This window comes from Nocardia sp. NPDC059180, assembly GCF_042754945.1.
Taxonomy (GTDB): Bacteria; Actinomycetota; Actinomycetes; order Mycobacteriales; family Mycobacteriaceae; genus Nocardia.
This window is the reverse complement of the sequence record NZ_JBHZBU010000004.1, coordinates 173,015-403,700: the sequence shown is the minus strand read 5'-3', so window position 1 is coordinate 403,700 and position 230,686 is coordinate 173,015. Positions and strand designations below refer to the sequence as shown.

Below are 230,686 nucleotides of genomic sequence, written 5' to 3'. Positions count from 1 at the left end.
GAGCGACCTCAGCATAGAGCGCGTCATTACCCCCGGGCTACACCCACATCGACACAGTCCTGGGCGCACCGCTCCAGAACGACGGCCACCCCGACCAGATCGTCGTCGAGATCGCGAGATTCACCCGCAGGGTGACCAACTGAGCCACGCCGGTCCACGGCGCTAACCGCGCGCCGCGCTAGCGCTACCTTCGAGCGTCACCCGCAACCATGTAATGAGCGTGCAGATCAGTCGCAGGCTCCGATCCGTGCCGTCCGGCAGGAAGGGCAGCACCAGCAATGACGGAACGCTCGCCAGCACGATGATCAGCAGCGGCACCAGCGCCACCGTCACCAGAGCGAGACGCGGGGCGCCATGGAGTAGAGCCAGAAATGAAGTCATCGCAACCACCTTCGTTCGAGGCCGAGCCGCTTGCCGCCTCGGTCGTGGGTTCAGTGATAGAGCCGGTAACGGTTGTGCTGCCAGCCATCTCGGACGCCCGGACAGTACGACCCGCTACGCTGCCGGTGAGGTTCGTGTCCGAGCTTGTCCGAGGGGTTTGTCCGACAGGGGGTTTGCACCATGGAAGACATAGGCGATCGCAGCCGGTGGTTCGCCGAACTCCAGGACTTGGAGACCGCGGCCCTGCGTGGACGCAGCCGCAGCCGGGAGCGGGCCCGCAAGCACATCCCGAAACAGACCGCCAGTGACTGGTTCAACCGTCGTGTTCCGGACGATTTCGACGACATCTGGCCGATGATCGAAACCTATCTCGCCTGGTCGAGTCGAAGCGTGGATCGAGCGCACTGGACGAAGCTGCATTCGGCGGCGCGCCAGACCGCCGACCGACCCGACGACAATACCGGCCGATATGCGCGGGAATGGGCGAATCTGGTTACCCACCACCAGATTTGGTCTCACATACCCGCCGACCATTGGACCGAGGACCTCAAAGTCAGAACCGCGGAACTGGCCCGGGTCCTCGCGACGCTCTACACACGGGCCGAGACCACGATCGATGATCCGTGGCGGGACGAGCGCTACCTGCACCGCTATACCCTGGCCGTCGAGTGCCTGGCCTCGTGGGCGCAGGGCGAGAACACCGAGCAACTCAGCCATGGCGAGGCCGTCCTACTGGTGCTCACACCGCTTCTCCATCAGGTGCAACGCGGAAGAGCGACGGCCCGGCTCGCCGCTTCGATCTTGCCCGCGGAAAGCCCCTCGGATTCGAGCACGCACCGCCACACCGACTTCGAGGGCTTCCTGCTCGACTATCAATGGCTGGTGCGCCGCGCTCGGCAGGCGGCCTTGCCCGACCGCAGATCCGCCCGGCGCGAGATCGACTGGTGGCTGCTGCATCGCTGGATAGCCGAACGTAAACCGATCGAGTTCACCGAGATCCGTGAGCTGCTGGGCGAATTGCCGAAGCTGCAAAATGATCTCGCGGAGATCCTGGAGCCGGAACGTCTCACGGCGCTGATCGGTTGCCTGTCCCTCGACATCGACCGATTGACTAGCGAGGGCGGTATGCGGCTCAAGCCGCATTCCTATCTCGGACTTGCCGGCCCTCGCGGAACGCAGCCGCTGCGCGAACGAATGGTGGGGTTGTTGCTGGTGACGGCGCGAACTCTGGCGTTGGACATCACCCAGCTCTCCCAGGTCGTCGTCGACCACCTCGGTATTCCGCAGCCGGTGGACCTGGATGAGCTGCGCGCGACGCTGTGTCACGCCCGGTGGAAACTCGCTGGCTCCGGCCGCAAACCTGGTGGCTGCCAACTCGATGCCGACTGCGACCATCCGGCCGCACTGCACGCGGTCCGCTCACACGTCGGCACCGTCGACACACGGTTGAAGGCGATCCACAGGTTCCTCGTCGACAGCGCGGACCCGTCTCTCGACCTGCTGCGCGGTCTCCCCTCCTACGCGTCCGCGATCAAGGTGACGCCCGCCGTGGACTCCGATGGCCAGGCGAAGTTCCAGGATTGGAATGCCCGCTTCACCGTCGACGAGCGGCGGATCCAAGAACTCCTGATGGGAAACCAGCTGTACGGTTCGCCGGACCTGGCGATCCGCGAGATGTATCAGAACGCGCTGGACGCCTGCCGGTACCGGCGCGCCCGCGAAGAGTACTGCGCGCGGCAAACCGGGCAGCGCTCCACTTTCGAAGGCGAGATCCGTATCGAGCAGCGGATCGACGGCGACGGCCGGATGTACATCGACTGCCACGACAACGGCGTCGGCATGGGCGAGCCCGAGATCATGGGCGCGTTCTCCCGCGCGGGCACCAGCTTCACCAGCATGTCGGAGTATGTGGAGGAGCGCGCCGAGTGGGCGCGCGTCGGACTGCAGATGTTCCCGAACAGCAGGTTCGGCATCGGTGTGCTCAGCTACTTCATGCTCGCCGACGAGATCCAGGTGACGACGAGCAGGTTGCCGCGTTCCGGGGGTCTGGCCGGTCAGTGGCTCGAGGTGACGATTGTGGGGCCTGGGCATCTCTTCCGAATCAAGCAGATCGATCCCCCGCATGTCGGTCCGGGGACCAGGGTGCGCCTGTATCTACGCTCCGATGCCCGGACCATGTCAGCCGTCACCGCGCTGCGGCGGCTCCTCGGCATCGCCGAGTTCCGGACCACCGCGATCCACGACGATGGGGATCAGAGCGACGAACAGGTCTGGCTACCACAACAATTGAACGCGGGCGAGCACAGCTCACGCGTCAGCGATGGCGTCAGCGCGCACGGTGGTCTGTTTCACTGCACGCCGCAACCGACCGGGCAAGTAGTGTGGTGTGAACGAGGCGGAGGTCTTCTGGTCGACGGCATCAATGTGGGCACGGCGCAGCACACCGGAGTCCTCGCCAGCATCGAGGGATCGATCGTGCCTGCGGGAGCCATCGTCAACCTCACCGGCGACGGGCAGATCCCGCTGTCGGTCGATCGGACCATGATTGTTCAGGATGTCGCCGAACGGGTAGCGGATCTGCTGACGCAGGCGGCGCGGGAGCTCGTGGAGAATCCGCCTGCTTTCTTGAATCATCCATGGATCTACAGTATTTCGGCGACCAGTCCCCGGGTTGCGGATATCCTCACCGACGCCGCTGCCGACGCGCGTAGCGCCTTGGCGATCGGCGACCGGAAACTCGATACCCTGGTCACCGGAAGCTGGCCACCGGACGTCGACTTGCTAAACCTGACTGTCCGGAACTGGTGGCAAATCAAGAGTACCCTCGGCTACGAGCCCAAGACAATACATGGAAGGGCGCCGAACCACATCTTCTTGTGGCGGGCGCTAGCACACCGAACCGGATCCGCATGGCGGCTACTGTCCACCGCGTTTCCGGGACTTTCCGCCGCACCCACGACCATGCCGGGCCGGCCGTCCGATGCTCTGATCATCACAGAACGCGAGAACCCGCGCTGGAGCTCGCTGGCGAGCCTCACACAACCGGGGCGTTATTTGCGGATTTCGCAGGTTTCGGGACTGGAGCTCGCGCGCATCGCTGAACGAGCTGTCGCATTGCGGGTACTCGACGCCGCCTCAGCGCAGCGGATCGTCGACACGGCTCCCTCCGCGGCACACTCCGAAGTCTTGCGTCGAGACATCGAGCTGCTGAAACTGAAGCCGGAAACCAGAGGCGGCTGGTTGCCGATCGCGGAGCCGGTGTCGCTCGGACACTTGTTGAATGCGATCAAGGAACTGGGTATCGACCTGCCACACGCCGCGGAACGCCTGGCGAGATATGGGTACCATCTGAGCACACCGAGCAGCCTGCCCAGTCGAATCGACGAGCAGGACGAGATACTCCTCGAGCCAGTCGCAACCTCCTACGCAAGCTATTCGAGTGATGACATTCCGGCTTCTCCTGGCCGGATGGTCAAGTCGTCACTTGATACCGGTCTGACGATCCCATCGGTCATCGATCGCCTCCAGAAGTACGGAGTGACAGCACCCACCGACATTCCAGATGACGCCGGACCAGGCGACTTGATCCTCCTCAGCCGGTTTCTGGACGGTAACCCCCCATGGCTCACCGTCGCCGACCCTATTCAGCCAGGCTTCATTTCAGCGGCTGCACGGGAGATGAGTATCGCCTCCGCCGAGGTAGTCGTAAGACTGCGCGATTACGGATTCCAGCTCGCTGCAGGGACCGTCGTCGATGCGATCACCGCGTACGACGCCGAATTGCTCAGTGAGGGCGACGACACGAGGGGGCCATGGCTCGACGTCCGGGAAGCCGTTCCGCCCGGACACATCTTGAGTGTTGCCCAGAACCTGAACATCACCCCGTCGGAGGTAGCCGATCGGCTGGCCGAATACGGCTACCGGATCGGACGTCCGATTCCCGGCGATTGGGCGAGTGCCGATCTCGAAATCCTGGCCGACATCGTGGAGGGCGGCTGGCTGCGGATCGAGGACCCGATCTCTCTCGGCATTCTTTCCGAGTTCGCCGAGAAGGACCGATTACCCTCCCTCATCAGAGTGGGCACGCGCCTGAACGAGTATGGATTCGAGGTACCGAGGCACGGAAGATTCGATGACCTGGACGAACGCATCATCCTGATACACGACGACTTCGATTCCGAAGAGCTCAATTTCGGAAGCTGGTTCTACGACACAAACCGCGGCGCCGTCACCGTCCGTGAGGTCTTGCTGATCTCATATCGGGTAGGGCGATCCATTCCCGCGGTTGTCGACCGATTGACAGCCTACGGTCTGCGGGTGCCGGAAGGCGTCGACTTGGGCGAGGAGGTCGATCGCGATGACCTCGTGATGCTCGGGCAAGGTCAGGACCGCTACATCGGGCACGTTTGGCTAGACGAGAGCGAACCTGTTTGCCTGGCGCACCTCTGCGATATCGCCAACCGTTTGGGGCGGTCGCTCGAGAGCGTCGCGCGCCGCATGTCCGAGCTGGGCATAGACATCCCCTCGCTCGACGATCTGGTCTTGTCCGCGCTCGAACTGGTTCCGTGGGTATCCTCGCCAGGCGACCTCCCAGCCCTGCTCCAGCGGGATAACGCGGCCGAGACGGCGTGAATCACAGTGCGGGAGTTGCGACTACACCGAAGTCTAGCCGACTAAAGCAGAGCCGGTGTTCAAGATCTCGCCGAAGGCGACCTTCTCCCACACCAGCTTCTTCACGGAAACTACGTTCTCCGACGATGTCGCTTTTCAGGCGTTGTTCGAGCAATCGGGGCAGTAGGGCGGACCCGCTGGCGGTTCACCTTCGAGCGGCATGAGGACCTGACCTGACCCCGCCGGTTCGGTCCGGGATGTGTGAGAGTCTTCGTAGCCCGACGTGGGGTGGAAAGGCTCGATGACACGATGGCGACACGTAAACGGCATACCCCTGAGCAAGTAGTTCGGAAGCTGACCGAGGCCGACAGGCTGCTGGCCGAGGACAAGGACGTGGCCGAGGGGTGCCGGGTCCTTCAGATCACCGAGGCCACCTACTACCGGTGGCGCAACCAGTTCGGTGGTTTGAAGGCTGACGACGCGAAGAAACTAAAGGACCTCGAACGCGAGAACGCCACTCTGAAAAGGCTTTTGACTGAGGCCGAGTTGGAGAAGGCGGCGTTGAAGGAGATCGCGCGGGGAAACTTCTAGCCCCAGTCAACGCCTCGTGTGCCCGGTGACCGGGCAGCAATCGCAGCACCCAACGCCGATCACTCGCCGACTAGGGGCACACCGACCCCGACGCCGGACTACGAACCTGGCTGCGTGACTGGGCGAAACCCATCCACACCAGGGCTTCCGACGCGCCTACCACGATGCCCGCGGCGAGGGCTGGACGGTGAACCACAAGAAGATCCAACGACCGACGCGGCCCAACGCGTGACGATTTCAACCTGCCGCACCAAAGCCACCAGCACCGCTGCCGACAAGTGCGTCTCTGACACTATCCCCTTTGGGGTCAGATCCGCGTCCCATACTTGGCGTCATGACGCGACACCACCAAGCAGAAACGGCCCTCTGACGCGATGAACATCGATCCAGCCGACAACTACCGAGGCATCCCGATGCTCGAATTCCGCCAGCGTCTGCGAGATTCGGTCAATCACTTCCCGAACCTGCCAGACGACCATTTCGAGCTGCACTTCGACGTAGAGATGACCCGGCACCTACTTGAGGACGGCTACATCGAGCCAGCACCTGAGGGCAAAAGGCCGCTGCGCGATGACCTCGGCGGCGGCTACTACCGTGCTACGCGCAAAGGGTTCCAAGTCATGAACGCGAGCGCCGCGAGGCCGGTCCGCCGGTCCACCGCTCAGAAGTCACTGGACGGACTGCTCTCCCGGATGGTCGAGGCTGAGGCCGACCCGTACACATGGTGGGTAGTAAAGCGCGCGGTGTTGTTCGGCTCGATGCTGGATGACGACCGCGAGTACGTCAGCGACGTCGATGTCGCGGTCGAGTTCATGCCACACCCCGATCCGCAGCGCACCCCTCCAAGGGAGGCCAGACTCGAATTGTCCAGGGCACTGCTATCGCGGAGTCCGCTACCGAAAGACTTCCGTTGGCGGAGCGATATAGAGGTCCGAAAGTTCCTGAAGAACCGGCAGCGTTCGTTAAGCCTGATGGACCTCGATGAGCGAGGAATCGCCGGATTGGGCTGGGACGTCCCTCACCGCATCATCTACGACCGCGAACGTGGCGGTCAGCTCGACAGGTGATACCGCACAGCGCTTCGTTACTACTTCTTCGCAGACGCTAATCCGCTGCGGAACTCGACGACATCGCCGTCCGCCATGACGTAATCCTTGCCCTCCATGCGCACCTTGCCCGCCGACTTCGCGGACGCCATCGACCCGGCGGTGACGAGATCATCGAAAGCCACGACTTCGGCCTTGATGAACCCGCGCTCGAAGTCGGTGTGGATGACGCCGGCAGCCTTGGGCGCGGTGTCGCCCTGGTGGATGGTCCACGCCCGAGCTTCCTTCGGGCCGGCCGTGAGGTAGGTCTGCAACCCGAGGGTGTGGAAACCGGCGCGCGCAAGGGCGTGCAGGCCCGGCTCGGTTTGGCCGATCGACTCCAGCAGTTCGAGTGCTGATTCCTCGTCGAGTTCGAGGAGCTCGGCTTCGACCTTGGCGTCGAGGAAGACGGCGTCGGCAGGGGCGACGGAGGCCTTCAGTTCGGCGACCTTGGCTTCGTCGGTGAGGACGGATTCGTCGGCGTTGAAGACGTAGAGGAAGGGCTTGGTGGTGAGCAGGGAGAGCTCTTTGAGCAGCTCGGTGTCGACCTTGTTGCCCGCCGCGAACAGGGTGGTGCCGCCGTTGAGGACCTCTTGCGCCGTCTTGGCGGCATCCGCGATCGGCTTGCGGTCCTTCTTGATCTTGGCTTCCTTTTCGAAGCGCGGGACCGCCTTCTCCAAGGTTTGCAGGTCGGCGAGGATGAGTTCGGTCTCGATCACCTCGATGTCGGCGGTCGGGTCGACCTTGCCGTCGACGTGCACCACGTCATCGTCGGCGAAGACGCGAACCACCTGGCAGATGGCGTCGGCTTCGCGGATGTTGGCGAGGAACTTGTTGCCGAGACCCGCGCCTTCGGAGGCGCCCTTCACGATGCCCGCGATATCGACGAACGACACAACGGCCGGGACGATGCGCTCGGAGCCGAAGATCTCGGCGAGCGTGCCGAGCCGCGGGTCGGGCAGCGGAACCACCCCGACGTTCGGCTCGATGGTCGCGAACGGGTAGTTCGCGGCCAGCACGTCGTTGCGGGTCAACGCGTTGAACAGCGTCGACTTTCCGACGTTGGGCAGGCCGACGATTCCGAGGGTGAGACTCACGGGAAGAAGAGTCTACGCGGTGGCCCCACCCTCTCGACCGCTCAGGGGATCAGCACGACCTTGCCGAGGTTCGTGCGCTTCTCGATGACGGTGTGCGCGGTAGCCACGTCCTCCAACGCGAACTCCGCATGCACCACCGGACGCAGCAGACCGGAGGCGAAATACTGCCACAGTTCCTGACGCCAGTGCTCGTAGACATCGGGCTGTTCGCGCGCGATGCGGGCGATCTGGAAACCGATCACCGACTTCGCGCCGGACAGCAGGTCGTAGGCCTGCACCGCGCCGCCGCCGGAGCTGTAGGCGACAAGCCGGCCGCCGGGTGCCACCGCCGCGAGAGCAGGGGTGAGCAGTTCACCACCGACTGCGTCGAGGACGTAGTCGACGGGCGAACCCCAGGAAGTGTCGTCATAGGCGACGACCTCGTCGGCACCGAGTTCGCGCACGAAGTCCGCCTTGGCGGGATCCGAGACTGCACCGACGACCCGCGCCGCACCCCGCACCCGCGCCAGCTGCACCGCGAGATGTCCGACCCCGCTGGCTGCCGCGGTGATCAGCGTTGATTCACCCTCGACGGGTGTCGCCGCATCGAGCGCACCCAACGCCACCAGACCGCTGCGCACCAGCGCCACCGCATCGACCGCCGACGCACCGTCGGGAATCGGCGAGGCCATCGCCACCGACAGCAGCGCGTACTCGGCGTACCCGTGCCCGAGGACCACACCGGTTACCCGATACCCGGGCGCATAGCTGTCGACCCCTTCGCCGACGGCGACCACTTCACCGGCGATCTCGCCGCCCAGCGGAATCGGTTCACGCTGTTCGCGAACCTTCCGCACGCCCGGCAGCGTCACACCGATCGCCTCGACGCGGACAAGTAGTTCGCCCGGACCGGGCGTCGGTACATCAGCCGAGACGACCTCGAGCACCTCGGGACCTCCGCTGTGCTCATATTGCACCCGCCGCATCACACCTCCAGGCTTGGTTCAGGAGCGGTAACGGTAACCACACACCGGCTCCACCTCACATACCCAAGTACCCGCGAGTGCGGCATCTCACCCTCGGCGTTAACAGGTAGAGAGGGATGTCACCTGCTCTTCGGCGTGTCGGGAGACTCGTGCGAGGCGTGTCGGGCGGCGTAGCGTCGGTGTCATGGCTCCGATCTCGGAGGTGGTGACGGCGCGACCGGCGCCGGGGCTGGCGGCGTTCATCGACCGCTATATCGGCTACCGGATGACGGGGTACGCGCCCGGCCTGCATCGCGGACTGCCCTCGCGGCATATGACGTTCATCGTCGCGATCGGGCCGACCATCGACGTCGTCACCCAGACCGACGCCGCGCAGGCCCCGGCGGACTACCGGTGCGTGCTGAGCGGCTTGCAGCCGGGCCCGGCGGCAATCGCGCACAACGGAACCCAGGAGGGTGTGGCGATCGAGCTGACCCCGCTGGGCTGTCGCGCCCTGTTCGGCATGCCTGCGGGCGAACTCTGGAATATCTCGGTGGAGATGGCCGACGTGACCGGTCCGGTAGCGGGACAGCTTGCCGAAGAACTGAACCTGCACCCCGAATGGCCGCGCCGGTTCGACGCCTGTAATCGCGTCCTCATGAAACTGGCCCATCCAGATCGAGTGGTGGCCCCGGAATTGAGCTGGGCGTGGCGGGCGGTAGTCGGCTCCGGCGGGGCGATCCCGGTCGCACCGCTGGCCGAGCGGATCGGGTGGAGCAGACAGCATCTGACGCGCCGGTTCGGGACGGAGTTCGGTCTCAGCCCGAAACTCGCCGCGCGGATCGCCCGCTTCGACCGAGCCAAGACGATGCTGGCCCACACGCCGTCGTTCGTCAGCATCGCCCAGATCGCGGCGACCTGCGGTTATTACGATCAGGCGCATCTGAATCGGGATTTCGCCGAGCTGGCCGGATGCAGTCCGACGATGTGGCTGGCCGAGGAGATTCCATCCGTCCAAGACCCGGACACCCCCGGAGAGTGACGCTGAAGCCATGACTACGCCAACTTCGACCACCACCCACGTCTGGCCCTGCCTGGCCTTCCGTGACGCCCGCGCGGCCGCGACATTCCTCACCGAGGCCTTCGGTTTCGAATTGACGGCACTGTATGCCCGCGAGGACGACCCGTCCGTCGTCGAACACGCCGAAATGCGCTGGCCCGCGGGCGGCGGCATCATGTTCGGCTCCACCGGCCGCAACGACAGCGAATTCGGGCAGCGCCCGACCGGCGCCGCGTCCCTTTATCTGGTGTGCGACGACCCGGACGCGCTGTATGAACGCGCCACCGCCGCGGGTGCGCGGCTGGTCCGCGGACTGCGCGACGAAGACTACGGTTCGCGCGGTTTCAGTGTCGCCGACCCGGAGGGGAACCTCTGGAGTTTCGGCACCTACGCGGGCGAATAGCCACTCGATATGCGCCGCGGCCCACTCTTCAGGGCCGCGGCGTTCTATTCCGCGGTGTGCGGGTTCCCACAACGGCCCGACATAAATGGACCGCAGTCCGGTTGAGTGCTAACTTCGGTCATCGAAGCGAGCGATCCTTACCGCTTCCGCAAGGATCAACCGAACGCACAGGAGACTCGATGACCACCACGCAGCCGACCGATCTGCTCGAGCTCGACGCCGCCACCCAGGACCTGCTGTTCCGCGAGGCGCGCACCGCCAACACCTTCACCGACGAGCCGGTCGGCGACGAACAGATCCAGGCCATCTACGACCTGGTCAAGTGGGGCCCGACCTCGATGAACCAGCAGCCGCTGCGCGCGGTCGTGCTGCGCAGCCCGGAAGCCCGGCAGCGGCTGGTGCAGCACATGGGCGACGGCAACAAGGACAAGACCACCAAGGCTCCGCTGACGGTGGTGCTGTTCGCCGACAACAACTTCCACGAGCACCTGCCCACGGTGTTCCCGCATTTCCCGGGCGCCAAGGACTTCTTCGCCGACGACGCCTACCGCGAGCATTCGGCCAAGCTCAACGCTTCCTTGCAGATCGCCTACTTCATCATCGGTGTCCGCGCCGCAGGCCTGGCCGCAGGCCCGATGAACGGCTTCGATCACGAGGCCGTGGAGAAGGAGTTCTTCCCCGAGGGCGGCCACCACGCGCTCGTCGCCATCAACATCGGCAAGCCCGGCACCGACGCCTGGTTCCCGCGTAGCCCGCGCTTCGAGGCGAAGGACGTCATCACCACCCTCTGAGCTGGTGCGCTCGTCGGCCCTGTCGCGATCGGCGACGGGGCCGATTCGCCTGTCCGCCTCGGGCAACTCATCGTCCGCCGAGCCCGGACAGCGCGATTCCGCGAATGAAAGCTCGCTGGGCGACTGCGTAGATGAGCAACAGCGGCAACAGAATCAGCATCGAAGTAGCCATAAGTATCGGCCATTTGGTGTGGTACTGACCTTGCAACCGCACCAGACCCAAAGTCGCGGTCGCGATCTCGTCCCGTTGGATCATCACCAGCGGCCACAGAAAGTCGTTCCACACCGTGATCCAGGTGAGCACCGCCAGCACCATGAGCGCCGGCCGGACCTGCGGCAGCAGCACGCGCCAGTAGACCTGCCAGGTGGTGCAACCGTCGAGTATCGCGGCCTCTTCCAGTTCGGTGGGCACGGTGAGGAAGAACTGCCGCATCAGATACGTGCCGAAGGCGCTGCCGAAGACGCCGGGCACGATCATCGCCCACGGTGTATCCACCCAGCCGAAGGCACGCATGAGCAGGAACTGCGGAATGAGCGTGACCGTCAGGGGGACCATGAGCGTCGCCAGATATGCGAGAAACAGCGTCTCGCGCCCACGAAACGGCAACCGCGCGAACGCATAACCGGCCAGCGAGCAGAAGAACACATGGCCCGCAGTCACGCACGCCGCATAGACGGTGGTATTGAGCAGCATCCGGCCCAGCGGCAGCAGATCGAACACCTCCATATAGTTCGACCACTGCGGATCAGCGGGTATCGGCGCCGGATCGGTGACTGCACCTTCGCTCTTCAACGACCCGGAAAGCGCCCACAGAATCGGCGTCAATGCCGCCCAGGCGACAACCACCAGCGCCGCGTACACGCCTACCCCGGCCATCGCTCGCCGCACGATGGCACGATCCACCCGAATACCGCCCAGCCGCCGCCGGGACCCCGTGCCCCGCGTCGCCGTGGCGATACCGCCCGCAGCAGTCGATGGGTGCCCAGAGGTCACTGTCCTCACCCGCTCACCTCCCCACGCCGCGAATACCGCAACTGCACGACCGTCAGCACGAACAACCCCGCGAACATCACCCACGCCAACGCCGACGCGTACCCCACTTCATAGAACGCGAAGGCGTGCTGGAACAGCATGATTCCGAGTAGGTAAGTCCCCGTCTCCGGCCCGCCGTTGCCGCCGGTGAGCGCGTACGCCTGGTCGAAGGCCTGCACCGAGTTGATGATCGTGATGACGAAGACGAACGACAGCGGCCCCCTGATCAGCGGAATCGTGATGGACCAGAACCGTCGCACCGCGCCGGCGCCGTCGATGCGCGCGGCCTCGTACAACTGTTCCGGCACCCCTTGCATGGCGGCCAGCAGGATGACGGTCGCGAACGGCACGCTTTTCCACACCGTGACGATGCTCAACGACACCAGCGCCAGATCCGGATCGATCAACCAGGGCACCGGATCGATACCGAACCGGCCGAGCAGCAGATTGAGCAGCCCGTCGTCGGTGGTGAAGATGAACCGCCACACCACCGCCATCGCGACCGTCGAGGCGACCAGCGGCAGGAACGCAGCGGTCCGGAAGAACCCGATCCCGACCGTCGCGCGGTTAAGCAGCGCGGCAACGACGAGGCCGATCCCCACCGTCGGCAGCAGCGTCAGCAGGGTGAACACCACCGTATTGCGCACCGCGATCATGAACAGCGGGTCCGCGGTGAACAGCCGCCGATAGTTCGCGAGCCCGACGAACCGCGGCGCACTGAACAGATCCCAGGAAAACAAGCTCAGATACAGCGACACCGCCAGCGGCCCCACCAGGAACACCCCGACCCCCACCACATTCGCCGCCACGAACCACCGCCCCGCCCGCGCCCGCCGCCGCGCCAACCCCGAACGCCGCGCGAGTGGTACCTGACTGCGGGTGCTTCTCGCGGTTTGCCGCAGCCAGGTACCACTCACCGCGCGCTCTCCTGTGTGAGGAGTGCGTCGACGGTGCGGGTGAGGTCGGGGTGCAGGGAGGTGGCGGGGGCCGCGCCGCGCAGGACGCGGTTGGCGCCGCGTTCGACCAGGGCCTGGACCTTTCCCCATGCGGGGGTGACCGGGAGGGCGCGGGAGTGGCGCGGTCCATCCGTGAGCACAGCCAGGTTGGTGATGTCGCGGTGGGCCTTCGCGAATTCCCTTGATGGGAGCACCGATTTCAGGACCGGCACGAACAGCCCGGATTCCGCGATGATCGCTTGGCCCACCGGTCCGGTCGCGAATTTGACGAACTCCCAGGCTTGTTCGATCCGCGGACTGTCGGCGGCGATCGCCAGCCCGGTGCAGCCCACATCGGTGATCGCACCTGGTCCTCCGGCCGGTCCTACCGGCAGCACGGTCAGGTCGATATCGAGATCGTCGTGCCCGGCGAATTCCGAATACAACCAATGCCCGCCGAGCACCATGCCCGCTCGCCCGCGCCGAAACAGGTCGGGAGCCGAGACCGATTGCTGATCGGCGACTCTCGGCGCCACCCGATGACGCACGGCGAGGTCGGCATAGAACTGGAAGCCCGCAGCGAACCGCGGGTCTCCCAGGTTGGTGCGCGTCGGCGCGACCGACGGCGTGAACCAGTCGACCCCGTTGTTCATCCCGAAGCACGCGGCCGAGAAGTACGGCACCCAGGCATCGGCGAAACCCCAGCGCCCCTTGCCTTCGCGAGACGTCACCGCCTTCGCCGCATCGAGGAATTCGTCGAAACTCCAGGCCTCGTCCCAGTTTCTCGGCGCCCGAACTCCCGCCTCGGCGAACAGCTCCCGGTTGTAGTACAGGAACACCCCCGACCACTGCTCGGGCAACGCGTACTGGCCGCCGCCGTAGGTGAAGGTGTTGTACAGGGCGGGAAAGCTGTCCCGCCGCAGCGCATCAGCGTATTCCGGATCCCGGTCGAGCATGGTGTTCAGATCCAGCAGGACACCGCGATCGGCGAGCCCGGCGTACAGCAGCTCCCACGCCATCATGATGTCCGGGCATTTGCCTCCCGCGCAGTAGGTGAGCATCTGCTGCAACGCGTCCGGGCCGGAGACGACGGTGCGGATGCGGATCTCGGGGTGGGTCTTGCGGAACTCGTCGATGATCCGCCGCCGCACCCGCGCCTCCTCGGGGCGGGCGCCGAAGAAAAAGGTCAGCGCATCGTCGTCGGCGCCGCAACCGCCGGCCAGCAACGGCGCGGCCAGCGCGGAGCCGAGCAGCGTACGCCGCCGGATGGATGTGCTCGACAGTGCGGATTCCAGCTCCGGCCTCCTCAGGGCGGATGTGGAGCGTCTCGGGCCGCATGGCAGCATACTGGCGGCAACTGAAAAGGGTGACCGCCGACACACGACAACGACCAGACCGACCGCGATCGCAGGGTGAGCGAACCAGCCCGCCAGTGATCTCCGATCGGCTACGTTGACACGAGTTTCAGCATCATCCTGCGCGTTTCACAGGAGAGTAGGCAGATGGCGACCATCGAATATCTGCGGACCGATCCGGATCTCCCGCCTGTCGGCGTGGTGGACCGGTCCCCGATAACTCCGGCCAAGAAGGCGATATTCGCGGGGATAGCCATACTCGGCGCCGTCGCCTGGACGATCCTCGCCCTCGCGCGCGGCGAATCGGTGAATGCGGTGTGGATCGTCATCGCGGCGGTCTCGACCTACATCATCGCCTACCGCTTCTACGCCAGATTTATCGAATACAAGATCGTCAAACCGCGTGACGACGTCGCCACTCCGGCCGAAATCCTGGAGAACGGCAAGGACTACCTGCCGATGGACCGGCGGGTGCTGTTCGGCCACCACTTCGCCGCCATCGCAGGCGCAGGCCCGCTGGTCGGACCGGTGCTCGCGGCGCAGATGGGTTATCTGCCGGGCACGATCTGGATCATCGTCGGCGTGGTGTTCGCCGGCGCGGTGCAGGACTACCTGGTGCTGTGGGTGTCGACGAAACGACGCGGCCGCAGCCTCGGGCAGATGGCCCGCGACGAGCTCGGCTGGTTCGGTGGCTGGGCCGCCATCATCGGCATTCTCGTCATCATGATGATCCTGTTGGCGGTGCTCGCGCTGGTCGTGGTCAACGCCCTCGCGCACAGCCCGTGGGGCGTGTTCTCCATCAGCATGACCATCCCGATCGCCCTGTTCATGGGCGTGTACCTGCGGTTCCTGCGTCCGGGCGCGGTCGGCGAGGTGTCGATCATCGGGTTCGTGCTGCTGATCCTTGCGATCGTCGCCGGCGGCTGGGTGTCGGAGAACGACACCTGGGCGAGCTGGTTCACCTTCCATCCGGTGACCATTTCGTGGATGCTGATCGGCTACGGCTTCTTCGCTTCGGTGCTGCCGGTGTGGTTGCTGCTGGCGCCGCGCGACTATCTGTCGACGTTCATGAAGATCGGCACCATCGGTCTGCTCGCCCTCGGCATCCTGATCACCCTGCCGACGCTGCAGGCGCCCGCGGTCTCGGAGTTCGCGCACACCGGCGCCGGGCCTGCCTTCGCGGGCAGCCTGTTCCCGTTCCTGTTCATCACCATCGCCTGCGGTGCGCTGTCCGGATTCCACGCGCTGGTGGCCTCGGGCACCACACCGAAACTGCTGGAGAAGGAATCGCACAGCCGGATGATCGGCTACGGCGGCATGCTGATGGAGTCGTTCGTCGCGGTGATGGCGATCATCACCGCCTCGATCATCGACCAGCACCTGTACTTCGGCATGAACGCACCACTCGGCGCGACCGGCGGCACCCCGGAATCGGCGGCCGCCTACACCAACAGCCTCGGCCTGTCGGGCCCTCCGGCCACACCGGAGACCTTCAGCAACGCCGCGAGCGAGGTCGGTGAGGACAGCATCATCTCCCGCACCGGCGGCGCGCCCACCCTGGCCATCGGCATCTCCGAGGTGTTCCACCAGTTCCTCGGCGGCGAGAGCATGAAGTCGTTCTGGTACCACTTCGCGATCATGTTCGAGGCGCTGTTCATCCTCACCACCATCGACGCAGGCACCCGCGTGGCGCGGTTCATGCTCTCGGACGCGCTTGGCAACTTCGCCGGTCCCGCACGCAAGTTCAAGGATCCGTCCTGGCGAGTGGGTGCTTGGCTGTGCTCGGCGCTCGTGGTCGCCGCATGGGGCTCGATCCTGCTCATGGGCGTCACCGATCCGCTGGGCGGCATCAACGCGCTGTTCCCGCTGTTCGGTATCGCGAACCAGCTGCTCGCCGCGATCGCCCTGATGGTCGTCACCACCATCCTGGTGAAGAAGGGCATGACGAAATGGGCGTGGATCCCAGGGGTTCCGCTGGTCTGGGACCTCATCGTCACCATGACCGCCTCCTGGCAGAAGATCTTCTCCGCCGATCCGAAGGTGGGTTACTGGAAGCAGCACGAGCTCTGCCAGAGCGCGCGCGACGCCGGTGAACTCTGCCTGACCGCGAAGACTCCCGCGGACGTTGACGCGGTCATTCGCAACACCTTCATCCAGGGCACGCTGTCCATTGTGTTCGCGGTGCTGGTGCTGATCGTCACCGTCGTCGGCGCCATCGTCTGCTACCGGGCCTGGCGTTCGGGCTCGGCGGAGACCACCGAATCGCCGGAGGAGCCCTCGCGGATCTTCGCCCCGCGCGGGTTCATCCCCACCGCCGCCGAGAAGGAGGTGCAGCGCGAATGGGACGAACTGATCGAGAAGGGCGATGTGAAGGAACCGGGCGCGGCACACGCGAAGGCGACGCACTGAGTATCGGCGCAGCGCCCGTCGAGCAGGGATCGGTCCAGCGTGCGAACGCCGGCCCGGCCCGCGCGTTCTTGCGCGGGGTACGCGGGGTGCTCTGGTGGTTCAGCTCGATACTCGGCGGGCAGGACTACCAGCGCTACGTCGCACACCTGCGGCGCAAGCATCCCGGCTGCGACATCCCGTCAGAGCGGGAGTACTGGCGGGAGCGGCACGCCGAGGCCGAGCGGAACCCGGCCAACCGCTGCTGCTGAGCTGGCCCGGAAGCTCTGCTCGGCGAGTCGTGTGGCGTGTCGCACGCGACCGAACAAGCCCACCGGGGTAATGACCGATTTCCGCTAGCAGCGGGCGCCGGGAACTGTCATTGTGGTTGACGTGACGATCACGGCTCTGGACTTCGAACGCTGTTACCGAGCGGTCTCCACCCGGGACTCCCGCTTCGACGGGCAGTTCTTCACCGCCGTGCGGACCACCGGAATCTATTGCCGCCCATCCTGTCCGGCAATTACTCCGAAACGCGCCAACGTCAGCTTCCTGCCGACGGCGGCCGCCGCACAGCAGGCCGGGTACCGCGCCTGCCGCCGCTGCCTGCCCGATGCCGCGCCCGGCTCCCCGCTGTGGAACACCCGCGCGGATCTCGCGGCCCGGGCCATGCGGCTGATCGGCGACGGTGTCATCGAACGGGGCGGGGTTCCCGCGCTCGCGGCGACGCTGGGGTATTCGCAGCGCCAGCTCACCCGGGTGCTGACCAACGAGCTGGGCGCGGGTCCGCTCGCGCTGGCGCGGGCCCATCGCGCACATACCGCGCGGCTGCTGATCCAGACCACGAACATGCCGATGTCGGATATCGCCTTCGCCGCCGGGTTCGCCAGCATCCGTCAGTTCAACGACACCGTGCGCGAGGTGTTCGCGGTCAGCCCGACCACCATGCGCACCGAATCCCAGCGGGCCAACGGGCGAGCGGTGCCGAACACCAACGGCACGCTCTCGCTGCGGCTCCCCTACCGCGAACCGCTGGATCGGACCTGGCTGGAATGGTTCCTGTCCGCACACGCGGTGCCGGGGCTGGAGCTGTGGGAGGACCGCAGCTACCTGCGCAACCTGCGGACCCCGCACGGCCATGCGTCGATCCGGATCGGCTTCCAGCGCGATCATGTGCGCGCCGAGTTGGCGTTGCACGATATGCGCGACCTGGCGCCCACCGTGGCTCGGCTGCGTCATCTGCTCGACCTCGACGCCGACCCGATCGGCATCGATGAGGCACTCGACGTCGCCGCGCACGCGAACCGGCCGGACGGGCGTCCGCGGTTCGTTCCCGGCATCCGGGTGCCCGGCTGCCTCGACGGTCCGGAACTGCTGCTGCGCACCATGATCGGTCAGCAGATCTCGGTGCCTGCGGCGGCGACGCATACCGCCAGGCTGGTCTCGGCGCTCGGCGATCCGATCGACGGACCGACCCCGCGACTGTTCCCCGAACCCGCGGTGATCGCCGAACGCGGCGCCGAAGTGCTGACCGGGCCTGCGCGCCGCGTCCGCTCCATCGTCAATGCGGCGGCCGCGCTGGCCTCCGGTGATCTGGCCCTGCACCAGGGCCGTACCTCCACCGAGCTGCGCCGCGACCTGCTGGCATTGGAAGGTGTCGGCCCGTGGACGGCCGATTACGTGACCATGCGGCTGCTCGCCGACCCCGACATCCTCCTCGCCACCGATCTGGTGGTCCGGCAGGGCGCCGCCCTGCACGGCATCGATCTGTCCGACACCGCCCGAAGCGCGCCGTGGCGCTCCTATCTGTCCGTGCAGTTGTGGCACAGCGCGTTGACCGCCCGCACTGCTCCCGCGGCTCGTGCCGCCCGAACGAAAGCGAGTACCGAATCATGACCTCCGCCATCGCCGTCCGCGAAGCCCGCTCCTCGGTCCGGACAGCGGATTTCGCCACCGTGTCCACCCCGATCGGCCCGTTCACCGCACTGGTCGACGGTGATGGCGCCGTACTGGCCTCCGGCTGGACCGCCGACGCGCACAACCTGCGCAGCCTCATCCACGCCACCCTGCGTCCCGCCGAACTCCGCGAACGCGACGAACTAGGCGGCGTCACCGACGCCATCACCGCCTACCACCGCGGCGACCTCACCGCCATCGACACCGTCGCGGTCCGCCAGCAGTCCGGCGAATTCCTCATGCACGCCTGGCAGATCCTGCGCGAGGTCCCCGCCGGAACCCCCCTCACCTACACCGCCTTCGCCGCCCGCTCCGGCCGCCCCGCAGCCACCCGAGCCGCCGCCAACGCCTGCGCCCGCAACGCCGCCGCTCTGTTCGTCCCCTGCCACCGCATCCTGCGCACCGACGGGACGCTGGGCGGGTTCCGCTGGGGGTTGCCGGCGAAGCGGTGGTTGATCGACCACGAGGCGTCGGCCTGACGGGTTCAGCCGAGTCAGTCCTCCGGTCCCCTTCGTTCGATCGGCTCTGCGCCGCGCTTTCAGCGCTGCCCGTCGGCGATGCGGGGCGGGTGCGCCGCCACCCGTCGTCGCGAACGTCCCTCGGTCACGGCCGGACCACAACCGTCATCCGCCGCGCGGCTCAGGCGACGGTCGCCTGCAGCCGCGACCCTGCCCGCCCGCGGATGACGTGTAGACGGCTGGGGATGCGCTGGCGCATTTCGTCGACGTGGCTGACCAGGCCGACGACCCGGCCGCCTACACGAAGTTCGTCGAGGACGCCCATGACGGCGTCGAGGGTGTCGGCGTCCAGGCCGCCGAAGCCTTCGTCGATGAAAATGGTGTCGAGGACGATACCGCCGGATTCGGCGGCGACCGTATCGGCCAGCCCGAGCGCCAGTGACAGCGAGGCCATGAATGTTTCGCCGCCGGACAGGGTTTTGGCAGGACGGATGGCGCCGGTGTAGTCGTCGCGGATGTCGAGGCCGAGACCGCCGCGACGGCCGTGGGTGCCTGCGCGGTCGGTATGAACGAATTCGTAGCGGCCGCCCGACATCCGGCGCAGCCGCGCCGATCCCGCCAGTGCCACTTCCTCGAGCCGCGCCGCGAGCACATAGGAGCGCAACGACATTCGGCGGTTGTTCGCCCCGCGGCCTGCGACCACGTCTGCCAGTCCGGCAAGTTCCTCGTGGGCGCGCTGCGCCGGTGCAATGAGATCGACCGCCGCCCACAGCTGCCCGCTGAGCTCCTCGAGCTTGTTCACTCGGGTCGTCGCCGCAGAGTGTGCGGCCACCGCGATATCGAGTGCCTCGCGCGCGGCACACACCGCCGCGTCGAGCGCAGGCAGGTCACCGAGTTCGGCTCCCGCCGCTGCACGCACCTCCGGCTCGGCAAGCACCGCCTCGGCCAGCGCCTTGGCCCGCTCTGCCACCTCGAGCTGCTGCTCGAGCTGCTGCTGCTCGCGCGTATCGCGGATCACGTCCTCGATACGCCGCGCGTACGCGGTGAGCAGCACGACGAGCTGCGCCGACGTCATCGACTCCGGCACCGAGCGCCGTGGGCTTGCCGCACTCGCCGGGCCACTGCCGCCGCGCGGATCATTGCTGCCGACGCTCCCGCCCGAATCCACAACGCCACCGGTTTCTGGCGCTACCCGAGCTACATCGAACAATGTCGGCTCGACATCATCGTCGGTCGAACCCTCGGTGACGTCAGGTTGGAGATCGAGCAAAACCGTCTCGGCATCAGCCCAGCCCTCGCCCGCCTCGAGTGCGAAACCTGCTGCCCGCGCGAGGTCCTCGACCCGCACCGCGATCGCGCGCACCTGATGCCAGGCGTTGGCTGCCTCTGCTTCGGCGGTGCGGTAGGTACCTGCTGCGGCGATCAGCGAGTCGAGGCGCGCGCGGCGGCTGTCGATGGTGCCGTCGGCGCCTGCTGCCGCGCGCAGGCGGGTGGTGAGTTCGGTGAGGCGAGTTTCGGCGGCCGTGATGGTCGAAGCGATGGTGCCGCGGCGGGTTTCGGCCGCGCGGAGTTGATCGTGCAGGCGGGTTTCCTCCGCGCGCAGCCGATCGAGTTCCGCGGTGGACGCGGCACTCTGGTCAGCGAGTTCACCGGCGTCTTCGTAGCGGAGGATAGCGGTGCGCAGTGAGGCGGCGAGTTCGACCGGGTCGGTATCGCCGCCGCGTGCCGTGAGGCCCTCGATATCGCGCTCGAGGCCGGCGATCCGGGCAATTACCTTGTCGCGGGCGTCTTCGGCCGCATGTTCCGCGGCGCTCGCACGATCCTCGGCGTCCTTCGACACCGCGCCCGCAGTGGGCCGCGCCGGATCCGGATGATCAGCCGAACCGCAGACGGTGCACGGGTGACCGTCGGTGAGCTGCCCGGCCAATTCGGCCGCCATCCCCGCCAGCCGCCGCTCCCGCAGATCCAGCACACGTTCCTTGGCGTCGAGGTGCTTCGCACGGGCAGCCTCGACGTCGAGTCGCGCGCGATCGAGATCCACTCGCCGCGCCGCCAGGTCGACGGCCGCGGACGCCGACGCTTGTAACCGCTCACAGTCTGCCGCCAGCGCAGGCAGCATCGCCGACGCGTCGGCGGATTCCCGCGACCGGGTTTCCGCCGCCACAATCGCCGCGGGAAGTGCCTCTCGCCGCTCGACGATCTCGGCGGCCCGCTGCGCGAGGGTGGACTCTTCGTTACGCAACTGGCCAACCTCAGCCGTCAGCTGCTTCGCCGAATCAGCATGTGCGGCCACCTCGTCCAGCACACCGATCCGGGCACTCCACTGCCGAATCGCAGCATCGATATCGGCGTCGGGTCGCAGCTTCGGGCGATCGGCAGCTGTCGACGACCCTGCACCCGCCGCCTCCCGATCGCCGACCAACTCCCGGCCCGGCAGATCCGCGCTGCCCGGCTCGCCGAGCAGCTGCGCCAATCGCTGTGCCGCCCGCGCGGTTTCACCGTCGTGACGCTTGGCCCGGATAACGGCGGCGCGGGCTTCATCCAGTGCGGCGGCGACCGGTTCGGCGCGGCGGGCCGCCTCCAGCTCGGCCCGGCGCGCAGCGCGCTGCTCGGCGGTGGCGGCGTACTCGTCGAGTTGGCGACGGGCAGCCACCATGCGGCGGTGGGTGTCGGCGAGTTTGCGTTGCTGTTCGGCGGCGGCATCAGCGCCGGCCGAAACCTCGCGACGGCGTTCGAGTTCAGTGGTGGCGCCGGCCAGTTCGGCGCGGGCGGCGTCCAGTAGATCCTCGGCCCATTCGACGGCGTCGAGCGGCCCGACGGTTTCGGTGGCGCTGATTCCCGCGGTGACGCCGACCTGCACGATCAGGTTCTCCACACCGCGCGTGCGGGCGGCCAATTCTGCGTCGGAGGCGCGGCGGCGTTCGGCCAGCCAGTGTTCGGCGGTGCCGAATCGTTCGGTGTCGAAGAGCTTTTCGAGCAGCTTCTCCCGTTCCTCGTTGTCCGCGCGCAGGAAACGCGCGAAATCGCCCTGCGGCAGCAGCACGACCTGGAAGAACTGTTCGGCGCTCATTCCGAGCAGGCGTTTGACCTCGTCACCGATATCGGGGATGCGGGACAGGTTAGCGCTCTGCCCGTCCAGCCATTCCAGGGTGGCCTTGGGTTTCTCGACCGAGGTTCCGGTGCCGCGCCGCTTCGGCCGCTCGAATTCGGGACTGCGGATCAACCGCACCCGGCGCCCGCCCAGTGTGGCTTCGAGCGACACTCGCGGCGGCGTCTGCGGTGAGGCGTGATCGGAATGCAGTCGCTTGCTGTCGTTGCGCGCGCCGGGCACCCGCCCGTAGAGCGCGAACGCGATCGCGTCCAGGACGGTGGTCTTGCCTGCCCCGGTGTGCCCGTGCAGCAGGAACAGCCCGTCGGCGCCGAGGACGTCGAAATCGACGATGGTGGTCTCGGCGAACGGGCCGAACGCTGTCATCTCCAGCCGGTGCAGCCTCATGCCGTGAGTTCCGTGGCGTCCGCTGTGCTGACCGTTGCCGCTTCCGGTTCCCTGGTAGCCGCGGCGATGGCCCGCTCCAACCACACCATTTCCGAATCGGTGGGCTCACCACGCACATCGTCGAGGAAGCTGCGTGCGACCTCACTGTCGCGGCGACCGTGCACCCGCTCGCGATAGCGCAGTTCCGGGTTGCCCTGCGGACGCTCCCATTCCACGTGCACCGCGTACGGGAACCGCTCCCGCAGTTTGCGCATGGCATCGATCGGCCGGGCGTGGTCGGTCAGCGTCGCCGAGACGTAGTCCTCGCAGGCGCGGCCGAACTCGGCGCCGTTCAACAATTCGTCCAGCGTGCCGACCAGCCTGCTCAGCCCGCGCACCACCGGCATCTCCCGCCGCCGCACCGCATGCAGTCCGTTCGCGTCGAGGTCGACGATCCAGACCGCTTTTCGATGCGAGCTCTCCCCGAACGAGTACGGCAGCGGCGAACCGCAATAGCGCACCGACTCCGACAACGTCTGTGGTGAATGCAGATGACCGAGCGCGACATAGTCGATGCCGTCGAACTCCGCCAGCGGCACCGTCTCCACACCGCCCACCGAAATCGACCGCTCCGATCCGGTGGCTTCTCCCCCGACGACGAACGCATGCGCGAGCACCACCGCCCGCACCCCTGGCCGCCCCGCGATATCGGCTCGGATCCGCCCCATGGCCGCGGCCAGGATCTCGGCGTGGGAACGCGCCTGCGGCACCGCCAATTCGACGCGGGTGATCTCCGGCTCCAGATAGGGGATGCCGTAGAAGGCGACTTCACCGTCATCGTCGGACAGCAGCACCGGCTGGTCGGCAGCGGCGACGGTGGTGCGCAGGTACAGCCCGCCGGCAGCCGCGAAACTGGCTCCCGCCCCGAGCCGGGCGGGGGAATCGTGGTTGCCTGAGGTGGCGACGATGCGCGCGTCCGCCGCACGAATCGCCTCGAATCCGCGATTGCACACCGCGATCGCGTCCGCGCTGGGAATCGACCGGTCGTACACGTCGCCAGGCACCACGACGACGTCCACCGATTCCTCCGCCACCAGCTCGGCGACGGCGCTCAGCGCGTACTCCTGATCGCCGAGCAGATCGACACCGTGGAAGGTACGGCCGATATGCCAGTCCGACGTGTGCAGGATTCGCATGCCGCGAACCGTATGGCAACCCACCGACACACTTCAATCACAGGGCCGAGGGTGTCGGATAACCGCCGGGCCGCCCACCGGCTCCGATGTGATCCGGATTACGAAAACGGTGACCTGGGCGGGCGGGCGCGGGTGCAACCACCATCACCCGACCGGCCCTGCCATGACACCCACCGGCGCGTCGGCAGATAGTGTTCACTACGTGGCTGCTTCCCAACGAGTGCGAACCCGGGTGCCCGCGCCGCAACGTTCGATCTTGCCGTCGGTGCCGGGCATCCCGGCAGGCGCGGCGGCCCTGATCGCGGTTGCCTGCACGTTTCTGGGCTTCCTGATCGACGTCTCCGGTGATGGCACCGAGCTGACCGGCTCGTTCACCGTGTTCTACGTCATCGGTTGCATCGCGGCCGTGCTCGCGGTGCGCCTACGCGGCCTGTTCACCACGATGGTGCTGCCGCCGCTGCTGTTGTTCCTCGCGGTGCCGCTGGCCTACCAACAGCTACTCGGACGTCCCTCCACCACGATCAAGGACATCCTGCTCAATCTGGCGATCCCGCTGGTGCACCGTTTTCCGACCATGATCCTCACCACGGTGATCGTGCTGTGCATCGGTGGCGCGCGGATCGCGTTGGAACGGGCCGAACGCGACGCCGAAGGGAAATCCCAGGCCCGTCGCGGCACCAGTTGGGGCCGCAGCTCGGTACAGCAGCGGCCGCGCGGAGGAAAGAAGAGTTCGGAGTCGCTGCAAGGCGCCGCGCGCAAACGCAGCAGGCGCGACCCGGCCCCGGACGATTACGACGACGCCCCCGAAGCCACCCCGCGCCCGCGCCGCCAGAGCAAGCGACCGCCACCGGTCGCCGAGAATCCGCCCCGGGTCGCGGCCGGCACACGTTCACGCGAAGGACGTCCCCGTGGCCCGGCTCGCCCGACCCCGGCGCAACGGCCGGACGCGGACGCGGCGGCCCGAGGGACCGCGACCCGGCGCCGCAATGAACCGCCACATCCCCAGCCGACGGTTCGCTACCGCGATCGCGATTCCGGCCGCATCGAACGCCGCGGACCGGACGGTCGCTGAGATCAGCGACGCGACTCGCGCAGCTCCCGCGGCAAGGCGAACACCAGCGTCTCGTTGGCCGTGGTCACCGGCTGCACATCCGCGAAGCCGTGGCCTTCAAGCATGTCCAGCACGCCACGCACCAGGATTTCGGGCACCGACGCGCCCGAGGTGATTCCGATGGTCCGCACGCCTTCCAGCCAGGCCGGGTCGACCTCGCGGGCGTAGTCGACCAGATACGAGGCCCTGGCACCGGCGCCGAGCGCGACCTCGACCAGCCGGACCGAGTTCGACGAGTTGCGCGAACCGACCACGATCACCAGATCGCATTCGGGCGCCATCGCCTTGACCGCCACCTGACGGTTCTGGGTGGCGTAGCAGATGTCGTCGCTGGGCGGATCCTGCAGACCGGGGAACCGCTCGCGCAGCCGCGACACCGTCTCCATGGTCTCGTCGACGCTCAGCGTGGTCTGCGACAGCCAGATCACCTTGGACTCGTCACGCACGGTGACCTTGTCCACCGCGTCGGGGCCGTCGACCAGCTGCACGTGATCGGGCGCCTCACCGGCGGTGCCTTCGACTTCCTCGTGGCCTTCGTGGCCGATCAACAGGATGTCGAAGTCGTCGCGGGCGAAGCGCTTGGCTTCCTGATGCACCTTGGTCACCAGGGGGCAGGTGGCATCGATGGTGCGCAGGTTGCGGGCGGCGGCGGAGGTGTGCACCGCAGGGGAGACGCCGTGCGCGGAGAACACCAGCAGCGCGCCTTCGGGGACCTCGTCGGTCTCGTCGACGAAGATGACGCCACGCTCACGCAGGGTCTCCACCACGTGCCGGTTGTGCACGATTTCCTTGCGGACGTAAATGGGGGCGCCGTGCTTGTCGAGCGCCTTTTCGACGGTTTCCACCGCACGATCCACGCCGGCGCAGTAACCGCGGGGCTCGGCCAGCAGCACTCGTTTGTCGCCGTCGGCACCTCCCGCGCCGTCGGAGCGGACAGAGCGGGCGATTCCGACATTCAACGGTATTGCCGAGGACATGCCCACAGGATACGTGCGCGCGACGGCACCCACCCCGGCGGATGCGAGCGAGATAACACGACAAATGTCGACCCTCTTTTGCACAACGCACCATTTCGGGCAGGCTAGGACCATGTTCCGACCACCGTTTCTGGCCCGCGTCGCCGCCGGTGCCGCCGTCTATGCCATCGAGGAGACTCGACGGCTACCCACCGCGGCGGTGAATTTCCCGATCACCGCGATCAGCCAGCTGCTCCAGACCACCATGCACGTCCAGCAGTTCGTCACCAGCCTGGCGCTCAAGGGCGACGCGGTCTTCGACCGGATCTCACCCCGTGCCGTCGACCAGCCCGCCTGGGCCACCTTCGACGAGGACGACGAACCCGCGCAGCCGTCCGGCGCTGCGTTCGGCCGGGCCAGGACCAGCAGCTTCGACAGTTTCGGCGGCGATGCCGAGCTGGCCGAGTTCCTCATCACCGAGACCCTGGCCAACGCCAGGACCGGACACAACGGTCACGCCGCGACGGTGCGCAGCCTGCACGAGCCGGCCGGCGCCGAAGCCAAGCGCGAAGTCGAGACTCCTGCCGACACCGAGCCGACCGCTCGAGCGGCCACCACCGAGGCCGACCTCACCGAGCCCGCCGCCGACGAGCCGGAGGTCGTCGCGCCCGAGGTCGCCACCCGCTACGACTACGCCGACATGACGCTGGCTCAGCTGCGCGCCCGGCTGCGCATGCTGACCCTCGACGATCTGACCGCCCTGCTCGACTACGAGCAGCGCACCCGCGCCAGGGCTCCGTTCGTCACGATGCTGACGAACCGGATCGCCACCGTCCGGGCCCAGTGACCGAACCTTCTTCGACGCCGACGGCCGGCCGGGATGCTCCCGGCCGGCCCGAACGCGCCGCGCCCGCCAATTCCGCCGACCAGCCGTGGCCGGTGCGTTCGGTCTCGATCAAGGTCGCCCAGTGGATCGATCGGCTGGGCAGCGTCTGGGTGGAGGGCCAGATCACCCAGATCTCGATGCGGCCGGGTACCCGGACCGCGTTTCTGGTCCTGCGCGATCCGTCGGCCGATATGTCGTTGTCGGTGACGTGCGATCCCGCGCTCATCCGTAACTCCCCGGTCCCCTTGCAGGAAGGCAGCCGGGTGGTGGTGTACGGCAAACTGTCCTTCTTCACCGGCCGCGGCACGCTGTCGTTGCGCGTGACCGAGATCCGCGCGGTCGGCGTCGGTGAGCTGCTGGCCCGGATCGAACGGTTGAAGGCGCTGCTGGCGGCCGAGGGACTTTTCGATCCCCGGCTGAAACGGCCGATCCCCTTCCTGCCCACCACGATCGGGCTCATCACCGGCCGCGCCAGCGCCGCCGAACACGATGTGCTGACGGTGGCGCGTACCCGATGGCCCGCGGTGCGTTTCGAGATCCGCAATACCGCTGTGCAGGGACCGACCGCCGTGCCACAGATCATGACGGCGCTGTCCGAGCTGGACCGCGACCCATCGGTCGATGTGATCGTGCTCGCGCGTGGCGGCGGCAGCGTCGAGGATCTGCTGCCGTTCTCCGATGAGGCACTGTGCCGCGCCATCGTCGCCGCGACCACCCCGATCGTCAGCGCCATCGGGCACGAACCCGACAACCCGCTCAGCGACCTGGTCGCCGACGTGCGCGCCGCCACCCCCACCGATGCCGCCAAACGGATCGTGCCGGACGCCGCGGCCGAGCTGGCCGGAGTACGCGAACTGCGCGCCCGCTCGGCCGCAGCGCTGCGCGGCTGGGTGGATCGCGAGACCCGCGCGCTGGACCAGCTACGTTCCCGGCCGGTGCTCGCCGACCCGCTGCGCGAGCTGCGTCATCGCGTCGACGAGGTGGAACGGCTGCGCACCGCCGCCCGGCGCTGCGCCGAACATCTCATCAGCGCCGAATCCACCGCCACCCGGCACCTGCGCGAGAAACTGACAGCGGTCGGCCCGGCCGCGACCATGTCCCGCGGCTATGCGGTAGTCCAACGCGTCACCGGCCAGGAACGCCATGTCGTGCACAGCATCGATGACGCGCCGGCGGGCAGCCAGCTACGGATCCGCGTGGCCGACGGCGCCATCTCCGCCGCTGCTCTAGGCACGACCCCACTCGGCACCCGCGCCGCGCCACCGGCTTCCGGCGGGACCGAGTCCACCGACTGACCGCGGATCTACACCCGCACACCCCGACATCGAGAGGACCGACGTTGCCCGAGCCCGCCGAGGACCAGCCGACCGACGATCAGGCCGAGATCGCCACCTTCGGCTACGAACGCGCCCGCGACGAGCTGGTCAACGTCGTCAAGATGCTCGAGCAGGGCGGCCTCGACCTCGACGAATCCCTGACGTTGTGGGAGCGCGGCGAGGCTCTCGCCAACCGCTGCGAAGAGCATCTGGCGGGCGCACGCAAACGCGTCGAGGACGCGCTGTCGCGCGCCGAGGTCGACGGCGAATAAACGACCGGCGGTCTACTTCTTCGGCAGCGGCGCAGCGGCCGTGACCGCCTCGGCGAGGGTGGTGAACGCCGCGTCGTCACCCGCGCCGCGGATCAGCACCCTGGACTGACCGAAGTCGGCGATCCACGCCGATTCCTCGCCGGGCTCGTCGTAGACGACCCACTTCTGCGCGCCGATATCCCGTGTGCCGCTGGCATATCGGGAGCCGAAGGTGTGCCGGGCGAAGGCGACCTCGGTGGCGTTGCTCTGGTTGAGCTCCATGTAGGTGCCCGCGGGGGTGATGTAGCCGATGGTGCTGACGGTGCCGCCGCCCTCATCGGTGATGGTGTCACGGCTACCCGAGTTCGGCTTCCAGCCCTCGGGTAGGGCGGGGTCACGGATCGGGAAGGTCACATTGGCGGCATCGGATTCCAGCGCGGTCTTCGCGTCGAAGCTGGGGATCTGGCCCTGCGTCGGACCGTCGGCGGCGAAGCTGCACTGGCTGGCCAGCCCCGCGAAGACCACGGCGATCAGCGCCAGCGGGATCAGCGACCAGAACAGATCCCGGTAGTCGTTCATGATGCGTGGCTTTTGGTACGACACGCTCTCCAGTATCCACTCGCGACGGCGATCACACCGGCACGGCCCCGTCCCGCGCCAGGTGTGCACGGGTGCCTGCCTGCCGAATGAGACAATTACCCCCGCGTAAGTACGAGCCAAGGAGGCACACCGCTATGACGGCATCTTCGCCCGCCCCGAGCCGCCGCGAGGCGCCCGACCGCAACCTCGCACTGGAATTGGTCCGGGTCACCGAGGCAGGTGCCATGGCCGCAGGCCGCTGGGTCGGCCGCGGCGACAAGGAAGGCGGCGACGGCGCGGCCGTCGATGCCATGCGCCAGCTGGTCAGCTCGGTGTCGATGCAGGGCATCGTGGTCATCGGCGAGGGCGAGAAGGACGAAGCGCCCATGCTCTACAACGGTGAGCTGGTCGGCAACGGCGACGGCCCCGAGGTCGACTTCGCCGTCGACCCGATCGACGGCACCACCCTGATGTCGAAGGGCTCACCCGGCGCGATCTCGGTCCTCGCGGTCGCCGAGCGCGGTGCGATGTTCGATCCGTCCGCGGTGTTCTACATGCACAAGATCGCTGTCGGCCCCGACGCCGCCGGTGTGATCGATATCTCGGCCCCGATCAGCGACAACATCCGCAAGGTCGCCAAGGCCAAGGGCTCCTCGGTCTCCGACCTCACCGTCTGCATCCTCGATCGTCCGCGCCACGCGGAACTCATCCAGCAGGTGCGCGACGCGGGCGCCCGCATCCGCCTGATCTCCGACGGTGACGTCGCGGGCGCCATCGCCGCGGCCCGCCCCGATTCGGGCACCGACATCCTGGTCGGCATCGGCGGCACCCCCGAGGGCATCATCGCCGCCGCCGCGATGCGCTGCATGGGCGGCGAACTGCAGGGGCAGCTCGCACCCAAGGACGACGAGGAGCGTCAGAAGGCGATCGACGCCGGCCACGATCTGGATCGCGTGCTGAGCACCGAGGATCTGGTCTCCGGCGAGAACGTCTTCTTCTGCGCCACCGGCGTCACCGACGGCGACCTGCTGCGCGGTGTGCGCTACTACGGCGGCGGCGCATCGACCCATTCGATCGTCATGCGGTCCAAGTCCGGCACGGTGCGCATGATCGACGCCTACCACCGCCTCACCAAGCTCCGCGAATACTCGTCGGTCGATTTCCTCGGCGACGACGACGCGAACCCCCCGCTGCCGTAATTTTGGCGGTGCCTGCGGCACCGCGTGTTCGCGGCCCCTTTGTGTCTCGCGTTTACCCAAACGCCCCTTTCCGTAGGCTTGCGCAGCGGCAGCGGAAACGCGAGACGGGCCGCGAACTCGATGCTCGGTCTCGCTTCGCTCGAAAAGTGGGGTCTGACCGACCGATGATCTGGTCGCCTGCATTCGATGCCCCGCCACCCCGTTCAGACACTGCGCCCCAGCAATCTCCCAGCATGTCGTTTAGTTCACATTCTCCCGGGTAATATCCGCGTGGACACCAGCTCAGTAATGGTCGTGCGTTCAGTTCTCTTGTTCGCCAAGGCTTTGCCGAGCGTCGGCTCCGGTTCGCGCGTGGCATCACCGCGGCTTCGTGGTGACCTCGTGTGACCACTCCCGAGAGGATGGACATGCACCACTTCGCTCGACGTACCGCCACAATCACCATGTCGGTCGCCGCCGCAGGCCTGCTCGTGGCCGGTTGCGGCGACGACTCCGACACCAGCGACCAGATCGGCAGCGTGGTCGGCAGTGTCACCGCTCAGATGGGTGGCGAGGGCACCGGCACCCATGCGCCCGGCGAGCACGACACCACCGCAACCCCCGGCGGCACCGCGGGCGAAACCCCGGGCGGCACCGCCACCGGCGGCGCGACTCCCGGCGCCGCGGGCGCGACCACGATCAATACCCCGAACGGCGAGATCACCGTCTCCGATGTCATCTACACCAAGTACGTCGAGACCGGCGGCCCGGACAGCCCGCTCGGCGCCCCGGAGGAAGCCGAGGAGGCCGGGCCCAACGGCGGCCGCTACCAGGACTTCGTCGGTGGCACCATCTACTGGAGCCAGGATTCCGGCGCCCACATCGTCTGGGGAGATATCCGCGAGACGTGGGAGGAGAACGGCGGCGCCAACGGCACTCTCGGCTACCCCGTCAGCGATGAGGAAACCACGGCCGACGGCGGCAAGAAGAGCGAGTTCACCGGCGGCACCATCACCTGGATGAACGGCGAGACCACCGTCACCGAAAAGTAGGCACGCGCACCGGCCGGGCACCTCGCAGGCGCCCGGCCGGACCCTATACCCCCGTGCTCCCCCACGTGATCCACGCAACGGCTAGGTTGGTGCGGTGCAAACTCTCTTGACCGACCGCGAACTGCTCGAGTCGCTCGCGGTGGAGGTGGAACTGAACCTTCGCCGCCACGTCGAGGCCGCCGACGGCTGGCAGCCGCACGATTACGTGCCGTGGGACGATGGGCGCAACTTCGGCTTCCTCGGTGGCACCGACTGGGAACCGGATCAGTCCGAACTGAGTGAGGTCGCCAAGCTGGCGCTGACCGTCAGTGTGCTGATCGCCGACAATCTGCCCTCCTACCACCGTGAGATCGGCAAGTACCTGCGTACCGGCTCCTGGTGGCGGTGGGTCGGCCGCTGGACGGCCGAGGAGAACCGGCACGAGATCATGATCCGCAACTACCTCATGGTCACCCGCTCGGTGGATCCGGTGGAGCTGGAGCGGCTGCGCATGGATCACATGACCAAGGGTTTCCGCCGGGCCCCGCTGCACCTGCTGGACGTGCTGGCCAACGGCGCGTTCGAGGAGGCCGCCTCGGCCGTCCGGCACCGCAATACCGCCGCACTGAACGAGAACCCGATCGTCACCTCGATCAGCGAACGCATCGCTGTCGATGACGAATTGCAGGCCGAGTTCTTCGCCGCCCTGATCGACGCCGCTTTCGAGCAGGCTCCCGACCAGACCATGCGCGCCATCGCCGACCGTGTCGCCGACTTCCACGTCCCGACCGTCGCCCTGCCGGACGGCCGCAGCAGCGACGAGGTGCTGGCCGAGGCAGGCATCTACGACCCGGCCAAGGAAGGCGAACTTGTCTTCGGCCCCCTGCTGAAGCGCTGGAATGTGTTCGGCCGCACCGATCTGGGTGAGGCCGGCGAGGCGGCGCGCGCGGAACTGGCGCATCTACGCGGCTGAATGGTCCGCTTCGGCCCTGATCACGGCAGATCCGGATATCGTGGACGGGTTGACTGCACAACCTGAAACCGAAGGAAGGTGAGAGCGATGTTCCTCGACGTAGTAGCGGCACTCTTCAGCTTCATCGGCGAACTCATCGGGATCTCCTCCGAATGAGCACTGCGGCCCGTTCGATGATCGTGTGATCATCGAACGGGCCGCTTCAGGTCTCGGGGTGCGCGGCGGCTACTTCTTCTCGTCCACCTTCGCCATGGCCAGCACATCGAGGCGGCGATCGAGCTCCTCCTCGGTGAGCTTGTCGCCGATGAGACCGCGGTCGATCACGGTCTGGCGGATCGTCTTCTTCTCCTTCAGCGCCTCCTTCGCGACGGCAGCGGCCTCCTCGTAGCCGATCGCGGAGTTCAACGGCGTCACGATCGACGGCGAGGATTCGGCCAGGGTGCGCAGATGCTCCTCGTTGGCGACGAGCCCGCGCACACAGCGATCGGCGAACAGCCGGGACACGTTGGCCAGCAAGCGAATCGACTCGAGCAGATTGCGTGCCATCACCGGGATGTAGACGTTCAGCTCGAAATGCCCGTTCGCGCCGCCGAACGCGACGGTCGCGTCATTGCCGATCACCTGCGCCGCGACCTGGGTGACCGCTTCGGGCAGTACCGGATTCACCTTGCCGGGCATGATCGAACTGCCCGGTTGCAGATCGGGCAGCTGGAGTTCGGCCAGGCCGGTGAGCGGGCCGGATCCCATCCAGCGGATGTCATTGGCGATCTTGGTCAGGCTGACGGCGATCGTGCGCAGCGCACCCGAGGCTTCGACCAGCCCGTCCCGTGCGGCCTGGGCCTCGAAATGATCCTCGGCTTCGCGCAACGCGTCGATACCCGTGGTACGCACCAGTTCCGCGACGACCAGCCCGCCGAAGCCCTCCGGCGCATTGAGCCCGGTGCCGACCGCGGTGCCGCCGATGGGCAGCTCACCCAGCCGCGGCAGGGTCGCCATGATCCGGTCGATACCGGCCGCGACCTGCCGGGTGTAGCCGCCGAACTCCTGGCCGAGGGTCACCGGTACCGCGTCCATCAGATGGGTGCGACCGGACTTGACCACGGTCTTCCACGCCAGGGATTTGTCCTGCAGCGCCAGCCGCAGATGATCCAGCGCGGGTACCAGATCCGCGATGACGGCCTCGGTGGCGGCAAGGTGTGTGGCGGTCGGGAAGGTGTCGTTGGACGACTGCGACATGTTCACGTCGTCATTGGGGTGCACCTCGACGCCGCCCGCCTTGGCGATCGAGGCGATCACCTCGTTGGCGTTCATATTGGAGCTGGTGCCCGAACCGGTCTGGAAGACGTCGATCGGGAACTGGTCGTCGTGGCGGCCCTCGGCGATCTCGGTGGCGGCGGCGATGATCGCGTCGGCCTTCTTCGCGTCCAGTAAGCCGAGATCGCGATTCACCTTCGCGCACGCGGCCTTGAGCAGCCCGAGCGCACGAATCTGCGCACGTTCCAGGCCGCGGCCGCTGATCGGGAAGTTCGTCACGGCCCGCTGGGTCTGCGCCCGCCACAAGGCGTCCACGGGAACGCGGACTTCACCCATGGTGTCGTGTTCGATGCGGTATTCGGTCCCGTCGCTTCGCTCACTCATAGTCCGACCCTATGCCGCGCCCGCCCCACGTGGGGAAGCCACGCCTGACGCTTATCTCACAGGCGCTCGGCCCCCGTCAGCGGAATAGGCGCGGCGCCCGCTGGTCGCTTCAGCGCCAGGAACAACAGACCCCCGGCCACACCGGGCCGGGGGTCTGCGCTCACTTCGATCAGGCGTTGGGCCCGTACTCCTCCAGCATCTCCGTCACCAGTGCGGCGATCGGCGAGCGCTCGCTGCGGGTGAGGGTGACGTGGGCGAACAACGGATGACCCTTCAGCTTTTCGATCACGGCCGCGACACCGTCATGCCTGCCGACCCGCAGGTTGTCGCGCTGGGCCACATCGTGGGTGAGCACCACCCGCGATCCGGTGCCGAGCCGGCTCAGCACCGTCAGCAGCACATTGCGTTCCAGCGACTGCGCCTCGTCGACGATCACGAACGAATCGTGCAGCGAGCGGCCACGAATGTGGGTGAGCGGCAACACTTCCAGCATGTCGCGGCTGAGCACCTCCTCCATGACCTCGCGACTGGCCAGCCCGTCGAGGGTGTCGAAGACGGCCTGCGCCCACGGGCCCATCTTCTCGCTCTCCGAGCCGGGTAGGTAGCCCAGATCCTGCCCGCCGACCGCGTACAGCGGACGGAACACCACCACCTTGCGCTGAGTCCGTCGCTCCAGCACCGCTTCCAGGCCTGCGGTCAGCGCGAGCGCCGACTTACCGGTGCCTGCCCGCCCACCCAGCGAGATGATGCCGACACTCTCGTCCAGCAGCAGATCCAAGGCGATGCGCTGTTCGGCCGAGCGCCCGTGCAGCCCGAACGCTTCCCGCTCCCGGACCAACTGGATCCGCTTGTCCGGAGTGACCCGGCCCAGCGCGCTGGAACTGGTGCCAAGGAGTCGGATTCCGGTGTGGCAGGGCAGTTCCCGTGCCTCGTCCAGATCGATGGAGCCCGTGCTGTACAGCTCGTCGACCCGATCAGTGGTGACGTCGAGTTCCACCATGCCCGACCAGCCGGAGGTCACCACGTCCTGTGCGTGGTACTCGTCGGCCTGTAGACCCACCGAACTCGCCTTGACCCGCAACGGGATGTCCTTCGATACCAGCACCACGGTGCGGCCGTCGGCGGCGAGATTGAGCGCGCAGGCCAGGATGCGGGAATCGTTGGTGTCGGTGCGGAATCCGACCGGTAGCACCGTGGGATCGGTGTGGTTCAGCTCCACCTGCAGGGTGCCGCCGTCGGTGCCGATCGGCAGCGGCTCGTCGAGCCTGCCGTACTGCACGCGCATATCGTCGAGCATGCGTAGCGCCTCGCGGGCGAACCAGCCGAGCTCATGATGATGCCGTTTGCCTTCGAGTTCGCTGATCACCACCAACGGGAGCACCACGTGGTGCTCGCCGAAACGGGTGACCGACCAGGGATCCGACAGCAGAACCGAGGTGTCGACGACAAAGGTTTTGGTGCCTTTCTTTACGGTGCGAGAGTTCGCCGATGGGGCGGAAACGGAGCGTGTTGTAGTCACGGTGGGCTCCTTTTGTGTCTGCGCGGCACCCGCATCAGACAATCTCGCTGGACCGGTCCGTCCTGAGGGATCCGACGCCGGCTGCGTCAGATGCCACGAGGGCCGGGTGCCGGCCCCCTCGTACTGAATGGCTCAGTCACGGTCAGGACCTCCCGCGCGAGCCACAACGACGCGACCCGCATCAACGACGCTACCGGCTGTCGCTGCCAACGCGCTCGGGGAACGGCAGGCGTGTCGGTGAATTCGCCGTTAACGTGCCGCCGACGGCTGCTATCCGACCTGGTCAGAGGACATTTCCTGGATGAGTCGACGCGAAAAGCGCGTATTCCCGGCACCGGCGATACCAGGGCGCCGCACCCGGCGTTCACTCGGACCGGCGATTCCCCGCACCAGTCACCGGACTGGACAGGCAGGCGGCAGTGCAACCTCCTCGGCCCCTCTGCCTGGCGGCCCCGATTTCGATCGGTGCGGGTTTCGCCACGCTGTCCCTCTCCCGGCCGTCTGCGGATTACAGTCGTTGCATGGCCGGTAACGACGATCTCCAGCAGCTGTCGTCCAAGGAACTACACGACCGCGCGGTCAAACTGGCCGTGCGCCGCGGCGACATCAAATTCTTGTGGAACCTGCTCACCCGCATCCCTGCCGCCGAGGCCACCGCGGGCAAGTCCGGCGAGAGCGAAGCCGACATCAAGTGGGTCCTGCCCTTGATCGACGACTACATCCACGCCGGCGACGGCGACCTGGCCGAGGCCCTGCGCCCCTTCTACCTCGACTATCTCACCCAGCACGCCTGACCAGCGCGAGCGCGATCCCGTCCCGTGTACCACTCACCGGGACGCACCCAACCTGTCGCCAACCCCATCGGTCGATACTCGATACCGAAGTCCACACCATGGGCCATCGATAACTGAACCCCCGACCCACCCGTGTGGAAGACCTCCCGAACTTTCCCGCCCCGCCAACGACGCCGGGGATCGGCCGCCAACGAAGTCGGCGCGGAGGGGGTCGGTGAAAAGACAGGCAACCCACCGGGTTGGCTCAGCGAAATCAGCTGGTACTCAACGGAAATCGGCCAGGTGGTCGGCGACCCACTCCCGGTAGCTGTGCGCAGGCGCGCCGGTGACCTCCGCGACGGTGGACAGCACCGGCTCCGGCCGCGCCGTCATCTCGTCCATCGCCGCCAGCACGTTGTCCACCTCATCGACCGGCATCCACGCGGACATGCCCGCCTGCATCTCGTCCCGGGGCATCCGCTCGAACCGTACCGGCGCCCCGAGCGCATCGGCGATGATCTGCGCCCGCTGCGGCGCGGTCAGCAGCTCGGGGCCGGTCACCTCGTAGACGGCGCCGGTGCGGCCCTCGAGCAGGGCGGCGACACCCACCGCGGCGATGTCCCGCTCATGGATCACCGACCTGTGCCATTCGTCGTAGTGTTCGCGGACAACACCTTCCGTGCGAATGGACTCCGCCCAGCCGAGATCGTTGCCTGCGAATCCGCCCGCGCGCACGAAGGTGCGGCCGACCCCCGTGTCGTCGATGAGCCGCTCGAGGTAGCCGTGCGAACCGGCCACCCCGCCGGCCCGCTCGTCGGCGCCCATGGCGGACAGGTAGACGATGTGGCGCACCCGCTCGGCAAGCAGCCGCACCACCGCAGGCGCCGCCGCGTCCGCATCCAGCGTCGGCCACACCAGGAACACCCCGTGCACACCGTCGAGCGCGGCATCCACGCTGCCCGGGTCCGACAGATCGCCGCGGACGACCTCGACGCCGGGCGGCAGGTCCGCCGCCTCCGGGCGACGGACCAGCGCACGAACCTCGACGCCCGCCTCATGTAGTTGGTTGACGGCCTGGCGGCCGACCTTGCCTGTTGCCCCGGTAACCAGAATCATGAGCACCATCCTGATACCTGAACTATTGTTCAGGTCAAGCCGCTACTGGGGACACATCGGGATGTGGTGACGAGTGTCACGAATGATCTTGTCTCCGTGGGACGAAACCCGCGCCGAGCCGAAGTGCATCCTCCAGTCCGGTCACGCAACCTCGACGAGGAAAGGCCCAGTGCTGCTCAGCCGGTCAGCGTCCAGATCACCAGTGCGATGAGCGTGAGCAGGTACGCGAGGCCGGTGATTCTGCCGATCCGGTCGACCGCATATCCCGTGCTCGAGTTCGCCGTCCTGTCATCGAGGACAGGGATCAGCAATCCGTTGTCACCGCCGTCGGCCAAGGTCAAGGCGCTGGTGATGAGGAAGACATCCGCGAGGACGATGAGCGGCCATGCTTGCGATGGCGCGAGGAACCCGGCGAATACCAGCGGTCCGAGCAGCATCAGCGGGAGGAGTCCCAGCGTGAAGAGGACACCTAGGAACAAGTACCACCCGGCCGCTGTCCAGCGTGCGAGTGCGGCGAATGCGACAACGCCGATCTGAACGAAACCCATGACCATCTGCGCCCCCCGATTCAGTGCGGATCGTGGTCCCCACTGTGGCACACAGGGGTGACAAGTCCCGTCGAAGTTCGGGCTACTGATGATCCTCGACGAGGAAGGCGCGGGCGGCGTCGAGAATTCGCGTGGACAGGTCGTCGTCGGCGCTGGCCCGGGAGAGCATGAGGGCACCGACCATGACGGATAGTTCGACGAGGACTTCCGGGTCGTCGGTGGGATGTTCGCCGAACTCCGCCAGCTTGGCGATCATGTTGTGGATGCCGTCGAGGTAGGCCTGGCGAAGGGGGCTGTCGGGGGTGGCGCGGGAGACGTCGGCCGCGGTCGCGGCGATACCGCAGCCATTGGCGGGGGTGTCGCGGTGGATGGTCGAGAGGTAGCGCTCGATGAAGGTGCGGCGGGCCGTCGCGTCGTCGGGACTGGCGGCGCGGATGCGGTCCATTTCCTCGATCTTCTCGGCGTACGCGGCCGTGCAGGCCTGGGTGACCAGGTCTTGTTTGGACTGGAAGTGGCGGTAGAAGCCGCCGTGGGTCAAGCCTGCGGCGGCCATCAGGTCGGGGACGGTCATCGCGCCTGCCCCACGTTCGCGGACCTGGGCGGCGGCCGCGTCGAGGACCTGTTTGCGGTGCGATTCGGCCTGCTCGCGGGACGCTCTCGGCACATCGTCTCCTTCCGTCGGGTCGGCGCGCTCTCGGCGGCGCGATCGATGGTCATAGTCTTGCGCATCCGTATAGATGATGAGCATAATCTAAATCGCGCGGCAGCGCTCCCCTCCCCAACCCGTCCGACGCCCGTTCGGGCCACGGGACGACTCGAAAGGTGCAGCAATGACCAGAATCGAAGGCTCGGTCGCACTGGTGACCGGCGGGCAACGCGGGCTCGGGCAGGCATTCGTGGACGAATTACTTCGCCGTGGTGCGGCGAAGGTCTACGCGACGGCCCGCCAACCAGCACCGAGTTCGGATCCGCGCGTGGAAGCACTCGCACTCGACGTGACCGATCCCGACTCCGTCACCACGGCGGCGACCGTCGCCTGCGATGTCGATATCGTCGTCAACAATGCGGGCGCACTGATCCCCGCACCGCTCCTGAAAGCCGAAATATCTGATGTGGTCGCCACTTTCGAGACGAACGTCTTCGGCCCACTGCGGATCACGCAGGCCTTCGCGCCGATCCTGGCAGCCAACGGTGGCGGCGCACTGATCGACATTCATTCGGTGCTGTCCTGGGGTTCCGGCGCGGCGGCTTACGGTGCGTCGAAAGCCGCGTTCTGGTCACTCACCAACTCGCTGCGGCTGGAGTTGGCCGCACAGCGCACTCAGGTCGTCGGCGTGCATCTCGGGTTCGCCGATACCGAGATGGTCAGGCATCTCCCGGTCGACAAGGTCGATCCCGCCGAGGTCGCCGCCGCCGTTTTCGACGGCGTCGAGAAGGGCGATTCCGAAGTCCTCGTCGACGAGGTCACCCGCCAGATGAAAGCCGCCCTGTCCGGCCCCGTCGAAGGCCTCGCCGTCGCCATCGGCCGCTGACGGCCACACCCCCAGGAAGGATCCGATCATGCCGCTGTGGCACATCTATCACCCCGCCGACACCTACTCCGATCAGGACAAACAAGACTTCGCGAACGACATCACCGAGCTGTACACCAGCTTCGGCCTACCCGCCTTCTACGTCGTCGTCCTGTTCAAAGAAACCGAGGAGTCCAGCTTCTACGTCGGCGGAAAACCCGCGACCGATACCGTCCGAATCGTCGTCGAACACCTCGCCCGCCACCTCGACGATCCCGATATGCGCAAACGCTCCACAGACAAACTCGACGAGATCATGCTCCCCTACACCCGAGACCGCGGGCTGCACTGGGAATTTCACACGTATGAGTCGCCGCGTGATCTGTGGAAGATCGCCGGTCAGTTCCCACCACCGACGGGCAGCGACGCCGAAAAAGCCTGGGCGCGTGCGAACACGCCGATCCCCTACTGAGCCGCACCCGAACCCATCCCTAGAACGCAGATCTGCCCACCGGCGCGGCACCGGTGGGCAGATCTCTCGGGTGCGCGGCGCGGGGCGGGCGAACCCCGTGTCCGCGCACGGCTATTCGACGTCCGCGCCGGTTCTGGGTGGGGGCGCTGACTCGAGTTCGGTGAACTCCTCATCGGTGAGCAGACGGGAGCGGATGAGGAAGCGGACGCCCTCGGGTGCTTCGAGGGAGAAACCGCTACCCCGGCCGGGAACCACGTCCACGGTGAGGTGAGTGTGCTTCCAGTACTCGTATTGATCGGCGCTCATCCAGAACGGCGTATCCGCGGCGATCGTCCCGAGCAGAACATCCGAGGCTCCGACGCGGAATTCACCGCGCGGGTAGCACATCGGGGAACTGCCGTCGCAGCAGCCGCCGGACTGATGGAACATGACCGCGCCGTGTCGCCGGATCAGGCTGTCGAGCATCTGCTCGGCCTGTTCGGTGATCTCGACGCGGTGCACGTCCTCGGGCATCAGAAGAATCCGAGCTTATTCGGTGAGTAGCTGACCAGCAGGTTCTTCGTCTGCTGGTAGTGGTCCAGCATCATGGAGTGGTTCTCCCTGCCGATGCCGGACTTCTTGTATCCGCCGAAGGCCGCATGCGCGGGGTAGGCGTGGTAGCAGTTGGTCCACACCCGGCCCGCCTTGATGCCGCGGCCGAGCCGGTAGGCGGTGTTCATATCGCGAGTCCAGACGCCGGCGCCGAGACCGTAGAGGGTGTCGTTGGCGATCTTCAACGCCTCGTCGGTGGAGTCGAAGGTGGTGACCGAGACGACCGGACCGAAGATCTCCTCCTGGAAGATCCGCATATCGTTGCTGCCCTTGAACACCGTCGGCTCGATGTAGTACCCGTCCGGGAATTCGTCGACCTTGCGCGGGCCGCCGCCGGTGAGCACCTCGGCGCCTTCCTGACGGCCGATGTCGATGTAGGACAGGATCTTCTCGTACTGATCGTTGCTCGCCTGTGCGCCGATCATGGTGGCGTCGTCGAGCGGATTTCCGCTGACGATGGCCTTGGTGCGCTCCACACAACGAGCCATGAACTCGTCGTAGATGGACGAATGAATCAGCGCACGCGACGGACACGTGCACACCTCACCCTGGTTCAGCGCGAACATTACGAAACCCTCGACGGCCTTGTCCAGGAACTCGTCGTCGGCGGCCATGATGTCGGGCAGGAAGATATTGGGGCTCTTGCCGCCGAGCTCCAGCGTCACCGGGATGATGTTCTCGCTGGCGTACTGCATGATCAGCCGGCCGGTGGTGGTCTCACCGGTGAACGCCACCTTGGCGACCCGCGGGCTCGACGCCAGCGGCTTACCCGCCTCGACACCGAAACCGTTGACCACGTTGAGAACTCCCGGCGGCAGCAGATCCGCGATCAGCTCCATCACCTTCAAGATCGAGGCCGGGGTCTGCTCGGCGGGCTTGAGCACCACCGCGTTTCCGGCCGCGAGCGCGGGCGCGAGCTTCCAGGTGGCCATCAGGATCGGGAAGTTCCACGGGATGATCTGGCCGACCACGCCGAGTGGCTCCTGGAAGTGGTAGGCGATGGTGTCGCCGTCGATCTCGCTGATACCGCCCTCCTGGGCGCGGATGGCGCCGGCGAAATAGCGGAAATGATCGACCGCCAGCGGCAGGTCCGCGGCCTTGGTTTCGCGGACCGGCTTGCCGTTCTCCCAGGTCTCGGCGACAGCGAGGGCCTCGAGGTTGTCCTCGATGCGGTCGGCGATCTTGTTGAGGATATTGGCGCGTTCGGCGGCGGAGGTGGTGCCCCAGCCGTCGGCGGCGGTGTGCGCGGCGTCGAGCGCGAGTTCCACATCGGCGGCGGTCGAGCGCGCCACCTCGGTGAAGGTCTGGCCGTCGACCGGCGACGGATTCTCGAAGTACTGCCCCTCGACCGGTGCGGTCCAGTCGCCGCCGATGAAATTGTCATAGCGGGCGGCGTAGCTGACGATGCTGCCGTCGGCACCTGGTTTGGCGTAGGTCATGACGCATGCTCCTCATCGAGTCGGCGGATAGCACGAGCAACCGTTCGTGATGTGGACCACTATCGCGATCTCGGGTTGGCAGAAGGTTGACTACCGCGCCGACACGCCGACGCCGCAGGTCAGGAGGCGCAGTACCGAGCTCAGGAGCGCAGTGCCGAACTCAGCAGCGCAGCGCGGTGTGCAGCCTGGCCGCGGCGACCGCGCGACGAGCGTCGTTGACCGGAAGCAGAGCCAATGCGTGCTCGTGGATCTCGGCATCGTCGGGCGCCCGCTCGCCATAGCGCAGCGCGTATTCGGGGTCGTCATCCGAGAGCACGGCGGTGCGTACCGCTACCTCGAGATGTTCACGCCATTCGACGATTCCCGGCGTCTCCGACCCCGGCAGGAGCGGCCCACGATACAACCGAACCGCCGTCGCGGTGTCACCGGACTCGAGCGCGGTGAGCAGGTCGACGGCATCGCAGGACAACGGGGTGGTCAGCTGATAGACCCGGTTGGCGATCTCACCGCCGGTGGCCCGGCGCAGATGGGAGACATCGGCCTTGAGCGTGCTGGAGGTGGCGGGGCGGTCACCGTAGATGGCGTAGTGCAGCCGTTCGGGGGTGAAGCCGGCGGGCTCGAGGGCGAGCAGTGCCAAGATTTCGAGCTGACGTGGCCGCAGCCGCACCGCACGACCGTCGCGCATCAGCCCCGAACCACCGAGGCAGTTGAGCCGCACGCCCGGCCGGGTGGTGGGGACGGTCGCGTGCAGCCGCGCCTCGACAGCCATGACCAGCGACTGCACCGTAGACATGGCCAGCGGATGCGAGCGATCCCAGGTGGAGGACAGGTCGAGCACACCGAGCTGACGTCCGTCGGGTGCGTGGATGGGCGCGCAGTAACACACCCACCCGTGCAGCGCCGCGACCAGATGTTCGGCGGAGAACACGGTGCTGGGTTTGCCGGTCTGCATGGCAAGCGACAGCGCGTTGGTGCCCATATGCCGCTCGTCCCAGCGGCCGCCTGGCGCGAAATTGACCTGTTCGGCGCGGCGGCGCATCACCGTTCCGCCGAACGACCACAGGATGGTGCCGGTCTCGTCGGTGACGGCGGCGACGTAGCCGGCGTCGTGGGCGACATTGTGCAGTTGATCAGCGAGCTGGGTGACCGGTTCGCGCAGCGGGGACTCCGCCCAGCGGGATCCGATATCGGCGGAATCGACCGCCGGTGCGCTGGCGCGGGCGGGGTCGACGGTGCGCACCGAGCGCATCCAGGATTGCGCGACTTCACTGCGCAGGCCGGACCCGGAGACCCGCGGCAACGCGGGATGCGACCCGTCCGGTACCCACCGGGCCCATTCCTGTTCCAGCGTGGCTCGCTGCTCGGCGAGCGTGCTGCGTGGCGCCATCTACGCGGTGTCTTCCTGGTCGCCTGGTCACATATTCGACTACCTCCATCATGCCGCACCGATCCGTCGATCGGTGCGGCATCGACGATGCGAAGTCAGCTCATATGGTGCACCGGCCCCATTCCGTACACCGGGGTCGGGATGCCCTCGTATCGTGCCTTGAGCTGCAACGCGAGATACAGCGAGTAGTGCCGGGATTGGTGCAGGTTGCCGCCGTGGAACCACAGGCCTTCCTGTCTGGTCGGCTTCCACATATTGCGCAACTCGCCCTCCCACGGCCCCGGATCCTTGGTGGTGCCCGAGCCATAACCCCAGCATTTGCCGACCTTGTCGGCGACATCCTGGCCGATCAGGTCCGCGGCCCAGCCGTTCATCGAGCCGTATCCGGTGGCGTAAACCACCAGGTCGGCAGGCAGTTCCGTGCCGTCGTCGAGAATGACGGCGGTGTCGGTGAGTTCGCGGACCTCACCGTGCGCCAACGCGATCTTCCCGTCGGCGATCAGCTCGGAGGCGCCGACGTCGATGTAGTAGCCGGAGCCGCGGCGCAGGTATTTCATGAACAGGCCGGATCCGTCGTCGCCCCAATCGAGTTGGAAGCCTGCGCGTTCGAGCCGCTCGTAGAACTCGGCGTCGCGGGCGCGGATGGCCTCGTACACCGGCACCTGGAACTGCGGCATGATCCGATACGGCAGCGACGCGAAGGTCAGATCGGCCTTGTCGGTGGTCATCCCGGCCGAGAGGGCGCGTTCTGAGTACAGATCGCCGAGTCCGAGATCCATCAGCGAATCCGAGCGCACGATATGGGTGGAACTGCGCTGCACCATCGTCACCTGCGCGCCGGCCTCCCACAGCGCGCCGCAGATATCGTGCGCGGAGTTGTTGGCGCCGATGATCACCGCGCGTTTGCCCGCATAGGCGTCGGGTCCGGGATGCCTGCTCGAATGATGCTGCTCGCCCTGGAACCGGTCCATACCAGGGAATTTCGGGATATTCGGCTTGCCGGACATGCCGGTGGCCAGCACCAGCTGGGTCGGGCGCAGCTCAATCGCCTTGCCGTCGCGCACCACGTCGACTTCCCACTCGCCCGAGATCTCGTCATAGGTTGCGGACGTGCAGGTTGTGTTCGACCAGTACGGCACCTCCATGACCCGGGTGTACATCTCGAGCCAGTCGCCGATCTTGTCCTTGGGAGTGAACACCGGCCAGTTGTCCGGGAACGGCAGATACGGAAGGTGGTCGTACCAGACCGGATCGTGCAAGCACAGTGACTTGTACCGCTTGCGCCATTGGTCGCCGGGCCGTTCGTGCTTGTCGACGACGAGGGCGGGCACCCCGAGCTGGCGCAGCCGGGCGCCGAGTGCGATACCGCCCTGACCGCCGCCGACGACCAGGACATACGGCTGGCGGGTCGTACCGAGGGAGCGCTCCTCGGCGTGGCGGCGCTCGGACCAGGTCACCCGGTCCGGGTCGGCGCCGTGCACCACGCCGCGCGGGCGACGCGGCCCTTTGCCCTCCTCATGACCTTTGATTTCGCGCAGGCTGGTGAGCAGAGTCCAGGCGCCCTCGTCATTGAGCCGCAGGTGCCCGACGGCGCGACCAGCAGCGGTCTCGAACCCGATCCACGCCGACACCACGCCGCCGTCCTCGGTGGGCGGTTCGGTGGTGTGGAAGCTGCCCGGATCGGTGCCGCCCAGACGAGACCGCAGCATCTCGGCGATATCGTCGCGTCCTTCGAGGGTCTTGATGTTCCAGGTGAAGGCGATCAGGTCGCGCCAGAAGCCGTCGAGGGCGAACATGCCCGCCGCCGCCTCCACGTCACGGTCGGCCAGCGCCGTCTCGAAATCCCGCAGCCAGACGTCCACGCGTTGCTGTGGTGTCTGCGTGTCGGGCGTCGGCTCCAGTGTCGTGGTCATCGGATTCTCCTTCTCCAGCAGATCTGTGACCCACAGCACACGTCAGTCGAACCGGTGTCACAATCGTTGCAAGGCGTTGCAACATCGGTGTGCGTGCGCGGCGGGGCGGGTGAATCTCGCCGACCGCGCCGCACCGAGCGGATCAGGACGGATGTCGTGGGCGAATTCGGCGCGATCGAACCGGGGACGGACCTGCCCCGCTACGCCCGCGACCTGGTGCGCATGCACGACGCCGTGATCGGCGGCGGACGCTCACAGTTGCGGCCGCGCACGCTGGTGGCCAAATCCTGGTCGCGGGTGCTTGCGGCCGGGCTGGTGCCCGATCAAGCCAATACCCGCACCGTGCTCGGGCTGGAGGACGTGGAGCGCCGTCGCAGGCTGTCGCCGCTCGCGGGCGTGATCGGCGAGCTGACCCAGGTGGTCGCCGGCGTGGCCGATGCTTCGCAGCTGATCATGGTGGTCACCGATGCCGACGGTGTGGTGCTGTGGCGCGCGGGCTCGCCGCGGGTACGCAATCGCGCCGACAGCCTGGGTTTCCAGGAGGGCGCGACCTGGACCGAATCGGTGGTCGGCACGAATGCCATCGGTACCGCGCTCGCGGAAGCCAGTCCGGTGCAGCTGTTCTCGGGCGAGCATTTCGAGCAGTCCCAGCATCCCTGGTACTGCACCGCGGCGCCGATCCACGATCCACGCTCCGGCGAACTACTCGGTGTGGTCGACGTGAGCGGACCGGCACTGACCCTGCATCCGGCCATCACAGCCCTGGTCGGTGCGGGTGCCCGGCTCGCGGAAGGTCAGATCGTGCGACTGCAACAGGATCGGCTGGATCGGTTGCGCACCACCGCCATGCCGACCCTGTCCACAGTGACGGGTCCGGCCCTGCTGGTGGATGAGCACGGCTGGGTCGCCCACGCCACCGGCGTCGCCACGACCCAGCGCATCGCCATACCGAATGCCGAACGCGCTGTGCACGTCCCGGGACTCGGCATCTGCTCGACCGAACCGCTGCGCGGCGGGTGGCTGGTGCGACCGCTCGGCTCCGGTGCCGATTCGGGTATACGGATGAATCTGGATTTGTCCCGAGCACCGGTCGTCACTGCTGTCGGCGGCGAATCCGATTGGCGCAGTTCGCTATCGGTACGACACGCGGAGATCTTGCTGCTGCTGCATCTGCGCGGCCGTCGCGGGATGACGGTCGCCGAACTGAGCCGCGCGCTGTACGGCGACCCCGATCACGCCGTCGCCGTGCGCGCCGAACTGTCCCGGCTGCGCCGCGTGCTCGGCTCGATCATCGAAAGCCGGCCGTACCGGCTCGAGCCGTCGGTGCAGCTCAGTCTGAGCATGGGCGAGGTCGACCGGCTGGCCGATTGCGCGTTCGTGCACTCGTCGACCAGTCCGGGCGTCCGCGCGCTCGGGACAGCCGGGACCGACGCCCCGCTCGACTGACGCGATGCCTCAGTCTCGCGAGAACGATGCCTCAGTCTCGCGAGAACACAGCCCTCCACAATCCGACCACCGTCCCGCGCAGGAAGTTCTCCCAGCTGAAGTGGTCGTGCCACAGAATGATCTGCCCATCGCGCAGTTCGAAGGTGCCGGTAACCCAGAACGCGATGCGCAGCGGGCCGACGCGGAGGATGTCGGTGCGATCGGTGAGCACGATGATGCCGTCAGCGGCGATGTGGTGCATCTCGGCGGCGAAACCGAACCGATCCCGGTTCAGCCCGCGCAGAATGCCCGCCACCCGGCGCTTACCGCGCACATCGGGTAACGAGGTGTTCTTCCAGACGATGTCGGGGTGCAGCAGTTCCAGTGCCTCGCCAACCGCGCCGAGTTCCAGCGCGGCGAAGAACTCCCGCACCGTGGTGATCGAGTCCTGCTCCAGCTCGATTTCGCTCATGAATCGAGGGTAAGCCGAGCGGGTCCGCACCGCGACGGATCGGCGCGTTCGCCCGTGCGAATCGACCGCCCGGCGATACCTTGGCCCTATGACCACTCGGGATGAGATCGAGTCGTTTCTGGACGAATATCAGGCCGGGCTCTCGGCATACGACGCCGAAGGTTCCGCGGCGCTGTGGGGCATGCCGGGCACCATCCTCAGCGACGCCTTCGTCGGGTCGCTGCACTCACGCACCGAGATGGCGCAGGGGCTGTCGCAGTCGTATCCGTTCTATCAACAGCTCGGGCTGGCGCGGGTGGACCACACCCTGCTCGAACAGGTCGATGTGACCGAGCGCATCGTCCGAGTGCGGGTGCGCTGGCACTTCTACGATGACGCCGACGACCTGCTCACCGATGGCGACTACGAATATTTGCTGCGGCGCGACGATGACGGGCTGCACGCGTATGTCGCGGTGGCGATCGACGAGATGGAGAAGCTGACCAAGCTCGCGGCGGATAAGGGGATCCAGCTACCGGGGACGTGAGGTCGGCCTAGCCTGTGCGGCTGTCGACGAGCACTTGCAGTCCGTCGAGAATACGGTCGATACCGAAGTTCAGCGCGTCGTCCCGGGCAGACACACCAGCAGCCTGCTCACCCAATGCCCCGACGACCTCGGGGTATCGGGCGCCCGCAGCCTCCATCACCTCTGCCATCTGGCGCATCACCTGCTCTTCCAATCCGTCCGCACTGCCACCACCGGACTGCTGAGCGAGGCTGCGGACATGACCGTTGAGCACGACGACGGTATCCATCCGCTCCGGCCCGGTGAGCCCGATCCCGGCCATCGCGGACAGGGCCGCCTCCAGCCAGCCGAGTTCGTGCGGTCCCATCGGCCGGATGCCGGCGGATAGTTCCAGCGACCACGGGTGCGCACGGTAGCGCCGGTAGATCTCCTCGGTCCAGGTTCGCAGCCCAGCGCGCCACGGTGATTCACTGGAAACCGACTGCGCAGCAGCGGTATCCGGCGGTGCGCCCAATGCCTGCTCCAGCATCAGTGCGGCCAGCTCGGCCTTACCCGGCACGTACCGGTACAGCGACATCTTGGTGTAGCCCAGCCGCTCCGCCACCCGCTGCATGGACACACCGCCCATCCCCTCGGCGTCGGCCTGTTCGATGGCCGCGCCGACGATCGCCTCCAGCGACAGGGACGGTTTCGGCCCGCGCTTGGGTTGGCGCCCCGTGCCCCAGAGCAGCTCGACAACGGTCGGAGCCGGCATCGCAGATTCCTTCCAGGAAAAGGGGTTGACCTAAAACTGTGTCTACCATACGCTAATCTGCGTCCACCAGAAACAGATTCTGGCAGACGCAGTTCTTACCGAAGGAGCGATCATGCGAAACAAGACCGTCCTCATCTCCGGCGCGAGCATCGCAGGCCCCGCCCTCGCCTACTGGCTCGACCGCTACGGTTTCGACGTCACCGTCGTCGAACGTGCCCCTGAGCTGCGCCCCGGCGGTCAGGCCGTCGATTTCAAGGGCGCGACACACCTGAAGGTGCTGGAGCGCATGGGCATCCTCGACGCCGTCCGGGACCGGCAGACCGGCGGCGGTGACATGGTGCTGGTGGACGCCGCAGGCAAGCGTCGTTCACTGATCTCCGGCGACTTCACCGGCGGCGATTTGGAGATCGCGCGCGGCGACCTGGCCGAGATCATGTACGAGCGCACCGCCGAGAACTGCACCTACGTTTTCGGCGATTCGATCAGTGCGCTCACCGAGACCGCCGACGGTGTGCGGGTGGAGTTCGAACACGGCCCGGCGCGCACCTTCGACCTGGTCTTCGGCGCCGACGGCGTGCATTCGCGGGTGCGCAAGCTGGCCTTCGGTCCCGAGCACGACTACGTCCACCACCGCGGCTACTACTACTGCCTGGTCAACTCGGGAACCCAGCCGCGAACCGACGGACCGCGGCGCACGGTGTCTTACGCTCATAATGCGCCGGGCAAGCTGGCTGTCGATGGGGGCCCGAAAGCCGAGCAGATGTACATGTTCGCCGCACCCGAGCTCGACTACTCACGCGACGACGAGCAGGCACAGCGTCGCATCGTCAAGGAAACCTTCGCCGGTGTCGGGTGGGAGGTGCCGCGAATGATGGCGGATCTGGACGAGGCCGAGAACTTCTATCTGGACTCGCTCAGCGTGGTGAAGATGTCCTCGTGCGTCAGCGGCCGGGTCGCGCTGGTCGGCGATGCCGGATACGGCAACACCCTGGCGGGATTCGGCACCGGGCTCGCCATCGTCGGCGCCTACGTGCTCGCGGGAGAACTCGCCCTCGCCGGCGGCGATCACACCGCGGCCTTCCCGCGCTATGACGAGATCATGCAGCGCTACAACCAGATCGCGGGCTCCAGCAATCCTGGCCGGTTCCTGACCCCGAAGACGAGATTCGGCATCCGCGTGCGCGACCGGTTCCTGAACTCACCGCTGTTCGGGCTGATGGTCGAATTCGGCAACAAGGGGGCCAATGATATCGACCTACGCGACTATCCGAGTCTGGTCTCCGGCCGTGCCGACACACCCGCGACCGAGCAGTAGACAGTGCGCGGCGAACTCGGCGCGGCCCCGAAACGCAACGACGCGCCCACGATTCGGAGGTTACCGTCGTGGACGCGTCGTCAGCGAAAACTCAGCCCAGCAGGCGCCAGTCCTCGAGGCCCTCGTACAGCGGCAGGTCGTTGGCCAGCTTGCGGACCCGCGCGCGCAGCGTCTCGACATCGGAACCACCGGCCAGCGCGGTGCCGATGATGTCGGCGACCTCGGTGAACTCGGTGTCGCCGAAGCCACGGGTGGCCAAGGCGGCGGTGCCGATGCGCAGGCCGGAGGTGACCATCGGCGGACGCGGATCGAACGGAACGGCGTTGCGGTTGACCGTGATTCCGATCTCGTGCAGCAGATCCTCGCCCTGCTGACCGTCGAGCTCGGAGTTGCGCAGATCGACGAGCACCAGGTGCACGTCGGTGCCGCCGGTCAGCACGCTGATGCCCTTACCGGCCACATCGGCGCCGGTCAGGCGCTCGGCCAGGATCTTGGCGCCGGACAGGGTGCGCTGCTGACGCTCGGCGAACTCGGCGGTGCCCGCGATCTTGAACGCGACGGCCTTTGCGGCGATGGCGTGCATCAGCGGCCCGCCCTGCTGGCCGGGGAACACCGAGCTGTTGAGCTTCTTGGCGAATTCCTGCTTGGCCAGGATCAGACCGGAGCGCGGACCACCGAGGGTCTTGTGCACGGTGGAGGACACGACGTCGGCGTAGGGCACCGGCGAGGGGTGCAGGCCTGCGGCGACCAGACCGGCGAAGTGCGCCATATCGACCCACAGGTAGGCGCCGACCTCATCGGCGATCTCGCGGAACGCGGCGAAATCCTGGTGCCGCGGGTAGGCCGACCAGCCGGCCACGATCACCTTCGGCTGCGCGTCGACGGCGATCTTGCGCACCTCGTCCATATCGACGCGGTGGTCGTCCTTGCTGACGCCGTAGGAGTGGACCTCGTACAGCTTGCCGGAGAAGTTCAGCCGCATGCCGTGGGTGAGGTGGCCGCCGTGGGCCAGGTCCAGGCCGAGCAGCTTCTCGCCCGGGTTCATCAGCGACATCAGCACCGCGGCGTTGGCCTGGGCGCCCGAATGCGGCTGGACGTTGGCGAACTCGGCGCCGAACAGCTCCTTGGCGCGGTCGCGGGCCAGGGTCTCGACGACGTCGACGTGCTCGCAGCCGCCGTAGTAGCGGCGGCCGGGGTAGCCCTCGGCGTACTTGTTGGTGAGCACGCTGCCCTGCGCCTGCAGGACCGCGCGCGGCACGAAGTTCTCCGAGGCGATCATCTCGAGGGTGTCGCGCTCGCGAGCGAGCTCTCCTGCCATCGCGGCAGCTACCTCGGGATCGAGTTCACCGAGAGACTGGGTATTGACAGAAGCGGTCGTCTGCGTCACCCGGCCAGTCTATTGGCTCGTGCGGGCCTGATCGGCACGGGGTCGAATAGCACATCGCCAGGCGCTGCGCGCCCTTTCCGGCAAGCCGGTTTCCGTGCGTCGGCCGATCAGGCGGGCTGCATCGCCCGCACCGCACCCGGGGTGAGCGGTTCATCGAGCAACCTGCGGAACCGGTCGGCGCGCTCGTCGGCGCCCGGCGCCCCGTCCAGCCAGCCGCCGAGCAGCCGGTAGCCCTCGACATAGGTGCTGATGTAGGCCCGCCACAGCGGCGAGGACACGAACCGCAGCGACTGCCGGGCCCGCGTCGGCGTCAGCAGGTTCCAGCGCATCAGGAACTCCGCGACCTCGTCGGCGTCGCGACCGCGATCGTGCAGTAGCAGCGCGGCGTCCTGGCGCACGCCGAGCAGCTGCCCCGACGCCTCCGACAACCGTTCGGCCCGATCGCCGTCGAACCGCAACCCCAGATCGGCGTAGATCTCCTGCGCCCAGCGTCCCCAACCGGGCCCGACGATCGACTTCAGCGCCAGGTCCGCGAGCCCCTCGGCCATCAGGCATTGCGGGGTGTTGACCAGGAACAGCGTCTGCTCGTCCTGCCCGGCCGCAACCAGCCCGGCCTCCTTGCGGCAGTGCTCGGTGTGGTGGCCCGGATAGGCCTCGTGCGCGATGAGATGGGGCAGGTTGGCCATGTGCTGGCGCAGATCGGAATTGATCGCGACCTTCGAGTGGAAGTTGCCGAGGTAGTAGTTGAAGCCGGACCACGGCTTGTCGCCGACCACCTCGTAGGTGACGTGCTCGTGATCGGGCAGCGGATACCGCTCACGCACCAGCTCACGCAACGCGCCGGAGAACGCATCGACGCAGGCCTGCAGCCGCTCCGGCGGGATCTCGTCGGCCTGCTTGTGCGCGGCCATCCGTTCGGCCAGCGAACCGTCGCCTGCCAGCACCTCGTCCATCTTGCGGTGCGCGTCGCGGTAGTCGGCTTCCTCGCCCGGTGCGATGTCGACGTCGAAATAGGCGCGCACCTCGTCGACGAATCCGATGTCGTCACCGGCGAACTTGCGTCCGGAGCATTCCAGCGCGCGCAGATGCACGTCGAGGAACTCGGTGCGCTCGGGCGCCAAGCCCGCCGCGGGCAGTTCGGCGCGCAGGGCCGCGGCCCGCTGCGCGAGCTCCCGCGGCTGCGGCGCCGGCGCGTTCTCGATCTCGCGCCGCAATGCCGGGTCACCGGTGAAGGCGTCGACGAAACCCTCTTCCAGCCGGTCGAAGGCCAGACCGAGCCGCAGGTAATCGGTGACGAGCGGATGCGCTTCCATGGCAGCCGACGATAGCCGGTCTACCAGCGGCGCGGCGACTGCTACCCGCCGGTAGCCGACCCCCTTTTCCCGGCCCGGAGCGGCGAGGCGCAGAATTCAGCCATGCGGCCACAGTTAGTCCGAATCTCACAGCGCCGGTGCGATATGTGTGCGTGTTTGCCGGAATGGAGCGTCGGGTAAGTGGCACGGATGAGTGAGCCGAGCCCCTATGTGGAATTCGATCGGAAACAGTGGCGCACACTGCGTAAATCGACTCCGCTGGTGCTCACCGAGGAAGAACTGAGGGGCCTGCGCGGTCTGGGTGAACAGATCGATCTGGAAGAGGTCGCCGAGGTCTACCTCCCACTCGCCCGTCTCATTCACTTGCAGGTCGCCGCACGTCAGCGGCTGTTCGCCGCGACAGCGACCTTCCTCGGGGAAAAACATCCGGACCGGCAGGTGCCGTTCGTGATCGGCGTCGCGGGCAGCGTCGCGGTGGGCAAATCCACCACCGCGCGCGTGCTCCAGGCGCTACTGGCCCGCTGGGATCACCATCCGCGGGTGGATCTGGTCACCACCGACGGGTTTCTCTATCCCACCGCGGAACTCACCCGCCGCGGCATCATGCATCGCAAGGGATTCCCGGAGAGTTACGACCGCCGTAAGCTCCTGCGTTTCGTCACCGAGGTGAAATCCGGTGCGCCCGAGGTATGCGCGCCGATGTATTCGCATATCTCCTACGACATCGTGCCGGACGAGTTCCATTGCGTGCGTCAGCCCGACATCCTCATCGTCGAGGGCCTCAATGTGCTGCAGACGGGTCCGCGGCTGATGGTGTCGGACCTGTTCGACTTCTCCATCTATGTCGACGCCCGCATCGAGGACATCGAGAACTGGTACGTACAAAGGTTTCTCAGCCTGCGCAAAACCGGTTTCGCGGATCCGCGCGCGCATTTCCACCATTACTCCCGCTTCACCGACGAGGAAGCGACCTCGGCGGCCAAGGAGATCTGGAACTCCACCAACCGGCCGAATCTGGTGGAGAACATCCTGCCCACCCGTCCGCGCGCGACCCTGGTACTGCGCAAGGACGCCGATCACGCGATCAATCGGCTGCGCCTGCGGAAATTGTGAGCTTGGCGAATCCGCTCAGACGCCGAATCGACGGTGCCGCGCGGCGAAATCACGCAGCGCGCGCAGGAAATCCACCCGGCGGAACTCCGGCCAGTACGCCTCGGTGAACCAGATCTCCGAGTACGCGCTCTGCCACAGCAGGAAACCGGACAACCGCTGCTCACCGGAGGTGCGAATGACCAGGTCCGGATCGGGCTGGCCGGAGGTGTAGAGGTGCTGGCCGATGGCGTTGACGGTGATCGATTGGACCAGATCCTCGCCGGTCTCACCCGCCGCGATCTCCTGACGCACCAGCGAGCGCACCGCGTCGGTGATCTCCTGCCTGCCGCCGTAGCCGACCGCGACGTTGACGTGCACGCCGTCGCGTCCACTGGTGCGCTCCGCGGCGGTACGCAATCGCTTGGCGATCAGCTCGGGGAATCCGTCGAGGGAGCCGACGAGGCGCACGCTCCAGTTCTGGTCCGGCGCCGAGAGTTCTTCGACCACGTCGGTGATGACCTCGAACAGCGTCTCCAGTTCCTCCGGATCGCGGTTGAGGTTCTCGGTGGAGAGCAGGTAGACGGTGACCATCTCGATGCCCGCGGCCTCGCACCAGCCGACGAGTTCGGCGATCTTGAGCGCGCCGACCCGGTGTCCGTGACTGACGTCGGTGAAGCCGTTTTCCCTGGCCCAGCGGCGATTGCCATCGCACATCACCGCAACGTGACGGGGGTGCTGCTTGCCTGCCAGCTGCTTGGCCAGCCGGGCCTCGTAGACGCGATACGGAAAGCCACGCACCCGACTCGGAAACTCCACGGCGTCCAACAGTACGCCTCGTCACGTTGTCTGCGGCACCGGCCGCACTTCCCGGTACAGTAGCGATCAGACCCGCAACCTACGGTTCCGTAGGTTACTCGCGAGTTAACTACAGGAGGTAGTCCGTGACCGATCCGGTCCGCGCCGACGCAGCTGATGCCGTCGACGCTGTCGAGCCCGTCGAGGAGATGCTCAACCCGGCCGACGCGCTCGCGGCACTGGTCAAGCCACGGATGCGCGGCTGGATCCACACCTGGGCGGTCGGCATCGCGGCGATCGCTGTCATCGCGCTGGTCGCCGCAGCGACGACGGTCTCGGCGACCGCGGTGTGGTCGACGCTGGTCTACGGGCTCACCGTCTGCCTGCTGTTCGGGGTCAGCGCCGTCTACCACCGAATCACCTGGTCGACCGTGCGCGCTCGGATCCGTATGAAACGCGCCGACCATTCGATGATCTTCCTGTTCATCGCGGGCAGCTACACCCCGTTCGCGCTGCTTGGCCTGCCCGGCTCGACCGGGCGCACCCTGCTGATCGTGGTGTGGGCGGGCGCGCTCGCGGGCGTCGCATTGAAACTGCTGTGGCCGACCGCGCCACGCTGGGTCGGGGTGCCGTTGTATCTGTTGCTCGGCTGGGCGATCGTGCCGGTGGCCGGTGAGCTCTACGACAATGTGGGCCTCGCACCGCTGATCCTGCTGCTGATCGGAGGCCTGATCTACAGCGGCGGCGCCATTCTCTACGCCACCAAATGGCCGAATCCGTGGCCTGCCGTCTTCGGTCATCACGAGTTCTTCCACGCCGCGACGGTGCTCGCGGCACTGGCGCACTACGTTGCGGTTTGGCTCGTGCTGCTGCGCTGAACGCCTTCCGCGTTCTATGCTGCTCGTTCGTGTCAGTCGCTGTCGCAGTGAGTATCGCGCTGCCCGAGCGCACGTCATGATCGCCCGCTTGGTGGTCTGGGCGCTGCGGGCGCGCTGGGGCCTTGCCGCCGTCGTGATCACCTGCAATCTCAGCGGTCTCGCGGTGATCACCATCCAACTGTGGCTCGGCGGCTTCTTCGACCGGCTCGGACCCGACATCCTGCGCGCGCTCGGTGTCGTCGCGATCTACCCGGCCATCGGCTTCGGAATCGGCATCGTGCTCGCCATCCGCGACCGCGGCCGCTATTTCGCCTGGCTCGATCAAACCCGCAAACCCACACCGGACGAAGCGCGACGACTGCTTCGGCTGCCCATCGCGATCACGACTCGCGCGCTCGCGCTGTGGCTGCCGGGGGTGATCATCGCGGCCATCGTGCTGGCCAGGGTGACGCCGCAGGATGATCTCGCGGTGATGACGTCGATGTTCGTCATCGGCGGGCTGGAATCGGGCGGGCTGACCTTCCTGATCGTGGACCGGCTGATCCGGCCCACCATCCCGATCGTCGCCGGTGTACTCGGCGCGACCATGCACTGGAGTTCCACGGTGTTCGTCCGGGTGGTGCTCACCTGGGCGGTCTCGGGCGCGATGCCGTTGTCCATGCTGATCGTGGTCCTCGCCGATCCGGTCTCCAGCGCGCCCGATCGCATCCGCACGGGCATTTACGTGGCCTGTCTCGGCATCGTCGTCGGTGCCCTCGCCACCGCGACGCTGGCCCGCGCGGTCGCCGCACCGATCCGGCATCTGCGCCTCGCACTCGACCGGATCACCCACGGTGATCTCGACGTTCGGGTACAGGTGGGCAGCGCAAGCGAGATCGGCAGGCTGGAACATTCGGTCAATCAGCTGGCCGCCACCTTGCGCGAGCGGACCAGGATGCGTGATGTGTTCGGCAGGCACGTCGGCGACGAGGTGGCCGAGCGAGCGCTGGCCAGCGGGGTGGACCTGACCGGTGACGTGCGGGTGGTGTCGGCGCTGTTCGTCGACGTCACCGGTTCGGTGGAGATCTCCACCGGCCTGCCGCCGCAGGAATTCGTGGCCAAGCTCAACCGGCTGCTCTCGATCGTGGTCGCGGCGACCGAGGAGAACAACGGGCTGGTCAACAAGTTCGAAGGCGACGCGGCGCTGTGCATTTTCGGCGCGCCGATCGCGCTGCGCGACAATGCCACGCCCGCACTGCGCGCGGCCCGCCGCATCCGCGACGAGGTGCTGGCCACCGGTGAACTCGATATCGGTATCGGTGTGGCCCACGGCCAGGTGTTCGCCGGTGATGTCGGTACCGATACGCGGCTGGAGTTCACCGTCATCGGCGACGCCGTCAACGAGGCGGCGCGACTCACCACCGCCGCCAAAGCCGTCCACCGCCGGATCCTGGTGAGCGAGTCCGTCATCGATGCGGCCGCACCGCACGAACAGGCCAAATGGGAGCTCTACGGCGATCTGCCCTTGCGCGGCATCGCCGACCCGACCCCCTCCTGGACCGATCTACCCCAGGACGAGCCGTCCGCGCCGGACCCGTCGACAAATGGCATCGAATCCCCCGCCGACACGCCTCGGCCCACCCCCGCACCCACCGGGGACGCGGCTTCCGGGCCACCTGCCTGAAGATTTCTCCGTCTGTGGCAGCGGCCAATGGCAGTGCCGGGGTCCCCTGTGTCCGCGGGTGGGAGGAGACTTCAGGGATGAGCCGAAAATCTGGTCCCGCGAGTCTGTTCAGTCACCTCGACGAAACCACCCCCACCTCCTCGCCTACCGAGGACGGTGCGGCAACCCCTCCCGTGTTCAGCAGCGCGGGCTCGAATTCAGTCACGACGGATGATGCCGGCGCCGCAGCCGGCAGTGATCAATGAATCTGAAAGCCACAGCCGTGGACCTCGGGTACGCGGCGGGCTGGCGGCTGGTGCGCGCCCTGCCACAGCGGTGGGCGACCGGCCTGTTCGACCGCGCGGCCGATCGCGCGGCTCGTCACGGGGGGCCTGATCAGTTGCGGCGCAACCTGGCTCGCGTCCTCGGCACCACACCGGAGCAGGTGCCCGACGATCTCATGCGCGCCAGCCTGCGCTCCTACGCCCGCTATTGGTGCGAGGCGTTTCGGTTGCCGTCGATGGATCCCGTCCAGGTGGCCGACATCATCGAGTCCTCGGCCACCGGGCTCGGGCACGTCCGCGCGGCGATCGACAGCGGAACCGGCGCCGTGCTGGCCCTTCCGCACAGCGGCAACTGGGATCTGGCCGGCGTGTGGGTGGTGCAGCGAATCGGTACTCCGACTGTCGTCAACGAGCGACTGAAGCCGGAATCACTGTTCCGGCGGTTCGTCCGCTTCCGTGAGCGCCTCGGTTTCGAGATCATCCCGCTCACCGGCGGCGCGACACCACCGTTCGAGCTGCTGACCGCCAGGATTCGACAGGGGCGGGTGGTCTGCCTGCTCGGCGAGCGCGACCTCTCCGGCAGGGGCGTGCCGGTCACCTTCTTCGGCGAACCGGCCCAGATGCCGAGCGGCCCGGCCCGCCTCGCCATCGACACCGGCGCGCCACTGCTGCCGGTGCATTGCTGGTTCACCGCCGACGGGTGGGGGTTCAGTGTCGGTACGCCTCTCGACACATCCGGTGGGGTGCAGTCCACCACGCAGGCACTGGCCGACGCGTTCGCCACCGGGATCGCCGCCCACCCGGCCGACTGGCACATGCTGCAACCGCTGTGGACTGCCGACCATCGGGCACGCCGGCAGGCTCGGCGCGAGCAGCCGGAGTGACTCAGCGGTGCACGACCCTGCGTGGCATGGTCGGTGCGCTCATCGACGACGCCGACGTGCGGTATTCATGCAGTAGACGGACGTAGCTGGAATGCGTCGTCGGTGCCGGCGGCGCGGTTCTCGAGGCCGGCGTATTCGTCAGCGGCTGCTCAACGACCCGCGGAGCCCCGCGCCGTCTATGACCGACGAGGCTTCGGCCGCAGGCACCCGACAGTTACCGGCTCAACGACTCGCGAAGCGCATCGGCCGTGGTCACCGGCAGATCGCAGACCGAGCCGCGGCAGACGTAAGCCGCTGCCGTGTCGCCGACCGTGGGCCGGTCGGCGAGCAGGGGAACCGAACCAGGTTCGGCGGCAAGGGTGATCGCACCACCCGGCGCAACGGCTCGGGCCGCTGCCAGCAGGTCAGCGGCGGCTGCGGGCGCGGGAGTGGCGATAGCGATCTGGATCGGCCCCTGCAACGCGGCTTCGGCGACGGTCAGCCACTGGCCTGCCGAGCGCGGGGCCTTGGCCAGCACCACGGTGCCGCGGTTGAGGGTGCGGTCGGCCAGGTCGCGATAACGGACGGCGCGTTCGGGGTCACTGGTGGCCGACGCGGTGAGCAGGGCTTCGGCAAGAGACGACGCGCCCGCCGGGGTGGCACCGTCGATCGGGTCGCGCGGCCGGGCGACAAGGGTTTCGGCGTCGTCGGCGGTGTCGAACCAGCTGCCGGGGGCGTCGGGATCGGCGAAATGGGCGATGGCCGCGTCCAGCAGTCGCTGCGCGTGCTCGAGCCATTCGACGGCGCCGGTGGCCTGATGCAGTGCGAGCAGTCCGGTCGCCAACCAGGCGTAATCCTCGAGCACACCGGGCGCGGTCCCCGCCTTACCGCCGAGCGAGGCGCGCAGGACTCGATCGCCGACGACATGTTCGGTCAGCAAGAACCGGACGCATCGGATCGCGGCGTCCAGCCAGTCGTCGCGGGATTGCGTGGTGGCGGCCTCCGCGAGCGCCGTGATCGCCATGCCGTTCCAGGCGGTGACCACCTTGTCGTCGCGATCGGGTTGTGGGCGTCGATCGCGCTCGGTACGCAAGGCAGCACGAATCCGCTCGAATCGCGCCGTGTCGTCCGCGTCGGTGTAGCGGGTCGGCACCGAGGTTCCCTGTTCGAAGTTGCCTGCGGTGGTGACGCCCAAGACCTCGGCGGCCCACGCACCGTCGATGGGTCCGAGCGCGGCGATGAGTTCGGCGGGCGTCCACACGTAGGTCGCGCCCTCGATACCGGGCTGCCCCGGTTCCAGGTGGGTATCGGCGTCGAGGGCGGAGGCGAACCCGCCGTGCTCGGTGCCGAGGTCGTCGCACAGGAATTCCACGATCTCGCCGGTGATCCGCCGCGGCAGCTCATCGTCGGGCACGCGCCGGGCGAGATGAGCGTAGGCACGCAGCAGCTGGGCGTTGTCGTAGAGCATCTTCTCGAAGTGCGGCACCACCCAGGCGGCGTCCACCGAATACCGCGCGAACCCGCCACGGATCTGGTCGTAGATGCCGCCGCGCGCCATCGCCGCACCGGTGCGCCGCACCACGTCGAGGATCGCGTCATCGCCGCTGCGTTCCCAGCTGCGCAGCAACCCCTCCATCAACGCCGACGGCGGGAACTTCGGCGCCCCACCGAACCCACCGTGCTGCTCATCCACATCCCGCAGCACCGCCGCGACCGCATGATCGAGCAGCTCGGCAGTGACGGTCAGCTCGCTGTCCGGCAGCCCACCCGCCTGCCCGCGCAGCGCCTCGGCCACCTGTGAGGACGCCAGATTCACTTCGTCGCGGCGATTGCGCCAGGTGTCGGCGACCGCTTCCAGCAGTTGCTGAAACGACGGCATCCCACCGCGCGGCACCTTCGGGTAGTAGGTGCCGCAATAGAACGGCTCCCCGGCAGGGGTGAGAAAACACGTCATCGGCCAGCCACCCTGACCGGTCATCGCGACGGTGGCATTCATATACACCGCATCCAGGTCCGGCCGCTCCTCACGATCGACCTTGATGCAGACGTAGTTGTCGTTCATCACCGCGGCCGTGGCCTCGTCGGCGAACGACTCGTGCGCCATCACATGGCACCAGTGGCAGGACGCGTACCCGATCGACAGCAGGATCGGCACATCCCGCGAGGCCGCCTCGGCCAACGCATCGGCATCCCATTCCCGCCAGTGGACTGGGTTGTCAGCGTGCTGACGCAGGTACGGCGAGGTCGCAGTAGCCAATCGGTTCACATTGCCAGCCTCCCACACCCGGGGAGGGTAGAACACGGTCAACACCCGAGCCACTTCGCCCCATGCCCGGACCAGCGGGTTGGCGTGTAACCCGTCGGCACCGCGTGCCGACAGGAAAGGGAACGACCAGTTTCCCGTGCCGATCGCCGGCTCAGTGGCCGACCAGATGGTGCGCGGCGGCCGATCGGCTGGAAAACTGGATGCGTCATCGTCCGTCGCCGCAACTGCTGCGATCGGATGTGGTTACCGGTCAGCACACCGGCCTCACCCGATAGGCGGTCATGACGAGCAGGAGAGCGCGATGAGTCAGCAGTCGCGGATAGATCTTGCCGAAATGCGGGCGATGGTGACGAGTTTGGAGCGGGTGATCGTCGACGCCACGCGGGCGGTCGCGGATCTGAAGGCCGCCATCGCTTCGGCGGAGGCGCAGTCGAACGGCAGTGTGAGTTCCGTGCACGACCAGACTTCGGGCCTGGCGGTGGCCGATATCGGCGCCGCGGCACCGGTGTCGGCGCAGTGCCAGGCTGTCGCACGCAAGCCCGGGCCGACGCCATGGTCCCGGCGCAGACCGCAGACATCGGCCGCATACCGACCCCTCCCGCCGGACCCGCAGGGCGCAAGCACGCCATCGGCATCGGCATCGGCATCGGCATCGGCGAGCAATGAAGTGGCGTCAGCGGCACCGCCCGAAGTAGTCGAGCACCCAACTGTCGGCACCGAGCAGCAGCAGCGCGACCGGATGACACTCACGATGCCGGACGCGAATATCACAGGCGCACGACCCGAATCGGCGACCCGCCGGCACCGCCCGCCAACCCTCCCGACCACCGTCGCCCATACGCCCCGTGACGACGCCGATCCGCCCGCGACCGCCACGGCGACCACTCGCCCCCACCCCAGTTCAGCGCCGGCCGTATTGGCATGTCCGTCACGCGAGAACGCACTGCCGACCATGCTCCGGCCACATACCCCCACAGCGGCTGCGGACATGCCGCACCCGCAGAAGAGCTTTCGACAACCCGAGGCAGTCGTCCGCGAGCCCGCGGTGCCCCACGAATCCGCAGCTTCCCGCGAACCCGCCACCATTACTCACCGGCCCGCGGCAGAACCGCAGCTCATTGCCACCGACAATGTCCTCCACCGCCAACACCCCGCCCCACCCGATTCCGAGGCGCACAGCATCGCCGGGCAGATGGCGGCGCGGCATGGGCTGGAGATCATCGGGTTCGACGCGGCGGGCATCGGCCCGCACATCGTTCAGGAGATCGCCGCCGCCGTCGACGACATGCTGGCGAGATATCCCCTTGCCTTGCAAGGCATCGAGATCACCGATCCGAGCGGGAGCGTGCCTGCGCGCACCGTACGGATCGCCTCCCCCGCGATCCCTCCGGCCGCGAAGATCTGGATGGTTCTCGACGGGTCCGCGCTCGCGATGTCGGCCCAGCAGGCCGGTGCCGCGTCGACCCGAAAGTGGCTGCGCAAACGCCGAAACGCGGATCGGCCGGTGTACTCGGCGGTCGTACGCGAATACGGTTCGGCCCTCGACGCCGCGGGCGGCTTCCGGGCCCGCCATCAAGCGCAGCGACTGCTGATCGCCGAATCTCTGCGCGGAAGCAAGGATCTCGCTTTCAGCCCGCTGAACCCGGCGCTCGCCTTGGTCGATGCGTTCACCGCCGTCGCACTGGCTGGAGAGCGCGCCGGAACGCCGGCCAAGGAACTGCACGACATCCTCGTCAAGATAGCGTGCCCCGAGCCGACCGACGCAGCGGTCTGACCACGCCGATGGCCGGGGCACTGCCACCCGGTCGGCCGGACAGCTCACTTCTTCGCGAGTTGTTCGCGCCGGATCCATTCGAGCAAGGTGGGATTGTCGACGGTGGTGATGACACCGACCGTGCGACGCAGGTAGCGATCATCGTCGAGCAGTGCCAACATGCTCGCGGCCAGGTCCGCGCGCGAGGTGAACCTGCCGTCGGCGTGCCCCTCGACGACGGCGTAGTCGGTGACCGAGGGCAGGTGATAGAGCCCGCTCGGTCGCACGATCGTCCAGTCCAGATCGGCGGCGCGAATCAGCGTTTCCATCCGGCGCATGTCGTCGTACAAGGTCTTGCCAAGCACCCGCGTGACAAAGGGTAGAAAGGCTCGGTTGAACAGGAACCCGCCGTCGGAATACGCGCGCGGTTCCACCCCGCTCGAGCTGACCACGGCGAGCCTGCGCACCCCATGCCGCTGCATCGCGGCCACGATATTGGCCGCACCACGTGAATAGGTGATGATCGGCCCTTTCCCCGCCGGCACCCCGAGCGTCGACAGCACCGCGTCACTCCCTGCCACAGCCGCGTCGACCGCCGCCCGGTCGAGCACGTCGGCATCTAGCACCGCGAGCCGGTCATGGCGCAGTGGAAAGCTATCCGGCTGCCGGGTGACCGCGGTGACCTGGTGTCCGGCGGCGATCGCCTGATCAGTGAGCAGTCGGCCGGTGGGACCGTTGGCTCCGAAGATTGTGATGCGCATTCTCGACGAACCTCTCCCTGCATTCGATGATGGACACAAGACGCCGGCAAGCGCGTCGGTGTGACAGTGCGACCTTCACGCCGCGACGATCGTCGACACCAGCGACGCGACGGCCAGCATGAGATAGAACCCCGGATACATCAGATCGGCGTAGCCGCGAGCGCGGGCGAGCGTGGTCACGGCGCCGACGAAGTACAGAACCAGACCAGCCGCGGCGGCGATGCCGAGCGCGGGGATGGCGAGACCCGCGAGCAACCCGAGCGCGCCCGCGAGTTTCACCAGACCCAACGGGACGATCCACGACTGCGGAACTCCGTATTTGGACATGTTCTCCAGCGTCCAACGGTTTCTAGCGATGTCGCTGACGCCGGCGACGACGTTGGCGAGAGCGGTCACGATCAGAATGGCGACCAAGGCGATGACCATCGATTCCTCCGGCTGCATCGGGTGCGGTTGCTGGTTGGACGAGAGTCGGCCTGCCCATGTGACGGGCGCCCGCAGTCGCCCTCATCACGTTCGACCGTTCCGGCAAGGTCACACCTTGACCTGAAGAAAGGTTGAGCTTCTAGTGTCCGTTCCGTGAGTGCACATGCGAACGCAGAGACAGTGAGAGTCGCAGTTCTAGGACTGGGCGAGATGGGGTCGGCGCTGGCCGCCGCCCTCCTGGACGCCGGCCATCCCGTCACGGTGTGGAACCGGTCCGAAGACAAGATTCACCCGCTGGCAGTCAAGGGAGCTCAGCGAGCCACGACTCCCGAAGCGGCGGTAGCAGCAGCCGAGGTCGTGGTCATCAATGTCAAAGGCGGTGCGGTAGCCACAGACCTACTACGCGCGGCAGAGCCGGCGCTGCCGGGACGTACCGTGATCGACCTGACCGACGGAACATCCGAACAGTCCAGGACCACCGGGCAATTGGCGACCGAGTACGGGGCGGACTACCTGCACGGCCAGATCATGACCATCGCCCCGGCCATCGGCTCACCGGACGCAGTGGTGTTCTACGGCGGCCCCCGCCCCGTGTTCGACCGATACGAAACCCTGCTTCGGGCCCTCGGCGGCCGCGCCACCCATCTCTGCTCCGACCCGGGTGTGGCCGTGTTGTACGGAATGGCCGTCCACGACATCATGTGGGGTCTGCTGAACGGATTCCTGCACGCCGCGGCACTTCTCGGTAACGCCGGTATTCGGATCGAGGACTTCACCCGGCATGCGGAGCCGTCCCTGTCGGCGCTGCCGTCCCTGTTCCCGATGCTCGCCAACGAGATCGACCGCGCGGAGTTCGCCGTTCCGTATGGCGCACTCGCACATCACCTGCCCTCCATCGATGACCTGATCACCGAAAGCCGCGCACGGGGCATCGACGTCGATCTGCCGACCCACACCAGAAACCTCGTCGCCGAGGCACTCGATGCAGGTCACGGCCATGACAGTTACGCCAGACTGGTGGAGCGCTTCGGCCGCGGGTAACTGCGCGTCGGACGGACCCTCCGCGGCCTGGCAACCGGGTAGCCGGACACCCCTCGGGTCCGGCATTCGCCGACGTCCGTGGTCATCGATCCTGGATCAACCCGAGAACATTGCCGTCGGTATCGGTCACTGTCGCGACCACTCTCCCCCCACCGACCTCACGTGCCGGTTCCTTCACGGTCGCGCCCGCCGCGGTGAGCTCGGCCAGCTTGGCCTCGATATCCGGCACGTGCCAGTACGCCACTGGCGTCGTCATGCCCTGCGGTCCGCCGTCGGGAACCAGCCCGATGTGCTGGCCCTCGGCCTCGAAGCCGACGTAATACGGCGAGTCGGTCTGCGGTGCGACGCCGAGCAGGGCGGTGTACACCTGCTTGGCGGCCGCCAGGTCGGAGACCGGGTGCAGAACGGTCTTGATTCCCTGGGTGGTCGAGCTGGTCATGATCACTCCTGTCGTGGGGTTCGTGTGGGGCCTCAGGCGGACGGGCTCGGGCTGAGAGCCGCCTCCCACACGAATCCGTCCGGGTCCGTGCAGGGCTCGATATCCGCGCCGAAGGCGATCCGATGCGATCCGGTGCCGTCGGCGGCGACACCGGCGTCCTTGGCGGCAGCGCGACGGCTGTAGAGCGCCAGCTTCACCGACGACGCCGGCGCGTCGAACTCCACGTACTTGCTGCCGAAGCTCTTCGACACGGTCAGTCCGTGGTCGACGTAGAACTGCTTGGTCGCTTTGACGTTGTCGACCCCGAGCAGCACTACGAAATCGTCGATCTCGCGGGTGGCCGGACCGGTGTCCTTCTTCGCCGAGGTCGCGATCTTCCAGATCGAGCCGTCCGGAGCCTGGATGACGCCGCCGTAGCCCCAGAAGCTCTTCTTGGCTTCCTTCAGCGTCGTCGCGCCGCCTTCGACAGCGCTGCCGATGAGGCTGTCGACGGTGCTCGGCTGTGACACCACCAGCGACAGCATGTAGCCGCGGAATCCGGTCGTGGGCGCCTGCGCGGTGCGCACCCGCAGCTTGTCGCCGAGGCCGAACGCGGCGGCGTAGAAGGCCTCGCCCGCCGCGGCGTCGGCGACGTCGAGGATGACGGACTCGAGAGAGGGCGTGCTGGTCATGATCGCTCCTGAAGTCGTGGGTCGTATCGACCCGGTGTGCGGTGTCCGTTGGGCGGAACCGGCTGTGTTCTCAGCTTCGCCTCCGACGGGTATGCGGCACATCCGTGGCGACCACGGAACCGACCACTGATCGCGAGCACGGAACTCCTCCGTGCCGACGCGGAACCGACCGCGAAGTATGATCACGCCACCAACGAGCAGGACGGGAAACATGGCGGCGACGGTGGAGATCTCGGCTCGGGAAGCCGAGGTGTTGTCGCTGGTGGGGCAGCATTTGAGCAATGCCGAGATCGGCGCGCGGCTGTTCATCTCGGTGCGAACGGTCGAGAGCCACGTCTCCTCGCTGTTGCGCAAGCTGGAGGTTCCGGATCGGCGGGCGCTGGCCCAGCGTGCGTCGGGGCCGGCGAACAGCGACCGCGCGCACCTCGCACCCGCCCTGCCGACCCCACTGACCTCGTTCATCGGCCGTGAACGCGAACGCGATGAGCTGACCGCGATGATCACCGAGCACCGCCAGGTGACCGCCGTCGGCCCCGGCGGAGTGGGCAAGACCCGGCTCGCGCTTGCGGTCGCGGCGCAGGCGGCAGGCGCCTATCCCGACGGGGTGTGGTTGGTCGATCTGGTGCCGATCACCAACCCGGACATCTGCGTGGTCGCCGGTACGGTCGCCCTCGCGCTCGGCCTCGGTGAGCAGCCCGGCCGCGGCATGGACGAATCAGTGCTCGCCGCGCTCGCCGACCGGAACGCCCTGCTCATTCTCGACAACTGCGAGCATGTGCTCGATGGGGTGGCGCCGTTCATCGAACGGCTCCTCGCGGCGTGTCCCGGGGTGACGGTGCTGGCGACCAGCCGGGCCCGGCTGATGGTGCCGTTCGAGCGGGTATACGCGGTCGCGCCGATGTCGCTGGCAGGCGCGGGTAACTCGGATGCGGTTGCGTTGTTCATGGACCGCGCGGCGGCGAGCGGTTGGCCGCCCAACCACGCACTGCGCGACCAGGTTTCCGAGTTCTGCGCGCGCCTCGACGGCGTGGCGCTCGCGATCGAACTGGCCGCCGCCCGTTGGACCACGCTCGGTCTCGATGGCCTCGAAGCCGGCCTGTCCGACCAGCTCCGAATGCTGTCCGGCGGCTCACGCGCCGAAGACCGGCACCGCTCGGTGCGGGCGGCGCTCGACTGGAGCCACGATCTGCTCGACCCGGACGATCGGGTTCTGCTGCGCCGGATTTCGGTGTTCATGAAATCGTTCACCGTCCGGTCGGCGGCGGAAGTGACCGGGTCGGACCCGGGCGTCGTCGCCTACGGATTGGCCCGGCTCGCCGAGCAGAGCCTGCTGGCGGTGACGGCGACCGCGAACGGCACCGAATACCGGGCGCTGGAAACCATCCGCCAATACGGCATGGAGCGTCTCGTCCAGGCAGCGGAACTCGACGACGCCAGGTCCAGGCACCTTCGCTGGTGCGTGGCCGAAGCCGCCGCCCTCGAGGTGGTGGACGCGGACTGGCGCGCACGATTCGACGCGGCAGCCGACGACTTCCGCGCCGCGATGACATGGGCGGCCGAACGCCCCGAGCACCACACCCACACCTACGACCTCGCCCGCCACCTGGCGCAACTCTGCTTCACCCGCAACCTGATCGGCGAATCTCAGATGCGCTTCGAGCAGGCCGCGGCGCTCACCGACGACCCCGCCGCCGCGGCCACGATGCTTCGGCACGCCGCAGGCGCGGCCGGATGTCAGCTTCGGGGCGAGGACATGGACCGCCTGCACCGCGAGGCCGCACAGGCCGCCCTACGCGCCGGGAACACCGCGGGCGCCGCCCGCGATCTGGCGACCGCCGCGGCCAACACCTACCGTTTCGCGAGCAAGTTCGTCCGGCCGCTACCTCCGGAGGAAGCGATCGCCCTCATCACCGAGGCGCGGCAACTGGCAGGCGGGGACCCGGATGCTCAGGCCGCGGTGGCGTTGGCCGAGGCCGGGCGGATGCTCACCGAGCACCTCACCGCCGAACACCCGCACGGCGATGTCGTCCCGGAGACGATCGCGTGCGCCGAACACGCGGTCGAACTCGCGCACCGCACCGGCGATCCGCTGGCCGAGTCCGCCGCCCTCGACACTCTCGCCGGCGCCAAGAGCTGGGCCGGTGACACCTTCGCCGCCGCGGCCACGACACAGCGCCGAATGTCGCTGCTGGACAACACTTCAGGCACTCCGGCCGCCACCCACGAGCTGATCGAAGCTCTCGGCGAGGCAGCCGAGGCGAGCCTCGGTGCGGGTGACCTGCGCAGCGCTCGCCGGTGGGCCCGGCAGCTCGCCGATCATCCGTTGCTGGCCGAGGTCGGGCATCGCGCAACGAGCTGGCTGCTGGTCACCGACGCACTGGCAGGCAACGTCGACGAGGTACTCACCCACAGTGTCCGGTTCCTCGAGTCGTGGCAGCGGGCAGGCAGCCCCGCCCGGTCTGTCCTCGGTCCGGCGGTGGCCGGGGTGGCGATGATCCACGATCTCCGCGATGACCACAGCGCCCGCGACGAATGGACCGCTGTCGTGCGCCGAGTCGACACCACACCGGTGTACACCCACGGATACGGCGCGGTCTTCGACGCCTTGGCCATGCTCCACCACGGTCAGGTTGAGCAGGCGCTGCATCGGTTGGCAGCCGAGCCGGACGAAGTGTGGCGATGGGTCACCTGGATCTGGCTGCACTGGTTGGTGGCGTTGCGCGCCGAAGCGGCCGTGCTCGCCGGGAGTCCTGCTGCGGGTGAGCGCGTGGCCGAGGCACGAACCGTCGTGGCGGGCAACCCGATCGCCAGTGCCCTCGTCGATCGCGCCGAAGCGCTGCTCGTCGGCGATTCCGAACGGGTGCTGTCCACGGCAGCCACCTTCGACACCGCCGGATGCCACTATCAGGCGGCGCGGACCAGGGTGCTCGCTGGAGGCGACAATGCCGTCCACGGCGCTGCGGCCATCGCCGAACTCGGCCTCGCGCCGATGCCACCGGTCGCGCCGTGAACCGGCATGCCACCCGCTCACAATTCGACCGGCCCAGGAAAACCCACTTGCCCCGCTTCCTACAGTGGAGCGCGTGATCCGTACCGCCGCCCTCGCCCACATCCGTGACCGTCGCCTCATCCAGACGCGCTCGGTGGGCAAAGAGGTCTTCTACATGGCGGGCGGCAAGATCGACCCTGGTGAGACGCCGGTCGAGGCGCTGCATCGTGAGGTTCGCGAGGAGCTCGGGGTCGGCGTGACCGATGTCAGCGAGCTCGGCGTCTTCCACGCCGAAGCCTACGGCCACACCCCCGGCACCCAATTGCAGATGACCTGCTTCACCGCCGATCTCACCGGCGACCCGACACCCACCAGTGAGATCGCCGAGTTGCGGTACTTCACCGTCAGCGAATACGCCGCCATGCACCACGTGGCGCCCGGCTCGATGCTGGTGTTCCGGCACCTGCACGAACTCGGTCTCATCGACTGGTGAAAACAGTTGCGGCACGCCGTCACCGATTCGACTCGGACGCACAACAAATTCATGACACTCGAAAAACCTGGTGCGGGACCAAAACTCGCCCGGTAGAATTCATTGTGCGCCCGGTGCGAGCGTAACGGCGCCCCCACCCGAGCCTTCCAGGGTTCACCAGGTGAAGCGATGCGTCATCACCGAAATCGATCCCGGGCGTCCAAACTTCCGAGCCGCGAAAAATAAGATGCGGCAATCGAATACGTTTCGATACAGTCGAAGACGCACCCGGTGCGCAGGTAACGGTTACTTCCACTTCTAATGGGCATGTCGCGGGTTCGAATCCCGCCCGGACCACAAGGTCCGGTAGCTCAGCCTGGTAGAGCAGCACACGTACCGTCATCGATACGAACTCGGGCGCACCACAACTTCACAGCACCTCCCGGTGCGACGCCGGCGGCTACTTCTCCACCATTTATGGGGAAATATCTACACCGCAGGCGATTTCGATCTCGGGAGCTCCGCGTACACCGGTCCCGGTGCGCAGGTGACGGTTACTTCGGGACCCGAGAGTGTCGGTTCGAATCCGGCCCGTCGGCAACGGCGGTAGTGTAATCGGAGAGCACATCGGGCATATGTACCGTCGCCGATTTCGATCTCGGGCATACGCGGCGCTCCCATCCAATTATGGGGGAATACCGATGAGCAAGTTCAACCTCGCACGCCCGCCGCGCGCCGCGACCTCCCCGGTCGTCAGCGAGGCACAGCCGACCGGCCGCACCCATGAGGGCGGCCCCGGCTACGCTCGCGAGGTCAAGAGCGAGCTGTTCCTGCTCGCGGTCACGAACATGGTGGGCGAGAACACCTTCTACGAATCCGCCGACGGCCGCGACAACCGCTACGCGACCCTGGTCCGCGCGGCCACGCTCGCCGACCCGGAGTGGACGGCCCGCCTGCTGCGCTGGCTGCGCAGCGATGCCAACCTACGCACCGCGGCCCTCGTCGGCGCCGCCGAGTTCACCAAGGCTCGGCTCGATGCCGGCGAGTCCGGCCTGTCCCGGCAGGTCGTCGCGTCGGTATTGCAGCGCGCCGACGAGCCCGGTGAACTGCTCGCCTACTGGACCTCGACCCACGGACGCGCGGTACCCAAGCCGGTCAAGCGTGGCATCGCCGACGCCGTGCGCCGCCTGTACGACGAGCGGTCCCTGATCAAGTGGGACAGCGAGGCGCGCGGATTCCGCTTCGGCGACGTCATCGACCTCACCCACCCCTCGCCCGATCCCGAAAAGCCCTGGCAGGGTGCGTTGTTCGAGCATGCGCTGGATCGTCGGCACGGCCGTGACAAGCCCATCCCGGATGGGCTGACGACGTTGCGCGCCCGCGCCGAGCTGATGGCCTGCCCGGTCGATCAGCGGCGTGCGCTGTTCGACGACCCCGAGCGTGCTCGCCGCACCCTCCGTGCGGCAGGCATGACCTGGGAGTCGGTGGCGGGTTGGTTGCAGGGCCCGATGGACGCCGCCGTCTGGGAGGCATTGGTCCCTTCGATGGGCTTCACCGCGAGGTTGCGTAACCTGCGCAACTTCGACGAGGCCGGTGTATCCGACGAGGTCGCGACCGAGGTGGCGGCGGCACTCGCCGACAAGAACCAGGTCGCACGCTCCCGTCAGCTGCCCATGCGGTTCCTCTCGGCCTACCGCGCGGCACCCTCGCTGCGCTGGGGTCACGCGCTGGAGCGTGCGCTCGAGCATTCGCTGGCCTCGGTACCCGCCCTACCGGGACGGACGCTGGTGCTCGTGGACACCTCGGGTTCGATGCAGGCGGGCTTCTCCAAGGACGGCACGCTCCAGCGCTGGGACGCCGCGGTCATGTTCGGTCTCGCCCTGGCCGGCCGCTGCGCCGACGCCGAGGTGGTGTCGTTCTCCAGCGCCGCCGAATGGCAGGGCCGGAGGTACCCGGCCAGCCGGGTGTTCCCGACCAAGCGCGCCGAGCCACTGCTGCGTGGGATCGCCCGCTGGCGTGCGGACGGCTACTTCATCGGCATGGGCACCGACACGGTCGGCGCGGTCCGCACGCACTACGCGGGCCACGACCGGGTGGTGATCCTCACCGATGAGCAGGCCGCAGACGGTGACGTCGGCCGCGCGGTACCGCCGGCCATCCCGCTCTACAGCTGGAACCTGGCCGGCTACCGCCACGGCCACGCCCCCAGTGGCGGCCCATACCGGCACGCATTCGGTGGCCTCACCGATGCCGCGTTCGGGATGATCCCGCTGCTGGAGGCGGGGCACAACGCCACCTGGCCGTTCTGAGCGGCTGGAGGCGTCCGTCCGGAGCCCACGAAAGCATCGGGCCCGGGAACCGTCATGGTTCCCGGGCCCGATGTGGTCTATCGGCCTCAGCCGGTCTCGGCGCGCCCACCGGAATCGGCGCGATCGTCGGCATCAGGGCGACCGTCGGCATCGGCGCCGGAATCCGCGCCACCGTCGGCTTCCGCACGCAACGCAACCCCGTGCTCGGTCCCCTCATCCGCTTCCTGATCCGGCTCGGGATGTTCGGGTTCGAACTTCTCCGGCAGGTTCTTCAGGTGCTTGTTCATCGAACGGACCAGCAGGAACGTGCCGACCAGCAGGATCAGCACGATGATGAGGCCGAACGGGGAAGCTTTTCCGAATTCGGGGCCGGTGGGTGTGCCCGGGGTTTGGGCGAGTAGAGCAAGCATCACCGGTGATTGTCCTCGATGCCGGTGAACAGGTCGTTCTCGGGTAGTGCGGTACGCACCCGGGTCTTGGCCAGTTCGAACTCTTCGGTGGGCCACAGCCGCTGCTGGATCTCCAGCGGAATGGCGAAGAACGCACCATTGGGGTCGATTTGGGTGGCGTGCGCACGCAGGGCGTCGTCACGGTGCGGGAAGTACTTCGCGCATTCGACCTGGGTGGTCACCCGCGTCATCACGTCGCCGCGCTCGACAGCGTACTTGCGCATCCGGTCCAGCCACTCCCGCATCGGGAACGGTTCGCCGATGCGCTCGTACTCCTCGGCGAAGACTTCCAGCCGCCGGATGCTGAAGCCGTGGTCGTAGTACAGCTTCAGCGGCGTCCACGGCTCGCCCGCGTCGGGGAACTTTTCCGGATCGCCCGCGGCCTCGAACGCAGCGATCGACACCTCATGGCAGCGGATGTGGTCCGGATGCGGGTAGCCGCCGGTCTCGTCGTAGGTGGTCATGACGTGCGGCTTGAACTCGCGCACGACCCGCACCAGCGCCTCGGTCGCCTCTTCCAGCGGGACCAGCGCGAAACAGCCCTCGGGCAGCGGGGGCAGCGGGTCGCCCTCGGGCAGGCCCGAGTCGATGAATCCCAGCCAGGTCTGCTTGACACCGAGCGCGGCGGCGGCGGCCGCCATCTCCTCGCGGCGGATCTCGTCGATGCGGTCGAGCACGCCGGGGGTGTCCATCGCCGGATTCAGGATGCTGCCGCGTTCACCACCGGTCAGCGTGACGACGAGGACGTCGTTGCCTTCATCGGCATAGCGGGCGGTTGTCGCGGCACCCTTGCTCGATTCGTCGTCGGGGTGGGCGTGCACCGCCATGAGGCGAAGGCCACTCACTTCTCGTTCACCATCGCTCTCGCGTCGCGGGTGGGTTGGGGCTTTCGATCCCGTCAGGGCTCCATTACCTATAGTTCCATTTCGACCGAATCTGTTCCGACCTACCCCCCGGGAGCGCACCGGCGTGCGCGAGAGGACACATCATGACCGAGCCGACGCCGGAGGCACCCGACGCCGCGAGCGCCGCTGATACCGCCGCCCGCAATGCCGACCGCTACGGCACCCGCGCCTCCTCGGGGCAGCGCGCCACGCGCAGGCTGATCGTGGCGGTCCTCGCTGTCGCGGTACTCGCCGCGGGCGCTGTCGTCGCCTATCTCGGCTGGTCGAAGTACGGTCCGGACGACATCCAGGCCGAACAGCTCGGCTACACCGTCATCGATGATTCGACCATCGAGATCCGGATCAAGGTGACCCGCGACGATCCGACCCAGCCCGTGGTCTGCTTCGTCCGCGCGATGGCACGGGACAACTCCGAGATCGGCCGCCGCGAGGTGCTGATCCAGGGCGCCGAACCGGACAAGGCCGACGACTTCGGCACGATCGAACTCACCACGCTGGTGCGTTCCTCCGAACGACCCTCCTCGGGCAGCGTCTATGGCTGCACCGACAAGGTCCCGGAGTATCTGCGCGCGGGCTGAAATACCGCCGCTACGGCGCAGGTTGCGCAGAAAATAAACTCCGACCTGCGCGTTTATGAAACATGCTAAAATAGCTTCACGCACGGTTCCGGGGCACGGAGCCGTGTTTGCTGCATTGGCGGCCAGCGCGGTTCCGGATCGGCGAGATTATCCGGTACCAGGTCTGTGAAGGTTCGAAGAACTTCCCAGGATCGCTCTAGCCGTCGGCTTGTGCATGCCCGAGTGCGGGTGGGCACTCGCAGTATCTGGGAATCCTGGCTCGCCGGGAACAACTACTAGGGAGTGATCGAGATGACTGAGACGCAAGTGACCTGGCTGACCCCGGAGTCGCACGACAGGCTCAAGAGCGAACTCGACGCGCTCATTGCCAACCGTCCGGTCATCGCCGCCGAGATCAACGAACGCCGCGAAGAGGGCGACCTCAAGGAGAACGGCGGATACCACGCCGCGCGCGAGGAGCAGGGTCAGCAGGAAGCTCGCATCCGCCAGCTGCAGGAACTGCTGAACAATGCGAAGGTGGGCGTCGCGCCCACCAAGTCCGGCGTCGCTCTGCCGGGTTCGGTGGTCAAGGTCTATTACGACGGCGACGAGTCCGACACCGAGACCTTCCTCATCGCCACCCGCGAAGAGGGCCTCAGCGATTCCAAGCTGGAGACCTATTCCCCCAGTTCCCCGCTGGGTCGCGCGCTCATCGACGCCAAGGTCGGCGAGACCCGCGAATACACCCTGCCCAACGGCAACACCATGAAGGTGACGCTGATCAGCGCGGAGCCCTACCACAGCTGATCCGGCCCCCGGCCGACATCGCCCGGCCGGGCTCACAGACGCGAACGGCCGCATCCGATGCATCGGGTGCGGCCGTTTCGTCATCTCCGGGGTCTCAGCTCAGCGCCTGCTCGAGGTCGGCGAGTAGATCGCTGACGTCTTCGATTCCGACCGAGAGCCGCACCAGATCGGCGGGCACTTCCAGTTCGGAGCCTTCGGTGGAGGCGTGGGTCATGGCCGCCGGATGTTCGATCAGCGATTCCACTCCGCCCAGTGATTCGGCCAGGGTGAAGACCTTGGTCCGGGAGCAGAAGTCGCGGGCCGCATCCGGGCCACCGTTGAGTCGCACCGAGATCATGCCGCCGAACCGGCGCATCTGCTTGTCGGCGACCGCGTGACCGGGGTGATCGTTGAGGCCCGGGTAGATGACCTGGGAGATCGCCGGGTGGCGGGTGAGGAATTCGGCGAGGGTCTCGGCATTGTCGCAGTGCCGGTCCATGCGCAGGGCCAGGGTCTTGGTGCCGCGCAGGGTGAGGAAGGCGTCGAACGGGCCGGGCACCGCGCCCGCACCGTTCTGGAGGAACGCGAACGCGGCATCCAGTTCGGCGTCGTTGGTGATCAGCGCGCCACCGATGACGTCGGAGTGTCCGCCCAGGTACTTGGTGGTCGAGTGCACGACGATGTCGGCGCCCAGCAGCAGCGGCTGCTGAAGGTATGGGGTGGCGAAGGTGTTGTCGACGACCAGCTTGGCGCCGGCCGCATGCGCCACATCGGCGAGCGCGGGGATGTCACCGATGCTGAGCAGCGGGTTGGTGGGCGTCTCGATCCACACCAGCTTGGTGTTCGGGCGGATCGCGGCGCGCATCTCGTCGACGTTGAACACGTGCGCGGGCGAATGCTCGATACCCCACTGGCTGAAGACCTTGTCGATCAGCCGGAACGTGCCGCCGTAGGCGTCGTCGGGGATGACGATGTGGTCGCCGGGGCGCAGCGTGGCGCGCAGCGCGCAGTCGGTGGCGGCCATACCGGAGGCGAAGGCGCGGCCGTAGCGGCCCGATTCCAGCGCGGCGAGGTTGGCTTCCAGCGCGGTCCTCGTCGGGTTGCCGGTGCGGCCGTATTCGTAGCCGTCCCGCAGGCCGCCGACGCCATCCTGGGCGAAGGTGGAGCTCGCGTAGATGGGCACGTTCACCGCGCCGGTCTTGGGATCGGGATCGAAACCGGCGTGCACGGCCCTGGTGGAGAATCCCAGCTCACTCATGCGCTTCAGACTAAAGGCAGCGTTTTCGCGGCCGACGAGCGGTTCGCCCCTTAGGCGTGTCGGGCGCGTCGGCGCGCGTTTAGTCTGTCCCCATGGTGACCGTCGAAGAACTGTTCGCGATCGATGCGCTGCTGACCGACACCGAACGCGAGATCCGCGACACCGTCGCGTCGTTCGCGGCCGAGCGGCTGCGCCCGCATATCGCCGACTGGTTCGAGGCCGGCACCTTCCCGGCCCGCGATATCGCCCCTGAGCTGGGGAAACTCGGACTGCTCGGTATGCATTTGGAGGGCTACGGCTGCGCGGGCATGTCGGCCACTACCTACGGCCTGGCCTGCCAGGAGTTGGAGGCCGTCGATTCCGGCGTGCGGTCGATGGTGTCGGTGCAGGGCTCGCTGGCGATGACCGCGATCCACAAGTTCGGCTCCGAGGAGCAGAAGCAGCAGTGGCTGCCGGAGATGGCGTCCGGTCGCGCGCTCGGCTGTTTCGGACTGACCGAACCGGATTTCGGCTCCAACCCCGGCGGCATGCGCACTCGGGCCCGCCGCGACGGCGACGACTGGATCCTCAACGGCTCGAAGATGTGGATCACCAACGGCTCGGTCGCCGATGTCGCGGTGGTGTGGGCGCAGGTCGACCTCGACGGCAAGCAGGTCGTGCACGGCTTCCTCGTCCCGGCCGGTACGCCCGGTTTCCACGCGCGCGAAATGCATCGCAAGCTCTCGCTGCGTGCCTCGATCACCGCCGAACTCGATTTCGACGAGGTCCGCCTGCCCGGTGACGCCCTGCTGCCCGGCTCGCGCGGCCTGTCCGCGCCGCTGGCCTGCCTGAGCGAGGCGCGTTTCGGCATCATCTTCGGCGCACTCGGCGCTGCCCGCGATTGCCTCACCGCCACCATCGAATACGCCCGCACCCGCGAGGTTTTCGACAAACCGCTGGCGGCGTATCAGCTCACGCAGGCCAAGATCGCCGATATGGCGCTCGAATTCGGCAAGGGGCAGCTGCTGGCGCTGCATCTGGGCCGGCTGAAGGATCGCGATGAGATCGCGCCGGAACAGATCAGTGCGGGCAAGCTCAACAGCACCCGCGAAGCGATCGCGATCGCGCGCGAATGCCGGACGATTCTGGGCGCCAACGGGATCACCCTGGATTATCCGGTGCTGCGGCATGCGAACAACCTCGAATCGGTGCTCACCTACGAAGGGACCGCGGAGGTGCATCAGCTGGTCCTGGGGAATGCGCTGACCGGAGCCAAAGCATTCAGGTAGGCGAGGAATTCGCCTGGGCCCAGGTTCCGCTGTCACGACACACCACCGCGCGGACTGCCGGACCTCACACGGTCCACAGCGTGATGCGGAGAACATTGTTACCGCTCGTCATTCCGGGGCCATCTGGATGTCACCCATCGGCTTCGACGATTGCGCACGCTATATGTGCACCCGAAGATGGGTCCTTCGCAGGAGGAATCGGCGGGTGCGCCGACACCGAAATGCGGAGGTGCGCAATGAACTCGCTCTCATCCGGCCCTGCTGTCCGCGCCACGGTCACCGACTACCACCAGAGTTTCCGGGCGCGCGAACGCGGAACGCTGGCCGACCCGGTCGACGCCCGCCCCCTACCCGATCAGCGCGAACTGGTCGCCGCGTTCGCGGGCCGCTGCGAGGAACATCCGCTACTCGACTGGGCCGAAGCGCTGGCCACCCTGCACCGGGAACGCCAGCGCAATCCCCTCGCCACCGCCGGAATCGACTGCCGCAGGCATGAACTCGTCGCGCGCATCGACGGTTGGGTGCGCACTCGTATCCCTGGTCGATACGCCACTCGGCAACTGCGCGCGGCCTCGCTCGGCGCCACCGTCGACCGTATGGCGGCAGCACATGTCCACGCCAGCCACCTGCTGCACACCGCCGAGCGCGTTTCTGATGACCGGGTGCATGCTGCTTGGTACCGATTGGCGTTGCTTGCGGATACGTGGACGGACCTGATCACCAGCGCGCCGATGCCGGGGCGGACGAAAGGGTGAACCCCGGCCGACGGCACGGGGCCGCGTGGCGGGTGACCGACCGTTTTCGCTGGTATCGCCATCCCCAACAGTCATTCCGCCGGTCCCGGTATCGGCGGCCGTTCCACCGGCACTCCAGTGCGGTCGGCGAGTCGTCACGCGTGTTTGCCGACATCGGGCGGCGAACCCTTGCCGGGCGAATTCGGATTTCGATAAGGTCACAACCAGCCGAGGGGGCGGAAATCCGAATCCGGTCCCATGTCGCGTGACCAGGATCGGGAGGAGCCGGTGATGAAGCTGGTGCAAGGGCGGTTGCTGCTCACAGTCGCAGCGGTGATGCTGGTCGTGGCGGGGTGTGGGTCGTCTACTGAGGGGGAGGCGGAGCCGGTGGGGTCGGCGGGGGTGACCACTGGTGCGGGGAGCACTAGTACCACTGAGGGATCGATTCCGGAGAATGCGCCGGTTGGGTTTGATCCTTGTACGGATATTTCACAGGACGTGTTGGACTCTGAGGGGCTCCGTAACCGATCGAACACCGATAGTGAGGGCTCGAACGGGCTCGAATGGCGCGGGTGTGGATGGATCCAGACCGACGGTTACGCGCCGTCAATCCGCGTCACGAATATCACCGTCGACATGGTGCGCGAAAACAAGGGCAGAGTGGTCCGCGATGAGTACACGATCGACGAACGGGAGGCGATTGCATCTAACACCGACGACGAGAGCGATCCGCGCTCCGTATGCACGGTGCATGTAGCAATGAACGGCGGAAGTCTCGAGTTCTTCCTGGACAACCCGTCATCGAACAAGAAAACCGGACACCTGGACACCTGCCAATTGGCTCGAACGCTGGCCGAGAAGGTCGTACCGCTGATACCACCAAATAGCTGATTTCCATGTCACATCCATACGATGACATCCCGGGGGAGCTGATCTGACATGAGCGAAACCGACACCGCACCAAACACGTTGGCCGGCCTGATCACGGAAGCCAACGAAGGTCGTCTGTCCGTCCGGGTCAGTCAGGACGTTCGGGTAGACGCTGAGGAGTTCGTCTACATCGATCGTGACTGCCAATCTTTCAAGGACATGATCCGAGAACTCCAACGTACGGCGGGCCAGATCTCGGACCAAGAGAAGTGGGGCCTTGGTGAGGACCAGGACCCGCTGTCCTCGGCAAATGTCCTGGTCAGCCGATTCCGCGAGAAGGCGAAGGGCTCGGACAACAGCATCTACGAGATCCTCGAAGAGCACTACAAGATCGTCGACGAGATCCAGCAACTCCACAAGGCAATAGCCCAGCGCTACATCGACACCGACGAGACCTTCGCTGCCCGCTACAACCAGCTAACCGCCGAGCTACCTCCCCCGGGCCCGATTGCCCCAACACGCACCCAGCCCGGCGTAGTCCCCGTAGCGAAGTAGGCCCGCGATGTCCGAGATCCAGAACGAGCTGCCGCAGATCAAAGACGGCGAGAATCCCGAGAATTTGGCACATGCCCAGATCAACGGCGCGTTCACGCCGTTGAATACGACCGAGGGTTTCAGCGCGGCCAACAAGTTCACCGAGATCGAGAACAAGTGGACCGATGGCGTCCGCGTGTTCGCGGCGCGCATCCAGCGGTCGAGCGCCGCGGCGTGGGAGGGCCCGGCGGCCGAGTCGGCTCGTTCGGCGCTGTCCAACTACACCACCCGAGCCCAAGACCTTTCCCCGGTAATGCAGGCGCTGGCCAGCCGGGTCTACGGCGCGGTCGATTCGATCAACTCGACCAAGCGTGAACTCCCGGAGGTCATCGAAAAGGGCAAGACGTGGACCCCGACCCTCATGCCGGGCACCAGCGCGATTGCCCGCACGGCAAGAGATGATGCCGAGTCCACCGCCCGCGCAGTTATGGGGACCCATTACGTGGACCCATTCGTCAAGGCCGACAGTGAGATTCCAGTTCTACCGAAGCCTGATGATCCCACCCAGCCGCTGATCCCGCCGGTGAAACCACCGACGAAAGGCCGCGACTGGGAAGGCGGAGGCGGCGATACCGGCGGCGAGAACGGTGGCGGCGACGACAGGGGCGGCGGCGATCAGGGTGATCCCGAAACCACCGGGGAGACAGAGGATCCCACGGAAGTTCCCGAAGAGCCGAGCACCGAACCAACTGGAGAAGAACAGGAGCCCGGAACAACTACTGCGAGCACTGACACCACCGATCCCTCCACTACACCGACCGGCTTCACGTCGCGGACGTCGGATTCCTCGCTGCCCTCCACCACGCCCGCCGGCGTCAACACCGCGGGCTACTCCCCGTCCGGCACTTCGGGCGGCGGGGCAGGTGGATCAGCAGGCGGCGGCGACCGCGGCGGTTCCGGTGTCGGCGGCGGCGGTTCAGGCGGTTCGGGATCAGGTTCCGGTGGTTCCGGTTCGGGCGGTTCCGGCTCGGGTTCCGGAGGTGAGAAGCCGGGTGCCGGACGCAGCATTCCGGGCGGTCCCGGTGCTGCGGCCGGGCAGGCCGGAGTCGCGGGCGCCGCTGCCAGGACGGCGGCAGCCGCCACCGGTCGCGGCATGACGGGCATGCCGATGGGCGGTATGGGTGCGGGCGCGGGTCGTGGCGGTTCCTCCACCGAGGAAGAGCACAAAACCCCCGACTACCTGATCACTGCCGAGAACACCGATGAACTGCTGGGAGAGGTCCCCAAGACTGTCCCGGGTGGCGTCATCGGCTGCGATGTCCCGACGGCGCCCGCAGATCCGCAGGACGGGGACGAACGCAGGTGACCGAATGGAAATGGGACCCCGATGATTTCGCGGCCCTGTGGTACAGCCCTGCCAACGATCGCTTCCCCCGCCCGTTGCGGTATGTCAGCCGATTCGCCTTCCGCGGCGAGGCCGCAGCGCATCGGGAGAAGGTCCGCGCGAGCTACGACCGCGACCAGCTCGAGCGCGTTCAGCTCGCCTTGCACACCCTCGCAGAATCCGATTTCCGCATCGAAGTCCTAGGCGGCACCAAGAGAACCAAGCGCGGCAAGGAAGGCGAATACCGCGTAGTCGGTGCCAGCACCGCGTACCAGGCGGTGGTGTTGTCGCAAACGGCCATCGACGGTGTCGACGGCCCGATCACCTGCCGCCTGTTCCGCCCGGAACACCTACCCACCCGGCTCGCCGCAGCACTCCCCTCCTGCGCCCCCGGCAAACAGGTCGCCGCCACCTTCCATCTCGACGATCTCGACCCGAGCCGCACACCGAGCCGCGCGAGCTTCGCCCACCGCAGCCCGCGCGAGGAATACCAGCGCTTGGTCCTGCGCCCCGCTGACGGCGGCGGTAACGCAGGCTTGCTCACCGGCCCGATCCACGGCCGACCCGACCCCTGGTACGCCACCCAATGGTTCGACATCACCGGCGACGGCCGCTACCAAGAACATCGAGTCCGCGACAAGATCTCCGTCCGCCCCGCCACCGGCGCCACCTTCACCGAACAGTTCGCCCACTGGATCGACCGGGCCCGCCGCCGCCTCCGCGAGGAAGCCGACGAAGCGGCCTGGTAGCCAATTTGAGCGCGGCCGGACGTACAGCTGCACCCGACGACAGGTGATGGCAGGTCACAGGGCTGGAGCCACCATTTTTGGGGGGCCGATCGGGCTCGCGTGAATTCCAAACCTCGCGGTACTGTTCGCTGTCCCACAGACGGCGTCACAAACCTCCCCACTTCGAGGGCTCGAGCGGCTGCCGTCATCGATCGACCGAAAGAACTTTGGTGAAGCGCACACTTGCAATTGGGCTGGCTTTCGTCGCGGTAGCGGCAGTGGGTTGCGGCTCGGAGGAGTCGACGACCGCGGCTTCGCCGTCCGCGTCGGCCTCGGCCGCCACCGAGGGCGGCGACGCGCAGCAGATCCGTGACCTCATCGCGCAGCAGGGGCCCGCGATGGCGACCTTCGATTTCGACCGGATGGCAGAACTGACCTGCACCCAGTACCGCGAGGAGGTCAGGAACATGCCGAACACCATGTTCCCGCCGCTCAGCTCGGCAGGTACGGCCGAGGAGTTCGCCGCCAAGCCGGCCGATCAGCTGGCCGCCGCGCTGAAGGCGGAATACCCGGCCGCCTCCGATGAGAGCATCAACAACCTCGTCGACGCGTTCATCCGCTACGACGAACCGGCCTATAAGGCCGCGAACCTGGCCATCATGCGCGAAACCACCACGGTCACCGTCGACAAGGTCGACAACATCAAGGTGACCGGGGATAAGGCAACCGCTGACATCACCACCACATGGAAGAACGAAGGCGCGGATTCGGAGACCAAGACCGAACCCAATTCCTACCTCGAGGAAGACGGTAAGTGGCTGGACTGCCAGTCGCCCTCGTAACGGACACGGTCGCCTGGATGCCGGCTCACCCGGCATCCAGGCGGTGATTACCTCAGAGACGGTAGTAGCGTTCCGCCGGGAGCCGCCGCGGACGGGACATGCGCCCTCCGCACCGGCTGCGGTGTGAAAATGTGCAGATCAGATAGCGTTTTCGCTACCTCCGGGTGGCGGAGTGCGATAGAATTCGAACATGGGTTCGAGTGGGGGAATCGGCGAAAATAGTGCAGCGGCGGCGCTCTATGCCGCGGTCGCCGACCTGCTCGTCGAACCGCTGACACCTCTGTCCGATGACGGCGTGATCGCGGTGATGCGAGACGTGGAGCGCTGCACCCGAATCCTGACCATGGTGCGCCACCGCCTCCTGGTCGAAGCCGGCGACCGATCCCTGCCCGCCCGATACGGCTCGAAATCGTTGAAACGCTTCCTGATGGAAACACTGAACCTCGCCGGCGCGGACGCAGGCGCGAGGGTCCATCAGGCACAGACAGTCGCCACTTTCCACGACATGGCAGGCGAACCGGTCGACCCCCGCCTCCCGCGCACCGCGCAAGCTCTTACTGGCGGCGAGATTTCCGCCGACCATGCCCGCGGTATCGCCGCAGTGATCAACCGCGTCCCCCGCGGGGCTTCCGCCGACGACCGCGCTGCCGCCGAAGAAATCCTCACCGACTTCGCCCGCACCGGCTCCCCGGACGATATCGGCAAAGTCGGCGACAAAATCCTGGCCTACCTCGACCCCGACGGCTGCCTCACCACCGACAATGATCGTGCCCGCATGCGCGGCATCATCATCGGCCGCCAACGCCCCGACGGGATGAGCCCCATCCGCGGCGACATCGACCCCGTCCTGCGCGCACTCCTGGACCCACTACTGGCCAAATACGCCCGCCCCGGCATGTGCAACCCCGACGACCCCACCAGCCCCGGAATCAACGCTGCCGCGAGTTCGGGTGCCAATAGCCCTGCCACCGAAGTTGCGAACCCGCCCGCCGACCCAGGCAGGAGGAGCGCCTGGCCGCAGAGTACAGCTACGCCGAGCGCTGGCACCAATGGTCCTGCGGCCGAAGAAGCGAACCCGCCCGCCGACCCGGGCAGTGGGCGCGGCGGGTCGGAGAGTATGGCGGCGCCGGTGGCCACGGGCAATGGTTTATCGGACGACACCGTACTGATGAGCGGGCCACCCAATCCCGTTATGAGCCTTACGATTCCATCGGTTGAGCCGGTGGAGGGTGCGCGCCCGGCCGCCCACGCGACGGTGGTGGACCCGGCGGTGCTGGCCGAAGCCGCCACGCGCGACCACCGCTCACCCGCCCAACGCAACCATGATGCGATCAAAGCACTCCTGGCATCCGGTGTCATCAGCGAACAACTCGGCACCCACCGCGGAGTCCCGGTCGCAACGATATTGACGATGTCTGTCGACGATGTGGAACGCGAAGCCGGAGTCGCCACCACCGCCACCGGCGGCACCGTCCCCCTTCGAGACGCTTTGGACATGGCCGGACGCTCACAACCGTGGCTGGCGGTCTTCGACCACACCGGACTCCCACTACATCTGGGACGGATGAAACGGCTCGCGTCTCGCGATCAACGGCTGGCGTTGATCGCCGCACTCAAAGGCTGCTCACGGCCCGGCTGCAATGCCCCGGCGAGCCTGTGCGCGGTCCACCACGTCGTCGACTACCGCAACAACGGCAGCACCGACATCGAGAACCTCACCCTCGCCTGCGACGCCTGCCACGCGCTGATCCACGACGGACCCGGCGGCTGGAAAACCCGCATCGAAGGCCCCCGCTCCCCGTATGCCGGGCGCACCGCCTGGATCGCCCCACCCCACATCGACCCACAACAAAAACCACGCCTCAACCACCGCCACCATGCCAACGAACTACTCGCCGAGGCACTCTCACGCATCCACCTACGCCAGGAACACGACCGCGAAAAACAGCGGCAGTGGCGACGCCAACAGGGAACTTCCACACCGACCGCCGCCTGATCTGTCGACACGCAATCGCGCCCGTGAGAGGTCCGTCGAGGGAGATGATTGCGCCTCACAGGAGATACAGGCGTTCCGTCGGCAACCGCTCGAGACCGCATGGGTCACCGGGGAGGATTTCGGCGGCGCCGGGGTGGTGGCGGGTTCTCCATTCGGCGATGAATCTAGATGCGGCGGTATGGCAGATGGCGAAATCGAAGCGCAGGCCATGTAGGTGGACGCTCAGGTGCACGTCGGGTTCGTCGGGACGTGGCGAGCCGGTCGCAGACTCATCGCGTTCCCCGAGAGCATGCTCGCCGCTCGGCTCGGCGGCGGGTTTCTCGGCGTCGGGCCACTCGCTCGGCCGGCCAGGTCGGCCGTTCACCGCGGGTACCCGGTGCTCGGCGTGCGCAACCAGCCGCTTCTGCCCGCACAGGCGCGGATCGAATCGATGACGGTCAGTCCGGACGGCCGGAAAGGGCAGCGGGGCGGCTGGATCCAGCGACGGAATCGGTCGCCCTGATCGGTTGGGGACGGCAGGGCGATAGTGGCGCCGGTGCGGACGACGGAGACGTCGAGCCGGAACATTTCGGCGAAAAGTGCGGTGTCGTCGGGCAGGTCCGGGCGGATCAGAAACGTCCAACGACCCGAGCGCATATGCGAGATGATCGGCCCGACACAGGAGGCCGAATCATGGTCGCGGGAACGTCTTAGATCGCCGTGCACGGCCAGTCCGAGCGCCGAGGGCATCATCAATCCCCACACATGTTCGGCGCGCATGACGATGCGTCCGATCTCCGGCGGGTCTATCCAAGCGGGCAGATCGCAGACACGCCGATAGAAGTGACAACGTGAGCGCGGTGTGTCTCCGAGCGGAACATGCTCCATAGCAGCACCTTCGGTTCGCGGGTAGTATGGGTGCGCTCGGCCCGGTGTGATGACGGACACCGGATCGGGAGCTGAGGGAGGGGCGTTTCCGGAGCAACTCCCACCGAGCGCACACACAGTTGAGCAGTACCGATACGGCTGAAGAAAGCCGATCGAGCGATAACCGCGAATTGCGGGGATTCTCCAGGTTCAGGGGCAGCTTGATAGCGGTTTGCTGTCGCCATGACAGCGCCGACCAATGGTTTCCGACAGCACTCGACTGCCGGACCGACAGACAGCTCGAGGGGATACGTCATGACAGAGGACGGCACCGGCCCAACGCTCCCACTTCGCGAGTTGGGGAAGTACTTCCGCAACGCACGCAGCGATGCCCACCTGACGCTCGATCAGGTGGCGGGTCACATGGAATGGAGTCCGAGCAAACTGAGCCGGTTGGAGCGAGGCCAGCCCGGAAAGTTGACCAGGCACGACATCCGAACGCTGTGCGAGTTCCTAGATTTCGAGGCCGATCAGACCGCTGCGATGATCGGGCTGGCGCAGCACGGTGCAATCAAGTGCTGGTGGCATGCATTCGGAGACCTGATTCCGGAGACCTTCAATGTGTATGTGGGTATGGAGAGTTCGGCACGGCGCCTGGATATCTTCCGTCCCGACATCATTCCCGGACTCCTACAGACAGCCGAATACGCCCGTGTCCTCGACCGGACCTACTTCACAAGCGATTCCGCTGACGAGCAAGACATGCGCATCGAGCTGCGAACGAAACGGCAAAGGATCTTTACACGGAAGGTCAAGCCGGTGGAGTTGGATGTGGTGTTGCACGAGTCCGTGTTGCGCACGATCGTCGGTGGACCTGGGGTGATGGCTGCCCAACTGCGACACCTCGCCGACGTGAGCACTCGACCGAACGTTTCAATCCGAATCCTGCCTTACGAAGCGGGTTTTCCGCTCGGCGGACCGGTTGGGCCGTATGTCGTCCTCGACTTCCGCCCGGGTGTGGGAGCCGACGTGGATCCGCCCGTAATTTACATCGAGAACTACACAGGCGACCTGTACCTTGAGGGGGAGCACGACATCCAGAAGTACCGCACGGCGTCGGCCACCATCCGGCGCGCTGCACTGGATGTCGTATCCAGTCGGAATCTCATCCGACAGATGGCTAAGGAGTTCAAGCAGTGACTGTTGATCTATCCGGTGCCCGCTGGTTCAAGAGCAGCCGCAGCTCGATGGGCAAAGAATGCGTCGAGGTCGCCCACTTGAACCACAACCACGTCGGCGTCCGCGACTCCAAAAACCCCACCGGCCCCGCCCTGGTATTCGCCCCCACCGAGTGGGACACCTTCACCACCGCAATCCAACGAGGCCGCTTCACCCACCCGGCATAGCCAGCACCCAGCGAGTGGTACCTGAGCGCGGGGTCATCTCGACCGATGCCGCAGCCAGGTACCACTCGGCAAGGGTGATGACGTGACGGCTGGGCTGTTACTGGGACTTGGATTTGGCCGCGGGTGTGGCGGCAACGCAGACGGCGAGGTCGTCGCAAAGCCGCCGCTGTTCTTCCGCGGACAGCGGGGAGAACATCTGCCGTTCGACGGCACGCACGGCCACGCTGGCGGCGTGCAGCTTTTCCTGTCCAGTGCTGGTGAGCTGGGTGGGCAGTGCGCGGCCGTGGGGAGCCTGCTCGGGTCGGGTGAGCAGGCCGCGGTCTTGTAGCCCGCGCAGGACGAGGTTCATCGATTGGCGGGTGACGAACGCGCCACGGGCGAGTTCGGAGTTGGACAGCCCCGGGCTCCGGCCGAGCAGTTCGAGGCAGGCATATTGCGCCACACTCAGTTCCAGCGGGCGCAGCACCACATCCATCGCGGAGTGCAGTGCGGCCTGGGCCTGTTTGAGGACGTAGCCCACCGACTGCCCCAGTTCGCCGACGGTCTCCTCTTGACTCATGTCAGCATCATGACACAGACTCGGTATGTCAACTAGCTGACAAGCCGCCTCGCGAACCGGCACGGTGGTCATCGCCTGACCGCGCGTTCACCCCACCCGGCATCGCCGAAGCGCTCGCCGAGCGGCACATGAGCGAGAGGGCATCTCGACCGATGCCGCAGCCATGTGCCTCTCGGTGATGCCGAATCCGCATTGCACGCCGCACAAGCCAATCGATGTGACCTTCCACAGCACCGCACGGCTGCGGCCGCCGCGAACGGAGCCTGACCCCTGGCGGCGTTGTAGTGCGTCACGAAGCCTGCAAATGACCCTCACCACTGACACGCGTTACTGTGATTTCGGTTACCCATGGGCGCACGACCTGATCATCACCGTTGTCAGATAGCCGCAGGTCGCGAGTGATAGCGGGTCGATACCGCCCCCGGAAAAAGAATTTGAATGATGGATTTTCACAATATCCGCTGGTAGACAGGTGTTTCCATTCTTGGGACGGACGGTTGCGCCCGCCGTAAACTCCGCGCGGTCCGGCAATACGCCGGGCGTATCGCGTGAGTAAGGGATTCCTGGAATGAAGTTCGGCACCTTCGCCGCCACCGCCGTCGTCGCCGTCGCCGCTATCGGCATCTCCGCAGGCACCGCGCATTCGAAACCACAGACGGTCACCGAAGAACTGCGCACGCAGGGTGTCGAGCAGGGCATCGATTACACCACCACCGCCGACCGTTCCGGTCGCAAAATCACGACCAAGGTCGAGGACGGAAAGTTCGAGGTCGTCGCCGACGAGAAGAGCGACACCGAGCGCGCGGTCCTGAAGTCCGACAAGGGCGATGTGGTCGCCGAGATTCCGCTGGCCTACGAGATCTCGGGCAGCCGGGTGACGGTGGCGCACGAAATCGCCGACAACGGCCGCGAACTCACCCTCACCACCAAGCCGTCGGCCAAGGAGATCGGCGAAATGCGCCCGATCAGCTCCATGTCGCGGCTGGTCGCCGAACTGGAGAAGAACGTCGTCGGCGTCGTCGCCGGTGCCGTGATCGGCGGCCTGATCGGCGCCGTCATCGGTATGGGCTTCTTCACCCTGCTCACCGGCCCGATCGGTGCGGTCGTCGGCGGGCTCGCGGGCGGCGCGATCATGGGCGGACAGCCCTTCGTCGACGCCATCCTGGCCGTACTCAACGGCCAACCGTGATCGAGCCGATGAACGGGCAGGACAACAACCCCACACAGAGTCGCAGCCGCCGCCGACTGTCCAATACCGCGCTCACCGTCGCCATCGGCGCGTTCGTGACCGCGGGGATTCTGATCGTCGGCGTGTCGGTGCTGGCGTCGTCGTTGGAATCCACTGTGGCCGAGGCCAAGCAGGGCACCATTTCCACCACGTCGGCGCAGCCTGCGCCGCCGACAACCGGGTCGACGCAACCCGGTCTGGCGCCGCCCGTGACCGCCGCGACCACGACGCCGGCCACATCGACCTCCGCCACCCCGATCGCGGGGAACAAACCCGCCAAGGAAGCGGTGGCCATCAAGGTGGACGTCGGCGACTGCGTAGTCCTCGACCCTGATCCCGCCAAGGTCGGCAAAACCGACTGCGGCAGCCCCGATTCCACGTACAAGGTCGTCGACAAAGGCGGAGAGGGCACCAGTTGCCCCTCCGACTCCGACCACTCCCACTCGGTCGACAAGACCACTCTCTGCCTGGACATCGACTGGACCGTCGGCTCCTGCATGACCCTCAAACCCGCACCGACCCGCATCCCCTGCACCTCCGCAGACGGCGTCAAAGTGGTTGCGGTGAAACAGAACACCACCGAGGTCGACACCTGCCCCAACGCAGACCGCGGTTTCGTCTACTCCGAACGCAAGTTCGTCATCTGCTTCGCGGATCTATGAGCGTGCCCCGCAGCTGAGAATCTGCGGGGCAGGCTTATCCGGTCGATTCGGTGTGCGCCGCTTCAGGGATGCACACCGGGACCCTCCGACCCGCGCTCATTCGATCTGGTCGAATGATGGCGGGCCGAGGGGAACGCGGTCTAAGCGCACTGGATGTGAAGGGCTACGTCCGTCGGCACGCCGTGCGTTCTCACACATTCGAGAGACAAGCCGACATCGATCACACGCCAGTGCGCATGCCCGCCTTGTTCGCTGTACTGGAACAGGTACATGCTCTCCTGACTCACCCCGTCCGGCACGCTCAACGCGGTGGCGTATTCGCCTTTGCACTTCGGTCGTTCGAGATCCGCCAAGGGGAATTCCGGACCACCCGTCATTCTCAGGGTGGTGATCAGGTATTCGCGAGTCACATCAGCACAGTGGTCGGTGACAGGCGTCGCGGGTGGTGACGCCGGAGGTTCGGGTTCCGCGGCGGGAGGCTCAGGGGCTGCCACCGGGGGCTCTTCGGGCTCCGCGGCCGGAGGTTCGGGGGCTGCCGTCGGCGGCTCAGGATGCGGCTGATCGGTGTTCCCGGCAGCGGGCGCCGAGGTCGAAACGCGTGCGGAAACGGTGCTCGATGCCGACGAATCCGAATCGGATGCGCCCTCACCACCACAAGCCGTGAGAACCGCCGCGCCGGCAACAGCCGCCGCGAGCAGAGCAAATCGGGTCATGTTTCCTCCTGGAATGGCCGCCCGTTGCGGACGGCTACTGAACCATCTCAGTGAATGGGGTTTTCGTTTCATTGAAGTTTCAGCGGGACCACCGCCTCCCGGACTCGCATCCGGCGGACGACATCGCAGCACAGGTTCACATACTTAGGCTTCCCACCTCTGAGAATGAATCGCCGTTACGTTATTGAGATCGATCCAGTTGCTAACAGCTGCCGAGTGCGAAACGACCAATTCCGCATGAGTCTGAAAAGCAAGCAGGGTCAACAGCTCTCGGTACGCGCCGCCGTCATCGCCACGATGACCGCCGCCACGCTCGTCGGGCTCAGCGGACCAGCCACCGCACTTCCCACCGACCAAGTCGTGCAATTCGCCCCCACCCTGACACGTGTCCCAGGCAACAATTGCTCCGCGATCATCAACGCCGAAACCGTGCCCCAACCACAGTCCGGGCAGTTCGGTGTCCGCGTGAGGATCACCCAGACCGGGCAGGGCTGCGGCGCCTATCGCGTCGCGGTGCGCTGGAAAAACCTGGATTCCGGATACGCCGACGGACAGTCGCACCGCGTCAACGAGAGCGGCGTCATCGAGGCGTATGACGGCGGCGTGATCATGGGCATGGGGATGGGACCGGGCGCCGGGCGAGTGGAGGCCCGAATCGTCACATTGACCGAGAATCACCACGAATTGGAGCAGCTGTCGGGCACTGCGAGGTTCACCCTCGGCTGAGAACGGCGGAAACGCCAGATGAGGGGCACCGTAGAGGGTGCGGTGCCCCTCACCGCCTCGGGCAGCTTCACCACCTGGTTGATGAATGGAAACGAGTTGTGAGCGCAGGATTGAGCGAACTCCTCGCGACACTGCCGCGCCTGAAACTTGTCGCATTCCTCGACGGGTGCCGCGAGGCCGAATTCGGAACTGTCACGCAACTGTGCGAGCTGAACAAGTCGACCCTGTCGAAGGCGATGACAGTGCTCGAAGTGCCGTCAGTCCGCCTCGACCTCGAGATCGATAGGTCCGCCGTAGAGTGACGCGACCTCGACAGCAGGGACCCTCGCCACCACCATCACGACCTTCTCGCCTGTGACCCGATCGCGGCTCTCCACCTCCACATGCAACTGCTCCTCGTGTGAGGCACGGACGAGAGTGCTGAACACGTAGTGATCGGATTCTTCGCTATAACCGTCGGCCCACAACTCGATGATCGAGCCGCTCTTCAGTGTCACTATCCACCGGCTCGGAGGGCCTGCCAGGAACTCCACGTGGCGATCGTAGTCAATTGCTGGATAGCGTCGCGGCCATCGGTTCGCAGACAGTGTCAGGGCCGCCGCGCGGATGAATTCAAGATCGAAGCGCCTGCCTACATTGCGACAGCAGCTCTCGTCGAAGCCACTGACATTCAGTACCCCGTTGATATCATGACCGCGTGCCTCTGATTCCGCGGATGCGGCCTGCATTGTCCAGCCTGCTGGCCGTTGGCGCCGTAGTGATTTCGTCCTGTGGGCAGGAAGTTTCCGGCGAGGCGCAACCAGCTGCTGCCCAGACGCCTACTTGTGAGGCGGGGGTGGTGTTCGTGCTCGACGTTTCGTTGTCCATGGAAGCTACCGACGTGGCGCCCACGCGGTTGGCCGCCGCCAAGCAAGCTGCGAAGGAATTCGCGGACGGGCTGCCGAAGCAGACACCGGTGGGGCTGGTGACATTCGCGGGTACGGCGGCGGTGGTGACGCAGCCGTCGACCGATCGGGCGGAGTTCAAGGAAGCGCTCGATGGCGTGAGGTTGTATGAGCGCACGGCGACGGGTGAAGGCATATTCACTGCACTGGCGAGCGCGGGAACGCTGCCCGACGGGCAACGGCGGATCATCTTGCTCTCCGATGGCAAACAGACCATTCCCTTCGAGCTGGACGAACCGCGTGGTGCGTACACGGCCGCAAAGGAGGCACAGCGGAAGAATGTGCCGGTCTCTACGATTTCGCTGGGCACCGACCACGGCGAAGTCGTGGTTCCAGGCAATTCGCTCGTGCGGGTGCCCACCGATCCCGAATCGTTGCGGGAGATCGCACGGCTGTCCGGTGGTGATTTCCACAACGCGACGAGCGCGGAGGAACTGAGCGCGGCCTTCGACGCCATGACCTGCGGGTGATGAACGAGGCCCGCGAGTAGACGCTCAGGATCACCGGGAGCACTGCGGCCGAGTGCGCGGCTTCGACGCCACGCTGCGCCGCCGACCGCTCGCGGAACAATCCACGAGCGGCCCAACGACTTCCGTGCTTACTTCCCGATGGCTCCGGTGCTCAAGAACCCGAGCAGATCGTGCCGAGTGATCACACCAACCGGCTTACCGTCCTCGACAACCATCAGCGCATCCGAGTCCGACAACGCCTTGGTCGCCGCCGAAATCGGCTCACCCGAACCGATCAGCGGGAACGACGGCGACATGTGCTGCGCCACCGAATCGGTGAGATGCGCTCGTCCTTCGAAGACGGCAGAGAGCAGGTCGCGTTCGGAGACGCTGCCCGCGACCTCGCCTGCCATGACCGGCGGCTCGGCGCCGACGACCGGCATCTGGGAAACGCCGTATTCGCGCAGGATCTCGATGGCGTCGCGCAGGGTTTCCGACGGGTGGGTGTGCACCAAGTCGGGCAGGGCGCCGGACTTGCCTCGCAGGACGTCACCGACGAGCGGTTCGGCGGTGGAACCGTCGAGGCGGGTGCGCAGGAAGCCGTAGGAACTCATCCACTCGTCGTTGAAGATCTTGGACAGGTAGCCGCGGCCACCGTCGGGCAGCAGGACGACCACCACGGCGTCGGGATCGCGGCGCGCGACCTCGATGGCGGCGACGACGGCCATACCGCAGGAACCGCCGACCAGTAGGCCCTCTTCGCGGGCGAGGCGGCGGGTCATGTCGAAGGAATCGGCGTCGGAGACGGCGATGATCTCGTCGGGGATGGCCGGGTCGTAGGCCGAGGGCCAGAAGTCCTCGCCGACGCCCTCGACCAGGTACGGGCGGCCGGTGCCACCGGAATAGACCGAGCCCTCGGGGTCGGCGCCGATGATCTGCACCTTCCCGTCCGAGACCTCCTTGAGGTAGCGGCCGGTGCCGGTGATGGTGCCGCCGGTGCCGACACCAGCGACGAAGTGGGTGACCTTGCCGTCGGTGTCGCGCCAGATCTCGGGACCGGTGGTCTCGTAGTGGCTGTCGGGGCCGCCGGGGTTGGAGTACTGGTCGGGCTTCCAGGCGCCGTCGATCTCGCGGACGAGGCGGTCGGAGACGCTGTAGTAGCTGTCGGGGTGGTCCGGCGGGACGGCGGTCGGGCACACGACAACTTCGGCACCGTAGGCACGCAGGACGTTGCGCTTGTCCTCGCTGACCTTGTCGGGGCAGACGAACACGCAGTTGTAGCCGCGCTGCTGCGCGACGAGCGCCAGGCCGACACCGGTGTTACCGGAGGTCGGCTCGACAATCGTGCCGCCGGGACGTAGCTGCCCGGATGCTTCGGCGGCCTCGATCATCTTCACCGCGATCCGGTCCTTGGAGCTACCGCCCGGGTTCAGGTATTCGATCTTGGCGGCCACCACACCGGCGTTCGGCCCGACGACCGAGTTCAGCCGGACCAGCGGTGTGTTGCCGATGAGGTCCACGACATGATCCGCGATGCGCATGACTCCATCGTTGCAGAACCGTTGCCGACAGGTGCGGGCCGGTCACGCACACCACACCGACGGCACCGTGGCCGCGGCGCGCATCCTGCGGAAAGTGCCTCCGCCGCCTAATATCTGCGGCTATGAGGCTGCCGAACACTGCCCGGGTCGCCGCGGTGCTGACCGGATCGACGGTCGCGCTGGTCGTCGCGACGGGTGCGCCCGCTGCCGCGGCCACCACCACCGTCGCCTTCCCGGATGTCCCCACCATGGCCTATGGCGGGCTGTGCTGGACCAGCATCCACACCTGGGCCGACACCAGCCCCGACTGGCCGGGCCGTGCGGTGGTCAATGTGCGTGCGGCGCCGGTCGGCGGTATCGGGCCCGGCCAGTACCCGCTGGCGCCGTTGTGCGAGGTCCGCACCACCGTCGCCTGGCGCAACACCACCACCGGCGCCACCGGCAGCTACGAGAACAATGTGGTGACCGGCATCTACGGCAGCATCCAGTACTCGCTGTTCCAGGACACCGGGCCCGGCCGCGTCGAGGTCACCGTCAGCACCAACCACGCCAACATTCCGGCACGCGGTTCCTTCGACGTCCCGGCTTGAGCACACTGCCGTGAGCGGCGAGAACACGTAAAATTCGAGGCCGTGGGCGAACCTCGAATCCGATGGCGTACTGCGGCGGTGACAGGCGCCGCGACCGTGCTGGCGGGGTCGAGCGCGGGCACGGCTTCGTGGGCGGCGTACCGGTACCTGATGGCGCAGGCGGGCGTCGCGCGTGGCGTGATCGGCCGCGACACCTCGAAGCCGCCGGAAGCCGACGGCATCTACCTCCCCGGCCGCGCCATGCCCGAACCGTGGCGCCTGGACCGGCACGCCGACCTGCACCTGATGATCTTCGGCGACTCCACCGCAGCCGGAGTCGGCTGCACCGACGCGACCGAAGTTCCCGGCGTGCGGCTGGCCCGTGGCCTGGCCGAAGCCACCGGCCGCAGCGTCCGGCTGAGCACCAAAGCCATCTCCGGTGCGACGTCCAAGGGCTTGTCCGGCCAGGTGGACGCCATGTTCGTGGCCGGGTCGCCGCCGGACGCCGCGGTGATCCTGATCGGCGGCAACGACATCACCAAGAAGCATTCGGTGACCCGTTCGGCCGATCGGCTCAAACGGGCCGTCGCGCGGTTGTGCGAGGCGGGCACGGTCGTGGTGGTCGGCACCTGCCCCGATCTCGGCACCGTCACCGCCATTCCGCAACCGCTGCGCAGCGTGGTGCACACCTGGAGCCAGCGGCTGGCCCGATCCCAGACCGCCGTCACCCTCACCGCAGGCGGTCATCCGGTGTCCATGGGCGATCTGCTCGGCAAAAACTTCCAGGCCGCGCCGGAGCAGATGTTCTCCGCCGACGGCTTCCATCCTTCGGCCGCCGGATACGCACTCGCGGCCGAGCATTTACTGCCGGTTTTGACGCAGGCTCTCGCTGAGCGGGATCTGGTCGTACCGGGTGTTTCCCCCTCGACGAGCGCGACGTAGATTCGAAGTGATTCGTACCCGCGAGTACCGCACGGGTGGCCGCGACCACACGTGTGTGCTCCGAGACATAAGGAGTCCTCATGCCTGAGGCCGTCATCGTTTCGTACGCCCGCTCCCCCATCGGCCGTGCAGGCAAGGGTTCTCTGGTGAGCATGCGGCCGGACGACCTCGCCACCCAGATGGTCCGCGCCGCGCTCGACAAGGTTCCCGCGCTCGACCCCGCTCAGATCGACGATCTGATGCTCGGCTGCGGCCAGCCCGGTGGCGAGGCCGGCTTCAATATGGCCAAGGTCGTCGCCACTCAGCTCGGCTACGACTTCCTGCCCGGCGTCACCCTCAACCGGTACTGTTCGTCGTCGCTACAGACCTCCCGTATGGCGATGCACGCCATCAAGGCCGGTGAAGGTGATGTGTTCATCTCCGCCGGTGTGGAGACCGTCTCGCGCTTCCCGAAGGGCACCTCCGACGGCTGGCCCGACACCCACAACGAGAAGTTCGGCGAGGCCGAATCGCGCACCGTGAAGCGCGCCGAAGGCGGCTCCGACGGCTGGGCCGACCCGCGCGAGAGCGGCGAGCTGCCCGACGTCTACATCGCGATGGGCCAGACCGCCGAGAACGTCGCCCAGTTCACCGGCATCTCGCGCGAGGACCAGGACCACTGGGGCGTGCGCTCGCAGAACCGTGCCGAGGAAGCCATCAAGTCCGGCTTCTTCGCGCGGGAGATCACCCCGGTGACCCTGCCCGACGGCACCGTCGTCTCCACCGACGACGGCCCGCGCGCAGGCACGACCTACGAGAAGATCTCGCAGCTCAAGCCCGTGTTCCGTCCCGACGGCACCATCACCGCCGGTAACGCCTGCCCGCTCAACGACGGCGCCGCCGCCCTGGTCATCATGAGCGACACCAAGGCCAAGGAGCTCGGCCTGACCCCGCTGGCCCGCATCGTCTCCACCGGTGTGTCCGGCCTGTCGCCCGAGATCATGGGCCTCGGCCCGATCGAAGCGGTCCGCAAGGCGCTGAAGATCGCGGGCAAGACCATCGACGACATCGACCTCTACGAGATCAACGAGGCCTTCGCGGTGCAGGTGCTCGGTTCGGCCCGTGAGCTGAACATGGACCTGGACCGGCTCAACGTCTCCGGTGGCGCCATCGCCCTCGGCCACCCGTTCGGCATGACCGGCGCCCGCATCACCGCGACGCTGATCAACAACCTGCAGACCCACGACAAGCAGTTCGGTCTGGAGACCATGTGCGTCGGCGGCGGCCAGGGCATGGCCATGGTCATCGAGCGGCTGAGCTAGGAGCTGGTCCGCCTCTCCGCGATTTTTGGCCAGACTCGGGTGCCACGGCCGTAGCGTTGGCGGGCGGCGGTGAGGTGGTGGGCAAGTCAGCCCGTACCCGGTGAGTTACCCGGATCTTGCGAGATCAGTAGGACGGTCCCGAATCATTATTGGTTCGGGACCGTTCTCATGTAGCTGACTACGTTGTCAGCCCTGACCTATGCCGACGGGGCGGTCGCCGATATCGGCGACCGCCCCGTCGGGTGGTTGTCGGCGCGGTCGTGCCACGCCTACTCATTAATCGCTCTGGAAGTAGCTCAGCAGGCGCAGGATCTCGACGTAGAGCCAGACCAGGGTGACGGTGAGGCCGAGGGCGACGCCCCAGGCGGCCTTCTCCGGCGCCTGGGCGCGGATCAGCTGGTCGGCAGCGTCGAAGTCGAGCAGGAAGCTGAACGCGGCGATGGCGATGCAGACCAGGCTGAAGATGATGGCGATCGGGCCGCCGTCACGCAGGCCGAAGCCGCCGTCGGTGAAGAAGCTCGCGATCAGGTTGCCGACGATCAGTACGAGCACACCGATCATCGCGCCGACGATCATGCGGGTGAAACGCGGCGTGACCCGGATGGCGCCGGTCTTGTAGACGACAAGCATGCCCGCGAACACACCGAAGGTGCCGAGCACGGCCTGTCCGATCAGCGCCGAACCACCGACGCCACCGAATTCGACGCTGGTGAACATCAGCGACAGCGCACCGAGGAACAGACCCTCGGCGACCGCGTAACCGAGCACGATGGCGGGGTTGTCCATCTTGCGGCCGAAGGTGGCGACAAGCACCAGCACCAGGCCGACCAGGCCACCGCCGATCACGAACAGCGGCGCGAGGCTGTTGTTCGCGCTGCTGAGGATGTAGGAGATGATGGCGGACACCGACAGCACACCCAGCGTGATGCCCGTTTTGGTCACCACGTCGTCGATGGTCATCGACCGGGTGGCGGGCGCCTGCTGGTAGGGCTGGTACTGGGGGGGCTGGCTGTACTGGTTACCGAACTGCTGGCCGAGCTGTCCCGCGCCGGCCACGCCCGAACCGAAGTTGGCGTAGCCGCCACCCTCCTGTTTGGGGAGATTCTTGAAAACCGGATTGCTTGTGGCGCGCACCGCTTGTCCCTTTCTGGAGTCGTGGCCCACGTCGAAGCGTGGCCGCCGGAAATGAGCGCTGCTCGATTTCCAACTTGTTCTGTCCAACGTTCGTCGCCACCGTCGAGTTCCCGGAAGGCGACTCGGCGTTATGGCAAAGACCGACAAATCGGACTCTACCGTTATTGGGCGTCGTGCAAGCCACACACCGACCGGGTGACGGTGAATTTGCGGTTGCGTCCGATTACATCGGTGCGCCCGACCATCCGCTCGACGACGCCGCGATAGTTCAGATGCGAGTTGTAAACGGTCCACAGTTCACCGCCCGGCCGCAGCACCCGGCCGGTCTCGGCGAACATCTTGATCGCCGACCCGGTGTGCACCGCCGCGCCGACGTGGAACGGCGGATTGCACAGCACCAGATCGGCGCTGTTGTCAGGGGCCCCCGACATCGCGTCGTCGCGCACCACCGTCACGCGGTCGGCGACCTGGTTGGCGGCGGCCGTGGCGATCGCTGAAGCCACCGCGGCGGCGGACTGATCAGTGCCCACCACTTCCAGGCGGGGCCGCGCCTTGGCCAGCGCGACGGCGAGGATGCCGGTGCCGCAGCCGAGATCGATGGCATCGCGGGCGTCGGGCTTCATCGTCTTCATGTGCTGGAGTAGGAACCGGGTGCCCATATCGAGGCGCGCACCGGAGAACGCGGCACCGTGCGCGACGACATCGATATCGAGTTCGCCGATGTGCTCGCGGACCGGGAATGGCGGATCGCCGACCGGTTTCGGGCCGCTGACCAGCAGCGTGCGCGACTTCTGCCTGCCGCGACTGGCCCGCACGTCGGTGAACGATTCGGCGAGGACCTCGTTCATCGATTTGGTCAGGTATTTATCGCGGCCGCCCGCGAAGACCTGCACATCGGGCTCGGCGAAACGGGCGATGGCGTCGGCGACCTCGGCCAGACCCGACAGCACTCGCGGCAATCGCAGCAGCACGACGCGCACGCCCTTGAGCAGATCGGCGTCGAGGGAGTGGGCGGTATAGCGGTCGGTGAGGCCGACGACCCTGGCATTGGCGGTGAGGGCGAGCTCGCCGGTGAGCAGATCCTGATGGACCCGCAGGCCACGCAGGTCGTGTGCGGCCGCGGCGCCGAGAGTCAGGGCACCGTAACCATCGCCGATAACGGCAACTTCCCCGCTATCCACAGCGGCAAGCGCGTCCGCCGCGACATCGAGAATCAACCGATCAGCGGCATCGACGGCATACAGGTTCGACGCCTCCACATCCGGATACCGGCGCAGCCGCCCCAGCAGATCCTCCACATTCAGCACCCGTCAAGTGTGCTAGATCGTTGCCCGATAAGCACGTCCGGCCTATTTCGGGCAAACAAGGCACGCGAACATCCTGCGCGGAATACCCCCTGCGAGCGGGCAATATTGGGTAACATCTGCCACATGCGTAACAAGCTGGTGGTCGGCCTGGTTGCCGTCGGCGTCGTCGGTTTCGCGGCGGCATGCGGCGACAGTGAATCGACACCGAGCAGCGTCGTCGACGTCCCGGGAACCTCTGCCGCAGCGACCACCCCCGCGGTGGAGCCACCGGCCGGGCCGTCGGATGCCGCGCCCAAACGCGCGCAAGCCTCCGGTGACGCCGCGCTGACCGTCACCGATATCAGCGTCGGCCACCACGACGGGTTCGACCGCGTCGTCTACGACCTCGGCGGCACCGGAACGCCTGGTTGGATCGTCGAATACACCGACAAGGCGGTGCAGGACGGCAGTGGCGCCGCCATCGACGTCGCCGGGCAATCCGTGCTGGAAGTGCGGATCACCGGGTCGGCGTACCCGTTCGACAGCGGCGTGGAGCCGTACGCGGGCCCGGACCCGGCCACCGATCCGGCGGCACCCGGCATCGCCGGTGTCTACCGGACGATCGTGTTCGAGGGCGTGACCCAGTCGTTCATCGGGGTCGACGGTGATCGGCCCGCGTTCTCGGTGAGCACTCAGGGCGATCCCACCAAGCTCGTCATCGATATCGCCACGTCCTAGCCCGCCCGTTCGAGTCGCGCGCGCACGGCCAGTGTGGCGCAGCCGATCACGGCGAGCCCGCCGAGCACGGTCGGCCAGGTGAGTTTCTCGCCGAGCAGCAACGCGGCCCAACCGATGGTCAGCACGGGCTGGACCAGTTGAACCTGGCTGACCTGTGCCATCGGACCGATCGCGAGCCCGCGGTACCAGGCGAAGAAGCCCAGGTACATGCTCACCACCGCGAGGTAGGCGAAGGCAGCCCATTCGGTCACCGTGCCGCTCGGCGGGCGCTGGCCAACCGACAGACCGGTGAGCGCGATCATCAGCGGGGCGGCGAGCACGAGCGCCCAGGAGACCGTCTGCCAGGCGCCGAGTTCCCTGGCCAGCAGCCCGCCTTCGGCGTATCCGATCGCGGCCGCCGCGACCGCGCCGAACAGCAGCAGATCCGACCAGTGCAGTGCGCCGAGTCCCCCGCCTTGCAAGGCGGCGAAGATCAGGGCGGCGACGGCACCGAGTCCCGCCGAGTACCAGAAGTCGCGCGGCGGGCGTTCATGACCGCGGAGCACGGCCGTGACCGCGGTCGCGGCGGGCAGCAGCGCGATGACCACCGCACTGTGGCCGGCCGGCGCGGTGGTCAGCGCGTAGGAGGTCAGCAGTGGGAAGCCCACGACGACACCGCCTGCCACGATCGCGATCCGGACCCATTGACTCCCACGCGGCAACCGCTGCTTCGTGAGGGTCAGCGCGGCGGCGGCGAGGAGGGCAGCGACGACGGCCCGGCCCGCACCGACGAACAGCGGTGATATCCCGCCATCCTCGACGGCCACACGTGTGAAGGGGACGGTGAAGGAAAAGGCGACAACGCCGAGCAAGCCCCACTGGAACCCGCCATGCGATATGGGTAGCGGTGGTGACGATTCGACGATAGCGCTACTCTTGACTATCATGTTCAACGATAGCAGCTCGCGCATCGTCGCCGATCTCCGCGCGTGGATCGCGACGGCCGCACCGGGCGCCAAGCTGCCGTCGACCCGGGAACTGGTGGCACAACACGGGGTGAGTCCGGTAACGGTGCAGAAGGCGCTGAGGACGCTCGCATCGCAGGGCATGATCGAAAGCCGTCCCGGTATAGGCACTTTCGTGCGCGCGGTGCGAGTGGCCCGGCCCAATGATTACGGCTGGCAGACGGCCGCGCTCGGCTCACCGGTCGGTCGCACACCACAGCTCGCCGCGGCATTGCGCACCGCGCCCAACGACGCGATCGCCTTGCATTCGGGTTATCCGGACCAGGAGCTGCTACCCGAGCGGCTGGTACGCACCGCGTTCTCCCGAGCGGCCCGCAGCGCGGCCGCGATGTCCCGGCCGCCTGTCGCCGGGCTGCCCGAACTCCAGGCTTGGTTCGCTTCCGAGCTCGGCGCGGCCGCACCGGTCGGTGTCGCACTGCCCGCGCACAACGATGCCATCGTCATCCCGGGCAGCCAGAGCGGTCTCAGTAGCGTCTTCCGCGCGCTGGTCGGGGCGGGACAACCGCTGTTGATCGAATCGCCCACCTATTGGGGAGCCATGCTCGCCGCAAACCAGGCAGGCATCCAGGTCGTGCCGGTGCCCAGCGGAAGCGGCGGACCCGATCCCGACGAACTCGACCGCGCGTTCGAGCGCACCGGCGCGCGCGCCTTCTACGCCCAGCCGAATTTCGCCAATCCCACCGGTGCGCGCTGGCCGTCGGAGGTGGCCGATCGGGTACTCGAGATCGTGCGTAGCCACGGTGCGTTCCTGATCGAGGACGATTGGGCGCACGATTTCGGCATCACCGCGGAACCCGTGCCCGTCGCCGCGCGCGACGACACCGGGCACGTCGTCTACCTGCGTTCGCTCACCAAGAGCGTGTCCCCGGCGGTGCGGATCGCCGCGATCATCGCGCGCGGGCCCGCGCGCGAACGCATCCTCGCCGATACCCAGGCCGAATCAATGTATGTGAGCGGGCTGTTGCAGTCCGTCGCGCTCGACGTCGTCACCCAACCCGCCTGGCGCAATCATCTGCGGACACTGCGCCATCAGCTGGCCGCCCGTCGCGACCTGCTCGTCGACGCATTGCACAACCACGCGCCCCGCGCGCACGTGACAGCGGTTCCCGAGGGCGGATTGAACCTGTGGCTGCGGCTGCCCGATGCCACCGATCTGGCCCGGCTGGTCCGGGACTGCGACGCGGACGGCGTCATCGTGGCGGCCGGTGACGAATGGTTTCCCGCCGAGCCGACCGGCCCGTATCTGCGACTCAATTACTCGGGCCCGAATCCCGGTGCCTTCCCAGACGGGGCAAGAGTGATCGGGCGGGCCCTGGCCCGACAGAGCTAGGCGGGGTATCGGTTCGCCAACTATCGCTCCACGCTCGGCCGTCAGCGTCAACGACCCAGTACGGTCAGGAGAACTTACGGTCAGATGCCGGCAATGTCTGTCTCCGAGAAGACACGGGGCGGCCGGCATCCACGAGGGGAGAACGACCGATGCGACGATTCGAACGCACGAGCCTGGCCGCCGCCTCGGTGGCGATCACGGGCGGAATCGTTCTGGTCAGCGCGTGTTCGAACAGCGTTTCCGGCACCGCGCAGGTCAATCAGAGCGATCTGGCCACCTACACCTCGATGGCGGCGGCCTCGTCCTCGGCCGCGGCCGAGACCGCGGCGACCGCCGCGTGCGATACCTTCAGCACCGCCAACGGGGACTCGGTCCGCAAGTTCAACGCCTACATCGACGCCAGCAACGACGACGCACCCGATATCGCGGCCAAGGCCTCCGATGCCGAGACGGCGCTGCGTGACGGCGCGAACGACGTCGACCGCAAGCTGGTGAAGAATCTCCCGTCGGGCGTCGCCCAAGCGCTGCGCGACTACCGCGACGACAGCAAGAAGCTCGCCGACCTGATCCAGCAGGACGCGCCGACCGAGACCATGAACGACCACATCGACGTGTTCAACACCACCAAGGACGCCGCGGTCGACGCCTGCGAGGACTACGAGTAGTACCTGTCGGGGGTATCCGCGCCCGCGCTCTCTAGAATGGGAGCCGTGACCGACCAGCACCCACCTCTGCGCGCGTCCGGGATTTCCCGGCTGCTCGCGCTGGTCGTGCTGCTCGGCGGGATCGTGGCGATGCACGCGGGGGTCTTCAGCTTCGGTCATGCGGGAGCACATGCGCATGGTGGGACTGCCGCTGCCGCAGTCGCGACGGATCACGGTCGCGGCGGTGTCGGCGTCGTCGGCGGATCCGCGCACGGCGAGGCACCGCACGCTACGGCAACAACCGCGCTCGAGGTTGCATCGACCTCCGACGGCTCGCACGAACAAGACTGCGGCACAGGTGGATGCGGTGCGCAGGGCGGCATGCACGGCTGCGTGTTCATCCTGTCGATGCTCGGTCTGGTGATCGGGTTGGTGTTGTTGTTCCGGTTGGCGTTCCAGCCCCTGGACGGCACCGAGTCGATCGGACGTCGTCGCCCGGCTCGGCGTGAGCGTCCACCGCCGTGGACGGTGCCTTCCCTCTCGGAATTGTCGATCCTGCGGGTCTGATGGGCCGTCGTGTCCTGGTCACGAGACCACGGGCACGACCGAGCCTGCCCGCATTCCTTCGCAATTCCCCAGGAGCACAGCCATGTTCATCACCCGTACCCGTTTGCTGATCGCCGTCGCCGCCGTCGCGCTCACCGTCGCCGGTTGTAGCGACGATTCGACGACCGCGACCGAGTCCACCACCAGTGCGGCCGCGACCACTACGTCGAGTACCCGCACCGACTTCAACGACGCCGATGTCGCCTTCCTGCAGATGATGTATCCGCATCACGCCCAGGCCGTCGATATGGCGAAGATGGTGCCGAGCCGCACCCAGAATCCGCAGCTGCTGGCGCTGGCGACGGCCATCGAAGGTGCACAGGCACCGGAGATGCAGCAGATCACCGCGCTGCTGGAGAGCTTCGGTAAGCCCGCACCCACCGCCGGCGAGCACGGCGAACACGGTGGGCACGGCGCGCAGATGCCAGGCATGATGACGCCCGAGCAGATGACGGCACTGGAGAACGCCACCGGCGCCGAGTTCGATCGTCAGTGGATCCAGATGATGATCGAGCACCACACCGGCGCCATCGATATGGCGAATACCGAGCTGGCCGACGGCGTGAACGCCGACACCAAGGCCCTCGCGACCACAATCATCGCCGCCCAGCAGGTCGAGATCGACCAGATGCGGCAGATGCTCGGCCAGAACTGACGCCGGACGGTGGCGGGTGCCTTCGCGCCCGCCACCGGATCGCCGCTACGGAGTCTGGAACGTGCCGAAACCCGGGACCAGGTTGCCGCTGGTGGCGAAGACCGTGGCAGTGATCAAGCCCGTTCCGGTGGTGATGACGACGGGCTTCGGCTTTCCCGTCGTCGAACTGGTCGACGTCGGTAGCTCGATCGTGCCGTTCGCTCCGGTGTTCCAGTTGCGCCAGTTCACCTGCACCGACGGCGAGAACGGGATCATCGAGAAGATCGGGTCGTCGACCACAAGGGCGGTTTCGCCCGGCGTCCCGGTCGGTGTCGCCGACACGTGGACCACGCCGACCGACGGCGACAGGTCGAAGGAATAGTTGAACACCACCGGCACCGGAAAGATCGTGGTCGGCTGAGCCACCGCGGGACCGGAGCCGCCGACTACGAACCCGAGGGCCAGCGCTATCGCGGCCAGCGCACCGGCGATGGATCGGATCACGATATGCACCAATCTCCTCCTAGCTCGCGCGGGAATCGGCCATTCTTCCCGAGTATTGCCCCCTTGCCGCGATAACGTGCTCGTTTTTGATCACCGGTTCGTCTCGATGCGGATCGCGTACCTGACCCACCGCCGAGCGGCACATGGTTGAGGCGTTTCGCGAGTAGTGTCCGCGCTGGTGTGCCTCTCGACGAGCCTGGCGAGGGCTGGTCGCGGGCGAGTGGTCCTACGCGCGGCCGGGTGTTGCGTCGGGCCAGGACGGGGACCTACCCAGTAGGCGCAGAGTTCGATTCAGCGACGAATCCTCAGCCGTAGTCGGCAGATCCGGGCCGAAGGCCGCGCCTGGTTCGACGCGGATCGAGCCGGTCGGAACCTGTTCGGCGATGTGCAGGGAGATCGCTGCCAGGCCCGGATCGAGGTCGATGTGCTCGCCGATCGCGCGAGCGACGTCCCAGGCATGGATCACCGAGTCGACGAGGTGGAAGTTGATGGCGGTGGCGCCGGGGATGGTGGTGTCGGTGGTGATGTCGGGGAGCGACCAGGGGCGGTCGAGGGCACCGTCGGCGGCGAAAGCGGCGGCGACCTCCTCACAGGAGGCCACGCAATCGGCGACCGGATCGTCGGCGAATCCTTTTCTCCACCAGTCGTATTCATTACCACGCCCGTAAGCCGCAGCAGTGAAACCGCGGTTCTGCACAGCCATGTGATTCAGCAGGTCGCGCAGATCCCATTCCGCGCAGGGTGTCGGGACAGCGAGTTGATGCGGCGAGACTCGCGCGACCACGTCGCGGCACAGCAGGACCGACTCTCGATGGCGTTCTCGAATTTCAGTAAGCATTCGCCTATCGTATGCGCCAGTTTACTATTTGCCCAGGGGTATCTTTTCCCCATGCCGGACCGCCCAGACCTTGCAGCGATGATCGTGCCGCTCGGCCGTACCTTGATGGCCATCGAGCTCCCGATCCTGGAATCGCACGGCCTCACCATGTGGGCCTATGGCGTGCTGCTCGGCCTCGAAGAATCGCCCGTCCGCACCCAGTCGGCCCTCGCCCAGTCGATCGGCGCGGACAAGACACGCATCATTCCCACCCTCGACGATCTTCAGGACCGAGGCTTCATCACCCGCACCCCCGACCCCGCCGACCGCCGCGCCCGCCTGCTGTCGCTCACCCCGGAGGGCCGGAAGGTTCGCGACACCGCACAGGCGGCCATTCATCAGCGGGAGGACGAACTCTTGTCCGCGCTCTCCGCCGATGACCGCCGCGGGTTCCTCCGTGCGCTGCAACAGCTTTCCGATCGCGAGAACGCCGCTCCACCGGCACCGGTCCCGCCACGTCATTCTCGAGGCTGATGACCGCCCGCCGGAGATCATCCGGGCGGCCGATGTGGTCCTCGCACGCCGACATCTAGCGTGACGATATGACGCAAACGGCGCAGACGCCGTCCACGCAGCGCATCGGCGAAGTGGACATGCTGCGCGGTTTCGCGCTGTTCGGGATCATGGTCACCAATGCCGCCGTGCTGACCATGCTGTTGTCGTTCACCGGGCCGAATTCCGATCCGGTGCCGCTGTTCGACGGAACATGGGACCGCCTCGCCTACGGGATCATCTACGGACTGTTCCTCGGCAAGTTCTATCTACTGTTCGCGTTCCTGTTCGGATACTCGTTCACGCTGCAGATCACTGCTGCCGAACGCGCCGGTGCCGCACCTGTTCCGCGGCTGCTGCGCCGGTGTGCGGCGCTGCTGCTGATCGGCGTCGCGCATGTGTGCTTCTTGTGGATCGGCGACATCCTCACCCTGTACGCGGTGCTGTGCGCAATTCTGTTGCTGCTCCGCAAGATTCGGCCCCGCACGGCCGTCATCACGGGCGTGGTGCTGTATGTACTGTTCGCGTCGCTCGCATTCGCGCCGGGTAGCGGCAGCGACATCGGCGGGCTCGGCCAGATCCTCGACCTGGAGGCCATTCGCACCGGATTCCTCGGCGGCGTCACCGACGCCTTCACCACACAACTCGACACCGGGCCGAAGTTCATGCTGTTCACCTTCTTCAGTCAAGGCTTCACCAGTATGGGCATGTTCTTGATCGGCATGGCCGCGGGCAAGGTGCGGTTGTTCGAGGACCCCGAGCGACTGAGCCGGTGGACTCCGCGCGCCTTGTTGATCGGGGCCGTGGTCGGTCTGCCGATATCGATCGCCACCGTGGTCGTGCGCACCTTGCACGGGGAAGTGCCGACCTACCTGTTCGGTATCCAGGAACTGATCAACCCCGTGATGACCATGTTCTACATCGCCGTAATCATCTGGATGGCGCATTCGGGCCGTGCGGCTGCGCTGCGCCCGATGACACCGGCCGGGCGCATGGCCGCGAGCAATTACATCGGCCAATCCGTGGTGATGGCTGTTCTGTTCACCGGTTACGGGTTCGCCCTCGGCGACCGCGTCCCACCCTTCGCGGTACTCGCGATCGCCGTCGTCACCTATCTGGCCCAGCTGTGGATCAGCGAACGCTGGTTGCGCGGGCATCGGTACGGGCCGGTGGAATGGGTACTGAGGGCAGCGACCTACCGGAAATGGCCGGCGTGGCGGCAGTCCGAACCCACCGCGGACGTCCGAGCGGGCGCCGCACCATGAACCCGGAGCGCAGCCCGGTTGCAATCACCGAATATCGGGCGTGTACTGGGATATGACGGCAGGTCGGCGAACCGACCGGGCGCCGTCTTCGTTCACCTGAAAACGGATCGACCTCATGATCATTCTCGGAGCTGTGCTTCTCATCGCCGGACTGATATTCGGCATCTCTGTGCTCACAACGATCGGGATCATCATCCTGATCATCGGCGCCGTGCTGTTCCTGCTCGGCAGCGTCGGCCGACCTGTCTATGGCAGACGCCACTACTACTGACTCAACGCTCAACACGCGAGTTCGAGGAGGGCGCGATGCGGCGCCTGTTGATGATCGCGGTGGTCATCTGGTTGCTCATCGGCGCGCTGGCCGCTGGTCAGCGCGGCTATTTCACCGACCGGGAACAGAATTGCGCGAGTATCGGGACGGTCGCGGTGACGGTCATCGCCGGACCGCTGAACTATGCGGGAATCAATCCCAAGGTGAGTGACTGCGAGCTGCCACAGCCGAGCCCCTGATACTTCGGGCCTGCACCGCGAGCGAACGGCCGAGCGCGTCCGGTATGCCGGCCGAGACTCAGTGCCGCGGATGCACCCATGCTCGGCGCGCGCCGACCGACGTCGACGCGGCCAGGGCCACCCACACCGTCGTGGTGACAGCCACCAGCATCGCGGGCCGGTCATTGATGATCTGCAAGAGGATCGACGCCGCGAGGATCCCAAGCGCGAGGACGGACAGCACGATGCCGACGCGAGTAACCGGTGCCATCGGTCCATTGTCCAACCTCCGTTCACCCGGCTACACCCGTTGGTGGTAAACAGCACACCTGCCGAGCCGAATTAGAACGTGTTCTATATTTAGGGAGACTGTTCCGGCGATCCCTCGGGAGTTCACGCGATGTACCAGTGGTCCGACGAAGACCTGATGTTCCGCGACGCAGTGCGCGGGTTCATCGACAAGGAGCTCAAACCCCACGTCGACCAGCTGGAAAGCGGCGCGCTGCCGCCGTTCGACATCATCCGCAAGCTGTATGCGACCTTCGGCCTGGACGAGATGGCGCGGGAAGGGCTGGAGAAGTCGCTGGCCCGGGAGGAAGCCGGCACCACGGGTAAGTCGGGTGGCGGGTTCAGCGGGGCGGGCAGCATGGGCGTCATCCTCAATAGCGAGCTCGCCGGAGTCAGCCTGGGCATGGTGGCGTCGATGGGCGTGAGCCTCGGGCTCACCGTCGGCACCATTCGCAGCCGCGGCACGCTCGCGCAGAAGAAGCGCTGGCTGCCCGAGCTGGTCACCATGGAGAAGGTCGGCGCATGGGCGATCACCGAACCGGATTCGGGTTCGGACGCGTTCGGCGGCATGAAGTCCTACGTGCGCCGCGACGGCGAGGACTACCTCCTCAACGGGCAGAAGACCTTCATCACCAACGGCCCCTACGCCGACGTGACCGTCGTCTACGCGAAGCTGGACGAGCAAGACGGCACCGACCGGCGCGACCGCAAGGTCCTGACCTTCGTGCTCGACAAGGGCATGCCCGGCTTCACCCAGAGCCCGCCGTTCAAGAAGATGGGCATGAACTCCTCCCCCACCGGCGAGCTGTTCTTCGACAACGTCCGCATCACCCCGGACCGCCTGCTCGGCGAAACCGAGAACCCGGCCAAGGGTGACGGCAAGGACAGCGCCAAAGAATCCTTCGCCGCCGAACGCATCGGCATCGCCTCGCTGGCGCTCGGCATCATCAACGAATGTCACCGCCTCTGCGTCGATTACGCGAAGTCGCGCAAGCTGTGGGGCAAGGAGATCGCCCAGTTCCAGCTCATCCAGCTCAAACTCGCCGAGATGGAGATCGCCCGAATCAACGTGCAGAACATGGTGTTCAACGCCATCGAGCGCACCGCAGCGGGTGAAAAGGTCTCCCTCGCCGAGGCTTCGGCGATGAAGCTGTACTCCTCCCGCGCCGCGACCGAGGTCGCCATGGAAGCCGTCCAGCTCTTCGGCGGCAACGGGTACATGGCCGAATACAAGGTCGAACAGCTCGCCCGCGACGCCAAGTCGCTGATGATCTACGCGGGGAGCAACGAAATTCAGGTGACGCACATCGCCAAGGGGTTGATCGCCGGGTAGCCCGCGCGACATCTCCTACCCAGAACTCTCCGGGACCGGCTACGGGTCCCGGAGAGTTCTGCTTTTCGGGCCACGGAATTGATCTTTACCGCCTTGCCCTTGGGGCGGCATGTGCGTGCTAGCACGTACATCGTTCCGCGTTGACACGGAAGCGATGCTCGCCGGTACAGCCATAACCTGAGATCGCACATGGGAATGAGCTCTGGTTCTTTCCCGCGAAACCACCATCCCGAGCCCTTTTCAGCGCCTTCGGGAAATCAGGGAAAGTGATTCCTATGAGCGGCGAGACCGACCTTATTACTGAGTTCGAGCAGCCCGACGTAATTATCTTGCCGAACTTCGAGGATCGAGAGCAGGACGTCCACGAGCAACTCGAAGAGGCCGAGCGAGCTTACGAAGAGGCCCAACGAGAGCATGACGAGACCCTCGAAATATCGCGTAGCTACGACGAAGACGTCGAAAATATCAACGAGCAGGTCCGTAACCACGACGACCGTTATCCCCACCTGGACAGAGACGAATGGAATAGAGAGCACGACAGGCTTCAGGGGAATCGGGACCACATTCGAAAACAGGCCGATAACTGGAAGGAAAGACTCCGCGACGCCGAGCGCAAGCTCGAAGAAGCCGAGAAGAAGGTGCGCGAACTACGAAAGAGAGCGGAGGAACAAAGGGCGATCGACGGCCTTGTGCGCAGCATCCAACAGTTCTGGAACCAATGGTGGAAGCGATTGGCGGCGACGCTCGCCATCCTCGGCGCGATCCTTCTGCTCATGGCAGCGGGATACACCGTCACCAAGAACGATCCGGCGCCACCTAAGCCTGCCAACGTCGAGAAGATGCCTGCGGCACCAACCGATAAGAAGACACCGCCCGCAGCCGAGCCCGACCGAGGATCAGAACCGGCTGGTTCCGACAACGATGCCGATGCAGGCCCGCAAGGTAACCCCGGCCCAGCGCCTGCGCCCCCTGCGGGTTCCGGCCCAGCGGCGGACCCGGCGGACCCGGGGTCAGCGCTCCCTGGGGACTCCGGCCCAGCGGCCGATCCGGCGAATCCCGGCCCGGCGCCCGCTCCTGGTTCCGTGCCCGCGGAGGACCCCGGTCCCGCGCCGGATCCTGCACCTGTCGACCAGGGCCAGGGCAACACCGCACCGGCCGACCCGCAGCCCGGCAACTCCGGTGACACCTGGACCCCCGACGTGAACCTCCCCGACGTCGGCGGCGGCACCACCGACGGCTACGTGCCGGGCACAGTCCCCGGAGCCGGAAACCCCGGTCCTGCGGAAATCCCCGGCCTGGGATCCGTACCAGGACTCGGACAAGGACAAGGACAAGGCGACAGCACACCGAAATACCCGGGATTCGGCAACCCGACAGTTCCCAATGGGAACATCCCCGGCCTCGGCGGCGGCACCACCCACGGCTTCGGACAAGGCACAGCCCCCGGCACAGGCACTGGAACCCAGCCGAACTCCGGCTCCAACCAGTCCGGAAACAACAGCGCCGGATCCGGACAGACCGGCGGCGGCATGCTCGGCACGCCGAAGCCGTAGCCAGAGCGGCACACCACACGCAGTCGCGGGCCCGATCGGTCATCCGGTCGGGCCCGGCTGTGTTTCATGTATCGCCAATGTTCACTCACGAACGGCTCAATAGTGCGCGCCCGGGCGAAGCGCGGCCGCGAACCTGCCTGCCAAAGACTGGCCGAACTGCCGTTAGCGCAGGTAGCTGGCTCGTACACTACGAAGATGCGAATCCATCGGCATGCCCTCACGGGCGCCGTCGTGGTCGCCGCCGCGATCGTCGCCCTCGCGCCCTCGACATCGGCCACGCCGCCCTCGGGCGTGACTGTCGAACAACTGGCCCAGGTCGATGTGAGCGGGTTCAGCCCCTTCCCCGCATTGCCGAGCGCCTACGCCTTCCGGCGCATCACGATCGCGCCCGGTGGGACCCTCGGGTGGCACTATCACGACGGCAATGTCCTCGCGGTCGTGACGGCGGGCGAGGTGACGCGATACGAGACGGACTGCCTGCCCACCACGTACTCCGCGGGGCAGGGACTGTCCGAGACCGTCGGCCCCGACCACGTGCACGTCGGCCGCAACCTCGGCACCGAGCCGGCCGTGCTGTACGTCGCGTATCTCAATCGGGCGAGGGAGCCACTGTTCGTGGACGCTCCCGCTCCGGACTGCCTGTAGTCGTAGGCATCGCCTTCGCCCGCGTCCTGCACCGCCGACAGTCCCGACGCCGTGATTCCGTGCCCGCACTCAGGCGCCGAGGCAGGCGTCGGCCCCGCCCGCGGCTAACGTCTCGGCGCTGCAATAGGCGGCCGTCGGGTAATACGGGCCCATCGTGGTGGCCGGGGCGGCGCCGGAGTCCTGGGACGCCTGGATCGAATTCGGATAGAACGCCGCGCTCGGGGTCATGTTGCGCAGGAACAGCACCTTGTCCACATCGGTGCTGCCCCACGGAATCACCGTCACGTTCGGCCCGAGGTTCGCCGGTAGGTCAGTGGGCGCGGCGACCACATAGGTGTAGTGGCCGGATCCGTCGATCGCGGTCTGGAAGTCGGCCGCGCAGGCGACGACGGGGTAGGGCGAGCGCAGGTCGTTCTGGCACATCGACCAGTACCGCACCTGGCTCGGATCGGTCGGCGATTGACCTGCCCTGGTATCGGGGAAGGTAGGCGCCTTGCCGCGCACCACCAGTAGGCGGCCCGGCTGATAGCTGATGCGCGTGCCGACGTACTTGTTGTCGCCGTTCGGGAAGAGACCGGAGGTGCTCGCCGGGTTGCCGAAGGTCGCCTCCGGCGTGTTGCCGGGGAATGCGCCCGAGGCTGCCGCGGCGATCGCACGGTCGAAGGCGGTCTTGGCGACGTCGGCGACCGGGCCGGTGTAGGTGGCCGGGTCGAAAGGTTGTGCGCACGGCTGGGCGGGCACCTGGGTGCCCGCGAGCGAGAGCTTCACCTCCGGCAGTGGAATGCCGCCGCTGAGCGAGGCCGGGTCGTCCGGAACATAGACCCGGACGATGACAAAGCCGATCGGGGTGCTCTGCCCACTCGCGACCGCCTGCAACTCGTTGCGGCCGTGGTCGGCCGGGCCGTTGACCAACCGGGCGTGCCACCGCTGCTGCGACGCGGGCAGCGACGCGGCGGAGGCATCGACGAACGGGTTGGCGCTGCCAGGGTCGGCGACGATCTGGTTGTCGCGCAACGTATCCACCGTGTCGAGGTCGGTTCCGTAAGTGTTCAGCGAGAAGTACCGGGCGGCCGGATAGGTACCGGATAACTCGATCGAGTCCCCCGGCCCCAGCGCGTACGGCATCAGCCAGTACGTCGAGTTCGCGTCGGGGAATGCCACATTCAGCACCGTGCTGTTGGACATGAACCGCCACGCGCACAGCGGCGAGTCCGGCGGGTCCGCCGAAGCCGGCGCGGCAAACCCGACCCCGGCCAGAATCATGGCCAACGCACAAACTATTCGGACGATCAGCGCCACAACCGACTGCATGACGATCCCTTCGCTGCGCTCCAGCTGTCGAAGAATCCGTGCGTCCACGTCACCGTGGCCGTCTGCCTCATCAATATGGTGCCACCAGCGAGCAGCCCATGTGCGTGCTAGCACGTAAATCGTTGCGCGTTGACACGGAAGCGATGCTCGCCGGTACGGCCATAGCCTGAGAACGCAAATGGGAACGAGCGGCTGTTCTTTCCCGTGAAACTACTATCCGGAGCCTTGTTCAGCGTCTTCGGTATGTCAGGGAAAGTGATTCCGATGAGTGACGATGTCGCCGTTGTAGCCAATGTCTGCTTGATCGAAGACGAGGAAGAAAAGGATGTCTTCGAGCAGCTCGAAGACGCCGAGCGAGCTTATGAAGAGGCCAAACAAGAGCGCGACAAGCTGCGCGAGATCTCGAATGACTACGACGAAGGCATCGAAAACCTCGAGGAGCAGATTCGACACCACGATACGCACTACTTCAACAGAGACGGAGAATATCCGGGATTCACTCAAGACGAATCGCACCTGACCGCATGGCTGTACACCGAGGAACGCTACGCCGATTGGAAGGCGGAGCACGAGAGGCTTCAGGAAAATCTCGAATTCATTCGGGAACGGGATATTTACTGGAAGGACAGACTCCGTGACGCCGAGCGCAAGCTCGAAGAGGCCGAGAAAAAGGTGCGCGAACTACGAAAAAAGGCGGAAGAGCAAAGGACGATCGACAGCCTGATGCGAAGCATCCAGCGGGTGTGGGCCCGCTGGTGGAAGCGGCTGGCGGCGGCGCTCGCCATTCTCGGCGCGATCCTTCTGCTCATGGCAGCGGGATACACCGTCACCAAGAACGATCCGGCGCCGCCGAAGCCTGCCAACGTCGAGAAGATGCCCGCGGCGCCGGCCGATCAGAAGGCGCCTCCGCCCGCCGAGCCCGACCGAGGATCACAACCGGCTGGTGCCGACTCGGGACAGGAAGGTAACCCGGGCCCAGCGCCCGCTGCGGGCGCCGGCCCTGCGGCGGACCCCGCGGCCCCGGAGCCGGCGGCCCCGAACTCGGCTCCCGCTGGAGATTCCGGCCAAGCAGCGGACCCGGCAAATCCCGGCCCGGCGCCCGCTCCTGGTTCCGTGCCCGCGGAGGACCCCGGTCCCGCGCCGGATCCTGCACCTGTCGACCAGGGCCAGGGCAACACCGCACCGGCCGACCCGCAGCCCGGCAACTCCGGTAACACCTGGACCCCCGACGTGAACCTCCCCGACGTCGGCGGCGGCACCACCGACGGCTACGTGCCGGGCACAGTCCCCGGAGCCGGAAACCCCGGTCCTGCGGAAATCCCCGGCCTGGGATCCGTACCAGGACTCGGACAAGGACAAGGACAAGGCCAGGGCCAGGGCCAGGGCCACAGCACACCGAAATACCCGGGACTCGGCAACCCGACAGTCCCCAATGGGAACATCCCCGGCCTCGGCGGCACCACCCACGGCTTCGGACAAGGCACAGCCCCCGGCACAGGCACTGGAACCCAGCCGAACTCCGGCTCCAACCAGTCCGGAAACAACAGCGCCGGATCCGGACAGACCGGCGGCATGTTGGGTACGCCGAAACCGTAAACACCTGACGAAGCAGCGACCACTCACAACTACCGTGTGCTCGATCGGTCATCCGATCGGGCACACGGTCGCACAGGTTCTCTACCCGCGGCCGCTCGGTGCCCGCCAGCGCGATTCGGACAGAGTCCACACGACTGGTCAGGCGTAGCAATGCCGAGCTCACGGCGACCTACGGTGAGGGCAGCATCTGCGACACGCACCTCGGGCCGTCTCGGGGCGGTGCACGAGGTGATGTGGTTCGAATGGACCGGGGCGAAAGATGCTGCGGTCTCACTGCGGACCGAAACGGCCGACCCGGCAAACAGCGCGCACCGAGATAGCGATCTACCTGCACCGATACCGGTGCCCCCAGTGGGACTCGAACCCACACTTGGCGGATTTTAAGTCCGCTGCCTCTGCCAATTGGGCTATAGGGGCGTCGGCTCACCCTACCGACTCGTACGGGTGTACCGGAATCCCCCGGGGCGGGGAGGGTGGGTCAGGTGGTGGGGTCGGATTGGATTGTTTGGCAGGTTTCGACCAGGACATCGGCGGCCAGGAGGCCGGAATCGTTGGCGGTTTCCCGGATTTCGGCCGAGAGGGCCGGGTCGGTGGTGACGGCGCAGAGGGCTATCTGGAGGGCTTCGCCGAGCAGGGCTAGATGGCGGGCGATGGCGAGTTCGTCGGCGTCGGAATTCACCTCGTCCAAGCCGACGGGCTGGGCGTCGGACTGGATGCGGTAGCGACGCAGGGTGTCCTCGCCGAGGACCTTCATGAACTCCACCGACGCCGCCAGGCAGCGGTTGTTGGCGACGCGGTATTCGGTGCGGTCGGACACCCGCTCGATGAGGACCGCGGCGATGGTCGCGGCGGTGAACATGCCGTCGCAGACCCGGGCAGGCGCCGCCTCGGGCGGGCCGGGCGGCGCATCGGCCAGCCCGGTCGTCACCGCGTCGATCCAGCGGATGACCAGGTCGGTCCCGGAATGGTCGACGGCGCGGGCGGGTGGTTCCGCCCGGCGCCTGCGTCGCCATGGATTGCGCATCGTGTCACCCCTTGTCTGAGACGGACTTCCCGAGCACCGAATGCCGCTTGCCGTATGCGAAGTACACCACCAAACCGAGCGCCATCCACACAACGAAACGCAGCCAGGTTTCCACCGACAGGTTCAGCATCAGCCACAGGCAGGCCAGCACGGCCAGAATCGGCAGCAACGGCACGAGCGGCACCTTGAAACCGCGCGGCAGATCCGGGCGGGTGCGCCGCAGCACCAGCACACCGATGGAGACCAGCACGAACGCGAACAGCGTTCCGATATTGACCATTTCCTCGAGGGTGCCGAACTCGACGAAACCGGCGAGCACCGCACACACGATGCCGACGATCACGGTGATCCGCACCGGCGTGCCGCGGTTGCCGGTGTGGGCCAGTTTGCGCGGCATCAGGCCATCACGCGACATGGCGAACAGCACGCGGGTCTGGCCGAGCAGCATCACCATGACGACGGTGGTCAGGCCTGCCAATGCGCCGACGGAGATGATGTTCTTCACCCAGGTGTCGCCGTGGATGGCGAACGCGGTCGCCAGCGTCGCGTCGTCACCGGCGAGATCGGTGTAGGGCACCATCCCGGTGAGCACCAGCGAGACCGCGACGTAGAGCACCGTGACGATGATCAGCGAGCCGAGGATGCCGCGCGGCATATCGCGCTGCGGGTTCTTGGTCTCCTCCGCGGCCGTGGCGACGACGTCGAAACCGATGAACGCGAAGAACACCAGGCTCGCCGCCGCGAGTAGGCCGTACCAGCCGAAGGTGCTGTTGCCCGCGCCGGTGAGGTAGGAGAACAGCGTCTGGTGAATGCCTTCGCCGCCTTCACCCGGCTTGGATTCCGGGACGTAAGGCGTCAGGTTGTCGGAGTCGAAGTAGGTCACACCGATCACCAGCACCAGCGCGATGACGCCGAGCTTGATGGCAACGGCCACCGCCGACACCCGCGACGACAGCTTGGTGCCGATCGCGATCAACGTGGTGAGCACCGCGATGAGCAGCACCGCACCCCAGTCGAAGTCGATCGAACCGATATGCAGGATCGGTGAGCGCGAACCCATCAGCTCACCCAGATACTGCGACCACCCCTTGGACACCACCGCCGCGGCCAGCGCGAACTCCAGGATGAGGTCCCAGCCGATGATCCAGGCCGCCAGCTCGCCGAAAGTCGCGTAGGAGAAGGTGTAGGCGCTGCCCGCCACCGGGACGGTCGAGGCGAACTCGGCGTAGCACAGGGCGGTCAACGCGCAGGCGACGGCGGCGAAGACGAAGGCCAGCGACACCGATGGTCCCGCGACATTGCCCGCGGTGCGTGCGGTGAGGGTGAAGATGCCCGCGCCGACGACGACGGCGACGCCGAAGATCGTCAGGTCCCACGCGGTGAGTTCCTTGCGGAGTTTCGAATCCGGCTCGTCGGTGTCGCGGATCGACTGTTCCACGCTCTTGGTGCGCCACAACTGGTGGCGGCTGGTCGGTATCGCCACGGCGATCTCCTTCGTGTCGAGGTCTCCAGGTGGATGGTCAGTGGACGCCTTGCATATGCCTGCTCACCCAGGGCGAGAGGCCGGCGACAACCAGACCGGCGAGGATCGCGACCGCGCCGATGATGCCGAAGTAAGCGAACTCGTGTGCCGGATCGTAGTAGCGAGCGAGGGTGCCCGACATCGAAGTGCCGAGACCGACGGAGAAGAAGTACAGCGCCATCATCTGCGCACGGAACACTTCGGGCGCGAGCTGGGTGGTGACGGCGAGGCCGATCGGCGAGATCAGCAGCTCCGACACCGCGAACACGCCCATGATGAACAGCACCACCAGCGCGGGCACAGCGCGGCCCGTGGTCTGCGACATCGGTGTGAACAGCCAGAAGGCCAGGCCCATGCCGATCACACCGAGCGCGAACTTGCGCGGTGTGCTGGGCGCGCGTGACCCGAGTTTGGTCCACATCAGCGCGAACAGCGGCGAGAGCACGATGATCCACACCGGCTCGACCGAGCCGATCCAGCTCGACGGTGCGGTCCAGCCGAAGATGTTCCAGTCCATCCGCTCATCGGAGTAGACCGCGAGCACGGTGAAGATCTGCTGGAACAGCGACCAGAACACGGCGTTGGCGATGAACAGCGGGATGAACGCGCGCACCCGGCTGCGTTCGATCGCGCTGACTTTGGAGTCGGTCAGCATGACCACGAAGTAGGCGATCGAGGCCAACGCGATGACCCCGGTGGTGACGTCGGCGAGGTTGTCCAGCGTCACCAGTCCGGTGACGACCGCCAGGACGATGATCACCGCAGCCGCGGCGACCAACCCGAGCACCTTGCCGACCGCGCTGCGCGGGAGCGGATCGGGCACCTGCCTGCCTGCGGTGCCGAGATTGCGGCGGAACACCACGTACTGGGTGAGCCCGAGCGCCATGCCGATGGCCGCGGCGGCGAAGCCCGCGTGGAAACCCCATTCCCGTTGCAGCAATCCGGTCAGCAGCGGTCCGACGAACGCGCCGAGATTGATGCCGAGGTAGAACAGCGTGAAGCCGCCGTCCGTGCGCGGGTCGCCGTGCGGGTAGAGGGTGCCGAGCAGAGACGACGCGTTCGCCTTGAGCGCACCGCTGCCGAGCGCGACCAGCACCAGTCCGACACCGACACCCCCGAGCCCCGGCAGGATGGCCAGCGCGATATGGCCTGCCATCACCACGACGCCGCCGTAGAAGACCGTGCGTTCCATGCCGAGCAACCGGTCGGCGACCCAGCCGCCGAGCACCGTGGACAAATACACCAGGCCGCCGTAGGCCCCGACGATGCCGACCGCGGTGCTCTGCTCCATCCCGAGGCCACCATCGGAGACCGAGTAGTACAGGTAGTACCCGAGGATGGTGAGCATGCCGTAGAAGGAGAACCGCTCCCACATCTCGACACCGAACAGGTTCGTCAACCCGATCGGATGGCCGAACAACGTCCGTTCGGCGGGCGATTGCTCGGTCGTTACTGCATCGGACATGGTCAGACAATCCCACGTTCGGCCGTCGTTCACAGGCATCCACACCGAAATTCCATCGAACCGCGACGTGTTCGCACGATTTCCGCAGGTGCCCTCACCGGCTCGGGCTCACCCGGTGTTCGCCCACGTTGATTAGGCTCGCACTCGGAACACCACACGTGTCCGAGTGCGGGCGGTCGGGCAGGCGGGACGACGAAGGCGGTGCGCTGATGACGGAAGTCGAAGTGACGGTGCCGGTGCCGATCGAGCAGGCCTTCGCGGCCCTTGCCGACGGCTGGTTGTACGCGAGCTGGGTGGTCGGCGCCTCGCATATCCGGGTGGTCGACCGCAACTGGCCCGCGGTCGGCACCCGCATCCATCACAGCGTCGGCCTGTGGCCGCTGACCATGCAGGACGTCACCAAGGTCAGCGCCGTCGAGCCACCGCGCATGCTGGAACTGGACGCGCGGCTGTGGTTGATCGGTGCCGCGTGGATCCGTTTCGAACTGGACGAACCCCAGCCGCGGGTGACCCAGATCCGGATGTTCGAACGGGCGGCCCGCGGACCGGGAGCGTTCGTGCCCGGCTTCGCGCAGGACCTCGTGTTCACACCGCGCAATCAGGAATCACTGGACCGGCTCGCCCACCTGATCATCGGTCGGTCCGAAGGCCATATGTGAACTGGATTCCCATCTGTGCGTGGTCCCGTATCTTCCGCTGGGACAACGATTCTGGGTAGCCTCTCCCCTGAACAGTTGTTACGGGAGGGAATACACATGCGTTTCGCAACAGCAACGGCCGGCGCTGGCGTGGCAGCTATCGCCACACTGGCCGTCACATTCGCGGCCCCGGCGGCACAGGCCGCCCCACTGGGTTACGTGACCTGCGGTGCGACACCGGTCGGGTCGCGATTGGATGTCACCTGCACCAATACCGACGTCGGCGCGGGCACCGGGACACTCATCGGACTGTGCAGCAATGTGCGCATCCTGTACGAGGCCCATTTCCGGCTTGCGGGCAGTTCCTCGGGCACCTTCAGCCAGGATTGCGGCCCGGGTGCGCAGCCGATCTGGTGGCACACACCGGGCATCACCGATTACCAGCAGATGATGCAGAACAGGAACGACTGAGGCGATTCAGGCGATCGACATCGCGATGCCGTCGAGGATGTCGTGCTCGCTGACCACCAACTCGGTGATACCTGCGCGGCGCGACAACTCCTCCGACAGCACCTCGGCGATGACGGCGCCGCCACCGATGACGTCCACCCGACCCGGATGCATGGGGCCGAGTGCTGCGCGCTGATCGTGGTTCATTCCGATGAGGCGGTCGCAGACGGTGTGCAGTTCGTCGAGCGTCAGCCGGGTGAGATGCACTCGCTCCGAATCGTATTCGGGCAGGTCGAGTGCGACGGCGGCGATCGTGGTCATGGTGCCTGCCACGCCGACCCACGTGTGCGCCGAATCGACGGGCACGTGGGTGAAGGCGTCGTCGAGCCGTTCGGCAGCGAAAGCGCGTGCGGCGCTGACCTGTTCGGCGTCGGGCGGGTTACCGGGCAGGCAGCGTTCGGTGATCCGGACACAGCCGATATCGGCGGAGTAGGCGGCATGCACGCCGTCGCTGTCGCCGACCACCAGTTCGGTGGAGCCGCCACCCAGATCGACGACGACGAACGGGCCCTTGTCGCCGGACAATTCACCGACCGCGCCGGAGAACGACAGCCGCGCCTCCTCGTCACCGGTGATGACCTCGGCCTCGGCGCCCGCCACCACGGCGCCGAGTTCGGCGCGGGTCATGGCGAAGAAATCCTCGCGGTTGGCGGCGTCACGGGTGGCCGAGGTGGCGACCATACGTACCCGGGCGACCTGGTGTTCGCGCATGAGCGCCACATAGTCGGCGAGGGCGACGCGGGTGCGTTCGATAGCTTCGGGTGCGAGCCTGCCGGTGGCGTCGACACCCTGGCCCAGGCGCACGATCCGCATCTCACGATGTACGTCGGTGAGCTTGCCGTCGGGCCCGACATCGGCGATCAGCAGACGGATCGAATTCGTGCCGCAGTCGACGGCGGCGACCCTGTCACTCATTACCTGTCTCCTCGCGCTCGAACCTCGGCCAATCGGCCGGGACCGCGGTGCCGCGCAGCCCATGCTCGGCCGCGAGCGCGACTGCCTCGTCACCGAACGGGTTGACCCCGGGCCCCTTTGCCAGCGAATGCGCGATCAGCACGTGCAGGCATTTGACCCGCTCGGGCATGCCACCGCCGGTGAAATCGGTGCCGAGCGATTCGATGGCGTTACGTTCGGCGAGGTAGCTCTCGTGCGCGGCGCGGTAGGCGGCGGCCAGCTCCGGATCGGTGCCGAGACGTTCGGTCATCTCGCGCATCACACCCGCCGATTCCTGCCTGCTGGCCTCCGCGGTGAGCCGCGGGTCGGTCAGGTAGTACAGGGTCGGGAACGGGGTGCCGTCGGGTAGGCGCGGCGCCGTCTTGACCACCGCGGGCAAGCCATCGGGAGTGCGGTAGGCGATGGCGAGCACCCCACGCGGGGTGCGGCCCAGCTGTTCGGCGATGATCCGCAGATCCCGGTCGTCGGGTTCGGTCACCTGGGTCCTTCCGGGTTCGGTGCGGGCGCTGCCGGAGGCGGCGGCGTCGTGGTCACGGGCGCGGGCTCGGGGTTGGGCTGTGGTTCGGACACGCTGCGCCACAGGCCGGTATACCAGGGATCGGGTTCTTTCGATGGTGTCGTCGGGCCGGGACGCGCGGGCGCCTCGATCCCGGGAACCTGCACGATATAGGGCGTTTCACCGGGCGGGACCAGTCGCAGCCGGTCCTTGGCCTCGGACCGGATATAGGCCGGATCCAGCTGCTGGGCCCGGCGATCACGCAAGAAGGCCAGATCGGCCTCCAGCTGTCTGCGTTCCTGGGCCAGCTGGGCGGCCTCGGCGCGCTGACTGAAGTAGGTGCGCATCGGGACCGCGAGGGTGAGCGCCAGTGCGCAGACCACCATCGCCAGGATGACCGCCTTGCCGGTGGACAGCCCGAGGATGGTGCGTTCGGGCGAATCCTTGCCCCTGGTGCTCTTGCGGGCGCCTATCTTGCGCGGCTCGGCCTTGTCGTCGGGACGGCGTCGCGTCGTGCGGCTCGGTGCCGCGGCCCTGCCGTGCTGATCGGCGGCGGGGCGGGAGCGGGCGGTACGCGACGTGCGGCGGTCGCCTCGTCCGGCTGGACTGGTACCACGCGCACGTCGCTCCGTCATATCCCTACTGCCCCATGTTCCGCTGCTGTCAGTCCTCGAACGCGAAACGCGGGAAGGCGACGTCGCCCGCGTAGCGCGCCGAGTCACCGAGGGCGTCCTCGATGCGAAGCAGCTGGTTGTACTTGGCCACACGCTCGCTGCGGGCAGGAGCGCCGGTCTTGATCTGACCGCTGCCGACCGCCACCGCCAGATCGGCGATGGTGGTGTCCTCGGTCTCGCCGGAACGGTGGCTCATCATGGTCTTGTAGCCGTTGCGGTGCGCGAGCTCGACGGCGTCGAGGGTCTCGGTGAGGGTGCCGATCTGGTTGACCTTCACCAGCAGTGCGTTCGCGGCACCCTTGGTGATGCCCTCTTCCAGGCGCTCCGGGTTGGTGACGAACAGGTCGTCGCCGACCAGCTGGATCTTGTCGCCGATCTGATCGGTCAGCGCGACCCAGCCGTCCCAGTCGTCCTCCGACAGCGGGTCCTCGATGGAGACCAGCGGGTAGGCGGTGAGCAGGTCGGCGTAGAACTGGGCCATCTCGGCGGCGGTGCGCACGCTGCCCTCGAACTTGTAGCCCGCGGTGGAGTAGAACTCGGTGGCGGCCACGTCCAGCGCCAGCGCCACATCGCTGCCCAGCTTCAGGCCGGTCTTGGCGATCGCGGTGCTGATCAGGTCCAGCGCCTCACGGGTGCCCGCGACGTCGGGGGCGAAACCGCCCTCGTCGCCGAGGCCGGTGGCAAGGCCCTTGGACTTCAGCACCGACTTGAGTGCGTGGTAGACCTCCGTGCCCCAGCGCAGCGACTCCTTGAAGGTCGGCGCACCGATCGGGGCGACCATGAACTCCTGGACGTCGACGCCGGTGTCGGCGTGCGCGCCACCGTTGAGGATGTTCATCATCGGCACCGGAAGCACATGGGCGTTCGGGCCACCGAGGTAGCGGAACAGCTCCAGGCCGGAGGACTCGGCGGCGGCGCGAGCCACCGACAGCGAGACACCCAGCAGGGCGTTGGCGCCGAGGCGCGACTTGTCCGGGGTGCCGTCCAGGTCGAGCAGGACCTGGTCGACGGTGCGCTGTTCGACGGCGTCCAGACCGATGACGGCGGGCGCGATCTCGTCGAGCACGCCCTCGACGGCCTTCTGCACACCCTTGCCCAGGTAGCGGTCGCCGCCGTCGCGCAGTTCCACCGCCTCGTGCTCACCGGTGGACGCGCCGGACGGTACGGCCGCCCTGGTCAGCGTGCCGTCGTCGAGGGCGATCTCGACCTCGACAGTGGGGTTGCCGCGCGAATCCAGGATCTCGCGAGCTCCGACCTGTTCGATGATGGCCACGAAAACGACACTCCTTCGGCTGGTGGCACGGTGGTTATGACGGGAAAGCCGTGCGCTGCGAGCCTAACGCCCACCGGGCTCAGTGAGTAACCGGCACTCCGAGTGCACCGCTGCCGAGCGCGACATGGGCCTGGTCACACCCGCCTGCCCACGCTGTAGGCGGCGGCCCGGTCGCGGACGTCCATCATGTAGCTCTCGGAACGGTTGTAGGTGAACAGCGCCTTGGACCAGCCTTCGGGTGAGGTGAGCACACCACCGCTGTCGCACAGATAGCGCGCGGCGGTGAGAGCGGCATCGTCGATGCTGTGCGGGTCGATCACGCCGTCACCGTTGGCGTCCACGCCCCAGCGCTGCCACGTCTCGGGGATGAACTGCAGTGGGCCGACGGCGCGATCGTGCACCGGATCGCCGTCGAGGGCGCCGTTATCGGTGTCGGCGATGCGCGCGACGCCGGGCGAACCGTCCAGTGCGATGCCGATGATCGGCGGATCGACGCGGCCGGTCTCGCTCACCGCGGAACCACGGTAGGTGCCGTGCTTGCTTTCCACACTGCCGATTCCCGCCAAGGTGGTCCAGGCAATGCCGCAGTCGGGCCTGGCTCGCACCATCACCGCGGCCGCGTACCCGTAGGCCTCGAGTGCGGGCACCGGGATCCGTAGCGTGTCGGCGTGTTCGGTCGCCCAGCTGTTCAACTGCGCGGCGGTGCGGCCGGGCGAGTCGATATCGATCAGGGGCAGTGGCGCACCGGGGCCCGGTGGCAGCCCTTCCGGGATCGGCACCAGGTCGCGGTCGATCCCGCAACCGGCGAGCACCAGCGCGGCGAGAGTCACGGCGATCGCGCCGGTCTTTTTCAAGAGCACCTTTCCATCATCCAGATCGGCGGGACCAGGGCGCGCGATCATGCGGGGAGCCTTGCCACTGGAAACCTCCCGAAAGGCCGCCGCGGCCAGGCTGTACTCGCCCTCGGCGAGCGCCGCGTCCTGATCGAGGGGCCGAGGCGGCACATGCGTCACCGACAGGTTTGCCGCACGTGGACCCGGCAATCCGGCAGGTAGGAGTCCCGAGTAGCAGAGGTACGCCGATATGACCGATGACGTGGAGAAACGCTGGTCCGACGACGGGACCTACCGGCGCGCCGCACTCTATGCGGCGTGCGTGATCGCGGTCGCGGCGATCGTCTTCGGCATCACCGCGTTCTGGGCGAGTGCGCACTGTGGTGAGCACGAGCCGCTGCTGTGTGATGTGCCCGCCCAATCAGCGGTGCTGATCGGGCCGACCGTGGTCGCTCTGCTCGGCGGGATCGGCGCGTTCGTGCAGACGCTGCGGCAATGGCGTCAGGGACGCAACTGGGTGATCTGGCAGGGCGCGGGGTGGTTCCTGTTCACGCTGACGATGTTCTACATCGCCGTGTCCGCCAGATCGGTCGGCGCGACCTGAGCAGTGTCACCGGCTATGCCACAGCCAGCGCGACAGCAAGCGTGGCCAGGCCTGCGAGGGTGGACAGCAGTCCGATCAGGTTGGACCAGAATTCGATTCGCGCTATCGATCGATGCCGTTTCCGGTGCTCGAAGTACCCGCTGGTGGGGATCCAGTCGCCGAGGAAGCACAAATCCGCGGTGCGCCGTTCGCGGGCGCCGATCGCGTGGGCGACAGCACCGGCCAGCAGCGCCACCACCGCGGCCGTGCTGAAGATCGCGATGAACGCAATGACGGTGGACTGATTCATGGAAACCCCCTGTGACCTCTGTTTCATCAGCAGTGTGACAGAGGGGTACGACACGTTCGGGGGCCGCGAACCGCGCTCCGGCGTACTCGGTCGGTGGACGCGGGTTCAGTGCAGGAGTTCGCGGGTGGCGGCGTGTTCCGGGTCGGCCAGAACGGTCGCGGTGGGGCCTGATTCGACTGGATCGCCATGGTCCAGGACGAGGATGCGGGGGCAATGCGCGGCGACGACGGCCATATCGTGGGTGATCAGAACCAGGGCGGTGCCGCGTTCGATGCGGATGCGGTCGAGCAGGGCCATGATCGAGTCGGCGGTGGCGTGGTCGAGTGCGGCGGTGATCTCGTCGCACAGCAGGACCGCCGGGTCGGCGGCGAGCGCACGAGCCAGCGCCACGCGTTGGCGCTGACCGCCGGAAAGTTCGTGCGGGTAGCGCGAGGCGAATGCGGGGTCGAGGTCGACCGACGTCAGCAGCGCGGTGATCTGTTCATGCAGTTGGGCTTTCGGCACTTTTCCGATGCGTCGCAGCGGGCGCTCGAGCGTCTGGGCGACGGTGCGGCGCGGGTTGAGTGCGGATTTCGGGTTCTGGGTGACGAGCTGGATGCCATTGCCCGCGTAGCGAGCCCGGCGCGCCGCGCCGATGGGCAGCGCGGCACCGTGCAGCTCGACTGAACCGGTGGCGTCACGATGCAGACCGGCCAGCACCCGGGCCAAGGTGGTTTTACCCGCGCCCGACGCGCCGACGACGGCCAGCGCGGACCCCGTGGCGAGCTCGAAATCAATACCGGACAGCACCGGACGGCCGGCGATCGAAGCCTCGATCCCCTTCGCACGCATCACGATGTGCTCGTTGCCCGTATCGGCCGCCGCGCGAATTTCGCGGGCGCCCACACTTCCCAGCTCCACCACCTGATCGGCGATGGAATGCACGGTGTCGGTGTCGTGCCCGGTGAGCAGTACCGTCACCTCGCCGGTCGCCGCGATATCCGCGATCACCCGCGCGATCTCGGCGCGCAGTGCGGCGTGCAACCCTGCGAAAGGTTCGTCCAGTACGAGAATTCCGGTTCGGCGGACCAGCGCACGCGCCAGCGCCACCCGGCGAAGCTGGCCGCCCGACATTTCACCGGGACGGCGGCTCAGGTGCTCGGCGGACAAGCCGACCCGCTCCAGCGTCGCGGTCAGCGCGGCGTCAGAGATTCCGCCGAGCCCACCGTCTCCGGTCGCATCCGCATGACGATGATGAGCTGGGCGGCCGTGATCGTCACGCGCGACTTCGGCGAGCAATGTCCGCACCCGCATGAGCGGGTTGAGCGCCGAGCCGGGATCCTGCCCGACGTAGGCGATACGGTCGCCCCGGAACGTGCGCAGCTGGGCCGCTCCCAGCGTCAGCACGTCCTTCCCAGCCACCATGAGGGTGCCTTCGACGCGTGCATTCGGCTCCGGCAACTGCCCGAGCAGCAATCGCAGCAACGTCGTTTTGCCACATCCCGATGGGCCGGTCAGTGCAGTGACACCGCCCGGACCCGCAGTGAAGGTCGTCGGGCCCAGCAGTTTCTGACCGTTCGACCCGACTACAACGACGGAGTTCACGACCACTGCGCTCGCCGCGTCATCCGGCAGAGGTGACGTATCACCGCTGGCAATCGGGTCGTCGTGCTGTCCGGTGGCGCCTGCCCGCCCGAACTCCGACACCGCAAGGTTCACGCTCACCGCCACGATCGCGATGGCCAGGCTCGGCGCCAGCGCCGCCCACGGGTTCAGCAGCAACCCGGAGGTGTTGTCGCGGACCATGACCGCCCAGTTGGTGGCGCCGAGTGTGGTGGGTAGTTGCAGGAAGGAGGCGGTGGCGACCAGGTACACACCGGCTACGAATCGCAGTCCGAGCTGGGCGGCGAAGACTTCACGCAGGTTCGGCATCATCTCCCGCAACACCAGATGCGGCAGTGTTTCACCGCTCGCCTGGGCCGCTTCCACATAGCCGCTGGTCGCCACGCCCGCTGCCGCGGCGGCGAATACGCGGGCGCAGTAGGGCGCGCCGAACAGCAGAGCGATCATGATCAGGCCGGCGACACCCGCGTCCGGCCATGAGGTCAGCACCAGCAGGATGCCGAGCACCGCGGGCAGCAGGATGACGAAATCCGTGCCGAGTTCGATCACCGCGCCCACCCTCGGGCGCAGCGCCGCCACCGCGCCGAGCACGCTCGCCACCACCGTCACGACCACCGCGATCACGGCGGCCGTCAGCAGCAGGCCCCAGCCGCCGTAGAGCAGGCGACTGAGCACATCCCGGCCCAGGCGGTCGGTACCGAGCAGCGCTGCGTCATCTGGTGCGGCGAACGGGATTCCCACCGGCTGCTCCGCCCCGCGCGAGGCCAGACTCGGGCCGAGTACCGCGAGCGCGACTATCAGCACAGCGGGAACGACCGCCGCGATCCGCCGCATGCTCATTGCTGAATCACCGCCGCGGTCGAGCGCGTTCGACCGGCTGTGCGAGCGACTCATAGCCGCCCCCGCACAGACCACGCCCGCACTGCGTCCGCGGCGGCCAGCATCACCATGATCACCACACCGGTCAAGGCGACGACCGCCGCGACCAACGTCGTGTCTCGATCGGCGACCGAAGCGGCCAGCAACGCCCCGAGCCCCGGATAGTTGAAGATCGTCTCCACCACGAGCGCTCCCCCGAGCAGCATGCCGACGGTGGTGGCGAAGCTGGCGACGATGGTCGGCAAGGCGAACGGCAACACGTGGCGAGTGAGCACGGTTCGCTCCGGAAGGCCGTCCAGTACCGCGGTTTCCACATGCGGCAGTCGACAAGCATCCGAGAGCGCGGCCCGCACTACTCTGGTGTTCCAGCCGATCTGCGGGATCGACAGCGCGAGCACCGGCAGCACGAGCATGTCCGGCGAGCCCGGGAAGCCGGAGCGGCCGGTGATCGTCACAGCGGGCAACCAGCCGGTGGCCAGCGAGAACACCAGGATCAGCAGCGTCGCCACCACGAACTCCGGCACCGCGACGGCGGTGGTCGTCGTCGGTTGCAGAGTGCGCCCGAGCACACCACGCGGACGTACCGACCACCATGCGCCCAGTGCCAGCGAAGCGAGGATCGTCAGGGCGAAGGCGATGCCGCCGAGCAACAGGGTCTGTGGGAAGGTACCTGCGAGTAGCTCACCCACCGACTTGCCGCGTGCGGTCTGCCCGAAATCGCCGGTCAGCACACCCGCCAGCCAGTCACCGAAACGCACCGGCAGCGGACGATCCAGCCCGAGTTCATGTTCCTTCGCCGCGACCGCCGCCTCGGTGGCGTCGCGGCCGAGCACCGCGCGTGCGGTACTGCCTGGCAGCAGATCGACGGCGACGAACACCGCCGCGAGCAGCACGATCAGCAGAGTGACGCGACGAAGCAGCAGCCGTGCGAACCGGGTCACGACAGCCAGGCGCGTTCCAGTTGCACCCGCGCGAAACCGCCGAGCGTGGGCAGCTCGTGCACCCTGGTCGTCGCGACATCGATACCGTCGGCCATACCCCACGCCAGGTAGCCACCGCGCTCGTACTGGATGCGTTGCAGTTCCCGCGAGGCCGCTGCCTGCTCGTCGACGTTCCGCGCGGCCAGCGCTTTCGCAGTCGCAGCGTCGAACGCCGCGTCGTGGAAGGCGGTTTCGTTGCGGTTGGACCCGCTCGACATGAGGTTGTTGGCGAAGAACAGCGTGGAATCGTTGGTGCCCCACGAGATCGTGTACAACGGCGCCGACAACCAGGTCTGGTCGTAGAAGGTGTTCGGTTCCTGCGTCACCACCTCGACCCGCAGCCCGATCTCGGCCAATTGGGTGGCGATCACCTGCGCCGACTCCACTTCGCCCGGCGCCTCGGCCTTGGTCACCAGCCGATAGCTGCGGCCGGTATCGAGCCCTGCCTCGCGCAGCAGCGTCTGCGCCCGGTCGATATCGCGGCCGCGTTGGGTGATCGTCGCGTCGTACAACGGGTCCGCGGTACCCAGAATGTCGTTGGCGATGGACCCGTATCCGGAATGCACTTGGTCGACCAGCGCGCCACGGTCGACGCCGAGGCGCACGGCGGTCCGCACCCGGGGATCGGCGAACGGCCCATCGGCGGTGCGCATCGCCACGCCCACGAGAGTGTCGTTCGGACGTCGCACGACCTGTAGATCACCTCGACCGGCGGCACTGCGGCCTGCGATGGCACCCACATTCGACGCCAGGTCGATCTGATTGCCGAGCACGGCATTGCCCAGCGCGGTCACGCTGTCGAACATGGTGACCTCGATAGCGTCCAGCAGCGCGGGCGTGCCGTGCCAGCGATCGTTGCGCGCCAATCGCGCGGTGCCGCCGTCGAAGGATTCCAGGCGGAATGGTCCGGTACCGATCGGCTGGGTGAAGTCGGTGGTGTCTTTCTTGACGGTGAAGCTCATCAGGCGCACGAGCAGCGGGATCTGCGAGTTGGCCTCGGGCATCGTCAGCACGATGTGGCCGGGGCCGTCGGAAGTGATGTCCTCCACGGCCGCAGGCATTTTCGACGGCCCCGCTTTCTCGCGCAGCCTGCGCAGCGACCACACCACGTCCTCGGACGTCACCGGCGAGCCGTCATGGAAGGTGGCGCCCTCCGCAAGGGTGAACCGCCAGCGCCTGCCCTCGGCGTCGGGTTCCCAGGCGGTGGCCAGCCGTGCAGCCACCGTCGGGCTCGCGGCGGGGATGGTGAGCGGGTCGTAGACCAGCGAGGCGATCAGGAAGTCGCTGTCATTGCTCAGGTTTGCGTGCGGATCACGCTCGATCCGCGCGGGTGTACCCAACGCGCCGACTCGCAGCGTCCCGCCCGGGCGTGGCGGGCCTGCCGATTCGGTCCCACTCGAACACGCGGCCGCCAGCAGCACGGCGCTCACGCCCACCCCTGATCGCAGGAGCTGTCGCCGGTTCAAACCCATTGCGCCGCCTTCCGTCCGAGCATGTCGACTCGGAAACCACTGGAGAAATGACCCAGGGAAGGCTAGCCTAATCGTGTTCTACGTCTCTCGACGGTCGATGCGCCAAATGGGTGATACCGCCCACTAGCTGCGCCTCGCCTCGGTTATGCTTCATCGCTATCCAAATGCCCGACTTAGGTATGCCTTGCTCTAGCTCGAGGGAAGCACTAGCTTCGCAGTTCGAATCGTCACCACTCGCTTTTCGACCCGATGCGAAGAAGGGAAACCCTGGTGAAAAGCGTTCTCTCCGAACGTAAGACGCTTCACCCCCAGATGATCGAACGACGCGAGCTCCCCCTGGCCGCCGGACGCGCGGTGCGCGAGCTGGCGCGTGCGATCCACGCCACACTCGGCCTCTCGGCCGGCGGCGTCGCGTGCACGCTCACCGCCCCGGCGCTCGTCGAGCAGGTCGAGGCCCGCGCCGGCGAGTTACCCGCCGTGGTACGCCATGCCATGCGCGCGCCGGCGACCTCGGCGGGGGCGACCGTCGTCAGCCGCCTTCCGCTCGACGACGCCGAATGCGGCCCCACCCCGCCCAGCTGGCGCGAAGCCGCACTGTGGAGCGGGGATTCGAGCACGCGGTCGTGTTCGTTCGAACTCGATATCGTCATGCTGCTGCTGGCCAGATCCGCCGGTGAACCGTTCGGCTGGCAGGGCCAGCAGGACGGCCGCCTGGTCAACAACATCGTCCCCGCGGCAGGCCACGAGCACGAACAATCCGGCGCCAGCAGCAAAACCCTGCTCAGCCCGCACACCGAGGACGCCTTCCACCCCGGCCGCGCTCACCTGCTGATGCTGTCGTGCCTGCGCAATCCCGACCGGGTCGGCACCACTGTCTCCTCGGTGCGGCAGGTCGAGTTGAGCGCGCGCCAGCGGCGGCTGTTGAGCACGCCGCTGCTGCCGATCCTGCCCGATGTCTCCTACGGCTCCGGCTACGATCGCGCGACCGCGACGCCGGTGCCGACCCTGTGGCGGTCCGACGAAAGCGATTGCCACACCGACGATCTGACCATGCGCTACGACCCCGCCTACACCCCGCTCGACGACGCCGATCCCGAATTCCGCGACGCCTACGCCCACCTCACCGACGAGCTCGAACGCGTCTGCGTCACTGCCTCGCTCGCGCCCGGCGAACTCCTACTGGTGGACAACGACGTCGCCGTGCACGGCCGGGTGCCGTTCACCGCCCGCTACGACGGCACCGACCGCTGGCTCAAACGAGTGAACATCCGGTTACCCGAACGACGCCGCCGTAGCGCCGAGGCCGGAGAGAATGGATACGGACAGCATTTGGTCCGCCCATTCCGGGCGGCCGGACCGGAAACGGTTCCGGCGGATGTAGAGCGGGACGGCACAGCACATGATCGAGGATCCTTTGAGCACGCGTGATCGAGTCACCCCGCTGCGGGTACTGAGCCGAAGCGACCTCGCCGACGTGCCGATCTCGCCGTCGGCCGTGGTGCGGGCGGTGGAAGATGCGTATCTCGCCTTCGCGTCGGGTGATTCGGACAATCCACGCAAGTTGAGCGTGGCGAACCCGGATGGCTGGTCGGTCTCCTACGCCATGCTCGGCCGCGACGGCAGGCGCCGGGTGGTTGCGATGAAGACCTCCTACAAGTTCGATCCCGGTCACGACCGCAGCACCAAGCGCTACTACACCACCATCACCCTCTACGACGACACCACCGGTGCGCCGATCGCGATGATGGACTGCTCGCGCGTCGGTGCGCTGCGTACGCCTGCCGTATCGGCGCTGCTTGTGCGCGAAACCGCGCGCCGCGACGCCGATTCCGTGCTGCTCATCGGCACCGGCACTCAGGGCCGCAATGCCCTGCCGCATCTGCTTGCCGCGAATCCGGGGCTGCGCAAACTCATGCTGTACGGGACCCATCCCGAGGGCATCGAGTCCGTGCATCGGCATCTGGCCGAGCATCATCCGCACGCGATGCTGGAAACCGTCGCCGATGCCCGCGAGGCCGCCGCGGCGGCGGACATCGTCCTCGCGACCGCCGGTCCCGGCACCGAGGTCGCGCTCGAATCCGGTGATCTGAAGGCGGGTTCGGTCGCGGTGCTCGTGGGGTACGGGCTGGCGCCCTCGACGCTCGGCGATGCCGACCGCGTGGTCGCCACCAGCGCTGCGCAGATGGCGGTGACCGGCATCGATATGGCGGGCCCGGACGGTGTGCTGCGCAGTGTCGACGCCGAACTCCCCCAGATCCTCAGCCGTCGTGCGGTGGCCCGGCGCTCGGACGAGGAGCGGATCTTCGTCTACAACAGCGGTCTGGTCCTCACCGATATCGCGGTCGCACATGCCCTGGCCGAACGCGCCATTGCCGAGGGCAGAGGCACGGAGGTACCGCTGTGGGATTGACGGAGGTGGATGCCGCAGGCGCACCGGTGAACTCCGGGGCGGCAGCGGATGAGGCCGGGCACCGCATGAGCGGCGGCACCGGCACCGGCACCGGCGGGATCACGGCGACACCTCTGCCCGCCCACCGCGACGAGTGGGAACAGCGTGTACTCGCCGAACCGAACCTGCTCGGCGATATCGCCTTCGCGGTGGGTGGTCCGTTCCACCTGATGTACCCGGCACGCGTCGCCCGCAATATCCGTGGCTTCCAGGAGGCGTTTACGCGGGCAGGCGTCGACGGTTTCGTCTACTTCGGCAAGAAGGCGAACAAGGCGGCGTGCGTGGCGCGGGCCTGCGCGGAGCAGGGTGCGGGCGTCGATGTGGCGAGCACCGGGGAGCTGACAGCAGCACTGGCGCAGGGTGTTCGCGGCTCCGAACTGATGGTGACCGGGCCGGAGAAGTCCGATGACCTGCTGTGGCTTGCCGCAAGACACCGTGCGGTGATCGCGGTGGACAGTGTCGGGGAGCTCGAGCGGATCGCCGCGCTCGGGTTCTCGGCGCGAGTGCTGCTTCGAGTGCTGCCACCCGCGTCGGCGAGTCGTTTCGGGATGACCGAGGCCGAGATCGAGCACGCCCTCACCGCCGCAACGGCCATGACCTCGGTGCGGCTGGAGGGCTTCAGCTTCCACTTGTCCGGCTACGACCCGGTGCCGCGCGCCGAACTGGCCGCCGACCTCGTCCGGCGGTGCCTGCACGCCCGGACGCTCGGTCACCCGGCGAGCACGATTTCGATCGGCGGCGGTTTCGGCGTGGACTACGTACCTGCCAGGGCGTGGTCGGATTTCACCGAAGACGCCAGCCGACGCTGGTTCCACACCGGCAAGAAGTTCGACAGCTACTACCCGTACCACTGTCCCGAACCGGGCCCGGCCATGCTCACCGCGATCCTGGGCCGCGACGGCCTGGCCGAGCACCTGCGCGGCAACGGCATCCGGCTCGCGATCGAGCCGGGCCGGGCGCTGCTGGACCGGGCGGGCAGCACCGTCTTCCGAGTGCAGGGCAGCAAGACGCGGCTCGCCCACGGGCATCCGTATCGCATCCTGACCGTGGACGGCAGCAGCCTCAGCTTGTCCGAGCAGTGGTTCGACAGCGAATATCTGCCCGATCCGGTGCTCTGGCCGCCGCGCGAAGGCACTGCCACACCGACCGTCGTCGGCGCGGCGACCTGCCTGGAATCGGACATGCTCAGCTGGCGCCGGATTCCGCTGCCCGGCCCGGCCGACACCGGCGATCTGCTCGTCTACCCGAATACCGCCGGCTATCAGATGGACTCCAACGAGTCCACGTTCCACGAATTACCCCTGCCGCCGAAGGTGGCGCTGCACGACGCGCCCGGCGGCAGATATCGATGGACGCTCGACGCGCACTGATCCGCGCCGTACCGACTGACCGACCCCGGCTCTGTGCCGGACAGTACCGACCGAGGAGACCTCCCATGCCGCTCGTCACGCGTGTGACGGACCTGATCGGCCGCACCCCGTTGTTCGAGCTGGCGGCCACCGCGACCGGAACCAGGCTGCTGCTCAAGCTCGAACAGTTCAATCCGACCGGTGCCGCCAAGATCCGGATGGCGCGCGAAATGGTGCTCGACGCCGAGCGAAGAGGTTTGCTGAACGATGGCGGGCATATCATCGAATCGACATCCGGCAACACCGGGCTCGGCCTGGCGGTGGTTGCCGCCGAACGCGGCTACCGCTTCACCGCGGTGGTCGACCACCACGCATGTAAGGACAAGCTGCGCGCGATGCGAGCAACGGGTGCGGAACTGGTGTTCGTCGCCGATGACGGTGACGACAACCTGGCCACCTCGGCACGGGAGGACCTTGCCGAGGCGATGGCTGCCGCGCAGGACGACGCGTTCTTCACCGAACAGCACAACAACGACGCCAATGCGGTCGGCTACTACGCGGTGGCCGAAGAGTTGCTGGACGATGTCGAGCGCGTCGATATCCTCCTGTCCGCGGTCGGCACCGGCGGTTCGCTGTTCGGCACCGCCACCCGATTGCGTCAGCTCGGATGCGTGCCAAGGGTCATCGGTGTCGAGCCGGTCGGCTCGATCGCCTTCGGCGGCCCGGGTGGGCCGTACTGGCAGTCCGGCACCGGCACGCCGCCGGGTGCGACCATCGGCACCGCCGTCGACTATTCGCTGCTCGATGAGGGCGTCAAGGTCACCGATGTGGCGGCCTTCGCCACCGCGCGTGCTGTAGCGGCCGAACTCGGGCTGATGCTCGGCGGTTCGGCCGGCGGCTCGGTGCACGCCGCGCTGACCCGGCTCGAGGAGTTCCCGCCCGGATCGACCGTGGTCACCATCGTCTGCGACGGCGGGGAGAAGTACCTCGACACCGTGTTCGACGACGACTGGATGCGCGCCCGCGACCTGCTCGACCCCGAAGCCGAACACGAGGTGCGGGACATGCTCGCGCGCTACACCCCCGCATCCCGCCGAGATCATCTGGTGGAGGCACGGTGAACCTGTCCGACTTCCGTGCCGACGGCAGGAGGCTCACCACCCTCGCGACGCCGATCGCGATGACGCAGCTGGCACAGATCGCGGTGTCCACCACGAATATCGCCTTGATGGGCAGCCTAGGGGTGCGCCAGGTCGCCGCGGGTGGTCTGGCGATCGTGCTGTTCAACCAGATCCGGACCATGTGCGTGGGGTTGATCACCGGCAGCGGCAACCAGATCGCGTCCGCGGTCAGCGCGGCGGGTAAACGCGGCGACTCCGCCGTAGGCGAGGTACGCGATGTGGTGCGATCCAGTTTCCTGATCGCGACCATCGCGGGCCTGCTCGGCGGGGTCGCGCTGGTCGGGCTCGGCTGGTCGCTGCAATGGCTGGGGCAGGACACCGGTGTGCTCGCCGACGCGCGGCCGATGATGATGGCGCTCGCGCCAGGTCTGCTGCCGTGTCTGTGGTTCCAGGTACTGCGGCAATACACCGTCGGAATGCAGCGTCCGCAGGCCCTGCTGCTGGTCACGCTGGGTTCGGTGGCGCTGAATCTGGTGCTGGCGCTGACCTTCATGCACGGCTGGGCGGGGCTGCCCGCGGTCGGGCTCACCGGTATCGGTGTGGCGACCTCGCTGGTTTTCCTGCTCACCTTCGGCGTCTTCTGGGCGATGGTGCGCCGCGACGCTGAACTCGGTGCGGGCCTGTCGCTGCGGCTGTGGCCGGTGCGGATGGCGACGGTGCGGGCGGAGTTGAAACTGGGCCTGCCGATCTCGCTCACCTATGGCTCCGAGGCGGGCATGTTCTCGGTGCTCGCGCTGGTGATGGGCAGTATCGGACCGGCGGCGCTGGCGGCGCACAACATCGTCTATCAGATCATCTACATCGTGTTCCAGGTCGCGATCGGCCTGTCACACGGTGCGTCGATCCTGGTCAGCCATGCCGTGGCGCGCGACGAGTTCGATCATGCGCGTGCGCTGGCGTGGCTGGCGCTGCGGCATGCCGCCGTGGTCGCCGCGGTCACCGGTATCGCGTACGTGATGGTGCCGAATCTGGTGTTGCGCCCGTTCCTGGATCCGGCCGATACCGCGACCATGGAGGTGGCACGGACCCTGCTGCTGATCGGCATCGTGTTGCAGTTCTTCGACGCCGCGCAGAACATCGGCACCGGGCTGCTGCGCGGCCTGAAGGCCACCAATGCCGGTTTCCGCTTGTCGCTGATCGGTTATTGGCTGGTCGGCCTGCCCACCGCGCTGCTGCTGGCGTTCCCGGCCGGGCTCGGCGCCGCGGGCGTGTGGTGGGGACTCACCGCCGGACTGGCCGCGACGGCCGTCCTCATGCTGCGGCGCTACTTCACCCTGCTCGACACGGCCGCGCGGGAGCATCCGGGGATGCTGCCCCAGGCACTGGGTACGCCCAGCTGAACCGCCGCTCCCAGCGGCCCGGCCGTAGGCGCTGCTGATAGTCGACGCCGGATGGGCCGTGGCCGCCGCACTGGGCGGTCACGCCGGGGTATTCGGCGTTCACGGCCGGGGCTTCGACGTTCACGGCCGGAGGCTTCGGCGGTCACGGCCGGAGGCTTCGGCGGTCACGGCCGGAGGCTTCGGCGGTCACGGCCAGCGCTGCCGCACGACCCCGGCGCGGTGTCGTGCGACAGTCGAGGCATCGCCCGAGCACGCCATTGCTAACCAGCGCGGCGGCATATTAGGCTAGCCTCACCATACCCAGAGTGGAGAGGAGTCGCCGTGCGCGTCGTCATTCTGTTCGGATCGGAGATGGGCACGGCCGAGGCCACCGCCGACAGCGTGGCCGACGAGCTCGCAGCCCACGACGTGTCGGTCTACGACATGACCGACTTCGATATCGACGATCTCGACGTGCGCGACTTCCACATCATCGTTTGCTCCACCTACGGCGACGGCGACCTGCCGACCGGCGCCGAGCCGTTCTTCGACGCGGTCGACGCCCGCCGACCGGACCTGACCGGCCTGCGTTTCGCGGTCTTCGGACTGGGCGATTCCGTCTACGGCGACACCTTCAACCGTGGCGGCGAGATCGCGGCCGAGAAGCTGACCGCATGCGGTGCGGTGCAGGTAGGTGAGCACGCACGCCACGACGCGTCTGCCGAGATCAAGGCCAAGGACATGGCACGCGAGTGGGCGCGCGGCCTCAGTATCACCGACGAGGCAGCGCTGACCCCGGCCTGATCGCGATGTGCATACCCGGCCGTATCGCACGTGTCGTCCGGCTGGTGGCCCAATCATCCTGGGCCGCTTGTCGGGGCCTGCCCGTAAACTGGGTCCCAGTGCGGCACAGCCCCGTCGCGCGCGCGTCGATTCATGAGGTGATGAACATGGCAGCCGGAGTCAGCCCTGCGCAACATCAGGACCCCTCGACCGATCATCCCGAGCTGGCCGTGCTGCCGCAATGGCCCACCGAGACCATCGCCGTGCTTGTCACCACCGATCCGGCGCCGCATGCGATTCCGGTGTCCTGGCCCGTTCGCGCCGGCGACCGCACCATCCTGCTGAGCCTGAAGTTCGATCGCGGTTCGCTGGCCCGGCTACGGGAACGCCCCGACGTCGCGCTGCTGATCCTCGGCGGCGGCAATGTCGCGCTGTGTGCGCGTGGTACCGCGAAGGTGATCGCGGAGGAGATGCCCGAGGCAAGCGACTATGTCGCGGTGCGCATCGACGTCGCCGTGATCGACGACCATCGCCAGTCGGCATTCGCGGTGGATACCGGGATTCAGCGCACCGTGCTCGACGACACCGAACTGCACGCGCTCGAAGGCCGCGTGGCGACCCTGAAGTCGTGGGCCGACAGCCAGAACTGAACGACGGCAGCGATATCGGCCGTTCGGCCATAATCGTGAGCAAGGGCGGGGCGTCAGCGCCGCGAGGAAGGGGAACATGAGCGTCACACTGGCCAAAGGCGGCAATGTCTCGCTGTCCAAGCAGGCCCCGAATCTGACCAAGGTCACGGTCGGGCTGGGCTGGGATGTGCGGACGAGTACCGGCGCCGACTACGACCTGGACGCCAGCGCGCTGGCCACCGGTCCCGACCTGAAAGTCCTGTCGGACCTGCATTTCGTCTTCTACAACAACCTGCGTTCGCCGGAGGGATCCATCGAGCACACCGGTGACAACCTCACCGGTGAGGGCGAGGGCGACGACGAGGTGATCAACGTCGATCTGGTGGCCACCCCGCCGTCGATCACCAATATCTTCTTCCCGGTGTCCATTCACGAGGCCGATGCACGCAGGCAGTCCTTCGGCCAGGTGCGCAACGCCTATATCCGGGTGACGGACACCAGTACCGGCGCCGAACTGGCCCGTTACGACCTCAGCGAGGACGCATCCACCGAGACCGCCATGGTCTTCGGCGAGCTCTACCGCCACAACGGCGAATGGAAGTTCCGCGCCATCGGTCAGGGCTACGCCTCCGGGCTGGCGGGCATCGCCCGCGACTACGGCGTGAATATCTGAGACGAGCACCACGTAAGACGGCGGGTGCGTGAGGATTTCACGCACCCGCCGTTGCTTTACGCGCCGACCAGATCCCGGTCCGGTTCGCCGGTGTCCGCGCTTTCCCGAATACCGAAGCGGTCGTGCAGCTTCCGCAGCGGTCCCGGCGCCCACCAGGTCCAGCGGCCGCCGAGTTTCATGGTGGCGGGAAGCAGGAACCCACGGATCAAGGTCGCATCGGCCAGGACGGCCAGCGGCAGACCGATACCGAACGCCTTCATGAAGGTGATGTCGGAAACCAGGAACCCGAGGAACACCACCGAGATGAGAACGGCGGCAGCGGTGACGATCCGGCCGATCCGCTCCAACCCGACCGCGACCGCGGCGGTGCTGTCACCGGTGCGCTCGTACTCCTCGCGGATGCGAGAGAGCAGGAACACCTGGTAATCCATGGCCAGACCGAACGCGACGCCGAACAGCATGATCGGCACGGTCGAGGCCAGCGTCCCGGTGACGGTGAAGCCGAGCAGATCCGACAGATGTCCATCCTGGAAGATCCAGACCAGCGCGCCGAAGGTCGCCGTGAGGCTCAGGCAGCTCAACAGCACCGCGACCACCGGCAGGAAGACGCTGCCGGTCAGCAGGAACAGCAGGATCAGCATCATCGCCAGCACCACGCCCAGCGCGATCGGCAGCCGGTCGAGCAGCGCGTCGGTGGCGTCGACACTCACCGCCGCCACACCGCCGACCAGCACCTCCGATGGCGCGTCGGCGTTGCGGATGGCGCCGACGAGATCCTCGAGCACCGTCGCGTCATCGGTGGAGGGCACCACCGACAGATACACTCCGTCACCGCCGGCGAACCGGGCGTTGAGCTCGGTCGCGGGCGCGACCTGTGCACCGTCGGCGTAACTGCCGCTGACGGTGTCGACCCGCTGCACATCGGGCAGCGCCGACAACCGCTGCGCGTACTCCGGCACCCCCGAACCACCCTGCGGCAGTACCACACTCAACGAGCTCTGCTCACTGGTGTCGAAATCCGCGCGCACCGTTTCGGCCACCTGCCGTGATGAGGACGCCTCCGGCATCGACCTCTCATCCGGGTAGCCGAGCTTCAGCCCGAGGAACGGTGCGCCGAGGAACAGCAGCAGCACCGTCACCGTGATCGCCACTGTGCCCGGCCTGCGCATCACGAACATGGCCAGCCGATGCCAGCGGCCTTCGTGCAGTTCCCGGGATTCGTTCTTGCGGCGACGGATTCGCCATTTATCGACGCGGGTGCCCAGTATCGCCAGCAGCGCGGGCAGCACGGTGAGCGAACTCAGCGCGGCGATCAGCGCCACCGCGATACCCGCGTAGCCGACCGAGCGCACGGCGAGCAGCGGGAAGAACACCAGTCCCGACAGTGCGACGGCCACGGTGACCGCGGAGAACGCGACGGTGCGTCCCGCGGAGTTCATCGTGTTGCGCAGCGCCTGCCCCGGTTCGACTCCCGCCTCGAGTTCCTCGCGATACCGGCTGACGATCAGCAGGCTGTAGTCGATCGCCAGACCCAGTCCGAGCAGGGTCACGACATTGATGGCCAGTGCGTTCAGATCCGTGACCCCGGCCAGCAACCACATGGCGCCCATGGTGAGCAGCACCGTCACCATCGCGACCGCCAGCGGCAGCAGCGCGGCCATCACACTGCCGAACACCAGCACCAGTGCGATCAGAGTGATGGGGAAGGCGATGGATTCACCCGTGACCGCGTCCTTCTCGGACTGCTCCACCATCTCGTGCTGCAACATGGCGTAGCCGCCGACCTGCACATCCAGACCGTCACGGATGCCGGAGTAGCGCGGCTCCAGGTCGGTGATCTGGTCCTCGACCGCGTCGTCATCGCCCAGGATCGTGGCCACCGCCAGCCCTTTGGAGCCGTCGGCGCTGCGCAGAGCGGGCGGTTGCCCGGAGGTCCAGTAGGAGGTCACGCCCGTGACGTCGTCCTCCCCGGACAGCCGCTGCACCAGCGCCGTTGCCGCCGCGACCACCCCCGCGTCGTCGACCGAACCCGGCGCATCGACCAGCAGCACCAGGTTCGGCTGGCCCTGCCCGAACTGGTCGCGCAGCACCTCGGCCGCCACCCCGGATTCGGCACCCGGATCGTTGAATCCGCCGCCCTTCAGTTTGTCGAACAAGGTCGAACTGCCTGCTCCGGCCAACATGAGCAGTACCGCGAAGAGAATCAGCACGGCGCGTCTGCGCCGCATGATGAGATCGATCAGTCCCGCCGGCATCACTGCCTCCTAGTCGCGTCATTGCGGGTGGATACACGACTCGGACGAGATAGGCGACGCTGATGTGATGGGTTGCGGCTCGGCTGCGGTGCAGGTCACAGTGCCGGGATGGGCACCGGGCCGGTCAGCGCGCGGTCGGCCAGTACCGGCGCCAGGCGGCGGCGTCGAGTGGAGCGCGGGTGCCGCGGTCGGCTTCGGCGGCGTCTTCGGCAGTGCGGATGGCGTCGGCGAAGGCGAGCGTGGCCTTGCGTAACCGTTCCTCGGCACTGTCGCGACCACCGAGGCGGACCATGCGCAGGGCAGGCGGAATCAGATCTTCCGGCAGTCCCGCCCGGTTACTGCGGTCCCTGACCTTCTCCGCCAATGCCAGTGCGGGCTGGGCCATGGCGATGCCGTCGAGGCAGGACCGGCGAGCCTTCTCCGCGGTCTTGCGTTCCTCCCACGCCTTTTCCTGCGCGGCGATCTTCTCCTCGACCCCGGCATCGGGCGGCAGTTCGGAGGCGCCCAGATGGGGGCTGCGGTTGATCAGCTTCGCGACCAGCGCGGCGGCCACATCGTCGACGGTGAACTCCCCCGCAGCTTGGGCGATGCGGGAGTGGAACAGCACCTGCAGCAGCAGATCGCCGAGTTCTTCCTTGATGGTCTCGGCGTCCTCGTGCTGGATGGCGTCGAGCAGCTCGTAGGTCTCCTCGAGCAGGTAGGGGCGCAGCGAATCATGGGTCTGGGTGGATTCCCAGCCGCCGAAATGCCACAGCCGATCCATGACCTCGACCGCGTCGGCCAGCCCGGCCGCGAGTGTCGCGGTATCGGACTCCAGTCGCAGCGCGTCGGGCACGGACCGCGCATCGGGTGTCGGGTTCATCGGGCCGCCGAGACCTCGGTGGCGACGGTGAGGTCGACCGCGCCCTGCGCCTTGCCATCCAACGCCAGCAGCAGGTCGGCGAGGTATTGCAGGAGCGGCACGTCACGCAACCGGTCCGCGCCCACGCTGTCCTGGACGCGCGGCAGCGGCACGCCGACCACGCCGCTGGCGGCCTTGTAGGTGGCGCTGGGGTAGATCCGCTTGAGCCGCAGCTGCTTGGAATCGGGCAGGTTCAGCGCCGAGATCTTCACCGTGGTGCCGGTGACCGCGATCTCGGTGACGTCGTATTCGCGGGCCAGCAGTCGCAGCTTGGCCACCGACACCAGCCTGCCGACCTCCACCGGTAGCGGGCCGTACCGGTCGACGAGTTCCTCCACCACAGCGGCCAGCGCCGGATCATCCTGTGCGGCAGCCAGTTTGCGGTACGCCTCGAGCCGCAGCCGATCGCTGGTGATGTAGTCGGGCGGAATGTGCGCGTCCACCGGCAGGTCGATGCGCACCTCCTTGGTTTCCTCGGTGGTGATCGGTTTACCGTCGGCGGCGGCGCGATAAGCCTCGACGGCCTCGCCGACCAGCCGGACATAGAGATCGAAACCGACGCCGGCGACATGCCCGGACTGCTCGGCACCGAGCACATTGCCCGCGCCGCGGATCTCCAAGTCCTTCATCGCCACGGCCATACCGGCACCGAGATCGGAGTTCTGCGCGATGGTGGCCAGCCGGTCGTAGGCGGTTTCGGTGAGCGGCTTCTCCGGCGGGTACAGGAAGTAGGCGTAACCGCGTTCGCGGCTGCGACCGACCCGGCCGCGCAGCTGATGCAGCTGAGACAGGCCGAGGGTGTCGGCGCGTTCCACGAGGAGGGTGTTGGCGTTGGAGATGTCGAGGCCGGTTTCGATGATGGTGGTACACACCAGCACGTCGAACTCGCGCTGCCAGAAACCCTGCACGGTGCTTTCGAGGGTGTCCTCGTTCATCTGTCCGTGCGCGACCACCACCCGCGCCTCCGGAACCATATCGCGAATCCGCTTGGCGGCCTTGTCGATCGAGGACACCCGGTTGTGCACGTAGAAGACCTGGCCGTCGCGCAGCAACTCGCGCCGGATGGCGGCGGTGACCTGCTTATCGCTGTACCCGCCGACGTAAGTCAGCACCGGATGACGTTCCTCCGGCGGGGTGAGGATGGTCGACATCTCCCTGATGCCCGCCAGGCTCATCTCCAAGGTGCGCGGGATCGGGGTCGCGGACATGGTGAGGACGTCGACGTGGGTGCGCAGCGCCTTGATGTGTTCTTTGTGCTCCACACCGAAACGCTGTTCCTCGTCGACGACGACCAGGCCGAGGTCCTTCCAGCGCACGCCGGTCTGCAACAGCCGGTGGGTGCCGACGACGATATCGACCTCACCAGCGGCCATGCCCTCGAGCACCTCGCGCGATTCGGCGGGGTCGGTGAACCGCGACAAGCCCTTGACCGTGACCGGGAAGCCCGCGACGCGTTCGGTGAACGTCTGTAGATGCTGCTGAGCCAGCAGCGTCGTCGGCACCAGCACGACGACCTGCTTACCGTCCTGCACCGCCTTGAACGCCGCTCGCACCGCGATTTCGGTCTTGCCGTAGCCGACGTCACCGCAGACCACCCGGTCCATCGGAACCGCCTTCTCCATATCCGATTTCACATCGGTGATGGCGGTCATCTGGTCGACGGTCTCGGTGAACGCGAACGCGTCTTCCATCTCCTGCTGCCACGGGGTGTCCGGGCCGAAGGCGTGACCGGGCGCCGCCTGCCGCGCAGCATAGAGCTGCACCAGCTCACCGGCGATCTCACGCACCGCCTTGCGGGCCTTGCGCTTGGTGTTGGCCCAGTCCGAGCCGCCAAGCTTGGACAGGCTCGGCATCTCGCCGCCGACATAGCGCGAGAGCTGGTCCAGCGATTCCATCGGCACGAACAGCCGATCGCCGGGCTGGCCGCGCTTACCGGGTGCGTACTCGATGACGAGGTATTCCCGACGGGCACCGCCGACGGTGCGTTCGATCATCTCGACGAACCGGCCGATGCCGTGCTGATCGTGCACCACCATGTCGCCCGCGTTGAGCGCCAGCGGATCGACCTGGTTGCGGCGTTTGGCAGGCAGCCGCTTGCCCTCGGTGGGTGCGGTGACCCGGTTGCCGGTGAGATCGGATTCGGCGACGACGACCAGGCCGGCATCGTCGAAGATGATCCCGTCGTGCAGCGAACCGCACAGCACACCGACCACGCCCACCTCGGGCTCGGCGCCCGTATCCAGCGCGGCGGCGGGCACGTCGGCGTCGGCGAGGCGTTCCAGCACGCGCTGCGCGGTTCCGTGACCGGCCACCACCACGACCGCCCGGCCACCGGTGGTGACATGCGCGCGCAGCGAGGCGAAGATCGTCGCGACCAGCTCTTCCGAACCCCGCGCGGCAGGGCCGGCCAGTACCGGAAGCACAACCTCGGCCGGATCACCCGAGGTCAGCGGGCTCAGCGTCCACCACGGCAGATCCTGTTCGGTGGCGCTGTCGTGGATGTCGGGCAGCGAACGGTAGGCGGAGGCGGCCAGGTCGAGACCATGGCCGCCGAGCGGTGCGTCGCCGCCGAACGAAGCCGCGGTCCAGGACGCCTCGAGGAATTCGGCGCCGGTGCGCATCAGGTCGGCGGCGCGGGTGCGGATCTTCTCCGGATCGCACAGCAGCAGATGGGTGCCCTCGGGCAGTTCCTCGGTGAGCAGGCTCAGCCGGCCCGGTTGCAGCACCGGCAGCAGCGCTTCCATGCCGTCGACCGGGATGCCCTGCGACAGCTTCTCCAGCATCTCCACCAGCGCCGCGTCGGCGGAATTGGTGGCTGCCACCTCACCGGCGCGATCCCGGACGGCCTCGGTCAGCAGCAGTTCCCGGCAGGGCGGCGCGACCACGACATCGACGCTGAGTTCGGCCAGTGAGCGCTGATCAGCGACGGAGAACGGGCGCAGTTCGCTGACCTCGTCGCCCCACATCTCCACGCGGACCGGATGATCGGCGGTCGGCGGGAAGACGTCGAGGATGCCGCCGCGCACCGCGAACTCACCGCGTTTGCCGACCATGTCGACCCGGGTGTAAGCGAATTCGACCAGGCGGGTGAGCAATTCGTCGAAGTCGGTCTCGGTGCCGACCCGCAGCACGATCGGTGCGATCTCACCGAGCCCCGACGCCATCGGCTGCATCAGCGACCGCACGGTGGTCACCACGACGCGCAGCGGTTCCGGGAACACCGGATCTTCCGGGTGCGCCAGCCTGCGCAGCACGGCGAGCCTGCGGCCGACGGTGTCGGCGCCGGGTGAGAGCCGCTCATGCGGCAGCGTCTCCCAGGACGGGAACTGCGCGACGGCCTCACCCAGGATCTCGGTCAACTCGACGGTCAGATCATCGGCCTCGCGCCCGGTGGCCGTCACCACCACCACAGGGTTGCTCGCGGCCACCGTCCCCGCCACGAACGCACGCACCGCGGCAGGCGCGACCAGCTCCACCCGCGACGTGCCGACCAGGTCGGATACGGTCCGCAGCGCGATATCGGCGCCGGCCGCGGCGGCCAGGCCCGCCAGAGGTGGACGTGGGGCAGACATGCTCAACTCCTACAAGCGAACGGGCGAATCGACCGGCCTGTGTCATTTTGCCGCTCCTTCGTCGCGGCGTGTTGGCGGCCCCCTTGTGGCTCGGGACGCAACCCGACACAACGGCCCGTCGACCCCAATTTTCGAGCGAAGCGAGACCGAGCATAGAGTTCGCGGCGCCGCAGGCACCGCAAAAAATTACGGCACGTAGCGGCGGAGCCTGCGGGCCGCGAACTCGCGGAAGTAGGAGAGTTTGTCCGGGGGGGACGATCGAGGGCAGCAGGAAGTACCAGGCGCGTTCCATCCTGGTGGCCATCTGGTCGATGGATTCGGTCCCGACCGCGACAATATGCACGCCGGTGGTGACGCCCTGCAGCAGCAGGCCGATGGTTTCCGGATCGAGGTCGGCGACCAGGTCGCCCTGCGCGATGGCGCGCTCGGCCAGCAGCCGGTAGGTCTCGCCCCAGGACTTGGCGATGTTGTCGCCCGCGGCGCCGCGATAGTCGCCGATCTGATGGGTCAGCTTGAGCATCGCGCCGACCATCGGATCGTTCATCGATAGATCGGCCACCACGTAGGTGATGCCGATGCACGCCTCGAGGGCGGGCACCCGGGGATCGAAGAAACCCTGGCAGGAGCTGACCAGACGCTCGTTGCCCTGGTCGACGACGGCGCGTGCCAGTTCTTCCTTCGAACCGAAGTGAAAGTACAAGGCGCCCTTGGTCACGTTGGACTGCGCGATGATCTCGCTCAGGCTCGCGTTCGCATAACCCAAGCGCAGAAAGACATCGGCCGCGCCCGCGAGGACGGAGTCGCGGGTGATCTCCGCGCGCGCTTGCCTAGCCATCAGATCCGCCTGTCATCCCAAAAACCAGCCATCCTGAAGTAGACCGACATCCCGAATTTGACCGACATACCGCCCGAACAGCACCCAAAGGATGGGTGAACCGTACCACCAGCGCGCCGCCCGCCAACCGATTCGAGCATGTGGTGCAAGCTCGTTCGCAATTCACCGGTTAACTCTCCCGGTCAGTTCTCGGTCCCGGCCGGCCACTCGGAACTGAGCTGCGGATCGGCCTCGAGGTGCCTGAGACCGTTCCAGCACAGGTTGACCAGATGCGCCGCGACCACCTCCTTGGAGGGGGTCCGCTCATCCAGCCACCAGGTCGCCGCGGTCGACACCATGCCGACGAGTGCCTGCGCGTAGAGGGTGGCCAGGCTGGTGTCGAGATCACGGCGTTCGAAATCGCCGGCGAGGATATGCGCGACCTGGTTGACGGCCTCGTTGAGCAGGCTCGAATAGCGGCCGTCGCCGGTCTGCGGCAGCTGATCGCGGACCAGGATCCGGAACCCGTCGGTGCGTTGTTCGATATAGGTGAGCAGCGCCAGCGCCACCTGCTCGAGCCGGACCCTGGAGCGATTCTGGGTCAGCGAGGAGGTGATCATGTCCAGCAACATCGACATCTCACGGTCGACGACGACGGCGTAAAGCCCCTCTTTACCGCCGAAATGTTCGTAGACCACCGGCTTGGACACCTGGGCGCGCTGGGCGATCTCCTCGATGGAGGTCGCGTCATAGCCGCGTTCGGCGAATAACGCGCGACCGATTTCGATCAGCTGCTGACGCCGCTGGGTACCTGTCATCCGAGGCCGCGCCGGGGACGTGGTGCGACGCGATTTGTCGGCGTGACCGGCTGCCCGCGGATTCTCGCCGGTCGTGGGTGTCTCGTGCATTGGCCTCCCTACCTACGCCGGCGTAACGGACTGGGGCCAACTGTTCCAGACAGCTCGGGCGTGGGCACAGTCGGGCGCGCGAATCGCGCCCACGGTTCGACGGATCCGAGGTCGGCATGCGAGTATCGTTGCCGTGCCGAAGCGCACTGGCGGGCGCGTTTGCAGCCCGTCGATGCGACAATCCGCCGTAGTGTAATGGCAGCACCTCTGATTTTGGTTCAGATAGTTCAGGTTCGAGTCCTGGCGGCGGAGCACGCGAGCACGCGCAACAGCTCGCGGGTACGGTGTCCAGCGCACAGGTGCGGTCACCGGCCGATGGCACGGTGGCCTGCTACGGACACGGTGCCGGCTCACGGGCAGTGTGAGCAGCGTGGGCCCGCACGCGTTGGACCAGCACGATGACAGGCAGCCGAGGGAGATTCATGCCACAGCAGACCGCCGTCGTCGTTCTCGCAGCCGGTGCCGGGACACGAATGCGGTCGAAGACCCCCAAAGTGTTGCATTCGCTGGCCGGCCGCAGCATGCTCGCGCACGCGCTGCATGCGGCGAACGAGATCGACCCCGCGTATCTGATCACGGTGGTCGGGCACGACCGGGAACAGGTCGGCGCCGCAGTCGCGGCGGTGGCCACCGAACAGGCCCGCGAGATCATTCCGGCCGTGCAGGAGCAGCAGCTCGGCACCGGCCATGCCGTGCAGTGCGGGCTGACCGCACTACCGGCCGACTTCACCGGTGACGTGCTCGTCACCTCCGCCGACGTACCGCTGCTGGACGGGCATACGCTCGCCGCCCTGCTCGACGAGCACCGCAGCTACGCCGACCGCCCCGCGGTGACGGTACTGACCTTCGTCCCCGAGGATCCCAACGGCTACGGCCGGATCGTGCGCGAGGCCGACGGCCAGGTCGTCGAGATCGTCGAGCACGCCGACGCCACCCCGGAGCAGGCCCAGATCAACGAGGTCAACTCCGGTGTGTACGCCTTCGACGTCACGGTGCTTCGCACCATGCTCGGCAGGCTGTCCACGGCCAATGCCCAGCACGAGCTCTACCTGACCGATGTGCTGCGCCTGGCCCACGAAGCGGGCCATCCCGTGCAGGGCGCGCGCCTGGTCGACTCGGCCAAGGTCACCGGGGTCAACGACCGGGTGCAGCTGGCCGCGGCCGCGCGCACGCTCAACGGCTACATCCTGGAGCGGCATATGCGCGCCGGGGTGACCGTCGTCGACCCGGCCACCACCTGGGTGGATGCCGGAGTGCGGATCGGGCGCGATGTCGTGCTGCGGCCCGGTGTCCAGCTGCTCGGCAACACCATCGTCGGCGAGGACGCCGAGATCGGACCGGACTCCACGCTCACCGATGTGACCGTCGGCGACGGCGCCAAGGTCATCCGCACCCACGGCGACGGTGCGGTGATCGGACCTGCCGCGACGATCGGACCGTTCAGTTACCTGCGTCCCGGCACCGTGGTCGGCGACTCGGGCAAGCTCGGCGCCTTCGTCGAGACCAAGAACGCGAACATCGGTGCGCACTCCAAGGTGCCGCATCTGACCTACGTCGGTGACGCGACCATCGGCGAGCACAGCAACATCGGCGCGTCCAGCGTTTTCGTGAACTACGACGGGGTGAACAAACACCACACGACGGTGGGTTCGCATGTGCGCACGGGCAGCGACACGATGTTCGTCGCACCCATCACCGTGGGTGATGGCGCCTATTCGGCGGCGGGTACTGTACTGCGCAGAAACGTTCCGCCGGGGGCGCTCGCCGTGTCGGGTGGACCACAGCGCAATATTGAGAACTGGGTGCAGCGGTATCGTCCCGGAACCGCTGCGGCGCGCGCGGCGGCGGAAGCCATCGCGGAAAACGAGATGTCGAGTCAGGCAATCGAGCTAAAGGATGGCAAACAGCAGTGACCGCGTCATGGATCGACAATCAGAAGAACCTGATGCTCTTCGCCGGGCGTTCGCATCCTGAGCTGGCCGAACAGGTCGCCAAGGAACTCGATGTCCACGTCACGCCCCAGACTGCGCGCGATTTCGCCAATGGCGAGATCTTCGTTCGCTTCGAGGAGTCGGTCCGTGGTTCCGACGCCTTCGTCCTGCAGAGCTTCCCCGCGCCGCTGAACGAGTGGCTGATGGAACAGCTCATCATGATCGACGCCCTCAAGCGTGGCTCGGCCAAGCGGATCACCGCGATCCTGCCGTTCTACCCGTACGCGCGCCAGGACAAGAAGCACCGCGGCCGTGAGCCCATCTCGGCTCGCCTGGTCGCCGACCTGCTCAAGACCGCGGGCGCGGACCGCATCATCACCGTCGACCTGCACACCGACCAGATCCAGGGTTTCTTCGACGGCCCCGTCGACCACATGCACGCCCAGCTGCAGCTGGCCGAGTACGTCCGGTCGAACTACAGCCTCGAGCACATCACCGTCGTCTCCCCCGATTCCGGCCGCGTGCGCGTCGCCGAGAAGTGGGCCGATTCGCTCGGCGGCTCGCCGCTGGCGTTCATCCACAAGACCCGCGACCCGCTGGTGCCCAACCAGGTCAAGTCCAACCGCGTGGTCGGTGAGGTCGAGGGCCGCACCTGCATCCTGATCGACGACATGATCGACACCGGCGGCACCATCGCCGGTGCGGTTCAGGTGCTGAAGGAAGCCGGCGCCGGCGACGTGGTGATCGCCGCGACCCACGGTGTGCTGAGCGCGCCCGCTGCCGAGCGGCTGGCCGCCTGCGGCGCCAAGGAGGTCGTGGTGACCAACACCCTGCCGATCACCGAGGACAAGAAGTTCCCGCAGCTGACCGTGCTGTCCATCGCGCCGCTGCTGGCCCGCACCATCCGCGAGGTATTCGAGAACGGCTCGGTGACGGGTCTGTTCAACGGCAACGCGTAGGCTCACAGCCCTTGGGCGGGCCCGGACCACTAGGTCCGGGCCCGCCATTTTTTGTGGTCCGGTTCCCGCGCTCGGCAGGCCGTTCGGCGCATACTGGCTGGCATGGACCGTGACCCGTTGGATGAGGACATGGGGGACGACGAGCAGGCGGACGAGATCCGCGCCTACGAGAGCGTCATCGAGGATCCGCCCGAGGACCTGCGGATCCGCAATCGCGCGAGCGACGACGACGGGCGCCTCGGCATCGAGGAGGAACTCGACCAGGAGTGGACCCCGCGGCGTCGCGCCGCCGAGATCGCCGACGATGACGACCGGCCCGCCGAGGTGGCCGCCATGGAGATCGTCGACGAACCCGAACAGTAAACCCGCTTGACCTGCTCCACCGCCGTACCCGAAACGCCTTGATCGGACGAATGAGGAGACGCTATGAGCACGCCGCAGCAACCGCAGGAACCCGGCAGCGGGGACCGGCCGCAGGACGGAGAGCCCCGCGCCACGCCACCGGAGCGGGAGCCGGAGACTCCCGAGCAGGCGAGCCAGGCGGGCGAGGTGACCGGTTCGGCGCCGGGTGAAGGTGCCGGGACGGAGCCGCCGACACTACGGAAGCCCACCGGCGGTGCGGCGGGCCCCGGTGGTGAGGTGCCCGAGCAAGCGTGGCGCGAGCAGCCGTTGGAGGGCGGCCCAGGGCAGGCGTGGAGTGCGCAGCCCGGTGGAATGCAGCCGCCGTCCGGGCAGCCGCCGTCCGGTGATCAGCCATGGACCGGTGGAGCGCAACCCTATGGTCAGCAGTATCCGTCGGGGCAGCCCGGCGAGCAGTGGGGTGGCGGACCGACCGGAGAACCCGGTTACCCCGAGGGCGGCGCCTACCCGCCCGCCGCGGGACCCGGCGGCGAGGGCGGCGGTTTCCCGTCGTATCCGCAGCAGTCCTTCCAGCCCTACAATGCCGAACCGCAGCGTTCCGGCACACAGGTGTTCTCCATTATCGGATTCGTCTGCGCGGGCATCTGCTTGCTGTTCTGCCCGATCCTGTTCGGACCGGCGGGGATCATCCTCGGCATCATCGGCCACAACAAGGGCGAACCGCTCGGTAAGTGGGCGGCGATCGCCGCGGGTGTGGCGATGGCGATCGGGTTGATCCTCACCTTCGCGTTCTTCAACGCCGATATCGTCCCGGAACAGGACTGAGCCGGGGTACCTACCCCAGATCCTGTCACCTGCGCTCGCTGTCTCGTACTCAGCTGCGTGCGGCCGAAACCTGCATCGGGCCTACCGCTCCGGGTTCGCGGGCCGGTACTCAATTGCGCGTGGCCAAAACCAGGGTGAACCGGGTGTCCGGGTCGGTCCATGCCTTGTCGAGGGTGAATCCGGCGGCCGACAGTTCGGTGTCGAGGCTCTCCAGCCGGAACTTGGCCGAGATCTCGGTACGCATCTGCTCCCCGCACGCGAACTCGACCACGAGATCGAGATCGGCCACCGTCACTCGCATGTCCTCGGTGGCTTCGAGCCGCATCTCGATCCATTCGTTCTCGGCGTCCCAGAGGGCGATATGGCGGAACTTGTCCGGCTGGAAGTCGGCCGAGAGCCTGGCATTGAGGACGTGCAGCACATTGCGGTTGAATTCGGCGGTCACCCCGGCGGCGTCATCGTAGGCCGGGACCAGGATCGCCGGGTCGATCACCAGACCGGCGCCGATCAGCAGATGTTCGCCGGGTTCGAGGACATCGTGGATGTCGGTGAGGAACTCGGCGCGTTCGACGGGGACGAGATTGCCGATGGTGCCGCCGAGAAAGGCGATCATCCGGCGGCCACCACGCGGCAGATTGTGCAGAGTGTCGGTGAAATCGCTGACCACACCGTGCACAGTGAGCCCAGGGAACTCGTCTGCGACCTCGGTGGCGGCCGCGCGCAGCGCCGCGGACGAGACATCCTGGGGTACGTAGGTTTTCAGCGGGGCCTCAGTCGACAGCGCCGAGAGCAGCAGCCGAGTCTTGGCGGCCGAGCCCGCACCGAGTTCCACCAGCACCTCCGCCTGCGCCGCGCGAGCGATCTCGGCGACCACCCGCTCCAGGAGGGCGCGTTCGGTGCGCGTCGGATAGTACTCGGGCAGCTGGGTGATCTGCTCGAACAGCTCGCTGCCGCGGGCGTCGTAGAACCATTTGGGCGGCAGCCACTTCGGGTCGGCGGTGAGCCCGCGCCTGGCATCCTCGCGCAGCGCCGCGGTGAGATCGGCGTCGGTGAGATGGATTTCCAGCGTCGGTGCGGTCATTGCGGAATCCTTGTCGTCGAGGGGTGAGCCGGTGTCACGTCATTCACTACTGCGCCGGTGTGCCCGAGTCGCGATGGTCGAGTGGTTCGATCGTCAGGTTGCCCGGCTCGGCGTGCACGAGACTGTGCTCGGGAATCGGACGCCAGCGCGGATCGGTGTCGTAAGGCTCGGACGCGACCACGGCGAAGTCGTCGGTGACCAGAGCCGAGAGCGCGTGCTCCCAGGCCGTGGCCCAGATTCTCGTACCGTCGCCGAGCAGCAGATTGAGCCGGGCGGTCGGCGCGTGGGCGACCACGGTCGTGACGAGCAAACGCAACGCGTCCGCCGGGTTCGCCACCAGATCCTCCGGCGCGCCGGGCGTGAGCAGGCCGCGCAGGAGCACCCAGAGCGCGGCCGAATCGGTCGCGGACTCGGCGTCGAGCAGGTCGGCGGTCTGGAACATGCGGGTCGCGCCCGCGCGGGTCGCGGCGCTGTCCAGATCGGCCAGGGTCGCGGTGAGCGCCTTGCGCCAGTTCGGCACGACACCGTTGTGGCTGAACGCCCAGCCGTCGTCGATGAACGGGGCGCAGGCTGCCCGCTCCACCGGCATCCCGACCGTCGCCGACCGCACCGCGGCCAGAACTGCAGGCGATTCGATCTGCGGCAGCACCTCGTCCACGGCCGGATCGGTCCAGATGGGCGCGGCATTGCGGTAGCGGGTCGCGTGCGCCGGACCGCTGCCGTCGGTGGGCGGGCGCCACCACGCGACACCGAATCCGTCGGCGTTGATCGTGCCGCCACCTCGCATGTCCCGTGGCGCCCAGGCCTGGGTGCGCAGGGCATGCACACCGCGAGTGAGTAGATCGCCGACGGGCACGCGCGGGCCGACATAGGCGAGATGTCTACACATTGGCGCTCCACGATGTCGTTCGAGTGTCGATATATCGCCTGGCGCGGCAGCGTGGCGCAGATGCCCGAGCCACTCGGTCGATCACTCGCCCTCCCCTGGTTCGAGGTCGCGGGCCAGGCGGAAGCCCGAGAAGATCTGCCTGCGGATCGGGTGGTCCCAGTTGCGGAAGGTGCCGCGGCAGGCGACCGGATCGGTGCCGAACGAACCGCCGCGCAGCACGCGGTAATCGCCGCCGAAGAACACCTCTGAGTACTCGCGGTAGGGGAAGGCGCGGAAGCCCGGGTAGGCCTCGAAACCGGAAGCAGTCCATTCCCAGACATCGCCGATGAGCTGGTGGACGCCCGTCGGTGTGGCGCCCGTCGGGTAGGCACCGACATCGGCCGGCTCGAGGTGGCGCTGGCCGAGATTCGCATGGGCCGCATCGGGTTCGGCGTCGCCCCATGGAAAGCGGCGGGACCGCTCGCCGGCCGGATCGTGGCGCGCGGCCTTCTCCCATTCGGCCTCCGTCGGCAGACGTTTGCCCGCCCAGCGCGCGTAGGCCTCGGCCTCGAACCAGGACACGTGCACCACCGGCTGGTGCGGGCGCAGCGGCGTCATGACGCCGAAGACTCGCCGCCACCATCGACCGGCCGGATCCCGCTCCCAGAACTGCGGCGCGACCAGACCGGCCTCGACACGATGGGCCCAGCCGCGTTCGGACCACAACTCCGGGCGCTCATAGCCGCCGTCGGCGATGAAGGCCAGGTATTGCTCGTTGGTGACGGGCGCGGCATCGATGGCGAACCCGGGCACATGCACCGGATGCGCGGGCCGCTCGTTGTCCAGCGCCCACGGGTCGGTGGAGGTGCCCATCATGAATCGGCCCGCCGGGATGATCACCTCGCCGGTCACCGATGCGGTGCCGGTCGGCGCAGCCGGTGCGGACAGCACCGCTGCCCCCGCGCGCAGCTGGTGGGTGGCCAGCATGGTCTCGTCGTGCTGCTGTTCGTGCTGGGCGATCATGCCGAATGCGAACCCACCGTCCACCAGCGGCGCACCACGCAAGGTGCTGCGGTCCAGCACATCCCACACCTTGTCGCGGACCGTGCCGACGTAGTCGCGGGCCTGGCCGGGGTCGAGCAGCGGCAGCGCCGGACGGTTCACCCGTGCGTGTTTGAACGCGTCGTAGAGCTCGTCGATATCGGCGCGCACCGGCTCCCGTCCACCCACATCACGTACCAGCCACAGCTCTTCCTGATTGCCGATATGGGCCAGATCCCACACCAGCGGACTCATCAGCCGCGAATGCTGCGCCACGAGTTCGGCCTCGTCGAGACAATCGGTCAGCGCCGCGCTGCGTGAGCGGGCCCGCGACAGCGTTTCGGCGATGCGCACGCGCAGTTGTTCGGTGGCGTTGGTGTCGTCAGCGGGCAAGTGGACGGTCACGAGGCAACTCCGGGTCGTTCGGGGGTCGATGTGAGGAGGTCGGGCCAGTCGGGGTTGGGCCTCTCACAGCTCGCCTCCGGCTTGCACCCTGCCGGGAGGGCGAGCGCTGCGGCACCGGCGAGCCGCCTCGCCGATGTCATCGGCCGCGGCGGGCGAGGCGGCATGGGCGGCGGCCGCCTCCAGCAGGTCGACAGCGGCAGTGCGGATCGCCGGATCGTCCAAACCGCAGCGGGCGGCGTCGAGCCAGCGGCCGGCGGTGGACCTCGCGATCGACGTCGCCTCGGCCACGGCGGCCGGAGACGACATCAGGGCGTCGATGACATCGATCGGGACCGTCCAGCTCGCCCCCGGCTGTGCGTCGAGGTAGCGGACCTCGAGGTGCCCGGAGGGTCGGACGGGCGGGAACATCGTGGTGAGGTGATAGTCGAGGTCGCTGCGGTCGGGGCGGCGGCCGATCTCGTCGTCCAGGGCGCCGGAGAGCCAGTCGGCGAAGGTCGCGCCGGGCGGGGCGGCCCATGAGCAGTCGGCGCCACTGTTCCCACCGCCACGGCCGTTCCCCGAGCCATCGCCGTTCGCGAAGCCGCCACCGATCGGCGGGGCGTCGCCGGCGGCCCGGTCACCACTGGCCGAGGCAACGGCGGCTGCGGCGTTTCGGCCGCCCCAGGAGCCATCACTGGACGACGAGCCACCGGACCTGGCCGATCCGGCCTCCGGCTCGGCAGACCGCACACACAGCAGCGGCGCATCCAGCGCCCAACGGGCGTAACCGGTGATGGGGTCGGCCCAGTCCTCGACCGGTGGCCGGGTCCGGGAGTGGTCGAGCCGTAGCCAGGTCCGCATCCGCTGGGACGCCCACTCCCCTGCCGGGGCGCCGCGTAGCTCCGGCGAGCAGGCGAAGGCGGCGAGCAGGGCGGGGCCGACCGTGTACAGCGCGGTCCAGCGGGCGCCGACCTCGGCGCGGTCGGCGCCCGCGTCGACGCTGACCTGCGTCGCCGCGGTATTGCACATCATGAGTTTGCCGAACGGGCCGATACCGGCGAGGTAGCGCTCCATGGCCTGATAGCGGGGTAATCGCAGGACGCGTCGGGCGCGGCGGTCGGCGTCGGCGGCCGCGGAAACGATGCCGAGGCATTGGGATTCGAGGAGGCCACGCAGCATGCGCGCATCGGCGGCGAGCTGTTCGCCGAGCTGGGCGGCGGTGGCGTAGGGCGCGCTGGAGAGTTCGATCTGACCACCGGGTTCGATGGTGACCCGGCTGCCGCCCGGGAGCGCGAGTGCGGGCGAATCGGGGGCGATGGACCGTGGTGCGTAGGGTCCGAGGGCGTCCGCGAGCAGGTCGAGGGGCGGACGCGGAGCGGCCGTGGGGCCTGACGCCGGACACTCACCGTGGGTGGTGAGCCATTCGAGTTCGGCGCCGATCAATCCCGGCGGGCCCAGCTTGAAGCAGACCCCGCCGACGTAGGCCTCGGCCGCCGCGCGGGAGGACAGTTCCCGATCCGTGGCGACCTGCCACGCCTGCCTGCGCTCGAGTGTGACCGCCATGCTCGACCTCCAGGTGGTTCCAGTGCGCGGTGGATCTGTTTTCGCGATTGGGATCGTGGGGATATTCGGTGCTGCGATATGGCGAGTTCATCTGCCGGCGTCGTCGTCGGTGGATTCCAGGGTAGCGACGGACACCGACAAGTATTCGGCGAGCGAGCAGAACGCTCGAGCGGATATCGTCGTCGGCATGCTGAATGAGCAGCGGATACGCAAGGACACCTCCGGTGTCGGAAACGGTCTGGTCTTCCTCGACAGCGCGGGATCGTCGCTGCCGCCGCGGGTGGTCACCGAGGCGGTGATCGCGCATCTGCGGCGCGAGGCCGTGATCGGCGGCTACCGCGCGGCCAATGAACGGCTCGACGATCTGGCAGCCGTCAAGCAGTCGATCGCCACCCTCATCAACGCCACTCCGGCGAGCATCGCGCTCAGTGACAGCGCCACCAGGTCCTGGGCCGATTTCTTCTATTCGGTGCCGCTCGGCCCGGGTGATCGCATCCTCATCTCCGGCTCCGACTACGCCAGCAATGCCATCGCCGCATTGCAGCGCGCCCGCGCGACGGGCGCCACCGTCGAGCACATCCCGAGCGACCCCACCGGCCAGCTCGACCTCGATGCCTTCGCCGACCTCGTCGACGATCGGGTGAAGCTGGTGTCGCTGCTGCACGCGCCGACCAATGGCGGCCTGGTGAACCCGGCAGCCGAGGCCACCAGGATCGCGCATGAGGCGGGTGCGCTGGTGCTGCTGGACGCCTGCCAGTCCGCCGGCCAGATCCCGCTCGATGTCGCCGAGCTCGGCGTGGACGCGCTGTCGGCGACCGGACGCAAATGGCTGCGCGGCCCGCGCGGCACCGGATTCCTGTACATGCGTCCAGAATTGGCCGCGGCCATGGAGCCCGGGCGGCTGGATCTGCACAGCGCGGAGTGGATCGCCCCGGATGCGTACCGCCTGGCCCCCGACGCGAGCCGGTTCGAGTTCTGGGAACACGATGTCGCGGCCCGGCTCGGCCTCGGCGCCGCCGTCGACTACCTGCTCGAACTCGGTCCCGACGAGGTCTACGCCGCGATCGCCGCCCGGGCCGAATACCTACGCAAGGGCCTATCTGAGATCCCCGGCGTCACGGTCCGCGATCTCGGCCTACGCCACAGTGGCATCGTCTCGTTCACCCTCGACGCGGTGGCCCCGATACAGGTGCGCGATCGGCTTGCCGCACAGGACATCACCGTTACCGTCAGCCATCGCAGTTCCACGCTGCTGGATATGACCGGGCGCGCGCTCGACGCGGTGGTGCGGGCCTCGCCGCACTGCTTCGTCGGCTTCGACGAACTGGATCGTTTCCTCGCAGCGGTCGCGGAACTCTGACGGGCGGCGCGGGTCGATGTCGCAGCGCGAGCTGATCGTTCTCGGCACCGCGAGCCAGGTGCCGACCAAACAGCGCAATCACAACGGGTATCTGCTGCGGTGGGGCGCCGAGGGCATCCTGTTCGATCCGGGTGAGGGCACCCAGCGGCAGATGATCCACGCCGGTGTCTCGGTCACCGATCTGACCCGGATCGCGATCACCCATTTCCACGGCGACCACTGTCTCGGACTGGCAGGGGTGGTGCAGCGGATCAACCTCGACCAGGTGCCACATCCGATCGACAGCTACTACCCCGCCTCCGGTGAGCAGTACTTCGAGCGACTGTGCGATGCCAGCGTCTACTACCGCACCATCGAACTGCGCAGGCATCCGATCGCCGAGCCGGGCCCGCTCGAGGCCCACGGCGCGCCGTTCCACCTGAGTGCGGTCCGACTGTCCCACCCGGTGGAGGCGTTCGGCTATCGAATCACCGAGCCCGACGGCCACCGCATCCGCCCGGAGCGGCTCGAAGCGCTCGGCCTGCACGGTCCGGCGGTCGGCCGGTTGCAACGCGACGGCCGCGTCGACTGGCACGGGCGCACCGTCACCCTCGACGAGGTGAGCACCCGCCGTCCCGGACAGAGTTTCGCCTTCGTCATGGACACCCGACTGTGCCCAGGGGTGCACGAACTCGCGGCCGGGGTGGACATGCTGGTCATCGAGGCGACATTTCTGGACGCGGACGCGCACCTCGCCGAAGAACACGGTCATCTGACCGCAGGCCAGGCCGCACGGGTCGCGGCCGAGGCGGGTGTCCACACGCTGGTGCTGACCCATTTCTCCCAGCGATATCGCAGCCTGGACGAACACTTCGCCGAGGCCGCAAAGGTTTTCAACGGAAATATCGTGATCGCCGCCGACCTGGCCCGCATCCCGCTGCCGCCACGCCGCTGAGCGTCGAATCACGGCGGAACCCACACCACCGCACGCATACCGGCACGACGCCAAGGGTTTTCAGATGTCCACGAGCGACGCGCCGTCGCACCCGGCGTGTTCGGTCCGCGCCACGCCGATGAGGCGCGGGCCCGGTCCGCACCGCGCCGGGCTACTATCCCTGGGCCGGTCGGCGGCGATGCCGCGGGACGGCCGGAGGCGATGCGGTGGGGATAGGCGCGCGGGTTCGGGGCGCTGCGTCGATCGACCCCGCCGACGCACCCTTCTCTTCAGGCGGAAATGTGGCGCTGACCAGCGCACACACGGAGGGGGTTAACGCAAGGCCCGGATAGCGGGATTATTGAGTGCAGGTCGGTTGTCGGCCGGTTGGCCGGTGAGGAGCGGGCGTTGAGCAGGTTCACCGAGGAGATGTACACGACGGCGCGCGAGACCACGCGCGGGCTGGTGACCGGGGAACCGGATGCACCGCTGCGGCAGACGTGGGGCGAGATCCATCAGATCGCGCGACGCATGGCCGGCGGTCTGGCCGCGGCCGGAATCGGGCACGGCGACGCGGTCGGCGTGCTGGCCGGGATGCCGGTCGATATCGCGCCCGCGTGCCAGGGCGTATGGATGCGCGGCGCATCCATCACCATGCTGCATCAGCCGACGCCGCGCACCGATCTCGCGGTGTGGGCCCGCGATACCGAGACGGTGCTCGGCATGATCGAGGCGCGGGCGGTGATCCTCGGCGCACCGTTCGAGGCGGCCGAGCCGCTGCTGCGTGAACGCGGCATCGCCGTGGTTCGGGTCGATCAGTTGCGCGAGGGCGCGGAGACCGATCCGCTGCCGACCGGTGAAGCCGATATCGCGCTGCAACAACTGACTTCGGGATCCACCGGTTCGCCCAAGGCGGTGCGGATCACCCACGAGAACTTCTTCGTCAACGCCTACGCCATGTTCAACCGGGTGAAGTTCCAGCTCGACCACGATGTGATGGTCAGCTGGCTGCCACTGTTCCATGACATGGGCATGGTCGGATTCCTCAGCGTCCCGATGCAATTCGGCGCCGAGGTGGTCTGCGTGACGCCGATCGATTTCCTGCAGCGGCCGATCCTGTGGGCCGAGCTGATCGACCGTTATCGCGGCACCGTCACCGCGGCACCGAATTTCGCGTACTCACTGCTGGCCCGGCGTCTCGACCAGGCCGAAGGGTCGAATCTGGACCTGAGCTGTGTCCGCTATATGTGGAACGGGGCCGAGCCGGTCGATCCGGACACCATGGACAAACTGGCCGTGGCCGGACAACGCTTCGGGCTCAACCCGATGGCGCTGACACCGGTCTACGGCATGGCCGAGACGACGCTGGCGGTCTCCATTCCCGATCCCGGACACGGCCAGGTGCTCGATATCGTCGACGCCGATCTGCTCGAGGCACTCGGCAAAGCGGTTCCCGTGCACGACCAGGGTTCCCATCACGGCAATATCCGCAGGCTGCCGACGCTCGGCTATCTGGTCGACGATCTGGAAGGCCGCGTCGTCGACGCCGAACGGCAGCCGCTGCCGACCCGCTCGGTAGGCGTGATCGAATTGCGCGGCCCCGCAGTCACTTCCGGCTATGTGACGGTCGAGGGATTCCGTTCGGCGCAGGATGAGGACGGCTGGCTCGACACCGGCGATATCGGCTACTTCACCGATGAGGGCATGATCGTGGTCTGCGGGCGGATCAAGGACGTCATCATCATGGGCGGCCGCAATATCTTCCCCACCGATATCGAGCGGGCCGCCATGCGCGTGGCCGGTGTGCGCCCGGGCAATGCGGTGGCGGTGCGGTTGGACGCGGGCCAGAAGCGGGAGAGTTTCGCGGTGGTGGTGGAGAGCAACGACCACCACAACCCGGAAGAGGTCAAGCGCATCGAACGCGAGGTCGTGCACGCGGTGTTCTCCGAGGTGGGCGCCCGCCCACGGACGGTCGCGGTACTCGGCCCCGGCGCCCTGCCGAAGACGTCATCGGGCAAGCTTCGTCGTGCCGCCACCGCGGTCCACCTGCGCTAATGCAACTGGTTCTGCGCGGTTTCCAGCCCGACCCGCAGCAGTAGTTCCACCGCATCGGCCGCCTGCTCGACCAGGACCGGGACCTCTTTGCGCTCCGGCGCGGAGAACGGCTTGAGCACGTAGTCCGCCGGATCCTGCCTGCCCGGCGGGCGGCCGATGCCGATCCGGGTGCGCACATAGTCCTTGGTGGTCAGTGCCTGAGACACCGAACGCAGGCCGTTGTGTCCGCCCTCGCCGCCGCCACGTTTGAGCTTGATCGCACCGAAGGGCAGATCGAGTTCGTCGTGCACGACGATCACCTCGGTCGCGGGCACGGAGAAGAAGCGGGCCAGCGCGGCCACCGGACGGCCGGACAGATTCATGTAGGTGCGCGGTTTGGCGATCAGCACTTGACGTCCGTCGAGCCGGGCCGTCAGCAGATCGGCGCCGGACTTCTTGTGCACGCTGAAACGGCCGCCGACGCGCTCGGCGAGCACGTCGGCGACCAGAAATCCCACATTGTGCCTGGTGCGCTCGTATTCGGTCCCCGGATTTCCGAGGCCGACGACGAGCGCGGGCGTGGATTCGGTCATCGAGACAACCGATCCGCGATTCTTATTCGGCGCTCTCGCCCTCGGCTTCGCCTTCACCCTCGGTCTCGGCGGCGGCGGCCGGGGCGGCGATGACGTTGACGATCAGAGTCTCGCCGTCGACGTTCAGGCTGACGCCCTCACCCAGCTGCAGGTCGGCGGCGTTGATCTGGGTGCCTGCCTCGACACCCTCGACCGAGACCTCGATGGTGTCGGGGATGTTCAGCGCGTCGGCCTCGATGGAGACGGTGGTGGCGTCCTGGGTGACCAGGGTGCCGGGGGCCGCATCGCCGACGATGGTGACGGTGACGTCGGCGGTGACCTTCTCGCCCTTCTTGATGACGAGCAGGTCGGCGTGCTCGATGTAGCGGCGGATCGGGTGCACGACGACCGACTTGGTCAGCGCCAGCTGCTTCTTACCGTCGATGACGAGGTTGAGCACCGCGTTGGTGCCGTGCTCACGCAGGATCGCCGCGAACGCCTTGGCGTTGACCGCCAGGTGCTGGGGATCGGACTGGTGGCCGTACAGCACGGCGGGGACGTTGCCGTCACGACGGGTGCGGCGGGCCGCACCCTTGCCGAATTCGGTGCGGACTGCGGCTTCGAGAAGGTTGGCGTCGGACATGACCTGATCTACTCCTACGGCTCTTCCGGGCTGGTCAACTGTGGGCGCCAGGGACGTGAGAGTCCTGGCTCGGTTGGTCTACTCGTCGGGCGAAGACAGAACGAGGACGGCCGGAAGCCGAGCCGCGTCGATCACGGTGTCGCAAAAAAGTCTGCGGTCACCCTCGCCGAGACAACCTGACCACCATAGCGCAGCGCTGTTGCCTACCTGGAATCGGGTGGTCAGCGCCATGATGAATCGGGTTCGTTTCGGTCCAGTACGCTGGACCGGTTGCCATCTATCCTCGCATCCCCCGAAAGGTTGCCGCTGTTGACCGCCTCCACTGACGGCGTCTCGTCCGGTTCACGCGGGCTGCCCGCCGAGGTGTCGAGGCGGCGGACCTTCGCCGTGATCTCGCATCCGGACGCCGGTAAGTCGACGCTCACCGAGGCGCTCGCGCTGCACGCCAGGATGATTTCGGAGGCGGGCGCCATCCACGGTAAGGCCGGGCGCAAGTCCACGGTCTCGGACTGGATGGAGATGGAGAAGGCGCGCGGTATCTCGGTCAGCTCGACCGCGCTGCAGTTCAACTACCGTGCCGCGGGCTCCGATATCGACAATGTGATCAACCTGGTCGACACCCCCGGTCACTCGGACTTCTCCGAGGACACCTATCGCGTGCTGACCGCCGTCGACGCCGCGGTCATGCTCATCGACGCGGCCAAGGGCCTCGAGCCGCAGACACTGAAGCTGTTCCAGGTCTGCCGCCATCGCGGTATCCCGGTCATCACCGTGATCAACAAATGGGACCGGCCCGGCCGGGCGCCGCTGGAACTGCTCGACGAGATCGACGAGCGGATCGGCCTGACCCCGACCCCCTTGTTTCTCCCGGTCGGCATCGCGGGCGACTTCCGTGGCCTGCTGCGCCGCGGCGCGGACGGCGAGGCGGTCGAATACATCCACTTCACCCGCACCGCCGGTGGCGCCACCATCGCGCCGGAGGAATCGCTGACCCCGGAATCTGCCGAGGCGCGCGAAGGCGAGGCGTGGAATACCGCAGCCGAGGAGAGCGAACTGCTCTCGGCCACCGGCCAGGACCACGATCAGGAAATGTTCCTCGCCGGGCAGACCTCCCCGGTCATCTACGCCTCGGCGATGCTGAACTTCGGGGTGCGGCAGCTGCTGGAGACACTGGTGGCGCTGGCGCCCGCGCCGGCCGCGCGTCGCGATGTCGATGGCGGCGAGCGCACGACGACCGACCCGTTCAGCGCGGTGGTGTTCAAGGTGCAGGCGGGCATGGATACCGCCCACCGCGACCGGCTGGCCTTCATGCGGATCGTGTCCGGCGAGTTCGAGCGCGGCATGGTCGTCACCCATGCCCAGACCGGACGTCCGTTCGCGACGAAATACGCGCTCACCGTGTTCGGCCGCGAACGCGCCACCGTCGACACCGCCTATCCCGGTGATGTGGTCGGCCTGGTGAACGCCACCGCGCTGGCGCCGGGGCACACCCTGTTCGTGGACAAGAAGGTGGAGTTCCCGCCCATCCCGTCCTTCGCGCCGGAGCATTTCGCGGTGCTGCGGGCCCAGAGCGCGGGCAAGTACAAGCAGTTCCGCAAGGCGATCGACCAGCTCGACTCCGAGGGTGTGGTGCAGGTCCTGCGCAACGAGGCGCGCGGCGACGCCTCGCCCGTTCTCGCGGCGGTCGGCCCGATGCAGTTCGAAGTGGTCACCGCCCGTATGCAGGGCGAATACAACGTCGAGACGCAGCTGGACAATCTGCCCTACACGCTGGCCAGGCGCACCGACGCCGCCTCCGCCGACGAACTCGGCCGCCAGCGCGGGGTCGAGGTATTCACCCGCAGCGACGGTGTATTGCTCGCGTTGTTCAGCGACAAGTGGCGGTTGCAGTACATCGAGAAGGAGCATCCGGGGCTGACCCTGGAACCGCTCGTGGCCACCGCCGACTGAGCCGGCCGGTTCAGCCCGCCTCCGGCTCGCGTTCCACCGACTCGAGTCCGGAGTCCCTGGCGATCAGACCCCATCGACTGGAGGTCAGTCGCAGGCTCGGCAGGTCGCTGAGTGAGAGCACCACTTCATAGGTGCGTTCGTAGCCGGTGTGCGAGATCCGCCAGTGCCCGTCATCGCAGCGGACGTAGCGGTCGGCGTAGAACGCCGCACCGCGCAGCAGCATGTTGTGCTCCGGAATCAGCACCGTATCGGCCAGGTACCAGGTACCGGTGGCCGTGTCGCCGGTGATATCGATCTCCGGGTGGTCGCAGCGGTGTTCGGTGATGACGTGCGGCCCGAGCGTATTGCGCATGAACGCGATGAACGCCTCGCGGGACTCGAATTGCAGATACTCGCTGTAGGTGGCGGTCGCCTCCGCGACCATGGTGTCGGCGAACTCGTCCCACAGTTTGGTGTCCAGCGTGCGCAAGTATCGGTACTTCAAGCGGCAGATCTCGGACACGTCGTCGCGCGCACCGTCCTCGGGCGCCGGTGCCGGCGTCGGCTCCGGCATCCGCCCGAACAGAACCCGGCCGACCGGTTCCGGCTCTGCGCCCGACTCGGAGTCCCTACGCTCCTCGTCCTGGTCCATACCTCAACCATCCCACCAGCACACAGGCATACCGCAGTATTGGCGAGATCTGTATCAGATCGCTATCACCGGGCGAACCCCGGCGGCGTGCGCGAACGCGCGATCCTCAGCCGCCGATGGTGAAGCAGGTGCGGCAGAAATCCTCGCCGAACTCGGTCAGCCGCAGACTCTTGCGCACGATCTTGGGCGCACGGCCCGCCTTCTTCAGCGCCACCTCGACCAGCGGCTGCACCTCGAGGACCATGTAGCGGCTCAGCACCACCGGATCGTCGGAGGTCAGCGTCAGGCCGAGCCGGTTGAGGTTGATCAGATACGAGCGGGCCCGGTCCGGGTAGCGCACGCCCGCCTGTTCGGGCACCGAGGTCAGATCGCCGGTCACCAGCTCCGAGCCGATACCGAGCGGACGGTTGGTGCGCACGTCCACCGAGGGCTGCGGGCCGTTGAGCGCCATGAAACGCAGGATGCGGGCCTCGTCCGGGGCGAGTTCGTCGAGGATGCGGTCGTAGGCGGGATGCACGTCCTCGGTGAAGTAGACGTCGGCCGAGCGGGCCAGCAGCGCGTCACCACGCCTGCGCAGCTCGTCGACATTGGCCGACCGCAGGTAGGAGGCCATCGGGATGGCCTGCTGACCGGCGCTCTGCTGAGTGGGGACGTAGCTGACGATCTCGCGGACCGACCCCTCGGTGACCCCGAGCGCGCTGCGCGCGATCGACCGCAGCGCATTGCCGGTGCGTTCGGCGATCTCGGCCGAGGATTCACCGTCGAGGGCGGCCTGAGTGATCTCCCTGGTCATCTCATAGGAAGTTTCGACCGCCCACTGGCCTCCGCGCACCACTGTGCCCGCTGCCAGCCCGGCGGCGCGGAACACACCGCGGATCATCCGGGCCTCGTTGCTGATCTGCCGCTGTTCGACATCCGAGCTGCGTTCCACAGCACGGGAACCGGCCCGGGCCACGTCCCCTCCGGTCCTGTCGTCTGCCACGTCGTACTCCGATGTATCGCCAGGTGAACGAATCCGCTCACAGATTATTACCCACGAGTCACGATCAGATGTGGTGGTGGTCATTGTCCCCACCCGCGCGTAGAACCACGGCATCGCAGCCGGACACTGTGGTAAACGTCTCAGACACTACCTGTGGTGCGGCGCACTCGCGCTTGGAGTCGGCGCCGCACGTCACATAGGGTCCTGCTGCCGACGGGGTGCTAATTTGAGTTGCCGGTGAGGCGGCGATCACCGGGTATCGGCAGGAGGGTGTCGTGTTAGAGAGTGTGTTCGGGGTTCATCCGACGATCCTCCTGGAACTTCTGACAATTCCTCTTTTCACAGGCGTGATCGGTTACATCACCAACTGGACCGGTGTCCTGATGCTGTTTCGGCCGATCGGCTTCCACGGCATCCACGTTCCCGGTTTGCGCGCGCTGTATCCATTCCTGCCCAAGCGAATTCAGGTACTTCCGCTGCTGAGCTATGACGGGCGGATGGGCTGGCAGGGCATCGTGCCCTCGCGCGCGGACAAAATGGCGAGCATCGCCGTCGACAAGGGATTGTCGAAACTGGGTAGCGTCGCCGATTTCTATCGCGAGCTCGAACCCGACGCGCTCGCCGAGCATCTCGCCAGCATCGCCGACGATCAGATCCACGACATCGTCGAGGAGATCCTGCGTCGCGAACACCCCCAGCTCTGGTACAACCTGCCCACGCAGGTGCGCGACATGATCCACGACCGGGTGCGCGCCCAGCTGCCGGAAATCCTGCGCGAACTCACCCAGGAACTCGGCGCCAACATCGATCAGCTGCTCGACGTCAAGCAAATGGTCATCCGCTATTTCCAGGCCCGCCCCCAATTGCTCAACCAGTTGTTCCAGGTACTCGGCGCCAAGGAACTGCGGTTCATGCAGAACTTCGGCTTCTACTTCGGCGCGCCGATGGGCGCGGTACTCGTCGCGATATTGCATCTGACCGGCTGGCCAACGCTCGCGGTGCTGCCCATCGGCGGTGTGATCATCGGCTGGGTGGTGAACTGGGTCGGCATCAATATGATCTTCGCGCCCGCCGAGCCGAAATGGTGGTGCCCGTGGCGACAGGGCCTGCTGATCAAGCGACAGCCCGAAATCACCGCAGGCTACGCCGAATTGGTGTCCGGCCAGGTGGTAACCGTGGCGAATATCGGTGACGAACTGTTGAACGGCCCGCGTTCGGACCGCACCATGCAGATGCTCGAGGACACCCTGCGCCCGGCCGCCGACCGCGCGCTCGGCCCGGCCCGCAGCGCGGTGAAATTCGTGCTCGGCAGCCGCGAGTACAACGCCCTGCAGTCGACGTTGACCACCGAGGCCATGTCCATCGCCCCGATCGCCTTCGCCGACCCGGACTTCAACATCCGCCAGGGCAAGCAGATCAACGACTACATCGCCAAACAAATGTCGGTCCTGTCCCCGACCGACTTCGTGGAAATGCTGCGATCGGCCATCAAACAGGACGAATGGTTGCTTTTCGTCCATGGCGGTGTGCTCGGGCTCTTCGCCGGATACGCTCACATCCTGATCTTCGGGACAGGAGTGGCGACTTCATGGCTGTAACCGACTCTGCGGAATCGGCGGCGTCCTCGGATTCCGGCGACGACAACGAGCCGGAAGCCGCGTCGGCGACGGCATCCACCGAGGTCGCGCGCCTGTTCGAGCACGGATCAGCACCCGCGGTACCCGCTGTGCGCGCCAATCCGCTGCAGGGCCCCCTCACCACCGTCCGCACCGCCACCGGCGTCGTCCGGGTGGCGTGGTCGACGGTGACGGGTGCGGCCGGCTGGGGCGTCGGCACCGTGCTCGACGTGACCGGGACGGTGGTCCGGCGCAGCGCGGCGGGCGTGCCTCCTGCCGAGATCCGAGCCGAAGCGGAGGCCGAAGTTCGCCGTGCCCTGCGCCGCGCACTCGGACTTTCCGAGACGGAGAACGCCGGACGCTCCGGTGGCGCACCCACGCTGCGGGAACAGGGTGCTGCACTGCTGCGGTTGTCGGCCAGCACTCACGCGGGCGACGACGGACATCCCGCGTTCGCGAACATCCTCGTCGAGATCACCCCCGATGAGGCACGCATCCTGCGCTACCTACGAATGGACGGCCCCCAGCCTTCGATCGAGGTGCATGGTGGCAGGCTCGGCCGCCTCGGCGCCGAACGACTCGGCCTGCGCCAGGAATCCGGGCTCACGCTGCTCGGCGAGCACGCCGGGCTGCGCTTCCCGAACCGTATCCAGCATTACCTGACCAACCTGCGCAGGCTCGGGCTGATCGAACTGGCCAAAGAGCCTGTCGGCAACCCCAACCGCTACCAGCTGCTCGAGGCGCAATCACCGGTGCGGGACTTGCTGAAGCGCTCAGGGTTCGGCACCAAGGTGTCCTACCGCAGCATCACCCTCACCGGCTTCGGCGAAGAGTTCGTGCAGACCTGCCTGCCGGTCGTCCTACATGAGGGGCCCGCGGCCGAGACGAGCTGACGACGCCGCCGGTTGCCGAGAGCGGACATCGGGTAGACCCTGTCGCTCAGAGCAGCCATGGTCGGCGCTGCCTGTCTCGGCGCCACGACTCAAGCGTCGTCGGCGAGCTCCATCCAGCGCTCCTCGGCCGTCTCCTTCTCCGCCAGCACCTGTTTCAACTCCGCGCCCAGTGTCAGGAGCTTGTCCGGGTCGGTGGCGGCATCGGCCAAGGCGGCGTGCAGCTTCTGCTCGCGTTCGCTGAGCTTGTCGATGCTCCGTTCCAGCTTGGCCAGTTCCTTACGCGCGGCGCGGTAGGCAGCCGAATCGGTCACCGGGGCGGCGCTCTCGGCGGGTTTGGCGGCTCCGGTAGCGCGGCCCTGCTGGGCTTCGCGGCGGGTCAGATACTCCTCGATACCGCCGGGCAGGTTGGTCAGCTTGCCGTCGCCGAACAGCGCCCAGGTGGAATCGCAGATGCGTTCGATCAGGTAGCGGTCGTGACTGATCACCACGAGCGTGCCCGCCCAGTTGTCGAGCAGATCTTCCAGCTGTTGCAGGGTATCGATATCGAGGTCGTTGGTCGGCTCGTCGAGCAGCAGCACGTTCGGTTCCGCCATCAGGATCCGGGTGAGCTGCAAACGGCGACGCTCACCACCGGACAGATCGCGGACGGGGGTGCGCTGCCTCGCCGGGGTGAAACCCAGCCGTTCGGCCAACTGACCGGCCGATATCTCCTTATCGCCCAACATGAGCCGCATCGCGATCTGCTGAACAGCCTCGAGCACCCGCATATCGGTCGGCAGATCGTCGAGTTCCTGGCGCAGCCAGCCGATCTGCACGGTCTGGCCCTGAATCCGCTTGCCCGCGGCGGGCTCCGCGTCGCCGGCGAGGGCACGCAGCAGGGTCGTCTTGCCGGAACCGTTCACGCCGACCAGACCGACCCGTTCGCCCGGCGCGAGCCGCCAGGTCAGATCGCGCACCAATTCGCGGCCGTCCGGGGTGGCGAGGGTGGTGTCTTCGAGTTCGATCACCACGCGGCCGAGGCGTTTGCGGGCGAAGGCACTCAGCGAGACGCTGTCGCGTGGCGGCGGCACGTCGGCGATGAGCGCCTCGGCCGCCTCCACTCGGTAGCGCGGCTTGGAGGTGCGGGCCTGCGGGCCGCGACGCAACCAGGCCAGTTCCTTGCGGGCCAGATTGCGGCGGCGCGCCTCGGAGGCGTCGGCCTGCCTGGCGCGTTCGGCGCGGGCGAAGATCCAGTCGCCGTAGCCGCCCTCGTAGCTTTCCACCTTGCCGCCGACGACCTCCCAGGTCTGGGTGGCTACGGTGTCGAGGAACCAGCGGTCGTGGGTGACCACGACGAGGGCGCTGCGCCTGGCCAGCAGATGGTCGGCCAGCCAGCGCACGCCCTCGACGTCGAGGTGGTTGGTCGGCTCGTCGAGCACCAGCAGATCCAGCTCACGCACCAGTGCCGCGGCCAGCGCCACCCGGCGGCGTTCGCCACCGGAAAGATTGGTGACCACCGTGTCCAGTCCGAGGTCGGCGATGCCGATGCCCTCCATCACCGAGCGGATGCGCGGGTTGGCGGCCCATTCGTGTTCGGCGACCGAATCGGTCATGGCGTCGTCGGCCAGCCCTGCCAGCACCACCGACCCGACGGTCGCGCCCTCGGGCAGCACACCACGCTGGGTGACCACGGCTATGCGCAACCCGCCGACCCGGCTGACCCGGCCGCTGTCGGGTTCCTCGATGCCGGTCAGCACCTCGAGCAGGGTGGTCTTACCGCCTCCGTTGAGGCCGACGACACCGATGCGCTCGCCCGCGTGCACGCCGAGCGAGACGTCATCGAGCAGCGGCTTGACGCCGAAACTCTTGCTGACCTGTTCGAGGTTGATCAGGTTGGACATGAAACCTTTCCGTGCCTTACCGGGCGTCGCGAGGGCGCCGCCCTTGTCGAGGCCGGTCTACTCGCCTGCCCGGAGCAAGGGTACCGACTGAGCTATCCACGGCCCCGCCCGGCAATCGGCGGAACGCGACGCCACGCCGGCCATACGCCCACCAGCAGGTCCGCCCGGCACCCGCGGATATCGGTCCGGACGGACCGTGGTGGCTCTGCGGCTGCCGTCAGCCGATCCAGCCCGCGTCGCGCCTGGGCTGTGGATGCGGTCCCTCACCGCTGACCACCCTGGCGCCGGGGACCGGGCCGGTCGCCGTGCGCACGCTGCGGCTCACCCCCGCGCCGGCCAGCTCCGCGGCCACGGCCACGGCGGACTCCTCCGATTCGCACAGGAACGCACAGGTCGGTCCGGAGCCGGAGACGAGACCGGCCAGCGCGCCCGCCGTCACACCCGCGCGCAGGGTGCGGCGCAGTTCGGGCTTCAACGACACCGCGGCGGCCTGCAGATCGTTACCGAGCAGCGGGGCAAGCTGTTTCGGGTCGCCGGAGGCCAGTGCCTGCATGAGGTCCTGCGGCGAGCCGAGACGGGGCGGATCGCCGATCTCGCGCAGCCGATCCAGTTCGGCGTAGACGGCCGGGGTGGACAGGCCACCCTTCGCGAGGGCGATCACCCAGTGGAAGGTGTTGCGCGACAACACCGGCAGCAGGCGCTCGCCGCGGCCGGTGCCGAGCGCGGTGCCGCCGTGCAGCGAGAAGGGGACGTCGCTGCCGAGTTCGGCCGCCACCGCGGTGAGTTCCTCTCGGGACAGGCCGAGGTCCCACAGCTCGTTCAGCCCGACCAGGGCGGCGGCGGCATCGGCGCTACCACCGGCCATTCCGCCCGCCACCGGGATGCCCTTGCTGATCGATATTTCCACCAGCGGCGCCCGGCCGGCCAGATGGGCCAGGCGCACCGCGGCCTTCCACACCAGGTTGGTTCGATCGGTCGGCACCTCGGCCGCACCCTCGCCGCTGACCCGCACCGTCAGCGAGGCCGACGGCGCGATCTCCAGATCATCGCTGAGCGAGAGCGCCTGGAAAACGGTGGTGAGATCGTGATATCCGTCCGGGCGCAGGTCACCGACTCCGAGATGGAGGTTCACCTTCGACGGCGCACGCACGATGACGGGGCTCGGCACAACGGACAGCACGGTGACCAAGCGTAATAGGTCGATCCGATAGGCGCGCGCGTCGAATGCGGGCGGGCAGCGCCTAGAGCAGTGCGCCTCCGGTGGCGTCGATCCACTGACCGGTCACCCACCGCGAGTCGCCGGATGCCAGGAACCCGACGACATCGGCAACGTCGGCGGCCTGCCCGACTCGACGCAGCGGCGATATCTGCACGACCTGTTCGTGTGCTGCGGGATCGTGCAGCCAGCCCGCATTCATATCGGTGTCGATGACGCCGGGCGCCACCGCGTTCACCGTGATCCCGCGCGGACCGACGTGCTTGGCCAGAGCGGCGGTGAAGGAGTCGATGGCCGCCTTGGTCATGGTGTAGGCGATGAGCTCCGGCATAGCTGCACCGTGGGTGAGGCCGGTGGAGACGTTGATGATCCGCCCGCCGTCACGCAAGCGGTCGAGTCCGTGTTTGACGATGAAGAACGGCGCCTTCGTATTCACCGCGAATACCCGATCGAAGGCGGCTTCGTCGGTGCCCTCGATGGGTTCCCGGATACCGTCGACGCCGGCGTTGTTGACGATGATGTCGACAGAGTCGGCGTGCGCGTCGAATGCGCCCCATAGCCGTTCGGCGTCGCCTGGCACGCCCAGTTCGGCTTGGATCGCGAAGGCGGATCCGCCCGCTGCCTCGATAGCCTCGACCGCTTGTTTCGCGGCCTGTTCGTTTCCGTTGTAGTGCACCGCTACCCGTGCGCCGTCGCGGCCGAGCCGTTCGGCGATCGCCCGTCCGATCCCACGGCTGCCGCCGGTGACCAGTGCCGTCTTCCTTGTCAGTACGCCCATGGCCGAACCTTTCTCTAGTGTTCGCTACAGAAAGGAAGGTAGCACATTATCTAGCGATCGCTATAGAATGAGCCGATGAGCGCACCACCCAGGGGACGCCCCCGTTCCTTCGATCGCGAGGCAGCACTGGACAAGGCAACGCGCCTGTTCTGGACGCGCGGCTACGAAGCCACCTCCATCGGCGACCTGACCGCAGCCATGGGCATCGGCGCGCCGAGCCTGTACGCGGCATTCGGCGACAAGGCGACACTGTTCGCCGAGGTGGTGCGCACCTTCGGTGAGCGGTACGGGTCTTTCACCACCGCCGCACTGACCGAGGAGCCCACCGCGGCCGACATGGTGTGCCGGATACTGCGCGAGGCGGCATACGAGTACACCCGCGAGGATTGCCCGCACGGTTGCCTGGTGACGAGCGCGGGCGTCAACACCACCAGCGAGGAAGTCGCCGGGCTGCTGCGCGATATCCGCAACAGCAATATCCGCGCCTTCACCGAACGCATTCAGGCCGATATCGACGCAGGCCTGCTACCGGAGGACACAAACGCAGCCGCCTCGGCACGGTATGTCGGCACCGTCATGTTCGGCATGTCGCAGTCGGCAAGGGACGGTGCGGACCGGGCGGATTTGGCCGCGGTGGCGGAGATCGCCGCGGCACACTGGATCAGCGCCGCCTGAACACTTGCACTAGATACCCCTTGGGGGTATGTTCAGTTGTGTCGGGGATACCCCCAGACCGTATTATGGATCGCGAGCGAAGGAGTGGACATGGCCACCAGCACTTACACCGTCACCGGAATGACCTGCGGGCACTGCGTGGGCTCGGTGAAGTCCGAGATCGGCAAGATCGACGGTGTCACCAGCGTCGACGTCGATCTTGCTTCGGGCCTGGTCTCCGTCGACAGCGCGGCCCCGCTCGCCGATGCCGATGTCGCCGCCGCGGTCGACGAGGCCGGATACGCGATCGCGGGCTGATGTCGGATCGCCGGAAGTTCGCCGCGATCGGCGGTGCGCTACTACTGCTGTTCGGCGTCGCGCTCGGCATCGGCGCCCTCGTGGGCGATCCGACCGAGCCGACGCCGGACCAGCAGGCCGTCGCGCCCGGCCTCTCGGACCAGGCCGCGGGCTACACCCTCTCCGAGATCAGCGCACCTTCGGCGGCCAACCAGCCGGGCACGCTGCGGTTCCACATCAGCGGACCCGACGGCGCGCCCGTCACCGAGTTCACCACCCAGCACGACAAGAAACTGCATCTGATCGTGGTGCGCTCCGACACCACCGAATACCGGCACGCCCATCCGGACCTGGCCGCCGACGGCACCTGGTCGATCGACTGGACCTGGAACGCCCCCGGCGAATACCGGGTGTTCGCCGATTTCGTGCCCGGATCGGGCGGCGACCCCGGTGATCTGGTGCTGAGCAGAACCGTGCCGGTCGCGGGAACGGTGGGGCTGCAACCGATTCCGCCGCCCTTACCCGTCGCAACCGTCGACGGTTTCACGGTCACCCGTACCGGCGAACTGACCACCGCGGGAGGCGAACTTCGCTTCGACATCACCCGTGACGGCGTCCCGGTCACCGATCTCGACCCCTACCTCGGCGCCTACGCCCACCTTGTCGCGCTGCGCGCCGAAGACCTCGCTTATCTGCATGTACATCCGCAGGGCGAAGTGGGCAAGTCACCACCCGGTCCGCAGGTGAGCTTCCATGCGCAGGCGCCGAGTACCGGCGCTTACCGGCTGTATCTGGACTTCTCGCACGCCGGGGCGGTGCATACCGCCGAGTTCACGGTGGAAGCTTCCGCTGAAGCGCCGACCACCGGCGATCACACGGGCGGCCATCGCTGAAGCTTGCGGCGCGGCCGGCCTGAACCCCTCCGCGCGGCCGTGAAACCGGTGGCAGCGACCGCAGATGGGCCGATCATTCGGTGTCCCCGGCCTCAACGCCGAGCGGGTGGCCGCCAGGCGCGGTGATCGGCCGGACACCCAGACGGGCGAGCTGCGATCAGCCCTGGGCCGCCAACCGGACAAACGCTGCGGTATCAAGCGTTTCCCCGCGGGCGGTCGGATCGATACCCGCGGCAGTGAGCCTGCGTTCCGCTTCCACAGGCGATCCCGCCCACCCGGACAACGCGGCCCGCAATGTCTTCCGGCGTTGCGCGAAGGCAGCGTCCACCACTGCGAAGACCTTCGCACGATGCTCGGCGTCCATCGACCACGGTGGCTCGGCGTACCGATCGATGCGCACCAGCCCCGATTCCACCTGCGGCACCGGCCAGAACACCTGACGCCCCACCGCACCCGCACGGCGGACCGTGCCGAAAAAGCCCGCCTTCACACTCGGCACGCCGTAGATCCGTCCACCCGGCGTCGCCGACAGCCGATCGGCCACTTCGGCCTGCACCATCACCAGCGAGGTGGTGATGCTCGGCAGCTCGGCCAGCAGATGCAGCAGCACCGGCACGGCGACGTTGTACGGGAGGTTCGCGACCAGCGCGGTCGGCGCGGCGGGCAGATCATCGGCGCGCACCCGCAGCGCGTCGGCCTCGACGACGGTGAGGTTCGCGCTCAGCTCCGGCGCTCGATCCGCGACGGTGACCGGCAGATGCTTCGCCAGCACCGGATCGATCTCGACAGCCACCACGGAATCGACCACGTCGAGCAGCGCCAGCGTCAGCGAACCGAGCCCCGGTCCGACCTCGAGCACCGTATCGTCGCGTCCGACTCCGGCCGCGGCGACGATCCGCCGCACCGTATTCGCGTCGTGCACGAAGTTCTGGCCGAGCTGTTTGGTCGGCCGCACGCCGAGCTGTTCGGCCAGCGTCCGCACTTCGGCGGGGCCTAGCAATGCGGCACTTCCGCGGGCGGAGACTTCGGCATCGGACACCCGATGAACCTACCAACTCCCAGGCCCGGGCCTGCTCACATGGGCAGGCCCTCTGTGACGCGGGCCTGCCTGCGCACAAGGGGCCCGTCCTGATCACACCCGGCGCGACGCACGCACTAGGTCCTGACCCCGGCGAGGAACGCGTCGATCGCCGCCCACATCTGCTCATCGACCTGGCCGTGCTCACCGGTCCCGATCACGGTCCGGAAGTCGACGCCGTTCGCGGCCAACTGGGCGATCAGCGCCGCATGCAGCGGCGAGGGCACCACGGTGTCGGTCGCATTGGCCAGCATCAGGATCGGCTTGTCGTAGCCGCGTACCGGCACCGCCATGTAGTCGGCCAGGGCGGTACGGATGGGCTCCTCGGACAGCGGGCGGGCCAGCAGCTCACCGATGCTCAGTCCGTCGACCCGTTCGATGATCCGATCCAGGCACATGGCGCCGACCTCATCCAGCACCGACCGGCCGACCGGAGACAGGTACTGGTCGACTGCGATATCCGGCCGGGCCTCCCGCAACCCGGCGAGAATGCTCACGACGAAGCTCAGCGCGTCGTCCACCACCGGCAGCTCCGGGATGTTCGGCCCGGCCAGCGGCAGCAGCTTCTCCACATCGGATTCCGGGTCGACCGCGATGGTGCCGCGGAAGTCAAGCTCCGGCGCGTAGGAGGACTGGAGGTGGCCGGTGCCGAGCGCCGCCTGCCCACCCTGGGAGATGCCGAATGCGGTCCAGGTGGACGACAGTTCGGGATGAGTCGCGCGGGCCGCACGCACCATGTCGATGGTCGCGGTGGCCTCGGTGCGCAGTTCCAGGTAGGGGTGTGGGCCGGTGTCGAAAGTGCCGAGGCCGAGGTAGTCCGGCGCCACCACGGCGAAGCCCTGCGACACCAGACGCCGCAGCAGCAGGTCCTGACGGTCGTGCAGCCGGGGGAACGGTGCGCTCTCCGGCTGCGACATACCACCGCAGCCCATGCCGAGGCCGCTGGTGCCGTGGTCGTAGGCGATGATCGGCCAGCCGCCGGGCGGCGGGGTGCCCTCAGGCAGCAGCAGCGCTCCGCTGGCCGGGCGCGGGGTGCCGTCCGAGCCGCTCATCCAGTATTCGATGACGGAACCGCCGCTGACACCGTGCCAGCCGTCGGGCTGCGCGGTCACCGAGATCACCGAGCCGGGCGGGGCGGCCGAGGCCGGGGCCTGCGCGGTGGCGAGCACGGCGGCGGCCGACACGGCGATGGCGAGCATCGACCGCGCAGCGACGTGCAGCAGTCTCATCGAAGTACTCCTCTGCCCCGACCCACATGGTCACAAATCCGGACGAGTGTACGTCGGCGCAGGCACTTTCGATGAGCGACGGGCTGTCCGCGGGCAACAGGCCCCTGGACATGCCGCGAGCGCCACCCTGTCGTCGAAGTGGCGCTCGCGATATCCGGACCTGTCTAGCTCAGGCCCAGACGACCGGTGCAGGACGGCCATGCGCCCCAGCCCTGCCGGGCGCGGGTGACCTCGGCGATGGCGATCTGTTCCTCGCGGGTGGCGAGGTCGGCGCGCGGGGCGTACTTGGTTCCGCCCTGGCGCTCCCAGGTGCTCTGGTCGAACTGGATGCCGCCGTAGTAGCCGTTGCCGGTATTGATCCGCCAGTTGCCGCCTGCCTCGCATTTGGCAAGGGCGTCCCAGATGTCGCCGTTCTGCACGGGCGGTACTTCGGTGCCCGGCTTGGCGCCCTTGCGGATGGTGCGCGGCTGGGCGGGCACCTTGACGTCGGAGGAGACCAGCTCGCGGGCGACTTCCTGGCCGTTGACCATGGTGATCTCGAAGGTGGCGTCGTGCAGGCCGGGTACGCCGGGGTTCTCCACCACCGTGCGGCTCATGTTCATGGTCGGGTCTTCGATGACGTTCTCCGGCGGCGCGAGCGGCAGCGTCTCGGTCCGGGTCTCGACCTGCTTGCGGGTCACCGTGATTCGCATATCGTCGGTCAGCCGGGTGTCGGCGGACGGCTCGACGACGTCGTGCTCGCGCAGCGGGGCCCCGGCGAGGGCGAGCAGATCGCGGACGGTCGGGGCGGCCAGCCGCATCTCCAGCGGGGCGGCATTGCCGTCGGTCACCGAGACCGTCCGCGGGGTCGCGACGGTGAGCGCGGCACCATCGAGTTCCAGCGCTTGACTGCGGCCGCGTGCGACGAAGGCGTCCTCGGCGATCCCCAGCTGCTCCAGCGCCGCACCCGCGGTCCGGCCGGTGGTCCAGACCTGCTCGGTCCGGCCGTCGACGGTCAGTTCGATCTCCCTGGCCCGGTTGAGTGTGATGGTCCCGCCGTCGATGACGCCGGAATCGGGCGAGGGCGAGACCATGTCCCGCTCGGTCACCTCGTAGCCCGCCGACTTCAGCACCCCGCGCACATCACGGGACATGGTCGTCTGCGACGACTTCGCGCCGTCGACGACCACGGTGACGGTCTTGCGGTTCACGATCGCCATGGCTGCGCCGACGATCAGAATCATCAGCAGAGCCGCGATCGCCGCGTACAGCAGCGGCGACCGAGACGAGTTGATCCTCGCTAAAGGGGACATGGTCACAGGACGATAACGAACGCATGCGGGGCGGACAACCGCACGCCGTGGAGCAGCGGTTTTTCACATTACGTTCAGATATAGACGGTGCAGGTAGATCACAAACCCGTCGACGAAAGTGACCTGCGACACATTTCCGGCAGGAGCCGGAAAGGGATATCAGGAGGCGTCAGATCCCGTACACGCGGCGCGCGTTCGCGGTGGAGATCTCGGCGAGTTCGACCGGGTCCTGGCCGCGCACCTGTGCGAGGGCGCGCATCGTGTACGGCAGGCAGTACGGCTCGTTCGGCGCACCGCGGAACGGATGCGGCGTCAGGTACGGCGCATCGGTCTCCACCAGCACCAGCTCGTCGGGCACCACCTTCGCGGCCTCGCGCAGCTCGTGCGCGTTCTTGAAACTGACCGTCCCCGAAAAGCTGAGCAGATAGCCCTCGGCGACGCAGGCCAGCGCCATATTCGTGTCCGACGAGAAGCAATGGAAGATCACCGTCTCCGGCGCGCCCTCGTCCAACAGCACGGTGAGCAGATCATGGTCGGCTTCGCGGTTGTGGATCATCAGCGGTTTGCCGGTTCGTTTGGCCAGGTCGATATGCCAGCGGAAGCCTTCGACCTGGGTCTCGATATCGGCGCAGCCGTCGAGTTTGCCGGGCCAGTAGTAGTCGAGGCCGGTCTCGCCGATCGCGACCACTCGGGGGTCACGGGCGAGGCGCTCCAGCTCGGCCTTGGCCGCGTCGTCGAGTGCGTTGGCACGCGTCGGGTGCAGCGCCACTGCCGCGAACACCCGCTGGTCCCAGTGCGCGGCTTGTACGGCCCACTGCGCCGCCGCGAGATCGTCGGCAACGGTCACCACCTGCCCGACGCCGACCGCCGCCGCTCGATCCACCACTACCTTGACGGACTCGGCATCGGTAGCGCCGCAAGCATCCAGATGCGTGTGCGCGTCGACCAGCGGAGCCAGCGGCTCGGGGGCTTCGGGCGCGGGGCGTGCGGCACTCATCGGAGCACACCGCCCATCGCGGCTTCCCGGCCGCGCACTGAGGGGATATTCACGCGAAGGTCAGAATGCACGCGCATTACAGTAGATGCACCATGACTGAGCGCAGCGAGCCTATCGAGGCACCAGCCTTCTACATCACCACGGCCATCGCGTACCCCAACGGTGCGCCGCATATCGGGCACGCCTACGAGTACATCTCGTCGGACGCCATCGCCCGGTTCAAGCGCCTCGACGGCTACGACGTGTTCTTCATGACCGGCACCGACGAGCACGGCCAGAAGATGCAGCAGGCGGCGGCCGCCGAAGGCGTCCCGGTGGAGGAGCTCGCCGCGCGCAACTCGGATGTGTTCGAGCAGATGGACAAGGCGCTCGACATCTCCTTCGACCGCTTCATCCGCACCACCGACGCCGACCACGAGGTCGCAAGCGTCGCGATCTGGGAGCGGATGCTCGAGGCGGGCGATATCTACCTCGACAACTACTCCGGCTGGTACTCGGTGCGCGACGAGGCGTTCTACACCGAGGAGGAGACCACGCTGCTCGAGGACGGCAGCCGCATCTCCACCGACACCAAGACACCGGTGGTGTGGACCGAGGAATCCAACTTCTTCTTCCGGCTGTCGAAGTATCAGGACAAGTTGCTCGAGCTGTACGAGACCCATCCCGAATTCATCGCTCCGGCAACGCGTCGCAACGAGATCGTCAGCTACGTCAAGGCGGGGCTGAAGGATCTGTCGATCTCGCGCACCACCTTCGACTGGGGTGTTCCGGTGCCCGGCCATCCCGATCACGTCATGTACGTGTGGGTCGACGCGCTCACCAACTACCTCACCGGCGTCGGCTTCCCCGATACCGAATCGGCGGCGTTCCAACGGTTCTGGCCCGCCGATGTGCACATCATCGGTAAGGACATCACCCGCTTCCACACCGTGTACTGGCCGGCGTTCCTGATGTCGGCCGGGGTGCAGTTGCCCAAACGCGTCTTCGTGCACGGGTTCCTGTACAACAAGGGCGAGAAGATGTCGAAGTCGGTCGGCAATGTGATCGACCCACTCGAGCTGGTCGACACCTACGGTCTCGACTCGCTGCGCTTCTTCCTGCTGCGGGAGATCTCCTACGGTCAGGACGGCAGCTACAGCCATGAGGCGATCGTCGGCCGGATCAACGCCGACCTGGCCAACGAGTTCGGCAACCTGGTGCAGCGCAGCCTGACCATGGTCGCCAAGAACTGTGACGCCGCGGTGCCGACACCGGGCGAGTTCACCGACGACGACCGCGCGTTGCTCGACCGCGCCAACGGCCTACTGGAGCGTTGCCGCACCGAATTCGATGCCCAGCAGCTGCATTTGGCGCTGGAAGCGATCTGGCTGACCCTCGGCGAGACCAACCGGTATTTCTCCGCACAGGCGCCGTGGGCGCTGCGCAAGTCCGGTACCGACGCGGATCTGGCCAGGATGGCGACCGTGCTGTACGTGACCCTCGAGGTCGTGCGCATCGTCGCCATCCTGGTCCAGCCGGTGATGCCCGGTTCGGCGGCCAAGATCCTCGATCTGCTGGCCCAGCAGAACCGGACCTTCGCCGATATCGCGACACCGCTGGTACCCGGTGTGGCACTGCCCGCACCGGAGCCGGTGTACCCGCGCTACATCGAACCGAAGGACTGAGCGCTCACCTCCAGCGCGCGAGCAGCTGGTTCGCTTCGGCGGCGAGCGCGAACTGCAGGTAGGGGCCGAAGCTGATCCTGGCCACGCCCTGATCGGCGAACAGGACCTTGTCGGCCTCGGCGGGCAGGCCGATCGCGTTGACCGGCAGCGGCAGTTCGCGGGTCAGGCGGCGCATATCGGCGTCGTCGTGGCGGCCGACCGGGTACAGCACATCCGCGCCCGCGTCGGCGGCCAGCCGCAGTCGTTCGATCGCGCGGTCCATCCGATCGGCTTCCTCGCCGACCTTGCGCAGGAACAGGTCGGTGCGCGCGTTGACGACCACGTGCACCCCGGCCGCGTCGGCGAACTGGCGCAGCCCGCCGACGAAGTCGGCATGCTCCTCGGCGCCGCGCAGCCGCCCGCCCTCGCTGTGCACGGTGTCTTCGATATTGAGCCCCACCGCGCCCGCACCGAGCAACCCTTCGATCAACTGCGCGGGCTCGAGCCCGTACCCGGACTCGATATCCACCGACACCGGCACCTCGACGGCCCCGGTCACCTGCCGCACCCGGGCCAGCAGCTCGTCGAAACTCATCCCTTCGCCATCGGCGCGCCCCACCGAATCCGCGACCGGATGGCTGCCCATGGTCAGCGCCGCGAACCCGGCGCCGACCGCGAGATTCGCCGACCACGCGTCCCATACCGTCGGCAGCACCACCGGATCGCCCGGGCGATGCAATGCGAGTAGTTCTTTGGCCTTGTGTTCGAGAGAGGTCATGGGTCGATCATGGTGGTGCCGCCGACATTGCGCACGCACCCGCGCCGAATCCGCAATGAGTCGAGCGTCCGAAACTTCACTGATCGGACTCGCCGGCACCGGTCGTCAGCAGGCGAGATCTGCAGCACCGGCAGGCTCGGCCGCAGCTCGATTACGCATGTCCCCCGCTCGGTGGTCTCGAGCTGGGCAATCAGTCCTCGGAGCTGCGGCGAGCCGCGAGGACGGCGTCGTAGAGTTCCTTGCGGGAAACGCCGGTGGTGGAGGCGATCTCGGCGCAGGCGTCCTTGAGGCGGACGCCCTCACCGACCCTGGTTTCGACCTCGGCGACCAGGTCGGCGGGTTCGGCGGTGGTGGGCTGGGCGCCCTCGACGACGACGGTGATTTCGCCGCGGGCACCGTCGACGGCCCATGCGGCCAGTTCGGCGAGGGTGCCGCGCACGATTTCCTCGTAAGTCTTGGTCAGCTCGCGGCATACGGCGGCGCGCCGGTCGGGGCCGAGGACCTCGACGGCGTCGGCCAGGCAGTCGGCGAGGCGGTGCGGTGCCTCGAAGAAGACGCAGGCGCGTGGTTCGGCGACCAGGGCGCGCAACCATTCCCGGCGCTGGCCGGATTTGCGCGGCGGGAAGCCATCGAAACAGAAGCGCTCCACCGGCAGGCCGGACAGGGCCAGCGCTGTGGTGACCGCCGAAGGGCCAGGCAGGCAGGTGATGGGGAGTTCGCGTTCGACGCAGGCCGCGACCATCCGGTAACCGGGGTCGCTCACCGACGGCATACCGGCATCGGTGACCAGCAGAACGGTGTTGCCCGACTCGATGTCGTCGAGGAGTGCGGGGATGCGGGCGGTCTCCACATGGTCGTAGAAGCTGACCACCCGCCCGCCGATCTCGATGCCGAGCGCCTTGGCCAGCGACTTGGTGCGGCGGGTGTCCTCGGCGGCGACGACGTCGGCGGTGGCCAACGCGTCGCGTAGCCGCTGCGACGCGTCACCGATATCGCCCATCGGTGTCGCCGCGAGCACCAGCCTGCCGGTCGCGCCGGGTTCTCCGGTCACCGCAGTCCTGCCTCGATCGCGCTACTCGTCACTACCCGCACCCATCGCAGCGTACGGGCATGCGTGGTGCGCGCCCGCATGCGGCGGCTCAGCGGCCAGGGCGTGGACTGCCGCGATACCACGCTGAGCGGCACACCGTCCGCGCCCCACGAATACGGCGCGTGTGCGCGCACAGCATACGATCGGGGCGTGACCCAGGTGACCGACCAGCGCTCCGTCGCGCCCTCTCGGCCGATCCGTTCCTGGTCGAGCCCCGCGCCGCTGCGCCCCTCCCCCGATTTCGGGCCGCTCGACACCGCCCGCGGCTGGCTGGTGACGGCGTTCCTGACTGCGCTGGCGGCGGTAACCCGGTTCACCATGCTCAATTACCCGACCGATGCGGGCACCCCGGTCTTCGACGAGAAGCATTACGCGCCGCAGGGGTATCAGATCCTGACCGGCGGCGGTGTGGAGGACAACCCCGCCTACGGCCTGGTGGTGCATCCACCGGTCGGCAAACAACTCATCGCCTTCGGTGAGGCGCTGTTCGGCTACAACGGCTGGGGCTGGCGCTTTTCCGCGGCTCTGGCGGGCACCGTGCTGGTGTTGCTGGTGATCCGGATCGTGCGCCGGATGACGCGCTCGACGATGATCGGCGCGATCGCGGGGCTGCTGCTGATCGCCGACGGCGTCACGTTCGTCTCCTCGCGCATCGGCATGCTGGACATCTTCCTCGCGCTGTTCGCGACCGCCGCGTTCGGTTGCCTGATCGTCGACCGCGACCAGGTGCGCGAACGCATGGCCAGGGTGGACGTCGAGGGCCGCATGAGAGACAGCCCACTGGGTCCGCGGCTGGGTGTGCGCTGGTGGCGGTTCGGCGCAGGCGTCATGCTCGGCCTGGCCTGCGGGACCAAATGGTCGGGCCTGTACTTCATCGCCGCGTTCGGTCTGCTCAGCGTGTGCTTCGACTTCGCCGCGCGACGCGGCTACCGGGTGCGCAGGCCGTGGATCGGGACCGCACTGCGCGATATCGGGCCTTCGCTCTACGCACTGGTCCTCGTCCCGATCGGGGTCTACCTGGCGACCTACTGGGCCTGGTTCGCCAGCGAGAGCGGCTTCAGCCGCTGGGCTGTCGGTTCCGAGGTTGGCACCGGCGGCTTCTTCTCCTTCGTCCCCGATGCCCTGCGTTCGCTCTGGTACTACAGCGCCAAGGTGCTGACCTTCCACGAGGAGCTGACCAACTCGGCGGGCAACCATCATCCCTGGGAGTCCAAGCCGTGGACCTGGCCGATGGGCCTGCGGCCGATGCTCTACTACTACGCCGATTCCGGCGTCACCGGATGCGGGCAGAACCAGTGTGTGAAGGCCGTGATGCTGGTCGGCACGCCCGCCATCTGGTGGATCGCGTTCCCGGTGCTGGCGTGGGCGTTGTGGCGCACCATCGTGCGCCGCGATTGGCGCTACGCCGCGGTGCTCACCGGGTACGCCGCGGCCCTGCTGCCCTGGTTCATCACCCTCGATCGGCAGATGTACTTCTTCTACGCCGTTCCGCTGGCCCCGTTCTTGGTCATGGGCGTAGCGCTGGTGCTCGGCGACATACTCGGTCCGGCGCGCCGGGTACCGGTACCGCGCGGTCCCACCGGTACCTTCATGGCCGCCCCACCCACCGAGCGCTACCGCCTCGGGCTGCTCATCGTGAGCTTGTATATGGGTTTGGTGATCGCCAACTTCATCTGGTTGTGGCCGATTCTTACGGCCATGCCGATCACCCCCGGCAACTGGCAGGACCACCTGTGGTTGCCCAGCTGGCGTTGACCGGGCCGCTCAACTCTCCAGTGCCGCCCGGACATAACGCAACGCGGCCTCGTCATCCAGGCCGAGCCTGCGCACCGCCGCGACGTATTCGGTGGCGGCCCGCCCCGCCTGATCGCGGGTCGGGTCTCCGGAGGAGGCGATGAACGAGCCGAGCCTGCCGCGGGTTTCGAGGACGCCGTCGGCTTCTAGCTCGCGGTAGGCGCGGGCGACGGTGTTCGGGGCGAGCCCGAGCTGCGCGGCCAGCGCGCGCACGGTGGGGATCTTGGTGCCCGCGGTCAGGGTGCCCGCACGAACCTGGGAGACAACGCCGAGGCGGAGTTGTTCGTAGGGTGGCACAGCGGATTCGTGCGACACAGTGATTTCGAGCATGGCCCCCAGCTCACACATCGTCCCTGGACAGCGGGCACGACAGGCAGCGCGGACCGCCACGGCCGGAACCCAATTCGGATCCCGGGATGGGCAGCACCTCGATGCCGGCGTCCAGCAGCCGGGCATTGGTCATTTCATTGCGTTCATAGGCGACGACGACGCCCGGCCGCAAGGCCAAGGTGTTGTTGCCGTCATCCCACTGTTCACGTTCGGCGGTGACGCCGTCGAGCCCGGTGTCGATCACCCGCAGTTTCCCGATGCCCATGGCGTCGGCGGCGGCGGGCAGGAAGGGGTCGGGCCCGCGCATTATTACCTTGCCGCCGTCGCGCTCGTAGTCCTCGGCGCGCTGGATGGTGAAGGCGGACAGAGTTTCCCGCACCGCCGAATACATCACCAACGCATCGGTGTCGACCATGGTGCATACGGTGTCCAGGTGCATGGTGGCGCGGCTCTGCGCGATGGGCACGACCAGCACGGTGTGGGCGAGGTTGTCGTCGAAGAGGCTGCGCGCCAATGCTTCCGCGCCGGCGGGCGAGGTGCGTTCGCCGACCCCGACAGCCAGCACGCCGCGCGCGAGCAGCAGCACGTCGCCGCCTTCGATCGGTGCGGTGTGCGATTCGTAGGCCCGGCGCACACCGAGGAAACGCGGATGGAAGGCGTAGACGAGGTCGGTCAGCGAGGTCTCGCGCTTCCTGGCGGGCAGGGCCAGCGCGGTGATCGCGACGCGTGGACCGACCCAGAACGAGGAGTCGCGGGTGAACAACAGGTTGGGCAGCGGATCGATGACGAAGTCCGCGCCGTGATGCATCCGCCGCACCAGTGAGGTGGTGTCGGCTTCGAAGGGCAGTTCGTCGAAGGTCATGCCCGCCATCAGGATTTCGGCCAACTCCCGGGCGGGGACGCCGCGCAGATGGGCCGCCAGTTCGTCGGCCAGGGTGTGGCCGAGTCTGCGGGCATCGACGGCGGCGGAGATGCCCTGGATGCGGGCGGCTCCGCTGACGGCGAGGGTTTCGGCGAGCAGATCGGCAAGCAGCAGCACCTCGACACCGCGTTCGCGGAGTACCCCGGCGAAGGTGTCGTGTTCTTGCTGGGCGCGCTCGACCCACGGGATGCCGTCGAAGAGCAGTTGGTCGTTGTTGCGCGGGGTCAGCCTGCGCAACTCGTTGCCGGGCCGGTGCAGCAGCACCGTGCGCAGCGTGCCGACTTCCGAGGTCACCGCGAGCCGCGGGGCGGCCACGGGCTCGGTGCCCGGGTCGGTGTCCCATCCGTCACCGGGAATCGGTCCATCGCCGGGGTTCACCGGTACCGCATCTGGTCCCATGATCCGACCGTAGTTCGCCAGCGCCTGGAGAGCACGGAATTGCCGCGTGTCCTCGCCTCCAGTCGTGATGTGCGGCGATTCGCACCCACGCACCACAGAACCTGAAGTAGGGTTTAGGTCAAGGAGGAGTGCAGAATGACGACGACAGCAGATTGGCGAGCCAAGGAGCTGACCCCCGGTCAGCTGTCCGAGCGTAGCGGAGTAGCGGTCTCCGCGTTGCACTTCTACGAACGCGAAGGTCTCATCTCGAGCCGCCGCACCAGCGGCAACCAGCGCAGATACACCAGGGAAACGCTGCGCCGGGTCGCATTCATCCGCATCTCGCAGCGGGTCGGGATCCCGCTGAGCGAGATCCGCGATGCCCTCGACCGACTGCCGGAGGGCCGCACCCCGACCCGCCGCGACTGGGAGACGCTGTCCACGACCTGGCGCACCGACCTCGACGAACGCATCACCCAGCTGGTGCGTTTACGCGACAACCTCACCGGGTGCATCGGCTGCGGCTGCCTGTCACTCGGCAGTTGCAAGATCGTCAACGAGTTCGATCACCTCGGTGACGAGGGCCCCGGCGCGCGCGTACTCGACGTCCACCTCAACGGCCCGGAGGACGTCAGCTCCGTGGAGAATCTCGATTGCGCAGAGAATTTCGAAGCTTGCTGAACTGCACGTTGGCCTGGCGCATCAGCAGCTCGTAAGGGAAGGCGAACTTGCGCTTCCACCAGTAGCCGAATCGGATGTCGAACGAGGTGTAGACGATGAATCGGTTGCGTTCGATGCCCTGCAGGATCGCCGTGGCCACCCGCTCCGGCGAGACCGCGTGACGGGTGAACCGGGAGACCAGCTTGCGGACCCGCGGATCTTCCTTGTCCACGCCGACCAGTTCGAAGCTCTGCACCAGCGGCGTGTTCACCGCGCCCGGCGCCACCAGATGGACCGATATGCCGTGCTGGGCCAGTTCGAACCGCAGCACCTCCGACAGACCGCGCAGGCCGTACTTGCTGGCGCTGTAGGCAGCGTGCCAGGGCAGCGCGAGCAGCCCGGCGGCCGAGGAGACATTGACCAGCGCACCACCGCGGCCGGCCCGCACCATCTCCGGGACGAAGGTCTCGATCACATGGATCGGCCCCATCAGGTTGACGTCGATCATCCGCTGCCAATGCCGATGCTCGAGGCTGTCGACGGTGCCCCAGGCCGAGGTGCCCGCGATGTTCATCACCACGTCCACGCTGCCGAACCTGGTGTGCACATCGTCGGCGAACGCCACGACGGCCGCATGGTCGGTGATATCGAGCGGCGTCGCGACCAGCACCTTCCCGCCTTCGCGTTCGATATCGGCGACCGTGGCGGCCAGCCCGGCCGCGTCGATATCGGTGAGTACCAGCTCGGCGCCCTCGGCGGCGGCAGCCTGGGCGGTGGCCCGGCCGATCCCGCTCGCCGCGCCCGTGATCAAGGTCTTGGTGCCCTGAACCGTCGTTCTCCGGCGTGCCCGCACGCGACCCATCGATGCCACTTCCGATCTGTTCGTCCATCAGCGAATGTCAGCCGGACATTACCGATCCGCGCCACGATCGGGGAACGGTTCGCTCAACCACCGAGCACGGCGAGCATGCCCGCGACCGCGGCGGGCCAGGTGAATTGCTCGGCGCGGCGCCGCGCGGCCTGACGACGCCCGGCCGCAGGTAGCGCCAGCACGTCGGTGACGGCATGGGCGAAGGCGCAGGGATCATCGTCGGCCACCGCGCCGCAGTCCGCGGTGACGATATCGGCCAATGCCGAGGAACGGCTCGCGACCACCGGCGTGCCCGCGGCCAGTGCCTCCAGCGCGGCGAGCCCGAAGGTCTCATGTGGGCCCGGCGCCAGCGAAACATCGGCCGTGGCGAGGAGTTTCGCCACCATCGCCCGGTCGGTGATGAAACCGGTGAAATGCACCGCGGCCTGTCCGCCCGGCAGTGCGGGCAGCGCACGCGCACGTCGATGCAGAGCGTCGCGGCGCGGCCCGTCCCCCGCGACCACGAGCCTCGCCTCGACGCCGGACTGCCGCAGCGCGGCCACCGCCTCGATGCTGCGGTCCACCCGCTTCTCCATCGAAAGCCTGCCGCAATGCACAAGCAGCGGATGTCCCGGCACACCGAGGTCGGCGCGCAGGCCGTTGTCGGCTCGACGCGGACTGAACAACTCGAGGTCGACACCGAGCGGTACCAGCTCGACGTTCGGCGCGCCGATCCGATGAAACTCCGCGCGCGCGAAATCCGTTGTGCACACCACGATGTCGTATTCGGCGGCGGTGCGGCGGTTGGCCATATCGGCGCAACGGCCCGCCAGTGCGCGCGGCATGATCTGGCCGAGCAGCCGATCCAGCCGTTCATGGGAGATCATCACGCTCGCGACGTCACGGCGCCGGGACCAGCGGCCGAAACCGCGCAGCGTCAGCCGATCCGACACCTCGAGCACATCCGGCCGCAGCCCGCCCAGCACATCGGCCACCCGCCGTGGATCGGCCGCCCGGTAGCCACCGGTCCCCGGAATCGCCAGGGCGGGCAGGGTGATCCGCAAGGCACCGGTTGGCAGCAGTTCCTCACCGCGCCGGGCACCGGGCACGATCAGCACCACCTCGTGACCGGCCGCCACATAGCCCTCGCCGAGGTGATGCAGTGCGGTGCGCAAACCACCCGACCGCGGGCCGTAGAAGTTCGCCAGCTGCACGATGCGCACCCCGCCGATCGTGACGCGAGCCGGGTGACCGCCGGAACCGTCGCGTCGAACGGCGCGTGAACAGGCGTAGAAGAGCCGGCCAACCGGGCAACGGTGCCGGTCAGCGGGTGGTCAGGTTCCGGTCGACGCGCGGCAGATCCAGATTGAGCGGAATCCGCCCCGCGGCCAGGTGCTGCTCGACTTCCTCGGCGGGCATCGGCCGCGCGATCAGGAAGCCCTGGGCCCGGTAGCAGCCGAGCCCGACCAGCGTGCGGGCCGCGACCGGCGTCTCCACGCCCTCGCCGACGACGCCGAGCCCGAACGATCCGGCCAGCCCGATGATCGACTTCACGATCGCCAGATCGTCGGTGCTCGCCCCGAGCCGCTGCACGAATCCGCGATCGATCTTCACCGCGTCGACCGGCAGCGCCTTCAGATGCGACAGCGAGCTGTAGCCGGTGCCGAAGTCGTCGATGGCGATCTGCACGCCCATGCGCTTGAGCCCGCGCAGGGTGACCTGAGTGCGGGCCAGGTCCTGCACCACGACATGCTCGGTGATCTCCAGGCAGACCGAACTGCCGTCGATACCGAACATGCGCAGGATGTCCTCGATGCGCTCGACGAAATCCAGGCTCACCAGCTGCACCGGTGACACATTGATCCGCATCACCACGTTCGCGGCCAGCCCCTGCCTGCGCCATTCGGCGAACTGGGCACACGCCGAGCGGATCACCCAGCGACCGAGTTCGCCAGCCAGATTGGTGGCCTCGGCGACGGTGACGAACGCGCCTGGCGGCAGCAGGCCCCTGGTCGGATGCAGCCAGCGCACCAGCGCCTCCATGGCCACGATGCGCCCGGTGCGCAGGTCGACCTCGGGCTGATAGTGCAGGATCAGCGATCCGTCGGAGACCGCGCCACGCAGGTTCAGCTCCACATCGTCCTGCAGCTCGAATTGCGCGCGCATGGCGTCGGTGAAGATCGCGACGCCGTTGCCGCCGCCGGATTTCGCCGAGAGCAGGGCGTGGTCGGCGCGCCGCAGCACATCGGCCACCGTGGTCTCGCCGGGAATGCCGACCGCGACGCCGATGCTCGCGGCGCGGCTGACCGACTCACCGCCGACGGTGACCCGGCGCCCGATGAGCTGCTGGATGCGGCCCGCCTCGTGTTCGGCGGCGACGGAGTCCATCGGTTTGGCGGGCACGATGACGAATTCGTCGCCACCGAGACGGGCGATCATGTCGTTGGAGTCGAGGTTCTCGCGCAGCCGGGTGGACAGGCTGCGGATGAAGTTGTCGCCCGCGGTGTGACCGAGGAAATCGTTGAGCGCCTTGAGCCGGTCCAGATCCAGGAAGAACGCCGCCACCGGGCCGGGGCTGCCCTCGCTGAGCCGATGCTCCATGTGTTCGAGCAGCGCCCGCCGATTGGCCAGCCCGGTCAGATCGTCGTGCAGGGCGATGTAGCGCAGCCGTTCCTCGGCCACCACGCGGGCCTGAAGCTGCGCGAACAGAGCGGCGATGGCTTTGAGGACATTGAGCTCGCGGGTGCTCCACTCCCGATCGCCAACCTTGATGAACCCGAGCAGACCGGTGGATTGACCGCGCGAGACCAGCGGCACCGCGGCCGAGGTGACGTTGGGCAGTCCGGAGGCGCGCTGGATGGTCTCCTGATAGTCGGCGTCGCTGCCGGTGACCAGGAACGGTTCGGTGGCGTGTTCGAGGGCACGGAACACCGAATCGGCCTGTTCGAAATACACCACCCGCAGTGGGTCCGGATCCGGCACATTCGCCCGATGCGGCCATTCCGCGACCAGTATCGTCGCCCGCCGTTCGGTATCGGTGTGCCGCACGTAGCTGAAGTCGACGTCGAAGTATTCGACCAGCGTGGCCAGTACCTTTTCGGTTGCCGACACCATCGTCGTTGCGTCGACACCCATGAGCTCAGCGGCGACCTCTGTCACCAACGAGTCGAGCGTCCGCCGAGGCACTTTGTCTCCGATCGCGCTAACTGCGGGTGTCCGCGCCAGGCACCTGTCGCCGCCTGCTGCGCACACCGGCCGCAGCCGCGTAGCTCAGGCGAAGAACCAATGCCATGGTCTCATGTTCCGGCACTCCCAGTAGGTCCAGGAAACAGCCTTGAAGTGACGCTAGTGTATCGGTGTAGGCCGGAGAAATCGCGTTCGAGTCGCGGTGACGTCTCGAATAGAGGAACACCGGCGACATCGGTTGCACTGCCAAACCGCTGCGCTGGGCCTGGATCCACACCCGTTGCACGGCCCCGCCCGCGCGCACATATCCGGCCAATGACCTCTCGTCTGTACCCGGCGGCTCGGTGAAAGTGACCGCGACGACCGCCGAACTCGAGCGCACCCGATCGCGGGCGTAATCACCCAGCGCCGAGCCTGCCGACCAGCTGTGCAGTTGCGCCATCACATCGGCGCGTCGGCCGATCTGCATGGCCGCCTGCTCGTCGGGAGCCAGTTCGAGGGTGCGGGCATCGATGCCGATGTCGAGGTCGTCGCCCGCCCAGCGCAGCTCCGCGAACAGCTGCTCGTGCAGCAGCGGAGTGAGGTAGCGGATGCGATCGGATTCGGCCAGCAGCCGGGCGGCGTTGTCGATGCCGTCGCGATCGGTGAGCGCGCGCAGCGTGGCGCCTTCGGCGGCGGCGGCGCCCGTCAGGTCGGCCAAGACGGCGGCGGGGATCGGGCTGCCGTCACCGAGTCTGCGGTTGGTTTCGCGGGTCAGCGTCAGCGGATAGTCGGCGGCAGGCGCATCAGCGGGCTTGCCGCTTCTGCGCAGGACGGCGCTGATCGGCGCGGACGCGGGATCGTCGGATTCGACGAGTTCGCAGACGCCGAGTACGCCGTGCGCCGCCGCTGCCACGCGTGCGTTGTACAGCGCGGCACCCAGCGCCACCGCACTGCCGCGATAGCCGATGTCCATGGCGGTGGTGGCCGAGCGGTCCAGGTCGATCCGGATCTCGTCACCGTCTGCGTGCAACGTCCACGGCTGGACGTTGCCGCCGGAGGGCGCCCGCTGGGCGCAGGCCAGGATGCGCTGCACCGGATCGGCGGAGGTGGGTTCTTCGTGGTCTGCGTCGTCCCAGTCCAGGTCGTCGATCGGCGTCGGTTCGGCGAGACCGTCCAGGCTGCATTCGAGATCGACCCTGGTGCGCCCGGAAGGCAGTTTCTGGCCGAGCCCGATGCGGCGGATGGCGGTGGTGACGCTCGCGCCGCCGAGCATCACATCGCCGGCCAGCTGGGGCCAGCTGCTCAGGGTTTCGCCGACCTCGACCATGCTGGCCGCCATCCGGGACGACAGTTCGGTAGGACCCATCAGCGCGACGACGTAGGGCGCTTTGTCGCGTGTGGACAACCCGCGCAGGTCGCTCGCCACCACCCCGCCCAACAAGCCGTGGAACGGCAGGCGTTCCGGTTCCAGGTCGTAGCGCTCGACGTCGAGCAGGCCGCGATCACTGGTCTCCATGACGACCGGAATGCGGTGCTTGCGTGCGGCTTCGCGGACGACGAGTTTGATATCGAGCGAATCACACTCCTCGACGACGACCGAGAGTCCGGACAGGAATTGGTCGACCGAGTCCTCGTCGACCCCGGCGCGATAGACCTCGACCGGCAGATAGGGGTCGAGTTCGGCAATCCGGCGCGCGGTGACCACGGCTTTGTTCGTGCCGATATCGAACAACCCGGCAGGCACTCGGTTGAGATTCGACAACTCGAGCACGTCGAAATCGGCCAGGCGTAGCGACCCGCAAATACCTTCCAGAGCAATCGTGTAGGCCACGGCGTGGCCGACGCTCTGCCCGACCACGCCGATCGACATCTCGCGCAATCGTTGCTGTTCATCCCGGGTGAGCTTATTGCGATTCCGGTCCAGCCGAATGGCGCGAAGCGTTTGCGGGCCCGGCAATCCGAGAACGCGCCGCCGCCACGGGTAGTACACCCAGCGATCGGATTCCTGGCCCTCCACGCGTTCGGGTGGATCGGTGAGATCGGCGAACTCGTGGTCCAGCAAATCACGCAGATCGTCGAATTCGATATCGCTACGCGCACGCAGTTCGGCGAGCACCCGTGCGTCGCCGGGGTGCTGCGGATCCAGGACCAGCGGCCGATATTCCACTCCCCGGTCGCTTTCACCGGCCATAGCCGAACCGACCCTCCGATCTGCGTCCGGTGCCGCGGCGCACTCGTTCGAGTGCACCGTCGGCGACTCCCATATCTCGCAGTTCATCGCACATCAGCAGATACTGCAACCGATCGGCGAACATCCGATACATCCGGCTGTCCCACCAGATCGGCACGGTCTGATAGCGATCGTCGGGGTAGGGCACCGCGGGGATCAGGTCGGCCGCGACACCGCCGCTGCCCCGGTGCCTGCTCGTGGTGAACGAGGCCACGGTGGCGAAACCGTATCGAACACCGAGGATTCTCGGAGTGTGTGCGATACAGCGCGAGATCGCGGCGCCGAGTTCGCGGCGGTTGGGGACATCGCGTGCCACCCACGCTCCGCGGGACTCGACGATGCCGCGCGGTATCCGGCGAGCAACCATCGCCCGCAGTTCCCGTTCGCCGGGGCGCCCCGACCAGGGCGCGAGCGATCCGACCTCCTCGATACGCAGGTACGGGCCCTGCGCTCGGACGCCCGCGACGACCGCGCCGGTCCGGTCGGTCGCGGCAAAGAACAACGAGGTGGACCTGCCATCGGCCACCACGTCGTATTCGAGGGCGGATTGGACGCGGAAGTGCCGGTAAACATCCAGCGCACCGTGGAGATATCGATCCCATAGTTCCGGGTCGGCATCCGGGGTGGTCGCGGTGATGTCGCATCCGGAGACGATGTCGTGAAATCGCAGTGCCGAGGTACTGCAAGTTTCAACCAGGTCGACGGCGATCGTTTCGACAGCCATGACGTTCCTACTCTGTTGCTGCGTGCGCACACGCAGTGATCGAACCCATCCGACAGACTCACCCGCCGCCCCGAACGTCGAGTGAGTGCGTCATGGGCAGTATGGGTCATCGAAGCCAGAATTGACTAGATATCTGGTTAATCTTCCGAAAACCAAATTTTTGCCCCGAAAGACACGCAGGTCAGGCCGCTCACGTCCGGATACCGGGAGAGAAAGGAGACCGGTTGGTACGTGTCTAGCAAACCGGCAGCAAGTTATACCAGAATGGATATGAACAGTTCGACCGAATGCGGGCCGTGCCAGATCTCGATTTCTTCACGGTAGGCACGGGTGATCTCGGCCGATGCCGTCGCGTCATCGACCTGGGCCCAGGCATCTTCGACCGGATCGTGGTAGTCGCCATTGGGCACGAACCGCGCGTACACGCCCTTGGGGACGCGCACGAGCACGTCGCCGACCTGCGCGGCCTCAGCGGCCGGATACTCGAAACCGACCAGCGCGTTGTAGGTCTCGGTCGGATCGGGCACGTACACGGTGAACATCGGGCCCTCGGCCGCGCTGGTTCCCTCGGCACGATCACGCAACCGGTCCTTGAGGAACTCGATCAGCTCGCTGTTGCTCACCTTGAAGCTCGGACGCACCCGCGGCACCACCAGACCGCCGTAGATGGCAGCGCTGCGGACGACGATGGAGTAGCTCATCGCGGATCGACCGCCAAGTAGAGATCGATCTTGTACGCGTGCGGATAACACTCGAAATCGCCGGTGAAGGTGCGTTTGATCTGCTTGTGTTCCTCGGCATAGGCGATCTGGGTCCACAGGCCCGTCATGATCTGCGGGAACTCACCCACCGAGGAGAACCGCGCGTAGGTACCGCGCGGCAGCCTGGCCACCAGATGGCCGCGGGTGACGCGCTCGAACGATGAGCACTGGTAGCCGACGATCTGGGTGTTGTAGGTGCCGAGCTCGCCCGAGTAGTCGGTGTAGGCGCTGGCGAGCGGGCCGCCGAGGTCGTGGTGCAGTACCGCGGCCCACGCGGCTTCCAGATCCTTGTCCCGCAGTTCTTGTAGCGCACGCTTGGGACTGCGCACCGGAAGTCCGGCAACCCATGTCTCGTCCCGTTCGACGATTTCAAACTGCATGGAAAGACTCTTTCGAGATGAATCCGGGGGGCAGTGTCCACATCCGGTCGGCCAGAACCGTCATGCTACCAATCGTGCCCGACCGTACCGCTCACAAGATCGATTCACGCCGGTCCAGCTGAACTGGGCGTACCTCCGCATTCGCTCCGGCCATGCGCGGTCTGAAGACGGACTACGTCCGGCGGCGCCCATCGTGCGTACCTCCGCATTCGCTCCGGCCATGCGCGGTCTGAAGACGGACTGCGTCCGACTGCGCCAACTGGACGTTTGCACAGGAACCCCACCCCAGTGTGATCGAATTGGTCTCGTGTGCCGGACCATCGCCGAACTGGACGAAACCCTGACACACTGCCGCGCCTGCCCGCGCCTGGTGGCGTGGCGGGAGCTGGTGGCCAGGGAGAAGCGGGCCGCGTTCCGGGACCAGACCTACTGGGGTCGTCCCGTTCCCGGATTCGGTCCCGATGACGCACGCATGTTGATCGTTGGCCTCGCGCCGGCCGCGCACGGCGCCAATCGCACCGGCCGCATGTTCACCGGCGACCGCAGCGGCGAGGTGCTCTACGCGGCCATGTACGCGGTGGGATTGGCCAATCAGCCCACCGCCGTCAGCCGCGACGACGGCCTGCGCCTACTCGGTGTGCGGATCGCCTCTCCGGTGCGCTGCGCACCACCGGCCAACAAACCGACGCCCGAGGAACGCGACCGCTGCCGTCACTGGCTCGATACCGAGTTGCGGCTGCTCGCGCCGACCCTGCACTCCATCGTGGTGCTCGGCGCGTTCGGCTGGCAGGCGCTGCTCCCGGCACTGGCCGACGCCGGTTGGCAGATCCCGCGGCCGCGCCCCAAGTTCGGGCACGGCGTGCACATCGAGCTGACGCACACCGACCCGGCCCGTGAGCCGCTGCAGCTGTTCGGCTGCTACCACGTCAGCCAGCAGAACACCTTCACCGGCCGATTGACCCCGGCCATGATCGAGGACGTGCTCATACGGGCCGCGACCGCCGCCGGGCTGCCCGCGGGCCGGTAGCGTCGGCGGATATCGGAACTCGAACGCACCGAAGGACACCGGAGGCCATGCCGGAAGACTCCGCGAATACTCCCGTCACGATCCTGCAGCGCTGGCACGACTCCGGCGCCATCTGGCGGGTGGCAGCCCGCCGCCCCGATTCGGTCACGGTGGCCTTCTACCCCTGTACCGGCGGCGAGGAAATCGACCGGCTCACCTCCTCGGACCCAGCCCTGCTCGACTTCCTGGCGCACCGCGACAGCAGCGAGGACTGAGCACCGAACCCGTCCCCGCCGATACCTGCGGCGCGCCCGGCCGCAGGTAACGGACTCATCCCAGTCGCGCGCCATCGTTGACCGTATGCGGATGGTCGGCCATGATCACCTCTACCTCGGTGGTCCCAGGCTTGTGCAGACGAGATGGTCCGGGTGTCCTGGCGTGAGGCAGGTCGGCCGGCAGGGTTAGAGAGGTTCGGACTATTGATTCGCAGTAACCGTTTCCGCAGCTGGTCGGCTCGTTTCGCGGCACTTCTCGGCGCCGCGTCCGCCGGATTCCTGCTGGCCGCACCGGCCCAGGCCGAACCGCTGTTCCCCGGCGGACCGGACATCCCCGGCGTCCCGGCGATCATCCCGACCTCCGCGCCGTGCGCACCCGAGGCCCGCGCCTGCATGCGATTGAGCACCAACGAGGCCTGGCTGATGGACAACGGCCGCGTCGTCTTCGGCCCCACCCCGATCTCCCACGGCATGCCGGGCTACGAAACCCCACCGGGCGTATTCGACGTCGACTTCAAGCGCCCGTTCCACTGGAGCACCATGCACCACGCCCCGATGCGCTGGGCGGTGTTCTTCAACAACGACATCGCCTTCCACGTGGGCCCCGTCGAGCACACCTCCCACGGCTGCGTGCGCATGACAGAGGAAGGCGCACACCGGTTTTTCGAGTACCTGAACCCCGGTGACAGGGTCGATGTCGTCCGCTGACAGCTCTTCCCAGGACAGGTAACAACGCACCGCCGTAACCCCCTCAGGATCGGGCACAATTTTCTTCTCTGATCCGGTGCACAGTCATGAGGAGGGTTCATCGCGTATGAGCCAGCCGCTGCGGATCGACCCGGACCGGGTCAACACTCTGATCTCACAACTGGGGGCACTGGCCCGGACCGCCCGCGAGCAACACAGCACCCTGAAGACCGGGCTGGAGGGGCACGGTGAGCCGTGGGGCGCCGACGAGACGGGGAAGACCTTCGCCGAGGGCTACGAACCGCGCGCCGAAAAGAGTCTGGAGGCGGTGGCGAACCTGGCCTCGCGGCTGGCCGAGGCGAGCCTTCAGGTCAGCGACTCGACCGCCAATCTGTACGCCAACGACAGCGACAGCGCCCTCGACATCCGCAACGCCGATCCCATATACCTCGAGTGGGACTACCCGCAGGGCCCAGCTGGTCCCACCTATCAGACACCTGAGCCCGGCCCCGCAGTCGAGCCCGGTCCCACATTCGAGCCCGGTCCCGGTACGAACGTGCCGACCGATATGGCCGACGGCTCCTCTCCGAGCCCCGCCGATTCGGGCCGGCAATCGTTCGCCGACGGGACGGACCCGAACCCACCGTTCGATGTTCCGGCGGATCAGCCGTTCGACTACGTACCCGAAGTGCCCGATCCCTCCGGCGCGGGGTTCGACCCGACGGCTGACCCGGTCGGCTACCCCGGCAGCACTGACAGCACCTCCCCTGATCATTCCGGCGCCCAAGCAGATTCGCCGGGACCCGCGACCCCCTCGGGCGGGAGCTCCGGCTCGCCGTCGCCCGGTGATCGCGCCGCGGCCAAGCAGGGCAGAACTCCCTCGGCGCAAGGCACGCCCACGCCCGCACCGTGGCGCGACACTTCGGCCGCCGCATCTCCCACGAGCGGTCCCGCCAAACCCACGGATTCCGCTGCCCGGACGGCGGGCGGACGCCCGTCGGCAGAGACACCCTGGTCGCGCCCCCAGTCGGGAACACCATGGGGCCCCGGCGGTCCCCGGCCACAGCCACCGGGCATGGGGCCTGTGGTTCCTCCCGGGCAGGCCATCCCGCCGCGTCGCCCCGGCAAGGAAGCCGGCGCCGAGCGCCCCACCCGCGGTAAGCCCGGCAAATCACGCCGGTCGAAACGAGAAACCGCTGCACCGGTCGCTACCGGAAAACCGACGACCAACGCTGCGGCACTGGCCGCCGCGCAGGCACTCGCCGCACGGCACAACCTGCGGCTCTCGGGGTTCAACACCTCGGGGATCGCCGAGCACACGGTCGTCGAGGTCGCCGCCGCGGTCGACGACATCCTCGGCAAGTACCCGTTCCTCGTCCTCGGTGGAATCGAGATCACCACCCTCGCCGACGGTGCGGCGGCCGAGGTGATCTGGGACCGAGACGGCACCGGCCCATGGATCTCACTCGACTCCAAGCTCGCCGCGGATCCCGACCTGTTCGACACCACAGTCAAGGCAGCCACTCGAGCAGGACGGATGCCTGCGGGATCCGAGCAACGGCCGATCTATGCGACCGTGGTCCACGCATTGGGCCGGATACTCGTCGCAGCAGCGGGACCGCGCGCACAGCAACTGGCGCAACGCTCGTTGATCACCGAGTACCGGCGGATCAGCGGCCCATGGGACCGCGGCGACACACTCGCCGTCGTCGTCGGCGGCTACCGGAACTGGCGTGCCCAACTGGGCCCGAACAGTTTCCAGCGCAGTCGTTTTCATCCATTGACAGCGCTGGAAACAGCGTTCACCGAGGTCGAGTTGCGCGGTGACGACGCGTCGGGACCGGCGAAAGCCCTACACCGGCTGGCCGTCGAGATCCCCCGTGGTCGCCCGGGCGGCGGGTGATGGTCGACCTTCCCGACTGGTTTCCAGACTGGCTCATCGATATGGTGCTCGGCCATATCCCGGACGGCGACCCGGAGGCCATGCGCGCCACCGCCGAATGCTGGCGGAGCACGGCGAAGGAACTGACCGAGCTGGGCACCAGCATCGACGAGATCTTTCGGCCCGGCTCCGACCTGGGCATATCGGGCGACTATGCCGATAAGCTGCGCGAGTGGTACCAGGGGTGCGCAACCGACACCCGGGAACTGTGCAAAGACCTCGAGGCGCGCGCCGACCACCTCGACGATGGCGCACTCAAGATCGAACACCACATCTATCTGGTCAAAAGCATCGCCTTCGTACTGATCGGGCAGATCCTTTTCGACCTGACGAGGCCTCATCCGGCGACCGTGCTGGTGATGATGCAGCGTCGGCTCGCCGCCAGAGAAGCGATGGTGCTCTCGCTGCGCAATCTGGTGACGCTGCTGCGGCTGGGCAACGCGAAGTTCGCGGTGGCTTTCCCGAGGCTGGCGTTGATGACCAAGGGCGCCGTGATGGGCGGCGCGATCGGCGGTGGTACGCAGGTATACGCGATGGGCCGCCAGATCGTCGAGGGCCATCGCGACAAGATGGATTGGACGCAAGTAAAGATCGGTGCCGCCGCAGCCTCTGTCGGCGGCCTTTTCGGCGCAGCTGCCGGCGGCGCCATCGCACGGAAGGTGATGGGATCGGGTGCCGGCTCGACCTCGCCGGTCACCTGGAAGGCTCGCCAGGCCGCAGGAGTTGTCGCAGGCGGCGCGGGCGGCGGCCTGTTCGGTGGTTACGCCGGCGCCAAGACGGCGGAAAAGCTGTCCGGCCGCGAGCTCACCGACAAAGAGATGGCCGCGATGCTCTGGACCGGAGTCGGTTCCGGGATCGCCAGTTCCATCGGCGCGGCCATCCGCGCGGGACGTACCCCGCCACCTGGATCCACCCCCGACGGCTCGCCATCCGGCGGACCGTCGGCGGGCTCTCCGCGGATCGCCGAATCCCCGCGGCTCAGATCCTCGGTCATCGGATCCGACGACGGGCAGACGCCGCGTCCGCGTGTCTTGTCGCCGGAAGGCCAGATCAACGAGGTGGGTCGCAGTCTCGCCGGACGGATGCGCAAGGAGGACCTGCCGTCCGGACCGCACCGCGACCTCGTCGCCGAGTTCGTCGACAGCCAGAACACATCCACCGGTCCACGGTCCTTCCGCGGATCGAGCATCACCGAATTCCAGCAGCGCGCCGATGCCCACTATCGGCAGCAACTCGCCGAGATGGGGATCGGCGAATCCTCTGGACCAAGGGCCGTCGGCGGCGACGGACCGGGTACACCACCCGGACAACGTAATTCACCGGATTCGCCGGGAGCGGGCGGATCGGGGCCCGGGCGTTCGTCGCCGGTTCCGGCCGGTGGCTCCGGGCCGGGGCACGGGAACGTCACCGGTGTGCGGGAACCCGCTCCACCGGCTCGAAGCATTTCGACGGTGTCCGGGTCGGGCGACGGGGCGGGCACGCCGAACACCTCCACGAATGGGCCCGGCCCGCAGAATGGCGTTCGCGGCGGCACCGAATCCTCCCAGCCTGTCCGCAATGTCACGACCACCGCCGAAGGCACCGGGCGTGTATCCGGGCCGGCTGATGCGGGGCGGCCGCCTTCTACACCCGTCTCCGAGCCGGGTCACGTCCGCGTAGTACCCGAATCCGCCGGCGGGGAAGGCCCTTCGGTTCACGGCACCGCAGATGCACCCACCCCTGTCTCCGCAGATCCCGTTCAGGGGCCGGAATCGCCTGGCCTGCCGGTTGATTCACCCACTCCGGGACGGGAACTCGGCGAGACGAACCCGAGTTCCATGTCGGCACCCCCCGGCGATTCGGCTGTCGTGTACTCACACGAGGCGGCCAAGGGGCTGGGCAACTGCGCCCCCGAATCCGTCTCGTATGTGAAGGAGATAACCGGGTACGACGGCATCAACACCTCGCTGCTCGACAACCCGCAAACGCGCCTGTCAGGGGTCGAGGTCGAGCAGTACGCCCAATCGCTCAACGGGCACTGGCGCACCTTCGAGTCACCACAGGCACTGGTCGACTATGTGGCGAACAACAAGAATGTGCTGGTCGCCGGCGGTCTGCAATTCAAAGACGGAGCAGGCGCGCACGCCGCGACAGTCAGCCGGAACAGCGTGGGCCGCATCGAAATCCACGAGCAGAAGGGCAATATCGTCCGCGAGACCTCCGGTGATCTGGTGGTCGAGTGGACCGTGGACGCGCAGGGCAAGCGTATCGGCGACCACCGCATCACCATCGAAGACAATGCTGTCGAGAACTGGCTGCAAAAGGTCGGCCCACACGTCAAGGAGACGCTCGGCGTCGCCTTCATCGAAACCGAGCCCGGCACCTGGCGCCCGCAATTCGAGCTGGCGCCGGGCGAGGCGCCGAAGCCGAAGCCGGATTGGGACCCGCTGAAGGGAACGGCCCTCCTCGAGCGGGACGCACCCGCACCGGATGCCGTGCCCGAAGCCCCTCCCGTGAACCACGACCAATTCGAGGCGGCATTCCAGCGGGATCTGGCGCGGCTGGGTGTGACGACGGCCGAAGAGCCGGGAAGCCCGACCGCCACCGCGAACCAGAGCATCGACGCGGGGCCGGCGCTCACCAACGAACCGGTTCCGCGGTCAACTACTGACGCCAACCTGGCGACTCCCGACACCGACGCTCAGACCTCGCGCGACAGCAGCCGGCCGAACCTGGAGACCAGCAACCCGACCTCCCGCGAGGCCGCTACGCCGAAAAGCCCTGACAACAGCGCACATACAGTCCGTGAGACCAGTACCTCCGCTCCCCGGGATACCGGCACGCAGCCATCCCTCGATACCGGCACACACGTTTCCCGCGATACCGTCGCGCAGGCACCCCGCGACACCACAGCTCAGACACCGCGTCCCACCACAGCCGCCGAACCCGCGCCGAACCCGCGTCCCGCAGCTTCCTCGCGCAGCGTCGGTGCACCCGCCGAGCCGACTGCTACCAGCGCGCCGGCATCGGGGCCGACACCCGACACCCCCTCGGTGCCGAGCCGGACACCGCACGCGACCGGCACCACCGCACCGCAGATCTCACCCGAGCCAATCCCGGAAACCACGGCCTCGGCAACGCTCGGCAACGACACCGGAACCGCCCGTAGCACCGCCTCCGACGCATCCCCTGGACTCGAACCCGTACCGGGGACCCCGCCGCCCAGCGCAACGGGCCCGGCGATCGCACCAACGGCGTCGTCACCGTTGGCTGCCGAATCTCCTTCGACCGCAACCCATACCGCCGCTCAGGCTCCGGCCGCACGTCCGGCGGATCCGAGCCCGATCCGTGCATCGCTTCCCCCGGCCGCAGCCCACCTCACTGCACCGCCGACCCCCGACAGCCGCCCGGAAGCGTCGGCCACATCATCGCTTCCGGCGACCAATCGAAACCCTGTCGACGACGATCTCCCGGAAGAGCCCGAGGAGTTCATCCCGCCGAAACCCAGTACCGTCGAATTCCCCACCGGCACCGACGCCACAACCCCGCGCATTCCCGGCTTTCCATTGGGAGATCCGCCCGACGAGTTCAAACTGCCGCCACCGGCCATCTACACGAACCCCGCGTTCCCTCTCCCACCGGAGGAGGACACGCGCAACCGAACACCCATCATCCCCAGACCTGGCGAGAGCGGCTCCCTGGACTCCTGGTCCAACCGACCGCGCTTCACCCCCGATGGCGACCAGGAAGAACACGATCCCACCAGCCCGCTCACCCCGGAGCCGGCGGTAGGACCGGAAATCACCCCGATCCCTCGCCCGCCGGCCACCCAATCGACGTCCCTCGATGCCAGCCCGACCACTGTCCCGATGGACGCTGGTTTGCTGGGCCGCAAGTACCCCACCGACGTCGACGAGGCAGCACCGGGCGCGCCGGGCAAACCCGGGCGACCGGGCCTCAACCCGAACAGCCTCGAATACCTCGACAATCCCGGCGTCGAAACCACCCAGGGCGGGGTTCCCAGCTCGGCGATCGCACCACCACCACCGCCGAAGATCAAGACCCGCCGCCCCGTGCTCTCGACGCCGGGAACCCGGCACAACATCCGCGGCACCAATCCGTTCCCGTTTGCACCGCCAGAGGATCCATGGTGGGACGAGATCGATCTGGTGCAGCACGCGAAAGATCTGGCAGCGGCGATCGAAAAGCACAACGCCGAGCTGGACGAGATCGCCGACGATCCCGACGAACCCGATGTCGACAACACCCTGCATCGCTTCGCCGAATCCGGCGCCGAATACCGCAAGCTGGCCGAACAGCAAATCCTGAAGCGCGACAAAGAAGATCGCAATTCGGTGGCCGATCAGGTGGACAACTTGATCACCGGGATGAAAACACGGCACGACCGCGAGGTCCTGACGAACAAGAAGCTGTTCGAACGAGTCGAGAAGCTCTACTTCCAGCGTGAAGACCTGGACCTCGAGCCGCAGACGAAGGACTACCTCCAGCGCCTCTACCAAGACTTCCGGCACGCCGGGGTCACCTTGCCATTCGACGAGAGATCCACACTCGGAACCGTAGACGCGAAACTCGCCGACCTCGTCGACGAATACCAGAACAACCTGGTGCAGGCCATCGCCGACGCGGCCAAGCATGGGTTGGCAGGCTTGGATCCGGAGGAAGCCGCACGCGCTGCCGACGACGCAGCCGGAATGATCGACTACATCCTGCAACTCCCGAACAGGGCAAGTGGCAGCCAGCAGCCGTTCTGGTCGTTCGCCGACAGTGGGCCGACGGTTCAGCTTCTGTATCAGGCAGCGAAGCGGCTCGGCGCCGGCGGCCGGTACGACAACACCGACATCACCGTCGACCTCATGCAGTTGCTGGCCGAGCGAGCCCAGATACTGGGCGAACCCCATGACCCAGCCCACGTCGCCGGATACACACCCCTCAGCCCGGAACACCGCTTCGCCATCCTGTCGCACCTGGTCCCCGCCGGTGCCGAGGACATCGACCCCGACCGGCTCATGTCGACGATGGAACACGCGGTCGCGGACCTACTCGACGAGATATCGGACTTCGGAAACACCACCGCAAGCAATCCCCACCTCGAATCGGCGGCCTTCACGTTCGATCGAGCCGATCGCATCGCCCGCTACCTGCTCCAGAGCGAGGAATACGCTCGCCGTTACCCCCATGTCGAGCACATAGCATTCACGCTGACGACCGTGAAATCCCAGCTCCTCGACGGCATCCGAACAAAGCTCGCCGAGCCTGAACTCGATACCGCCGCAAGGGAATATCTCGACCGCCTGCTTCGGAAGTGGCAGCCTGATCCGGCTCTGCCCGCTGCCGACCCCACACCCGCCACTCCCCGTCGGCGCCGCACGAATACCAGCTCTCCGAAGTCGTACCCCGGAACGATGTACGGCGGAGTTGACACCGGCCGCACCACCCACGACGGCATGGACGTCAGCCCGCACACCCCGTTCTCGAAGGAGGTCGGGCCGCCAGACGGCGACATGGTCTTCCACACGCCGCCAGGCGGCGAACCCGGTGTCGGCAAGGGCGCGGACAACGTGGCGCAGGGCAAGCAACAATCATCCGACGCACCGCCCGTTCGGTCCGACACACCACGACTGTCGGCCGAACTGCAAACCGAACTCATCGAAGCCGCACTGCCGAACAGCCTCACGGACACCGTATCCGCCGTCGGCTGGCACGAAACGCTGACTACCGGGTTGCGCCGAATCATCCTCGACGGGGCAATTTCCGAGGGGCAAAAGCTGGCACCGAACAGGGCATTTGCCGAAGAACTGCGGTGGAAGTCACGGATAACGATCTCGCCCGAAACAGTCACAAGGGCCTATCGCGAACTCGCCGACGCGGGATATCTGCTGAGCCGCGGTCGGGGAGGCACCACGGTGACGAGCAAGGATCACTGGCCGAAGGACGCACCCACCGACACATCCGTACCGCTCGCGGCCGATGAGCAGATCGGACTCATCGAGGCCTCTCTTCGGGGCGCACTCGCGGATGCGGCGACCCGAACCAGCTGGCAGGAAGCACTGGCGAGCGGTCTGCGGCAAGCGATCCTCGACGGATACCCATCCGAAGGCCAGCGGCTCACACCGATTGAAAAGCTCGCCGAAGACCTGGGGATCTCCTCGGAATCGGTCCGCAGGGCATATAACCAACTCGACGATGAAGGCTATCTGCAAGTCAGGCATCCGATCAGCACGACTGTGGCGAGCAGGGACCGCTGGCCGAGCGAGGCTCCTGCGGACACCGAGGCACCGCTCTCGGCCGAAGAGACTCTGATCGTCCTTACTGGTGAGCCATGGCCGGATTCCCTCGCCGACACCGCCGACCACTTCGGCTGGCACGCCACACTGACACCGCTCTTCCGGCAAATGATTCTCGACGGTCACGTCGGCCAGGGTCAGCGCATGACACCTGCCAAGGAGCTCGCCGAATCGCTGGGGATATCGAAAGACACCGTCCGCAGGGTGTTCCGCAGCCTGGCCGACGACGGCTATCTCGTGATCAAACCATCGAGCGGAACGCGCGTCGCCGATGCGAGCCAATGGCCTAATGGCCCCGAAACTGTTCAGCAGGGGCCGGCGGCGGTGCAGGCATCGCCCGTCTTGCGAGATCTGCTCGCGCCGGATGAGTATCACTCACTCGGGGCAGCGCCCGATTCAGGTGTGCACATGTCACACGAGACCGCGGCGGCATTGCGCGACTACGCCGTCGAGCACGGCGAATTGCGGGTGGGCGGCTCTCGCGATGTCTACAAGACGTCGGGATTCGCGGTCCAGGTCATGGCACGTCCGGACAATGTGCTGGACAAAGTGACCTGGGATAACGAGGCCGCGATCATCGAGGCCGCCGCCCGGAAGATGGACGGGGTACCGCACATCCTCTACGTAGGGGACGGTTTCCGAATCGACCGTGATGCGGGCGAGCCGATAGCAGAGTTCTCGGATCCCGCCATCGTGCGGAAATTGAACACGATCCTCGTCAATTTTCACAATCTCCCGTTGAGCGACTTCGGGGATACACCGGGGTACCCACGATCGGGGAGCGTCGAGGACTTCATCCGGATTCATGCCGCCCATGCCGAACGTGTGTTCCAAGAAACCGGGGAACGATCCGCGGCGATCACTGCGGTTCGCCAGGCATTCGGGTTCGGGCCCCGGCTGACCGAAGGCCTCGAGCGGGCACTGGCCGAATTCGGTGAATCGCAGACCGAACCGTGGGTTCCTCTGCACATGGACGTGACACCGGGCAATGTCTTGGTCGACGCGCAAGGAAACGTCACGCTTATCGACTTTCAGTATGCCTGCCCCGGGCCGAAGGCCGTCGATCTTTTCATTGCGCGACATCGCAACGGTGTCGCCACCCTCGAGTCGATCACCCCCTACCCGCGGCACGCGGAGATCATGCTCGGTGTCTGGGCCATGCTCGACACCTTCAGGGCATCGAATGACACCATTCGCATGGTCGAGTTGGAGCTGGCCGGCGAGTTGGACGACAGCCGGGCTCTCATGCTCGCCTCTTACGTGCAGCTGGCACTCGCCAGCGCATCATCCTTCGCCGGGCTGCCCCATGAGTTCATGAATCTCGACGAGATGGTCGCGACAGTGCGTGCGACCGTGAACCAAGTCCGCAACGCGCCCAGCGATCCGACTGCGGAGCCGGGATTCCGGGACACCGATCTCGCGGACCAGATTCGCGCGATGGAGCATGCGCTCGGCATAGCGACCGATGCCGACCGCGCCCAGGAAGTAAGCCTGTTCGTCGAAGACGAATACCTTCATGTCATGCTCGCCGCGGGTCAGGAGCATCCCGAGAATATATTCCGCGGCAGTGAGGCCTGGGCGGGCTGGCTCGACGCCAGAATATTCATCGAGCAGAATCGTCATCGGGAACTTTCTCCGGACATCATGATGGAGATCCATCGGAGACTGGTATCTCGCATCAACCCGGAGGATGGCGCCAAAGTTCACGATGGGCTCACCGCAGGGTTCGGCTTGGTTTACACTCCGCTCACTTCGGCGGAACGCGCTGCCCTCGAACAGTTTCCCCTCATCACATATGTTCCGGGCCCATTGACCATAGATCCCGCACGGACCGTCTTCGAATCCGAGACCGACGGATCTCCGCGAGCGATATCGATGCGGCAACTCGATCATGATCTGACCGCGGAGGAAATCGCAGCCATCGAAGCCGACCCATGGAAGGCAATCCGGCAGCCCGGAGTCGTTTCCACTGAAGGCGGCATCCTGATCTACCCCTCTCACGGCAGCGCCGAGGAGGTGAAGCAATGGATGGCAGACCTGTCCGAGTGGTTCAACACGAATATCAGGACGGGCGACCCCTATTCGGTTGCCGCAGAACTGCAACAACGCTTTGTCTCTGTACACCCGTGGGACGCGAATTTCAACGGAACGACCTCCAGGGCGCTGGCAATATTCGCACTCCTGCATGCCGGCCTTGCTCCGAGCATAATCAGCGGATCATTCGAGCAAGATCTGTACACACCTTTCCCTCAATGGGTAGAGAATATCCGCGCCGGGAGTCTCCGATACGACGAATTGAATCGCGCCAAAGAACAGCTCGGCGACTCCGTCGAGCCCGCAACACTGTTCGGTGTCGAATCGATGAGAGACCGGTACCGGCAGGAAGGCGGCGCCCCCAACCCGTTCCCACCCGGCCCTGTTCTCGACTACGCCAAGGTGGCCGCAGTGCACAATGCACTGCGGGACGGGACTCCACTGCCCGCCGATATCGACATCACGAATCCTGATTGGGCGCTACGGACGCCACCGGCCGCCATGCGGGTGACGACGTGGAATATCGCTGGAGCACGCCGTTTACGGACCTCGGATGACGACGAGGCCTCGGCGGATTTGGACGACCAGACCCCGTTCGATTACGACGAAGAAATCGGCATCGACGTAGCGTACTTTGCCGATCAGCTCCGCCAGATCGACCCCGATATCGTCGCCGTGCAGGAGTCCGAGGTCGGCCCGGGCGGCTCGACCGCACGGGAGTTGGCAGCGCTGCTCGGATACCCATATGTGTACGAGACCGTGATGTCGCCGTCCCACATGGATACGACCAAAATGCTGAGTCTGGCTGTGATCAGCCGAATCCCGATCGATGCGGCAGAAGGACACATGCTGCCCGTCACCACGCTCGAACTCCGGGTCGGCGGTCAGCCGGTGGCTCCCCATGATCGGTTCGCGCAGGTCGTCAGGATCGGCGGGGTCACCGTGGTGAATATGCATCCGACACCGCTCGGCTTCTTCGGACACAGCTATGAGCACGGCGACGGCGCAATCCATGCCGAAGAGATCGGGCAGCAGTTGCGGGCGCTGGCCACCCGCCCGGTGGTGGTCACCGCCGATCTCAATACCGATCGCCCGCATACGGTGTACCAGGGGGCCTTCGACGATATCGGCCTTTCCCCTGTACTCGCCTCCGACGCACGAACCGTGCCCGGCTGGGACGGCGCGCCGGACCAGGTACTCGCCTCACAGGAATTCCAGGTCGCAGGGTCCGGCATCGCCCATACCGGTACCGACCACTGGTTGGTGCATTCCGAGCTCGTGGTCACCGACCAGCAGGTGGCGAATTCGCTCGCTACCGCACGACACAGCGAGAGTACGCCGCTGACTCGCATCGAGGTCACGGTCGAGCCAGGCACGCCCCACCGTGCCGATGTGTCCTGGGCACGAAAAGTGGTTCGCGGCATGCTGGCAGGATCGCCGCTCGAGCCGCAGGCCCCAGCAGCCGAAGACATGGTCCAGGCGTTGCTGAGCATTGCCGACAGCCCGGCCGTGGTACGCACCACCAAGGGCGGCCAGGGCGACGCGCAATGGGTGATCGTAGAGGTGACCGACCAGAGCCGGTCCGCGCCTGCGCGGGACGAACCGGATAAAGAGACCGGGATCCTCACGCGCACCGAAACCGGCCGGGTGCTCGAGTTGCTGGATGAGAAGTCGCGGACGTGGGGCATCGAGCTGCACAAGGACGGCGACCGCACCCTGCGGTTCACCCTGGCCACACCCGCGATACCGGACGGGCCTTTCCATGATCTCGGCGAGCTCGTACTCGACCTGACATTCGCCGCTGACGACGTCGCACCCGGCGGCAGCGTCGTGCGTCGAAGCTTCGTGGATCTGCTCGAAGATAAGGGCTGGTCCGACGATCAGATCGAGATGGTCCGGCTGACGGTTTCGGAATTCTACGGCAATATCGCCCGCTACGCCTCTGGCGGCAGCGCATCGGTACACGCGTGGATGACGGGTTCGCGCAATGACGAGTTGACAGTTCGCATCACGGATTCGTCCAGGAAAGTCCCGGCCTGGAAGCTCCCCGACATCGACGAGCCCGACGACATCGTCGACGACACACCCCTCGACCAAACCGATGTGGCCGAACGCGACCGGCGGCTTGCCGAGATCGACCTGGACGCCCTGATAGCCCGAGACCTGAACCCACTCGACATCACCACCGAACAGGTAGACGGAACCCACGGTCTCGGCGGCTCCATCTCCCTGAAGGGATCCACCTCGATCGGCTACGAGCTGTTCGCCTACGGCGCACCGGGTAAGTCGGTCGAATTGAAGTTCCGGATGGACCCCTCGGACTCCGCCCCGGAGTCGGTCCCCTCGTCCGACGCTCCGCTGGACCCGAATAACGGCGCACAGGTGGTGCGGAGGATTCTCGACAGCTCGGCGGCACCGGTGCAGCGGAATCCGCAGCAAAGCTCCGCGGATGACGACTGGGTCGACCTCGGCGGTGGACCGCTCATCGAGATGAATACGCCCCCAGCGCCGGCCGGAACACCTCCACGGCCAGGAACAGAGGGCCTGCCAAGCTATCCCCGAGACACTGTCCCTGCGCAGTCGAACAGGCAACTCCAGCCCGGCGAGCTCGACCGTTACGCGACCACCGTCGAAGCGCTTCCCCCGCTGCCGGAGGGCCACGCCCGCGTCGTGCACATCAACAGAAACCCTGCCGCGATCCCAGGGATCATCGACAATGGGTTGCGCTACCTGGATCAGGGTGCCCTGCATGGAACTGCGCGCATTTTCGGCCCCCTCGACGAAGTCCGTTTCGACGCACACGGTGATCCCTTGTTCACCGGACCTGGCGCAACAGCGATCGTCCTGGACGTACCGTTCGACGAAATACGCTTGCACACAGATGTTTCGAGATCTCCTGGACACATCCCCCCTGCGTACCTGGTCGGCGTAATCGATGTCAGCTCTCTCGATGCCGCAACCGGACAGCCCCCTGTCATTGCCCCAACCACGCCAACACAGCCGTCCACACCACCCAAGCCCGCCCCCACCTACAACAGTCCATTGGAAGGCGACCCCGACGCACCCCAGCGCCGGTCGCGAGGCGGACGGCGCCTGGACTACACCGAAGGCCCGACGGTCTACCACACACCGCCCGGCGCGCTGCCTGGCGCCGGGAAGGCAGGCAGCAATCGGGACATCGGCGCGGCCGAAGTCGACGGGCTCGATGGCTGGGGTCGGCCAACTCTTGGCAAGGACGAAATCGCGCAGTCGCGCGCCGAGCTGGCGAAACGACTGGGCATCGACCCGGACCTGTTGCCGACGGAGCAGCCGGTGCTGCGCGCCCTCGCACCGCTCAGAACCCTGCTGAGCCAGCTCGATGCGCAGACGCTGCTACACGTCGGCGAGGCACTATCTGCCGATCAACTCGCTGCGTGGCTGGCTCACCGGATCACCGCCGAGTCGGCAGTGCGAGTGCCGGGCCTGAGTCGCGAGGAAGCCGGACGGCGCAGAGCCGAGCTGGAATCCGTCGACAATGATCTGCCGGTGTTGCTCGGCACACAGACCACAGAACTCAGGCAAGTCGGCCTGCTGGATGTGGACCCGGTCGCCGAGGTCCGTAGCCTCGCGGCGCATTCATCCGAACATTCCGGGCTGGATCGCTTGGCCGGCGCCCTGGAGAGGTTCTTCGATCACGAGTCGCGCGCGGCCCTGGACCCTGAGCGATACACGAATCCGTACGAGATCGTCGACGGATTCGAACAGAAACATCCGGATACCGCCCTCTACGGCATCGACGGGCTGCAACAGCGTCACGCTTTCGAGCTGGCACAGATCTTCCACGATCTGCTCACTCGCTACCCGATTCAACTGCGTGAGATACAAGTCAAGGTGGTTGCGGAGGGTGATGATATCTCCGGCGAAGCCTCACCGCTGATCACCGAAAGAGAAGTATCGGCGTACTCGATCAAGATTTCCATCAATGCCGGCGCATCGCCATCCGCCCTGGATGAGGACATGCGCGACATTGCCGTTCGAACCTTCCACAACGCGATGATCTATTCTGGAAGGTGGCGCGCGGAAAGTCGCGCACTCCTAGACCTGGACGAATACTACCTCCAGCACGGAGGCGACCCCAACAATTCCGCGACCTGGCTGCGCGAACAATTCAGCGCCGATAGCTTCCGGGCCGACGGATCACTCGATATGCGGATAGCATTGGAGGAGTCGGCTTCGGCGATCGTCAACAATAGTCCCGACATAACAGCGGGCCACCGGGTATTGGAACGAACCGTGGTGGACAGCGCTCGCGAGTGGGAAGGTCGTAACGAGCTCGTCCTCAGCCCACTTCGCTCCGAGTCCGCGACAGCCATCCAAAGTATCAGCGATATGGCTGCTGACCTCGGAATGCAGCTCGTCGGCCTGGAAGTAGTCGATTCCACGACCCGTCGTGAAGTCGCCGACGTGATCCGCTACCACCAAGAACTGATCGGTGAACTCGGTATCGTCGGCCTCGATGTACGGCCGATGATGCGTGACCATCGAATCGGATACCTGCACCCGACTCCTGAGGGATCGTGGATCAGATGGAATGAACGATTTGCCACCAACCGAGAGCTATCGCGTTACGTCAACGAGGACGACGTCGACAATCGCGAGAATTCCGGACCACGGGATCACCCTGTCAGCCGGTTGTTCAGTCACGAAATCGGGCATGACGTACAGTCCCGTCCGACCGAGGAAGCTGCACGCGATCTCACGGTAAGTGAACGCGCAGCCCAAGACTGGGAGAATGTACTCCCTGCTGTCCTCGAAGTGTTCAGCCGCACCGGAGGCGACCCCGAAAACCAGGAAGAAGTCAAAATCTGGCTGCGTCGCATTCTCAGCGGCTTCAGTTTCGACAGCAATGGCGACATTGTTCCGAAAGAGGCGTTTCCAGAGGCATACACGGCATGGGCACACGGAAGTGCGAACGAAGTACAGCGGATCATGGCGACCCACATCGTGGAACGAGCCAGGAACGCAGCAGCCCGTGGACGCCGCGCCGACGAGATCGGCATGCTGCGCATGGAGGCGCGAGATTGCCTGGTGAGGTCGAGTTACGCCCTGGGCCAGCTGGATCTGTTCCGTGGCGGCGTCCCCGCACCGGAAGATCCGCGGTGGGCGGCACTGGCGGACAACGTCATTGATCAGCCGCCGACCACATGGCAGCAGATGGTCGCGAACCTGCTCGCGTCCACCACCGCAGACACCTCGCTGGTTTACGTGGAAGGGGCAAGCCGCCACCACGTACTCACTCTCACCCGGTTCGACCTTCCCGCAGGCCCCGAGATCGTCGTATTCGACAGCCGACTGCACGGCCCGTACGAGCTGAGCGCTTGGGAGAAACTGAGTCTGGAGAACGGCGCACATCGAACCGCGCCCACGCGTGCAGTGCTCTTCACCATGAACGACGAAAACCACATGGGGCCTGACTTCGACTCGATTCTGCAGTCGGATGCCCCGCGCAGCACCAAGCCTGTCGAAGGCCCGCTCGGCGAGCCGCCCGGCGCCGACCGATCCGTTGATCCAGTCGTGTCGCGTCTGCTGGAAGTGCTGGACGAGCAGCGAATCCGCTCGGCGCGCAACGGTATTTCGCTCGAATTCGCGAGGAACGCCATTGCACCGGACGGCATCAGCCGTCACGAACTCACGCAGGTACGTGAGCTGATCGATGAGCTACTCGATCACATCAAACGTCCCGCCGGCGCAGAGCCGCAGCGGTTCCAGCTCTTGTCGCACCTTTACCACGCGGTCGAGGCCCGACATGCCGCGGCCGGGCACGATCAGGCGATCGACGATCGAATCGTCCACCTGCATAAAACCCTGCGCCCCGCTGATCAACTCCGAAGTGGCGCCGCCGAATCCGATACCCACTCGCCGGAGCGGGTTCTGTTCGAATCCAGAAAGTCCTCGGCAAGATACGCGAGTAGGTTGCAGTACGGTCGCGAGATCTGGGGCGAGGTCGTCTCGGAGTTCACCGATGCGGAGCTCGCGGCGATACTGCCCTTCGCGATGGATCCGTTCGGGCACGGATCCATCGTTGACCTGAAGATCGCCCTGCGCGACCACCATGAGCTCTCGCCGCAGCAGGCCAACACCTTGGCAGCCATCAATGCCGTTCTTGCCCGCCGTCCGCTGCCGGAGCCGATGGTGGTGAGCATCAGCCTCCCCGACCACCTCGTGGATATGACCGCGGGCCCGATCGAGCCTGGGACCGAGGTCCATTTGCCCGAGTTGACGCTGGCAACGACGGGAGTGACACCGCCCATTTTCGGGGACCGGCGCAAGGTCACGCTGACCGTTCCCGCAGGGACCCCGGCATTCCCGTTGTTCGTCCTGCCTGATGCGTCGGCGATCTTTCCGCTCCAGTTGCTCCCGAATGGTCTGACGATCCGCATCGACCAGTCCAGAGACATGGGCGAAGACCACTGGCTGTTTCATGCGACGGTAGTGGCAGGTCCCGGAACGCCGGTGGGCAGCGAAGCTGCTTCGCTGTGGGCGGCCGTGGATGTAACGCCAGCACCTGACGCGGTCACAACGCCCGCGTCGCCTCCTGCCGAGCCCCCGCGTACCGCGGCTCAGCTCGGGCACAGCGCTGCGTCGTCCGAATCGAATGCAGCGCACCACAGCCCACTCTCGTCGGCGCAGCCCCCGTTACCCGTGCCATCCGATCCGGGCCTCCGTGCTGTCATCGCAGGTATCGAACGCGCGTTGATCTGGTACGAAAAAGACAACGAACTGATGGCCTCGCTGCTGTCAGCCGAGAACAAGGCGCACCGCCACCAGGACATGTACCTCCTGCGTGCGATGACGGCAGACGCTGCCGCGGGCGGAATCGTCGCAGAACTTTTGGTTCCGCATTCGCCGCCGGGTGGCAAGCCCTCGTCACACCCCGTCTTCCGCCTGCTCCAGGCTGTGCATCATCGCGCCCTTTCCGGTCTGGAACCCGACGTAGCCCGTTGGCACACGGTCATGGGAGGCCAACCAGCGCACACCGATGCCGGTCTGGAGACGATGGCGGCGGATGTTCTCCGGACCATCCGCGACAATGCTTCGGAACTGGCGCCATTCTTGCTCCGCGGCACACAGATCAACGATCCGGCGCGATCACGTTTGCTGTTGCTGGTGGAAATTCTCGCGGCCCGCGCCACGGGGCTGCCCTTGCGGGTGTTGTCGATCGGCGCATGCGGGATGCTGGATGCGCGCGCCCACCTGTATCGATTCCTCTTCGCGGGTGAAGAATACGGTAATCCCGAAGCCGCGACCGTTATCGACGATCGCTGGTCCGGGCGGCCCGATCAGATGGACCAGGCTCGCAATCTGCTCAGCGTGTGGCCGCGCGTAGTCGAGGTCGCGGGCGCCGACCTCGACCCGCTGCAAGCCGACAATCTCGACGATCAGCGGCGCCTCGCCGCAGGATTCGTCGGCACCGACAACGATGCCGTGCGACGGATCCAGACCTCGTTCATCGACGCGCAACGCGCAGGCGTTATGCCGATCGACCAGGAAAGCGCGCTCACCTGGTTGCCGCGTCGACTGGCCGCAGACAGGAGCGGCAGCGCCACCATCGTGTGGGATTCGATGCTGCGCAGATATCTGACCCCAGAACAGAATGCCGAACTCGACCAGAGCATCGAGACCGCGGGCGCCGCCGCCACACCACAGAACCCGCTGATCCATGCCAAATACGAAATCATCGACGGACAAGAGGCACTAACGGTCCGGCTGTACCTCGGCACGGAGACGCGCGAATTCGTCGTTGCGACCGAGCTGCCGAATCGCTCCCCAGGCATCGACATCGTGGACTTCTTCACGGCAGCAGGCCTCTTGCCTGACCCGAATGTTCTCCCTGCGCCGGACGGTCCGCAACCGGCATTCAACGCCGCATCCAGCCAGGTGCCGACGGCGCCCGGCGACCATTCGACGCAGGCGGCCGGCCCGATTGCCGCCGTCAGCGATCTCGGTGTGGGTCCGGAACATGGTGGCCGCGACTCGAACGAGGACGCGTTCGGATTCGTCACGGTGACCGTAGACGGCGAACCGGTGCAGCTCGCCGTGGTCGCCGACGGAGTGGGTGGCTCTGCTCGCGGCGGCGAGGCGGCGCAGGCAGCAGTACATGCGGCCATCGCCAGCATGTCGGCTGTTTCGACAGAGCTCGGATCCACGGGCCAGTTCGATCCGCTCCGCGTCGTGCGTCGCGGAATGTCAGCTGCCCGTACCGCGGTGGCAGATCTTGCCGAAACCCCCGGACAGCCGAATTCTCCCGATTCCACGGCCGCGCTCGCGGTGATGCGATCCGGAACCCTCGTCATCGATTCGGCCGGGGATACCCGCGTGTACTGGCTGCCGATGGACGGTGGGGAACCGAAGCAGCTCAGCGTCGACGACACGATCGTGCCGAAGCTGATCGCCTCTGGCATGCCCGAAGGCGAGGCGTTGCAGCTGTCCTACTCCGGCCAGACCACGCGGTCGCTGGGGCGCCCCCTCCCCGACGACGCGCAATCGCACGCCACGAAGATCCCGATGGAAGGCCGCGGCTACGTGCTCATCGCTACCGATGGCGTCTGGCACGACACCTACCAACCCGACGCACTCGCCGCGATCGTCCGACAAGCACACGAACAATCCCCCGGCGACCACCGCGCCGTCGCCGCCGCGCTCAACGAACACGCCCACACCACCGGCAACCACGACAATATGACCAACCTGCTGATCTGGCACGAACCAGCAGCACCGACACCCGATCAGCCCAGCCCCCATGCCGACCCCCGCCAAGGGTTCATGCAGTCCGCGGATCCGGGCCGACCTGCCCAACCCGGACATGGCACCTCCGGTGGCACCGGCCGTACCCCCGGCCCAGAAGTCAGCTATCAACCCGCCCATGACTTCAACCCTCTGGCACGAGAACACACCTCCCGCCCTTCCACACCGAGCCGCCGACTCGGCCCGGATGGCTACTCCCCCGGCATCTTCAACCGCTTCAACAACTTCCAGGACCCCACACCAGAAGGCGGCCCGGACAACAGATCCGAGCAGCCGGCGAATGGTGACATCTCGACATCGAGTAGTCCGCCCTCGCGGGTACCCGCCATCGTCTCGGTGGATCGTGATGAGCTCACGGAGTTGTTCACCGCATACGGCAACGACAATTCCAGTGAGCTCACCTGGACCGGCGCGGACAGCACATACTCGGTGGAACTGCCCGACGGCCGCACCCTGTGGATCTTCTCCGACACCTTCCTCGGCACGGTGAACCCCGACGGTTCCCGAGCGAACGTGCGGCAACATGGCGGCCAGACGCCGTTCATCCGCAACAGTCTGGTGATCCAAGACGGAGACCGGCTCACGACCATATATGGCGGCACCGCGGACGCGCCGTTGTCGGTGCTGGAGCCACCCGCCGACATTGGCCGCGCCGTCTACTGGGCCGGCGATGCCATGGTGGTCGGTGAGTTCGTCGAGATCGTCTATCGGCGCTACCGGCCGACCGGGCTTCGTGGCGACAAGAGGTCCGACGGGCTGGTCATCGCGCGGTTCGAGGCGGCGGACCCGGCCCAGCCCATCGATGTCACCGTGCGGGAATCGTCATGGGGCGTGTCATGGGGGTCGGCGCTCCACCGCGCCGACGGCTACACCTACATCTACGGTGCGCACGACCATGGCAAGGGCCGGCGATACCTCCGTATCGCCCGTGTCGCGGGTGAGAGCCTCAGGGGGGATTGGGAGTACTACACGGGCGACAACGGGTGGAGCGCCGACGAGCGTGCCGCAGTGGATCTGATGGCCGGAGTGTCCAACGAGTTCAGCGTTATCCGCCACGCTGACCGATACCTGCTCATCACCACTGACGGGACCGAAATCTACAGTGCCAATATCGTCGCGTACGCCGCGCCGACACCGCTCGGGCCGTTCGTGGACAAGACGGTGCTCTACACCACACCCGAAACCGGCCTATATGGAACGTACAGCGACCCAAACGCTATGTCCTACAATGCGCTTGCGCATCCACATCTGGATCGTGGTTCCGGTGGGCTTGTTGTGTCGTACAACGTCAACTGGGCGGTGCCCGAGGACTGGCCCGAGGGGCGTCGCCCCAGGCTTGTTCTCGACGACGTCAGCCTCTACCGCCCCCGCTTCCTGACCGTCCGCTTCGACACAGCACCGGGCACCGATGCGCCATCCGACCAGACCCAAGACCCCGAGGAAACCAGTTCGTCCACCCCGACTGGATCCGATCCTGGCACCCGGCGACCAGGCGGGGGCCCTCCGCTTCGGTTCGAACCGCCCAACGTGGTCGACGACAACCCCCAGCTCGATCAACCTCTTGCCCGGGCGCCGCACCCGCGTAAACAGCAGCCCGGCCTTACCTTCGGCTTCGCTGTCGATGCCACCCCTTCCGCACACGCACTCGATAGGAATCACCCGTCGAAGGCGGGCCCGGATACCCGGCCACGCAGCGAGCAACCAACCCCCGGTCGTTTGACGCATGTCCGGCGACTTGCCGAGGCCGAGCTCGGCCGGATTCGAGCCCGACGCGATCACGCCGCCGATGCACTGCGGTTGGACCCCGACGCAACAGATAGCGCGTTGCTGCGCGAAATCGCGGCAACACATCCCTTCGATGACACCTTCACACTCCGCACCAGTCCCGAGGGCATCGAACGCGTTCGCGACATCGAAAGACATCTGATCGCGGCGGACCGGGTCCGCCGCCTCGACGGCGTCGCCAAAGATCTACTGCAGGCCCAGGTTATCGCGGCACGCTACGGCGGAAACATCGACGCGGAAGTGGCCAGGGTAAGAGAAGTCCTGCAAGAGGACGCAACCGGGCTCGGCAATATCGGTGCGAGTCTCCCCTACGACCGCCGCGCATCGGTGGCCCGAATCATCAACGACATGTATCGCGCGGAGGTGATATCGGAACCCGGTTCGACCGCGCTCACCGAAGCCGACCTGGAAGCCCTGTCGGGCGGGCGGTTCACACAACCGATCACCATGAGCCGCATCAACGCCATACTGGAGCAGCTCGGAGACGACGCTTCAGTGGTCGTAGACAGCGGCGGCGAGCATGCACGACCGTTCGTTCTCGAGCACTATGACGACAGCATCGTGCGGATCGACCCTGACGCCGACGTGGATCTATTTCGCGTCGACGATCAGGCACCACTTGCCAGGGCCCTCTTCTTCGACGGCAGTGGCAATCCGGTGCCGCTCCCCGTGGTGGACTGGATCAGCACCTCCTACGACCTCGAGCATCCGTTCCAGCTCACCGTGGGGCCCGGGGCATCAGGTGATGGGAACCCCGCCCCGGGTGTTCGGGCAGAGTTCGACGCAGCCGGCGTGCTGATCAGGCATATCGACAGCGCGGGCACCGCCAGGTATTTGGTCGCAAAACCGGCGCCGGGCTCTTCCCAAGGAAACTGGCAGCTGCCTGGTGGCGCTTTGCATTCCGACGAAACTCCCGCCCAGGGCGCAGCGCGTAAGCTCGTCGAAGATTACGGCGTACGCGAGAACGAGGCGCAGAGACTGCGACTCATCGATATTCGGGCCGCACATTCGCCCGAGGGCACATACACCACCTTGCTCGCCGACACCCCGGAACAGTTCGACATCGTCAGCGATGGCATCGAAACCGAGCGCGTCGAATGGCTCACCCGCGACCAACTGGCGGCGAAGGTCACCGAGGGCGAGGTACATCCCGCACTCGCCGCGGATCTTCCCGATCTCCTCGGCGGAATGGGCGTCTGGCCCGCTGAACCATCCTGGAGACTCGCCGCGTTCCACCGGCTATACCAATCAATCCGCCAATCCGAATCACTCAGCGGCGACGTCTCCAGCGACTACGAATCTCATGCGAATCGGGTGCGGCAGAACCATCCCGACTTGGACGAGCGTCTGATCCCTGCGTACGTCGCAATCGCCACATACGCCACGAATAACTACTTCGAGGCGATGAATGACGCGCTCCGTTCCGGCGACCCCCAACGAATCGCCGAATATCACCACCTGATACAAGGTCTCACTGCTGCGCTCGAAATACTTCCCGCCTACACGCGGTGGGTACACCGAGAGGTCAACGTACCCGGCGGCCTCATCCGGATCCTGGCCGAAAACCGGATCGGTACGATCATTACGGCACCAACCTTCTCGAGCGCTAGCACAAAGGATGACGCCTACTACCCCGGAAAAGTGAAGTTCATCATCCGTTCTTCCACCGGCCGAGACATCTCGCAGATCTCCGACAATCCGGAGGAGGGCGAAGTCTTGTTCGCCCCTGGCGCCCATTTCCAGGTCGTGGACCGGAAATGGAAAAACGGGCGTCTGGTGATCGAATGGCTGGAAGTGCCTCCACCGCAGGGTTACCCGAGTCCAGGTGGGGTCAGTGTGCCCACCGCACCCGGCGTTCCCGCCATGTTCACAGTCGAGAACCCGAAGCAGTCCGGGAGCAGTGGGCAGCCTCCGGGCCCGGTCGTGTCGTTCCACGACGCCCGCGCGACTTCTGGAAACAACCCGTTCGATCCGAAAATCGAACGCCACACTATTGCCGGCAGGCCCACCCGCCCAGTTGGCCCCGATGGAAACGACCCGACCGTCTTCAACCGCTTCAACGAAGGCTCCCCGGATCGACAACGGCACAGCGATCCCGAAAAGCGCAGTGCCGGACGGAATTCCGTACCGGCCGAACCCGAATCCACCCCGCCGACTCCGACTGCCGGACAGCCCGGCAACAAGCCAGGGACGACACCGGGCATCGCTACACCGACCGCGTCGCCCACGCCACGCGAGGAGCCCGAGCGTTCGCCGGACGGACTGGAGCCGGCAACGGCCGATTCCACAGTCGAGCCGATTGGTGGCGACGAGAAGATCACCTCGCTGCCGAAGCTGATTCTCACCGACCGCAAGGTCGGAATTCGACTCGGCGCCTCGGCGCTCGACAGTACCGGCGCTGCCATCATGAACGGGGCTATGGCCCTGTGGTGGATGCAAGAAGCAGGGCCCGCCGTGGCGGGGGCCGTTGGATTGCTGGTCAACGGATCCGGCATGGTCCTCTCACCGCTCGGGGGCTATATGGCCGACCGCGAGCCCAAGAAGATGATGTGGGGCGCAGGCGGCGTAATGACGGGCACAGCGGTCATAGCGATCGCCGCGCTCGGGACGGGAATGCCATACACCGTCCCCATTCTCATCGCAACCACAGTCGTGGGAGCGGGTGCTTCGACCCTCTTCGCAAGCAGTGCCGACAAGATAAACAACCTCATGGTCGGCGATGCGCAAAGCGGGCTCACCCGCTTCAACACGCTCAACACGAACGTCCCTCGGGTGGTCGGGAGCGCGGCGGCGCCAGGGATCGTGGCTGCCGGTATGTGGATGGCGCCGGCGATCGATCTCGGGGCGAAACTTGTCAACCTAACAACGTTGTCGAAAATACCGGACCTCCCGACCCAGCCGAAAGAGGGTAAGTTCCGGGAACGACTGCGCGATTCGGTCGTCGAGGGCGGGCGTACGATCTACGGCCACGACCTTCTGCGACACATCAACAACGCCCACGCAATCACCAACGTCTACACGGGCATGCAGTTCACCGTGATTACGTCGCTACTCGCCAATTCGGGCATGTCGGTGGCAGAAATTACCGCAGCGTCGTTGATCATCCCCGCCGGGGCGGTCGTGGGGATTGTCGTACCCACCAAATGGCTGAACAACTTCCGCATCAAAACGACGGTCGCGATAAGAGCGGCTGGTATAGCCGCGGCCGGTATCGCGGAGGCGTTTACGACCGATCCTTTCCTCGCCACGTCGATCTACGCTGGTGGCTGGATGCTCATCAGTTCGACCGGCGTACCCATCGCCACCTACGGGCGCAAGAAGACACCCGAGAACGTATTCGGGCAAGTTCAATCCCTGCGCAGTATGACGATGCGGGGTGGGGTTGCTCTGGGCGTCGGCGCAGGCGGTGGCGCACTCGCGCTCTGGGGGCAGGCGCCCACGGCGACAGCTCTCGCCGCAGGCTTCGGCGCCGTAGGGGCCTGGAGGGTTCTGCAACGACTCTTCGGCCGCCACAAGGCCCGCACAGTCCTCGACTGCATCAACCAAACCACCGAGGTCACAAAAGCACTCGGACTCCGGCACGGAACCACACTCAAACGAGGACACAACAACCCCAAACACCTCGCCAACGCCATCGGGACCCAGCTCGTCGAGCTTCCCTACACCGGCGACCCCCAAGCGGCGATATCGGCCTACCTCGACAAGCTCGCCGACAAGATCACCGACCCCGACAACCCACTGGACACCACCGTATTCCTCTACGACTACGGCAAAAAGAAGGGTATGCACTCCGCCGTCGCCACCGACATCGGCAACGGCGCCCTCCTCATCTTCGACACCAACATCAAAGACCCCGAAGGCACGGACCCCGACGACCCCGACCGCATCCCCCGCGTCCGCACCAGCGACGAATACACCCTCCCCTACGCCGACGACATCCAAAAGATCTACATCGCCGAACTCACCACCGACGAGAATTTCGACCTCACCAACCTCCACCCCCACCAACCAGACCAACCCCAACCACGCAAAGCCAAAGTCAAAGGCGAACCCAACAACGAGGACGAGACCCCGCCCGAGAAATCACCGGTGGGCGAATCTGATGGCGCAGAACAACAATCCGGCACGCCCCCTCAGGCACCGTTCGCGAATCCAAGACTGGCGCCCGACCGCCAGATCGAGCTCATCAGCGCCGAGCTGACGAAGGGGCTGACCTATACCGCGGCCCGCATCGGCTGGCACAAGGCGCTGACGGCCGGACTGCGCCGAACGATCCGCAATGGCGAGGTGCCAGAGGGGCAACAGCTGGCGTTCGCCAGCCACTTGGCTGAAAAGCTGTCGATTTCGCCGGAGTCGATCCTCGCCACCTATCACGATCTGGCCGACGAAGGCTATCTGCGAACCTTCGGATCAGCTACCACGGTGAACGAACGGCAGCAGTGGCCGGACGAAGCAGCGCCGGACGTAGAAATCCCGCTTTCGGTCGAAGAGACACTGACGATCCTCACCGGCGAGCCGTCACCGGACACGCTTGTGAACGCGGCAGCCGCAACCAACTGGGCAACGGCGCTTGCGCCCGCGATTCGGCAGAAGATCATCGACGGCGAGTTCGGCCCCGGTGTCCTCATGACCTCGACAACAAAGCTCGGACGCGCTCTTGGTGCATCGCCAGGCGCGATTCGGCGCGCCTATCGAGTTCTCGCGGACGAAGGCCTCTTGGTGATCACGCCTAAGGGCACCTACGTCACGGACCCGGATAAACCGCCGGTAGCAACCGGCAACGACCCTCAACGCGCCGAAGTCACCCGGGCGGAATCGGCGCCCACCCCGGACAGTCTTACTAGCAAGACCCCTTCCTTGCCGAGACGTCCGGAACCGGGAGTCATCCGCGATGTGGTTCCCGGGCATGAGAGCCTGCTCGACGTCGATGCCGATCCACACGCACCGTCCGGCTTCTATCACTCCCCCGTCGCGCATAGGCCAGAGAGCACACGCAACACCACACCGCACCAGGCGCCGGACCCTGTTCTCAGCACACCGGCCTCGTCGGCACCCCCGGATGCGACGCTTGACGACCCCCAAGCCGGCGGTGATGCCGGCCCCGTAGCGCTCTCCGACGACGACGCCGGACCGCTCGAACCGTTGGGTTTCTACCACACACCCGTCCTGAGTCGGGCTGATCCGCCGGCTGGACACGACAGCTCCCCGCACCAGGCGACCGGCACGCTACACGGCCAACCGACTCCCTCCGCAGCGCACGTGTCCGGCACCGAAACACCTGCGCTCGCCCAGAAATCGGCGCGACCCGGACTGCTCGTCCGCCTGGTGCCACCCGGGGTGCACACCGCCGAGATCGTCGGCAACGGTTCGAAGACCTCGTCGGCCGTATACCTGCGGCGGGTCGCTGAGCAGGCATTACTGAGTCGCGGTTTCGCCGATCTGCCGGTCACCTCTGGACCTGATGGGGCACTGATCTTCGAGGGCGGCGTGGGCGCGACCACGCAGCACGACTTCTTTGTCGGCGCCGTAGTTGCCGGCGACGATATCCGGGCGATCGGTATCCACGCTGAACGCAATCGTCCGATGACGCCTGCCGGCCGAGCCCATGCCTTCCGACGGCGCGAGCAGCGCTGGCTCCGAACGGTGGGCATCAGTGATCACGTTCGGCTGTTGGCCGCCAAGGAAAGCGCCCGCAGGGCGTGGGCGTCCCTCACCGGGGAGATGCCCTCGTACAAACAATTGGACATCACCTTCGACCCAGCCGACAACGATGCGTTCACCGCCGAGGTTCTCATCCGCAAGACGGGGCAGCCGACTCCCCCGGTGGCCGAAATGTCTGGACGGGTCACCGTCGATGCCGATCTGGTGGTCGCCGTTACCACCGTTCCACACCAGGCGGCGATCGACGCGGCCGAAACGGCCGGTCTGTCACCGCACGAGGCAGCGTTACTACGCCGTTTCGCACAAGGAATGCTGGACACGCAGACCGCCGCCGAGCTCGGCGTGTCGGTGTCGGCGGTCACGCGTGACGGCCACCGCATCAAGGAGCGACTCGGCACCCACGACCGATTCGAGACAGTCCTGGTCGCGCTCCGCCGAGGCATCATCAGCAGCGCGAACCCCGAATGGCTCGCGGCGAGGTTCGCTCGGACGATTCGGATCCTCGATCAGCTCGCAGCAGGAAAATCAGTCCCGGAGATCGCGGCGATCTGGGAGGTATCGGAACATGTGGTAGCCGAACGCCTGCGTCTGGCTCAGGACCTCTTGGGTCCCGGCGAACCCGCGGAACTGGCCGTCAAGGCACGCCAGCTCAGATTCACCGGCGAGGCGGATCCGCTCTTCGCCTCAACGGACGATCCCGCGATCCGCGATTCCCCTGTGCGCGGCGACCACCCCCATACCCGCGACGCCCCAACCGAAGGCGACCACCCGAGCGTCCGAGACAACCCGCACGCTCCGAAAACCGGCGGCACCGGACAGACCCCCGGCCCGCAAGTCGGCTACCTGTCCGACGTCGAGTTCAACCCTTACGCACGCGAACCCCACACTCTCGTAGGCAAACCTCGACGCCAGCTCGGCCCCGACGGGCGAGACCCAGCTGTTTTCAACCGCTTCGACGAACCTTCCGAACCCGAACCCGGTGAGACCCCCGACGAACCCACCCCAGGTAAAAAGGGCGAGAACAATGGCCTGCCCGCCAACAATGATGACTCTTCCTGGAAATCCTCCCTGCGTTGGATTCGCAGCAAAGGACCGAAGAAGCCCGCAAACCCGGAACTCGCAGCGCAGGCCAGGGGCTCCATAACGACCTCTATCGCTGATAGCGCCGTCACGGTCGCCTTGCCGTTGTCATTGCGCGAGATGGGTCTTCCACTGGACGAAGTCGCTCTGGCAATGATCGTGCCTCAGGCGGCTGCGATAATTACCCAAACAGCGGCCGGGCCCGTTACTGACTTGGGCGACAATCGGACGGCGCTGATCGGGGCTTCAGGGGTCGCGGGCGGGGCTATGCTCGGCGCCGGCGGCTGGGTGCTGCTCGATTTGCCTGGAGCCCCGGCCGCCCTCATCACCGCGGCGACCGCCGCCACGATAGCCAAATCCATCATCGATAACGCGGGCCCTGCCTATCGTGCCAAGCTGTCCAAAACGGACGAAGATCGCCGTGCCGCTCAGCGATATAATGTCATTCAGACCGCGCTCGCCAGCGCGGTCGGAAAAGCAGCAGGCCCCATCCTCGGGCCGGCCTCGCTGGGCGTGAGCGGCGCGCTCCATCTGAGAAATATCGGGGTGTTGAAAAAGCTGCCCCCGATGCCGCCGAAGCATAATGAAGAACGCCAAGATAAGTCTGGCAAACCTGGCATACTCGACGGTCCCCGTCACATGTTCAAAGACCGATTTATCAAATACTTTTTGGTGCTCACTCCCCCGTCAGTTCTCGGGGCAGAGGTAGGCGCTATTCTTTTGGTCGACATAATTAGCCAGGGCGATCATTCCGTTGGAGTACAGGCGCTTCTGGCATCCGGGATCGCCACCGGAATGGTGGCGACCAAGCACCTGGTTCCAACCAAGTTGATCGAGCGCGCCAAACTAAAATTCACCTATCCGATCTCAATGGCGTCATCGGCGTTTCTGTTGCTCGCCTATGGAAACAGTTCGGAACCACATATCCTTCTAGCCGCAATGGCTGCCGTCGGTTCAACCAATTATGTCAACAACATCGCCTATCAGGCCCATCAGAATCGCGCAATTCCCGACAGCGCCCTCGGAGGGGCGAAATCGACACTCGATATATTCGGAACCGTCGGAAGAATAGGCGCGCTCTCCTCTATCGCTGCCGTTTTGCCGGTGATGGGTAACCATTCTCTAGCGATGGCGGCAGCCGGACTTTTCGGGTTGACAACCGTGGGGGCAGCAGCGGTCGGGTTCGCTGCCCGCAAGCAGACCTATGAACTGCCACCAGCTGGTGACGGATCAGCCCAGCCTCCCGACTCCGCCGTCGTCCGGTACGGCGCCATCCAACTCGCCCGCGTATTCCGGGCGTTCGGCACCGATCTTTCCCCCGAGCCCGACGAGAACGACCCACGATGGGACGCCGAGGACAACTGGAAGCCCCTCGAAGCCGTACTGGGCGCGCAACTTCGACCCATTTCGACCGAGGGCGGCGACCCCATCGGCCGTGTGGTCGATGCAGTCCGAACTCGACAGAACGGCATCGACAGCGCCTATATGATCGTTCGGCAGGGCGCCAACGTATTCGGCCTCGCGGCCGTCAACTTCGAAGGCAATGTTCTGCTCTTCGGCCCCCTCGTCGACGAGCACGACATCGACGTTCCACGGGTACGAACCATCAGCGGTAACCAAAGCGTCGAAGACGTCTGGCCAGCCACCGGCGAGATCAGCGAAGCGTTCGCCGCCTTCTTCACCATCAATGAGGGCGTCCCCGTCGCTCGCGATCTCGGACTCCGTGCCCGCGCGAATACCAGGCACCCCGCCAAAATCCCCGACCAGCCAGATGCCGACCGGCGCGCTGAAGAGATCGACGCGTACCTGGAAGGTCTCGCCGAGCGACTTGTCGAATTGGAGGAAGGCGCGGACGTTCCGAACCCACTCGAGGAGTCCGACGCGGCGTGGCAGGCACGCTTCGATGCCGAGATCGAGCGGACAGAATCGGCGCAGCGCGCGATCGTCCGTGGGCTGCGCAAGGTCGTGGCGGCGCCGAGACCGATAGTGATCGAACGCCCTGCATCCCAGCGTTACGCCATTTACACACCCCTCGGCCTCGAGCAGCGATTCGGCTCACTGAAAGCCGGACGGCGGCACTCCGGCCCCGTGGCGTCGATCCGACCCGCTGTCAGTCCTGCCGACCGAGAACGGACAGCCGACGGTTCCGCCTCGTACCGGAAGCCAGGCTCGCAGGTCCGTGCGAGCCTCGTGGCAGGCCCAGCCTGGACTCGACCGTCGACCTCGTCGGATTTCCTCGACCTTCCCCGAGACAAACCCAGTGACACCTGGTTGGAGCCCGGCATCGCCATGCCCTACGGCCCCCGCGATCCGTCCGTCTGGTTCGCTGCCGAGCCCCATCGGCCAGGCGCGTTCGCGGGCGGTGAGCGAGGCAAGTCATCGGAGAGGCGATCTCGCCCTGTCTCTCCGGCCGTAGATACAGCGGAGGCGGCCACCCCGGCGAATGATTCCGGTGGCGAACAAGGGCCTGGGGTGGCAGGCACCGTCGAAGCGCCGATCACCGACCACGAGCACGATGTTCGGGCGGCGAGTTCCGCTGGCAGCACCAATCCGCTACTGACAGCGAGTGCCGAGCCCTACGGGATGGTCCGATGGGACCTGCTCGAGTCCGAGCACCTCATTCCTGCGATGCAGGAGGCATTCAAGCAAGCCGAGCTCGAGATCTCCGCTATCAGGGATGATCCCGCCCCGGCGACCATCGCAAACACTCTGGACCGATTTGCCGCCTCGGGCGGGCTCCTCGCTCGCGTGGAGGCAACGGTCAACCTCATCGAAACCAACCTCAACGACTCTGAACGGTTTCCTGGAATCGCGGACATCATCCTGGAAATCAAGGCGGCGTCCGCCGCGTTCCGCATAGAGATCATGGACGAACGGCTTTTCGAGCGAATCAAATCCCTCCATGATCAGATAGGCGCTCTGGGCCTCGACCCAGCCACCACGGAACACTTGGAACGCCTCTTCGAGGACTTCCGTCGCACCGGTATCCACCTATCGCCTGACGACAAACAAAGACTTGTCGATATCGACGCCGAACTCACAGGATTGATCGATACCTACGGCCGGAACCTGGACGAGGCGGGTTCAGAGACGATCGTGGTGGTGAACGACGTTTCCCGGCTGGACGGCATGACACCCGAGCAGGTGCGCGCGGCGAAAACCGCTGCCGAAGAACGCGGTCTGCCGGACAGCTATGTCATCACACCCGACAACCCGGCAACCGGCTACTACCAGCCGCTGCTCGCGGTATTGACCGATCGCGCACTGCGAGAAGAGCTTTACCGTGCAGCCTCCGAGGTCGGGCGGGGCGAGAACCACAACAACACTCACATCGCGGTCGAAATTGTGCGCCTCCGGGCCGTCCGAGCGCAACTCCTGGGCTATCCGAATTATGCCGAATTCGCCTCGGCGGAAGAACCATTGAGCCCGAAACAGTGGCTCGCCATGCAGGAAAAGCTCGGCCCGCCGACCGTTGCCGCCACCAACGACGAACTGGAGAGAGGGGCCGAGGCCCTTGGCCTGCCACGACTCGAAGCGTGGGATGTGCTCTACGCACGACAGGTTCTCCTCGAGCAGGAGCAGGGTATCGATGTGGCAGCCGCTCAGGAATTCTTGGAGTCCGATCAGGTACTCGAGGAAGGACTCTTCTTCGTCGCGAGAGTACTATTCGGCCTGACCTTCACTGAACGATTCGATTTGCCCCCCTACCACCCCGATGTCCGCACGTTTGAAGTCACAGATACCGCCGGGAACAAGCGCGGCCTCTACTTGCTCGACATATACGCCAGGCCGGGAAAACGCAGCGGCGGATCGACATGGGATCTGATCGACAAGTTCGACCCGACCGGGCAACTCCCGGTATTCTTCGAATCCATCTCTGTTGTAAAACCTCCGCTGGGCGAACCGACGCAGCTGACTTGGGCCCAAACCCTCACTCGGTTCCATGAATTCGGACACGTCCTGCACATTCTTCTGAGCGAGGGCGTCCGAGAACTCCTCGGCAACCGCGTGCCGAGGACCTTCGCCGAGTTCGCGGCGCAGGTGCTCGAAATATTCCGGACGCATCCCGACGTGATCCGCAGGTACGCGATGCGAGCCGACGCAGCGATGCCGCAGGATATGATCGAGAAGCTCCAGAACACCGGGCGATCCACCATGGGCATCGATATCGCACAAACTTTCGCGTACACACTGGTGGATGTGCTGTGGAATCAAATGGGTCCCGACCAGGTCCCGTCCGGCGCCGACTTGCAATCGCAGGTGCGGCAGATCGAGCAATCGATGTTGGCCGAGTACGGACTGGACATGACCTTTGTCGACGATGCCTTTCCACTACAGCATTTCCGCCACATGATCGGATTGGAATATACCGGTGTGATCTACTCCTACCCGGCCTCCGAACTCCTCGCAAGAATCGCTATCAAGAAGATCGTGCAAATGATCGAGCAGCACGGTTTCACCCCTGAGGTCGGCGAGTGGATGCACAATTCCATCTACCGCCACAAGGAGATCGGGCTGCGGCAGGTTCTCCACGAGTTCCTGGGCGAAGATGCCGATGTATCCCCCTACCTCGAACCGGCCGGTATCCAGGTCGACCAGAACCCCACCGCTGTTCATACTGCCCCGGCTTCAGCCGAGTCGGCAGCAGCCGGTCCCACTGCGCCGAACGACGATCCCTCGATCCGCGACTCCCCCGAGCACGGTGACCACCCCCAGAAACGAGACGCCCCCACCGAAGGCGACCATCCCAACGTCAGCGACCACCCCAGACAGTCGGCCCCGCCACACAGCGCCCCGTCGGCACCGACGACACCGCCCGAACCCGTCGACCCCCTGGCCCCCGAGGCATCAGCGGAACCGGCACGCCCCGGGTTGATCGCGCGACTCGTGCCGCCGGGAGTGCACACCGCCGAGTTCGTGGGCGAGGATCCGAACACCTCGCCGATCGTGAACGTGCGACGGGCCGCTGAACAGGCGTTGCGGAGTTTGGGCCTGGCTGACCAACCGGTCTCCGCTGGGCAGGGCGGATCGCTGATCTTCGCCGGTGGCGTAGGCGCGATCACGCAGCACGACTTCTATGTCGGCGCAGCGGTCGCTGGTGACGAGGTCCGGGCGATCGGTATCCACGCCGAGCGCAACGGCCCGGTCTCGCGCAGCACCCGGGCACTCGTGATGCGACCTGAAGAGGATCGGTGGCTGCGCACCGCGGCTGCCGGTGACCCGGTTCGCCTGGTGGCCGCAAAGCAAAGCGCGCGTCGTGCGTTGGCATCACTGACCGGGATGACGCCGTCCTACCAAGCGCTGCGGATCACATTCGCACCTGACGATCCTGATGCGTTCACCGTCGATGTTCTCAATAACGTAGGCCGAGCAGGCCAGCCGGTGTCCGCGATGCGCGGCCGCGTCGCCGCCGGGGAGGACGTGGTCGTCGCTGTTACCACCCTCCCGCATGGAGAGGGCACTGGGCGCGCGCAGCCGAATGGATTGTCTGTTCGTGAGCTAGAGGTCCTGCGCCACGTCGCCCAGGGCATGACGAACCCGAGAATCGCTGACGTGATCCATATGTCGGTGGATACGGTCACCCGTGACCTGGCGAGGGTCGGGCGGCAACTCGGTACCAACGATCGATTCGAGATTGTCAGGGAGGCACTCCGCCGAGGCATCATCGACACCGCGAACCCCGAATGGCTGGCGACGCAGTTCGGGCGTGAGATTACTGTGCTCACGCACGTCGCAGCCGGCAAAACCCGACCGGAAATCGCAGCGGCCATGCATGTTTCCGAGCATGCAGTGGCGGAATACCTGCGTCTGGCCCGGAACCTACTCGGTCCCGGCGAACCTGCCGAACTGGTGGCGAAAGCTCGGGAACTCGGATTCATCAGCGAGGCCGCACCCGGGGTTTCGACTGCCACAGAATCCGCATCGGCGGAAACTACGACGCAGCAGAACCCGAAACCGTCAGGGGGCGGCGGCCACACGCCCGGACCGACGTTGTCCTTCCAGGACGCCCTCGCACCAGAGCGCCGCACCCGGAAACGCCGTATGGAGATTTCCGGCGGGCTCGGACTGAACCCCGCCATACTGAACCACACCCCTCCGGGCGGTGGCGGGCAGGAATGGGGCAGCTCTGATTTCAATCAATATGCCCCGATCCCGACACCGGAATCCCCAGTCTCCGACGAACAAGACACGGCGGAGCCATTTGGCGAGACCGCCCACGATCCCGACACCGATGTAACGGTCGGGAAAGTCGCGATCAGGCCGGGAGCGGATCCGGAGAGCGTCCTGGATGACGCTTATGCACTGATCAGCGACGTGCTCCACGCCGTAGTCCCGTTCTGGCGGCCCGGTCAACTCCCGAGGGTCCGTCAGACCGTCAACGAACTGGTCAGCAACCTTCTGAACACACCGGAGGCCGCGGGAACGCTCGTGGCGACCACACGCGAGGTCAGCGGCCGCAAGGAAGTCGGGCTTCGACTGCGAGTTCGCGGAACCGACGCGATCAGTCTCGGACCGGTCCCGGAGCATGTAGACCGGCACGGGATTGATTTCAACACTGACGGTTACACATTCTGGGCGGTCATCGGAGACGGCGTCGAACCGACCGCGGAAGCAGCACCACGCGCCCCTCGACCTCTGCGGGCGAACCTGTCGCTCACCTCTGGTCACTTCGACCTGCGCGGCGACATTCGCGCGGCAGTCTCTGCGGGCCTGCCGTCTTGGCCGTCCACCGCGCAGGCCACGGTCGCGGAGACGGTGATCGACGTGGTGAACGAAGCCCTGACCCATGCTCCCCGGGTCGAGGTAATGATGGAGCCGCAGGAGGATTCGAGCCTGCAGGTGGGCATCTCGTTCTCCGGCGGTCTCGAAGTACCACCGGAAATCATCCGGGTGCTGGAACTCGGCGCAACAGTGTGGCGAGCCGACGTCGATCCCGGACTCCGAGATATCGTCGCCGATTTCCGCCGGAACGACGACGCGGTGATCATCGGTTCCCGTGATGCCAGGGTTGCCTCAGCCGGTGATCCGATCGTGGGATCGCAAGTCATGGAAATCCTCCCTCTGCCTCAATCGGTCACCGACGCCCGGACTTTGGTCGGCGACTTGATGTCTGGCCGTGGCGATGATCACGATGTCGAGGAGGTGATGTTCCGGGCCGATTTCATCGTTCAGAAACAGCTCTGGGCCTGGCAGGAGAACACCGAATTCAGGGCCTGGATCACTCGGTCGGGATTGCTGACGATGGAAATCGTGCGGCAGCACGAAAATGCCGGCAGCGAGCGAGTTTTCCAGTCTGTCTACCGGTCGTCGGGGGCGCGGGAACCCGAGTTCAGCGAGCCCGACGCAAGCCGGCGGAGCGCGGCAGACGTGCTGGGCACAATCGCCGAAGACCTTGGCGAACAACACCCCGCCCCCGCCGCCCCAGACGAAAACGCCGCCGCACCGATACGTCGCAATCTCGAAGATCTCCTGTCTGACATCGACGATGTGGCCCCACCGCAACAATCGAGCCCGGCAGTGGACCCCAGTGCGCGCACCGGTCACCCAGACCGACCCGAAGCACCGGTACCGTGGGCGCCGGCCGCGACCGACGAGGACGCGACAGGCTCGTCGAGTCCTCGGCAGCGTCCCCCGTCCGCGATGCCCACCTTCCGCGCAGCGGAAAACTTCGCTCCCGCACCGAATCACGCCGGTTCATTCCCCACCCCATGGCAGCAGAACGCGCAGGTCCGCGCGGAGACCCCCTGGTCCGGAGCGACTCAGGGGCCTGCCGCCGTCCGCGAACGTCTGTCGGATCAGATCCCAGATGGTGATGACCCCACTCCGGTGTGGGTCGCCTATGCCCCCGTCGACTTGCCTACTCGGACGTCGGTTCCCGCATTCGAGGTCGACAGGTTCTCCGCGGGGAGCTCGCCGGTGACCGTGGCAACCATTTCGGCCTATGTCACCTCCGGCGCTCTCGCGCATGGCGAGCCGGTGGAGCTCGTGGCGCGTATCCAGCAGATCATCGATGACGCCATCAACACCGATGAGCCCTTGCCGTACGGCGACACGCTGCTCGTGGATGTGATTGCGACCGACGATCCGGACGCGGCGCATGTGCACATCGTCGACGCAGAGCCTTTCGCCGGCCCGGGTACGTGGTCGGTATCCGGCGACTGGGAGGCCCTGGTGGAGGAGGTTCGCATCCACCTGGGGCTGCCTGCGGACATTTGGAACACCGGCGATGCCGAACTGAAGGACACCGAGCTGCTCCTGATCGGCAATGCTATCGCCGCCGCGAATACGGCGTCGCGATTCGGCGAGTTGGACAAGAGCCGCCGCATCCGCGCGGGCTGTCTCTCCACACTCGAAGATGTCGGCTATCACACCGCGGTCCAGGATGCACTGCGCAGTGGAGATCGCTACCTCATCGGCGCCGATCCCCGCACCAACGCATACGGTCGGTTGATCAACGACGGTGGCACCAGCGTCTATGGCCGAGCCACCAACTGCGTCGACACCTCGGCAGCCGGGTTGGCCTCATTCTTCGGCACGCCCGAGGTGGCACGCCCAATGTGGCTGCCGATCGCCGTCAACGGGGTCCCCGAACTCACCGGCGAATCGAACGGCCTCCAACGCATCGCCGACTGGCTGGGGCTGGAGTGGCCAGGGTTCAGTAGCAAAACCCCGGTAGGCGACGATCTCGACCTCATCCATGATGACGTAGATGCGATGGGGCCCGGCTCCGCGGCGGTGGTGGATGTGGTGTGGCACGCAATCGATCCGAACACCAGGGAGAAGCTTTACGACTCCGAAAATCGGCCAGTCACCGATGGTAGTGGCCATCTCCTACTGGTGGTCTATCCGCTGGACGCGGAGGGTCCGGTGTGGTGGGACCCTCAGAACGGCGAAACCTGGGACCAGCCTCCCCACAAGCTGCTCGATGACACCGCGCGGCTGCGGCACATACCCGTCCCCGCCGACCATGAGATCACCCTCGGCCGAGCGAACACGCCAAGGGGCGAGGGGGCCGACGAATCGGGCTCAGATGTTCGCGGACAGTCCAGCGCTCCTGCGGCACAGCCGGATGCACCGGATCAACATTTGACCCATGTCAGACGACTGGCCGAAGCAGAACTCGCCAGGCTTCGGACCAGCCGCGACCTTGCCGCCAAGTTACTGCGATTGGACCCCGAGGCGACCGACAGCGCATTGCTGCGCGAGATCGCGGCCACGCACCCCTTCGACGACGCCTTCAGCCTGCGCACCGGTCCAGAGGGCCACGAAAAGGTCCGCGACATCGAACGACACCAGATCGCCGAGGACCGAGTCCGCCGCCTCAACGGCGCCGTCACGGACCTACTGCACGCCGAGGTTTTCGCGGCGCGCTACGGCGGAGACACCGCCGCGAATGCGGCCAGGGTACGAGAAATCCTGGCAGAACTCAGTGCGGACACAACCGACCTCGGCGATGTCGCCGCACACCTCCCCGATGACGCCCGCGCATCGGTTGCCCGCATCATCAACGACCTGTACCGAGCGGAGATACTGTCGGATTCCGCTCGGGTGAACGACTCGACCGCGCTGACCCAAGCAGACCTGGAAGCGATGTCGGGCGGCCGGTTCACCCAACCGATCGCCCTTAATCGAATCAGCGCCATACTGGAGCGGCTCGGAGACGAGGCCTCGGTGATCGTGGACAGCGGCGAGCTTGCGCGACCGTTTGTTCTCGAGTACTACGACGATGTCGTGGTGCGGATCGCCCCT

General features: G+C 66.8%; 182 protein-coding genes, 3 tRNA genes and 2 pseudogenes (1 of these 187 only partly in view). 98 read left to right on the top strand and 89 right to left on the bottom strand.

The features are described from left to right. Nucleotides 1-162 precede the first annotated feature (162 nt). Entirely contained in the window at nt 163-381 is a 219-nt protein-coding gene (locus ACFXNW_RS15935) for a hypothetical protein (RefSeq protein ID WP_379418417.1), read from the bottom strand. A 180-nt stretch (nt 382-561) separates the two neighbouring features. Here ACFXNW_RS15935 and ACFXNW_RS15930 point away from each other — a divergent pair, with 180 nt between their 5' ends. The 3 genes and pseudogenes from ACFXNW_RS15930 (at nt 562) to ACFXNW_RS15920 (ending at nt 6,650) form a co-directional block, all read left to right on the top strand. Further along, nucleotides 562-5,013 carry a hypothetical protein gene (locus tag ACFXNW_RS15930; protein ID WP_379418416.1) on the top strand — a complete coding sequence of 1,484 codons (4,452 nt, stop codon included), beginning with the start codon at nt 562-564 and terminating at the stop codon, nt 5,011-5,013. 288 nt (nt 5,014-5,301) lie between these two features. After that, nucleotides 5,302-5,794, top strand: a pseudogene (locus ACFXNW_RS15925) (transposase); the annotation flags it as partial. A 202-nt stretch (nt 5,795-5,996) separates the two neighbouring features. Continuing rightward, nucleotides 5,997-6,650 (top strand): hypothetical protein, encoded by a 654-nt coding sequence (locus ACFXNW_RS15920; RefSeq protein ID WP_379418415.1) that lies wholly within the window; start codon nt 5,997-5,999, stop codon nt 6,648-6,650. A 20-nt stretch (nt 6,651-6,670) separates the two neighbouring features. Here the strand turns inward: ACFXNW_RS15920 and ychF are convergent, their stop codons facing one another. Both ychF and ACFXNW_RS15910 read right to left on the bottom strand, forming a co-directional pair. After that, on the bottom strand, nt 6,671-7,765 hold the full coding sequence (gene ychF, locus ACFXNW_RS15915; RefSeq protein ID WP_379418414.1) for a redox-regulated ATPase YchF: 1,095 nt from the start codon (nt 7,763-7,765) through the stop codon (nt 6,671-6,673). A 41-nt stretch (nt 7,766-7,806) separates the two neighbouring features. After that, nucleotides 7,807-8,730, bottom strand: a complete 924-nt coding sequence (locus ACFXNW_RS15910; protein ID WP_379418413.1) for a zinc-binding alcohol dehydrogenase family protein — start codon at nt 8,728-8,730, stop codon at nt 7,807-7,809. A gap of 184 nt (nt 8,731-8,914) precedes the next feature. Between ACFXNW_RS15910 and ACFXNW_RS15905 the strand changes: the two genes are divergently transcribed. The 3 genes from ACFXNW_RS15905 to ACFXNW_RS15895 all read left to right on the top strand — a co-directional run bounded on the left by ACFXNW_RS15905 (nt 8,915) and on the right by ACFXNW_RS15895 (nt 10,963). Then, nucleotides 8,915-9,751, top strand: coding sequence for a helix-turn-helix domain-containing protein (locus tag ACFXNW_RS15905; RefSeq protein WP_379418412.1), 837 nt, complete (start codon nt 8,915-8,917; stop codon nt 9,749-9,751). A 10-nt stretch (nt 9,752-9,761) separates the two neighbouring features. Then, a complete protein-coding gene (locus ACFXNW_RS15900) occupies nt 9,762-10,172 on the top strand; it encodes a VOC family protein (protein ID WP_379418411.1) in 411 nt (136 codons plus the stop codon). 179 nt (nt 10,173-10,351) lie between these two features. After that, entirely contained in the window at nt 10,352-10,963 is a 612-nt protein-coding gene (locus tag ACFXNW_RS15895; protein WP_379418410.1) for a malonic semialdehyde reductase, read from the top strand. 67 nt (nt 10,964-11,030) lie between these two features. Here ACFXNW_RS15895 and ACFXNW_RS15890 read toward each other — a convergent pair whose 3' ends face one another. From ACFXNW_RS15890 to ACFXNW_RS15880, 3 genes are all read right to left on the bottom strand, one after another. Beyond that, nucleotides 11,031-11,840, bottom strand: a complete 810-nt coding sequence (locus tag ACFXNW_RS15890; RefSeq protein ID WP_379418662.1) for a carbohydrate ABC transporter permease — start codon at nt 11,838-11,840, stop codon at nt 11,031-11,033. Between the two features lie 122 nt (nt 11,841-11,962). Continuing rightward, the gene (locus ACFXNW_RS15885; RefSeq protein ID WP_379418661.1) at nt 11,963-12,841 is read right to left on the bottom strand and encodes a carbohydrate ABC transporter permease; all 879 of its coding nucleotides are present in this window, start codon (nt 12,839-12,841) and stop codon (nt 11,963-11,965) included. A 68-nt stretch (nt 12,842-12,909) separates the two neighbouring features. Continuing rightward, on the bottom strand, nt 12,910-14,199 hold the full coding sequence (locus ACFXNW_RS15880) for an extracellular solute-binding protein (RefSeq protein WP_379418660.1): 1,290 nt from the start codon (nt 14,197-14,199) through the stop codon (nt 12,910-12,912). Nucleotides 14,200-14,433: 234 nt separating this feature from the next. On the opposite strand from ACFXNW_RS15880, the gene ACFXNW_RS15875 reads away from it, so the two are divergent. From ACFXNW_RS15875 to ACFXNW_RS15860, 4 genes are all read left to right on the top strand, one after another. Continuing rightward, nucleotides 14,434-16,695 (top strand): carbon starvation CstA family protein, encoded by a 2,262-nt coding sequence (locus ACFXNW_RS15875; protein WP_379418409.1) that lies wholly within the window; start codon nt 14,434-14,436, stop codon nt 16,693-16,695. A gap of 68 nt (nt 16,696-16,763) precedes the next feature. After that, nucleotides 16,764-16,943, top strand: coding sequence for a YbdD/YjiX family protein (locus tag ACFXNW_RS15870; RefSeq protein WP_379418659.1), 180 nt, complete (start codon nt 16,764-16,766; stop codon nt 16,941-16,943). Between the two features lie 121 nt (nt 16,944-17,064). Next, nucleotides 17,065-18,567 (top strand): Ada metal-binding domain-containing protein, encoded by a 1,503-nt coding sequence (locus ACFXNW_RS15865; RefSeq protein ID WP_379418408.1) that lies wholly within the window; start codon nt 17,065-17,067, stop codon nt 18,565-18,567. Then, on the top strand, nt 18,564-19,106 hold the full coding sequence (locus ACFXNW_RS15860; RefSeq protein ID WP_379418407.1) for a methylated-DNA--[protein]-cysteine S-methyltransferase: 543 nt from the start codon (nt 18,564-18,566) through the stop codon (nt 19,104-19,106). The genes ACFXNW_RS15865 and ACFXNW_RS15860 overlap by 4 nt, the downstream gene beginning before the upstream one ends. Nucleotides 19,107-19,266: 160 nt before the next feature. Here the strand turns inward: ACFXNW_RS15860 and ACFXNW_RS15855 are convergent, their stop codons facing one another. Together ACFXNW_RS15855 and ACFXNW_RS15850 are read right to left on the bottom strand one after the other, a co-directional pair. Then, on the bottom strand, nt 19,267-22,581 hold the full coding sequence (locus ACFXNW_RS15855; RefSeq protein WP_379418406.1) for an AAA family ATPase: 3,315 nt from the start codon (nt 22,579-22,581) through the stop codon (nt 19,267-19,269). Then, complete coding sequence (locus ACFXNW_RS15850; protein ID WP_379418405.1) at nt 22,578-23,756, bottom strand: exonuclease SbcCD subunit D; 1,179 nt, start codon at nt 23,754-23,756, stop codon at nt 22,578-22,580. Before ACFXNW_RS15850 ends, ACFXNW_RS15855 begins: the two co-directional genes overlap by 4 nt. A 202-nt stretch (nt 23,757-23,958) precedes the next feature. Between ACFXNW_RS15850 and ACFXNW_RS15845 the strand changes: the two genes are divergently transcribed. Further along, nucleotides 23,959-24,828: a DUF6542 domain-containing protein gene (locus tag ACFXNW_RS15845; RefSeq protein ID WP_379418404.1), complete on the top strand. Its 870-nt coding sequence runs from the start codon at nt 23,959-23,961 to the stop codon at nt 24,826-24,828. 2 nt (nt 24,829-24,830) lie between these two features. Here ACFXNW_RS15845 and ACFXNW_RS15840 read toward each other — a convergent pair whose 3' ends face one another. Further along, complete coding sequence (locus ACFXNW_RS15840; protein ID WP_379418403.1) at nt 24,831-25,844, bottom strand: 4-hydroxy-3-methylbut-2-enyl diphosphate reductase; 1,014 nt, start codon at nt 25,842-25,844, stop codon at nt 24,831-24,833. A 112-nt stretch (nt 25,845-25,956) separates the two neighbouring features. Here ACFXNW_RS15840 and ACFXNW_RS15835 point away from each other — a divergent pair, with 112 nt between their 5' ends. The 3 genes from ACFXNW_RS15835 to ACFXNW_RS15825 all read left to right on the top strand — a co-directional run bounded on the left by ACFXNW_RS15835 (nt 25,957) and on the right by ACFXNW_RS15825 (nt 28,297). Then, nucleotides 25,957-26,670 (top strand): lipid droplet-associated protein, encoded by a 714-nt coding sequence (locus ACFXNW_RS15835; protein WP_379418402.1) that lies wholly within the window; start codon nt 25,957-25,959, stop codon nt 26,668-26,670. 92 nt (nt 26,671-26,762) lie between these two features. Next, on the top strand, nt 26,763-28,004 hold the full coding sequence (gene xseA / locus ACFXNW_RS15830) for an exodeoxyribonuclease VII large subunit (protein ID WP_379418658.1): 1,242 nt from the start codon (nt 26,763-26,765) through the stop codon (nt 28,002-28,004). Between the two features lie 44 nt (nt 28,005-28,048). Next, nucleotides 28,049-28,297 carry an exodeoxyribonuclease VII small subunit gene (locus ACFXNW_RS15825; protein WP_379418401.1) on the top strand — a complete coding sequence of 83 codons (249 nt, stop codon included), beginning with the start codon at nt 28,049-28,051 and terminating at the stop codon, nt 28,295-28,297. 12 nt (nt 28,298-28,309) lie between these two features. Here ACFXNW_RS15825 and ACFXNW_RS15820 read toward each other — a convergent pair whose 3' ends face one another. Beyond that, nucleotides 28,310-28,879 carry a DUF4245 domain-containing protein gene (locus ACFXNW_RS15820; protein ID WP_379418400.1) on the bottom strand — a complete coding sequence of 190 codons (570 nt, stop codon included), beginning with the start codon at nt 28,877-28,879 and terminating at the stop codon, nt 28,310-28,312. A 131-nt stretch (nt 28,880-29,010) separates the two neighbouring features. Here ACFXNW_RS15820 and glpX point away from each other — a divergent pair, with 131 nt between their 5' ends. From glpX to ACFXNW_RS15805, 3 genes are all read left to right on the top strand, one after another. Then, nucleotides 29,011-30,054 (top strand): class II fructose-bisphosphatase, encoded by a 1,044-nt coding sequence (gene glpX / locus ACFXNW_RS15815; RefSeq protein WP_379418399.1) that lies wholly within the window; start codon nt 29,011-29,013, stop codon nt 30,052-30,054. 383 nt (nt 30,055-30,437) lie between these two features. Further along, nucleotides 30,438-31,085, top strand: coding sequence for an LGFP repeat-containing protein (locus tag ACFXNW_RS15810; RefSeq protein ID WP_379418398.1), 648 nt, complete (start codon nt 30,438-30,440; stop codon nt 31,083-31,085). A 94-nt stretch (nt 31,086-31,179) separates the two neighbouring features. Continuing rightward, complete coding sequence (locus ACFXNW_RS15805; protein ID WP_379418397.1) at nt 31,180-32,037, top strand: acyl-ACP desaturase; 858 nt, start codon at nt 31,180-31,182, stop codon at nt 32,035-32,037. A 225-nt stretch (nt 32,038-32,262) separates the two neighbouring features. Here the strand turns inward: ACFXNW_RS15805 and ACFXNW_RS15800 are convergent, their stop codons facing one another. Both ACFXNW_RS15800 and ACFXNW_RS15795 read right to left on the bottom strand, forming a co-directional pair. Next, nucleotides 32,263-33,675, bottom strand: a complete 1,413-nt coding sequence (locus ACFXNW_RS15800) for a class II fumarate hydratase (RefSeq protein ID WP_379418396.1) — start codon at nt 33,673-33,675, stop codon at nt 32,263-32,265. A 169-nt stretch (nt 33,676-33,844) separates the two neighbouring features. Continuing rightward, on the bottom strand, nt 33,845-35,194 hold the full coding sequence (locus ACFXNW_RS15795; RefSeq protein ID WP_379418395.1) for a PhoH family protein: 1,350 nt from the start codon (nt 35,192-35,194) through the stop codon (nt 33,845-33,847). 521 nt (nt 35,195-35,715) lie between these two features. Between ACFXNW_RS15795 and ACFXNW_RS15790 the strand changes: the two genes are divergently transcribed. Next, the gene (locus tag ACFXNW_RS15790; protein WP_379418394.1) at nt 35,716-35,988 is read left to right on the top strand and encodes a hypothetical protein; all 273 of its coding nucleotides are present in this window, start codon (nt 35,716-35,718) and stop codon (nt 35,986-35,988) included. A 264-nt stretch (nt 35,989-36,252) separates the two neighbouring features. On the opposite strand, the gene ACFXNW_RS15785 is transcribed toward ACFXNW_RS15790, so the two are convergent. The 3 genes from ACFXNW_RS15785 to ACFXNW_RS15775 all read right to left on the bottom strand — a co-directional run bounded on the left by ACFXNW_RS15785 (nt 36,253) and on the right by ACFXNW_RS15775 (nt 38,295). Continuing rightward, the gene (locus ACFXNW_RS15785; RefSeq protein WP_379418393.1) at nt 36,253-37,083 is read right to left on the bottom strand and encodes an SDR family oxidoreductase; all 831 of its coding nucleotides are present in this window, start codon (nt 37,081-37,083) and stop codon (nt 36,253-36,255) included. A gap of 176 nt (nt 37,084-37,259) precedes the next feature. Further along, complete coding sequence (locus ACFXNW_RS15780; protein WP_379418392.1) at nt 37,260-37,631, bottom strand: hypothetical protein; 372 nt, start codon at nt 37,629-37,631, stop codon at nt 37,260-37,262. Between the two features lie 82 nt (nt 37,632-37,713). Then, nucleotides 37,714-38,295 carry a TetR/AcrR family transcriptional regulator gene (locus ACFXNW_RS15775; protein WP_379418391.1) on the bottom strand — a complete coding sequence of 194 codons (582 nt, stop codon included), beginning with the start codon at nt 38,293-38,295 and terminating at the stop codon, nt 37,714-37,716. A gap of 166 nt (nt 38,296-38,461) precedes the next feature. On the opposite strand from ACFXNW_RS15775, the gene ACFXNW_RS15770 reads away from it, so the two are divergent. Both ACFXNW_RS15770 and ACFXNW_RS15765 read left to right on the top strand, forming a co-directional pair. After that, nucleotides 38,462-39,163 (top strand): SDR family oxidoreductase, encoded by a 702-nt coding sequence (locus tag ACFXNW_RS15770; protein WP_379418390.1) that lies wholly within the window; start codon nt 38,462-38,464, stop codon nt 39,161-39,163. A gap of 28 nt (nt 39,164-39,191) precedes the next feature. Beyond that, nucleotides 39,192-39,614 (top strand): tautomerase family protein, encoded by a 423-nt coding sequence (locus ACFXNW_RS15765; protein ID WP_379418389.1) that lies wholly within the window; start codon nt 39,192-39,194, stop codon nt 39,612-39,614. 111 nt (nt 39,615-39,725) lie between these two features. On the opposite strand, the gene ACFXNW_RS15760 is transcribed toward ACFXNW_RS15765, so the two are convergent. The 4 genes from ACFXNW_RS15760 to ACFXNW_RS15745 form a co-directional block, all read right to left on the bottom strand. Continuing rightward, nucleotides 39,726-40,127, bottom strand: coding sequence for a DUF779 domain-containing protein (locus tag ACFXNW_RS15760; RefSeq protein WP_379418388.1), 402 nt, complete (start codon nt 40,125-40,127; stop codon nt 39,726-39,728). Beyond that, nucleotides 40,127-41,644, bottom strand: coding sequence for an aldehyde dehydrogenase (adh, locus tag ACFXNW_RS15755; RefSeq protein ID WP_379418387.1), 1,518 nt, complete (start codon nt 41,642-41,644; stop codon nt 40,127-40,129). Before adh ends, ACFXNW_RS15760 begins: the two co-directional genes overlap by 1 nt. A gap of 160 nt (nt 41,645-41,804) precedes the next feature. After that, a complete protein-coding gene (locus ACFXNW_RS15750; protein WP_379418386.1) occupies nt 41,805-43,031 on the bottom strand; it encodes a transcriptional regulator in 1,227 nt (408 codons plus the stop codon). Between the two features lie 95 nt (nt 43,032-43,126). Beyond that, nucleotides 43,127-44,944: an NAD(P)-binding domain-containing protein gene (locus ACFXNW_RS15745; RefSeq protein WP_379418385.1), complete on the bottom strand. Its 1,818-nt coding sequence runs from the start codon at nt 44,942-44,944 to the stop codon at nt 43,127-43,129. A gap of 156 nt (nt 44,945-45,100) precedes the next feature. Here ACFXNW_RS15745 and ACFXNW_RS15740 point away from each other — a divergent pair, with 156 nt between their 5' ends. Continuing rightward, a complete protein-coding gene (locus ACFXNW_RS15740; RefSeq protein WP_379418384.1) occupies nt 45,101-46,390 on the top strand; it encodes a GAF domain-containing protein in 1,290 nt (429 codons plus the stop codon). A 31-nt stretch (nt 46,391-46,421) separates the two neighbouring features. Here the strand turns inward: ACFXNW_RS15740 and ACFXNW_RS15735 are convergent, their stop codons facing one another. Then, nucleotides 46,422-46,841: a limonene-1,2-epoxide hydrolase family protein gene (locus ACFXNW_RS15735; protein WP_379418383.1), complete on the bottom strand. Its 420-nt coding sequence runs from the start codon at nt 46,839-46,841 to the stop codon at nt 46,422-46,424. Nucleotides 46,842-46,929: 88 nt separating this feature from the next. Here ACFXNW_RS15735 and ACFXNW_RS15730 point away from each other — a divergent pair, with 88 nt between their 5' ends. Then, the gene (locus tag ACFXNW_RS15730) at nt 46,930-47,367 is read left to right on the top strand and encodes a hypothetical protein (RefSeq protein ID WP_379418382.1); all 438 of its coding nucleotides are present in this window, start codon (nt 46,930-46,932) and stop codon (nt 47,365-47,367) included. A 7-nt stretch (nt 47,368-47,374) separates the two neighbouring features. On the opposite strand, the gene ACFXNW_RS15725 is transcribed toward ACFXNW_RS15730, so the two are convergent. Further along, entirely contained in the window at nt 47,375-48,100 is a 726-nt protein-coding gene (locus ACFXNW_RS15725) for a TetR/AcrR family transcriptional regulator (RefSeq protein ID WP_379418381.1), read from the bottom strand. Between the two features lie 112 nt (nt 48,101-48,212). Here ACFXNW_RS15725 and ACFXNW_RS15720 point away from each other — a divergent pair, with 112 nt between their 5' ends. Next, the gene (locus ACFXNW_RS15720; RefSeq protein ID WP_379418380.1) at nt 48,213-49,415 is read left to right on the top strand and encodes an FAD-dependent monooxygenase; all 1,203 of its coding nucleotides are present in this window, start codon (nt 48,213-48,215) and stop codon (nt 49,413-49,415) included. A 91-nt stretch (nt 49,416-49,506) separates the two neighbouring features. Here the strand turns inward: ACFXNW_RS15720 and glyA are convergent, their stop codons facing one another. Further along, nucleotides 49,507-50,802, bottom strand: coding sequence for a serine hydroxymethyltransferase (gene glyA, locus ACFXNW_RS15715; protein WP_379418379.1), 1,296 nt, complete (start codon nt 50,800-50,802; stop codon nt 49,507-49,509). A gap of 107 nt (nt 50,803-50,909) precedes the next feature. After that, on the bottom strand, nt 50,910-52,115 hold the full coding sequence (locus ACFXNW_RS15710) for a DUF885 domain-containing protein (protein ID WP_379418378.1): 1,206 nt from the start codon (nt 52,113-52,115) through the stop codon (nt 50,910-50,912). A 180-nt stretch (nt 52,116-52,295) separates the two neighbouring features. On the opposite strand from ACFXNW_RS15710, the gene coaA reads away from it, so the two are divergent. Continuing rightward, nucleotides 52,296-53,228: a type I pantothenate kinase gene (gene coaA / locus ACFXNW_RS15705; RefSeq protein ID WP_379418377.1), complete on the top strand. Its 933-nt coding sequence runs from the start codon at nt 52,296-52,298 to the stop codon at nt 53,226-53,228. Nucleotides 53,229-53,243: 15 nt separating this feature from the next. On the opposite strand, the gene ACFXNW_RS15700 is transcribed toward coaA, so the two are convergent. Continuing rightward, the gene (locus tag ACFXNW_RS15700) at nt 53,244-54,032 is read right to left on the bottom strand and encodes an isoprenyl transferase (RefSeq protein WP_379418376.1); all 789 of its coding nucleotides are present in this window, start codon (nt 54,030-54,032) and stop codon (nt 53,244-53,246) included. 179 nt (nt 54,033-54,211) lie between these two features. On the opposite strand from ACFXNW_RS15700, the gene ACFXNW_RS15695 reads away from it, so the two are divergent. From ACFXNW_RS15695 to ACFXNW_RS15685, 3 genes are all read left to right on the top strand, one after another. After that, nucleotides 54,212-54,880 carry a hemolysin III family protein gene (locus ACFXNW_RS15695; RefSeq protein ID WP_379418657.1) on the top strand — a complete coding sequence of 223 codons (669 nt, stop codon included), beginning with the start codon at nt 54,212-54,214 and terminating at the stop codon, nt 54,878-54,880. Between the two features lie 76 nt (nt 54,881-54,956). Continuing rightward, nucleotides 54,957-56,543, top strand: a complete 1,587-nt coding sequence (locus ACFXNW_RS15690) for an adenylate/guanylate cyclase domain-containing protein (RefSeq protein WP_379418375.1) — start codon at nt 54,957-54,959, stop codon at nt 56,541-56,543. Nucleotides 56,544-56,784: 241 nt separating this feature from the next. Next, nucleotides 56,785-57,690 carry a phosphatidylinositol mannoside acyltransferase gene (locus tag ACFXNW_RS15685; protein ID WP_379418374.1) on the top strand — a complete coding sequence of 302 codons (906 nt, stop codon included), beginning with the start codon at nt 56,785-56,787 and terminating at the stop codon, nt 57,688-57,690. A gap of 214 nt (nt 57,691-57,904) precedes the next feature. Here the strand turns inward: ACFXNW_RS15685 and ACFXNW_RS15680 are convergent, their stop codons facing one another. Then, nucleotides 57,905-59,935: a thioredoxin domain-containing protein gene (locus tag ACFXNW_RS15680; RefSeq protein WP_379418373.1), complete on the bottom strand. Its 2,031-nt coding sequence runs from the start codon at nt 59,933-59,935 to the stop codon at nt 57,905-57,907. Between the two features lie 301 nt (nt 59,936-60,236). On the opposite strand from ACFXNW_RS15680, the gene ACFXNW_RS15675 reads away from it, so the two are divergent. After that, entirely contained in the window at nt 60,237-61,709 is a 1,473-nt protein-coding gene (locus ACFXNW_RS15675; RefSeq protein WP_379418372.1) for a hypothetical protein, read from the top strand. A 44-nt stretch (nt 61,710-61,753) separates the two neighbouring features. Here ACFXNW_RS15675 and ACFXNW_RS15670 read toward each other — a convergent pair whose 3' ends face one another. Beyond that, a complete protein-coding gene (locus ACFXNW_RS15670; protein ID WP_379418371.1) occupies nt 61,754-62,449 on the bottom strand; it encodes an NAD(P)-dependent oxidoreductase in 696 nt (231 codons plus the stop codon). 75 nt (nt 62,450-62,524) lie between these two features. Further along, nucleotides 62,525-62,875 (bottom strand): DoxX family protein, encoded by a 351-nt coding sequence (locus tag ACFXNW_RS15665; RefSeq protein ID WP_379418370.1) that lies wholly within the window; start codon nt 62,873-62,875, stop codon nt 62,525-62,527. A 180-nt stretch (nt 62,876-63,055) separates the two neighbouring features. Between ACFXNW_RS15665 and ACFXNW_RS15660 the strand changes: the two genes are divergently transcribed. Continuing rightward, on the top strand, nt 63,056-63,916 hold the full coding sequence (locus tag ACFXNW_RS15660) for an NAD(P)-dependent oxidoreductase (RefSeq protein ID WP_379418369.1): 861 nt from the start codon (nt 63,056-63,058) through the stop codon (nt 63,914-63,916). 82 nt (nt 63,917-63,998) lie between these two features. Here the strand turns inward: ACFXNW_RS15660 and ACFXNW_RS15655 are convergent, their stop codons facing one another. Beyond that, nucleotides 63,999-64,355, bottom strand: a complete 357-nt coding sequence (locus tag ACFXNW_RS15655; protein WP_379418368.1) for a VOC family protein — start codon at nt 64,353-64,355, stop codon at nt 63,999-64,001. A gap of 32 nt (nt 64,356-64,387) precedes the next feature. Beyond that, the gene (locus ACFXNW_RS15650) at nt 64,388-65,026 is read right to left on the bottom strand and encodes a glyoxalase (protein WP_379418367.1); all 639 of its coding nucleotides are present in this window, start codon (nt 65,024-65,026) and stop codon (nt 64,388-64,390) included. Between the two features lie 211 nt (nt 65,027-65,237). On the opposite strand from ACFXNW_RS15650, the gene ACFXNW_RS15645 reads away from it, so the two are divergent. The 4 genes from ACFXNW_RS15645 (at nt 65,238) to ACFXNW_RS15630 (ending at nt 70,796) form a co-directional block, all read left to right on the top strand. Further along, the gene (locus ACFXNW_RS15645) at nt 65,238-68,036 is read left to right on the top strand and encodes an ATP-binding protein (RefSeq protein WP_379418366.1); all 2,799 of its coding nucleotides are present in this window, start codon (nt 65,238-65,240) and stop codon (nt 68,034-68,036) included. 73 nt (nt 68,037-68,109) lie between these two features. Then, the gene (locus tag ACFXNW_RS15640; protein ID WP_379418365.1) at nt 68,110-68,508 is read left to right on the top strand and encodes an NUDIX domain-containing protein; all 399 of its coding nucleotides are present in this window, start codon (nt 68,110-68,112) and stop codon (nt 68,506-68,508) included. A 267-nt stretch (nt 68,509-68,775) separates the two neighbouring features. Then, nucleotides 68,776-68,844, top strand: a tRNA-OTHER gene (locus ACFXNW_RS15635). 344 nt (nt 68,845-69,188) lie between these two features. Next, nucleotides 69,189-70,796, top strand: a complete 1,608-nt coding sequence (locus ACFXNW_RS15630; RefSeq protein ID WP_379418364.1) for a TROVE domain-containing protein — start codon at nt 69,189-69,191, stop codon at nt 70,794-70,796. 86 nt (nt 70,797-70,882) lie between these two features. On the opposite strand, the gene ACFXNW_RS15625 is transcribed toward ACFXNW_RS15630, so the two are convergent. Together ACFXNW_RS15625 and mca are read right to left on the bottom strand one after the other, a co-directional pair. Beyond that, nucleotides 70,883-71,206 (bottom strand): hypothetical protein, encoded by a 324-nt coding sequence (locus tag ACFXNW_RS15625; RefSeq protein ID WP_379418656.1) that lies wholly within the window; start codon nt 71,204-71,206, stop codon nt 70,883-70,885. After that, a complete protein-coding gene (gene mca, locus ACFXNW_RS15620; protein WP_379418363.1) occupies nt 71,206-72,090 on the bottom strand; it encodes a mycothiol conjugate amidase Mca in 885 nt (294 codons plus the stop codon). The genes ACFXNW_RS15625 and mca overlap by 1 nt, the downstream gene beginning before the upstream one ends. Before the next feature lie 143 nt (nt 72,091-72,233). On the opposite strand from mca, the gene ACFXNW_RS15615 reads away from it, so the two are divergent. Both ACFXNW_RS15615 and greA read left to right on the top strand, forming a co-directional pair. Beyond that, complete coding sequence (locus ACFXNW_RS15615) at nt 72,234-72,728, top strand: DUF4307 domain-containing protein (protein ID WP_379418362.1); 495 nt, start codon at nt 72,234-72,236, stop codon at nt 72,726-72,728. A gap of 291 nt (nt 72,729-73,019) precedes the next feature. Beyond that, entirely contained in the window at nt 73,020-73,514 is a 495-nt protein-coding gene (gene greA, locus ACFXNW_RS15610) for a transcription elongation factor GreA (RefSeq protein WP_379418361.1), read from the top strand. 94 nt (nt 73,515-73,608) lie between these two features. On the opposite strand, the gene ACFXNW_RS15605 is transcribed toward greA, so the two are convergent. Beyond that, nucleotides 73,609-74,751 carry a cystathionine gamma-synthase gene (locus ACFXNW_RS15605; RefSeq protein ID WP_379418360.1) on the bottom strand — a complete coding sequence of 381 codons (1,143 nt, stop codon included), beginning with the start codon at nt 74,749-74,751 and terminating at the stop codon, nt 73,609-73,611. 92 nt (nt 74,752-74,843) lie between these two features. On the opposite strand from ACFXNW_RS15605, the gene ACFXNW_RS15600 reads away from it, so the two are divergent. The 8 genes from ACFXNW_RS15600 (at nt 74,844) to ACFXNW_RS15565 (ending at nt 83,107) form a co-directional block, all read left to right on the top strand. After that, nucleotides 74,844-76,019 carry an acyl-CoA dehydrogenase family protein gene (locus ACFXNW_RS15600; protein WP_379418359.1) on the top strand — a complete coding sequence of 392 codons (1,176 nt, stop codon included), beginning with the start codon at nt 74,844-74,846 and terminating at the stop codon, nt 76,017-76,019. 236 nt (nt 76,020-76,255) lie between these two features. Next, entirely contained in the window at nt 76,256-76,774 is a 519-nt protein-coding gene (locus ACFXNW_RS15595; RefSeq protein WP_379418358.1) for a DUF4254 domain-containing protein, read from the top strand. Between the two features lie 270 nt (nt 76,775-77,044). Further along, nucleotides 77,045-77,644, top strand: coding sequence for a DUF3558 domain-containing protein (locus tag ACFXNW_RS15590; protein WP_379418357.1), 600 nt, complete (start codon nt 77,045-77,047; stop codon nt 77,642-77,644). Nucleotides 77,645-77,692: 48 nt separating this feature from the next. Next, the gene (locus ACFXNW_RS15585; RefSeq protein ID WP_379418356.1) at nt 77,693-78,178 is read left to right on the top strand and encodes a hypothetical protein; all 486 of its coding nucleotides are present in this window, start codon (nt 77,693-77,695) and stop codon (nt 78,176-78,178) included. Between the two features lie 7 nt (nt 78,179-78,185). Next, nucleotides 78,186-79,523, top strand: a complete 1,338-nt coding sequence (locus ACFXNW_RS15580; RefSeq protein WP_379418355.1) for a hypothetical protein — start codon at nt 78,186-78,188, stop codon at nt 79,521-79,523. After that, nucleotides 79,520-80,290, top strand: a complete 771-nt coding sequence (locus ACFXNW_RS15575) for an ESX secretion-associated protein EspG (RefSeq protein ID WP_379418354.1) — start codon at nt 79,520-79,522, stop codon at nt 80,288-80,290. The genes ACFXNW_RS15580 and ACFXNW_RS15575 overlap by 4 nt, the downstream gene beginning before the upstream one ends. Nucleotides 80,291-80,499: 209 nt before the next feature. Next, on the top strand, nt 80,500-81,111 hold the full coding sequence (locus tag ACFXNW_RS15570; RefSeq protein WP_379418353.1) for a hypothetical protein: 612 nt from the start codon (nt 80,500-80,502) through the stop codon (nt 81,109-81,111). A gap of 190 nt (nt 81,112-81,301) precedes the next feature. Further along, nucleotides 81,302-83,107, top strand: coding sequence for a DUF222 domain-containing protein (locus tag ACFXNW_RS15565; RefSeq protein WP_379418352.1), 1,806 nt, complete (start codon nt 81,302-81,304; stop codon nt 83,105-83,107). Between the two features lie 55 nt (nt 83,108-83,162). On the opposite strand, the gene ACFXNW_RS15560 is transcribed toward ACFXNW_RS15565, so the two are convergent. Continuing rightward, nucleotides 83,163-83,471 carry a hypothetical protein gene (locus ACFXNW_RS15560; protein ID WP_379418351.1) on the bottom strand — a complete coding sequence of 103 codons (309 nt, stop codon included), beginning with the start codon at nt 83,469-83,471 and terminating at the stop codon, nt 83,163-83,165. Continuing rightward, entirely contained in the window at nt 83,468-83,974 is a 507-nt protein-coding gene (locus ACFXNW_RS15555; RefSeq protein WP_379418350.1) for a DNA-directed RNA polymerase subunit beta, read from the bottom strand. Before ACFXNW_RS15555 ends, ACFXNW_RS15560 begins: the two co-directional genes overlap by 4 nt. Before the next feature lie 294 nt (nt 83,975-84,268). Here ACFXNW_RS15555 and ACFXNW_RS15550 point away from each other — a divergent pair, with 294 nt between their 5' ends. Continuing rightward, nucleotides 84,269-85,153 carry a helix-turn-helix domain-containing protein gene (locus ACFXNW_RS15550; protein ID WP_379418349.1) on the top strand — a complete coding sequence of 295 codons (885 nt, stop codon included), beginning with the start codon at nt 84,269-84,271 and terminating at the stop codon, nt 85,151-85,153. Next, nucleotides 85,150-85,359, top strand: a complete 210-nt coding sequence (locus tag ACFXNW_RS15545) for a DUF397 domain-containing protein (protein WP_379418348.1) — start codon at nt 85,150-85,152, stop codon at nt 85,357-85,359. The genes ACFXNW_RS15550 and ACFXNW_RS15545 overlap by 4 nt, the downstream gene beginning before the upstream one ends. A gap of 97 nt (nt 85,360-85,456) precedes the next feature. Here the strand turns inward: ACFXNW_RS15545 and ACFXNW_RS15540 are convergent, their stop codons facing one another. After that, nucleotides 85,457-85,918: a MarR family winged helix-turn-helix transcriptional regulator gene (locus ACFXNW_RS15540; protein WP_379418347.1), complete on the bottom strand. Its 462-nt coding sequence runs from the start codon at nt 85,916-85,918 to the stop codon at nt 85,457-85,459. A gap of 568 nt (nt 85,919-86,486) precedes the next feature. Here ACFXNW_RS15540 and ACFXNW_RS15535 point away from each other — a divergent pair. Beyond that, nucleotides 86,487-87,107: a hypothetical protein gene (locus ACFXNW_RS15535; RefSeq protein ID WP_379418346.1), complete on the top strand. Its 621-nt coding sequence runs from the start codon at nt 86,487-86,489 to the stop codon at nt 87,105-87,107. After that, a complete protein-coding gene (locus ACFXNW_RS15530; RefSeq protein ID WP_379418345.1) occupies nt 87,104-87,808 on the top strand; it encodes a hypothetical protein in 705 nt (234 codons plus the stop codon). Before ACFXNW_RS15535 ends, ACFXNW_RS15530 begins: the two co-directional genes overlap by 4 nt. Before the next feature lie 140 nt (nt 87,809-87,948). Here the strand turns inward: ACFXNW_RS15530 and ACFXNW_RS15525 are convergent, their stop codons facing one another. After that, the gene (locus ACFXNW_RS15525; RefSeq protein ID WP_379418344.1) at nt 87,949-88,218 is read right to left on the bottom strand and encodes a hypothetical protein; all 270 of its coding nucleotides are present in this window, start codon (nt 88,216-88,218) and stop codon (nt 87,949-87,951) included. A 540-nt stretch (nt 88,219-88,758) separates the two neighbouring features. Here ACFXNW_RS15525 and ACFXNW_RS15520 point away from each other — a divergent pair. Continuing rightward, nucleotides 88,759-89,247 (top strand): hypothetical protein, encoded by a 489-nt coding sequence (locus ACFXNW_RS15520; protein ID WP_379418343.1) that lies wholly within the window; start codon nt 88,759-88,761, stop codon nt 89,245-89,247. 257 nt (nt 89,248-89,504) lie between these two features. On the opposite strand, the gene ACFXNW_RS15515 is transcribed toward ACFXNW_RS15520, so the two are convergent. After that, the gene (locus ACFXNW_RS15515) at nt 89,505-89,975 is read right to left on the bottom strand and encodes a hypothetical protein (protein ID WP_379418342.1); all 471 of its coding nucleotides are present in this window, start codon (nt 89,973-89,975) and stop codon (nt 89,505-89,507) included. Nucleotides 89,976-90,085: 110 nt separating this feature from the next. Here ACFXNW_RS15515 and ACFXNW_RS15510 point away from each other — a divergent pair, with 110 nt between their 5' ends. Further along, a complete protein-coding gene (locus tag ACFXNW_RS15510) occupies nt 90,086-90,661 on the top strand; it encodes a VWA domain-containing protein (protein WP_379418341.1) in 576 nt (191 codons plus the stop codon). Between the two features lie 128 nt (nt 90,662-90,789). Here the strand turns inward: ACFXNW_RS15510 and ACFXNW_RS15505 are convergent, their stop codons facing one another. Next, nucleotides 90,790-92,181, bottom strand: a complete 1,392-nt coding sequence (locus tag ACFXNW_RS15505) for a cystathionine beta-synthase (RefSeq protein WP_379418340.1) — start codon at nt 92,179-92,181, stop codon at nt 90,790-90,792. A 122-nt stretch (nt 92,182-92,303) separates the two neighbouring features. On the opposite strand from ACFXNW_RS15505, the gene ACFXNW_RS15500 reads away from it, so the two are divergent. The 3 genes from ACFXNW_RS15500 (at nt 92,304) to ACFXNW_RS15490 (ending at nt 94,993) form a co-directional block, all read left to right on the top strand. Beyond that, nucleotides 92,304-92,771 (top strand): hypothetical protein, encoded by a 468-nt coding sequence (locus ACFXNW_RS15500; protein ID WP_379418339.1) that lies wholly within the window; start codon nt 92,304-92,306, stop codon nt 92,769-92,771. A 42-nt stretch (nt 92,772-92,813) separates the two neighbouring features. Further along, entirely contained in the window at nt 92,814-93,692 is an 879-nt protein-coding gene (locus tag ACFXNW_RS15495; RefSeq protein WP_379418338.1) for an SGNH/GDSL hydrolase family protein, read from the top strand. An 80-nt stretch (nt 93,693-93,772) separates the two neighbouring features. After that, nucleotides 93,773-94,993: an acetyl-CoA C-acetyltransferase gene (locus tag ACFXNW_RS15490; protein ID WP_379418337.1), complete on the top strand. Its 1,221-nt coding sequence runs from the start codon at nt 93,773-93,775 to the stop codon at nt 94,991-94,993. 276 nt (nt 94,994-95,269) lie between these two features. Here the strand turns inward: ACFXNW_RS15490 and ACFXNW_RS15485 are convergent, their stop codons facing one another. Beyond that, entirely contained in the window at nt 95,270-96,127 is an 858-nt protein-coding gene (locus ACFXNW_RS15485; RefSeq protein WP_379418336.1) for a Bax inhibitor-1/YccA family protein, read from the bottom strand. A 161-nt stretch (nt 96,128-96,288) separates the two neighbouring features. Further along, nucleotides 96,289-97,434 (bottom strand): class I SAM-dependent methyltransferase, encoded by a 1,146-nt coding sequence (locus tag ACFXNW_RS15480; RefSeq protein WP_379418335.1) that lies wholly within the window; start codon nt 97,432-97,434, stop codon nt 96,289-96,291. Between the two features lie 123 nt (nt 97,435-97,557). Between ACFXNW_RS15480 and ACFXNW_RS15475 the strand changes: the two genes are divergently transcribed. Further along, on the top strand, nt 97,558-98,151 hold the full coding sequence (locus ACFXNW_RS15475) for a hypothetical protein (RefSeq protein WP_379418334.1): 594 nt from the start codon (nt 97,558-97,560) through the stop codon (nt 98,149-98,151). On the opposite strand, the gene ACFXNW_RS15470 is transcribed toward ACFXNW_RS15475, so the two are convergent. After that, complete coding sequence (locus ACFXNW_RS15470; RefSeq protein WP_379418333.1) at nt 98,148-99,077, bottom strand: DMT family transporter; 930 nt, start codon at nt 99,075-99,077, stop codon at nt 98,148-98,150. The genes ACFXNW_RS15475 and ACFXNW_RS15470 overlap by 4 nt on opposite strands. Between ACFXNW_RS15470 and ACFXNW_RS15465 the strand changes: the two genes are divergently transcribed. The 4 genes from ACFXNW_RS15465 (at nt 99,076) to ACFXNW_RS15450 (ending at nt 102,390) form a co-directional block, all read left to right on the top strand. After that, nucleotides 99,076-100,485 carry a PLP-dependent aminotransferase family protein gene (locus ACFXNW_RS15465; RefSeq protein WP_379418332.1) on the top strand — a complete coding sequence of 470 codons (1,410 nt, stop codon included), beginning with the start codon at nt 99,076-99,078 and terminating at the stop codon, nt 100,483-100,485. The genes ACFXNW_RS15470 and ACFXNW_RS15465 overlap by 2 nt on opposite strands. 149 nt (nt 100,486-100,634) lie before the next feature. Continuing rightward, a complete protein-coding gene (locus ACFXNW_RS15460; protein ID WP_379418331.1) occupies nt 100,635-101,150 on the top strand; it encodes a hypothetical protein in 516 nt (171 codons plus the stop codon). Nucleotides 101,151-101,195: 45 nt separating this feature from the next. Beyond that, a complete protein-coding gene (locus ACFXNW_RS15455) occupies nt 101,196-101,696 on the top strand; it encodes a hypothetical protein (RefSeq protein ID WP_379418330.1) in 501 nt (166 codons plus the stop codon). Between the two features lie 82 nt (nt 101,697-101,778). Further along, a complete protein-coding gene (locus ACFXNW_RS15450; RefSeq protein WP_379418329.1) occupies nt 101,779-102,390 on the top strand; it encodes a DUF305 domain-containing protein in 612 nt (203 codons plus the stop codon). A 45-nt stretch (nt 102,391-102,435) separates the two neighbouring features. On the opposite strand, the gene ACFXNW_RS15445 is transcribed toward ACFXNW_RS15450, so the two are convergent. Both ACFXNW_RS15445 and ACFXNW_RS15440 read right to left on the bottom strand, forming a co-directional pair. Continuing rightward, a complete protein-coding gene (locus ACFXNW_RS15445; RefSeq protein ID WP_379418328.1) occupies nt 102,436-102,882 on the bottom strand; it encodes a hypothetical protein in 447 nt (148 codons plus the stop codon). Between the two features lie 217 nt (nt 102,883-103,099). After that, nucleotides 103,100-103,711, bottom strand: coding sequence for a TIGR03086 family metal-binding protein (locus tag ACFXNW_RS15440; protein WP_379418327.1), 612 nt, complete (start codon nt 103,709-103,711; stop codon nt 103,100-103,102). Nucleotides 103,712-103,762: 51 nt separating this feature from the next. Between ACFXNW_RS15440 and ACFXNW_RS15435 the strand changes: the two genes are divergently transcribed. From ACFXNW_RS15435 to ACFXNW_RS15420, 4 genes are all read left to right on the top strand, one after another. Further along, nucleotides 103,763-104,224 (top strand): MarR family winged helix-turn-helix transcriptional regulator, encoded by a 462-nt coding sequence (locus ACFXNW_RS15435; protein ID WP_379418655.1) that lies wholly within the window; start codon nt 103,763-103,765, stop codon nt 104,222-104,224. 68 nt (nt 104,225-104,292) lie between these two features. Beyond that, nucleotides 104,293-105,507 carry a DUF418 domain-containing protein gene (locus tag ACFXNW_RS15430; protein ID WP_379418326.1) on the top strand — a complete coding sequence of 405 codons (1,215 nt, stop codon included), beginning with the start codon at nt 104,293-104,295 and terminating at the stop codon, nt 105,505-105,507. Between the two features lie 115 nt (nt 105,508-105,622). Further along, nucleotides 105,623-105,778 carry a DUF6131 family protein gene (locus ACFXNW_RS15425; protein WP_175583018.1) on the top strand — a complete coding sequence of 52 codons (156 nt, stop codon included), beginning with the start codon at nt 105,623-105,625 and terminating at the stop codon, nt 105,776-105,778. 35 nt (nt 105,779-105,813) lie between these two features. After that, a complete protein-coding gene (locus ACFXNW_RS15420; protein WP_379418325.1) occupies nt 105,814-106,017 on the top strand; it encodes a hypothetical protein in 204 nt (67 codons plus the stop codon). A 58-nt stretch (nt 106,018-106,075) separates the two neighbouring features. On the opposite strand, the gene ACFXNW_RS15415 is transcribed toward ACFXNW_RS15420, so the two are convergent. Next, nucleotides 106,076-106,267 carry a hypothetical protein gene (locus tag ACFXNW_RS15415; protein WP_379418324.1) on the bottom strand — a complete coding sequence of 64 codons (192 nt, stop codon included), beginning with the start codon at nt 106,265-106,267 and terminating at the stop codon, nt 106,076-106,078. 129 nt (nt 106,268-106,396) lie between these two features. Here ACFXNW_RS15415 and ACFXNW_RS15410 point away from each other — a divergent pair, with 129 nt between their 5' ends. From ACFXNW_RS15410 to ACFXNW_RS15400, 3 genes are all read left to right on the top strand, one after another. Beyond that, entirely contained in the window at nt 106,397-107,617 is a 1,221-nt protein-coding gene (locus tag ACFXNW_RS15410; RefSeq protein ID WP_379418323.1) for an acyl-CoA dehydrogenase family protein, read from the top strand. 275 nt (nt 107,618-107,892) lie between these two features. After that, on the top strand, nt 107,893-109,170 hold the full coding sequence (locus ACFXNW_RS15405) for a hypothetical protein (RefSeq protein ID WP_379418322.1): 1,278 nt from the start codon (nt 107,893-107,895) through the stop codon (nt 109,168-109,170). Nucleotides 109,171-109,365: 195 nt separating this feature from the next. Continuing rightward, nucleotides 109,366-109,815 (top strand): cupin domain-containing protein, encoded by a 450-nt coding sequence (locus ACFXNW_RS15400; protein WP_379418321.1) that lies wholly within the window; start codon nt 109,366-109,368, stop codon nt 109,813-109,815. A gap of 69 nt (nt 109,816-109,884) precedes the next feature. Here the strand turns inward: ACFXNW_RS15400 and ACFXNW_RS15395 are convergent, their stop codons facing one another. Continuing rightward, nucleotides 109,885-111,078 (bottom strand): hypothetical protein, encoded by a 1,194-nt coding sequence (locus ACFXNW_RS15395; protein WP_379418654.1) that lies wholly within the window; start codon nt 111,076-111,078, stop codon nt 109,885-109,887. Nucleotides 111,079-111,390: 312 nt separating this feature from the next. Here ACFXNW_RS15395 and ACFXNW_RS15390 point away from each other — a divergent pair, with 312 nt between their 5' ends. Continuing rightward, the gene (locus tag ACFXNW_RS15390; RefSeq protein WP_379418320.1) at nt 111,391-112,722 is read left to right on the top strand and encodes an ATP-binding protein; all 1,332 of its coding nucleotides are present in this window, start codon (nt 111,391-111,393) and stop codon (nt 112,720-112,722) included. A 343-nt stretch (nt 112,723-113,065) separates the two neighbouring features. On the opposite strand, the gene ACFXNW_RS15385 is transcribed toward ACFXNW_RS15390, so the two are convergent. The 4 genes from ACFXNW_RS15385 to ACFXNW_RS15370 all read right to left on the bottom strand — a co-directional run bounded on the left by ACFXNW_RS15385 (nt 113,066) and on the right by ACFXNW_RS15370 (nt 116,733). Further along, nucleotides 113,066-113,139: transfer RNA gene (locus tag ACFXNW_RS15385), tRNA-Leu, on the bottom strand. Between the two features lie 61 nt (nt 113,140-113,200). After that, complete coding sequence (locus ACFXNW_RS15380; RefSeq protein ID WP_379418319.1) at nt 113,201-113,746, bottom strand: hypothetical protein; 546 nt, start codon at nt 113,744-113,746, stop codon at nt 113,201-113,203. A 4-nt stretch (nt 113,747-113,750) separates the two neighbouring features. Next, a complete protein-coding gene (locus ACFXNW_RS15375) occupies nt 113,751-115,229 on the bottom strand; it encodes an amino acid permease (RefSeq protein ID WP_379418318.1) in 1,479 nt (492 codons plus the stop codon). A 37-nt stretch (nt 115,230-115,266) separates the two neighbouring features. Continuing rightward, on the bottom strand, nt 115,267-116,733 hold the full coding sequence (locus ACFXNW_RS15370; RefSeq protein WP_379418317.1) for a peptide MFS transporter: 1,467 nt from the start codon (nt 116,731-116,733) through the stop codon (nt 115,267-115,269). Nucleotides 116,734-116,942: 209 nt separating this feature from the next. On the opposite strand from ACFXNW_RS15370, the gene ACFXNW_RS15365 reads away from it, so the two are divergent. Both ACFXNW_RS15365 and ACFXNW_RS15360 read left to right on the top strand, forming a co-directional pair. After that, entirely contained in the window at nt 116,943-117,392 is a 450-nt protein-coding gene (locus ACFXNW_RS15365) for an SRPBCC family protein (protein ID WP_379418316.1), read from the top strand. Between the two features lie 96 nt (nt 117,393-117,488). Next, nucleotides 117,489-117,842, top strand: coding sequence for a hypothetical protein (locus ACFXNW_RS15360; RefSeq protein ID WP_379418315.1), 354 nt, complete (start codon nt 117,489-117,491; stop codon nt 117,840-117,842). A 6-nt stretch (nt 117,843-117,848) separates the two neighbouring features. Here the strand turns inward: ACFXNW_RS15360 and ACFXNW_RS15355 are convergent, their stop codons facing one another. The 5 genes from ACFXNW_RS15355 to ACFXNW_RS15335 form a co-directional block, all read right to left on the bottom strand. Continuing rightward, nucleotides 117,849-118,796: an exopolyphosphatase gene (locus tag ACFXNW_RS15355; protein WP_379418314.1), complete on the bottom strand. Its 948-nt coding sequence runs from the start codon at nt 118,794-118,796 to the stop codon at nt 117,849-117,851. Further along, nucleotides 118,789-119,313, bottom strand: a complete 525-nt coding sequence (locus ACFXNW_RS15350; RefSeq protein ID WP_379418313.1) for a DUF501 domain-containing protein — start codon at nt 119,311-119,313, stop codon at nt 118,789-118,791. Before ACFXNW_RS15350 ends, ACFXNW_RS15355 begins: the two co-directional genes overlap by 8 nt. Next, on the bottom strand, nt 119,310-119,966 hold the full coding sequence (locus tag ACFXNW_RS15345; protein WP_379418312.1) for a septum formation initiator family protein: 657 nt from the start codon (nt 119,964-119,966) through the stop codon (nt 119,310-119,312). Before ACFXNW_RS15345 ends, ACFXNW_RS15350 begins: the two co-directional genes overlap by 4 nt. 28 nt (nt 119,967-119,994) lie before the next feature. Then, complete coding sequence (gene eno, locus ACFXNW_RS15340; RefSeq protein ID WP_379418311.1) at nt 119,995-121,278, bottom strand: phosphopyruvate hydratase; 1,284 nt, start codon at nt 121,276-121,278, stop codon at nt 119,995-119,997. Nucleotides 121,279-121,412: 134 nt separating this feature from the next. Continuing rightward, nucleotides 121,413-122,180, bottom strand: a complete 768-nt coding sequence (locus ACFXNW_RS15335; protein WP_379418653.1) for a lytic transglycosylase domain-containing protein — start codon at nt 122,178-122,180, stop codon at nt 121,413-121,415. Nucleotides 122,181-122,361: 181 nt separating this feature from the next. On the opposite strand from ACFXNW_RS15335, the gene ACFXNW_RS15330 reads away from it, so the two are divergent. Next, nucleotides 122,362-122,715 (top strand): hypothetical protein, encoded by a 354-nt coding sequence (locus ACFXNW_RS15330; protein WP_379418310.1) that lies wholly within the window; start codon nt 122,362-122,364, stop codon nt 122,713-122,715. Nucleotides 122,716-122,728: 13 nt separating this feature from the next. On the opposite strand, the gene ACFXNW_RS15325 is transcribed toward ACFXNW_RS15330, so the two are convergent. From ACFXNW_RS15325 to ACFXNW_RS15310, 4 genes are all read right to left on the bottom strand, one after another. Then, entirely contained in the window at nt 122,729-123,004 is a 276-nt protein-coding gene (locus ACFXNW_RS15325) for a hypothetical protein (RefSeq protein WP_379418309.1), read from the bottom strand. 105 nt (nt 123,005-123,109) lie between these two features. Further along, nucleotides 123,110-125,446, bottom strand: coding sequence for an ATP-binding cassette domain-containing protein (locus ACFXNW_RS15320; protein ID WP_379418308.1), 2,337 nt, complete (start codon nt 125,444-125,446; stop codon nt 123,110-123,112). Between the two features lie 50 nt (nt 125,447-125,496). Beyond that, nucleotides 125,497-126,426 (bottom strand): ABC transporter permease, encoded by a 930-nt coding sequence (locus ACFXNW_RS15315; RefSeq protein WP_379418307.1) that lies wholly within the window; start codon nt 126,424-126,426, stop codon nt 125,497-125,499. Continuing rightward, nucleotides 126,423-127,937, bottom strand: a complete 1,515-nt coding sequence (locus ACFXNW_RS15310; RefSeq protein ID WP_379418306.1) for an ABC transporter substrate-binding protein — start codon at nt 127,935-127,937, stop codon at nt 126,423-126,425. Before ACFXNW_RS15310 ends, ACFXNW_RS15315 begins: the two co-directional genes overlap by 4 nt. Nucleotides 127,938-128,207: 270 nt before the next feature. Here ACFXNW_RS15310 and ACFXNW_RS15305 point away from each other — a divergent pair, with 270 nt between their 5' ends. From ACFXNW_RS15305 to ACFXNW_RS15270, 8 genes are all read left to right on the top strand, one after another. Continuing rightward, a complete protein-coding gene (locus ACFXNW_RS15305; protein WP_379418305.1) occupies nt 128,208-129,365 on the top strand; it encodes a TauD/TfdA family dioxygenase in 1,158 nt (385 codons plus the stop codon). Beyond that, nucleotides 129,337-130,347, top strand: coding sequence for an ornithine cyclodeaminase family protein (locus tag ACFXNW_RS15300; RefSeq protein WP_379418304.1), 1,011 nt, complete (start codon nt 129,337-129,339; stop codon nt 130,345-130,347). Before ACFXNW_RS15305 ends, ACFXNW_RS15300 begins: the two co-directional genes overlap by 29 nt. Beyond that, a complete protein-coding gene (locus ACFXNW_RS15295; protein ID WP_379418652.1) occupies nt 130,344-131,756 on the top strand; it encodes an alanine racemase in 1,413 nt (470 codons plus the stop codon). The genes ACFXNW_RS15300 and ACFXNW_RS15295 overlap by 4 nt, the downstream gene beginning before the upstream one ends. Before the next feature lie 65 nt (nt 131,757-131,821). Further along, on the top strand, nt 131,822-132,856 hold the full coding sequence (locus ACFXNW_RS15290) for a PLP-dependent cysteine synthase family protein (RefSeq protein WP_379418303.1): 1,035 nt from the start codon (nt 131,822-131,824) through the stop codon (nt 132,854-132,856). Continuing rightward, nucleotides 132,853-134,256 carry an MATE family efflux transporter gene (locus tag ACFXNW_RS15285; protein ID WP_379418302.1) on the top strand — a complete coding sequence of 468 codons (1,404 nt, stop codon included), beginning with the start codon at nt 132,853-132,855 and terminating at the stop codon, nt 134,254-134,256. The genes ACFXNW_RS15290 and ACFXNW_RS15285 overlap by 4 nt, the downstream gene beginning before the upstream one ends. A 321-nt stretch (nt 134,257-134,577) precedes the next feature. Continuing rightward, nucleotides 134,578-135,039, top strand: coding sequence for a flavodoxin domain-containing protein (locus ACFXNW_RS15280; RefSeq protein ID WP_379418301.1), 462 nt, complete (start codon nt 134,578-134,580; stop codon nt 135,037-135,039). A gap of 146 nt (nt 135,040-135,185) precedes the next feature. Beyond that, the gene (locus ACFXNW_RS15275) at nt 135,186-135,668 is read left to right on the top strand and encodes a hypothetical protein (protein ID WP_379418300.1); all 483 of its coding nucleotides are present in this window, start codon (nt 135,186-135,188) and stop codon (nt 135,666-135,668) included. A 76-nt stretch (nt 135,669-135,744) separates the two neighbouring features. After that, entirely contained in the window at nt 135,745-136,320 is a 576-nt protein-coding gene (locus ACFXNW_RS15270) for a TerD family protein (protein ID WP_379418299.1), read from the top strand. Between the two features lie 56 nt (nt 136,321-136,376). Here the strand turns inward: ACFXNW_RS15270 and ACFXNW_RS15265 are convergent, their stop codons facing one another. The 5 genes and pseudogenes from ACFXNW_RS15265 to ACFXNW_RS15245 form a co-directional block, all read right to left on the bottom strand. Next, nucleotides 136,377-138,575 carry an MMPL family transporter gene (locus ACFXNW_RS15265; protein ID WP_379418298.1) on the bottom strand — a complete coding sequence of 733 codons (2,199 nt, stop codon included), beginning with the start codon at nt 138,573-138,575 and terminating at the stop codon, nt 136,377-136,379. Nucleotides 138,576-138,699: 124 nt separating this feature from the next. Next, entirely contained in the window at nt 138,700-139,437 is a 738-nt protein-coding gene (locus ACFXNW_RS15260; protein ID WP_379418297.1) for a MazG family protein, read from the bottom strand. Then, nucleotides 139,434-143,048, bottom strand: a complete 3,615-nt coding sequence (gene mfd / locus ACFXNW_RS15255) for a transcription-repair coupling factor (RefSeq protein WP_379418296.1) — start codon at nt 143,046-143,048, stop codon at nt 139,434-139,436. The genes ACFXNW_RS15260 and mfd overlap by 4 nt, the downstream gene beginning before the upstream one ends. Nucleotides 143,049-143,234: 186 nt before the next feature. Next, a pseudogene (locus tag ACFXNW_RS15250) lies at nt 143,235-143,883 on the bottom strand (TetR family transcriptional regulator). Between the two features lie 182 nt (nt 143,884-144,065). Beyond that, the gene (locus ACFXNW_RS15245) at nt 144,066-144,680 is read right to left on the bottom strand and encodes a TetR/AcrR family transcriptional regulator (protein WP_085996260.1); all 615 of its coding nucleotides are present in this window, start codon (nt 144,678-144,680) and stop codon (nt 144,066-144,068) included. A gap of 271 nt (nt 144,681-144,951) precedes the next feature. Between ACFXNW_RS15245 and ACFXNW_RS15240 the strand changes: the two genes are divergently transcribed. From ACFXNW_RS15240 to ACFXNW_RS15220, 5 genes are all read left to right on the top strand, one after another. Beyond that, nucleotides 144,952-145,022, top strand: a tRNA-Gln gene (locus tag ACFXNW_RS15240). Nucleotides 145,023-145,192: 170 nt separating this feature from the next. Next, complete coding sequence (gene glmU, locus ACFXNW_RS15235) at nt 145,193-146,683, top strand: bifunctional UDP-N-acetylglucosamine diphosphorylase/glucosamine-1-phosphate N-acetyltransferase GlmU (RefSeq protein ID WP_379418295.1); 1,491 nt, start codon at nt 145,193-145,195, stop codon at nt 146,681-146,683. Then, the gene (locus ACFXNW_RS15230; RefSeq protein WP_379418294.1) at nt 146,680-147,660 is read left to right on the top strand and encodes a ribose-phosphate diphosphokinase; all 981 of its coding nucleotides are present in this window, start codon (nt 146,680-146,682) and stop codon (nt 147,658-147,660) included. The genes glmU and ACFXNW_RS15230 overlap by 4 nt, the downstream gene beginning before the upstream one ends. Nucleotides 147,661-147,762: 102 nt before the next feature. After that, the gene (locus tag ACFXNW_RS15225) at nt 147,763-148,023 is read left to right on the top strand and encodes a hypothetical protein (RefSeq protein ID WP_379418293.1); all 261 of its coding nucleotides are present in this window, start codon (nt 147,763-147,765) and stop codon (nt 148,021-148,023) included. 63 nt (nt 148,024-148,086) lie between these two features. Continuing rightward, the gene (locus ACFXNW_RS15220) at nt 148,087-148,845 is read left to right on the top strand and encodes a hypothetical protein (protein WP_379418292.1); all 759 of its coding nucleotides are present in this window, start codon (nt 148,087-148,089) and stop codon (nt 148,843-148,845) included. A 109-nt stretch (nt 148,846-148,954) separates the two neighbouring features. Here ACFXNW_RS15220 and egtD read toward each other — a convergent pair whose 3' ends face one another. From egtD to ACFXNW_RS15200, 4 genes are all read right to left on the bottom strand, one after another. Then, nucleotides 148,955-149,926: an L-histidine N(alpha)-methyltransferase gene (egtD, locus tag ACFXNW_RS15215; RefSeq protein ID WP_379418291.1), complete on the bottom strand. Its 972-nt coding sequence runs from the start codon at nt 149,924-149,926 to the stop codon at nt 148,955-148,957. A 46-nt stretch (nt 149,927-149,972) separates the two neighbouring features. Then, on the bottom strand, nt 149,973-150,815 hold the full coding sequence (gene egtC, locus ACFXNW_RS15210; protein WP_379418290.1) for an ergothioneine biosynthesis protein EgtC: 843 nt from the start codon (nt 150,813-150,815) through the stop codon (nt 149,973-149,975). 81 nt (nt 150,816-150,896) lie between these two features. Then, nucleotides 150,897-152,195 carry an ergothioneine biosynthesis protein EgtB gene (gene egtB / locus ACFXNW_RS15205; RefSeq protein ID WP_379418651.1) on the bottom strand — a complete coding sequence of 433 codons (1,299 nt, stop codon included), beginning with the start codon at nt 152,193-152,195 and terminating at the stop codon, nt 150,897-150,899. A 108-nt stretch (nt 152,196-152,303) separates the two neighbouring features. Then, the gene (locus ACFXNW_RS15200; protein ID WP_379418289.1) at nt 152,304-153,782 is read right to left on the bottom strand and encodes a glutamate-cysteine ligase family protein; all 1,479 of its coding nucleotides are present in this window, start codon (nt 153,780-153,782) and stop codon (nt 152,304-152,306) included. Between the two features lie 187 nt (nt 153,783-153,969). Here ACFXNW_RS15200 and ACFXNW_RS15195 point away from each other — a divergent pair, with 187 nt between their 5' ends. The 3 genes from ACFXNW_RS15195 to ACFXNW_RS15185 all read left to right on the top strand — a co-directional run bounded on the left by ACFXNW_RS15195 (nt 153,970) and on the right by ACFXNW_RS15185 (nt 158,110). Beyond that, nucleotides 153,970-155,142, top strand: a complete 1,173-nt coding sequence (locus ACFXNW_RS15195; protein WP_379418288.1) for an aminotransferase class V-fold PLP-dependent enzyme — start codon at nt 153,970-153,972, stop codon at nt 155,140-155,142. A gap of 16 nt (nt 155,143-155,158) precedes the next feature. After that, the gene (locus tag ACFXNW_RS15190; RefSeq protein WP_379418287.1) at nt 155,159-156,076 is read left to right on the top strand and encodes a ribonuclease Z; all 918 of its coding nucleotides are present in this window, start codon (nt 155,159-155,161) and stop codon (nt 156,074-156,076) included. A gap of 387 nt (nt 156,077-156,463) precedes the next feature. Next, nucleotides 156,464-158,110, top strand: coding sequence for a fatty acyl-AMP ligase (locus ACFXNW_RS15185; RefSeq protein WP_379418286.1), 1,647 nt, complete (start codon nt 156,464-156,466; stop codon nt 158,108-158,110). Here the strand turns inward: ACFXNW_RS15185 and pth are convergent. Together pth and ACFXNW_RS15175 are read right to left on the bottom strand one after the other, a co-directional pair. Then, nucleotides 158,107-158,682 (bottom strand): aminoacyl-tRNA hydrolase, encoded by a 576-nt coding sequence (gene pth / locus ACFXNW_RS15180; protein WP_379418285.1) that lies wholly within the window; start codon nt 158,680-158,682, stop codon nt 158,107-158,109. The two genes, ACFXNW_RS15185 and pth, sit on opposite strands and share 4 nt — an antisense overlap. 22 nt (nt 158,683-158,704) lie before the next feature. Next, on the bottom strand, nt 158,705-159,304 hold the full coding sequence (locus ACFXNW_RS15175) for a 50S ribosomal protein L25/general stress protein Ctc (RefSeq protein WP_379418284.1): 600 nt from the start codon (nt 159,302-159,304) through the stop codon (nt 158,705-158,707). Nucleotides 159,305-159,613: 309 nt separating this feature from the next. Here ACFXNW_RS15175 and ACFXNW_RS15170 point away from each other — a divergent pair, with 309 nt between their 5' ends. Then, on the top strand, nt 159,614-161,254 hold the full coding sequence (locus ACFXNW_RS15170) for a peptide chain release factor 3 (protein ID WP_379418283.1): 1,641 nt from the start codon (nt 159,614-159,616) through the stop codon (nt 161,252-161,254). Nucleotides 161,255-161,264: 10 nt separating this feature from the next. Here the strand turns inward: ACFXNW_RS15170 and ACFXNW_RS15165 are convergent, their stop codons facing one another. Both ACFXNW_RS15165 and ACFXNW_RS15160 read right to left on the bottom strand, forming a co-directional pair. After that, complete coding sequence (locus ACFXNW_RS15165) at nt 161,265-161,807, bottom strand: nuclear transport factor 2 family protein (protein ID WP_379418650.1); 543 nt, start codon at nt 161,805-161,807, stop codon at nt 161,265-161,267. A gap of 184 nt (nt 161,808-161,991) precedes the next feature. Further along, nucleotides 161,992-162,867: an Abi-alpha family protein gene (locus ACFXNW_RS15160; RefSeq protein ID WP_379418282.1), complete on the bottom strand. Its 876-nt coding sequence runs from the start codon at nt 162,865-162,867 to the stop codon at nt 161,992-161,994. 347 nt (nt 162,868-163,214) lie between these two features. Between ACFXNW_RS15160 and ACFXNW_RS15155 the strand changes: the two genes are divergently transcribed. Continuing rightward, nucleotides 163,215-164,465 (top strand): hypothetical protein, encoded by a 1,251-nt coding sequence (locus tag ACFXNW_RS15155; RefSeq protein ID WP_379418281.1) that lies wholly within the window; start codon nt 163,215-163,217, stop codon nt 164,463-164,465. After that, on the top strand, nt 164,456-165,376 hold the full coding sequence (locus ACFXNW_RS15150) for an Abi-alpha family protein (RefSeq protein WP_379418280.1): 921 nt from the start codon (nt 164,456-164,458) through the stop codon (nt 165,374-165,376). The genes ACFXNW_RS15155 and ACFXNW_RS15150 overlap by 10 nt, the downstream gene beginning before the upstream one ends. Before the next feature lie 89 nt (nt 165,377-165,465). Here ACFXNW_RS15150 and ACFXNW_RS15145 read toward each other — a convergent pair whose 3' ends face one another. From ACFXNW_RS15145 to ACFXNW_RS15135, 3 genes are all read right to left on the bottom strand, one after another. After that, nucleotides 165,466-167,256: an ABC-F family ATP-binding cassette domain-containing protein gene (locus ACFXNW_RS15145; protein ID WP_379418279.1), complete on the bottom strand. Its 1,791-nt coding sequence runs from the start codon at nt 167,254-167,256 to the stop codon at nt 165,466-165,468. A 217-nt stretch (nt 167,257-167,473) separates the two neighbouring features. Then, on the bottom strand, nt 167,474-168,436 hold the full coding sequence (locus ACFXNW_RS15140; RefSeq protein WP_379418278.1) for a 4-(cytidine 5'-diphospho)-2-C-methyl-D-erythritol kinase: 963 nt from the start codon (nt 168,434-168,436) through the stop codon (nt 167,474-167,476). A gap of 61 nt (nt 168,437-168,497) precedes the next feature. Continuing rightward, nucleotides 168,498-169,250: an SDR family oxidoreductase gene (locus tag ACFXNW_RS15135; RefSeq protein WP_379418277.1), complete on the bottom strand. Its 753-nt coding sequence runs from the start codon at nt 169,248-169,250 to the stop codon at nt 168,498-168,500. A 75-nt stretch (nt 169,251-169,325) separates the two neighbouring features. On the opposite strand from ACFXNW_RS15135, the gene ACFXNW_RS15130 reads away from it, so the two are divergent. The 3 genes from ACFXNW_RS15130 to ACFXNW_RS15120 all read left to right on the top strand — a co-directional run bounded on the left by ACFXNW_RS15130 (nt 169,326) and on the right by ACFXNW_RS15120 (nt 171,094). After that, a complete protein-coding gene (locus ACFXNW_RS15130) occupies nt 169,326-169,925 on the top strand; it encodes a TetR/AcrR family transcriptional regulator (RefSeq protein ID WP_379418276.1) in 600 nt (199 codons plus the stop codon). Between the two features lie 90 nt (nt 169,926-170,015). Beyond that, a complete protein-coding gene (locus ACFXNW_RS15125; RefSeq protein WP_379418275.1) occupies nt 170,016-170,222 on the top strand; it encodes a heavy-metal-associated domain-containing protein in 207 nt (68 codons plus the stop codon). Beyond that, nucleotides 170,222-171,094: a hypothetical protein gene (locus tag ACFXNW_RS15120; protein ID WP_379418274.1), complete on the top strand. Its 873-nt coding sequence runs from the start codon at nt 170,222-170,224 to the stop codon at nt 171,092-171,094. Before ACFXNW_RS15125 ends, ACFXNW_RS15120 begins: the two co-directional genes overlap by 1 nt. Before the next feature lie 157 nt (nt 171,095-171,251). Here the strand turns inward: ACFXNW_RS15120 and rsmA are convergent, their stop codons facing one another. From rsmA to ACFXNW_RS15100, 4 genes are all read right to left on the bottom strand, one after another. Further along, a complete protein-coding gene (gene rsmA / locus ACFXNW_RS15115; RefSeq protein ID WP_379418273.1) occupies nt 171,252-172,133 on the bottom strand; it encodes a 16S rRNA (adenine(1518)-N(6)/adenine(1519)-N(6))-dimethyltransferase RsmA in 882 nt (293 codons plus the stop codon). Between the two features lie 116 nt (nt 172,134-172,249). Continuing rightward, nucleotides 172,250-173,401, bottom strand: a complete 1,152-nt coding sequence (locus ACFXNW_RS15110; RefSeq protein WP_379418272.1) for an alpha/beta fold hydrolase — start codon at nt 173,399-173,401, stop codon at nt 172,250-172,252. Between the two features lie 164 nt (nt 173,402-173,565). Then, complete coding sequence (locus ACFXNW_RS15105; RefSeq protein ID WP_379418271.1) at nt 173,566-174,693, bottom strand: transglycosylase family protein; 1,128 nt, start codon at nt 174,691-174,693, stop codon at nt 173,566-173,568. 169 nt (nt 174,694-174,862) lie between these two features. Continuing rightward, entirely contained in the window at nt 174,863-175,690 is an 828-nt protein-coding gene (locus tag ACFXNW_RS15100) for a TatD family hydrolase (RefSeq protein WP_379418270.1), read from the bottom strand. A 92-nt stretch (nt 175,691-175,782) separates the two neighbouring features. Here ACFXNW_RS15100 and metG point away from each other — a divergent pair, with 92 nt between their 5' ends. Beyond that, entirely contained in the window at nt 175,783-177,354 is a 1,572-nt protein-coding gene (metG, locus tag ACFXNW_RS15095; RefSeq protein ID WP_379418269.1) for a methionine--tRNA ligase, read from the top strand. Between the two features lie 4 nt (nt 177,355-177,358). Here the strand turns inward: metG and ACFXNW_RS15090 are convergent, their stop codons facing one another. Both ACFXNW_RS15090 and rsmI read right to left on the bottom strand, forming a co-directional pair. Further along, entirely contained in the window at nt 177,359-178,111 is a 753-nt protein-coding gene (locus ACFXNW_RS15090; RefSeq protein ID WP_379418268.1) for an isocitrate lyase/phosphoenolpyruvate mutase family protein, read from the bottom strand. A gap of 190 nt (nt 178,112-178,301) precedes the next feature. After that, nucleotides 178,302-179,162: a 16S rRNA (cytidine(1402)-2'-O)-methyltransferase gene (gene rsmI, locus ACFXNW_RS15085; RefSeq protein ID WP_379418267.1), complete on the bottom strand. Its 861-nt coding sequence runs from the start codon at nt 179,160-179,162 to the stop codon at nt 178,302-178,304. Between the two features lie 189 nt (nt 179,163-179,351). On the opposite strand from rsmI, the gene ACFXNW_RS15080 reads away from it, so the two are divergent. Next, nucleotides 179,352-180,956, top strand: coding sequence for a dolichyl-phosphate-mannose--protein mannosyltransferase (locus ACFXNW_RS15080; RefSeq protein ID WP_379418266.1), 1,605 nt, complete (start codon nt 179,352-179,354; stop codon nt 180,954-180,956). 9 nt (nt 180,957-180,965) lie between these two features. Here ACFXNW_RS15080 and ACFXNW_RS15075 read toward each other — a convergent pair whose 3' ends face one another. Next, entirely contained in the window at nt 180,966-181,325 is a 360-nt protein-coding gene (locus ACFXNW_RS15075; protein ID WP_379418265.1) for a GntR family transcriptional regulator, read from the bottom strand. Between the two features lie 10 nt (nt 181,326-181,335). Then, entirely contained in the window at nt 181,336-182,646 is a 1,311-nt protein-coding gene (gene arcA, locus ACFXNW_RS15070) for an arginine deiminase (RefSeq protein WP_379418264.1), read from the bottom strand. A 135-nt stretch (nt 182,647-182,781) separates the two neighbouring features. Here arcA and soxR point away from each other — a divergent pair, with 135 nt between their 5' ends. Further along, entirely contained in the window at nt 182,782-183,306 is a 525-nt protein-coding gene (gene soxR / locus ACFXNW_RS15065; RefSeq protein ID WP_379418263.1) for a redox-sensitive transcriptional activator SoxR, read from the top strand. On the opposite strand, the gene ACFXNW_RS15060 is transcribed toward soxR, so the two are convergent. The 7 genes from ACFXNW_RS15060 to ACFXNW_RS15030 all read right to left on the bottom strand — a co-directional run bounded on the left by ACFXNW_RS15060 (nt 183,257) and on the right by ACFXNW_RS15030 (nt 191,398). Further along, complete coding sequence (locus tag ACFXNW_RS15060) at nt 183,257-184,147, bottom strand: SDR family oxidoreductase (RefSeq protein ID WP_379418262.1); 891 nt, start codon at nt 184,145-184,147, stop codon at nt 183,257-183,259. The two genes, soxR and ACFXNW_RS15060, sit on opposite strands and share 50 nt — an antisense overlap. An 83-nt stretch (nt 184,148-184,230) precedes the next feature. Continuing rightward, a complete protein-coding gene (locus ACFXNW_RS15055; RefSeq protein WP_379418261.1) occupies nt 184,231-185,358 on the bottom strand; it encodes a glycosyltransferase in 1,128 nt (375 codons plus the stop codon). Nucleotides 185,359-185,458: 100 nt separating this feature from the next. After that, a complete protein-coding gene (locus ACFXNW_RS15050; RefSeq protein ID WP_379418649.1) occupies nt 185,459-187,270 on the bottom strand; it encodes a putative bifunctional diguanylate cyclase/phosphodiesterase in 1,812 nt (603 codons plus the stop codon). A 67-nt stretch (nt 187,271-187,337) separates the two neighbouring features. Next, complete coding sequence (locus ACFXNW_RS15045; protein ID WP_379418260.1) at nt 187,338-189,494, bottom strand: Rv1355c family protein; 2,157 nt, start codon at nt 189,492-189,494, stop codon at nt 187,338-187,340. Next, on the bottom strand, nt 189,484-190,257 hold the full coding sequence (locus tag ACFXNW_RS15040; RefSeq protein ID WP_379418259.1) for a hypothetical protein: 774 nt from the start codon (nt 190,255-190,257) through the stop codon (nt 189,484-189,486). Before ACFXNW_RS15040 ends, ACFXNW_RS15045 begins: the two co-directional genes overlap by 11 nt. Before the next feature lie 254 nt (nt 190,258-190,511). Continuing rightward, a complete protein-coding gene (locus ACFXNW_RS15035) occupies nt 190,512-190,958 on the bottom strand; it encodes a GyrI-like domain-containing protein (protein ID WP_379418258.1) in 447 nt (148 codons plus the stop codon). Further along, nucleotides 190,955-191,398 carry a GyrI-like domain-containing protein gene (locus tag ACFXNW_RS15030; RefSeq protein ID WP_379418257.1) on the bottom strand — a complete coding sequence of 148 codons (444 nt, stop codon included), beginning with the start codon at nt 191,396-191,398 and terminating at the stop codon, nt 190,955-190,957. The genes ACFXNW_RS15035 and ACFXNW_RS15030 overlap by 4 nt, the downstream gene beginning before the upstream one ends. Nucleotides 191,399-191,705: 307 nt before the next feature. Here ACFXNW_RS15030 and ACFXNW_RS15025 point away from each other — a divergent pair, with 307 nt between their 5' ends. The 5 genes from ACFXNW_RS15025 to ACFXNW_RS15005 form a co-directional block, all read left to right on the top strand. Further along, nucleotides 191,706-192,425, top strand: coding sequence for a uracil-DNA glycosylase (locus ACFXNW_RS15025; protein ID WP_379418256.1), 720 nt, complete (start codon nt 191,706-191,708; stop codon nt 192,423-192,425). 47 nt (nt 192,426-192,472) lie between these two features. After that, nucleotides 192,473-192,679: a hypothetical protein gene (locus ACFXNW_RS15020; protein ID WP_379418255.1), complete on the top strand. Its 207-nt coding sequence runs from the start codon at nt 192,473-192,475 to the stop codon at nt 192,677-192,679. A 204-nt stretch (nt 192,680-192,883) separates the two neighbouring features. Continuing rightward, nucleotides 192,884-193,387, top strand: a complete 504-nt coding sequence (locus ACFXNW_RS15015; RefSeq protein ID WP_379418254.1) for a L,D-transpeptidase — start codon at nt 192,884-192,886, stop codon at nt 193,385-193,387. A 106-nt stretch (nt 193,388-193,493) separates the two neighbouring features. Further along, the gene (locus tag ACFXNW_RS15010) at nt 193,494-195,269 is read left to right on the top strand and encodes a hypothetical protein (RefSeq protein ID WP_379418253.1); all 1,776 of its coding nucleotides are present in this window, start codon (nt 193,494-193,496) and stop codon (nt 195,267-195,269) included. Next, nucleotides 195,269-230,686: the 5' portion of a DUF2332 family protein gene (locus ACFXNW_RS15005; protein WP_379418252.1), read on the top strand. It continues 27,687 nt past the right edge of the window; only the first 35,418 of its 63,105 coding nucleotides appear in the window; the start codon lies at nt 195,269-195,271; the stop codon falls past the right edge of the window. The genes ACFXNW_RS15010 and ACFXNW_RS15005 overlap by 1 nt, the downstream gene beginning before the upstream one ends.

Excerpts from the sequence above, each read along its gene's own strand:
- ACFXNW_RS15585 (WP_379418356.1), top strand. The coding sequence starts at position 77,693 with ATGAGCGAAACCGACACCGCACCAAACACGTTGGCCGGCCTGATCACG.
- ACFXNW_RS15780 (WP_379418392.1), bottom strand. The coding sequence starts at position 37,631 with ATGGGTTTCGTTCAGATCGGCGTTGTCGCATTCGCCGCACTCGCACGC.
- ACFXNW_RS15625 (WP_379418656.1), bottom strand. The coding sequence starts at position 71,206 with ATGCTTGCTCTACTCGCCCAAACCCCGGGCACACCCACCGGCCCCGAA.
- ACFXNW_RS15725 (WP_379418381.1), bottom strand. The coding sequence starts at position 48,100 with ATGCCGGCTCCGACCGTTGTCGAGCTGCTCTGGGGCACGGGGCGCCAA.
- ACFXNW_RS15330 (WP_379418310.1), top strand. The coding sequence starts at position 122,362 with ATGACCGATGACGTGGAGAAACGCTGGTCCGACGACGGGACCTACCGG.
- ACFXNW_RS15220 (WP_379418292.1), top strand. The coding sequence starts at position 148,087 with ATGAGCACGCCGCAGCAACCGCAGGAACCCGGCAGCGGGGACCGGCCG.
- ACFXNW_RS15270 (WP_379418299.1), top strand. The coding sequence starts at position 135,745 with ATGAGCGTCACACTGGCCAAAGGCGGCAATGTCTCGCTGTCCAAGCAG.
- ACFXNW_RS15345 (WP_379418312.1), bottom strand. The coding sequence starts at position 119,966 with ATGACGGAGCGACGTGCGCGTGGTACCAGTCCAGCCGGACGAGGCGAC.
- ACFXNW_RS15590 (WP_379418357.1), top strand. The coding sequence starts at position 77,045 with ATGAAGCTGGTGCAAGGGCGGTTGCTGCTCACAGTCGCAGCGGTGATG.
- ACFXNW_RS15075 (WP_379418265.1), bottom strand. The coding sequence starts at position 181,325 with ATGCTCGAAATCACTGTGTCGCACGAATCCGCTGTGCCACCCTACGAA.
- ACFXNW_RS15555 (WP_379418350.1), bottom strand. The coding sequence starts at position 83,974 with ATGGAGCATGTTCCGCTCGGAGACACACCGCGCTCACGTTGTCACTTC.
- ACFXNW_RS15535 (WP_379418346.1), top strand. The coding sequence starts at position 86,487 with ATGAAGTTCGGCACCTTCGCCGCCACCGCCGTCGTCGCCGTCGCCGCT.
- ACFXNW_RS15835 (WP_379418402.1), top strand. The coding sequence starts at position 25,957 with ATGTTCCGACCACCGTTTCTGGCCCGCGTCGCCGCCGGTGCCGCCGTC.
- ACFXNW_RS15840 (WP_379418403.1), bottom strand. The coding sequence starts at position 25,844 with ATGTCCTCGGCAATACCGTTGAATGTCGGAATCGCCCGCTCTGTCCGC.
- ACFXNW_RS15335 (WP_379418653.1), bottom strand. The coding sequence starts at position 122,180 with ATGATCGCGCGCCCTGGTCCCGCCGATCTGGATGATGGAAAGGTGCTC.
- ACFXNW_RS15860 (WP_379418407.1), top strand. The coding sequence starts at position 18,564 with ATGACCTCCGCCATCGCCGTCCGCGAAGCCCGCTCCTCGGTCCGGACA.
- egtD (WP_379418291.1), bottom strand. The coding sequence starts at position 149,926 with ATGACCGCACCGACGCTGGAAATCCATCTCACCGACGCCGATCTCACC.
- ACFXNW_RS15785 (WP_379418393.1), bottom strand. The coding sequence starts at position 37,083 with ATGATTCTGGTTACCGGGGCAACAGGCAAGGTCGGCCGCCAGGCCGTC.
- ACFXNW_RS15010 (WP_379418253.1), top strand. The coding sequence starts at position 193,494 with ATGAGCCAGCCGCTGCGGATCGACCCGGACCGGGTCAACACTCTGATC.
- ACFXNW_RS15605 (WP_379418360.1), bottom strand. The coding sequence starts at position 74,751 with ATGAGTGAGCTGGGATTCTCCACCAGGGCCGTGCACGCCGGTTTCGAT.
- ACFXNW_RS15365 (WP_379418316.1), top strand. The coding sequence starts at position 116,943 with ATGACGGAAGTCGAAGTGACGGTGCCGGTGCCGATCGAGCAGGCCTTC.
- ACFXNW_RS15275 (WP_379418300.1), top strand. The coding sequence starts at position 135,186 with ATGGCAGCCGGAGTCAGCCCTGCGCAACATCAGGACCCCTCGACCGAT.
- ACFXNW_RS15420 (WP_379418325.1), top strand. The coding sequence starts at position 105,814 with ATGCGGCGCCTGTTGATGATCGCGGTGGTCATCTGGTTGCTCATCGGC.
- metG (WP_379418269.1), top strand. The coding sequence starts at position 175,783 with ATGACTGAGCGCAGCGAGCCTATCGAGGCACCAGCCTTCTACATCACC.
- ACFXNW_RS15110 (WP_379418272.1), bottom strand. The coding sequence starts at position 173,401 with ATGAGACTGCTGCACGTCGCTGCGCGGTCGATGCTCGCCATCGCCGTG.
- ACFXNW_RS15890 (WP_379418662.1), bottom strand. The coding sequence starts at position 11,840 with ATGGCCGGGGTAGGCGTGTACGCGGCGCTGGTGGTTGTCGCCTGGGCG.
- ACFXNW_RS15150 (WP_379418280.1), top strand. The coding sequence starts at position 164,456 with ATGGCTGTAACCGACTCTGCGGAATCGGCGGCGTCCTCGGATTCCGGC.
- ACFXNW_RS15720 (WP_379418380.1), top strand. The coding sequence starts at position 48,213 with ATGCGAAACAAGACCGTCCTCATCTCCGGCGCGAGCATCGCAGGCCCC.
- ACFXNW_RS15690 (WP_379418375.1), top strand. The coding sequence starts at position 54,957 with ATGATCGCCCGCTTGGTGGTCTGGGCGCTGCGGGCGCGCTGGGGCCTT.
- ACFXNW_RS15165 (WP_379418650.1), bottom strand. The coding sequence starts at position 161,807 with ATGCCGGAGCCGACGCCGGCACCGGCGCCCGAGGACGGTGCGCGCGAC.
- ACFXNW_RS15615 (WP_379418362.1), top strand. The coding sequence starts at position 72,234 with ATGACCGAGCCGACGCCGGAGGCACCCGACGCCGCGAGCGCCGCTGAT.
- ACFXNW_RS15030 (WP_379418257.1), bottom strand. The coding sequence starts at position 191,398 with ATGCAGTTTGAAATCGTCGAACGGGACGAGACATGGGTTGCCGGACTT.
- ACFXNW_RS15300 (WP_379418304.1), top strand. The coding sequence starts at position 129,337 with ATGATCGAGGATCCTTTGAGCACGCGTGATCGAGTCACCCCGCTGCGG.
- ACFXNW_RS15580 (WP_379418355.1), top strand. The coding sequence starts at position 78,186 with ATGTCCGAGATCCAGAACGAGCTGCCGCAGATCAAAGACGGCGAGAAT.
- ACFXNW_RS15550 (WP_379418349.1), top strand. The coding sequence starts at position 84,269 with ATGACAGAGGACGGCACCGGCCCAACGCTCCCACTTCGCGAGTTGGGG.
- ACFXNW_RS15670 (WP_379418371.1), bottom strand. The coding sequence starts at position 62,449 with ATGCGCATCACAATCTTCGGAGCCAACGGTCCCACCGGCCGACTGCTC.
- ACFXNW_RS15050 (WP_379418649.1), bottom strand. The coding sequence starts at position 187,270 with ATGGGTGTCGACGCAACGACGATGGTGTCGGCAACCGAAAAGGTACTG.
- ACFXNW_RS15020 (WP_379418255.1), top strand. The coding sequence starts at position 192,473 with ATGCCGGAAGACTCCGCGAATACTCCCGTCACGATCCTGCAGCGCTGG.
- ACFXNW_RS15655 (WP_379418368.1), bottom strand. The coding sequence starts at position 64,355 with ATGACCAGCTCGACCACCCAGGGAATCAAGACCGTTCTGCACCCGGTC.
- ACFXNW_RS15360 (WP_379418315.1), top strand. The coding sequence starts at position 117,489 with ATGCGTTTCGCAACAGCAACGGCCGGCGCTGGCGTGGCAGCTATCGCC.
- ACFXNW_RS15390 (WP_379418320.1), top strand. The coding sequence starts at position 111,391 with ATGAGTGACGATGTCGCCGTTGTAGCCAATGTCTGCTTGATCGAAGAC.
- ACFXNW_RS15395 (WP_379418654.1), bottom strand. The coding sequence starts at position 111,078 with ATGATTCTGGCCGGGGTCGGGTTTGCCGCGCCGGCTTCGGCGGACCCG.
- ACFXNW_RS15765 (WP_379418389.1), top strand. The coding sequence starts at position 39,192 with ATGCCGCTGTGGCACATCTATCACCCCGCCGACACCTACTCCGATCAG.
- ACFXNW_RS15490 (WP_379418337.1), top strand. The coding sequence starts at position 93,773 with ATGCCTGAGGCCGTCATCGTTTCGTACGCCCGCTCCCCCATCGGCCGT.
- egtC (WP_379418290.1), bottom strand. The coding sequence starts at position 150,815 with ATGTGTAGACATCTCGCCTATGTCGGCCCGCGCGTGCCCGTCGGCGAT.
- ACFXNW_RS15130 (WP_379418276.1), top strand. The coding sequence starts at position 169,326 with ATGAGCGCACCACCCAGGGGACGCCCCCGTTCCTTCGATCGCGAGGCA.
- glpX (WP_379418399.1), top strand. The coding sequence starts at position 29,011 with ATGACGGCATCTTCGCCCGCCCCGAGCCGCCGCGAGGCGCCCGACCGC.
- ACFXNW_RS15200 (WP_379418289.1), bottom strand. The coding sequence starts at position 153,782 with ATGGCGGTCACACTCGAGCGCAGGCAGGCGTGGCAGGTCGCCACGGAT.
- ACFXNW_RS15630 (WP_379418364.1), top strand. The coding sequence starts at position 69,189 with ATGAGCAAGTTCAACCTCGCACGCCCGCCGCGCGCCGCGACCTCCCCG.
- ACFXNW_RS15410 (WP_379418323.1), top strand. The coding sequence starts at position 106,397 with ATGTACCAGTGGTCCGACGAAGACCTGATGTTCCGCGACGCAGTGCGC.
- ACFXNW_RS15675 (WP_379418372.1), top strand. The coding sequence starts at position 60,237 with ATGAGTCAGCAGTCGCGGATAGATCTTGCCGAAATGCGGGCGATGGTG.
- ACFXNW_RS15685 (WP_379418374.1), top strand. The coding sequence starts at position 56,785 with ATGAATCTGAAAGCCACAGCCGTGGACCTCGGGTACGCGGCGGGCTGG.
- adh (WP_379418387.1), bottom strand. The coding sequence starts at position 41,644 with ATGACCTACGCCAAACCAGGTGCCGACGGCAGCATCGTCAGCTACGCC.
- ACFXNW_RS15875 (WP_379418409.1), top strand. The coding sequence starts at position 14,434 with ATGGCGACCATCGAATATCTGCGGACCGATCCGGATCTCCCGCCTGTC.
- ACFXNW_RS15790 (WP_379418394.1), top strand. The coding sequence starts at position 35,716 with ATGGCCGGTAACGACGATCTCCAGCAGCTGTCGTCCAAGGAACTACAC.
- ACFXNW_RS15355 (WP_379418314.1), bottom strand. The coding sequence starts at position 118,796 with ATGAGTGACAGGGTCGCCGCCGTCGACTGCGGCACGAATTCGATCCGT.
- greA (WP_379418361.1), top strand. The coding sequence starts at position 73,020 with ATGACTGAGACGCAAGTGACCTGGCTGACCCCGGAGTCGCACGACAGG.
- ACFXNW_RS15195 (WP_379418288.1), top strand. The coding sequence starts at position 153,970 with ATGCTGAATGAGCAGCGGATACGCAAGGACACCTCCGGTGTCGGAAAC.
- ACFXNW_RS15565 (WP_379418352.1), top strand. The coding sequence starts at position 81,302 with ATGGGTTCGAGTGGGGGAATCGGCGAAAATAGTGCAGCGGCGGCGCTC.
- ACFXNW_RS15450 (WP_379418329.1), top strand. The coding sequence starts at position 101,779 with ATGTTCATCACCCGTACCCGTTTGCTGATCGCCGTCGCCGCCGTCGCG.
- ACFXNW_RS15500 (WP_379418339.1), top strand. The coding sequence starts at position 92,304 with ATGAGGCTGCCGAACACTGCCCGGGTCGCCGCGGTGCTGACCGGATCG.
- ACFXNW_RS15505 (WP_379418340.1), bottom strand. The coding sequence starts at position 92,181 with ATGCGCATCGCGGATCATGTCGTGGACCTCATCGGCAACACACCGCTG.
- ACFXNW_RS15120 (WP_379418274.1), top strand. The coding sequence starts at position 170,222 with ATGTCGGATCGCCGGAAGTTCGCCGCGATCGGCGGTGCGCTACTACTG.
- ACFXNW_RS15460 (WP_379418331.1), top strand. The coding sequence starts at position 100,635 with ATGCGACGATTCGAACGCACGAGCCTGGCCGCCGCCTCGGTGGCGATC.
- ACFXNW_RS15290 (WP_379418303.1), top strand. The coding sequence starts at position 131,822 with ATGCCGCTCGTCACGCGTGTGACGGACCTGATCGGCCGCACCCCGTTG.
- ACFXNW_RS15895 (WP_379418410.1), top strand. The coding sequence starts at position 10,352 with ATGACCACCACGCAGCCGACCGATCTGCTCGAGCTCGACGCCGCCACC.
- ACFXNW_RS15260 (WP_379418297.1), bottom strand. The coding sequence starts at position 139,437 with ATGAACCCGACACCCGATGCGCGGTCCGTGCCCGACGCGCTGCGACTG.
- ACFXNW_RS15750 (WP_379418386.1), bottom strand. The coding sequence starts at position 43,031 with ATGGCGCCACGCAGCACGCTCGCCGAGCAGCGAGCCACGCTGGAACAG.
- ACFXNW_RS15850 (WP_379418405.1), bottom strand. The coding sequence starts at position 23,756 with ATGCGAATCCTGCACACGTCGGACTGGCATATCGGCCGTACCTTCCAC.
- glmU (WP_379418295.1), top strand. The coding sequence starts at position 145,193 with ATGCCACAGCAGACCGCCGTCGTCGTTCTCGCAGCCGGTGCCGGGACA.
- ACFXNW_RS15465 (WP_379418332.1), top strand. The coding sequence starts at position 99,076 with ATGTTCAACGATAGCAGCTCGCGCATCGTCGCCGATCTCCGCGCGTGG.
- ACFXNW_RS15035 (WP_379418258.1), bottom strand. The coding sequence starts at position 190,958 with ATGAGCTACTCCATCGTCGTCCGCAGCGCTGCCATCTACGGCGGTCTG.
- ACFXNW_RS15190 (WP_379418287.1), top strand. The coding sequence starts at position 155,159 with ATGTCGCAGCGCGAGCTGATCGTTCTCGGCACCGCGAGCCAGGTGCCG.
- ACFXNW_RS15800 (WP_379418396.1), bottom strand. The coding sequence starts at position 33,675 with ATGAGTGAGCGAAGCGACGGGACCGAATACCGCATCGAACACGACACC.
- ACFXNW_RS15225 (WP_379418293.1), top strand. The coding sequence starts at position 147,763 with ATGGACCGTGACCCGTTGGATGAGGACATGGGGGACGACGAGCAGGCG.
- ACFXNW_RS15695 (WP_379418657.1), top strand. The coding sequence starts at position 54,212 with ATGCTCAACCCGGCCGACGCGCTCGCGGCACTGGTCAAGCCACGGATG.
- ACFXNW_RS15310 (WP_379418306.1), bottom strand. The coding sequence starts at position 127,937 with ATGGGTTTGAACCGGCGACAGCTCCTGCGATCAGGGGTGGGCGTGAGC.
- arcA (WP_379418264.1), bottom strand. The coding sequence starts at position 182,646 with ATGGGACCAGATGCGGTACCGGTGAACCCCGGCGATGGACCGATTCCC.
- ACFXNW_RS15380 (WP_379418319.1), bottom strand. The coding sequence starts at position 113,746 with ATGCGCAATCCATGGCGACGCAGGCGCCGGGCGGAACCACCCGCCCGC.
- ACFXNW_RS15920 (WP_379418415.1), top strand. The coding sequence starts at position 5,997 with ATGCTCGAATTCCGCCAGCGTCTGCGAGATTCGGTCAATCACTTCCCG.
- ACFXNW_RS15650 (WP_379418367.1), bottom strand. The coding sequence starts at position 65,026 with ATGACCAGCACGCCCTCTCTCGAGTCCGTCATCCTCGACGTCGCCGAC.
- ACFXNW_RS15930 (WP_379418416.1), top strand. The coding sequence starts at position 562 with ATGGAAGACATAGGCGATCGCAGCCGGTGGTTCGCCGAACTCCAGGAC.
- ACFXNW_RS15040 (WP_379418259.1), bottom strand. The coding sequence starts at position 190,257 with ATGGCTGTCGAAACGATCGCCGTCGACCTGGTTGAAACTTGCAGTACC.
- ACFXNW_RS15105 (WP_379418271.1), bottom strand. The coding sequence starts at position 174,693 with ATGTCCCCTTTAGCGAGGATCAACTCGTCTCGGTCGCCGCTGCTGTAC.
- ACFXNW_RS15710 (WP_379418378.1), bottom strand. The coding sequence starts at position 52,115 with ATGGAAGCGCATCCGCTCGTCACCGATTACCTGCGGCTCGGTCTGGCC.
- ACFXNW_RS15515 (WP_379418342.1), bottom strand. The coding sequence starts at position 89,975 with ATGCAGGCCGCATCCGCGGAATCAGAGGCACGCGGTCATGATATCAAC.
- ACFXNW_RS15440 (WP_379418327.1), bottom strand. The coding sequence starts at position 103,711 with ATGCTTACTGAAATTCGAGAACGCCATCGAGAGTCGGTCCTGCTGTGC.
- ACFXNW_RS15855 (WP_379418406.1), bottom strand. The coding sequence starts at position 22,581 with ATGAGGCTGCACCGGCTGGAGATGACAGCGTTCGGCCCGTTCGCCGAG.
- ACFXNW_RS15435 (WP_379418655.1), top strand. The coding sequence starts at position 103,763 with ATGCCGGACCGCCCAGACCTTGCAGCGATGATCGTGCCGCTCGGCCGT.
- ACFXNW_RS15595 (WP_379418358.1), top strand. The coding sequence starts at position 76,256 with ATGAACTCGCTCTCATCCGGCCCTGCTGTCCGCGCCACGGTCACCGAC.
- ACFXNW_RS15405 (WP_379418322.1), top strand. The coding sequence starts at position 107,893 with ATGAGCGGCGAGACCGACCTTATTACTGAGTTCGAGCAGCCCGACGTA.
- ACFXNW_RS15430 (WP_379418326.1), top strand. The coding sequence starts at position 104,293 with ATGACGCAAACGGCGCAGACGCCGTCCACGCAGCGCATCGGCGAAGTG.
- ACFXNW_RS15600 (WP_379418359.1), top strand. The coding sequence starts at position 74,844 with ATGGTGACCGTCGAAGAACTGTTCGCGATCGATGCGCTGCTGACCGAC.
- mfd (WP_379418296.1), bottom strand. The coding sequence starts at position 143,048 with ATGTCTGCCCCACGTCCACCTCTGGCGGGCCTGGCCGCCGCGGCCGGC.
- ACFXNW_RS15415 (WP_379418324.1), bottom strand. The coding sequence starts at position 106,267 with ATGGCACCGGTTACTCGCGTCGGCATCGTGCTGTCCGTCCTCGCGCTT.
- ACFXNW_RS15520 (WP_379418343.1), top strand. The coding sequence starts at position 88,759 with ATGAGTCTGAAAAGCAAGCAGGGTCAACAGCTCTCGGTACGCGCCGCC.
- ACFXNW_RS15900 (WP_379418411.1), top strand. The coding sequence starts at position 9,762 with ATGACTACGCCAACTTCGACCACCACCCACGTCTGGCCCTGCCTGGCC.
- ACFXNW_RS15145 (WP_379418279.1), bottom strand. The coding sequence starts at position 167,256 with ATGTCCAACCTGATCAACCTCGAACAGGTCAGCAAGAGTTTCGGCGTC.
- ACFXNW_RS15540 (WP_379418347.1), bottom strand. The coding sequence starts at position 85,918 with ATGAGTCAAGAGGAGACCGTCGGCGAACTGGGGCAGTCGGTGGGCTAC.
- ACFXNW_RS15175 (WP_379418284.1), bottom strand. The coding sequence starts at position 159,304 with ATGTCCGACGCCAACCTTCTCGAAGCCGCAGTCCGCACCGAATTCGGC.
- ACFXNW_RS15265 (WP_379418298.1), bottom strand. The coding sequence starts at position 138,575 with ATGCCGGCGGGACTGATCGATCTCATCATGCGGCGCAGACGCGCCGTG.
- ACFXNW_RS15100 (WP_379418270.1), bottom strand. The coding sequence starts at position 175,690 with ATGAGTGCCGCACGCCCCGCGCCCGAAGCCCCCGAGCCGCTGGCTCCG.
- ACFXNW_RS15935 (WP_379418417.1), bottom strand. The coding sequence starts at position 381 with ATGACTTCATTTCTGGCTCTACTCCATGGCGCCCCGCGTCTCGCTCTG.
- ACFXNW_RS15325 (WP_379418309.1), bottom strand. The coding sequence starts at position 123,004 with ATGAATCAGTCCACCGTCATTGCGTTCATCGCGATCTTCAGCACGGCC.
- ACFXNW_RS15730 (WP_379418382.1), top strand. The coding sequence starts at position 46,930 with ATGACCACTCGGGATGAGATCGAGTCGTTTCTGGACGAATATCAGGCC.
- ACFXNW_RS15400 (WP_379418321.1), top strand. The coding sequence starts at position 109,366 with ATGCGAATCCATCGGCATGCCCTCACGGGCGCCGTCGTGGTCGCCGCC.
- ACFXNW_RS15125 (WP_379418275.1), top strand. The coding sequence starts at position 170,016 with ATGGCCACCAGCACTTACACCGTCACCGGAATGACCTGCGGGCACTGC.
- ACFXNW_RS15770 (WP_379418390.1), top strand. The coding sequence starts at position 38,462 with ATGACCAGAATCGAAGGCTCGGTCGCACTGGTGACCGGCGGGCAACGC.
- ACFXNW_RS15475 (WP_379418334.1), top strand. The coding sequence starts at position 97,558 with ATGCGTAACAAGCTGGTGGTCGGCCTGGTTGCCGTCGGCGTCGTCGGT.
- ACFXNW_RS15745 (WP_379418385.1), bottom strand. The coding sequence starts at position 44,944 with ATGACCACGACACTGGAGCCGACGCCCGACACGCAGACACCACAGCAA.
- ACFXNW_RS15910 (WP_379418413.1), bottom strand. The coding sequence starts at position 8,730 with ATGCGGCGGGTGCAATATGAGCACAGCGGAGGTCCCGAGGTGCTCGAG.
- ACFXNW_RS15645 (WP_379418366.1), top strand. The coding sequence starts at position 65,238 with ATGGCGGCGACGGTGGAGATCTCGGCTCGGGAAGCCGAGGTGTTGTCG.
- ACFXNW_RS15370 (WP_379418317.1), bottom strand. The coding sequence starts at position 116,733 with ATGTCCGATGCAGTAACGACCGAGCAATCGCCCGCCGAACGGACGTTG.
- ACFXNW_RS15425 (WP_175583018.1), top strand. The coding sequence starts at position 105,623 with ATGATCATTCTCGGAGCTGTGCTTCTCATCGCCGGACTGATATTCGGC.
- ACFXNW_RS15735 (WP_379418383.1), bottom strand. The coding sequence starts at position 46,841 with ATGAGCGAAATCGAGCTGGAGCAGGACTCGATCACCACGGTGCGGGAG.
- ACFXNW_RS15760 (WP_379418388.1), bottom strand. The coding sequence starts at position 40,127 with ATGCCCGAGGACGTGCACCGCGTCGAGATCACCGAACAGGCCGAGCAG.
- ACFXNW_RS15135 (WP_379418277.1), bottom strand. The coding sequence starts at position 169,250 with ATGGGCGTACTGACAAGGAAGACGGCACTGGTCACCGGCGGCAGCCGT.
- ACFXNW_RS15245 (WP_085996260.1), bottom strand. The coding sequence starts at position 144,680 with ATGACAGGTACCCAGCGGCGTCAGCAGCTGATCGAAATCGGTCGCGCG.
- ACFXNW_RS15060 (WP_379418262.1), bottom strand. The coding sequence starts at position 184,147 with ATGGGTCGCGTGCGGGCACGCCGGAGAACGACGGTTCAGGGCACCAAG.
- ACFXNW_RS15045 (WP_379418260.1), bottom strand. The coding sequence starts at position 189,494 with ATGGCCGGTGAAAGCGACCGGGGAGTGGAATATCGGCCGCTGGTCCTG.
- ACFXNW_RS15470 (WP_379418333.1), bottom strand. The coding sequence starts at position 99,077 with ATGATAGTCAAGAGTAGCGCTATCGTCGAATCGTCACCACCGCTACCC.
- soxR (WP_379418263.1), top strand. The coding sequence starts at position 182,782 with ATGACGACGACAGCAGATTGGCGAGCCAAGGAGCTGACCCCCGGTCAG.
- ACFXNW_RS15905 (WP_379418412.1), top strand. The coding sequence starts at position 8,915 with ATGGCTCCGATCTCGGAGGTGGTGACGGCGCGACCGGCGCCGGGGCTG.
- ACFXNW_RS15090 (WP_379418268.1), bottom strand. The coding sequence starts at position 178,111 with ATGACCTCTCTCGAACACAAGGCCAAAGAACTACTCGCATTGCATCGC.
- ACFXNW_RS15665 (WP_379418370.1), bottom strand. The coding sequence starts at position 62,875 with ATGGTCATCGCCTTGGTCGCCATTCTGATCGTGACCGCTCTCGCCAAC.
- pth (WP_379418285.1), bottom strand. The coding sequence starts at position 158,682 with ATGACCGAATCCACGCCCGCGCTCGTCGTCGGCCTCGGAAATCCGGGG.
- ACFXNW_RS15320 (WP_379418308.1), bottom strand. The coding sequence starts at position 125,446 with ATGAGCATGCGGCGGATCGCGGCGGTCGTTCCCGCTGTGCTGATAGTC.